We start from the raw sequence: 219,654 nt of genomic DNA on the forward strand, positions 1-219,654 counted from the left end.
GGCGGGCACACCTGCGCCGTAGCAATGTGAGATATTCACTGTCTTTCTTCCCAAGGAAGCCTGTTCTCCCTAGAAAGGAGGTGATCCAGCCGCACGTTCCCGTACGGCTACCTTGTTACGACTTCACCCCCCTCACCCTCCACACCTTCGACGCCTCCCCCCAGAAAGGTTGGGCCGGCGGCTTCGGGTGCAGACGACTCGGGTGGTGTGACGGGCGGTGTGTACAAGGCCCGGGAACGCATTCACCGCGGCATGCTGATCCGCGATTACTAGCAACTCCGACTTCATGGGGGCGGGTTGCAGCCCCCAATCCGAACTGGGGCCGGCTTTCAGGGATCCGCTCGGCGTCGCCGCCTGGCATCCCGCTGTACCGGCCATTGTAGCACGTGTGCAGCCCTGCGCATAAGGGGCATGATGACTTGACGTCGTCCCCGCCCTCCTCCGCCTTGACGGCGGCGGTCCCGCGTGGGTTCCCGGCATCACCCGATGGCAACACGCGGCGGGGGTTGCGCTCGTTGCGGGACTTAACCCAACATCTCACGACACGAGCTGACGACAGCCATGCACCACCTGTGCGCCCTCCTCTCGGCCACGGGGTCTCCCCCGCTTCAGGCGCATGTCAAGCGCAGGTAAGGTTCTTCGCGTTGCTTCGAATTAAGCCACATGCTCCGCTGCTTGTGCGGGCCCCCGTCAATTCCTTTGAGTTTTAGCCTTGCGGCCGTACTCCCCAGGCGGGACGCTTAATGCGTTGGCTGCGGCACGGAGGGATCGTCCCCCCACACCTAGCGTCCATCGTTTACGGCTGGGACTACCAGGGTATCTAATCCTGTTCGCTCCCCCAGCTTTCGCGCCTCAGCGTCGGTCTCGGCCCAGAGGGCCGCCTTCGCCACCGGTGTTCTGCCCGATATCTGCGCATTCCACCGCTACACCGGGCATTCCACCCTCCCCTGCCGGACCCAAGCCGCGCGGTTCGGGGGGCGGCCCGGGGTTGAGCCCCGGGATTTGACCCCCCGCCTGCGCGGCCGCCTACGCGCGCTTTACGCCCAATGAATCCGGATAACGCTCGCCCCCTACGTATTACCGCGGCTGCTGGCACGTAGTTAGCCGGGGCTTCTTCTGCAGGTACCGTCTTGACTCGTCCCTGCTGAAAGCGGTTTACGACCCGAAGGCCTCCATCCCGCACGCGGCGTCGCTGCGTCAGGGTTTCCCCCATTGCGCAAGATTCCCCACTGCTGCCTCCCGTAGGAGTCTGGGCCGTGTCTCAGTCCCAATCTGGCCGGTCGGTCTCTCAACCCGGCTACCCGTTGTCGGCACGGTGGGCCGTCACCCCGCCGTCTACCTGATGGGCCGCGGAGCCATCCCCCTCCACCTGGGTTTTGCCCGCGGCGAGATGCCTCGCTGCGGGGTCATCGGGTGTTACCCGCCGTTTCCGGCGGCTATCCCCGAGAGGGGGGCGGGTTCTCCACGTGTTACTCAGCCGTTCGCCACTCGCTTCCACCCGGAGGTGGGTGCCGTTCGACTTGCATGTGTTAGGCGCGCCGCCAGCGTTCATCCTGAGCCAGGATCGAACTCTCCGTCCAATTGAAGACCCGCGGGAGCGGGTCTGATCGGTCGCAGTGCCCGTCCGGCCGGCGTGACGCCGATCGGATCCATCTGATTCGCGTTCGTTCGTACTGGAAAGTGATGTGGAATCGCGGGGCCTGGCGCTCAAGCCAGACCTCACTCATTCGCTCATCTGCTTGGTACACGATCGCACCTCGATGGGTGCTCGTCTTCCCTTGCATATCCTCGCAGTATCCGGTTCTCAAGGTGCCCGCCTGCGCGGCGGCGCCGCGCGGCAAGGAGATATATTGCCAGACGCCGGGGCCGCCGGGGGCGGGAATCCGGGCCTCCACGGAGTCTTCACATTTGCGTGCAACTTCACGATTAGTTGCACTATATGTTGTGTTTTCAAACGCCTGCCGCGCCGTAGCTACCGTTTGCCGAACCCGTTTCTTAAGACAGCTCGCCCCTTGCTACATCGCTTCCGGCATCGAGCAGCTCATCGCGTTGTTCGACGGTTGCCGCCTCCGCGTATACGCGGACGACCGGCTCGGTACCGCTGGGTCGCAGCAGCAACCAGGATTCGTCCTCGAATTCGAACCGCAGGCCGTCCATATGGCTTACGCGCACCGGCTTTCGCCCTGCGATGTATTTGGGGTTGATTCCCGGCAACATCGTGCGCAGCACCTCGATGCTCTCGTTTTGCAGACGAAGATCGCGCCGAGCATAGCTCGTCGCGCCGAATGCACGCTCCAGTTCCTCGACCAGCTCCCCGAGCGTCTTGCCCGTCATGGCCATAAGTTCGCACAGCAGCAGGACCATCAACAGGCCGTCGCGTTCCGGGAAATGCTCGGGGATTCCAAAGCCACCCGTCTCCTCGCCGCCCATCAGGACGCCGCCCTTTCTCATCTCTTCATATATATATCTAAAGCCGACGGGTTTGATCACATAGCGGCAATCGAGCGCACGCGCCACACGACGCGTGAGGACCGACGACGCCAGCCCCATCACGACACGGCCGCTCTTTCCATGGTTCTTGACGAGATGACCCAAGATCAAGGAGAACAGCTTATGCCCGTTCACGAACCGTCCCCGCTCGTCGACGGCTCCGACCCGATCGGCATCACCGTCGTTGATCAACCCCGCGCGGGCGCCGCAGGCGATAACCGCCTGCTCGCAATCGTCCACCCAAGGCTCGATGGGCTCCGGACGCATATCCCGAACCCCTTCGTCGTCGACCCCATGGATCTCGTCGACCTGAACGCCGAGCCTTCGCAGAATCGCCGGCACGTAGCCACGCCCCGCACCGTACATCGGATCGTAGACGACATGCAGGCCAGCCTGCGCGATGGCGTCGGCATCCACCATCGCCACGAGTGCATCGAGGTACGGGGTGACGATGTCCTTCTCCTCGATCGGTCCGCGTGCGTCCGTCGGATCGGGGTCGATGGCACGCTCGACCTCGGCGGCGAATTCGGACGATCCGGCGCCTCCGTCCGAAACGCGGAACTTGACGCCCAAATAGTCCTCCGGATGATGCGATCCCGTCACGATCAGACCGCCGCATGCACGCGAATCGTTGGCGATCGCCCATGAAACCGCCGGCGTGGGCACGTATCGGTCGGATAGGCGGACGACCAAGCCGTGGCCCGCGACGACGCGGGCGGCGAGGCGCGCGAATCGATCGGCACCCTCACGCGTGTCATATCCGACATATACGATCGCCCCGGGATCGCTTTGCGCCCACAGAGCGCCGGCGGCATCCGCGACGCGGATGACGTTTTCCTCCGTGAACTCGGCGTTTCGACGCGCCCGCCAGCCATCGGTTCCAAATCGAATCATGTCACTCATGAACTGCATCGCTCCCGTGCTTCGCTTCGTGTGTGACGCCATGCGAACTTTTTATATACCCCGCTCGACTCCATGCAGTCACATGGGTGTCGAGGGTGTCTTTATTGTGGTGAGCGCTCCTCGAGGCAGCCGGAAAGCACGCATGCGACCTGCACGTCGGTCCCGCAGCATCCGCCAACGATACTCGCTCCATCGTCGCACCAGCGGGCGCATGCGTCCGCGAATCGATCGGTGAGGTCCTCCCAGACGAGCGCACCCTCGTCATCCCTATGCGGCGCGCCCGCATTCGGCCTCACCGAAATAGGCAGATCGACCGCCCGCGCCATCAGCGGCACCGCGGCATCGGCGGCGGCAAGGGAACAGCAATTCACCCCGACGCTCGCCACGCCATAGCCGCTCGCCTCCTTGCACGCGCGCGACAGCTCGGCACCATCGCCCAGCAGGCGGCATTCATCATCCACCGCGAAGCTGACGAGTACCGGCATGCCGGATGCGACATCCATCACGCCCGTCAAGGCGGGTTGCAGATCATGCAGCGACGTGAATGTCTCCAGCAGGATGCCGTGGGTTCCCGCATCGAGTAGGGCGTGCGCCTGCTCCCGATATGCCGCGCGTACCGCGCGGAACTCGGATGTTTCGGGTTCCTCCCACGACAGGCCGCACGGCCCCATCGAGCCGATAACGCACGGAGTTCCTGCGCGCCTGGCGCACGCGACGGCCGAACGGTTCACATCCTCCATGGACGCACCGATGCCGTCACGCGCGAGCGCGGGCGCACTCGCCTGGAAGGTATTGGTGAGCATGATGTCGGCACCGACGGCGCGATAGAGGCTGTGCAGCCGGATGACCTCCTGCGGCTCGGCGATATTCCAGTACGCCGCGGGAACATCCTCGCATCCCGCATACTGCATCAGGGCACTCCCCATAGGCCCCTGCATGAGGAGTGGGAAGCGGCCGAGCCGGTCGGTCAGCCAAGAAGCCCCGATCCGGTCGTATCGCCCGGCATCGAGCGAGTCAAGCACCGAGAAGCGTGCAGCGTCAGGAGGGGTGCTCACTTGTCACCGACCGAGATACCCTGCTGCTCCAGATACGCAAGCCAGCGCTCCATGGTGTCCTCGGATAGCGCGTGCTCCATCATGCAGGCCTCGGCATCCGCCCGATCGAACTCGACACCGAGCTCCTGGGTCAAAAACGTCCGAATCAACCGATGGCGATACCACACCGCCTGACCGAGCGCGCGGCCGGGCTCCGTCAGGATGACCTTGCCGTAGTGCGATTGCTCGACCAATCCCTGCTCCTTGAGGACCGTGACCGCCTTGTTGACCGAAGCCTTCGAAACATTGAGCTGCTGGGCGATATCGACCGAGCGCACGCCCTCGCCCTGCACGCCCTCGTCCTCGAGCCGGACGATGCACTCCAGATAGTCTTCGTTCGCAACCGTCAGGTGAAGCTCGCGGGAAATATCGGTGGTATCCATAGGGTCGTCCTCTCCGTTGCGTATCGCGTCCCAGTGTAGCGCATCGCCGGCTTATGGGCGGCGTCCCGCAAGGCGACGGGCTATCTGGTCGCCTACTGGCATTCTTATATGTATAGCTGTATGCTGTACAATGTCATACATCTTTCTAAGGATCGGCCATGGCACAATCGATCTTGAGCGTCCGCATGGACAGCGAAACCAAAAAACAGTTTGCAGCATTCTGCAACGAAATCGGCATGAGCGTCTCTACCGCCATCACCCTCTTTGCCAAACAGACGCTCCGCGAAGGTCGCATTCCCTTTACCATCGGTTTATCCGACAGCCAGCGTACGCAAGGGGCGATTCCACGGTCGATCTTGGCCGTTTCCACCATTAAGGATATCGTCGCCGAAGAAGCTAGACGGCACGTCGGCATTTCCGCCGTCGTGCTCTTCGGATCGTACGCGCGTGGCGAAGCATCCCCGGAAAGCGACATAGACCTGCGCATCGTATACGACGACGATGGGCTTACCCTTCTCGATCTCGCTGCGTTCTCGGAAGCGGTGCGCGAGCGCACGGGGAAAAACATCGACATCGTATCGAAGGCAGACTTGGGTGACGACGAATTCGCTCACACCGTTGAACGCGAGGGAATGGTTCTATATGAGCGCCAGGAGCAGTGACGACGCACGCGTAACTGAAATGTATCGCGTCATATGGGAAACTCGAGAGAGGATCCGCGAGCTCAACCTGACGAAATCCGCTTTCGTATCCGACGAGTCCGCACAAGGACGCATGAACGCCGACGGCATCTTTATGTGCGTCTTTCGCGTCGCAGAAGAAGCGGGCAATATGTCCAACCAAGCAAAAAGGACATATTCGGATATACCTTGGAAAGCCATCCACGGCATGAGGAACATATTTGCGCACGACTACGGCAGACTCGACCGCTCGATCGCCTGGAGTGCCGTGACGGAAGATTTCCCAAAGCTCGAAGCGTTTTGCAGGCGATACGCCGCCGACCGTGGCTTGAAGCTGTAGCAGCCCTAACCGACAAGTTTGTACCTGGCACCATCTTGTCGTGACAGAAGGCGTTGGCAGTATTCGACGCGACGTTCACCCAGCAGCTCCACCTCGCGTTCGACTCGATATTGGAACACAAAGCCGAGCTTCTCCTGCACGCGGCGCGAGCGCTCGTTGCCCTCATAGTATCCCGCCCAGATCGAGATAAGCCCGAGCTCATCAAAGCCGTATGCCACCACGGCCCGCGCAGCCTCCGTGGCATAGCCAAGGCCCCAGTGCGCTGCGCCGATCCAGTAACCGAGTTCCGCCTCATCGATACCCGCCATCTCCGAAGTGTCCTCGTGTTTAAGGGCGACGGCTCCCACAAGCGCCCCCGTGGTCCGTTCGACGATGGCAAAGCTATCGGGCATCATCAAGACATTGCGAATGATCCCGGCGCTCTCCTCCACACTGCGATGGGGAGGCCAGCCCGCCGCCGGACCGACCCTCGGGTCGCGCGCAAGCTCAAATAGGGCATCGGCATCGTCTTCGCGCCAAGAGCGCAACAGCAAGCGATCGGTTTCCAGCATCTCCAAGCTCCATCGGTATCTGCACGGTGACTTCACACATGCAATCGTAGCCGACAAGTTTGTACCTGGCACCATCTTGTCGCGTGCTACGCTGTAGGCGGATTTCATATCGGCGACGATCTTCAAAGGAGCAATCATGTCCGAATCGAACGAACCCGACGTCCTATCCCGATTTCTGAGGTACGTCGCCGTCAACACCGAGTCGAGCGACGAGCACAGCGACCACGTGCCCTCCACCCCGTGCCAGTTCGATCTGGCGAACCTCCTGGCCGATGAGCTGCGCGCCATGGGCGCACACGATGTCGAGGTCAGCGAGCATGCCTACGTCACCGCCCATATCCCCGCGAGTACTGGCTCCGAGGAGGCTCCGAAGCTCGGCCTGATCGCCCACCTCGATACCACCGAAGCCGCCCCCGGCGCGAACGTCAAGCCCCATATCGTCACCTACGAAGGCGGAGATCTTGTCTGCGGCGTCGTCGATGGCGAGCCGATCTCCATCTCCCCCGACAAGATCGCCGATCTGAACGACCTCGTGGGCGAAGATCTGATCTGCACCGATGGTACCACGCTGCTCGGCGCCGACGATAAGGCGGGCGTCGCCGAGATCATGGCGCTCGCATACCGCCTGCTGCAGGACCCCTCGATCCCCCACCCCGGCATCGGCGTCTGCTTCTGCCCCGACGAGGAGATCGGCCACGGCGCCGAGTTGCTCGACATCCCCGCGTTCGGCTGCACGTACGCCTACACGGTCGACGGCGGCCCCATCGGCGAGCTCGAATGGGAGTGCTTCAACGCGGCCGAGGCCGTCGTGCGCTTCGACGGGTTCTCCATCCATCCCGGCGACGCCAAGAACCGCATGGTCAACGCCTCGAACCTCTTCGTGGCGTTCCATGAGCTGCTGCCCGCGGTCGAGCGGCCCGAGCACACCGAGGGCTACGAGGGCTTTATCCACCTGTGCAGCGTCTCGGGCACCGTGACCCACGCGACGGCGCGCTATATCGTCCGCGACCATGACGCCACCAAGTTCCAGGCCAAGCTCGACCTCATGCAGCGAGCCTGCGACTTTATCAACGCCCAGCAGGACGAGCCGCGCGTGTCGCTCGAGATCAAGCACGAGTATCGCAACATGGCCGAGATCGTCGCCGATTATCCGCAGCTGATCGATATCGCGAAATCCGCATTTTCCGCTGCCGGCGTCGAGCCGAACGTCATCCCCATCCGCGGCGGCACCGATGGCGCGCAGCTTTCGTTCCGCGGCCTGCCGTGCCCCAACCTCTCGACCGGGGCGTACTGCTGCCACGGTGTCAACGAGTTCATCCCGGTCTCGTCGCTCGTGACGATGGTCGATGTCCTGGAGCAGCTCGTCCGCTCCTTCGCGTAAGACCGCGCGCGGCGACATCACCGGTAACGCAAGCGCGGGGCACCGTCGACGGACGGTGCCCCGCGCTTCTTTTCACGCGATTAGCCAGGGGGACGAGCGAACATCGCTGCAGCCCCGTCGGCGCTTCGTGCGAGCTACTCGGTCTCGGTCGGGACCTCTTCGCTCTCGGTACCGGCCTCCTCGCTGGAACCGGTCGTCGCCATGCCGTACGCCCAATCATCCGAGCTGTTGTTGGCAAGATCGCCGGTCGTGGCGCCCTGGCCCTCGCCGCCGGTGCCCATCGTCTGCGGGCCCTGCGGATCCTCGCCCGCATCGACACGCTCCATCATCGCGGCAAGCTCGGCCTCGTGCACGAACACGTAGCTCTGACCGTCGATGTAGGTGTCCTCGCCGGCCCACGAAGGCAGGTTGGCGGACCAGATCTCGTCGGTATCCATGCCGCGCATCGCGGTGACGAGCGACACGATATCCTGCGGCGACAGATCGGTCACGACCATGTTGGACAGCGATTCGATAATGCCCATGATGTTCGTGACGTCCATCTCATTCAGCAGCTTGTCCGCGAGCGCGGAGAGCACCTGGCGCTGGTGGCGCATGCGCGTGTAGTCACCGTCGGCGTACTGGTAGCGGGCGCGGGCGTAGGTGAGCGCCGTCGCGCCGTCCATGTGCTGCCAACCGGGTTCGATGGTGATCTCGAGGTGCTCGGGATCGTCGACACCGTCGGTGGCGTTGATGTCGATACCGCCCACGGCATCGATCAGCGACTTCATGCCCTCGAAGTTGATCTCGGCATAATGCGATATCTCCACGCCGCATAACTGGTTGACGGCCTCGACCATACCCTCGGCGCCGCCGTAGGAATGTGCCGCATTGATCTTCATGGTGGATCCGTTGTAATCGATCTTGGTGTCACGGGGAATCGAGATGAGGGCGACCTTCTTCTCGGTGGGGTCGACGCGCGCCAAGATGATCGAGTCGGCACGATACGTCTCCTCACCGGGGCGTCCGTCGGTACCGAGCAGCAGCATGTAGAACGGCTCGCGCGTCACGTTGGTATCGACGAGCGTCGCGAGCAGGTTATCCGTGATGATCGAAGCGTTGTTCAGGTTGCCGACGACGCGGTTGAACCACAGACCGGCGGCGGTGCCGACGCACGCGATCAGTCCGAGCAGCGTCACGAGCACGACGCGGCGGATGCGCTTGCCGCGCTGACGCTGATGGGCGCGCTCGGAATACCGCGCCACGTTGTCGCGGCTGTAGACGCGACTGGCTGAGGCGTTCGAGTGACGCGCGTCCTGTACGGGTTTATTCCTCATAAGGGTACCTGCTTAATCGTCGATCGAATCCGGACGGGTCGCGCGCTCGACGCACGCGCCGAGACCCACGAGCTTGGAAACGAAGTGCTCGTATCCGCGGTCGATATGATGAATCGCGGAAACCTCGGTATACCCGTCGGCGATCAGGCCGGCGACCACCAGCGCGGCGCCGCCGCGCAGATCGGGAGAGACGACCTGCGCACCGGAGAAGCCCTTCACGCCATGGATCATGGCGTGGTGGCTCTCGATACGGATATCGGCGCCCATGCGCACGAGCTCGGACGCGAACATGAAGCGGTTCTCGAAGATGTTCTCGGTGATGACGGAGCTGCCGTCGGCGAGCGCGGACAGCACCATCGTCTGCGCCTGCATGTCGGTGGGGAAACCCGGGAACGGCAAGGTCTGGATGTCCACCGGCCTGATGCGCTCCGCACGCCTCACGCGCACGCCGCCCACGATCCGCTCGATATCGATACCCATGAGCTCGAACTTCTTGAGCACCATACCCAGATGGCTGGAGTTGAAGCCCACGACGTCGATGCCTTCGTCGCCCGCCATGAGCGCGCCGGCGACGATGAAGGTTCCTGCCTCGATGCGGTCGCCGATCACGCGATGCGTCACCGGGTGCAGCTCGTCGACGCCCTCGATCTGGACGACGGGGGTACCCGCGCCGGAGATCTTGGCGCCCATCTCGTTGAGCATGTTCGCCAGATCGACGATCTCGGGCTCGCGGGCCGCATTGTCGATGACGGTGGTGCCGCGGGCGCGCACGGCGGCCATGATCAGGTTCTCGGTCGCGCCGACGCTGGCGAACTCGAGCGTCACCGTCGTGCCGACAAGGCCGTCGGAAGCATCGGCATGGATATAGCCATGGTCGGTGTCGAAATGGACGCCTAGGGCCTCAAGGCCGAGGATGTGCATATCGATCTTGCGGGCACCCAGGTTGCAGCCGCCGGGCATGGCGATCTTCGCCTTGCCGAAGCGGCCGAGCAGCGGACCCATGACCGCAGTGGATGCACGCATCTTGGCAACGAGGTCGTAGGGAGCCTCCCACGAATCGACCGCGGAGGTGTCGATGGCGAGGCTGTGCTCATCGACCACCTCGATGGTGGCGCCCATGCGCTTGAGCACCTTTCCCATCACGTGGACGTCCGAGATGTTCGGCACGTTCTCCAGCGTGGTGACGCCCGGCGCCAGAAGCGTCGCCGCCATCAACTTGAGCGCTGAGTTCTTGGCTCCGGATACGTGGACGCTGCCGTTCAGCTCATGTCCACCTTCGACGCGTATGATATCCAAGCGCGGTCCCTTTCGATATGAATATGCCCGGGGACGCGCCCCGGGCATGATGAAACCCCTGAACTGTATCGGACGCGCCGCTAGGCGTGCACGTCGAGCAACAGTTTACACCATGCGATTTCATTATAGAGGTACGCACGGCGTGCATCGTTCTCCGACAAAACGCTCAACTGGTCTTCAAAACCTCGCATCTTCTCGGTCACCTGGTCGGCATCGACGGAGGCCATGTCGCGGGCGCGCTCGGCCAAGATGATGACCTCGTCGTCGGCGATCTGGGCATATCCGCCGCTCACCGCGAACCGGTGGTCGACCGTCCCCATCGCGACATCGCACACGCGGACGTAACCGGCGCCGAGCGTGCAGATCTCGCTTGCGTGACGCGCGGCGACACCCAACTCGCCGTCGGTCGAGGGAAGGGCGACGAAGGCCGCCTCGCCCTCGTACTCACTGTGCTCGGGACACACGATCCGCAGCTGCATGGCCATGTGCTACGCCTCCATCTTCGCGGCGCGCTCGCGCACGTCGTCGATGGTGCCCGCATAGCGGAACGCCTGCTCGGGCAGATCGTCGCACTCGCCGTCGACGATGGCGGCAAACGAGCGGACGGTATCCTCGATGTGGAGGTACACGCCGGGGTTGCCGGTGAACTTCTCGGCCACGTGGAAGGACTGGGACAGGAACTGCTGCAGCTTGCGCGCACGGTCGACCGTAAGGCGCTGCTCCTCGGACAGCTCGTCCATACCGAGGATCGCGATGATGTCCTGTAGGTCGGAGTACTCCTGCAAGATCTCCTGGACCTTGACGGCGACGCGGTAGTGCTCCTCGCCCACGATGGAGGGATCGAGGGCGTCGGACGAGGACGCGAGCGGGTCGATGGCAGGATACAGGCCGAGCGCCGCGATGGAGCGCGACAGGACCGTCTGCGCGTCGAGGTGCGTGAACGTCGTGGCGGGTGCCGGGTCGGTCAGGTCGTCGGCAGGCACGTAGACGGCCTGCACGGAGGTGATCGAACCGGTCTTGGTGGAGGTGATGCGCTCCTGCAGGTCGCCCATCTCGGTAGCCAGCGTGGGCTGGTAGCCAACCGCCGAGGGCATGCGGCCGAGCAGGGCCGAGACCTCGGAGCCCGCCTGGGAGAAGCGGAAGATGTTGTCGATGAACAACAGGACGTCCTGGCCGCGATCGCGGAAGTACTCGGCCGTGGTGAGGCCGGCCAGGCCGATGCGCAGACGCGCTCCGGGCGGCTCGTTCATCTGGCCGTAGACCAAGCAGGTCTTGTCGATGACGCCCGACTCGCTCATCTCGAGGTAGAGGTCGGTACCCTCACGCGTGCGCTCGCCGACACCCGTGAAGACCGAGGTGCCGTTATGCTCCTGCGCAAGGTTGTTGATGAGCTCCTGGATGAGGACCGTCTTGCCGACGCCGGCGCCGCCGAACAGACCCGTCTTGCCACCGCGGATATAGGGCTCGAGCAGGTCGACCGCCTTGATGCCGGTCTCGAAGATCTCGGTCTTGGTCGTGAGCTCGTCGAAATGCGGAGCCGCGTGGTGGATGGGGTAGTACTCCTCGATCTCGGGCATGGGCTTGCCGTCGACCGGCTTGCCCAGCACGTTCCAGATGCGGCCGAGCGTTCCTGGGCCGACGGGCATCTGCATGGGCTCACCGGTGTCGACGGCGGGGATGCCGCGCGTCAGACCGTCGGTGGAGGTCATGGCGACCGTGCGGACCACGCCGCCGGGCAGCTGGCTTTCGACCTCGAGGACGGTGCTCACGTGTCCCATGGGCGTCTCGGCCTCGACGGTCAGGGCGTTGTAGATCGCCGGGACCTGGCCGTCGAACTTGACGTCGACGACGGGACCGACGATGCGGACGATACGCCCTTCGCCCGCGGTATGGTGGGTAACGGCATCCTTGATGTCGTTCATATCGGTGCTCGTTGCCATTGCTACTCCTCCAATGCAGAGGCTCCGCCCACGATCTCGTTGATCTCGGTGGTGATGGAAGCCTGGCGAACACGGTTGTAGGTACGGTTCAGCGTCGCCACGATCGCCGTCGCGTTCTCGGTCGCGGAATGCATCGCCTTGCGGCGGGCACCCTGCTCGGAAGCGGCGGAATCGATAAGCGCCTGATGGATGACGGTCAGGACGTACGAGGGCACGAGGCCGCCCAGCACATGGGAGGCGGAGGGCACGAAGCTGAACGACGAGGAGACGCGCTCGGGCGCATCGCTCTCGTTGCGGCGCGGACCGCGCGCGAGCGCGACGGCCTCGGCATCGAGCGGAAGCAGGCGCTCCACGCGCAGCTCCTGGTCGACGCGGTTGCGCGCATGATGGTAGACGAGCTCGACGCGGTCCAGGTGCCCCTGGGCGTACCCGTCGCAGATGTAGCTCGAGATCATGCGGGCCTGCTGCAGCGTCGGATCGGCGGACGACCCCTCGAAGTGCATGACCCGATCGGGGTTCTGCGCGAAGTAATCGCTCACCTTGCGGCCGCAGGTGATGATCTCGCACGCGATGCCGGAGCGGGCGCACGCCGCCGCGATCTTGTCGGTTGTGCGCTCAACCAGAACGTTAAAGCCTCCGGCGAGACCGCGATCGGACGCGATCGCCACGACGAGGACGCGCTCCTCCCTATCGTGGGTGCGCAGCAGCGGGGCGTCGCCCGCCGCATCGGTGTCCTGGGCGACCGTCAGCATGACGTCGGTCAGGGCCTTCTTGTAGGGTTCCGCGCCGTACGCGCGATCGAGGGCTCGACGGATCTTCGCCGTCGAGACCATCTCCATCGTGCGCGTGATCTGCTTCGTGCTCGTGACCGAAGTGATTCGCTTTTTTATCTCGCGAAGGTTGGCCATGGAGCTTAGTTCTCCTCGGTTTCGCCCTCAGGCGTCGCGGCCTGGGTGGCGTGGTTGCTTGCGAACTCGGACTTGTAGTCGGCGATCGCCTGCGTGAGCTTTCGATCGAGATCGCCCTCGATCTTCTCGGTGCGAACGCGGTCCAAAAGCCTGCCGTAGCTGTTGTTCATGTACTGGATCAGGCCGTCGCGGAACTCGAGCACCTGCGAGATGGGCAGATCGTCGATGAAGCCCTTGTTGCCCGCGAACAGGGCGACGACCTGCTCGGCGACGTCGAAGGGCTTGAAGCGGGACTGCTTGAGCAGCTCGGTCATGCGCGAGCCATGCGTCAGCTGCTTCTGGGTCGCGGCGTCCAGGTCGCTTCCGAACTGGGCGAAGCCGGAAAGTTCCTGGTAGGATGCGAGGTCCAGACGCAGGTTGCCGGCAACCTGCTTCATGGACTTGATCTGGGCGGCGCCACCCACGCGCGACACGGAGATACCGACGTCGACGGCGGGACGCTGACCCTGGAAAAACAGGTCGCTTTGCAGGTAGATCTGGCCATCGGTGATGGAGATGACGTTCGTCGGGATGTAGGCCGACACGTCGCCGTCCTGGGTCTCGATGAGCGGCAGCGCCGTCATGGAGCCGTAGCCGTTGGCCTCGGAGAGCTTGCAGGCACGCTCGAGCAGGCGGGAGTGCAGGTAGAAGATGTCACCGGGATACGCCTCGCGTCCGGGCGGACGACGAAGCGTCAGCGACATCTGACGATACGCGACGGCCTGCTTGGACAGATCGTCGTAGATGATCAGGACGTGGCCGCCGGGATTCTCGGCGCTCGCCGGCTTTCCGTCGGCGCCGTTGTACATGAAGAACTCGCCGATCGCGGCGCCGGCCATGGGCGCGATGTACTGCATCGGCGCGGACTCGGCGGCGGTGGCGGACACGATGACCGTGTAGTCGAGGGCACGGTGCTCCTCGAGCGTCGCGCGGATGTTGGCGACCGTGGACGCCTTCTGGCCGATCGCGACGTAGATGCAGACCATATCCTTGCCGCGCTGGTTGATGATCGCGTCGATGGCGATGGCGGTCTTGCCGGTCTTACGGTCGCCGATGATCAGCTCACGCTGGCCGCGACCGACCGGGATCATCGAGTCGATGGCGAGCAGGCCGGTCTGCACGGGCTCGCACACGGGCGTGCGGTCGATGACGCCAGGGGCCTTGAACTCGATGGGACGATAGTGGGTCGTGTGGATCTCGCCGAGGCCGTCGATGGGCTCGCCGAGCGGGTTCACGACGCGGCCGAGCATGGCGCGGCCGACCGGGATATCCATGATGTGACCGGTCGTGCGGCACTCGTCGCCCTCCTTGATGACCGAGACGTTGCCGAACAGAACGGCACCGACCTCGTCACGCTCGAGGTTCTGGGCGAGTCCGAAGACCGTCTCACCGGTCTCGCTGCTCTTGAACTCGAGCAGCTCGCCGGCCATGGCGCTGCGCAGGCCGGACACGCGCGCGATACCGTCTCCCACCTCATCGACGAGGGAGACTTCCTGCGTGTCGACGACCGCGTTCAGCGAATCGAGTTTCTCCGCGAGGGCCTGGGCGATGGTCTGGGCGGTAATGATCTCAGCCATTGCTGGCCTCACCTCCTTGGAATAGCTGGACGCCACCGAGCGTCTTGCGCGCGGCGCGCAGCTGGGTCTTGACCGAGACATCGCGACGCTGACCGCGCGCCTCGAGCACGATACCGCCGATGATGGACGGATCGACCTTCTCGATGAGGGACACGCGGCGGCCGAACTGCTCCTCGCACATCTTCGTGATCTGCGCGCGAAGCTCGTCGTCGAGCTCGACGGCGGTCGTGACGGTCACGCCCACGACGTCCGCGTCGTCCTCGGTCATGGCACGATAGGTCTCTGCCACCTGCGGCAGCAGGTCGAGCTGGTCGCGCTCGACCATGGTCTTGACGACCGCCAGGACCTCGGGGCTCGCGTTCGACAAGACGTCGAGCGCATCAAGATCTGAGAACACGTGGCCCTCTGCCTTCGCCGCCTCCAACAGCGAGCGAGCGTAGGTCTCGAGGATCCTGCTCTCCCTACGGCTAGTCGGCATTCAGGCTACCTACCTCTTTGATGTAACGCTCGATGAGGCGACGCTGCTCGCCGTCCTCGTCCAGGGTCTTCTCGACGATCTTGGACGCGACGGACACCGAGAGGTCGGCGATGGTGCCGGCGGCCTCGGCGTACAGCGAGCGGCGCTCGTCCTCGGCGTTGGCGCGGGCCTTGGAGATGATCTCCTCCGCCTCGGTATGCGCCGCGGCGATGATGCGGGCACGCTCGTGCTCGGCGTCCTGACGGGCCGCGAGCACGATCTCGGCGGCCTGACGGCGCGCGTCGGCGACGAGCTCGTCGGACGCATGGCGGTCGTCGATGGCCTTCTGCTTGGTGCGCTCCGCCTCCTCGAGGCTGTCGGCAATCCGGCGGCTGCGCTCGTCCATCATCGTCAGGACCTTGGGCCAAGCCACCTTGGCCAGCACGACCCAGATGATGAGGAAGGCGATGAGCGCCGGGATGAACTCCGCCATGTTGGGGATGAGGATGGCCGGGCCACCCGCGGACCCCTCGGCGAACGCCGGCACGGGAGTGGCCATCAGCGCGCACGCGACGGGCACGGCTGCTCCGGCAGCACGATTGAGTAACTTCATGTTCCGCTCCTTACTCGACACGATGCGCGAGCAATTAGGAGATCAGCGTGACGACGAAGCCGATGAGGCCGAGCGCCTCGGTGAACGCGGACGCCAGGATGAAGACGGTGAACGCGCGACCCTGGACCTCGGGCTGGCGAGCCATAGCGCTCGTGGCGCCGAACGCGGCGAGGCCGATGGCCAAGCCGGCACCGATAACACCGAGACCGTAACCGATAACTCCCACAATTCCTCCTTTGTCGTGCGCCTTGTGGCGCAGGATACCCTTATATTCGACAGGGCCGGGAAACCCGACCCGAGTCAACGGAACAGATCGCCGATCAGTGGCCCTCGGCCTCGGCGATCTGGATGTAGACCGCGGCGAGGACCGTGAAGACATATGCCTGGACGAACGCGACGATGAGCTCGACCGCGTAGATGATGAGCAGGATGGCGAGCCACGCCAGACTCGGCAGCGCCCCGAGGGCGTTCATGGCGCTGAAGTGCTCGAGCAGCGGCTCGGCGAACAGCGTCGCCATGATCGAGAACGAGCCCATGACGATGTGGCCGGCGAACATGTTGCAGAACAGACGGATGGCCAGCGTGATGGGACGCAGCAGCAGCGAGAAGACCTCGATGACCCACACGAACACGTTCATGGGGAACATCACGCCCGCCGGAGCCAGGCTCTTGATGTACCCGATCACACCGTGCTTCTTGCACCCGAAGTACACGAAGTAGATGAACGTGACGAGCGCGAGCGCCGCGGTGCAGCCGATCGCGCCCGTGCCGGGCTTGCAGCCGGGGATGAGGCCGATGAAGTTGTTGACGAGGATGAACAGGAAGATCGTCGCCAAAAACGGGAAGTGGCGGCGCCACTCGGTGCCCACCACGCCCTTGGCGACATCGTCCTGGACGTACTCGATCAGATATTCGACGCCGTTGACGAACACGCCGCGGGGGACGAGCGTCTGGCGCTTGATGAAGACGAGCATGATCGCCGCGAACACGATCGCGGCGACGAGCAGCCACACCGAATACTGCGTGAGTCCGGCTCCCAGACCACCCACGACGGGCATCGAGGAGAACTCCGAGACCAGATGGTTGATCTCTTCGGGCAGCTTGGAAAACGCGTCCAAGGTTCCACCTTCCTACGGTCGCCGGCGACGCCGGTGCCAACGACTTAATCCGTTTTCGCGATAACCGCGATGGCGACACCGATCCAGCATACGAAGAAGCCGACCAGTTCGCCCGCGACGAACGCGACCAGCGCCCCGGGTGACAGCAGGTGCACCACGACGACACCCACGAACAGGATGACGAACGAGGCACCGACTCCCAGCATGCCCTTGACCATACTCGCGTCGCACATGCGGCGCAGCATGGGTACGATCGCCAGCAGCAGCGGGACGAAGGCGAACACGCCCACAAGACAACCGATGGCGAGCGCGGGACCATGCTGGACAAGGCCGAATGCTGGCATCGAGCTACCTCCCGGGCGCCACGCAACCCACGAAAACGTGGGCACGCGAACGTCGTGTGACTAGTATAGGCAACGAATCCGAAAATTCAATCCGATGTAACAAGCGACACAATGCAAGCGTACCAAAGAAAAGCCCCCTGATAGCGACAGGGGCCTGCACTTACCGTGTGCCGAAGATGCGGTCGCCCGCATCGCCCAGGCCCGGCACGATGTACGCATCGTCGTTCAACCGTTCGTCGACCGAGCAGGCGAAGATGCGGACATCCGGATCAGCGCGGAGCACGACGTCGAGCCCTTCGGGCGCGGCGACGATGCAAAGGAAACGGATGTCGTTCGCCCCTTGGGCGCGCAGGTACTGCAGGGCCGCGGCCGCCGAGCCACCGGTCGCCAGCATGGGGTCGACGACCAGGCACACGCGCTGTCCGATGTCCTCGGGCAGCTTAGCGTAGTACTCATGGGGCTCGTGGGTCACCTCGTCGCGGTACATCCCCAGATGACCCACGCGCGCGGCGGGGATCAGGTCGAGCACGCCGTCGACCATGCCCAGACCGGCGCGCAGGATGGGGATCACGGCGAGCTTGCGACCGGCGATGCGCTCGGCATCCATCTCGCACAGCGGCGTCGTGATGCGCACCGGCTCGACCGGCAGGTCGCGCGTCGCCTCGTAGCACTCGAGACGTGCGAGCTCGCGCACCAGGTCGCGAAACTGCTTGGTGCCGGTGCGCTCGTCGCGCAGGATGGACAGCTTGTGTTTGACGAGCGGATGGTCGACCACCGTCACCCGTGCCCTATCGAATTCCTTTGCCATATCGTATGACCTCCTCATAACCGAAAAAGCGCCCGGACGCCCTCTGCGGACGGTCCGGGCGCCATGCATCGGGCATATCCAGCCTAGTCGAGCGCCATGACCTTCGCGACGCGGTCGGCGTGGCGGCCGCCCTCGAACGGGGTCTCCAAAAACACGCGGATGATCTCCTTGTTGACCGCAGGCTCGACGAAACGGCCCGACAGGCACAACACGTTGCCGTCGTTATGGCGACGGAACAGGTCGGCGAACTCGGGCGTGGTGATCGAGGACGCGCGGATACCGGCGACCTTGTCGGCAGCGAGCGCCATCCCGATACCCGTGCCGCACACGAGGATGCCGCGATCGGCGGTGCCGTCGGCGACGGCATGGGCGACCGACGCGGCATAGTCGGGATAGTCCACACGGTCATCGGAATCGGGCCCCATATCCATGACATCGAGCCCGAGTTCGGTCGCAAGGTAATCCACGAGAATCTGCTTCTGTTCGAATCCGGCATGGTCTGAGGCGATGGCGACGCGCATATATGGGTCCTTTCAGCTCGCTGGTGTCGGGGCGGACGGTGCCCTACCTCACTCTATCACGGTTCGGGTCCGCGACACCGCATCGCGCCAGCCGGCAAGATAGCGCGCGGTGTCCTCAGGGTCTCCCCGCGGCTCGAACCGCCTGCCGTGGGCATGGTTCTGCAGAAGCTCCTCACGGTCCTCCCAATATCCGACGGCAAGACCCGCAAGGTAAGCCGCGCCGAGCGCCGTCGTCTCGACGGAGTCCGTCTGGACGACCGGAATGCCGAGCAGGTCGGCTTGGAACTGCATGATGAACTCGTTGCGCGAGGCGGCGCCGTCGACCGATAGGCCACCGAGCGTCATATGGGAATCGGCTTCCATAGCGCGCAGCACGTCGTGACTCTGATAGGCCATGGACTCGCATGCCGCACGCACCAGCGTGGCGCGGTCCGAGGCGGCCGTCAGACCGGCGATGAGGCCGCGGGCGGTCGGATCCCACCAGGGCGCCCCGAGACCGCTGAACGCCGGCACGAGGTAACATCCCGCGTTGTCCTCGACCGACTGCGAGATCTCGGCGGTCTCGGCGGCGTCCGCGATGATACCGAGCTTGTCGCGCAGCCACTGGATGACCGACCCCGCGTGGAATATCGACCCCTCGAGCGCGTAGGAGATCGTGCCGCCCTCCGCGATCCCGATCGTCGAGATCAGCCCGTTTTCCGAGCGGACGATCTCGTCGCCCGTGTTCATGAGCATGAAGCAGCCGGTACCGTAGGTGTTCTTCGTGTCGCCGCGCTCGAAGCAGCAGTGTCCGAACAGCGATGCCTGCTGGTCACCCGCCACACCCGTGATGGGCGGCATATGGGTCATGACCTCGCTCGACACATGCCCGAAGTCCCCGGAGCTCCACCTGACCTCCGGCAGCATCGAACGGGGAATCCCCAGCATGTCCAAAAGCTCGTCGTCCCAATCGAGCGTATGGATGTTGAACAGCATCGTCCTGCTCGCGTTGGTGTAGTCCGTCGCGTACACCGCACCGCCGGTGAGGTTGTAGATCAGCCAGGTGTCGATGGTGCCGAACATGAGCTCCCCGGCCTCGGCGGCCTCGCGGGCGCCGCTCACGTTGTCCAGCACCCATTTGATCTTCGTCGCCGAGAAGTACGGATCGGGTGTCAAGCCGGTCTTGTCGCGAATCACGTCTTCATAACCCGCCGCGATCAGCTCGTCCACGATCGAGGCGGTGCGGCGGCACTGCCACCCGATCGCGTTATAGATGGGCTGCCCGCTGTCGCGATCCCACACCACACAGGTCTCGCGCTGGTTGGATATGCCGAGCGCGGCGATCCGATCGGAATGGATGCCGCTTTTGAACTGCACCTCCGCCATGACGGCGATCTGGGACGCCAAAATCTCCATCGGATCCTGCTCAACCCACCCGGGTTGCGGGTAGCTGACCGATATGGGCTTGGCGGCGCTCGCGACGATGTCGTCGTACTCGTCGACGATCAGCGCTCGGACGGACGTCGTCCCGGAATCGAGCGCCATGATATAGCCGCTCCCCTGCACCGGATATGCGCCTTCGGAAAGGGTGAGATCGACGAGGCTGATGGACATCGGGCATCTTCCTTCACTGGGGATCGGATTCGAACACCGAGCGGATACGATCGTCTGACAGGGCGCCGTGACGCAGGATCTCGAGCTCGCCCTCCAGGCACGACACGATGGTCGACGCGTCCCGACACGGGGTCGGGCCGCCATCGATCGCGATATCGACGCCGGCGAGGATGCGCGACTCGACCGCATCGAACGAGATGGGCGCGGGAGCGCCGTGCGTGTTAGCGCTCGTCACCGCCAAGGGCGACTTGCACATGTGGACGAGCGCGCGAATGGTGGGCGAGGCGGAGGCGCGCAGTGCGACCGTGCCGTCCGCCGCCTGCATGAACGTGGGGACACCGGGCGCGGCGCGCACGATGAGGGTCAACGCTCCCGGCCAGAACTCCTCGGCCAGACGGCGCGTCTGGGGCGTGATGTCCACACCGTATTCGTCAAGCGCCTCGGGGCCGCTCACGAGCCACGGCACCGTCTGGGCGATATCGCGGCGTTTCAACGAGAAGATGCGGCGGTACCCGCTGCCTTCAGGAGGAAGCTCGTCGCACCCGGCGTACGCCGCCACCGACACGCCGACGCCGTAGACGGTCTCGGTCGGTAGAAGCGCCAAGTTCCCTGCGCGCAGCGCCATGGCGGCATCGCATGCGGCGAGAGGATGCGGGCACGCATCGCCTGTCACCCGATAGATTCGCTGCATGCCGGTCCCTTCGCGCATAGTGAAACAAAACGTTTTACCGCGGCGGCGTCACGCTACGGTTCGCAGCATTGTCTCACGTCGCGCGCCACCGCGGCGCCGCGGTTCATACCCACCGGATAAACGGGAAACTGCATTCGGCAAAGGGAGCCGGATGTGCGCAAGCTGTGCACCGGAAGCGACGATACGGGAGAGCCCTCCGGGGGCCGAACCTATTCCCGCACAAAACGGCGACGTGCGGCGGCAACCGCCGCCTCGGGCACGCGCGCCAAGATGAACCGTGGGCGCCCCGGCAGGTCCCGGGCGATGCGGACGTCCTCGAAGCCCGCCGCCCGGCAGATCTCGGCCGCGGCATCGAGCGTCGTCTCGTGAAGCTCGCAGGCGAGCAGACCGTCCGAGCGCAGCATGCTCGGTGCGGCGTTGACCAGCCGCCGGAAGATATCCAGGCCGTCGGCGCCGCCCTCGAGCGCCAGGTGCGGCTCGTAGTCGGCGACCTCGCGGGGAAGTTCCCGCATCACATCCGTCGGGATATAGGGAGGGTTGGACACCAGCACATCGAACGTCCCCCATTCGGTCTCGCGATCGAGCGGGGACACGAGATTACCCTCGCGCACATCGACGACGTCGGGCGCGACACCGAGGGCGTCGCGATTCCGGCACGTCAGCGCCACGGCGCGCGGCTCGATATCGGTCGCGACGCACGTCACGCGACCGGGCCGCTCGACGGCGAGCGATAGCGAGATGCACCCCGTGCCGCAGCCGACCTCGAGCACGCGCGCGACGCGCGGCCCCTCGGCATCGGCCGAGGCGTCATCATCGGGCATCTTTTCCTCGACGTCGCCGGCATCGTCGGCAACGACAGGCGCAGGCCCCTTCTCCGCCCCATGGCGGTCGGCATCCGTCTGCGGTTCGCCCTCCTCCGAGCCATCGGCGTCATCGCGCTCGGCGGCCTGCTGTTCCTCGGCGCGGCGCGCCGCCTCGACCTGCTCGTTCCACGGCAACACGGTCCGCTCCCGAGCAGCCAGACGCCCGGAGTCCCCCAGCACCTCCCGGTCGATAAACGTCAGGACCTCCTCGACGAGCACCTCCGTCTCGGGACGTGGGATCAGCACGCCCGGTTCGCAGGCGATCTCGATGGTGCGAAACGAGGTATCGCCCACGATATACTGCAGCGGCTCCCCCTTCGCACGACGGACGACGGCCTGGTGCATGCGTGACAGCTCGTCCGCGGACAGGGGTTTCGCGTAATCCATATACAGTTGAATGCGCTTCAATCCCGTCACGGAACACAGGAGCCACTCGGCGGACACCCTCGGGCTCTCGATTCCCTTGGACTCGAGATACGCATTCGTCCAATCAAGGCATCGCTTGATGGTCCATGTCTCGTCCATGATCCGCTCCCTCAACACCGGCCGTCGTTTCCAAGCGATTCTATACCACTGGGCACGCGCATCCGTCGCCAACGACAAATTGCAGCTTAGAGGGGCAGAATCGACGCTTTCCTCCCCATCGCCCGACCCGCGGGCCGAAATGCCCCGACGGTTATCCGACAGCCTCTGCGAAAACGCGACGGAGAGGACGAAGCGTCACGCTTCCGGCGCCGCGGCATCGACCCGCATGGAAACGCCCCCGCCGCTCAAGCGACGGGGGCGAGACGACAACGACGTGCCCGGTTCCCCTATCACGCGTGGATAGCAACGGTCAGATCATCGCGAACCTGGACGCGACCGTCCGCGAGCAGCTGCACCACCTGCGGGTACAATTCATGCTCGATCTCGTGGATATGGGACTCGAGGGTATCGACGTCCCAGCCCTCCTCCACCGCCAGGGCGCGCTGGGCGATGATGGGGCCCGCATCGTAGGCGGCGTTGGCGAAGTGCACCGTCACGCCGGTGACCTTGACGCCGCGCTCGTACGCGTCGGCGATCGCATGCGCGCCGGGAAAGCTCGGCAGCAGCGCCGGGTGTAGGTTGACGATACGGTTGGGGAAGGTCGCGAGCAGCGGGGCGCGCACCATGCGCATGTAGCCCGCCATGATGACGTACTCCACGCCATGGGCCAACAGCTCGTGCGCGATGACCTCGTCGGCCGCGATGGGGTCGGCATAGATCTCCTTGGAAAGCGTGAGCGTCTGGATACCCGCCTCCTCGGCACGCTTGAGGCCGTACGCGGAGGGACGGCTCGACACCACGAGCTCGATCGAGGCGTTGAGGGTGCCGTCGGCGATACGATCGATCAGCGCCTGCAGATTGGTACCGGAACCGGAGATGAGCACGCCGATCTTGAGCGGCTCGAGCCCGCCGGCCTCACAGGCGGCGGCGCGAGCGGCCTGGATCTCGTTGTTGTCGATGACGTGGAGCTCCTCGTCGGCGAGATTCGACGCCTCCGAGGCGTCCTTGACCGCACGGGCGAGCTCGCCGTCGACGTTCGCGTTGAAAAACGCGTCGCTCGGCAGGGCCTCGGGCGGCAGGCCGGCTTCCTCGATCAGCTTACGGTACTCGTCGCTACTGCTCATCGGAGTACACCACCTTGCCGGAACCGGCGACGCAGGTGCCCACGCGGAACGGCTGCTCGCCCATCGCGGTAAGCTGCTCGACGATGCCCGCCTCGTCCTCGGGGGCGCAGATGATGCACAGGCCGACGCCCATGTTGAAGGTCTTGCAGGCCTCGTTGGGAGCGAGTTCGGCCTGATCGGCGATGTAGGTGATGACGGGCGGCACGTCCCAGCCCATCTCGGAGCCGTTGCGCGTCACCACGGCGTCGACGTCGTCGGCGAGCGCGCGGTTGAGGTTCTCGGTGATACCGCCGCCGGTGATATGGGCGAGCGCGTGCACCGGCGCCCCCGCGCGCAGCAGGTCGAGGATGGGCTTCACGTAGATGCGGGTGGGCGCGAGCAGCGCGTCGGCGAGATTCAAGCCGGGCGCGACCTCGATGCCCTCGAGCTCGGCCTTCTTGGCAGCGGCCTCGGGCGTGCCGGGCACGACGCCGTCCACGCCGATGACCTTGCGCACGAGCGAATAGCCGTTGGAGTGGACGCCGGTCGAGGGCAGGCCCAAGATGACGTCGCCGGGGCGCACGTTCGCCGGGTCGAGCATCTTGGGACGGTCGACGACGCCCACGGCGAAGCCGGCCAAGTCGTAGTCGTCCGGACGCATGACGCCGGGATGCTCGGCCATCTCGCCGCCCACGAGCGCGCAACCCGAGAGCTTGCAGCCGTCGGCGACGCCACGCACGATCTTAGCCATATGCTCGGCCTCGATATGGCCGATGGCGATGTAATCGAGGAAGAACAGGGGCTCGGCACCCGACGCGAGGATATCGTTCACGCACATGGCGACCAAGTCCTGACCCACGGTCTCGTGACGGTCGAGGATCTGGGCGAGCACGAGCTTGGTGCCCACGCCATCGGTGCCGGAGATGAGGATGGGATCCTCCATGTCCTTGAGGGCGGCGGCGGAGAACAGGCCGCCGAAGCCGCCGATGCCGCCGATGACCTCGGGTCGGTTGGTCTCGGCAACCATCTGCTTGATCGCATCGACCGCACGCCCACCTTCGGCGGTGTCGACGCCGGCGTCCTCATAGGTGACGTGCTTGGTGTTCTCGCTCATGCGCATCCTTTCGAAAGAACGTTCAACCTGCTCCCCATGATAGCAGGCCCGCTCATGCCGACAGCAACACGAGCGCGTGAAATTGGAACGGACGTGACGGACGATGAGGGCTGAGACGACGGCGCTCTCCCGCTGCGAAAGCCGATATGCCGTTTACGGTTCGGTTTTATGGGCGCGTATTGAGTAGAGCGGCTCATGGACGCAGAAGGCTCGCAGGTAGCGCGCTTGCCATGTTGGACGATACTCGAAACATCCATCTAAAACCGAACCGTAAACGGGAACAACGGGTTTTACGACGAGAATAGACGGTTAATCCTGACAAAAGGGACACATCAAACAGCGGGATGGGCCGCCTCCCAGCTATGGTCGCGCTCCTTGGCCACCACGACGTCGCGAGGCAGCACGGGGTTCTCGGTCAGGTTGCAGGGGTCGTAGCCGGGCATGAACTTGTCGCGTCCGAAGCTCTCGGGGATCGCGATCGGATACACCCCGGTGAAGCAGGCCGTGCAGTAGCCCCGTGCCGGGCACCCCTCACCGGCGACCTCACCGCAGGCGGGCAGGCACGCGAGCAGTCCCTGCACGGAGAGGAACGCCAGCGAATCCGCGCCGATGTAGTCGCGGATCTCGTCGACCGTCTTGTTCGCGCTGATGAGCTGCGCCTGCACGTCGGTATCGATTCCGTAAAAGCACGGCCACACGACCTCCGGAGAGTTGATGCACACATGCACCTCGGCGGCGCCGGCGTCCCGCAGCATCTTGACGAGCTGCACCATCGTGGTCCCGCGGACGATGGAATCGTCGATCACCACCAGGCGCTTGCCGGCGATGTTGTCGCGCAGCGGATTGAGCTTCATGCGCACGCCCATCGCGCGGAGCTCCTGCGTGGGCTGGATGAAGGTGCGCGCGACATAGCGGTTCTTGATCAGGCCTTCGCCGAAGGGGATACCGCTCTCGCGCGCATAGCCCTCCGCCGGGGGCATGCCGGAATCGGGCACGCCGATGACCATATCCGCCTCGACCGGTGCTTCGCGCGCCAGCTGGCGGCCCATGTCGTAGCGGCAGGCGTAGACCGATTTGCCGCCCATGATGGAGTCCGGTCGGGCAAAGTAGACCTGCTCGAAGATGCACTCGGCGCTCTCCGGCATCGCGGGCACACCCTGTTCGGACACAAGGCCGTCGGCGGAGATGCGCAAGATCTCACCGGGGCGGATATCGCGCACGTAGCGCGCGCCCACGATATCGAGCGCGCAGGTCTCGGACGCCACGACCCAGCCGGCGACATCGGCCGCGTCCACCGCGGCAGCCGAATGGGTTGAATCGAACACGTCCCCATCTGACCCATCGTCTGCGGGGAGCTTGCCGAGCACGAGGGGTCGGATGCCGTGCGGATCGCGAAACGCGTAGAGCGCTTGCTCGTTGATGAGCGTCATGGCATAGCCGCCGCGGATGAGCTCCATGGTCTTGCGGATACCCTCGCGCAGATGATGGGATTGCTGGGTGAAATAGCCGATAAGTTTGGTGGCGACCTCGGAATCGGAATTGGATAGGAAGGGAACGCCGAGCTCGATCAGCTGGCGGCGCAACTCGTCGGTGTTCACGAGCGTCCCGTTGTGGGCGAGCGCCGTGATCACGTCGCCGATCGTGGAGAGATGCGGCTGGGCCGCCTCCCAGCTCTTGGCGCCCGCCGTGCCGTAGCGCACATGACCCACCGCGAGCTGGCCGGATAGCGACGACAGGTCGGCGTTGGAGAACACCTGGTCGATCAGACCGAGGTCCTTGCGGACCATGACGGTGCCGCCATCGCCTACGGCGATGCCGGCGGATTCCTGCCCGCGATGCTGCAGCGCCTTTAGACCGAAATAGGTGATGCGGGCGACATCGCGCCCCGGCGCCCACACGCCGAAGACACCGCACTCCTCGTGGAGGGTATCGTCACCATAGACTTCGTTGAACATGGATCCTCTCGCTTTCCCGTCGACGACGCGCACATTATGGCACGCGGCGCATGCGCCGAATCGCGGCGTCGCACACCGCCGCGGATTCTTAACGTGGGCCCGTGTGAATGGGACGGTCGCGACGGGGTATGATGCGCCCATGCAGCTACGAAGGAGCGCGAAACACGTGAGCACCATATCCGACACCACGGCACGCAAGGACCCGGGCCTGCCCGGCAACGACTTGGATCCCAAGACCCAAACGCCCGAGGAGCGTCGACGCATCCCGCGCCTCATCAAGGTCTACGGCATCCTCTGCCTGATCAGCGGCATCGTCACGCTGCCGCTGACCGTCGCCCTCATCGTCGCCGTGGCGCTCGTGGTGGCGCACGATCCCGCGCAGCTCAGCGTGGCACGCGATCCTACGCTCACGATCGTCGTGACCGCGTTGAACGTCCTGCTGTCGCTCGTGGGCTCGATCCTGCTCATCCGCTTCGGGCGCTCGCTACTCAAAAACCGTCGCCGCAACGCCGCGATCTGGTCCGAGGTCCTCATCGCCATCACCTTCGCGCAGGGCGTCATCTCCATCATGCTCGACGGCATCGGTCTGCAGCTCATCCAGCCGGCGATCCAGCTCGTCATCCTGCTGGCCATATCGGTCACCATCGATCCGTCGCTTCGTCAGGAACGCGACTTGCAACGGCGCCTGCAGGTCATGCAGGAGCGCGAAGCGGCCGAGGAGGGGATGCTCGGCCGCGACATCACCGGTGAGGGCTACATCAAGCTCAACTTCTTCAACCTGTTCTGGGTATTCATGGTGTGCAGCGTCATCGGGCTTATGCTCGAGATCATCTGGCATATGACCGTGGTCGACCCGGGCGTGTACCAGGATCGCGCAGGTCTTTTGTTCGGACCCTTCTCGCCCATCTACGGAGTGGGCGCGGTCCTCATGACGGTGGCGCTCAACCGCTTCTACCGCAAGCACTTCGCGATCATCTTCCTCGTGAGCGCAGCGATCGGCGGCGCGTTCGAGTTCGCGGTGAGTTGGTTCATGCAGACCGCCTTCGGCGCGGTCGCGTGGGATTACACCGGCTCCATGATCTTCGGCGTGATCCCGGATCCCATCGCGGCCCTGTGCGACGGACGCACCTCGACCATGTTCGCAAGCATCTGGGGCATCCTGGGCCTCGTCTGGATCAAGCTGCTGCTGCCGCGCCTGCTCAAGCTCATCAACCTCATCCCCTGGAAGGCGCGCTACTCCGTCACGTCCCTGTGCGCCGTGCTCATGCTGGTTAACGCCGTCATGACGCTGCAGGCACTCGACTGCTGGTTCGAGCGCGTGAGCGACATCGCCCCCAGCTCGCCGGTCGAGGAGTTCTACGCCGACCACTTTGACAACAGTTACATGGAGCACCGCTTCCAGAGCATGACGATCCATCCCGACAACTCCGGTCGTATGGATTCCGGGTCCGTCGCGCCGAACGCATAAGTGTCCCAAAAGGGGCCGGGAGAAAATTGGGACATGAGAACCGGCGGGCGCGGGCGCTACGCCGGCAACTCGATCTCGGAGACGCACTCGTCCTTGAGCCGGCCGACGAGCGCCTGCAGCGCATCGACCACATGCGGGCGGATGTCACCGCCGACGAGCACGAGCATGATGTCGTCACCTACGGCAAGCTCGCCCTCGTTGAGCCAAACGCGCACGTAGCCGATGCCGGGCATCGCTCGCGCCGCCGCCACGGCGGCCTCGACCGCACGTGCATCGTAGGCAAAGCGCATGCCCGCGACGCGTTCGCCCGGACGCAGTCCGCACGGCGCCGCCTCCTGCCCCCGCACCTCGGCTTTGGGCGTCGCGCGCACCGTTCCGTTGTGGACGAGGTACATGCCGCACAAGCCCGCCGACGGGTCGGCCTTGGCCTCGGCGAGCCAGGAGTCGATAGAGGGCATGGTCGCCACGGGAGTTCCTTTCGATCGATTCGCCGCTGGCAGCACGCTCGAGTGCATCTTGATGCGCCTGCCATACGCCGCAGCACAAGACCACCCGATTGTACCGCTGAGGGACTCGCGTCCACGTTGTAAGCCATCCGTAAAGATGCCGTATCGTCCATTTGCACGGTAGGCCCCACGTAGTCGCGCCGCCCGTCGTGCCACGACGTCGTTTTTTTCATACACGCGACTCGCGAAAGCTTATTTTCATCTTACGGAGCGTTTAACGATTTTGGCAGGTAGACCCCTAATCTTGAGCATGCCGGCAATGCATCGCATTCCACGAAAGAGGGGAACCACCATGTCATCCATCGCCGAACGCGGGGCCACGCAGTCCCAGAAACTGATGGTCTTCGTCCTATCCATGTCCCTGTACGGCTTGGCCACGCTCATCTCCGAGCTCATCCCGTCGATTCAGATCGGCATCGTCGAGCTGTCCGTCGAGTTCTTCCTGTTTATCCCGCTCACCCTGGCCATGCTCTTCGATCCGCTGTCCGCCGCCTTGGGCGCCGCGACCGGTGAGCTCGTGTTCTCAGAGATCATGCTCGGACAGTTCGGCGGCTTGGGCGAACTCGAGAAATTCCTGACCGTGACCATCGGCGTCTACATCGCCGGCCTCATGGTCCGCAACCCCAAGAGCGTCAAGCAGGTCGCCATCGCCGCTATCACCGGTCCGGCCATCCAGCTCGCCATGAGCGCCGTGGTCGACATCGTGAAGGTTCAGGTCGCCGTGGACGACTTCGAAGCCGTCGCCGGCCTCCCTGAGTCGGTCTTTGCCACCGAGGGCTTCGCGTTCCTAAACGACCTGTGCTTCTCGGGTATCCTGTTCTGCCTGCTGCCCACCTTGTTTTTGGTCCCGCGTCTGTACGGCAAGATCGAGCCGCTGCTGGGCTGCAAGCCTCGTACGGCTGACAACGATGCGGTTCCTGCCCTGAGCGGACACGTCATCGGCTGGTCGGTCGTGGGCTTCATCGTCGCCATCGTGGTCGCCTGCGTCTCCAAGGCCGGCATGTCCATCATCGAGTGGGAGGCCGAGTGGGCGGAAAGCCAGACGGCCATCTTCGTCGGCATCGCCGTTGCGGCCGTCATCGCGCTCGTCGCCGGTTTCTGGGCACGCCGTTCCGCTCAGCTCAAGAACGCGTAGAGGAGCCGACGCGTGTCTGCTGTAACCCTGACGGATGTCACCTTCACCTACCCCGGAGCAGCAGCCCCAACCCTCCGGCATGTCGACCTCGACGTGCCGGAGGGCGATTTTCTCGCCATCATGGGTGCGAACGGCTGCGGAAAGTCCACGCTCTGCAAGACGATGAACGGACTCATCCCCCAATTCATCGTCGGCGATCTCTCCGGCTCCATCACGGTGTGCGATACGGATGCCGCCACTGCGCAGATCGGCGAGCTCGCGCAGCGCATCGGTTATGTCTACCAGGATTTCGAAAACCAACTTGTGCGCCCCACCGTCTTGGACGAGGCGTCCTTCGCCTGCTTGAACTACGCGTTTGACGATTACCTCGAGCGCGGCATGCGCGCACTTGAGCTGTGCGGCCTCGCCGAACGCGCGGACTCCTACATCTGGCAGCTGTCCGGAGGCCAAAAGCACCTCCTCGCGCTCGCAGGGGCCATCGCGCTCGGACCCGACATCATCGTGCTCGACGAGCCGGTCGCCCAGCTCGATCCCTACCATGCACGCCAGACGTACGAGGTCCTGCGCGACCTCAACGAAAACCACGGCAAGACGATCATCGTCATCGAACACCACACCGACTTCATCGCCGAGTATTGCAAGTCGGCCGCGCTCATGCACAACGGTACCATCGCCTGGACCCTTCCCGCGCACGAGGCGCTCCAGCGAATCGAGGATCTGGAGGCGAGCGATGTGCACCCGCCGCAGATCGCCCTCGCTGCCCGCGAGCTCAAGCGCGTCAATGCACTCGCTGAGCGTGCGCCGCTTCCCACAACCGTCGACGAGGGCTTCGCCGCGTTTGCGAATATCCCGTTCGTGCCGCCCCGCAGCGCGTGCGACAAGAAACAGGCGGAAACCCCAAGCATCCCGGCGGTGTCGTTCCGCGGTGTCGACGTAAGCTACCGCAGCGTCAAGGGCGAACCCCGAAGCGTCTTTCACAACCTTGACCTTGACATCCGTCAGGGCGAGAAGATCGCGCTCGTAGGCTCCAACGGCGCCGGAAAGTCCACGCTCATGAAGCTCATGTGCGGCTTGGTCAGGCCGCAGGCAGGCGAGGTGCTGCTTGACGGCACGCCGACGCGCGACCTGGGACCGGACGAGCTTTCCGAAACCATCTCGCTCGTCTATCAAAATCCCGAGCAGATGTTCATCAAGGACTCGATTCGCGGCGACATCGAATTCGCCATGCGCGCACGCGGCGTCACCGACGCGCAACGGCGGGCAGACGAGCTGCTCGCGCGATTCCGCCTGACCGAGCTGGCGGACCGCGACGGACGCCTGATGTCCGGAGGCCAGATGCGACGCGCCTCGCTTGCTATCGGCATCGCACTCGACCCGCCCATCCTGCTGCTGGACGAGCCGACCGCCAATCTCGATATCGGCACGCGTCAGGAGATCATCGGACTCGTGGCAGACCTGCGCGGCGTGACGGATACCGTCGTCATCGCCACCCACGACATGCAGCTCGTATGCCAGTTCGCCGACCGCATCATCGTGCTGTGCGATGGCGAGGTCATCGGCGACGGCACGTCCGATGAGATCTTCATGGACGCCGATATCGTTGCCCGCTCGGGCATCCGCCCGCCCGAGATCTTCGCGATGGGGCAGGCGCTCGACTGCAGCGCGGCCTGCTACACCCTTGACGACTTCCTCTCCTGCTTTCCCGCATGGCGCGAACGACAGGTGAGTTCACGGGAAGGTAATGACGCATGATCGAGAAGCTCTCGGAGAACGTGATGGACAAGGTGTCCATCGACTTTTTGCGCGACCAGGTGCTCAAAAACGCCTACGGCAACGACGACACACCCATCGCCAAGCTCGACCCGCGCGTCCTTTTGCTGTGGTACCTCTTCTTCGGGCTGGTGCCGTGGTTCGTAAGCGACGTCGTCGTCCTGTTGGGAATGTTCCTGTTCACCGCCGCCACCACACGGCTGGCGCGCGTGGCGCCGCTCGTGTTGTTCGTCTTCGCGCTCGGCGTCTTCTCGCAGACGGGCTACATGTTCATCGTGTCGCTGTTCTTCGGCGGCAACCTGTCGACGCTTATCCCGCTGCTCGTGCTGACACTCAAAGTCGCCACGATCTCACTCGCAAGCATCACGGTGTTCTCGGGGCTCGACCCCGATAAGCTCTCGAACGGCCTTCTGTGGTTCGGATGCCCCGAGCGCCTATCGTTCTCGATCGGCTTTGCCTACCGCATCCTGCCCATCCTTATGGAGGAGCTGCAAAACATCCTGCTGTCCTATCGCCTGCGTGGGCGTGCGCCGGCCCACGACACGCTCGGCGGCAAGGTGCGCTGGCTTATCTACCAGGTGAAAACCATCGTCCAGTCGTTCTATCCGCTCATGCTCAACACCGCCAAGCGCTCCCGCACCACTGTCGAGGCGCTCGAACTCAAGGGGTACCGCTACGCCGCGACCAACATGAAGGTACTCAAAATCAAGCTCTCGTCGCTTCACGCCGGGCGCCGCGAAGCCCTATTCGCCGTCGTGAGCGTGCTGTGGATCGCGCTCTGCTTCGCCGCTCCCCGTATCCTGGAGGTTCTCTCGTGATCATCGATTTCCATACCCACGGCAAGCTCGCCAAGTACCTCGCCTTCTCGCCCGACTACACCGATTGGCTGTTCGCCTCGGCGAAGCGGGCCGGCCTGGATGCCCTGTGCCTCACCGAGCATTTCAACACCCAGGGCTTTCAGCAGGTATACGCCGATATCTCGTCGCGTTACCCGCGTGTCGGGGACGCCTTCGACGTCAACGGCCTGCTGGTGTTTCCCGGCATGGAGGTCGACATCGCTGAGCGCGGCCACACGCTCGTGCTCGGCTCCATGGAGGATATCCTTGCGTTCAATCGCGCGCTCGAGCCGCATAAGATGAAAGATGCGTTCCTGCCGTTTGACGAGCTGGCCGACGAGGTTGAGCGTCGCGGGCTGCACTTCGGGGCAGGCCACCCCTTCCGCGCACCTGGCCGCATCCCCGAGCTCACCTGCGACCAGCTGCGCCGCTTTGAGTTTGTCGATCTGAACGGCAAGGACCTGAGCCACGACCGCACGCGCACCGTCGAGCGGACCTACGCTTTCGCCGAACGCATAGGCGGCGTCCCGGTCGTCTCGGGGTCGGACACACACCAGGCGTTCCAGTACGGCTGCGTCGTCACGCGCATGGCGCGCACCTGCACCACGTTCGACGAGCTGTTCGAGCAGGTGCACGAGCGCGCCTACCAGATCGAGTTCGCCGAGGACCTTGAGTTCCGCGTCCTCACGGCGGCCACCCTCAAACGAGCGCTCAAGGAGATCGACCGCTTGGGCGGCAGCTACGTGGAGACGATTCTCGCAGGCCCCGCAGCTTAGGAACGCTGCCGCCATCGCCATCTAGGCGGACAGGCCGTCGGTCCGCTCTTCTTGCGAAAGGACTCGTATGTCACCGATTTCGCTGTTCAAGCAAGGAATTGCATATACGCAGGCGGAGCATGCCATCATCGACTTCATCTCGTCCAACCCGACCGAGTTTCTGGTCATGTCCATCCAGCAGCTTGCCGCACGCCTGGGCGTATCTGAAGCCACGGTCTCCCGCTTTGCGCGACACGCCGGCTTTCGCGATTTTAAGGAGCTCAAGAGCGCCGTCGCGTCGAGCACGCTGGGGCCGGCGGAGAAGATCGCAGCAAGCATCGAGGGCGGCACATCATCATCCGCCGCGGCTTTCCTGAAGGGACAGCAGGGGTATCTCGACATCACGGCACAGCGCCTCGACGCCGGCGCATTCAGGCGTGCCGCACGCGCGCTGGCAGATGCGGAACTCGTGCTCATCCACGGCAAGGGCGCCGCCGTCGCCTGCGCCGAGTTGCTGCGCTTTCGCCTGTCGCGCTTCGGAAAGCACGTCGAGATGTTGCCGGCAGGAGGATCTGAGCTGTTCGAGGGACTCGTGCATACGCACCGGGAGAGCACCTTGGTGACCTTTGGGTTCTCGCGGCTCCCCGCCGAGAGCCGCATCGCCATCGAACATGCGCGTACCGTCGGCGCGACCTCGGTGCTCTTCACCAGCAGGGCGCTGCGCGAGGCCGATGCCCACGCCGACATCGAGCTCGTCGCATACCGAGGCGAGCCGCGCGAATATCATTCGATGACCAGCGCCATCGCACTGGTCGACGCGCTTGTGGTCGCCGTTGCAGCCCATCTTGACGGCGCGGCGACCGACGAACTCGAACGATTGCGCGCGCTCAAACGACGCTACGAGAGCACATTGCCGCGATGACATCCCACCCGAGCGCTCGATGGGTCGGGTTGTCGAGCAAGGGCGATGGCGCACCGCCGCGCCGTCGAGCCGGGGTGGCGCTTTTTCTGCCGCACCACCCCGGCAAACGCAAGAATCTTACTGCCGCGCGACCTCGGCATCCGCGGACAGCACCATGACGGCGCGCGTGGTGCGCGGGATGATCTCGCCGGCGCAGGTGACCAGACTCATGACCTTATCGGTGGTGGCGATGCGCTCCTGCGCGTCGGGAGCCTGCGCCTTGGCGTAAGCATAGATGTCCTCGAGATAGGCTTGGAGCGACTCGCCCTCGCCGGTGAAATTGGGTTTGCGGGCGTCGACGTAGGTGTCCTCGACCTGCGCGGTGAACATCGGCGTCAGGGTATAGGTGGCGTCGCGGGTGATGTAGTAGACCGTCTCGATCTTGTCGAAGTCGGCCTGGTTCGTGGTGTTGTCGATGACCTTGAGCATGGAGCCGTCGTACATATGGTGCCCGTACAGCGTGGTCTGCTGGTCGATCATGCCGGGCGCCGTGTCGTCCATATCCATGAAAATGGCACCCGATCCGTTGCCCGACAGGTCGAACAGCGTGGTGAGATACGTCGTGTTGTCATCCGTCTGGACGACCGGGTAGTTGACCACGGTCCCGGGGATATAGATCCACCCGACGACATCCGGATTGATCTCGGCGAGCGCGTCGAAATCGACGTCGGGTACGCCATCGCCCTCGTCGGACGAGACGGCATATCGCTGGAGCTCGGCGTAGGACTCCTGCGCCTGACGGTAGCCGATCTGCGCGGAGATGAAGATGCCCGCAGCGACGACGAGCAGGATGACGCCGAGGACGATAAGCACGAGTGAGAGCTTGGAGCCGCGTCCCGATCCACTCCCGGCGGCCTTATCCCGATGCCCGCGTCCGCCCCGGGGAGGCTCTCCGCCACCGGAGATCGGACGCGGGGCCTGCTGGGCGCGTATGGGCTCGACGGGAATCGGGGACATGCGCGCCTCGGGGGCGAGCGCCGGCATGGACGCGGTGACGGATGCGCCGTCCTCGTCCGCCTCGTCGCGACCGGCGCGCGGCGGAACCTGCCCTGCGTGCGCATGCGGAGCATCGGCCGTCGAAGGACGGCCGGCGGTATGGACGGCCGGGACGACGGGCGCCGGCCGGGAGGCGCGCGGGACATCGGCCGTGGGGGCATCGGGCTGTGGAGTCCGAACGTGTGAACGGGCGGCAGGAGCAGCTGCAGGGGTCGACGCGCGTTTGGAGGACGATGCGATGGCGATCCACTGGTCGGTCGTCGTGGGCGACGCCGCACTCTGAGCAGGCACCTGTCGAGACGGCGAGGGCGGCTGCTGGGCACGGGAGGCGAAGCGCTTGCCGGCGGGACGGGGAGCCTCACCGGGCTGGGACGTTTCGGCGGGGCGGGAAAAACGGGCCCCTTGGGGGCGCCCATTCGACGGGGCGGCATCCGTACGGGCGGGCGCGGCGAACCGACGGCCGGCAGGACGGGCAGCCTCCCCGTCATCCCCATGACCGGAGGGAACAGCGGAAGCGGCGAAATGCGTGCCGGCGCGGACCTTCCGAGTGGGAAGCGCCGAAGCGGCACGCGCCGTCTCGGAAGCGCCCGTATCGCCCGAGGACGCACGGCCTATCTTGTCATCCAACATATCCCGATCCTCCGTCAGATTCGCAGTCGTGTACCAAGTGCCTTTTTCCGTATCGAACCGACGACGCGCCGACGCCTTTGTTACGCCTCCGCCATCTCGCGCTTGAGATCCTCGACCACCGCGCGGTACTCGGGCAGGGTGGCGCCCAAGATCTGCGTGGCGTAGATCGCCGCGTTCTTGGCACCGTTGATGGCCACGCAGGCCACCGGCACGCCGGAGGGCATCTGCACCATGGACAGCAGGGAATCAAGACCGCCCAAATCGCTCGTCTTCATGGGGACGCCGATGACCGGCAGCGGCGTGAACGCAGCGACGACGCCGCCCAGGTGCGCAGCCTTGCCGGCAGCGGCGATGATCACCTTGATGCCGCGCTCGGCGGCGGAACCCGCCCACTCGTGCACCTTGTCGGGCGTGCGATGCGCGCTGGCGATGACCAGCTCATAGGGAACGCCCAGGCGCTCAAGCTCGGCCGTGCAGCCCTCCATGGTGGGAAGGTCGGACTTGGAACCCATGATGATGCCCACGAGCGGGGTCTTGTCGGCGGTGTCTGCCATGATGTACCTCCATGTTGAGAGCGGCGGCGGACGACGGCGCCCGTCCCTTGACTACGAACCATCCCAGTATAGCCGCGCCCGCGTGGCGCGGCCCTGTATGCGCGGGATATCGGCTATTTCTTCTTATGCGGGCGCTTGCCGCGCACCGCGCTCGACCGCTTGGCGGAGCCGTCCTGCCCCCGACGCGATCGAACTGCATAGAATCCCGCGCCGAAAAACGCCGCGAGCGCCACGACAAGCAGGTAGATAAGCGGATTGGACGAGCCGGTTTGCTGCTGGACCGCCAGAATCGCACATAGCGCCTGATGCATGGAAACCCCTTTCATCTGCATACACGAAGAGTGTACCCGGACACGACCCGGAACACGCCCCTCGGCGGCGCGAAACGATACCCGGCGTTTTTTCACGTCGATGCGGCCTCATTTCCGGGCCGAGCGACCATGAAACACCGGCACGAAGCGGGCTGGAAATCGTTGTCCCCGTTTACGGTTCGGTTTTGCAGGGGTACCCCGAGTAGCGAGGCCCTTCGCGCCGGAAAACCCGCAGGTCAGGACAGCGCCGTTTTTCGGACTACTCGAGGGGCGCCGTCAAAACCGAACCGTAAACGGGTTTTCTTTTCCCGCAGTCGCTTTTCGACAGGAACACGCCGCCGGCACGACGGCAAAAAGCGGCGCGCTGCGGAAATACTTCCGCAGCGCGCCGCATATCGTCGGTTGTCACCCGAGTTAGATCTCGTACTGCGGCAGATCCTGCAGCGCGATGACCTCCATGCCGGAGCCCTCGCCGGCGGCGTTCGCCTGTTCGACCGCCTCGACGGCAGCCACGAAGGCGTTGGCCGCCGACAGGGCGGTGAGACACGTCACGCCGCGACGCACCGCCTCGGTGCGCACGATATAGCCGTCGCCGCGCGACCCGGGACCGTAGGGCGTGTTGATGATGAAGGCGATCTCGCCCGCGGCGATCATATCGCCCACGTTGGGATGCGGACCGCTGATCTTCTCCACGACCTCGCACTTCACGTTGCCGCCCGCCAGAACGCGCGCCGTGCCCTCGGTCGAGCAGATCTCGAAGCCGAGGTAGCGCAGGATACGCGCGAGTGACAGGATATGGCGCTTGTCGCGATCGTTCACCGAGATGAACACCTTGCCGCTGCCGGGGCGGGGCAACTCGTAGCTGATGGCGAGCTGCGACTTGGCGTAGGCCTCCGGATAGCTCTTGGCGATGCCCATGACCTCGCCGGTCGATTTCATCTCGGGCCCGAGCACCACGTCGGCGCCGGGGAAGCGGCCCCACGGCATGACGGCTTCCTTCATGCAGAACCAGTCGAGATGCCGGTCATCGGCGGGCAGCCCCAGATCGGCGATCTTCTCGCCCGCCATGATGCAGGCGGCGGCCTTGGCGAGCGGCACGCCCGTGGCCTTGGAGATGAACGGCACGGTGCGGCTCGCGCGCGGGTTCGCCTCGATAACGTAGACGGTCTCGCCGCGAATGGCGTATTGGACGTTCACCAGGCCCTGCACGCCGAGCGCGAGCGCGATGCGGCGCGTGGTGTCGCGCAGTTTCTCGACCAGGCTCTCCGAGAACGAGAAGGGCGGGATGCAGGTCGCCGAGTCGCCGGAATGGATGCCCGCCTCCTCGATGTGCTCGAGGATGCCACCGATGTAGACCTCCTCGCCGTCGCACAGGGCGTCGACGTCGGACTCGATCGCGCCCTCCAGGAACCGGTCGAGGTAAACCGGGTAGTCGGGGCTGATGCGCGTCGCCTCGGCCATGTACTCGCGCAGATGCTCCGCATCGTAGGCGATCATCATGCCGCGACCGCCCAAGACGTAGGAGGGGCGCACGAGCAGCGGGTACCCGATACGGGCCGCGACCTGCTCGGCCTCCTCGAAGCTCGTGGCCATGCCCGCCGGCGGGTACATGATGCCCAGGCGGTCGAGCAGCGCGCTGAAGCGCTCGCGGTCCTCGGCCCAGTCGATGGCCTCGGGCTGCGTGCCCATCACGTGCACGCCCGAGTCGGCGAGCATGCGGGCGAGCTTGAGCGGGGTCTGTCCGCCGAGCGTCACCACCACGCCGTCGGGTCGCTCGACGTCCACGATGTCCATGACGTCCTCGTAGGTCAACGGCTCGAAGTACAGGCGATCGGACGTGTCGTAGTCGGTCGACACCGTCTCGGGGTTGCAGTTGACCATGATGGTCTCGAAACCGCGGCCGGCGAGCGCGTAGCTCGCGTGCACGCAGCAGTAGTCGAACTCGATGCCCTGGCCGATGCGGTTGGGGCCGGCTCCCAAGATCATGGCCTTGGGGCGCGTGGCGGGCGTCACCTCGTCGGGCGCACACGCACGGCGGGCGTCCACGCCGGCGCGCATAGGCGCCTCGTAGGTCTTGTAGTGGTACTCCGTGGCGCTCGCGAACTCGGCGGCACAGGTGTCGACCGTCTTCATGGACGGCACGACGCCCAGGCCCTTGCGATACGCGCGCACGAACCGCTCGTCGGAGCCGGTGAGCAGCGCGATCTCGGCATCGCTCGCGCCGTACTGCTTGAGCAGGCGCATGGCGTCGGCGTCGATATCCTCCACGCGCAGGCCGCGGACGGCCTCGCGCACGGCCACCATATCCGCCAAGCGCGCCAAGAACCACGGGTCGATGCCGGTAAGCTCGTGCAGGCGCTCGACCGTCCAGCCGCGGCGCAGGGCCTCGACGACGGCATGGATGCGTCCCTCGGTCGGCGTCGCAGCCTCGTCGGCGAGTTCGTCGTCGGGCACGGCGCCCAAGCCGTCCTTGGCGGCGAAGAGGCCCTCGCGCCCGTCCTCGAGCGAGCGCATGGCCTTGCCGAACGCCTCCTCGAACGTGCGACCGATGGCCATGATCTCGCCCACGGCCTTCATGCGGGTGGACAGGGTCGTATCGGTGCCCTTGAACTTCTCGAACGCGAAGCGCGGGACCTTGACCACGCAGTAGTCGATCGACGGCTCGAAGCACGCCGGCGTGGCGCGGGTGATGTCGTTGACGATCTCGTCGAGCGTGTAGCCCACCGCCAGACGCGCGGCCGCTTTGGCGATCGGGAAGCCCGTCGCCTTGGAGGCGAGCGCCGAGGAACGGGAGACACGCGGGTTCATCTCGATGACGATCAGGCGGCCGTTGTCCGGGTTCACCGCGAACTGCACGTTGGAGCCGCCCGTCTCGACGCCGACCTTCTCCAGGATCGCGAGCGATGCGGTGCGCATGCGCTGGTACTCGAGGTCGGAGAGCGTCTGCGCGGGGGCGACGGTGATGGAGTCGCCGGTGTGCACGCCCATGGGGTCGAGGTTCTCGATGGAGCACACGATGATGCCGTTGCCGGCACGGTCGCGCATGACCTCCATCTCGTATTCCTTCCAGCCCTCGATGGACTCCTCCACGAGCACCTCGCCGGCGGGCGACAACTCGAGGCCCTGGCGGACGATCTCGACGAGCTCGGCCTCGTCGTGCGCGATGCCGCCGCCGGCGCCGCCGAGGGTGAAGCTCGGACGCAGCACGCAGGGGTACCCCACGCGGGCGACGATGTCGAGGGCGTCTTGGACCGAATAGGCATAGCCGGAACGGGCCACCTCGAGACCGATCTCGTCCATGGCCTCGTTGAACAGCTTGCGGTCCTCGCCGCGCTCGATGGCCGTCAGATCGCAGCCGATCATCTCGACGCCGTAGCGGTCGAGCGTGCCGTTCTTGGCGAGCTCGACGGCGGCGTTCAGGCCGGTCTGGCCGCCGAGGGTGGGCAGCAGCGCGTCGGGATGCTCGCGCGCGATGACCTTCTCCACGAACTCCGCGGTGATGGGCTCCACGTAGGTGCGGTCGGCGAGCCCCGGGTCGGTCATGATGGTCGCGGGGTTGGAGTTGACGAGGATGACCTCGTAGCCCTCCTCCTTGAGCACCTTGCAGGCCTGGGCACCCGAATAGTCGAACTCGCAGGCCTGACCGATCACGATCGGTCCGGACCCGATGACGAGGATTCTCTTGATATCTTCACGTTTGGGCATCTGTTTGCTCCTTCACGTTGGAATAGATGAGGGGTGGACGGCAGGGGGCGTGTTCGCCTCAACCCATTTCCCTATGGGATGGGCAAAAGGGGATGAAGCGAACACGTCCCCATTTGACCGTCCGCCTATTCGCTGGCGAAGACCCAGCCGGCCAGGCGGTCGCGCGCGATATCGATGTTCAGGTAATCGGGCTCACCCGCCATGAGGCGTGCGAAGGCCGTGAACAGGTAGTGCGCATCGGTGGGGCCGGGCGCGGCCTCGGGGTGGTATTGCACGGAGAACGCGGGATGATCGAGCAGCTGGATGCCCTCCGCGGTGCCGTCGTTGAGGTTCACGTGCGTGAGTCGGATGCGGCCGAAGCGCTCGTTTTGCACCACGGGCGCGATGCCGCGCTCCACCCAGAAGCGCAGGTCGCCGTCGGCGGGATGCTCGGCGATACTGCCGGAAAGCTCGGGGATGAGCGCGCCGAGCGTCGGGAAGACCAAGCCGAACCCGTGGTTTTGCGCGGTGATCTCCACGCGACGGGACAGCAGGTTCATGACGGGCTGGTTGCCGCCGCGATGGCCGAACTTGAGCTTTTCCATCTCGGCGCCGCAGGCGAGGCTGATCATCTGATGTCCCAGGCAGATGCCGAACAGCGGAACCTGTCCGATGAGCTTTTGCACCTGGGTGTAGGTCTTGTCGACCGCGTCGGGATCGCCCGGGCCGTTTGAGAGGAACACGCCGTCGGGATGCTGTGCGAGCACGTCCTCGGCGGGGGTGTCCCACGGTACGACGGTCAGCTCGCAGCCGGCGCGCACGAGCCCCTCGAGGATACCGCGCTTGATGCCGCAGTCGTAGACCGTCACGCGGAAGCGCGCGTCGGCAGCCGCCGCCGACGAGGCGAAGGCATGGCGCTCCGGCAGGTCCGCCGCCCCGTATCGATGAACATCCGCGCAGCTCACGGTCTGCACGAGGTTCTGGCCCACCAGGCTCGGCGCCTCATCGAGCATGCGCGAGAGCTCGGCCAGGTTGAACACCTCGGTCGAGATGATGCCCTTCTGCGCACCGTGGTCGCGCAGGTGCCGCACGAGCGCGCGGGTGTCGACGCCCTCGATGGCGACGATCCCCTCGCGTGCGAGGTAATCCGGCATGCTGATGACGCTGCGCCAGTTCGACGGGGTCGAGCACATATCGTGGACCACCATACCGCGCAGAGCGGGCGTGTCGGCGCCGCGGTCGCCATCCCCCGGATAGGCGCTCTGGACGTCGGCGGGGTCGATGCCGTAGTTGCCGATCTGCGGGTAGGTCATGGTCACGATCTGGCCCGCGTAGCTCGGATCGGTGAGCACCTCGAAGTAGCCCTCGAGCGAGGTGTTGAAGCACACCTCCCCCGTGGCGGTTCCGGAAGCGCCGCAGGAACGGCCGTACATGACCGTGCCGTCCTCCAGCATGAGGATGGCGGACCCGCGGTAACCCTTGCTTGTCGTTCGGATGATGCGCTGCGCCAACTCGCTCGGTGCAGCCTTGCGCGCGTCGATGCCCTCGAGCGCGCCGCGTGCCATATCAGGCTCCATGCTCTCTCCTTTTCGGTCTCTCGGTACCGGCTTAAAGGTCGGAATAGTTTGGACGTATTGTAGGCGCTTTTCCGTACTAAAGAGACACGGAATCGCAATTATTCATATGGCGGAAAACATCGGGGCGTTTTATTCAGCAATTACCACCATTTCGTGAAGACGTCGCCCGACGGCACCCCACATGCGGCTCGCCGCTCTGCACTCCGACCGTGCCTCCCACCCCAAATGTGAACATGGTGATTCCCGCCGCCACCGCGCCGCCCAAGCGCTATGGTGGTTTTTCGTACGCTGGTCCATAAGTCCGCGGAAGAAAGAAGGAACACCTATGTCCAACGTCATCACCAGCCCAGATCAAGCCCTTTACCAGCGCGAGGGGGCCTACATCCCCCGTATCGCCGCCGTGCACGACATGTGCGGTTACGGAAAGTGCTCGCTCGGCGTCGCCATCCCCGTGCTCTCGGCAGCCGGCTGCGACGTATGCCCCGTCCCCACGTCGCTGTTCTCCTCGCACACGGCATTCCCCGGCTGGTATATGCATGACACCACCGATATGCTGCCCGATTACCTTGCCGCCTGGAAGAACATCGGCGTCGGGATCGATGCCGTCTACTCCGGCTTCCTCGGTGCCCCCGAGCAGGTCGACCGCATCCGCGACCTGTACGCCATGTATCCCGACGCCCTGCGCGTCGTCGACCCCGTGATGGCCGACCACGGCAAGGTCTACCCCACGTACACGCCCGAGCTGTGCGCCGCGATGGCGGAGCTCGCCGAGGGCGCGGACATCCTCACGCCCAACCTCACCGAAGCCGCGATCATCCTGGGCGAGCCCATCGGCGACGCATGGGCCGGCGAGGACATCGCCGATGACGAGGCACGCCGCATGGTCGATGCCCTGCTTGCCAAGGGCACCAAGACGGCCGTCCTCAAGGGAATCCAGCGCGGCGATGGCCGCATCCGCAATTTCGTGGGAACCGAGGGCGGCGCGTTCTTCGAGGTCGACAACGAGCTGCTGCCCTATATGCTGCACGGCACCGGCGACCTGTACTGCTCCTGCCTGCTCGCCGCCGTCATGGCGGGCCGGACGCTCGAGGAGTCGGTGCGCTTCGCCTGCGATTTCGTGCACGACGCCATGCTCGTCTCGGCCGAGCAGCCGCAGTTCCGCGAGCGCGGCGTCTCGTTCGAGACGATGCTCGGACGCGTGGCCGACCTGCTCAAATAACGCGAATCCCTCTGTGCCGCAACGCGAGGACGGCGGAGCCCGACACGGGTTCCGCCGTCCTTTTCGTCTCTATATGCACCTCACGTATCGAAACGGCGCAACTGGCCGAATAGCGCCCGCGGCGGCCCAGGCGGGCGTCAATTCGCCTCGTTGCCGGCTTCCTCGCTGCTGGATTCGGACGCAGCGCCGCTCCCGTCACCCGTAAACGTCTCGGAGCCGTGCAGGTCGCGCTCGAGCTGCTGCTCGATGTGCATATCGTCGACGTCATCCTGCGTGATCTCGGAGGATTCGGTCAGCGACGAGACGGAGTTGACCTGCTCCTGGATCTTCTCGGCGGTCTCGTCGTCCATGCCGACGATGCGAAGCTCCCAGTCGATCGTGCTCGACGTATCCGACACGTCCTTGGTCCAGATGAAGGTCAGCATCGCACGCAGGGACCCCTGCCCCTTCACGAATCCGAAAAAGCTATCGTGCACGAAGTTGCCGTCGTCGTCCACCCGGACGAACACGTTGTACTCGACGCGGTTGATCTTGTCGTTCAACAGCGCATTCGTCGACAGGGCGGATGCGGCGATCTGCGAGTTGGACAAAAGCTCGAGCTCGTTTTTCGACGTCGAGTCGACCACCGACACCTCGACCACGCCCGTGCGCTCATCGGCCTCGTCGACCGTGAACTCGCTCGGGAACTGCGTGAAGCCGTTGCCCCATTCGACGCCGCTCTCCATGGCATGGGTCACGGTCTCCACCGTCGTGCGCTCCGACAGGTTGGCGGTGTTCAGACGCCGGCTGACGCCATAGGCGACCTGCATGCCCACCACGAGCACGAGCACGCCCACGATGCATAGCAGCGCCATGCGCGAGATGGCCTCGCCCGCCTTCGAACCCGACGGGTCGTCTGCGGACAACGGGTCGACCTTCGCCTGACTTGCGCGACGGCGGCTGCGATGGTCGGCCTCGAGCTTGTTGACCGCGGCGGCACCGCCTTCGCGGCGGGCCTTCGCGCGGACCTCGCGGCGACGGCTGGCATCGCGAGCCCGCATGGGGTCGACGACACCGGAGTCGTCCAGCTCGGAGAACAGCTCCGTCGCTTCTTCGGCTGTCAGAGGAGGTCGCTTTGCCATCGTCTCGCCTTCGTCACCCTACATCATCGCCTGCGCATACGGAACGGCGGTGCGCTCCCTACGCCGGCATCTCGCCGGCCAGCGCCGCATCGGCGGCGCGAACGCCCTCGAACTGCATTCGATAGTAACGGGCGTACGTGCCTCCCCGCGCGAGAAGCTCCTCATGCGTGCCACGTTCCACGACCTGCCCACGTTCCACAGTCGCGATCTCGTCGGCGTTTTTGATCGTGGACAGGCGATGCGCGATGATGATCGTCGTGCGGTCCTGCGCCAAGCGCTCGAGCGACTCCTGCACGGCCTCCTCGCTCTCGTTGTCGAGCGCGCTCGTGGCCTCGTCCAGGATGAGGATCGCCGGGTCCTTGAGGAACACGCGTGCAATGGCGACGCGCTGCTTCTGACCGCCGGACAGGCGGCTGCCCCGCTCGCCGACCACCGTGTCGTAGCCGTCCGGCAGACTCGCGATGAAATCGTGGATGTTCGCGCGACGCGCCGCCTGCTCGATCTCGGCCGCCGAGGCGTCGGGACGGCCGTAGGCGATATTCTCGCCGATCGTGCCGTCGAACAGGTACACGTCCTGCTGGACCAACCCGATGGCGCGACGCAGGGACTCCTGCGTGACTTCGCGGACGTCCTGCCCGTCGATCGTGATGGAGCCGGCGTCGATATCGTAGAAGCGCGGCAGCAGGGAGCACGTGGTCGATTTGCCGCCACCCGAGGGGCCGACGAGCGCGATGGTCTCGCCGGGACGGATCGACAGGTTCAGGTGGTCGATCACCGGACGGGCATCTCCGCCCTCGGAAAGCTCGACATCCTTGTACGAGAAGCAGACGTCGCGATACTCGATGGCGCCGGGACCGACCTCGAGCGGGCGGGCGTCGGGGGCGTCCTGGACATCGGGCATCGTGGCGAGCACCTCGTCCATGCGTTTGAAGCCCGCGATGGCCTTTTGGAACGTCTCGGTGGAGTTGACGAGCGTCTCGATCGGCGTGGCGAACAGCGAGATGTACAGAGCGAACGTCGCCAGATCGACGGCCGTCATCTGGCCGGCGGCGATCAGCAAACCGCCGGCGACGATGATGGTGGTGTAGAGCGTGCCGGTCATAAGCGCGCTCGTCGCCTGGTAGGCGCCCATGGCATGGTACTGGTTGACCTTGGAATCGAGATAGGCGGCATTGGAGCGGCGGAACTTGCCGCGCTCGGTGGCCTCGTTGGCGAAGGATTTGACGACGCGGATGCCGGCAAGCGAATCCTGAAGCTGGGAGTTGACGCCGGCGATCTTCTTGCGGTTGTCGGCGAACACCGCGCGCATGGTGAGGTTCTGGCGCACCATGATCGCGATGAACACGGCCGTGATCAGCGCCATGATGGCGGCCAGCGCCGGCGCGATGGTGAACAGGATGACGAACGCGCCGACGATCTCGATGGTGCAGATGATGATCCATTCGGGCAGATGGTGGGCGCCCTCGCAGATATCGAACAGGTCGTTGACCACGCGGCTCATCATATCGCCGGAGTTCACGCGGTCGAAGTACGAGAAGCAGAAGCGCTCATACTGGTCGAACAGGTCCTCGCGCATCTTGGATTCCATGCGCGCGCCCATGATATGGCCCTGTGCCGACACGAAATAACGGCACCCCGTACGGACGAGGTACATGACGATCAGACCGGCGGCGATATAGGCAAGCGACCCCATGATCGCCTGCGGGCCGTCCATGAACAGCCCGCCGGTCAGGTTGCGCAGCACGATGGGAAATGCCAAATCGATACCGGCAAGCACCAACGCGCATACCGTATCCGCGATGAACAGATGCTTTTGCGGGCCGTAATAGGCGATGAACCGACGGAACATGCCGGACTGCTGCTTGGACAACGATCTCTCCTTATTACCGACGTGACGAGACGAACAGGACCGAGAAAGATGAAGATGCGCAGAGGCATGCCGCGCCCCTGCGCATCCTGACGATCCTAGAGACGATGCGCGATCGCGTCGCAGGCGAGCGCGCCCACGACGGTCTTGGCATCCTGGATCTTGCCGTCGAGCACGGCATCGATGAGCTCGGACAGCGGCACGAGGTCGACGTTTAAGAACTCGTCCTCATCGGGGCAGGCCTGGTCGAATTCGAGCTGCGTGGCCATGTAGATGTGGATGAGCTCGTCGCAGAAGCCCGCCGAGCTGGCGATGGTCGTGAGGTAGCGCATGCGGTGCGCGATGAAACCGGTCTCCTCGTGCAGCTCGCGACGGGCGCACTCCTCCGGATCCTCGCCCGGATCGAGCTTGCCGGCGGGAAGCTCGACCGTCACGCGGTCGAGCGCGGTGCGGTACTGGCGCACGAGCGCGATCTTGCCGCTCTCGGTCAGGGCCACGATGGCGGCGGCGCCGTGGTGGCGCACGATGTCGCGGCGGGAGGTATGGCCGTTGGGCAGCTCGACCTGCAGCGTATCGACGTTGAAGATCTTGCCGCTCCAGGCTCGGTCCTCGGACAGGATGCGCTCGTGGAGGCCAGGGTCGCGCTCATCGTCGTCGCCGAGCACGAGCGCGGGAACGTACTCCTCCTGCTCGTCGATCTCGGCCTGTTCGGGCACCTCGAGATTCTCGGTATCCGTGTTCTCCATATCCCATCACACCTTTCGCCCGCTCGGCTTACCCTCATACACGGTGTCAAACGCTGCTATTGTGGCACGAATGGGGACGCGCTTCCAGCGTCCCCACAGGCGGCACGGTATTCCCATGCCGACGCGGGCGCTACCCGATCTCCATGCGGTCTTTCGGCTCCGCTCCCGCCCGTTTTCGGCCCTCGTGAGCCCAAAACGGGACCAGGCCGCGCTGGGGGAGCGATAACTTCGTTTACGGTTCGGTTTTGAGGCATCCTGCCGAGTGGACATCGTCCTCAAATCGACAAACTCGCTGGTACAGCTTGTGCATACAAGTGTTGATACTATCGATGTGCCTATAAAACCGAACCGTAAACCTTATCGGGGGTCCAGACCCCTCCCAAACCGCCTTCACACACCGAAGCGGACGGATACCGCCGCGCCGGCGCGGCGCGCAAGCTCGCATCCCGCACAAGAAGCGGTGCGCCGAAAACCCGACGCACCGCTTTCCCAGCTCGGTTCTTATCCGGACAATGGCAACGCGCCGCTAGTCCCACGCCTCGCGACCGCGCAACGCGCGCAGGCCGATGTCATGGCGCAGCGTCTTGCCCTCGAAGTCGATCTTCTCGCACGCCTCGTACGCCAGATCGCGCGCGGCCTCGAACGTCGGCGCGAGCGCCGTCACGTTGAGCACGCGGCCGCCGTTGGTGAGCACGCGGCCCTCATCGTCCATGCGCGTGCCGGCGTGGTACACCGTCAGGTCATCCATGGCCTCGGCATCCTCGATGCCGGTGATAACCTTGCCCTTCTCATAGCTCCCCGGGTATCCGGCGCTCGTGAGCACCACGCTCACGGCATACTCGGGGCGCCAGGAGAGCTCGACATCGTCTAGGCGCTGCTCGGCGCAGGCGAGCATGACCTCCACGAGATCGTTTTCCAGACGCGGCAGGATGACCTGCGTCTCGGGATCGCCGAAGCGGGCGTTGAACTCGAGCACCTTGGGGCCGGCGGGCGTGAGCATGAAACCACCGTACAGGCAGCCGCGGTAATCGATACCCTCGGCCGCGAGCTCGGCCACGGTGGCCTCCATGATGCGCACCATCTCGGCGTGCTCCTCGTCGGTCACGATGGGCACGGGGCTGTAGACGCCCATGCCACCGGTGTTGGGGCCCAAATCGCCCTCGAGTGCGCGCTTGTGGTCCTGCGAGGTATCCATCGGACGGACACAGCGTCCGTCGGTGAACGCCAGCAGCGAGCACTCCGGACCGGTCAGCATCTCCTCGATGACCACCGTGGAGCCGGCATCGCCGAACGTGCCGCTAAAGCACTCGTGCACGGCCTCCTCGGCCTGCGCGAGCTCGGTCGCCACGATCACGCCCTTGCCGGCAGCCAGGCCGTCGGCCTTCACCACGAGCGGAGCGCCCTGCTCGCGCACGTAGGCGAGCGCCGACTCCTCGTCGGTAAAGGAACCGTAAGCCGCCGTCGGCACGCCGGCACGACCCATGACCTGCTTGGAGAAGAGCTTGGAGCCCTCCATCTGGGCACCGGCTGCCCCCGGCCCGAAGCAGGGGATACCCGCCTCGCGCACGGCGTCGGCGACACCGACCACGAGCGGGGCCTCGGGGCCGATCACGACCAGGCCGCAGCCCGTCTCGCAGGCGAAATCGGCGACGGCAGCGGGGTCCTCGGCATCGAGCGAGACGTTCTCGCCCACGGCGACCGTGCCGCCGTTGCCCGGGGCGATATAGAGCTTGCCGCAGCGCGGCGACGCGGCGAGCTTGCAGGCGAGCGCGTGCTCGCGGCCACCGCTGCCGAGCAGCAGGATATCGAGGGTGGAAACGTCGTTGGTAGCGGCCATGGGTCCTCCTTTAGAACGCAGCCTCGAGGAACATATCCGAATCGTCCAGAAGCGGGCTGTGGAGCGCGGCGGGATAGCTCAGCAGGCCCACGGCCCCCTCCCCCACGTGCGTGGCGATGCACGGACCGATCGTGGCGATACCGCCGCAGACACCCTCGAGCTCGTTGGTCTCGAGCGGCTTTTCCAACATGGCGATCGCCTTCGGCGAACGGGTGTGCAGCTTGTAGTAGACGAGCGGTCCGAGCTCCTGGGAGCGGCGGGCCACCTTACGGGCCATGAAGGCGACGGCGTTGCGCATGCCCTTGGCCTTATGGGCGACCTCGATACGGCCCTGCTCGCCCACCTCGATCACGACCTTCACGTTGAGGATGGAGGTCGCGAGGTGCTGGGCTCGCGTGGCGCGTCCGCCCTTGACCAGATTCGCCAGATTGTCAGGAATGAAGAAGATCTTCGCGCTGTCACGGATGGCGCGCACGCGCTCGATCGCGTCGTCGATCGTGCCGCCCTGCTCGGCGATGGCGGCGGCCTCGAGCACCATGGCGCCCTCGCCCACCGTGGCCGAATAGCTGTCGATCACCTCGAGCCGCACACCTGAGGGCATCTGCCGCGACAGGAAACGCGGGGTCTCGATGGTCGCGGACAGCTCGCGCGCGATGTGGATGGACAGGATGTCCTTGTACCCCTCGTCCACCAACTCGCGGTAGACCTCGATGAAGTCGGCGGGAGCGGGCTGCGAGGTCTGCGGCAGCTCCTTGGTGTCGCGCATCAGGTCGAGGTACTCGCCGATCTGGATGTCCACGCCGTCACGGTAGTCGCGCCCATCCGCCATGATATGCAGCGGGATCACGCGGATACCTAGGCGCTCGGCCGTCTCGTGATTGATGTCGGACGCGCTGTCCGTGACAATTGCAAACTTGCGCATCGCCGGGGTTCCTTAATTCCAAAAGCGATTGATGGTCTGCTCGCGGTCGGGACCGACGGACACGAAACTCACGCGCGTATGGGCGAGCTTCTCGATGTAGGCCACGTAGTCCTGGGCCGCCTGCGGCAGCTCCTCGAAGCTGCGGCAGCCGGAGATGTCGCACTTCCAGCCGGGCAGCTCCTCGTAGACGGGCACCGCGGCGGCAAACGCGCTCTCGTGCTCGGGCACGGTGGTGTAGCGCACGCCGTCGCACTCGTAGGCAACGCATACCTTGATGGTGTCGAAGGCGGACAGCACGTCCAACTTGGTGAGGGCGATATCGGTCAGGCCGTTCACGCGGGCGGCGTAGGTGGCGATCACGCCGTCGAACCAGCCACAGCGACGGCGGCGACCGGTGGTCACGCCGTACTCGTAGCCATCCTCGGTGAGGGTGCGGCCCTCGGGCGTCTCGTAGGCGAGCTCGGTGGGCATGGGGCCCTCTCCCACGCGGGTGATGTAGGCCTTCATGATGCCGAGCACGCGGTCGATGTTCTTCATGCCCACGCCGGAGCCCGTGACGGAGCCGCCGGCCGTGCAGTTGGACGAGGTCACGTACGGGTAGGTGCCGTGATCGATGTCGAGCAACGTGGCCTGGGCGCCCTCGAACAGGATGGACTTGCCCTCCTCCACCAGACCGTTCAGCAGAAGGCCGCTCTCGCAGATATAGGGACGCAGGCGCTCGGCATAGGCCAGGTACTCCTCGCAGATCTGGTCCACGGTGTAGGTCGGCATGCCGAAGATCTTCTCGAGCTGCGGGTTCACGCGGTCGAGCGCGCGGGCGAGCTTGGCACGGAAGACGTTCTCGTCGAGCAGGTCCTGCATGCGCAGGCCGATGCGCGCCATCTTATCCTGGTAGCACGGGCCGATGCCGCGCTTGGTGGTGCCGATGCTGTGGTCGCCGAGCAGCTGCTCGTAGGCGCCGTCGAGGTCCATGTGGTACGGCATGATGACATGCGCGTTGCCCGAGACCTTGAGGTTGGCGGTCGTGATACCGTCCGCCTCGAACATGTCGATCTCCTCGAGGAGCACCTTGGGATTGACGACGCAGCCGTTGCCGATCACCGAGATGCAGTCCGGGTACATGATGCCCGAGGGCACCTGATGCAGGCCGTACTTGCGGTCGCCCACCACGATGGTGTGGCCGGCGTTATTGCCGCCCTGATAGCGAACGACGCAGTCGAAATCCCCGGCGATCAGGTCGCAGATCTTACCCTTGCCCTCATCGCCCCACTGGGTTCCGACCAACACTGTCGAAGGCATGTCTTCTCCTTACATACAGACGATGTGCGCATCGTCTTGGCACTCAAACAGTCCTATTATACGGCGGGGCGGCAACGGCGTGCCCTGCCAATTCATCGCGTTCGGCCGGCGCGACGCTTTCCCCATGCGCATCGCCGCGCCGGCGCGTAGCCCACGTGCGCAGGCACGCATGCAAAAGGGCGGACCGAAGTCCGCCCCGCAGGTTGCCGTTATTCCTCGGCGTGCTCGTTGAGTTCGTAGAACTTGGTGGACGCCGGCAGGAACACCAGGTCCACGTCGCCGATCGGGCCCGAACGGTTCTTGGCGACGATCACGCGCGTGATGCCCTCGGGCGGACGGTCGTCGCGCGCGGCCTCCTGATCGGAACTCGAGCGATCGAGGAACATGACGATGTCTGCGTCCTGCTCGATGGAGCCCGATTCGCGCAGGTCGGACAGTTGCGGGCGCTTGCCGGTACGCGACTCGACGGCACGCGAGAGCTGCGACAGCGCGATGACGGGCACGCCCAGCTCCTTGGCCATGATCTTGAGGGCGCGGCTCATCTCGGAGACCTCGACGGCGCGGTTCTCGGCGCGGCGGCCCGCCGGCGGGCTCACCAGCTGCAGGTAGTCGAGAATGATGATCGACTTCTCCTTGTTGTGGAGCATGCGGCGCGCCTTGGCACGGATCTCGGTCACCGTGGTGCCCGGCGTGTCGTCGATCAGGATGTCCAGCCGCGACAGATCCTGCGTCGCCTCGTTGATGTTGGCCCACTCCTGCGGCGAGATGCGGCCGGTGCGGAAGTTGGACATGTTGATCTGGGCGTGCGCGCAGATGAAGCGCTGGGCGATCTCCTTGCCCGACATCTCGAGCGAGAAGAAGGCGACCGTGTAGCCTTCCGACGCCGCATTCAACGCGAGGTTCAACGCGAACGACGTCTTACCGACGGCGGGGCGCGCGCCGATGATGACGAGCTGGCCCTCGCGCAGGCCCATGAGCATGCGGTCGAGGCTCGGGTAACCGACGGGCGCGCCGTGCACCTCGCCGCCGGCCGCGCAGACCTCCTCGGCCTCGTTGTAGGCCTCGATCATGAACTCGGTCAGCGACTTGTAGGAGCTGCGGACCTCGCGCGCGGTCACCGAGAGCAGCATGGACTCGGCGCGCTCGATGACCTCCTTGGTATCGGAGGGAGCGTCGTAGGCGAGCGCGTTGATCTGGTTGGTGGCGCCGATGATCTCGCGCAGCATGGAGTCGCGGCGCACGATGCCGGCATGATGCTGCCAGTTGACCAGGCTCAAGGTCTGGCCCATCAGCTCGAGGATGTAGGCTTCCCCGCCCACCGCCTCGAGCTTGTCGATGGACTTGAGGTAGTCGACCAGCGAGATCGCATCGATCGGCAGGTTGCGGTCGTACATCTCGTGCATCGCGCTGAACAGCGTCTTGTGCGCGGGGCGATAGAAATCGTCGGGCAACAGCTCGACGAGCGCCTCCTCGACGACCTCGCTCGACAGCAGCATGGCGGCCAGGACGTTCGCCTCGGCTTCGGTGTTGTTGGGCAGGCCCATGCGGGCACCGCGGTCGGTCACGCCCGACGGCGACCACGAATAGTCGGACGAACTTGACGGCATGCTGGCTCCCTTCGAGCGGTCGATTGCTTGCGCGCCCTCCATGGTAAAGCATCACGGGTCCACAGCCGGTTTTTTCTTACCCCTCACCTGCACGTATGTCTTTATCAACACGGGGGTGTGGAAAGCTCGGCGCCGCTTTCTTGCCGAGATGCCGCTTATCAACGTTTTCCACATTTTTCGGGTTCGGTTTTGGTGAGTTTTCCACAGCAAGCCTTGTACCTGCGAATATACAAAACTAACCGGCGTTTTACGGCGTTTTTATTAAAGCTTTACTTGAAGGTTTGATGAAAACGCAGGTAAGCAAGGGTACTTTATTCATTCCGCAGGAAAACGAGGGCGCGCCGTATGCACCCGGAGTGCCTTCTCTATCCAGTCCGAATGCCCATACTTTTCCGCCCTTTCGGATTTTGCAGCGTGTACCTGTGGATTTCTCAACTGGTTATCCAAAAGTAAACCACCGTTGGGAAAACCGAACATACGCTCTCCCCCGAAGGCGAACATGCGAAAACGTCAGATGTTATTTCACGCCCAACGCCCCGGCGGCACCGACATGCAGAAAAAACGACCCGGGCGCACATGCACCCGGGTCGTATCACATCGGTTCGAGAGACGAATGCTACTCGGCGGCAGCCTCGGTCTCGACAGCCTCAGCGGCCTCCTCGGCAACCTCGGCCTCAGCCTCGGGCTCCTCGGGGGTGACGCCCACGGCGACATTGACCGCAGCGCGGATGTCGCGGTACAGCGAGATGACCACAGGGTGGACACCGGCCATCTTGATGGGCTTGCCGAGCTCGACGCGCTTGCGGTCGATCTCGACATCCAGCTGGGCCTTGATCGCATCGGCGATCATGCCGCTGGTAACGGAACCGAACAGGACGCCCTCGTCGCCGACCTTCGCGTCGATGGTGACGGTCTTGCCGTCGACGGCATCCTTGAGCGCGTTGGCGTCGGAGATACGGACGGCCTCGCGCTTGGCGATGTTGTTGCGGCGCTCCTCGAGCTGCTTCAGGTTGCCCTTGGTAGCCGCAACGGCGAGCTTCTTAGGGAAGAGGTAGTTCTCGGCGTAGCCCTGGGCAACGTCCACAACGTCGCCTTCGCCACCCTTGCCCTTGATCTCACCAAGAAGAACGACTTTCATGAGATCTCCTTGCGATGTGCGCCGCGTGCGCGACGCAGTGATTACTGCTTTGCCTGTGCGTGGGAGCCATCTCGCTCAAGCTTGCGAAAGTTGGCCCACACGTCGATCAGGCCGACGATGCTCATAGCGAAGAACATCATCTCGGACCAGAAGACGAGCAGGATGCAGATGAAACGCGTCACGCATCCGAAGCGCCTGCGTGCCATGAGGGCGGAAAGCACCCCGAAGCCCTGGCAGGCGAAGATGATCCTGACGCTCATGATCGCCGTCACGCTCACGGTGCGGACGATTTGAGCCTCGGGAAAGCCCGTGAACGACGCGCCGACGCACACGATCGAAACCGCGAGGACGGCGACGCTCCACATGGGCGCATCGAAGCGTGACAACGACGGTCTGCGGGGATCTCCCGTGCAGCGCGTCTGCATCACATGGGAACCGAGCCCGGCGAACAGCGCGTAGCTTGCCGCGCTCACCACATACACGAGCGGCCAGAGGGCCATCATGATAGGCTCGAGACCGCTGGCGAGAAACTCGCCCTCGATCCCCGTTCCCACGGACTGCGCGACAGCCGCCATGAGATAGGACACCATGGCGTCCTGTAACGACGGACCGGTCATCGCTGCGATCGCCGCATCGATACCGAGACTCGTCAGCGCCGTGAGCACGACCACCACGGAGACGTTCGTGACCGTGGCGCCGCGCCACATACACCACGCGATGCCCAGGCTGCACACGATAACGGGAGCCAAAAGCACCGCATACGTGACGTTGGCGATGAAGGAGACCGCGAGCAGGCCGACACCCTCGAACAGGATCAGGCCGACACCGCGGCGCGCCTTCGCGCACAGGACCTCGCGCGCGCCATACGCGGCGAGAAGGATTCCCGCATACGGAAGGAAGATCGCCACGACGCACCCGAGTGCGAGCATGAACGCACCGTGGGCGTTACGCGGCGGGACCGCCCGACGCATCGGCGTGCCGTTCGGCACGATGGCGCCTTGCCGAGGATCCGAACTTCCGTCCTGCATCTACTCGACCCTTGCCCCTCGCCTAGCCGCGATTGCGCTCGCCGCGGGAAGAGACCACGGGAACGGTGTAGGGCAGAAGCGCCATCTCGCGAGCGCGCTTGATGGCGTTCGCGATGTCGTGCTGATGCTGCGTGCAAGCGCCAGTGACACGACGGGGCTTGATCTTGCCGCGATCCGTCATGTACTTGCGGAGAAGCTGAGTATCCTTGTAATCGATGTACTCGGTGTTCTCCTTGCAGAACTGGCAGTACTTACGACGCGGCTGACGTGCTGAATAATCATTAGCCATGTCAAAATACCTTTCATTTGGCACCGTTCGCGCAAAACGCGACGGCGCCGCTCACTTACCACGTGACCCCGTTCGAAACCTTAGAACGGGATGTCCTCATCGTAGACGTCGACCGCCGGCGGAACCTGCGCGGGCGCAGGCGCCGGGTGCGGCGCGGGCGCGGAATAGCCGCCGCCGTAGGAGGACCCGCCATACGAGCCGGAGCTCTCCTGGCCGTAGCCACCCTGGTTCTGTCCACGGCTCATGAACTCGATCTCATCGACGATGACCTCGAGCTTGCTGCGACGCTGACCGTCGCGCTCCCACGAGCTGTAGCGCAGCTTTCCCTCGATCGCGACCTTCGACCCCTTCTGGAGGTAGCGGGAGACGGCCTCGGCGCGGGCGCCGAACATCGTGCAGTCCACGAAGTTGGGGTAATCCTCCCAGTCACCGGTCTGCGGGTTGCGGCGGCGATCGTTGACCGCCACGCCGAAGCTGAGCACCTGGGTGCCGCTTGCGGTCGCGCGCAACTCGGGGTCACGGGTGAGATTACCGGAGATGTTGACTCGATTGATGCTCATGTATGACTCACTACCTCTCTGTTCGAGCGGGCGGGCAAAGCCCTGGCGCTCGATTTCCAAACGGTTCCTACTCCACGTCGTCGCGGCGGACGATCATGTGACGAACCACGGCATCGGTGATGCGCAGCACGCGATCGAGCTCGGCGATCTGGGTAGGATCTGCATGGAAGTTGATGAGGGTGTAGTCACCTTCGGTGAGCTTGTTGATCTCGTAGGCGAGCTTGCGCTTGCCCCACTCGTCAACGTTGTCGACCTTGCCGTTACCCTCGGCGATCGTGGTGTCGATGCGCTTCATCACAGCGAGACGGGTCTCGGGATCGAGAGCAGGGTCAACAAAGAACAGCAGTTCATAGGCCTTCATGTGGTCACCTCCTCTGGACATAAGGCTCCGGGTCGTGAAGGTGCGCCCGGAGCAGGAAAAGACCGGTTTACTGTAGACCAACCGCCGTCTCTTCTCAAGTTGCCGCAGGTACGCCCTCATGACCTCCATATTTTCGGCATGGTGGCAAGCGCCTCGCACGCTCGCCGTGCCGCGCTCCCCTATCTTCGCCGTCCGTGCCGACACAAAGCCGACGGGCGATGCGAAACCTCCGACGACATCCTCAGCGTCCTGCACACAAATGCCGACAAACGCGGGTCGGCGTCCTCATCCGGATCGCAAACCACGAGGAATCGGCCCTAAAGGGCATGAAAACGACACGATTTCAACCTGTCGCCCAATGCGATCGATCCGCTCGCAGCGCAATCGCGTCCACTCACGGCGAGGACCTCGAAACGAAACGCCTCGAGGCCCATGTCGACAAAACGGCTCTGCGCCTTCGGCAGGCTCCTCCACATCAACACGCCGGCGGAACAGGCGGCACCGAGGAGGTATCCGACACATCACGCTGCGGCACGCCATCGGGCAGCGGGGCCGACGAAACGCCCCAACGCCCGACCTCGAATCGACAGAGCCACTGACCGACCGCATTGATGCACACCAGGTTCATCGCAGTCGAGATAACCGACCCCGCAAAGGTGACCGATACGAATGCCGCGACGGTCAGCACCACGATCCCCGGCCCAAGGCCGAACAGCAGCCGCTCGATGCCACTGCCGGGACCCACCGCGAGCTCGACCGCCACGCCCATGACGCCGCCGAACGCGATGCCGCTTGCGACCAAGGCGACCAAAAGACCGTAGAGGATATTGATCGCACCGCCGATCAACGAAATCGCGTAGAGATGGAGAAAACCGCTCGCGTCGCGTGCCACCATCTGGAAAAGCCTGTCCAGGCGCCAGCCCGCGGCAAAGCTGTCGTAGAGGGTCGCCCGCAGCATCGCCGCCGCGCAAAACGTTCCCGCAAGCAGATTGAAGGCGAGCATCACCAGCACGACAAGGGGGGACATCCGGCGCATGATGTCGAGCAGCGATCCGCTGAACAGGTTCACTCCCGCCGGGAACAACGCGGCGGAATACCAGTCACCGAACAGGAGCATGTCGAGAAGCATGAGCACGAAGCCCATCGTCACGCTGACCAAAAACGCGATGCCACCCGTGGCGAGGACCTTGCCGTACGCGACGCCGCGCTGCTTGGGCGCCGCATCGACGCCCCACGCCGTCAGCCGCGCCCATTCGAGTGCGTAGCCGAGCACCGCGATCTGCCCCAGAACGGGAATCCATCCCACCAAGGTGAGCACGAGAACGGGCTTGATCCATCCCTTGTCTCTCGTCAGCATCTTCCACGAAGACGCGAAACCAAGCTGTCGGGCGTACATGCACCCTCCTCGTTCGCAAACATCCGGCGCGCACGATGCGCCCCAAGGCAAGTGTATCCATCCGATCGGATCGGCCGGCACGAGACGGATACATTTAAGGGCTATTTAAGCGGCCCTCCCCGTGGGATGATAAGACGGATTCGAACGAATCCGCCACATTTTTCGACGGACTTGAGATTGGCACTTGATTGCGTCCGCGTTTACGGTACAATTGCCTGTGCATTTCACGGAGAGTTGTCCGAGTGGCCGAAGGAGCACGATTGGAAATCGTGTAGGCGCCAAAAGCGTCTCCAGGGTTCAAATCCCTGACTCTCCGCCAGCATCCTCTCATGGCGCGCCTTCGGACGCGCCATGTTTCACTCCATGCGGAGGAGTGGCAGAGTGGTTGAATGCGGCGGTCTCGAAAACCGTTTACCCGGTAACCCGGGTACGAGGGTTCGAATCCCTCCTCCTCCGCCATTTAAACCTTCCAACAATTCAACACTCCCATTTTCGATCCCCTTGCTGCAACGTGCAGGAGGGATTCGAACCCGCAGGGCCTCATGCTGTGCAAGCCTGCGGCCGGCACCCCTCCTTCGCCATCATTCCCTGTCAACAGGCACATACCCGCAGTGAGAAACCCCTTGCCGAGGGGCTGACGACACCACGGTTCCTCGCTCATCCGCTATACTGAAAGAACGCTGTACACGGAATTTCCTCGAATGGAGCCGCCATGATTCCGACCATTATCGGCATCGTTATCGTCATCGCCATCATCTGCGCGATCGCCGGCATCTATAACAACATGGTCACGCTGCGCAACCGCATCGACAACGCGTGGCAGAACATCGACACGCAGCTGCAGCGCCGCAACGACCTCATCCCCAACCTGGTGGAGATGGTCAAGGGTTACGCCGCCCACGAGAAGGAGGCGCTCGCCGCCGTGACCAACGCGCGCAACAACGCCGTTGCCGCCACCACCCCCGAGGACAAGATGGCCGCCGACGGCATGCTCACCGGCGCGCTTCGCCAGCTGTTCGCCGTGGCCGAAGCCTACCCCGACCTCAAGGCCAACACGAACTTCATCCAGCTGCAGACCTCGCTCGAGGATACCGAGAACAAGGTCTCCTACGCACGCCAGAGCTACAACGACTGCGTGCTCAACTACAACAACGCCATCCAGACCTTCCCCGGCGTCATCTTCGCCGGAATCTTCCAGTTCAAGGAGCGCTCGGGCTTCGAAGCCGAGGAAGCGGCGCGCACCGTGCCGGAGGTCAGGTTCTAGAAACCGATCCTCAACAGGCGTTTTGTTGATATGGCACCGTTTGGGCGCACGCGCCCAAACGGTGCCTTTGTTTATGGTTCGGTTTTGGAGCGGTCCTTGGAGTAGAGACGACCGTCATGCCAACAAAATTGCTGGTAGACGGCTTGACGTTTTTTGGTCTATTTGACCCGCCGGCCTAAAACCGAACCATAAACCGGCATACCCGATTTGCCGGCCGACGAAGACCGTAAAGAGAGGGAGAATGGACGCCGAACAAGCTGCCGAGAGGCGGCCGCCGCGGCTCCCATGCCTTTCCCAAATCGGTCGAACCTTACCGGATCCCGACAGGGATCAAATGGTTTCCCAACACCGTTTTCCCAGCTAGATAGTGTGATTTCTCGTTCTTCAAACCCCTTTGGCATGCTATCCTCTCTCCATGGGTAAGCAGTTTGACGCCATTGTGTGCGACCTGTCGGCCTGGCAATACCGGTCGACTCCGCCAGCCATACGCAAGGCGATTCTCCCCACAGAGCTGGCACGCGAATCTATGCCGAAAAGCCCTGAGCTCTCGGCTTCCCTCCGCGTGCCGAGAAAGAACGCGCGCCGGCCCGACGCGCTCATCAGCTCAAGACTGCTTGGCGATTTGAAGGGCGTCTCGCTACCCGTCCATGTCATCACGGATTCCTTGAAGACCAGGCTGGTCACGACCCTCGTCCATCCGCACCGCATGCGCATCGGCCTGATGGACTCCGAGCTTTACGACCTAGGAGGCGGACTTGCCGTGACCTCCCCCGAGGCAACGCTTCGGCATCTTGCAAGAACGCACACACTTGGCTTCGTCCTCGAGAAGATGCTCGAAGCGTGCGGTATCTACAGCGTGGTTCCCCAAACTGCGCGCGTTGCGGCGACGATCGGCCTCCTTGTCCAAGAAGGGCTGTTCGCCCGTAGCGCCATCGCGCGAATGCCCTCGATCAGCGCGTTTTACGATGAGGCCGGAAGCATCGTGTCCCACATAGATCGTGAAGGAAATCCTCTGGATTGGAAACCGGCGATCGACCGATCGGGAGTCATCACCAACCTATGGAAGCGCCCGCAGCTCGTCTCGTTGGACAACCTGCGTGCACACACGAAAGCCGCCGCGCAGCCCCCCCGCGCGCGCGGCACCGCCCGCGCGCTTTGCGCCGCGCAGCAGGCCATGGAAGGATCAGGCTCCCCGCTCGAAAGCAAGGCTGCCATCATGCTCTTCACCGAACGATCCATCGGCGGCGAGCAGCTGACGGACGTCAGGCTCAACCATACGATCGCCCTCACCGAGAAGGCACAAGCGCTCGCTCATCAAAAAACGTGCGTAGCGGATGCGCTCGACTCGCAGCACGAGCTGGTGTTCGAAGCGAACGGTGAGGCGTATCACGCCGACAGGCACGGTTTTACCGAGCAATCGGGCAGGAGGGCGGCACTTGAAACCATAGGCTACACGGTCATGGACATCACGAATGATATGATCAACGATCTTGAGCGCTTCGACGCCTTCCTGACCTCGATAGAGATGCAGACAGGGATACACCTCCGCGATAAATCCGTGGCCTTCTTGGGACGAAGGGAAAAGCTTCATGGCGAGCTGTTCTCCCCGCACACGCTCCGTGCGGGAAAGCACCCGTAAAAACATGGAAGCAGCGCCTCCGAAACCGATAATCGCATTTACGGTTCGGTTTCAGAGGATTATTCCGAGTAGACACACCGTTCTCGTCAATAAATGCGCAGGTCAGGGCATCGCACGTTTTTTGTCTACTCAGCGGGTTGCTCCAAAACCGAACCGTAAACACGCCGATTGGTTTTAGAGGCCGGCGGAGGCAGGAAGATCCCCGAAGACGAGGCCCGACACGCCTCCGCCGACGACCCTCTCAGTAACCGAGGGCCTGCAGCGCGAACATCACGACGGTGAGGACCGTGATGATCACGATGGTCGCCCAGGTCAGCGCGTTCCAGACGCGCCCGTTGCGGTACTCGCCCATGATGTGGCGGTCCTTGGCGATAAACAGGAGGAACACGAGGAGCACCGGAAGCAGCACACCGTTGATGACCTGCGCGCTCATCATGATCTGGAACAGGTTGACACCGGGCATGATGACCAACAGCGCCGACGCCACGATAACGGCGGTGATGATGCCGCGGTAGACCGGCGCCTCCTCCCAACTGCGGTCGGCTCCGCGCTCCCAACCGAACGCCTCGCAGATCGCGCTCGACGTGACGCCGGGCAGCACGCAGGCGGCAAGGAAGCTCGCCGCGACCAGGCCCGAGGCGAACAGGACCGTCGAGAACTTGCCGGCGATCGGCTCGAGCGCGAGCGCGGCGTCGGCGGCATCGGCAACCTGGACGCCCGCCGGGTAGAGCACCGCGCCGGTCGTCACGACGATGAACCATGCGACGGCGCAGGCGATCACCGATCCCGACGCGGTATCGATGCGCTGCAGGACGATACCGTCCTCGTCGATGTTCTTGTCCACGACGTTGTTCTGCGCCAGGAACACCATCCACGGGGCGATGGTGGTGCCGATGGTCGCCACCAGCAGGCTGACGTACTCCGGCTCGGCGACGATATGCGCCGACACCGTCGCCATGGCGACCTCGCCCCAATCGGGGCCGGCGAGAAACGCCGCCACCACGTAGGTCACGAAGACGCAGCTCACCATGAGCAGGATCTTCTCGATGCGCTGGAAACTGCCGGACATGGTGAGCAGCCAGATTGTCAGACCGACGAGCGGCACCGAAACCGTCGCGGGCACGCCGAACAGGGCGAGACCGCTGGCGATGCCGGCGAATTCCGAGATGGTCACCGCCGTGTTGGCGATGAGCAGCGCCGCCATGGCGAGCGCGCTTTTACGTATACCGAAGCGCTCACGGATGAGCGAGGCGAACCCCTTGCCCGTCACACAGCCGCAGCGGGCAGCCGTCTCCTGGACGACGATGAGCAACAACGCCATGAGCGGCAGCATCCACAGCGTGCCGTAGCCGTAGCTCGCTCCGGCACTCGAGTAGGTGGCGATACCGCCGGCGTCGTTGCCCGACAGCGCCGCGAGCAGACCGGGCCCCATGGCTCCAAGGACCGCGCCGACGGTCAGTTTTTCGCGATGTTCCTTCCGCATGATCGGCCCCGCAGCCTATGCCGCGATCGCGACGAGAGCGAGCACGGCGAGCACCGAGTACAGCGCGCATGCGATCAGCACCGCCGATACCGAAAGCGCCGTACCCGAGGTGTTGAGGTCGTGCTCGTCGCGCCAGAACAGCACCTTGAGGTAGACGACCGACGTCGCGCAGGATACAAGCGATACCGCGGCGGCGCAGGCGAAGCACGACGCGAGCGCCGTGGCGGCCAAGGCGACCTCGCCGGCAACCGGCGCGGGCGCCTCGAACAGATGGATGGTCGCAAGCAGGTCGTCGGGATAGGCGGCGCCGAGCACGAGCTGACCGCACAGGTAGATCACGAGTGCCAGCGCGATACCGATTACCAACATCTGCAAAAAGAAGCCGAGATACGGTTTATCCTGCTCGTCGTCCTCGTCGTACTCGAGGTAGTAGTTGCGCACGAACGACACGACGCGGTTGGCGGCAAGCAGCACCACGGGCATGACGCACATGGGGTACACGAACAGACCGGTCGCGACGCCTGCCGCCTCGAGCGCGGCGGCGATGACGCCGGAAGCGATCGCCCAGATGAGCAGCCAGTACTGACGGCGCGCGAACCACGAGAACGCATGGATCGACTCGCCGGCGCTGCCCTCGCCGGAACCGACACCGGCGATCTGCAGGTCCTCCTGGTGCTCCTCGGTCATGACCTCCATGGCGTCGTCGACCGTGACGATGCCCAGGATGTGGCGGTTCTCGTCGCAAACCGGCATCGCGGCGAGGTTGTACTTGGACATCTCCTCGGCGACGTCCTCCTGGTCCTCGTCGGGAGCGACCCAGACCACGTCGCGGTACGCGAGGCTGTTCAGGCGCGCATCGCGGTCGGCCACGATCAGCGTCCGCAGCGAGAGCACGCCGGTCAGCGCGCCCGTGGGATCGGTGGTGTACACGTAGTAGACGCTCTCGAAGTCCTCGTCGAGACCGCGCAGGCCCTCGATCGCATCGGCGACGGTGGCGGTCGCCGGCAGCGCGACGAACTCCGAGGTCATGATACGACCGGCGGTGTTCTCCTCGTATCCCAGCAGGGTGCGGATCGCACGCTCCTCCTTGACGCCCATCAGGCGCAGGAGCTTCTCGGCCTTCTCGTAGTCGAGCTCGTCGATGAGCGCGGCGGCATCGTCGGGGTCCATGAGGGCGAGCATCGAGGACGCATCGCGGTCCGACAGGCCCTCGAGCATCTCGGCGACGAGCTCATCATCGTCGAACTCCGAGATGGCCTCGGCCGCCTGAGCGGTGTCGAGCTGGGCGAACACCTCGCCGCGCAGGCGCGGATCGAGCTGCTCGATGATGTCGGCGATGTCGGCGGGGTGCAGCTCGCCGAGCGTCTTGTGCGACACGGAGAGCTTGATGGTCTGCGTGGAGCGTTCGAGCAGGTCCATGTAGGACCACGCGATGATATCCTCGGGCAGCGTCTTGCCCATGGCGCGGGCGACCTTGACCACCACATGCTCGAGCACCGGGTGCAGCGTGCGCAGCAGTCCGCGCATACCCACCTCGGCGCCGAGCAGGCGCAGCTGGTTCTCGCCGGAAGCGGAGAGCTTGATGTCGTTCACGCGGACGACCTTCATGCCCTGCGTGTCGACGATCTGCTTGTTCATGATGTCGCGGGCGAGCAGGACCTCGTCGGGCTGCAGATACGAGAAGCGGATGTCGGTCGCGGGAACCTTCAGAAAGACCCCGTCGTCATCGATGCGCTCGACGTACTTGCGCCATGAGATCATAAACGGCGTCTTGCCCGGCCCCTGGAAGGCCAAGGACGTCACATGGGGGAAGACCTCGCCGGTGGCGATGCCCAAGTCGTTGACGATGCCGATCTTCTCGCCGGTCGAATCGACGACAGGAAGCTTGAGCATCTCGGAAAGATAGTTCATGGTGCTCCTTTGCGAAAGCTATGGCGACGCCACCCCAGCGTGCGCCGGCAAAGGGCACCCGCAGGGGTCAGCTACTGTGTGGTCGAGGTTTGGGTTTCACCTGTATCCTTCTCTCGTGACCCTGCAAAATAAGAGCCCGACATCCGTCGAGCCCTCATATTCTATAGCATTTTCCGCGTCCCGGGGAAAGGGATGCGAAGCAGAACGAACCGAAAGCGCGGGAGACGGGCGCGCGACCCGTCCCCCGCGCACGCGTCACATGTTCGATCCGCGGTACGGGCTAAGCCTCGGGCAGCACGGCGCTCTTCGGCATCTTGACGGTACCGTTGATGACATCCTCGGGGAAACGCCCGTCGAGCTCCATCAGCTCGGACACCGTGACCAGCTCGTAGCCGGCGTCCTGCAGCCCCTCGATGATGTCCGGCAGCGCCTCGATGTCCTGGGAGCGGTCCCCGCCGCCGTCGTGCATGAGCGCGATGGCACCGTTGAAAGCCTGCGACAGGACCGTATCGGTGATGGCGTCGGCCCCGGGCAGCTCCCAGTCGAGCGTATCGATGTTCCACAGGACGTTGCAGCTGATCAGGTCGGCGGCGCGCGCCCACTCGACCGTCGTGAACGCACCGTACGGCGCGCGGATCATCTGCACGCGCTCGCCCGACGCCTCCTCGATCGAGTCGAACGCCGTCGAGATCTCGGAACGAAGTGTATCGCGATCGCACTCGGGCAGGTTCGCATGGCTGTTGGTATGGCTCGCCATCTCGTGACCGTCCGCGACCACCGTGGCGCTCATCGAGCTCGCGTTCGTGCCCAAGTTGAAGAACGTCGCCTTCACTCCGTACTCCTTGAGGATGGCCAGGATCTCGGAGGTGTAGGAGCTGGGGCCGTCATCGAAGGTGAGGGCGATGTACTTCTTACCATCCTGGGGGTTGGGGTTGAGGTAGCTGATCACCATGTTGGTCGGCTCCTCCACGACCTCCTTGTCGACCGTCTCGCCGGACTGCTTGCCGGTCCACACGGTCTTCTTGCCGTTTTTGCCCCACTGGGAGACGAACTGGATGGCACCGGTGCCCTCCGTCGTGAGCTCAGGGGCGATCTCGACGGTCTTCTCGGTATGCTTCTCGGTCGTATCGCCGCCGTCCTTGACGGTGAGCGTCGATCCCTCCTTGATCTCCAGCGAGGCGAAATCCTTGGACGCGACCCTCTCCCCGTTGACCTCGAGGGTGCAGCGGTCGCCGCCGTCCTTTTCGAGCTCCTTGCCACTCACCGACAGCAGCCTGCCGGGCTTGGCGCCGAAGTAGTCGTTGTCCTCGAGCAGCGTCGCGGCATCGGTCCTGATATGGACGCTGACCGGCTCCCCGTTGACCGTGATATCGATGTTGCGCCAGAAGAACTGGTAACCGACACCCAACGCGATCGCACCGAGCACCACGAGCGCCACGACGGCGGCGATCAGGGGTGTGCGCGGATTGCCGGGCTGATGGCTTTTCGCCGTCGTCGGCGTGCGTCGTGCCGGGGCAACGCCCGCGCGGTTCACGGGAGTATGGCCGGTGGCGGGGCGCCTCGTCTGCGTGGACGCCCGCTGCGTCTGCGTCGTGGCCTTGCGGGCATGCGGCTGCGTCTGCGACTGTGCTGTGGTTTTGCGAACCTGCGTCTGCGTCGTGGCCTTGCGCGCATGCGGATGCGCCTGGGTCGACGCCTTTCGGGCTTGCGGATGCGTCTGAGCTTGTGCCGTGGCCTTGCGGGGATGCGGATGCTCCCGCCCTTGCACCGTCGCCTTGCGCGCCTGCCGGTGTGTCTGCTTTTGGGCCTGAGGCTGAGCGGGCGCTGACGACCGGGACGTCACACGCGTCGCGGAGGTCGAGGCGGCAGCGGTGCGCGGGCGAACGGCCCCGCCGGACGCCTTGGTGCCCTTCGTGGCGGAAGAGACCCGTGGACGAGCGGCGCCCTCGGACCCCTTGGTCGTCTTCGAAGCGGGGTGATATTGCGGCGGCGTGGTCGGCGCCGTCGCACGAGGCCGTGGGGCTCGGTTTCCCTGAGCCGACGCAGCCGACTTCTTCGCCGGGGACTGACGAGGCGTTTTGTTCTCGTTTCCGTTCATCATCTTCATCCGGTCCTAGATCCCGACGCGCAAGCGACCCCGCACGTCGACGTGGGCAGCCGCACACTTTGAACATATCCGGCAACAGTATGCCGGCAGTTTGTCTAGATTCATCCTACCCCTTCCGGGAAACGCGACACCCGATTGTAGTCGCTCCCGGCGCCTTTATTCGCCCTCCCCTTCATCATCAGCATTTAGTTGAGGCAACACGGCATCCTCGGGCATCTCCACTTTCGTGAGGTCGACCGCATCCGCCATCTCCTCGTCGGTCGCGATGAGCTCGGAGAGGGTGACGAGCGTATAGCCTTCATCCTGAAGTTGCTCGATGATCTGCGGCAGCGCTTCGAGCAGCTGCTCGCCGGTCGTCTCGCTGTCGGTGAGCAGGATGATGTTGCCGTTTCCGACCGACCCCACCACGTTATCGACGACCTGATCGGCACCGGGCAGCAGATAGTCACCCGAATCGAGGTTCCACGTCACCACGGCGCCCACCAGATCCATGGCGTCCGCCCAGTTCTGCTCGGAGAACAGCCCGTATGGAGGTCGAAGCGCCGCGGTCGACACCCCGGCGGCACCCTCGACGGCATCGAAGCCCTCGGTGAGCTGCGAGCGCAGATCGTCCGCCGAAAGCTCGCTCATATCGGTGTCGCTCATGCCGTTCGAGGCGACCTCGCATCCGGCGCCCACGATCGTGGAGGCGGCGGCTCGGTTGTCGAGCAACCGATCACCCTGCAAGAAGAAGGTCGCCTTCGCGTCGTGCTCGGCAAGGATGCCCAGGATCTCGTTCGTGTAGGAGCTCGGACCCTCGTCGAACGTCAACGCAACATAGTTGCCCGAATCCGGGGAGACGGAACGTGCGCGCACCACACAGTCCTGAGCTTCCTGCACGACGCCGCGGTCCTCGGTCTTGCCCGACACCTTGCCGGTCCACACCTCGGAGCGCCCGGGCACGCCCCATGTCTCGACGTAGGATATGGCACCGCTGCCCTCGACCGTGAGCGACGGTTCGATGGCGGTCGCCTCGATTTCGTGCTCCTCGTACTCATCGCGTCCGTCGCCGATCTCGACCTCCTCGCCGCCCGTAAGCGTCGTCGTGGCAAGGTCGTCGTTGTCGATCTGCCTGCCGTTCACCTTGACGGAATATGCCTCGCCCCCGCGTTTCTCGAGCACGCTGTCGTCGACGGCGAGCAAATCACCGGGACGGACGCTCAGCTCCTGGTCGGTGATGAGCGTCTCGATGCTCGAGTTGATGCGTACCGAGGCATCCGCCCCGTTGAGGGATACGGTCACGTTGCGGTTGAGGTACCACACGATGCTCGCCACGAACAGCAGCGCGGCGCACCCGATCGCGATGATCACGTACGGACGGCGCGAATCGCGGCGGCGAGGACCGCGCATGATGCGCTTTGCACGGCCAAATCCCTGCGTATGTCGCAGGTAACGCTCGCCCGGTCGACGCGTGCGCTGCTGAGCACGGGACAGCTGCCCCGTCGAAGCGCGGCGTCTATGCGGTTTGCGTCCTTTTGTGGAGTAGGAGGTGGTGTAGTTAGGCAATGGTTCTCCCCAGTCCAAATCGAATCTAGGAAAGACTGTACCACGCCGTGAGGAAGACGGCGCCTGCCGCACGCCCCAAACCCATGAACGGACGGGGGCGGCAGGCGCGGCTACTTCCTCTTCTTCTTCGCTGGACCTGCGGCCTTGCGATATTCGCTGGCGAACGCCGAGAACATGCCACGCGTCTTGCCGAGCTGCTTGCCCAGCGCGCGGCTCCCCTTGTCAAGGGCCTTCGAGCCCTTCTCGTCGATCGTCGCCGCGCCCTTTTTGACCTTATCGCCGATCACCACGCTCGCCTCGGCCGCCTTGGCGGCCACGCCACCGGTCAGCTGGAGGTCGAGCGTCTCGTCGGCCACGATCATGGCACCGTCACGGTAGCCGCGCAGATAGCTTGCCGGTACCTCGAAATTGCCGACGAGCGCCGAGGCAGCCTCCCCCTCGGTGAGCACGAAGTGCTTGACCTTACCGCTGCGGCTGTCGAACAGGACGTCGGAACAGTAGCCCACGCGCGCGCCGGAGGTCGTCATCGCATCCATGCCCGTCCAGATCAGACAGGCATCCAGGTCGACGTTAAGCCGCTTGGCCGCAGCGTCGTCGAAATTGCGCTTTTCATCGGTAACCGCAAGGACGCCCTCGTACACATCGAGGGCGTCGAGCGCCACGAATCGATCGGGCTGCTTGATCATGCCGACCACGTCGGGCAGCTTGACCATGAAGCCGACGACACGTAGGCCATCGGGGGCGAACACCGGAAAATGGATCTTGCCGAGACGCTTGGGATCGCGCGGCGTGCCGTCCTTGTTCGTCCGCCGGTCTTCGGCGGGCGCGCGGTAGACCCGCACGCCCTGGATATCGGAAACGAGCATCTACGCCTCGGCGACCGGCTCAGCGGGATCGGCGGGCGCGGCGTCATCGGCGACGGACTCGACGACCACATCGGCGGCAGGGGTCACGTTGCCGCCGGCGATGGCGTCGTTCAGCTGCTCGCGCAGCTGGTCCATGCGCTCGCGGGCAAGATCGACCTTGGCGCGCAGCTCATCGGTCTTGGCATCGACCATCGGACCGAAGTCGGTCGCGGCGGCGCGAGCCTGATCGACACCCTGCTCGTACATGTCGCGAGCGTTGTCCCAGGCGTCATTGGCCATATCGGCGGCCATCGCGCGGGTCTCGGCACCGGAACGGGGAGCCATGAGGATGCCCGCGATGGTACCGGCTGCGGCGCCGATCACGGCACCTGCGACGAAACTGAATCCCTTACCCATGTTGCTCCTCCCATTCAGAGCCGATAGTTCAGTGGAAACCCCATTATACCCGTGAGCGCCCCTCGGCGACACACGGGTCCGTGCGCGGCTGCGCGCAGGCGCGCCTTCGGGCGAGACACCCTATCGATCCTCGGCCGGGGCATGGGTGGCGTCGCCGCCGAACGCCGCGCCGACATCGGCCACGCGCTTGGCGGGGGCGGCACCCATCTTGGGCTTCATGCGAAAGCGCTCGGCAAGGCTACGGCGCGGCTGCTCGGGCTGGACCTGCTCCGCAGCCTCGACGGGCGCGGGAGCCTCGGTCTCGGAAGGCTCCTGTTCGGTGGCATCCCCACCATCGTCAGGCGCCTCGTCGTCCTCGCCGCGCAGGTTCAAGACGAGCTTGCGCAGGGCGGCGACGGTCCCCGCGAAATCCGGCGACGGGGACTGCGCGTGCAGATACGCCCAGTCCATCATGAAGGCGGCGCTCGAGAGGGCGCCGACGGTCAACGCGTCGTCGGGACAGGACAGCTCGACGTCGAACAGGCGCTCGTCACCGGGGATCTGGCGCGTGCGGCCGCAGGAGATCGAGCCGGCGAGCCCGGTCTCGTTCATGATCTCGACCGTGACATGCTCGAGCAGGTGCGCGAGCTCGGTGTCGCCCATGCACTCCTGGAACTCGCTGCCGGCGTCACCCAGGCACAGGTGCTTGGCGATCGCCGGGGCAAGGTAGTACACACGCGCCGTGGCCTCGATGTCCTCGGAGGTCCGAAGCGGCATACCGGGATTGACGAGCACGCGCGCGCAGAGCGTCTCCTTACCGACGGTGATTTTCAGGATGTTGAACAGCTGCGCCATGGTGTATCCACCTTACCTAACGTCTGACCTTCCATGTATGCCGCACGATGCGGGCGCTTAGGCGTCCTTGCCCTCGCCCTTATCGGCACCGTCCCCGTGCTCCCGAGCGACCTGCTCGGGGTCGGGCCCGGTGACGCGGATCAACGAGATGCGCTGCCCGCGCATGGACTGCACCTTGAACTTGTACCCGTCCTGCTCGAACACCTCTCCGATATCGGGCACCGAACCGCACAGATCCAAGATCCAGCCGGCCACGGTCTCGTAATCGTCGCTCTCCTCGATCGGCCATCCGAGCTCGATGGCATCATCACATGAGAAGCGGCCATCGACCAGCCACTCACGACGCGACAGACGCGTGAGGTACTTGTTGTCGGGATCGAACTCGTCCTCGATCTCGCCCACGAACTCCTCGACGATATCCTCGATGGTGATGATACCGGCCGTACCACCGTACTCGTCCACCACGACGACCATCTGCTCATGAGCGGTCTGCATCTCGGAGAGCAGCGGCAAGATATCCTTGGTGTCGGGCACGAACGTGGCGTCACGCACGAAGGAGGCGACCATCGCGTCGCCGTGCCCCGCGAGCACCGGCTCGATCAGGTCCTTGATGTGGGCGATGCCCACGATGCAATCCTGGTCCTCGCGGAAGATCGGCACGCGCGAGAAGCCGGTGTCGCGCATGATGGCGAGTACCGAGGTGATCTCGTCACTGTCCTCACACATCGTCACGTCGACGCGCGGCACCATGACCTCGCGGGCAACGGCGTCGCCCAAGTCGAACACCTCGTGGATGATGCGCTTCTCCTCGTCGAGCAGGGTATCCTGCTCGCTGATCATGTACTTGATCTCCTCCTCGGACACGTTCTGGCGGTCGTCGGCGCTCTTGATGCCGAGCAGCTTGGACAGGCCGTTCGCGGAGGCCTGCGTGAGCCACACGAGCGGCTTGGCGATCTTGCGGAAGGCGCTGATGGGACCGGCGACGGATTTGGCCATGCCCTCGGCGTCGGACAGGCCGATACGCTTGGGAACGAGCTCGCCGATGACGATGGACAGATAGGACACGATCAGCGTGATGATGATCGGCGAGACGACAGGTGCCACCGCGCTGAGCGGTTCGATGTCGAACGACTCGAGCCAGCTGGACAACGGATCGGACAGCGTGTTGGACGAGACGGTCGCGGAGAAGAAGCCGACGAGCGTGATGGCGACCTGGATGGTAGCCAGAAAGTCGGTCGAGTCGGTCGATAGCTCGAGCGCCTTGGCGGCGCGGCGGTCGCCCTCCTCGGCGTCATGCTCGAGGCTGGCGCGCTTAGCCGTGGTGAGAGCCATCTCCGACATGGAGAAGTAGCCGTTCAGGATGGTGAGCAACAGGGTGGCAATGATGGAAATCGCTATGCCCATAAGATGAGATCGAACCTCCGAGGTCAGGATGCAAAGGACGGGATTTGACGGCGGGCGCCGCCATATACGGCTGGCCTAGATCACGAAAAGGATCACCACCATGAAGATGAAGATGCTTCCGGCGAGTACCCACAGGTGCCAGACGCTATGCATGTAGCGGATCTTCTTCATAAGATAGAAGGCGCATCCGATGGTGTAGCACAGCCCACCGACCACGAGCAGCGCCAAAGCCAACGGCTCCAGGGCACCCACGAGTTGCGGAAGACGGAAGACGACGAGCCACCCCATGATGAGGTAGATGAGGATGGTGACCCAACGGGGCTGACGCTGGCGGCCGATGATCTCGAACGAGATGCCGGCGAACGTGAGCGCCCAGATGACGACGAACATGACGATGCCGCCGTAGGGCTCGAGCGTGATGAGCAGAAACGGGGTATACGACCCGGCGATGAGCAGGTAGATGCAGCTGTGGTCGATGGTGCGGAAGATCCGCTTGGCGGCCGGCACCTGGATGGCGTGGTAGAGCGTGGACGCCAGGTACTCCAGGATGATGGAGACGCCGAACACGATGGCGCTCGCCATGTGCGCGGGCGCGGCGCCGTCCATGGCGGCCTTGACGATCAGCAGGACGAGTCCGGCGATGCCGAGCAGCACGCCGATGCCGTGCGTGATGGAATTTGCGATCTCCTCGCCCACCGTGTAGTGCGGAGGCTCCTTACGGCGATCGTTCACACGCTCCGGACGGGGGAATTTGGGGCACGATTTGCGACGCTTGGGGCACGTCGCGCACACGTCGACACCCGTCGGCGCAGGGAGGGATTCGTCAGATTGGGGCACCGGGGCGGCCTGAGCGTCCGGCCCCGTGGTACTTCGCGATGTGGAACTGTCGCCTGATGCGGACATGTTGCTGAGCGATCCTCCAAATATAGACTGCTCAAAATCATAGCAGAATCGCCCAGCCCAGAGGCCGACAAGATGGTGCCAGGTACAAACTTGTCGCGGGCGGGATGCTCACGCGGCAAGTTTCTGACAAGTTTGTACCTGGCACCATCTTGTCGGCCCGCCCGGCTTACTTCATGGTGATGAGCTCGTAGCGGCTCGTACCCAGCCCGATCTTCTCGGCATGCTCGATCATCGAGCGCCAGTTGGTGTCCGGGTGCGTCATGTTGAAGTGGTCGTGCTCGCAGCGCTCGGGGATGCCGCCCTCGGCCTCGAGCTTATCGCGCATGTCGGTGAGCTCGGTGTTGGGCAGCGCCGGCGCGGCGAGTGCAATGTCGATCGCAGCCTGGTCGATGGCGACCGGGTCGAAGCTCGCGAACATGCCCAGGTCGGGCACGATGGGCGTATCGTTCTCGGGGTGACAGTCGCAATTGGGCGAGATGTCCATGGCGATGGAGATGTGGAAGTTGGGACGGTCCTGCACCACGGCCTGCGTGTACTCGGCGATCTTGCAGTTGAGCTCGTCGACGGCCGAATCATGTCCCGGGACGATGGCGTCCTGGTTGCAGGCGCCGATGCAGCGGCCGCAGCCCACGCAGCGGTCGTGATCGATGTGCGCGACCGGTACGGTCACGGTCTTGCCGCTCGCAAGTTCGCGCTCGCGCGTCTCCTCGAAGCTGATCGCGCCGTGCGCGCAGATGCGCTCGCAGGCATGGCAGCCGATGCAAGACTCGGTGTGAACGCTCGGCTTGCCGGCCGCGTGCTGCTCCATCTTGCCGGCGCGGCTACCGCCGCCCATGCCCAGATTCTTCATGGCACCGCCGAATCCGGCCTGCTCATGACCCTTGAAGTGCGTGAGCGAGATGACGATATCGGCGTCCATGAGGGCGTGGCCGATCTTTGCCTCCTTCACGTACTCGCCGTTCTTGACCGGCACGAGCGTCTCGTCGGTGCCCTTGAGACCGTCGGCGATGATCACATGGCAGCCGGTCGCGTACGGTGTGAAGCCGTTTTGGTAGGCGCAGTCGATGTGCTCGAGCGCGTTTTTGCGGCTGCCGACGTAGAGCGTGTTGCAGTCGGTGAGGAAGGGCTTACCGCCCAGCTCCTTGACCACATCGACGACGGCGCGCGCGTAGTTGGGGCGCAAAAAGCTCAGGTTGCCCAGCTCGCCGAAGTGGATCTTGATGGCGACGAACTTGTTCTCGAAGTCGATCTGGTCGATTCCGGCCTTCTTGATCAGGCGCTTGAGCTTGTCGAGCTGGCTTTCGCGGCCGTGGCTGCGAAGGTCGCAGAAGTAAACCTTAGCGGGCACGGTGTTCTCGGACATGGCATATCCCCTCTCTGTCATATTCCATGTATCGATTGTACGCCGGTCAAATGGGTTGGACGGGACACGTCCCCGACTGACCCATCCGGCCGCCTACAGCGTGCCGGCCTCGAACGCGGCGAGCGCCTCCTGCAGCACCGGACCGTCGGCGCGGCAGGGCACCGAACCGTTCTTGCGCAGCATACGGGTCTCGTGGCCCTTACCGGTCACGATGACCACCGACGGACGCGTCGTCTCGCGCACGCAGGTGCGGATCGCCTCCTCGCGGTCGAGGACGATCTGCCAGTTGCCGTTACCCTGCTCCTCCACGCGCTTGGCGATCGTCGCGCAGATGTCCGCCGGGTCCTCGGGGCCAGGATCGTCCTCGGTGATCACGATGCGGTCGGCGTACGCGCCGGCGGCGATGCCCATGGTGTCGCGGCGATCGACACCCTTGCCGCCCGTCGCGCCGAACACGACGGCGAGCTCGCGATCGGGATAGTTCTCGCGCAGGTCGCGCAGCATGGTCTCCAAGCTCATGCCGTTATGGGCGAAGTCGACGACGCCGACGATGCGGCCGCTCTCGGTGGGATAGAGCTCCATGCGGCCGGGAACGCGTAGATGCTCGAATCCGTGGACGATGGCATCGCGCTCGATGCCCAGCGCCTCGGCGACGGCGATCGCGCCCAGCGCGTTGGAGATGTTGAACTTGACCGGCGTGGCCACGAGCACGTCATCGGTGAAGCGCGGGGTGCGCACGCGCGCGACGATGCCGCGGTCGGTATGGGTGAGCTGCTCGGCGAACACGTCGGCGCGCTCGTCCGCGAGCGAATAGGTCACCACGCGCTCGCAGGCGCGGGCCGCATCGAGCACGCGCTCGACATGGTCCATGTCGAGGTTCACCACCGCCGCATGGCTCTGCGCGAACAGCTTCAACTTGCTGCTGAAGTAATCCTCGAAGGTGGGGTGCTCGATCGGGGAGATGTGATCCTCGCCGATGTTGGTGAAGGCGCCGACCGCGAACTCGACGCAGGCGGTGCGGTCGTACTTGAGCGCCTGGCTCGACGCCTCCATCACTACATGCTCGATACCGCTGTTCGCGGCGTTGGCGAGCTGACGCTCGAGCTGGAACGACTCGGGCGTGGTGAGCTTGGAGATGCCGGCATCGACGCCATCGTCGAACTCGATGCTCGAGAACAGGCCCGCGGTGTGGCACCCGACCAAACGCGCACGCTCGTCCAGCACGCTTTTCAGGTAATACGCGCTCGTCGTCTTACCCTTCGTGCCCGTGAAGGCGCATACCCGCACGCGCCCCGACGGATGGTCGTAGGCGGTATCGGCGAGCACCGCGAGCGTGCGACGTATATCGTCCACGAGCAGGCAGGGAACATCGACGCCGTAATCGGTCTCGGAAACATACGCGACCGCACCCGCCCCGATGGCGCCCACCAGGTACTCGCGCTTGAACGCGGCGCCCTTGCAGACGAACAGCGTCCCGGGAACGGCCGCGCGCGAATCGTCCGTCGCGAAGTCGATCCGGATCTCGCCCGTATCCTGCGGCGCGCACCGAAGCACGCCGGCTCGATCGAGCACCTCGATATAGTGCGCGAGCGGATAGGTTGTCTGGGTTGCCTGCGGCATGAAAGCCCTCCTTGATCGACGCGTACGGCGCGGATGGCGATCGGTCTCGAACATTCGCTCGTGGACATTATGCGCATCGACTCGATGCAAGCAGCGCAAACGGTGCAAGAACATGAAAAATGGGCAGGATACGCCGCTTTCCGGAATACCGCCGCCCGTCCGCGATGCCCCACAGAGGGCCAACCGACCTGGCAACGACACTTCACGGGCAACGATCGCGTTTACGGTTCGGTTTTGCGAGCACCTGCCGAGTAGACCCGGAAGTCGATACCCTCGCTACCTGCTATTTTATTGCGTGTCGATGCTCGTCTACTTGTACATCCCACGCATAACCGAACCGTAAACGCAAATCGCCGCTTTCGAGGCGCAGCGACCGTCACCTGCACCTCGAAAGCGCCTTTCCCCTGTTGCGACTCGGCGCAGACCTTATGCAAAAGACGCCCTCGCGCGCGAGCGTGTTATTCTTCTTGTACCGTATGTCGCCGGACGAAGGGCTTTCCATGCCTTATCTATACCAGGCCCTGCAACCTCGCCATCGAATCGCGCGTCTGCTCGGCGCAGCGATCCTGCTCGTCGCCTGCCTGCTCGGCGGGTGCTCCTCCTCGGATGCCTCGACCCATGAGTTCGAGCTCGTCGAGAACGGCAAACTCACCGTGGCCAGCGACCTTGCCACACCGCCGTTCGAGTACACCGACGACGCAGGCAACCCGCAGGGGTTCACCTACGACCTCATGGGCATGATCGCCGAGGAGCTCGGCCTCGAGCTCAACTACCTGCCCGCGCAGAAATTCGACAGCATCATCCCGATGACCAAGCAGGCCGTCAAAACCGATGTCGGCGCCTGCAACATCACCATCAACGACGAGCGCCTGGAAGAGGTCGATTTCACCGATCCCTATATGGATTCGAACCAGGGCATCGCCACCGTCAAAGACGGCGGATACGACACCGTCGAGTCGCTCAACGCCGCAGGTGTCCGCATCGCCGTGCAGGCAGGCACGACATCCGAGGAATGGGCGATCGAACATCTGCCGAACGCCCAGACGGTGAATTTCGACGACTGGACCGCCGCGTTCACCGCGGTCATGAGCGGCCAGTGCCAGGGCGTGGTCTGCGACCTGCCCGTCGAGCAGTGGATGGTCTCGAACTCCTTCACCAGCATGCAGATCATCGAGGAGGTTCCCACCGGCGAGCAGTTCGGCATCGCCGTGAGCAAGGACAATCCCGAGCTGACCGAAGCCATCAACGCGGCGCTGGCCGATATCCGCGCCGACGGGCGCTACGACAAGCTGTACGAGGAGTGGTTCGGCGTGGCGCCGAGCAGCTCGAGCAGCACCGAGCAAGATGACGGATCCGAGACGGCGAAGATCCCCGACGCGCTCACCGTCACCAAGGCGAGCGCCCAGTCCAACGAGGACGGCGGCACGGCAGTGCTCGGCGGCATCGCGACGCGCCTGACCTGGGAGGCCACGGTCGGCGCCGACGCCGAGGTATCGCAGCTGACGCTCACCCTGCCCGAGGGCGGCTCCTTCGAGGACTCCGGCGCCACGGTGTACGCCGTGGAGGACCTGACCCGTACCGAGCTCGCCTGCACCTCGCATATCGACGACTCCGCCCTCGTCATCGACTTCGATAAGGCCGTCGCCGCCGGCACGCAGCTGACCGTCGAGGTCGAGGGCGTGCTGTTCCCCAGCACCGCCGGCGCCTATGCGGTGGGCGGTACGTACACCTCCGCCGACGGCGAGGTGCGCGACCTGCCCGACAGTCCCACCATCGCGGTGAGCGAGAGCACGGCCGTCCAGTCCATCGTGAGCTGGCTCGACGATCAGGCGTGGGTGCAGGCGTGGAACGCGAACCCGTTTTTGGGAATGTTCCTGCGCCCGCAGTACATCGTGACCTCGATCGCATCGCTTTCCCAGGGATGGGGCGCCGCCCTGCTCGTCACGGCGATCGGCTTCCCGCTCGCCGTGCCGCTCGCGCTGCTGATCACCTTCATGAAGATCAGCCGTTACAAGCCGCTGCGCGCCATCGCCATCACCTACATCAACGTGCTGCGCGGCACGCCGCTGTTCCTGCAGATCTACATCGCGTTCTTCGGCTTCCCCATGCTGGGGCTGAACCTGCCCAACCTGCCGCTCGGCATCGGCGTGCTCGCCATCAACTGCTCGGCGTACCTCGCCGAGATCTTCCGTGCGGGCATCCAGTCCATCCCGCGCGGACAGTTCGAGGCCGCCCGGTCGCAGGGCTTCGGTTTCATGAGCACCATGTGGCTCATCATCCTGCCGCAGACGTTCCGCCGCGTGATCCCCACCATGACCAGCGAACTCGTCATGCTCTACAAGGACACCTCCCTGCTGTCGAGCGTGGGCGTCATGGAGCTCATGATGTTCTCCAAGAACCTCACCGCGGTAACCGGCAACATCACGCCCTACATCGTGGCCGCCCTGTACTACCTGGTCGTGACCATCCCGCTGATCCACGTGATCACCAACGTCGAGAAGAAGATGGCGGCGGGCGAGGGTCGCCGCTAGTCCGGGGAATCCGGAGCACGGCAGCCCGCCTGCCCCCACGTTCACACGAAAGCGCCCGTCGACCTGCGCGGTCGGCGGGCGCTTTATCGTAGAGCGACCTTTGCGCGTGCCTACGGTCCTACTCGGACGTCTCCGCCTCGGCGGCGGCCTTGGCGGCCTTCTTGGCAGCCGCGGCCTTGCGGGCAGCCTCGACACGGGCCTGCTGCTCGGGCGTCAGCTCGCGCTTGGGCTTGGCGGCGGCACCGGCGGCCTTGGCGGCGGGTTTGGCCGGCATGTCCTTATGCTCGGTCACCGTATGGAGCTCCGTGGTGGGCTCGGTGTTGTACACGTCCATGCTGAGGCAGTGCTTGGGACAGTCGTTCACGCACGAGGAACACTGGATGCAGCGGTACGGGTCGATCGTCCAGTCGCCGGCCTTGCGGTCGACGGTGATCGCATCGGCCGGGCACACGCGGGCGCACATGCCGCACATGATGCAGTTCTCGACGTCGTTCACCACGTGCCCGCGCATATGCGGGAACAGTCCGGGGATGTCGCGCTTCTCGTACGGGTAGCGCACCGTCGCGGGCTTCTTGAACAGCGACCCGAACGTCATCTTGGCAAGATTGAAAGATCCCATCCGGCACCTACCTTTCCGTGCAGCTGATGCACGGGTCGATCGTCAGGATGATCATGGGCACGTCGGCCAGGTCCACACCCTGCAGCGCGCGCACCATGCCGGCGAGGTTCTGCGAGGTCGGGGTGCGCAGACGGAAGCGGTCGAGGAACTTGGTGCCGTTGCCGCGCACGTAGTAGAACGCCTCACCGCGGGGCTGCTCGATGAGCACATGCGCGCGGCTGTTCTCGGGAGGGAGCACCTTGGGACCCGGCTTGCCGCCGATGCCGTCGTGCGGGATCTTGGCGACGAGCTCCTTGATGATATCGATGGCCTGGTATACCTCCTCGCAGCGCACCTTGCAGCGAGCGTAGCAATCGCCCTCGGTGGCGATGATCGGCTGGAAGTGCTCCAGATCGCCGTAGGCGCCGAAGCCCGTCGAGCGCATGTCGTGCTCGATACCCGAACCCTTGGCGAACGGGCCGACCATCGACAGCTCGAGCGCGTCCTCGAACGAGATGTAGCCCACGCCGCACAGACGGCTGCGCACGGAGCTGTCGTTCAGCATGGTGTCGACGATAATCTTGTACTCACGGCGCAGACCGTCGAGCTCGTCGCACACCTCGCGCAGCATCGCGTCGTCGATGTCGTGCGCCATGCCGCCCACGATGCAGATCGACAGGATGATGCGACCGCCGCAGGTCTTCTGGAAGATATCCAAGATGGTCTCGCGCAGGCGCCAGCAGTGGTTGAACAAGCTCTCGAAGCCGAAGCCGTCGGCGAGCAGCCCCAGCCACAGCAGGTGCGAATGGATGCGCGAGAGCTCCTCGAGGATGGCACGCAGATAGTCCACGCGGCGCGGGACCTCGATGCCGAGCAGCTTCTCGGTCGCGGCGGCGTAGCCATACCCATGACCGAAGCTGCAGATGCCGCAGACGCGCTCGGCGACGTAGACGAACTGGTTGTAGTCGCGCTTCTGGACGAGCTTCTCCAGACCGCGATGGACGAATCCGATCTGCGGGATGGCCTCGACCACGCGCTCGTCCTCGACCACGAGGTCCAGGTGCACCGGCTCGGGCAGCACCGGATGCTGCGGACCGAACGGGATGACGGAACGTGTTGCCATGCTACTCCCCTTCCTTGGCGGTATCGGCAGCCGGCGTCTCGGCGGCGGCGCGGGCGGCGTCCTTGGCCTTCTTGGCCTCGAGCACGGCGCGGACCTTGGCCGCCTTCTCGGGATCCATGTTCGCGAGCTTGGCCTCCATCATGGCGGCGCGCTCCTCCTCGCTCGGCTTGGCGGCCTTCGCGGCAGGCGCCATCTCGTTCACCGCGGCGACGGCGGCCGCATCGGCGGCGGCACGGTCCTCGGTGAGAGCGCGCTCGGCGCTCTTGGCCTCGGCGGCCTCGCGGGCGGCCTTGGCCTCCTTGGCGGCCTTCGCGGCGCGCAGCTTGGCGGCCTTCTCACGCTCGGCCTTCATCTCGGGTGTGATGACCGTCATGGGCGAGGTCTCGGCGAGACTGAAGAAGTGCCCGCCGAAGTCGAGCTTCATGTTGATGAAGTTCACGCCGAACAGATCGTGGGCCTCGTTCTCGTAAGAGAACGCCGCGAAGTACAGGCCTTGGATCGAGGGTACCTCGGCGCCCTCGGGCACGCTCACGCACAGGTTGAGCGCGTTGTCGCGCGTCTCGTCGTAGAACGTGTACACCAGATCGATCCCGCTCTCGGGGAACTCGGCGCACAGCTGGACGAAGCGCATGCCCTCGTGCTTCAGGCTCTGAACGCGCTGGAGCAGCTCGATCAGCGGCACGTCGACGAACTCGGTCGTATACATCTAGTCCTCCCTCGCCTTCATGGCCTTGAGACGGGCGTTGACCGCCTCGTCGTCCAGCAGGTCCGCAGGTTCCTGCAGGGTCTCGCCGGCGGCGAGGCGACGGGCCTTCTCGTCCAGGATCTCGACGCCCTTCAGAACGGCGTCGATGATGGTCTCGGGGCGCACGGCGCAGCCCGGGGCGTACACATCGACCGGGATCGCCTTGTCCACGCCGCCGATCACGTTGTAGCAGTCGCGGAACACGCCGCCCGTGCACGCGCAGATGCCGCAGGCCACGACGACCTTGGGCTCGAGCATCTGGCTGTAGATGTGGCGCACCACGCGGATGTTCTGCGCGTTGATGGAGCCGGTCACCAAGAAGATGTCGGCGTGCTTGGGGTTACCGGTGTTGATGATGCCGAATCGCTCGATATCGTAGAGCGGCATGAGGGAATCGAGCACCTCGATGTCGCAGCCGTTGCAGCTCGAGCCGTCGTAGTGGATGAGCCACGGCGATTTGGAGTTGTATGCCATATCCCTCGCTCCTTAGATGAACGGCGTGATGAGCACATAGAACAGGTTGACGATGCCCACCACGAGCGCGACGAGCCATGCCAGCTTGAGGCAGTTCTGCCACTTGGTGCGTGCGAAGTTGTTGTCAATCGCGACCTCGAAGAACCAGGTGAGCGCCACCACGGCGATGGCGACGACGATCGAGACCGGCGAATCCCAGATGAAGAACATGCCGACCCACATGAGGAACAGCACGCTCTCGCACCAGTGCATGATCTCGATCTTGGCGAGCGTGCGGCCGGTCATCTCGGTCGTGATGCCCTTGAGCAGCTCCTGGTGCGCATGGTGGCTGTAGGACAGGTCGAACGGCGACTTGCGCAGCTTGATGGTGAGGATGAACAGCAAACCGATGAAGATCGGGATAAGCGTCACGATGATGGGCTGCTCGAGCGAGAACAGACGCGCGATGTCGAACGACTGGGTCGCGGTGAAGAAACCCACCGTCATGATGAGCAGCATGGGCTCATAGGACATGACCTGCAGGCACTCGCGATCCGCGCCGGCGTCGGCCCACGGGGAGCGCGAGGAGTACGCGGCGATGATCACGAACAGCGTGGCGAGCGTCACGAGGAACACGCACAGCAGCAGGTTGGAGCCGGAGATGAACATGCCGCCGGCCAGGATGCAGAAGATGAGCGCGCAGGTGACGTAGGTCTCGTCGATGGCGTTGACGCTCGTCTGCTCCTTGGACAGCAGCTTGCGCACGTCGTAGTAGGGCTGCAAAAGGCGCGGTCCCACGCGACCCTGCATGTGGGCGCTCACCTTGCGGTCCAGACCGTCGAGCAGGCAACCCAGGAAGGGCGCCGCGATGGCGAAGACCACGCAGCCGGCCGCGATGCCGAGCAGGCCCGGACCGACGAGCATGACCTCGCGCTCGACGAGGAACGTGCCGCCGGCGAGCAGGTCGGTGTGGAAGATGAAGCAGGCGGCGAAGGCCATGAGCATGCCGGCGCCGCAGATGATCTGGCCGACGAGGGTGAGCAGGTGCTCCGGGAAGACGTCGGCGAGATACCAGTTGCGCTTGGTGGAGCGCATCGTGCGGCCCATGGAACCCAGATAGGTGCGCGAGTCGGCGTCAAGGCACACGCCCGACAGGTACACGTGCTGACGCGCCTTGGAGAAGCGGCCCCACGGCGTGAGCAGCACGATGGCGATGAACAGCACGATGACGACCATGATGAGCATGTTGTCGAGGTCGATGAGGCGCGGGACCTTGTTGTAGGTGACCTCGAGGTAGGGCCCGATCACGAACTGCGAGATGACAGGCAGCAGCATGCAGCACAAGACGAGCAGGGCGGAGATGAAGCCGATCGCGGTCCACTCGCTCTTGTGCACGCCACCCTCGACGTTCTCGGCCTTCTGCGACACGCCGGCGAGCTTACCGAGCCACTTGGCCCAGAAGAAGAACGTGGCGGCTGAGCCGAAGGCGAGCAGGATCAAGAAGAGCACGTTGCCCGTCTCGGCGAACGACACGAGCGTGGCCCACTTGGAGACGAGCATGCCGAACGGCGCCACGAACATGCCCATGATGCCGAGCATCATGAAGCGCGTGAGGCGCGGCAGGCGGCTGAACAGCCCGTCCATGTCCTCGATGTTGCGGCTCCCGATACGGTGCTCGACGGTGCCCACGCACAGGAACAGCACCGACTTGGACACGGTGTGGAAGATGATGAGGAAGATGGCAGCCCACACGGCCTCGGAGGTACCCACGCCCGCGCAGGCGGAGATGAGGCCGAGGTTGGCGATCGTGGAGTACGCGAGCACGCGCTTGGCGTTGCTCTGCGAGATGGCCATGAACGAGCAGAGCACGAACGTCACGCCGCCGACGGCGACGACCATGGCCGAGGCCATGGGGTACACCAGGTAGAGCGGGGCGAGCTTGACGAGCAGGAACACGCCGGCCTTGACCATGGTGGACGAGTGCAGAAGGGCGCTCGTGGGGGTCGGGGCGACCATGGCGCCGAGGAGCCACTGGTGGAACGGCATCTGCGCGGCCTTGGTGAGACCGGCCACCGACAGCAGCATGAGCGGCATGATGAGCATATCGGCCTGGGCGCCGGCGGCGACCTCGACCATGCCGTTGATGGACAGCGGCACGCCGGTGGTGTGCATGACGACGAGCGCCACGTGGAACGCGAGACCACCGACCATGTTGAGGTTGATCTGCAGGATGGCGCTCTTCTTGGCCTCGGCCGTACGCGTGTAGCCGATCATGAGGAAGGAGCACACGGTCGTGATCTCCCAGCCCGCGACGAGCCAGTCGAAGTTATCGGAGGTCACGATGATGAACATCGCCGACAGGAACAGGAACATGAGGGCGATGAACTGATGGCGACGGTCGATCGCCTTCGTCCCCGCACGGCGGGCCGCCTCATCCTCATGATGCTGGAAATCCTTCATGTAGCCGAGCGCGTAGATGCAGATGGCACTACCGACCAGGCCGACGATGAGCACCATGATCACCGACAGCGTGTCGATGTACATGGGCTCGGCCATGGCATCCTCGGGATGCAGGGCAAACGAACCGCACCAGATCGAGACGGCGAGCTGGACGGCGGAAAGTAGGAACATCACCGTGTTCCGATACCGGATCGCCATGACGAACACGAAACCGCACAGGAACAGATCGACGGCGACCGCCACGTAGTTACCCGCAAGCGAAAGGTCGGGCGGCATGGCGAACGTCGTCGGATTGCCCATATACGTGACGGCGGTGACGATGCTGGCAATGGCGATGACCACCGCGGACCCGACCACGATCGGATCGCGCTGCGCGTCACCTTTGAACAGCATCAATGCGATCGCGACGACCAAGGGAAAGGCGATCAGGAACCCCAGTAAAGCCATAGGCACCCCTTTTTGCACGAAGCTTCACATAAACAACGCTTCATTATAGTGCAGAAGCACCCCGATGCCGCATGGGCTTCACCGACGGATAAGCGAACGTGAGGTCGGCGCGATTCAACGAAAAAGCCGGTGCCGTGCAGGCGGGACGCGTGTCCCACCCGCACGGCACCGGCCTATGTCCCGTTTTTCTCCTGGCCCCTTTTGGGACACCTTTTGGGACAGGGGTGGGCGTCGTTTAGGCCTGGGCGGCCTCGATCATCTTGCAGACGGTGTCCTGCAGCTCGGCCAGGTTCTCGGCCGAGGGGATCCACTGCTGCGCCACCACGGGCACGGGCAGCTGGAACTTGGCGTTCTCGAGCTCGGCGTAGACCTGCTTGGGACCGAGCGGCGCCCAGCCGTAGGAGCCGAAGGCCAGACCGATGCGCTGCGCGTTGTTAGGCGACAGGCCGCGCATGTAGGTCAGGAAGCCGGCAACCGTCGGCATCATGTTGGAATTGAGGGTCGGCGAACCCACGGCGACGTACTTGGCGTCGCACAGCTCGAGCATGATGTCCGAGATGTGCGTGTGCTTGACGTCGATCAGCTCGGCGGGGATGCCCTCCTTGATGAAGGCGTCGGTGATCTCGCGGGCCATGGACTCGGTCGAGTGCCACATGGAGTCGTAGACCACGACGGCCTTGTCGACCGTCTGATAGGTGGTCCACGCCTCGTACTTGTCGAGGATGTCGGCGATGTGACTGCGCCAGATCACGCCGTGGCTCGGGCAGATCATGTTCAGATCGAGCGTCTTGACCACGTCGAGGGCCTTGTGGGCCTGCATGCCGTAGGGCCACACGATGTTGGCGTAGTACTTCTTGGCCTGCTTGTAGACCTCGCACAGATCGTTTTCGTCATCGAAGCGCTTGGTGGAGGCGAAGTGCTGGCCGAAGGCGTCGTTGGAGAACAGGATCTTGTCGACGTCGGAGTAGGTGACCATGTTGTCGGGCCAGTGGACCATAGGCGTGGTCACGAAGGTGAGGGTGCGCTCGCCGATGTTCAGGGTCTCGCCGGACTTGACGGGCGTGGCCTCGATACCGAAATGCGCTCGGACCTCGTTGACGCCGGCACCGGCCGACGCGTAGATCGTGGCGTTGGGGGCGACCTTGTGGATGGCCGGCAGCGAGCCGGAGTGGTCCATCTCCACATGGTTGGTGATCACGATATCGATCTTGGAGGGATCGACGACCTGCGAGATGCGCTGCAGGAACTCATCGGTGAAGGTCGCCTTGGCCGTGTCGATGAGGGTGACCTTCTCGTCCATGATCAGATAGGCGTTGTAGGTGATGCCCTTCTCGGTGGTATAGCCATGGAACGAGCGCTCGTTCCAGTCGATGCCGCCGACCCACCAGACCTTGGGCGAGATCTCGATAGCGTTGAGCATGGGTGTTCCTTTCCTGAGATGAATCCGTCTCGGATTCGGTTACCTGTGATAGTACCACGCAGGCGTGATGATAGACGCCCTGCCTCGGCGAGTCTTTAATTGCTATAAAATTAGATTCAATTTACACACGACGAAAGCGGGGCGGACACCTTCCGGCATCCGCCCCGCCCGTATCCGCAGATTCGCCATGCGTCCGCTTACACGCCCTTAGCTGAGCTTGCGGACCTTCGGCTTGCGACCGCGCTGCTTGTTGACGAGCGCCTCCGGACCGCCCTCGCGATATTGACGGCACCACGTCTTGACCGACGACTCGCTCGGAACGCCGTGCTTGACCATCACCTCACGCACCGACATGCCGTGGTCGATACGATCGTGCACGACCGACAGCTTCAGATCGTACGGGTACACGCGATGCGTGGACCCCGCGTTCATGACGGCCGCGGAGCCACCGACCGCGTAGGCGCGTGCCCACTGGCGGGCGGTCGCCTCCGGGATACCGAGTTCGACGGCGAGGGTGCGATGCCCGACGCCGGTGGATAGGACCTTGACCGCGCGACGCCGTACCTTGGCATCGTACTTCGTACCTCTTTTGTTCTCAACCATGGCAACCTACTTAGATGGCACGAGGGGATAGAAAAAGTGCGTTGTACCGAGCAAATTGCATCATAGCATGCAAACGTCTGCCTTCCTACAACATATCTTGGGAAAGATGGTGCACTTGACCTACCTCTTGCCCTGAGCGGCGAGGGAATATCGCACTCCATGACACGCACACATATTCCTATACATTTCATAGGATTTATTTGCACCCCGTTCCCTGCGGTAACGGCGGTGGGTGCGGGGAAGAACGCTGCCCCGGAGAAGAGTCGGTCAAAGCGGTCGTAATGTATATATCGGAATCACACGCGCGAAGGCCCCGACGAAAAAAGCGGTCGGCCCGCATGCAGGCCGACCGCTCACATCCATACGCTACAGGATGGTTACCTACCCTGGGCGCGCGACTCCTCGTAGAACTCGACGAGGTGCTTCTGCACGTCGTAGGGAACCTGCTCGTAGCCGGCCGCCTCCATCGTGAAGTCGCCGGTGCCGCGGGTGAGCGAGCGCAGGCGCGTGGCGTAATCCACGAGCTCGGCGTAGGGTACGGTGGCGGTGACCACGGTGTTGCCGCGATCGTCGGTATCCATGCCGGTCACACGGCCGCGGCTGGCGGACACGTCGCCCATCACCGCGCCGGCGTAGCTCTCGGGGATGGTGACCGTGATGTTCTCCATGGGCTCGAGCACCACCGGATCGGCCTCGGCGCACGCCTTCTTGAGCGCGATACGCGCGGCGGCACGGAAGGCCATCTCGTTGGAGTCGACCGGGTGATACGAACCGTCGTAGCACGCCACGCGGATACCCGTGAGCGGGTAGCCCGCGATGACGCCTTCCTTCATGGTCTCCTGGACACCCTTGTCGACCGCGGGGATGAGGGCGCGCGGGATGCGGCCGCCCACGACCTCGTCGACGAACTCGTAGTCGGTACCGTCCATGAGCGGCTCGACACGCAGGTAGCAATCGCCGAACTGGCCGGCACCGCCGGTCTGCTTCTTGTGGCGTCCCTGCGCACTCGCCACGCGGCGGATGGTCTCGCGATACGGGATGCGGATGGGCACGATGTGCGCCTCGACGCGGGTGCGCTCCTCGAGGCGGTTGAGCAGGACGGACACCTGCGCCTCGCCCACGGCGGAGATGATGGTCTGGCCCGTCTCCTCATCGCGCTCGATCTTCATGGTCGGATCGGCCTCGCACGCCTTGTCGATGAAGGTGAAGAGCTTGTCCTCCTCGCTGCGGTTGACGGCCTCGATGGCGATGCGGTACTGGCTGTTGGGGAACTTGAACGCCGCAGCCTCGACCTTGCCGGAGACGGACAGCGTGTCGCCGGTATCGGCGGAGATCTTGGTGGTGACGATGACGTCGCCGGCCTCGGCCATGCCGACGTCGGTCATCTCGCGACCGCACATGACGTACAGGTGCGCGAGGCGCTCGCTTTTACGCGTGCGGGCGTTGATGAGCTCGATACCGGGGGTGAGCGTGCCGGTCAGGACCTTGAGGAAGGAGATGCGGCCCTGCTGGGCGTCGTTCAGGGTCTTGAAGACGAAGGCGACGGGGCGCTCGTCCTCGGCCGAGATCTTGAGGGTATCGCCGTCCATGAGAGGCATCTCGCCGTAGTCGGTCGGCGCGGGGAAGTACGTGGCGATGTCGTCCATGACGGAGTGGATGCCCAGCTCCTTGGTGCACGAACCCACGAACACGGGCACGAACAGGCGCTCGGCGATGGCCTTGGAAAGCAGGCTCTCGACCTCGTCCTGGGTGAGCTGCTCGCCCTCGAGGTACTTCATCATGAGCTCGTCGTCGGCCTCGGCGACGGCCTCGCACAGCTGCTCGCGCGCGGCCTCGGCGGCCGCCTTGTACTCGTCGGGAATATCGTACTCGGTCTGCGTGGTGCCCTCGCAGTGGCGCGCCTTCATGCGCACGACGTCGATGACGCCCTCGAAGGCCTCGCCCGTGCCCCACGGCAGGGTGACCGCGCCCAGACGCATGCCGAAACGCTCGCGCAGCTGCTCCATGCAGGCGTCGTAGTCGGCGGTCTCCTTGTCGATGCGGTTGATGAACACGGCGCGCGCCAGGCGCAGGTCCTCGGCGGCGTACCACAGCTTCACGGTCGTGGGCTGCGGACCCTCGGAGGCGTCGACCACGAACAGCGCCGTCTCGCTGACGGCCATGGCCGCGTACGCGTCGCCGATGAAATCGGGGTAGCAGGGGGCATCCAGCACGTTGATGCGGGTGCCCTTCCAGTCGATGGGGGCGATGGAGGTGGAGATGGAGACACCGCGCTTGACTTCCTCGGTGTCGTAATCGAGCGTGGGCTTGGTGCCCGCGTGACCGCCCAGACGGGTGGTCTTGCCTGAAAGATGCAGCATCGATTCCGCCAGGGAGGTCTTTCCTACTCCTCCCTGGCCGACCAAGACGACGTTCCTCACATTGCCGGTTTTAGGAGCACCCATGATGACCTTCCTTTCTGCGGCGCACACGCCGCCGAAGCGGGACGAGGCGATGCGGCCGCCTCGAATTTAGCCGTATGCGTTGAGCCTACCCCCGCGCGATATGGTCATACCTGACATATCGCCGGACGGCATACTGCGGTGCGCTAAAGGGCCCTCGGGTGCGCATGGTGCGCCCGCGCCACGTTGCCGATTCTCGCCAGACACGGCCCGCCTCCTTTTGGTTACCGCGGCATGCTACAATCGGCGATGCATCGATATATGGCCAGATGGATGGTGCGCAGACGCACGGCGGCGGCCAAGCCGACGCCAGGGGAACGGGGTGCGAAGCCCCGGCTGTACCAGCAACCGTGAATCCGGAACCGCATGCGCGCGGTACCTCCGGACAAGCCGGATCGCCTCTCCATCACATGGGCCCTGGAGAGAAAGGCATACCTATGCGCAACCGAATCACCCAACCCGAAGCCCGCACGTCGCGTCGCCTGCTCGCGTCCCTCGTCCTGGCGCTCGCGCTCGCCGTGGGCGTCCTCGGCGGATGCACCCAGACCACCGCGTCGACCGACGACGGCTCCGCTGCCGGCTCCACCGTCGCGGCCCCTGCTGGCTCCGCGTCGACCGATGCGCCCGCCACAAGCGATGACGCGCAGATTTCCGTCCAGGTCGTCGTCGACTCCAGCGCCGCCGACGGCAGCGTGAGCTACGACGGCACCGTCGAGCTCGCCGAGGGCGCCACTGTTCTGGACGCCATCGAGGCGACCGGCCTTGAGCTCGACGTGCAGGATTCCGACTACGGTGCGTTCGTGAACGCCATCGACGGTCTTGCCACCGGCGACGCCGGCGACTCGAGCGGTTGGGGCTACGACCTCAACGGCGAGATGGTCATGGAGTCCGCCGATGTGGCGACCGTGGCCGACGGCGACGTCCTCACCTGGACCTACCTGGTCTAATTGGGAAAATAGGGACTGTCCCTATTTTCCCAATTCCGTTGTTTCTCACCGGATCTTCCCATGGACCGCACGCCGCATAACCCGTTTTCCGCATACCATCCCGTCGTGGCCCTCACCTACCTGACGTGCGCCGCCGCGTTCGCCATGGCCGCCATGCAGCCGGTCTACGCCGCCCTTTCGCTCGTCGGCGCACTCGCATGCGCCGCGTGCACGCGGGGTGCGGGGAGCTTGCGGCACATGGCATGGCTTGTGGTCGTCGTGTTGGTGGTCGCCGGGGCGAACGTGCTGTTCGTCGGAGAGGGGGCGACCGTCCTGCTCTCCTGGGGGACGCGCGCGTTCACCCTCGAGGCGCTGCTATACGGCCTATGCTCCGGCATCATGCTCGCAGCGGTCTTCATCTGGATGATGAGCTGGTCGGCATGCTTGGACAGCGCGTCGATCACGGCGCTGCTGGGACACGCCGCGCCCACCGTGTCGCTCATGATCTCTCAGGTCATGAGGCTCGTTCCGCAGTTTGCGCGGCGTGGGCGCACCGTGACCTCGGCGCTGGCAGCCACACCCGCTGCCGCTCCGCGAAACACGAACGAGTGCACCGCGGATGGCCTCCGCACGGTCTCGGTCCTCATGGGCTGGGGCCTCGAGGACAGCCTCGTCCGCGCGGACGCCATGCACGCCCGCGGATACGCGTGCGGAGCCGTGCGGACCACGTACCGGCGCTATCGGATCAAGCGGACCGACATCGCCGCACTTGCGATCATCGTCGCGTTCGTGCTGGCAAACGTGCCCCTCGTATCCATCGCCTGCTCGCAGTACGCCTTCTACCCCACCCCGCCGCGCCTCGTGGCGTGGTGGGGCTACCTGCCGTACGCCGCGTTCGTGCTGTATCCCGTGGCGCTCACCTTCCGGGAGTGGTGGCTATGGCGCGCGTAGGGAACATCGACGTGGGTCGCGCCGTCGAGCAGGCGACAGCAGGCGAGACGCCCGTCGTGCGCATCCGCGGATTCTCCTTCTCCTACGCCGGCGGCGAGGACGCACCCGTGATCGACGACGTCTCGCTCGATGTGGCGCCGGGATCGTTCTGTGTCATCACCGGACCCACCGGCTGCGGCAAGACCACGCTGCTGCGCTGCCTTAAGCCCGAACTCGCGCCCGCCGGCATCCGGCATGGCGGCATCGAGGTGCTCGGCTACGAGCTGGCGGCGGGCGGCGGCCAAGCCGGCGCCATGGATCCGCGCCGTTCCGCCACCGACATCGGCTTCGTCATGCAGGACCCCGCTGCGCAGATCGTATGCGACACCGTCTGGCACGAACTCGCCTTCGGGCTCGAGAACATCGGCATGCCGCAAGCCGAGATGCGCCGCCGTATCGCGGAGGTCGCGCATTTCTTCGGCATCGAGCCGATCATGCACGCCGCGACCGACACGTTGTCCGGCGGCCAGCAACAGCTCGTCAACCTCGCCGCCGTGCTGGCGCTGCGTCCACGCCTCATCGTGCTCGACGAGCCCACCGCGCAGCTCGATCCCAACGCGCGCCGCCAATTCCTCTTCCTGCTGGAACGCGTGAGGCGCGAGCTGGCCATCACGGTCATCATGTCGACGCATCTTCTCGAGGAAACGGAGGCGTACGCCACGCAGACGCTCGAGCTCGGAAATCCCGTTCCCGCCGCGACGCGCGCCGAGCTGGAAACCCTGCTCGCCGGACACTGGGACGCGTGGGAGGAGCGGGCGGTCCGCACGGATGCGCCCGCGCTCACCGCTCGGGACCTGCACCTTCGATACGACCGCTTTGGGGCGGAGGTCCTTCGCGGGGCGGATATCGCCATCGCGCGCGCCAGCGTCCACGCGATCGTGGGCGGCAACGGATGCGGCAAGTCCACGCTGCTCAAGGCCCTTGCCGGCATCCTTCGCCCGCAACGGGGACGTGTGGAGAACGCCTCTGCGGAACAACAGGCGTACCTGCCGCAGGATCCCAAAGCCCTGCTGGTGTGCGACACCGTGGCCGACGAGCTCGCCGAGTGGCAGGATCGCTGCGGCTATGGTGCGGCCGACGTGCAGCGCATCGTCTGCAAGCTCGGTCTCGACGGGCTCGAGGATCGCCATCCCTTCGACCTCTCCGGCGGCCAGCAGCAGAAGCTCGCACTGGCGAAACTGCTGCTCACCGACCCCGACCTGCTCTTTTTGGATGAGCCGACCAAGGGCCTGGACCCCGCCGGCACGGCGGAGGTCATCCGTATCCTGTGCGGCCTTGCGCGCGAGGGGCGCTCCGTGGTGCTCGTGACCCACGATCTCGACGTCGCATTCGCCGTGGCCGATGAGGTGTCGCTGCTCTTCGACGGCGAGGTCGCCTGCACCGAGCCCGCACGCGTTTTCTTCGAGCGCAGCCTGCTCTATCGTCCCCACGACCGCGCGCGCCTCTATGGGGAGTTACTCGCCCAAGATGATGGTGAAAAGGCTCCGGATGCACCGGATTGCGACGATTCGCGCCCCTTGTACGTCGCCGAGACTCCCGCGGATGACCCCGCGCCCGAACGCTGCGACGCGGTTTGTCCCAAACTGCGATCCCACCACTCCCCCTTTGTGGAAACCCTGGCGCTACTCATCGTCCCCATCGTGCTCGTCGCCTCCGGGCTCATCGGGTTCTCGCAGACTGCTCTGCTGTCGTTTGCCGTGGTTATCGCCGCGATCGCCGTCTTTTTCTCCTCGTACGAGCGCGGCGGGGCACGCCTGCGCGAAATCATGCCCACCGTGGTGCTCGCGGCGCTCGCCGCTGCCGGCCGCATCCTGTTCGCCGCCGTCCCGAGCGTCAAGCCGGTCAGCGCCATCGCCATCATCGCGGGCGTTGCCCTGGGCCGTCGCGCAGGCTTCATGGTCGGCGCGCTCGCAGCTTTGGTCTCGAATTTCTTCTTCGGACAGGGACCCTGGACACCCTGGCAGATGTACGCCTGGGGCCTCGTGGGCTACGGTGCGGGTGTGCTCGCCAGGACAGGGCTGTTCGGGGGCGAAGGATCCCAGCTTCGCGACCGCCTCGGCGGCGTCGCTCTTCTGGCATACGGCTTCCTCTCGTCGGTCGCGTACGGATGGATCCTGAACGCCTGGTCGATCCTGGGCTTTCTCCACACGGGCCTGGGATTCAACCTGCTGGCGGTCTACGCCGCGTCGCTTCCCTTCGACATCGCCCACGGTGCGGCGACCGTCGTCTTCCTCGCCGCCCTCTACGTCCCCTGGCGCCGCAAGCTCGCGCGCATCATCCGCCGCTACGGCATCTGATCCGACAACTTGGGGCCAGGTGCAAACTTGTCGCCCTGGCACCAAAAAAGGGCGGATTCCGTCGATTGAACGGAATCCGCCCCTAGGCGACAAGTTTGCACCTGTCCCCAAGTTGTCGGCCCCAAGTTGTCAGACGGTGACCTCGGGCATGAGCTCCTCGCTCATCACCGAGAGCATCTCCTCGAACTTTGCAAGGTCATCCTCGGAGAAACGCTCCTTGATGCGCGTCATGACATCGTGGATGTAATGCGAGCTGATGCTGTAGTAGTCGAGGTACTTCTGGGTCGGACGCAGATGGTATTCGCGGCCGTCGCTTTCCGATTGGACCTTCTCCACATAACCCTTGCGGATCAGGCTGCCGATCTTATACGCCGCGTTCGAGGATGAGATGCGCATGAAGTCGGCGAACTCGTGCACGGTGGGCGAACCCAACGCGTGAATCGCCTCCATCGCGAACGCCTCCACCGTGGTGAGACTCGCCTCGCGGTTTTGGAACCGGGCGAACGTCTCCTGGTAGAAGTGGAGTTTGAACTTGTCGTACACGCTCTCGAACATCTCTTCCAACTTTTGATGATCCTCGGCGGCACTCATCTGAGCGCCCCCGCTACTGGTTGTCGGCGGAACCGAGCGCGAGCGTCAGCGTCGCGCTGCAGGCCACCTTACCGTCCACGCGGGCCTCGGCATCCACAAATGCGAACGAGCCGCGCACGCGGGTGATGCGGCTCTCGAGCTCGAGTACGTCGCCGGGACGCACCTGGGCGCGGAACTTGGCGTCCTTGATGGCGGCGAAGAAGCCGAGCTTGCCGCGGTTCTCGGGCAGCGACAGCATGGCCACGGCGGCAACCTGGGCGAGCGCCTCGACGATCAGCACGCCGGGCAGCACGTGGTACTGCGGGAAGTGACCGCAGAACACCGGGCTCATGTTGCTCACGCACAGGCGGCCGCGGGCCCAGGAGCCCTCCTCGCCGTCCTCGATGCGGTCGACGAGCGCGAACGGATAGCGGTGCGGCAGGATCTCGGCGATCTGATTCGAATCAAGCTGCATGGTGTTCTCCTAACCCTTCCACGCCTTGAGCAGCACGCAGGCGTTGTGGCCACCGAAACCGAGCGAGTTGGACAGCGCGTACTCGACGTCGGCCGCACGTCCCTCGTTGGGCACGCAATCCAGATCGCACGCCGGGTCGGGCTCGACGTAACCGATGGTCGGAGGCAGGAACTGGTCACGCAGCGAAAGCGCGGTGAAGATGGCCTCGACCGCACCGGCGGCGCCCAGCATGTGGCCGGTCATGGACTTGGTGGACGAGACGGCCATGTCGTAGGCGTGCTCACCGAAGACCGTCTTGATGGCCGCGGTCTCGCCCTTGTCGTTCAGGGGCGTGGAGGTGCCGTGCGCGTTGATGTAGCCCACGGCCTCGGGCGCGACGTCACCGGCATCGGCGAGCGCCTGGGCCATGGCGCGGGCACCGCCCTCGCCGTCGGGCGCGGGCGCCGTGATGTGGTACGCATCGCAGGTCACGCCGTAGCCGACGACCTCGGCGATGATGTCGGCGCCGCGAGCCTGAGCGTGCTCGAGCTCCTCGAGCACGAGCATGCCGGCGCCCTCGCCCATCACGAAACCGCTGCGGCGGGCGTCGAAGGGCACGGAGGCAGCCTGGGGATCGTCACCCACGTGCAGGGCGCGCATGGTGGTGAAGCCGCCGATGGACAGCGGGGTGATGGCGGCCTCGGTGCCGCCGGTGAGCATGATGTCGGCATAGCCGTCGCGGATGTGGCGGAACGCGTCGCCCACGGCGTTGGAGCCGCCGGCGCACGCGGTGACCGGGCAGGTGCACATGCCCTTGAAGCCGAACTCGATGGCGACCTCGCCGGCAGCCATGTTGGAGATGCCCATGGGGATGTAGAAGGGCGAGCAGCGGTCGAAGCCGCGCTTGAGGCAGCTTGTCTGCTGCGTCTCGGTCTCGCGGACGCCGCCGATACCGGAGGACACGATCACACCGGCGCGGGTGAGGTCCTCGGCCTCGAGGTCAAGGCCGCTCTGGGCGATGGCCTCGCGGGCGGACACGATCGCGAACTGCGTGAAGCGGGACTTGTGCTTGGCCTCGGGCGCGCTGAAGTGGTCCTTGGGCTCGAAACCCTTGACCTCGGCGGCGAGCTTGACCTTCTGGGCGCTCGCGTCGAACTGCGTGATGGTGTCGATACCGAGCTTGCCGGCGCGGGCGGCATCCCAGCTCTCGGTCGCGGTGTTGCCGATGGGCGTCAACGCGCCCACGCCGGTGATGACGACTCTGCGTTTGGACATAGTGTTCATCCTTTCAAAGGAGGGCGGGAACAAAGGAACAAGCGGAAAAATAGGGACAGTCCCTATTTTCCCAGGCAGCTGCGAAAGCGGCTAGCTGGCGAGGCGAGGTGCCCCGAAAGAGGAGCGCCGCGTGCTTAAGGCACGCAAGCGACGAATGAGGGGCAGATCGCCCGCCAGATAGCCGCGGCTACATGGCCATGCCGCCGTCGACGGCCAGCACCTGCCCGGTGATGTAGGCGGCCTCGTCGGACACCAGGAAGGCGACGGCATGGGCCACATCCTCGGGCTTGCCGGCGCGAGCCGCCGGGATCGCGGAGCACATAGCCTGCTGTGCGGCCTCGGGCATCGCGGCGGTCATATCGGTCTCGATGTATCCGGGAGCGACGGCGTTCACGCGGATGCCGATGCTCGCGACCTCGCGGGCGATCGACTTGGTCATGCCGATGAGGCCGGCCTTGCTCGCGGCGTAGTTCGCCTGGCCGGCGTTGCCCATGATGCCGACGACGCTCGCCATGTTCACGATCGCGCCGCTCTTGGCGCGCATCATCGGGCGCAGCACGGCCTTGGTCATGAGGAACGCACCCTTGAGGTTCGTGGCGATCACCGCATCGAAGTCCTCCTCGCTCATGCGGGCGGCCAGCTTGTCGCGGGTGATGCCGGCATTGTTGACGAGGATGTCCACGCCGCCGAGCTCCTTGGCGGCATCGACGAGCTCCTTGGCCGCGTCGGCGCAGGTCACGTCACCCTGGACGGCACGCGCGGTCGCGCCCGTCTGCTCGACGAGCTCGACGGTCTCCTGTGCGGCGGCGGCGTTACCGGCGTAGGAGAACGCGACGTTGGCGCCGCGGCGGGCGAGCTCGAGGCAGATGGCGCGGCCGATGCCGCGGCTGCCGCCGGTGACGATGGCGGTCTTGCCGGTCAGATCCATGGGTTATCCCTCCTGGGTTTCGGTCAGCTTTTGCAGGTCGGCGACGGTCTCGACGGGCGTGCAGGAGATCTCCTTGGCGGTCTTGCGCACCAGACCGGAGAGCACCTTGCCCGGACCGATCTCGATCACGTGGTCGACACCCAGCTCGGCCAGGCGACGGATGGTGTCCTCCATGCGCACGGAGGACTGCACCTGGCGCTCGAGCAGGCTCACGATGTCGTCGTCCTCGCCCATCTCGTGACCGAGCGTGTTGAACAGCACGGGCACGCGCATCTCGCCGAGCTCCAGGCCGGAAAGGCGCTCCCGCAGGGCGTCGCCGGCGGGCTTGAGCAGCGAGGTATGGAAGGGGCCGCTCACCTTGAGCGGGATGCAGCGGCGGGCGCCGGCCTCCTTGGCGGCGGCCGCGGCGGCCTCGACGGGCACGCGGTCGCCGGCGATCACGATCTGGCCGGGACAGTTGTAGTTGGAGACCTCGACGGTCGTGCCCTCGGCGGCATCCGCGGCGGCGGCAGCCACGACGGACTCCACGGTCTCGCGGTCCAGGCCCAGAATGGAGATCATCGCCGTGTCGCGACCGGCAGCGGCGCTCGCCATGGCGGCACCGCGGAACGCCGCGAGCTCGACAGCCTTGCGGGCATCGAACACGCCGGCGGCAGCCAACGCCGAATACTCGCCGAGCGAGAGGCCGGCCACGTAATCGGGCTCGATGCCCTGCTCGCGCAGGATCGCGGTCACACCGCAGGCGAAGGCGACCATGCACGGCTGGGTGTACTCGGTCAGGCTCAGTTGATCGTCGGGACCCTCGAACATCAGGGTCTTGAGGTCGAAATCGACCGCCTCGGCGGCCTCATCGATCACCGCGGAAAACGCGGGATAGGCCTCGTACAGGTCCGCACCCATGCCCGCATGCTGCGAGCCCTGGCCGGCATACAGAAACGCGGTAGCCATTATGCGCTCAACCCCTCGATCGTGCTCTTGCAACCGGCCATCATGTCCTCGAAGATCGCGCGCAGCGGGCGGACCTCGTGCACCATGCCGGCGATCTGGCCGCACATGAAGCTACCGGTGTCCACATCGCCGTCGAGCACGGCGCGGCGCAGGGAACCGAGGGTGAGGGCCTCGAGCTCGTCGCGCTTGGTGCCCTCCTGCTCGAGCTCCAGATACTTCTTGGTCATCTTGTTCTTAAGGCAGCGGACCGGCGCGCCGGCGGGACGACCGGTCACGACGGTGTCGTTCACGCCCGCCTTGACGACCTTCTCCTTGTAGTTGGCATGGATGGGGCACTCCTCGCTCGCGAGCAGGCAGGTGCCCACCTGGACGCCGCAGGCGCCCAGCGCGAAGGCGGCCGCCATGCCGCGACCGTCGGCGATGCCGCCGGCGGCGATCACGGGCAGGTCGACGGCGTCGACAACCGCGGGAACGAGCGCCATCGTGGTCGCCTCGCCCACGTGTCCGCCGGACTCGGTGCCCTCGGCGATGATGCCGTCGATGTCCAGGCGCGCGAGGCGCTTGGCGAGAATCGGGGCGGCGACCACCGGGAAGATGCGGATGCCGGCCTCCTTCCAGGCGGCGACGTACTTGGCGGGGTTGCCGGCACCGGTGGTGACAACCTTCACGCCCTCCTCGACGACCACGCGGGCGCAATCATCGATGTTGGGGTTCATGAGCATGAGGTTCACGCCGAAGGGCTTGTCGGTGAGCTCCTTGGCGCGGCGGATCTGCGCGCGCAGGCTCTCGCCGTCCAGGCCGCCGCCGGCCACGAGGCCGAGCGCACCGGCGTTGGAGCAGGCGGCGGCGAACTCGCCGGTGGCGATGTTGGCCATACCGCCCTGGATGATGGGGAACTCGGTCCCCAGGATCTCGTTCAGCTTCTTCATATCTTCATGTCCTTTCTCAAGCGACAAGATGGTGCCAGGTACAAAGTTGTCGGATGACAAGTTGGCGACAAGTTTGTACCTGGCACCAACTTGTCGCTGCACGTCTCTAGGCGAATTCGGCCAGGACGCCGGCCCAGGTGAGGCCCGCACCGAAGCCGGCCATGAGCACCCGGTTTCCCGAGGTGATCTTGCCGGCGCGCACGAGCTCGTCGAGCAGGATGGGCACGCTGCCGGCCGAGGTGTTACCGGTGTGGTCGATGTTCCCCTCGCACTTGACCGGATCGAGCCCCAGCTTCTTGACCGCGAAGTCGACGATGCGCTTGTTGGCCTGGTGGTACACGAAGCGATCGACCTCGTCCGCCGAGACCTGTGCCGCCGTGAGCACCTCGGTGGTGCAGCGCGGCATGACCTCGGTGGCGAAGCGGAAGACCGCGCGGCCATCCATATGCAGATACGACGGCTCATCGCAGCCCACGCCGGGGGCGACGAGCGACGAGTCGTCGCCGCGCGACCCCCAGACGGCATGCAGCTCGGGGTAGCCCTCGCGGCACTCGAGCACCGCGGCGCCCGCGCCGTCGCCGAACAGCACGCAGGTGGTACGGTCCTCGAAATCCATCACGCGCGAGAGCGTGTCGGCACCGACCACGAGCGCATAGGGGCGCGTGGCGCCGGGAAGCAGGCACTCGGCCACATGCAGGCCGTACACGAAGCCGGCGCAGGCGGCGTTGAGGTCCAGGCACAGCGTGTCCTCGGGCATGCCCAGATCCGCCTGCAGCAGACAGGCGGCCGACGGCGTGCAGGTGTCGGCCGTGAAGGTCGCGACGAGGCACACACCGACCTGCTCGGGTGCGATCCCGGCGGCGTCGAGCGAACGAGCCGCGGCATCGCGCACCAGGCTGCGATGGCTCTCCCCCGCCCGCGTATCGCAATAGCAGCGCGAGCGGATGCCCGTGCGGGTGGAGATCCACTCGTCGGAGGTATCCACGATCTTGGCCATGTCGTCGTTGGTCATAACACGGCTCGGAAGCGCCGAACCGGTCCCGACGATCTTGACGCCCCTCATCGGCGGCCTCGCTTCACGGCCGTGGAGCCCATGGCGCGGAACTTCCGGTAGCGGTCGTTGGCGAGCGCGGTCGGGCTCATCTTGGACAGCGCCTCGAGCTCACGCGTGAGCTGCGTGTCCAAGATCTGGAACAGGGCGGCGGGATTCTCGTGCGCCCCGCCGGCGGGCTCGGGGATGATGCCGTCGATGACACCGAGCTCGAGCAGGTCGTCGGCGGTGAGCTTCATGACCTCGCACGCCTCGTCGGCGCGGCTCGAATCCTTCCACAGGATGCTCGCGAAGCCCTCGGGCGACAGCACGGAGTACACGGCGTTCTCGAGCATGATGACGCGGTTGCCCACGGCGAGCGCCAGCGCGCCGCCGCTGCCGCCCTCGCCGCAGATCACGCAGATCACGGGGACGGTGAGCGAGCTCATGAGCTCGATGGATCGGGCGATCGCCTCGCCCTGGCCGTGCTCCTCGGCCTCGAGGCCGGGATAGGCGCCGGAGGTGTCGACGAAGGTGAAGATGGGACGGCCGAACTTCTCGGCGGCGCGCATGATGCGCTGTGCCTTGCGGTAACCCTCGGGCGAGGCCATACCGAAGTTGCACGCGACGCGCTCCTCGATATCGGACCCCTTGCGGTTGCCCAGCACGGTCACCGGGCGGCCGTGGAACAGGGCGATGCCGCCCATGATGCTCGGGTCGTCCTTGGACGAAAGGTCGCCGCGCTGCTCGAAGAAGTCGGTGAACAGGGCGTCGACGATCTCGGCCACGCCGGGGCGCCCGGGACGACGCGCGATCGCGACGCGCTGAGCGGCCGTGAGGACGTCCACGGTTGCAGGCAGGTTATCCGACATGCTCGGCACCTCCCTTTCCATGAAGCATGAGAAGACGGATCAACGTGGAGCGCATACGGGCGCGCGGCACGACGGCGTCGATGAAGCCGTGCTCGAGCTGAAACTCGGCGCTCTGGAAGCCCTCGGGAAGCTTCTCGCCGATCGTCTGCTCGATGACGCGCGGACCCGCGAAACCCACGAGTGCGCCGGGCTCGGCCAGATGGATGTCGCCCAGGCTCGCGAAGCTCGCGGTCACGCCGCCGGTCGTAGGGTTGGTGAACACCGAGATGTACAGCCCTCCCTTATCGGAGAAGCGCTGGATGGCAGCGGAGGTCTTGGCCATCTGCATGAGCGAGATGATGCCCTCCTGCATGCGCGCACCACCGCTGGCGGAAAACACGATGAGCGGCAGGTGCTGTTTGGTCGCGCGCTCGACGAGGCGCGTCAAGCGCTCGCCGACGACGGCGCCCATGCTCGCCATGAGGAAACGCGTGTCGAGCGCCGCGATCGCGACGCGCACGCCGCCGATCTTGGCGATGGCGGTCACGATGGCGTCGTTGCCATGCGTCTTGGCGCGCAGCTGCGCGAGCTTGTCGGTATAACCCGGGAAGTCGAGCGGATCGTTGGAAACCAGCGCCGAATCCAGCTCGCGGAACTGCCCGTCGTCGGCGATCATCGCGATGCGGTCGCGCGCCGGCACGGCGAAATGATGACCGCAGTAGGGACACACGAGCTGGTTGGATGCCAGGTCGTCATCGTTCAAGACGCGCTCGCAATGCGGACAGGTCTTCTCCTCGACGGTCGGTGCGGTGCCCTGCTGGCGCATCTTCTTGAGGGCGAGCAGCCTATTGCGGCGCTCGGCGAGGATACCGGCCATGCGTTACGCCTCCTTCGCAGGTTCGTCGGCGGCGTTCGTCCAGGCAAGCAGCGTGTCCATATTCTCATCGATGAACGACGTGTTATAGCTTGCGCGGATGAAGCCGGGATGGTACATGATCTGATGGAGGATGTCGATGTTGGTCGTGGGACCGTCGATCAAGAACTCCTCGAGGCAGCGGCGCATGCGGCGCAGCGCCTCCAAACGCGTCGGCGCCCAGACGATGAGCTTGGCGGCAAGCGAGTCGTAATAGGGAGGCAGCTCGCAGCCGGCGTATAGGCCGGTGTCCACACGCACGCCGTAGCCGCCGGGGATGTGGACGAAGTCGACCATGCCCGGCGAGGGCATGAAGCCGTGCGCGGGGTCCTCGGCGTTGATGCGGCACTCGATCGCATGCCCACGCAGCTGGATGTCGTCCTGCGTGAACGACAGGGTGAGGCCGGAGGCCACACGCAGCTGCTCACGTACCAGGTCGATGCCCGTCACGCACTCGGTGATGGGATGCTCCACCTGGATACGGGTGTTCATCTCGATGAAGTAGAACTCACCGGAGGGATCGAGCACGAACTCGATGGTGCCGGCGTTGACGTACCCGGCGGCGCGTGCCGCGGCCACCGCGGCGTCGCCCATGCGCTGGCGAAGCTCGGGCGTGAGCACGCGGGCGGGCGTCTCCTCGATCATCTTCTGACCGCGACGCTGGATGGAGCAGTCGCGCTCGCCGAGCTGGACGACGTTGCCCTGCGCATCGGCCATGATCTGAAACTCGATATGATGCGGGTTGAGCACGAGTTTCTCGAGGTACATCTCGTCATCGTTGAAGCAGGCGCGGGCCTCGGCGCGGGCCTCCTCGAACAGGTCCTCGAACTGCTCGGGATCGAACACCTTGCGCATACCGCGGCCGCCACCGCCTGCGGCGGCCTTGATGAGCACCGGGTAGCCGATCTCGTCGGCGATGCGCTTGGCGTCGGCGACGTCCTTCACGGAACCGTCGGAACCGGGAACGACCGGCACGCCGGCGCTCTTCATGAGCTCGCGCGCGGCGGCCTTATTGCCCATCGTGCGGATCACGTCGCCGGACGGACCGATCCAGGTGATGCCGTTCTTCTCGCATTCATCGGCGAACTCGGCGTTCTCGGACAAAAAGCCGTAGCCCGGGTGGATGGCGTCGCAGTGGGCGGCCTTCGCGACGGTGAGGATGGCATCGGTGTTGAGGTAGCTTTGCGCGGAGGACGCCGGGCCGATGCAGTACGCATGCTCGGCGAGCTGCACGTGCAGCGCCTCGCGGTCGGCCTCGGAGTAGACGACCACCGGCTCGATATCGAGCTCGCGGCAGGCGCGGAACACGCGGACGGCGATCTCCCCGCGGTTGGCGATCAGGATACGCTTGAACATGACGTCACGCTTCCTTAGAACTTAGGCTTCGTGGTAGCGGATCAGCGGAGCGCCGAACGACACGAGCTCGCCGTCGGCGGCCATGATCTCATCGATCACGCAATCGCACGGAGCGGTGACCTCGCTCATCATCTTCATGGCCTCGAGCAGGCAGACGGTGTCGCCCTTCTTGACGTGGTCGCCGGGCTGGACGTAGGGGTCCTTGTCGGGCGACGGGGCGACGTAGAAGGTGCCCACGAGCGGGGCGGTGATGCAGGGGCCGTCGGCCGCAGGGGCCTCGTCGGCAACCGGCTCGGCCGCAGGCACGGCGGGTGCGGCAGCGGCGGGCGCGGCGGGAACCGCCACGGGGGCGACCGCGGGCGCAGGAGCGCCGGCGGGCATCGGCGGCACGGGGACGCAGCCGGGCTTCTCGAGCTCGATGGTGGTGTCGCCGCTCGTGACCTTCATGCGGCCGATGCCGCTCGCATCGAAGCGGCCCATGAGATCGAGGATGTCCTGAGTCTTCATAGCCATAGGTATGACCTCCAAGGTATTCGAATTGACAAGTTGGGGCCAGGTTCAATCTTGTCGCGTGACAAGATTGAACCCGTCCCCAACTTGTCACTCGGCACATAAAGAGAAGCCGGGCAGGACGCGCGGCCCTGCCCGGCTGTCGGCTCGGATACGTTACTGAGCCTTGTTCTCCAGGTAGTCAGCCAGGTCGCCGACGGTCTTGAACTGATCGAGCTCGGCGTCGTCGATCTCGCAGTCGAAGGCCTCCTCGAGCGCCATGACGAGCTCCATGGCGGCCAGGGAGTCGGCGCCGAGATCCTCCTCGAGCTTGGCCTCGCGGGTGACCTTCTCAAGGTCGCAACCGACGGTCTCGGAGATAACCTCGCGCATCTTCTCGAAATCCATGACAGCTCCTTTCCCGGCGTGCGCACACGCCCTTCGGCCGATGCTGTGGTGTCGTGCATCGGAGTTCGGCGCAACCGGTCGGCACGCCTTCCCGTAAAACTAGCTAAAGCATTTTAGTTAAAAGTTTTGAGATGTTGACGACGTAACATCTCTTCGCAGGAACTGCACAAACGGCAAAATGGCAGTTCGTTATAGCAATGAGACAGGTTCGACCGACAAGGTGGGGCCGGCAGGACAAATGGGGCCGGGTTCAAACTTGTCGCCTGGCAAGTTTGAACCCGGCCCCACCTTTTCGGCCAGATCGAACCTAGCCTCAACTTGTCACGCTACTCGGTGCGCAAAGCGGTGACGGGGTCCTTCTTGGCGGCCATGCGGCTCGGCGCAAGGCCGGCGATCAGCGAGAGCACGACCGAGATCGCCACGAGGACCGCTCCGGCGCCCGCGGGCACGGCGGCCAGGTCGCGCACGCCCGACACCTGCTCGATGATCATGTTGGCGGGAATGTCGAGCAGCACGGTCACGAGGATGCCGAGCACGCCGGAGACGAATCCGATGATGAAGGTCTCCGCCGTGAAGATGCGGCTCACGTCGCGCTTGCTCGCGCCGATGGAGCGCAGGATACCGATCTCCTTGGTGCGCTCGAGCACGCTGATATAGGTGATGATGCCGATCATGATGGAGCTCACCACGAGCGAGATCGCCACGAACGAGATGAGGATGTAGGTGAGCGAGTTCACGATATCGGTCACGCTCGACATCATGGTGCCCACGATATCGGTGTACTGGATCTCGGTCCCCTCACCATCGGCTCTGATTTGGGCGTTGTAATCGTCGATGAGCCCGTCGATGTACTCCTTGGCCTCGAAATCGATCGGGTAGATGCTGATGGAGTACGGGTCGTCGAGGTCGGCGACGCCGAGTTTTTCGAGGTTGCCCTCGTAGGTCGCATTATCGGTCTGGTTCGACAGCTGCCGCGAAAACGCGCTGGCGATCGCCTCGTCGCTCATGCCCTCATCGCGCAGCTCGTCGATGTAGGCGCGGAGCTCGTCGCCCTGGGAGGCGGGCATCTGCTCGATCATGGCGTCGATAGCATCCATGTCGAGCTCGACCTCGGTATCGTCGGGAAACGTCACGCCGGTGAAGATGTCGACCGACGGGTTGTCGCGCTGCGCCGCCACGGCCGCGCTCGCATCGACCTCGCCGATCAGATGCTCCATGAGTTCGGGAGTATACAGGACCGCACCCCAGTTGCTCCCGACCTCGTTGTCCTCGCTCGGCCGCACGATGCCCACGACGCGGATCTCGTCGGCATCGTCGACCACCTCGCGCATGTAAGCGGTATCCTCGCTCATATCCTGCCAGACACCCTCGTCGTCCTCGGCGTATTTGGAGCTCTCGGGCACGATCTTGAACGTGAGGTCGAGCAGGTCGTCATAGGTGTAGGAGGTCTTCTCGTGTGCTTCGACCTTCTCGCCCGCCAGCACGTCGCTCATCATACCGCGCAGCTCATCTTGGTCGAGCAGGCCGAGCGCGTACAGCGTGTAGTCCGAGATCCGGTCGTTTTTATCCACGTAGACCACGACCTCGTTCCAGCTCTCCGGCATGCGCCCCGCCACGACGTCGTAGTCGCGCTCCCACGTCTCCTTGTTGGCGAGCAGCGGCGTCCACACATCGTAGGCCGACCCGCTGCCGCCCGACATGCTCGAGAGCATCTCGGTCTGGGTCGAACCGCTCATCGAGAAGCCGAGCGCGTCCATGACGGTCGCGGGGTTGACCTGCACCACGCCATCGCTCGTATCGGACTTGAACACATTGAGCGGCGAGTCGTAGGAGTACTGGATATCCGTCACATAGTCCTGGATGTCGCCGGGGTTGCCGTCGAGCCATGCCTTGATGGCCTCCATGTCGTTTTCGGTCGCCCCGTTGGCCACGCCCGACACCATGTCGGTCACGAGGTCCTTGGATTCCACCTCGCCGGAGGTGTTCGCCGAGCTCACCTCGTCGCTCGTCCCCATCATGGCGGTCATCATGCTCGCCATGTCCATGGAGGTCTGCTGGATGGTCAGCGGATAGCTCCCCATCGTGGACTCCTCGGTGTCTGCGATGTAGTTTTGCGCGCCATCGGACAGTGACAGGATGAGGGCGATACCGATAATGCCGATCGAGCCGGCGAAGGCCGTGAGGAGGGTGCGGCCTTTCTTGGTCATGAGGTTGTTGAAGGACAGGCCGATCGCAGACAGATAGCTCATGCCGCGCTTGCCCTTGCGGACGTCGGCGACCGCATGCTGCTGGATCTGCTCGGCGGACAGACGCTCGCGCTCCGGATCGACGGGGTCGGTGTCGCTCGTGATCAAGCCATCCTGGATGCGCACGATGCGATCGGAATACGCTTCGGCGAGCTGCGGGTTGTGCGTGACCATGATGACCAGGCGATCGCGCGACAGACGCTTGAGGATCTCCATGACCTCGACGGAGGTATCGGTGTCGAGGGCACCGGTCGGTTCGTCGGCCAAGATGATCTCGGGATCGTTGACGATGGCGCGGGCGATGGCGACGCGCTGCATCTGGCCGCCCGAGAGCTGGTTGGGCTTCTTGTGGATATGGTCGGCGAGTCCGACCTGCGCCAGCGCCTCCTCGGCACGGCGGCGGCGCTCGGACGCGGGTGCGCCCGAGAGCAGCAACGCCATCTCGACATTCGCGATGACGCTCTGGTGCGGAATGAGGTTGTAACTTTGGAACACGAAGCCCACCGAATGGTTGCGGTAGGTGTCCCAATCGCGGTCCAGATAGCTTTTCGTGGAGCGGCCGTTGATCACCAGGTCGCCGCGTGTGTACTGGTCAAGGCCGCCGATGATGTTGAGCAGCGTGGTCTTGCCGCAACCCGATTGGCCGAGGATGCTGACGAACTCCCGGTCGCGGAAGGTGACGGATATACCCTTGAGCGCATGGACGACGGTATCGCCCGACGGATAATCCTTGGTGATGCCTTTGAGTTCGAGCACGGACGCCTTCTTCTGTATCGCCGGCGCGCACGATGCGCGCGAATCGTTTCCAATGAGCCTATCCTACCCGTTCGGGACGGCGCAATACGACATGCCTTCGTTTACGGTTCGGTTTTATGGTGCCCCGTCAAGTAGACCGAATCTGCGCGCTTCGTCTACCTGCTGGTTTCTCGCGCCGAAAGGCTTGTCTACTCGGCACCCCCTTCCAAAACCGAACCGTAAACGGCAGGTCGTATCCCGTCGGCCCGTCGACATGCGGACGGCACGAGAAAACCGCAGGTCGCCGCTGATTGTGTGCAGCGCCGATGGCGATGGCGCACGATCAGACCCGCGTAACCCCGGTCGCTATACTAGATGACACCCGAAAACCGAGGAGCACCATGTCACCTGCGCCCGACACCAGGCATACCGACAACAAACATCCGCGCAGGCAGGCGAGCCGACCTGCCGCCGCACCGAAGCCGAGCAAAAACGACCGCGGCGACGGTCCCTGTCCCGTCATGCGCTCCTGCGGCGGCTGCACTTGGCTGGGCCTTCCCTACCACAAGCAGCTCTCACGCAAACAGCAGGCAGTCGAGGAGCTGTTCGCGCCGCTCATCTCCCGTCACCGCTGGGACACGGTCATCGAACCCGTATACGGCATGGGCGGATGCGCCGGGGACGGCCCACTCCCCCGACCGACCGGCTTTCGGTATAAGGCCGTGACGCCGTTTTCGCCCGGTCGCCACGGGGCGGTCCGCTGCGGATTCTTCGCACGGGGAACGCATAGCATCGTACCGATCTCCGACTGCCTGGTGGAGACCCCGGGAGCACGCCGCATCCTGAACGAGGTGGCCGCGTGCGCCGAGCGGTTACGCATCCCCGCCTACGATGAGGATCGGGGATGCGGACTGTTGCGCTACGCGGTGCTGCGCCTTGGGTGGAAACGCGACGAGGGCATCCTCACCCTGGTGACCGCGCAGCGCGAAATCCCACGGTTCCGCGCGCTGCTCGGCGAGCTCAGGCGTATCGACCCGCGCATCACCACGATCGCCCAGAACATCAACGGCCGGACGACCAACGCGATCCTGGGCAGCACGACCACGGTGCTCGCAGGTCCCAAACGCATGCGCGACGAGCTGCTGGGGTGCACGTTCGAGATCTCGCCGACGGCGTTCTACCAGACCAACCCCGCTCAGACCGAGACCCTCTACCGTCTCGCCATCGACGGCATGGCCCTGCAGGATGGAGACACGCTGCTCGACGCCTATTGCGGCAGCGGAACGATCGGGCTGTGCGCCGTGCGCGACGCGGCGGCGAACAGCCTCGATGTCCATCTGCTCGGCGTCGAGCGCAATGCGGCGGGTATCGCCGACGCGCAGCGCAACGCCCGTATCAACGATCTTCAGGATCGCAGCGACTTCATCGCGGAGGATGCCACCGCGTACCTGAAGCGCGCGGCATCGCGGGGGGCGCGCATCGATATCGTGTCCATGGATCCGCCGCGCGCGGGCTCGACTCCGCAGTTCATCGACGCCGTATGCTCCATCGGCCCGCGTCGGGTCGTCTATGTGAGCTGCAACCCCGTCACGCAGGTGCGCGACCTCGATCGCTTCGCCGCCTGCGGCTACCGGCTCAGGAGCCTGGCACCCGTCGACATGTTCCCCCACACCGACCACATCGAGACGGTCGCGGTGCTCGAACGCTAACCCATCCGAGCCTTCGAGCGGGACGGGATGTCGACCGATCAGTCCTCGTAATCCGCCAGGTCGGCAAGCTCGGTGAGGTTGCAGATCCCCGCGTCGTCGAGCGCCTGCAAAAACGTGCGGCGGTCGCGGTTCATGATCAGCTCTTCGGGGAAATCGATCGACTCGAGCATGCCCATGGCATGATGGAAGCGCCCGATCGTCGGCGCGACGTGGGCGTCCGTCGACACGACGATGCCCACGCCCAGCTCGGCGCAGCGCTGCGCGATGTTCGAGCATACGCTATGGAACCATCCGCGCGAATCGATCTCGAGGCTGTGCTCGTTGATCTCGATGCACTTGCCCTTCTCGCGCGCGACGGCGAGCACCTCGTCGTAATCGAACGGCACGCCCGAGCGACCGGTATGACCGAGGATGAACACATGCGGGTTCTCGAGGGCGCGCACGTACATGTTCGTGGTGCGTGCGATCGGCGCGCCCTTGGTGAACTCGCCGTTGTGCACGCTCGCGATCAGGTAGTCCAAGCTCCCCGTCACGCGATCGAACAGACTGCCGTCGGCGGCGTAACGCCGACCGACGATGGTGTCGGGCACATCGATATCCTGCCCGAACAGATCGCCGTCGAGCGAGACGATATCGACCTCGGCTCCACGCAGAAGCACGACGCCGTCCCAAACGCGCGGCCAGGCGGTCTGGTTGAGGAAATACTGGAAGTTGCGCAGATGCTGCTCGGGAAAGAGCATCTCGCTGAAATGGTCGGTCGAGCCGAGCAGCTCGACGCCCATCTCGCGGCAGGCGGCGATGTTCTCGGCGATCGTGGAATACGCGTGGCGCGAGAACAGGGTATGCGTATGGACGTCGCACGCGATCTGATACGACATGGGCGAACCTCCCCGTTAAGAAAACCCTTCGATATCGACGGCGCCGGCGATGCGCTGCGAACTTGACCGTGTTATACCCGATACTCGTCGGCAAGCTGCTTCCATGCGGGCAAAGATCGCTCGATCACCCGGTAATCGATGCAATATCCCAAGCGGAACCAGCCGGGGACCCCGAAGCTGTTCGACGGGACCGGCAGCAGCTCATGGGCCTTCGCACGCTCGCAAAACGCCTCGGCATCGTCCTCGAGTGCCTTGACCCACAGGTAAAAGGCGCCATCGGGCTCGACATAGGTGTAGCCGTACTCGGTGAGCGCCGAGCAGAGCAGCTCGCGGTTGCGCGCGTAGGCCGCCACGTCGGACGGCTCGTCGACGCAGTCGGCCACGACGCGCTGGAACAGCGCCGGGGCGCACACGAAACCGAGCGCGCGGGCGGCACCGGCGACGGCGGCCATCACGCGCGGGGCGAGCGGCATCGCGTTGGGCACGAGCACCCAACCGACACGTTCGCCGGGCAGCGACAGCGATTTGGAATACGAATAGCACACGATCGTGTGCTCGTAGATCGACGGCACCCAAGGGACCTCGGCGCCGTAGACGATCTCGCGGTACGGCTCGTCCGAGATCAAAAAGATGGGCTGCTCACGCGTTTCGTTCGCCGCGCGCAGCACGTCCGCGAGGGCGCCGAGCGTCTCGCGCGTATAGACGGCCCCGGTCGGGTTGTTGGGCGAATCGATGATCACCGCCGCGGTACGCGGTGTGATGGCCGCCGCGATGGCATCGGCGTCGATCTGGAACGCTTCTTGGTCGGCGAGCACCTCGACGCAGGTCGCCTGGGCGTTCTCGATCCAGACCGCATACTCGGGAAAATACGGGGCGATCACGATCACCTCGTCGCCGGGCGTGGTCACGGCATGCAACGACATGGACACCGAGGCCGCCGCGCCGACGGTCATGAACACATCGGCCATCGTATAGGCGGTGCCGAAGCGGCGGTTGAGCGACTCCGCGACCGCCGTGCGCACCTCGGGCAGGCCGGGCGCGGGCGTGTAGCCGTGGAGCTGGTCGGACGGCAGCTCGAGGGAGCGCTCGATGGAGGCGCGCACGGCCTGCGGTGCGGGAACGCTCGGATTTCCCAGGGAGTAGTCGAACACGTTCTCGGCGCCGATCTGCGCCTTGCGCTCCAGCCCGTAGGAAAAGATCTCGCGGATAACCGAGCTCTCGGCGCCGCGGGCATACATCGTCTCGTTGATCATGATTGCCTCCCTTGTACCGTTTGAGTCATTGTACTCGCCTTCGGTAAGGCGTCGGCAAGCAAGGCGTGCCGTTTCGGCATGGTAACAAGCGCCGCGGGCGCGCCCGGGCGCGGTCCCGACAGGTTTGCACCCGGCAGCACCCTATCGCGAGGGGGCCTTGGGGCGCTACCCCCGTTTACGGTTCGGTTTCGACGGGACCCGCCGGGTAAACGCGAAAGCCGCGACCTCTCTACCTGCATCTTTGCCGGACCGAACGACCCTTCTACTCGGATCACCACTCCAAAACCGAACCGTAAACGGGTTAGATGGAACATGTCCCCAATCACTCCAGGAGGTTCTGAGCGAGGGGGGGGCAGCCCGCCTCGTTGCGAATGGGTTGGAGGGAACACGTCTCCATCCGACCCATCCTTCACCGCCCCGCATAAAACCGAACCGTAAACGAGAAACCGGGCTGGAAGCCCGTGCTCCAGCCCGGTTTTCTGCACACCCTAGCAACCATAACGGGGTGGGCGCATTGTCAGACGCGCCACATCACGCATCCTCGGCGGCGATGGCCTCCTGCGCATAAGCAGCAGCTTCGGCCGCAATCTCATCGTCGGACATCTTGGGCTTGGCAGCCTCGGTGGAAGCGGACTCCCCCGTCGGCGTATCGTCGCCGCGCTCGCCCGCCACGTATTCGTCCCATGTGCCGTCCAGCAGCGCCGTCACCGCGTCGCCCTCGACCGTCTCGCGCTCGAGCAGCACGTCCTTCATGAGCTCGAGCTGGTCGCGGCGCGCCTCGAGGATCTGCTTCGCACGATCGTGCGCCTCGCGCATGATGCGCTGGACCTCGGTGTCGATACGGCGTGCGGTCTCCTCGGAGTAGTCCTGGTGGTTCGCGTAGTCGCGACCCAGGAACACCTGGTGCTGAGCCTCGCCGAACACCTGCGTGCCGAGCTCATCGCTCATACCCAGACGCGTGACCATCTCGCGCGCCATCTTGGTCGCGCGCTCTAGGTCGTTGGAGGCACCGCTCGTGATGTCGGCGCACATGAGCTCCTCGGCCACGCGACCGCCCAGGAACACCGCGAGCTCGTCGAGCATCTCGTTGCGCGTCTTGAGGAAGTGGTCCTCGGTCGGCAGCTGCATGGTGTAACCGAGCGCCTGGCCGCGTGGGATGATCGTGATCTTGTGCACCGGATCGGAGTGCTCGAGCACGTGCCCCACGAGCGCGTGACCGCTTTCGTGGAAGGCGATGGTCGTGCGCTCCGTCGCCGTCATGACACGGGCCTTGCGCTCGGGGCCGGCGATGACGCGCTCCATGGATTCCTCGACCTCGGACATCGAGATCTGGGAGCGATGGCGGCGCGCCGCGAGCAGCGCCGATTCGTTGAGGAGGTTGGCCAGGTCGGCGCCGGTGAAGCCGACGGTCAGCTGCGCCAGCTTATCGAAGCGCACGTCGTCGCCGAGCGGCTTGTTGGCCGCATGGACGCGCAGGATCTGCTCGCGACCCTTGACGTCGGGGCGGTCGACGGTGATCTGACGGTCGAAACGACCCGGACGCAGCAACGCCGGATCGAGGATGTCGGGGCGGTTGGTCGCGGCGATCAAGATCACGCTCTCGGACTCCTCGAAACCGTCCATCTCGACCAGCAGCTGGTTCAGGGTCTGCTCGCGCTCGTCGTGGCCGCCGCCCAAGCCGGCACCGCGCTGACGGCCGACGGCGTCGATCTCGTCGATGAAGATGATGGAGGGCGCTTGGCTTTTGGCCTCCTTGAACAGATCGCGGACGCGCGAGGCGCCGACGCCGACGAACATCTCGACGAAGTCGGAACCCGAGATCGAGAAGAACGGCACCCCGGCCTCGCCGGCGACGGCTTTGGCGAGCAGCGTCTTACCGGTACCCGGAGGGCCCACGAGCAGGACGCCGCGGGGAATCTTGGCGCCGAGCTTACGGAAGCGCTCGGGTTCGGCCAAAAAGTCGCGGACCTCCTGCAGCTCCTCGACCGCCTCATCGATACCGGCGACATCGGAGAACTTGACCTTCGGACGGGTCGCCTCGTTCGTCTTGGCGTTGGTCTTGCCGAACTGCATCGCCTTGTTGTTGGCGCCGCTCATCTGCCGCATGAAGTACACCATGAGCGCGATGAGGGCGATTGTCGGCAGCACGCTCACCAACACGTCGGTGAGCAGGTTGGGGTTGCTGGTGTCGATGTTGTAGACCGTCTCGGGATGCGCGGCCATAAGCTCGTTGAGCGAGTCGGAGCCCACGTACTTGGTCGTGTAGGAACGACGTGCCGCATCCTGACCGATGTCCTCGGCGTCGACCCAGTACGTGCCGGACACGGTGCCGTCGGCGACCGTGAAGGTGGCCGTGGCGACGCGTCCGTCGCTCACGGCGGTCACGAACTCGCTCGACGCAAGCTCGGTCGCCCCCTGGTTGGAGCCGCCCGTGCCTCCCATGTTCCAGAACAGGTAGGCCAGCAGCATACAGGCGAGCAGGAAGTACAGCCAGGCGATGCGCGAGGGCGGACGGTGTCTGCCACCGCCCTTCCCCGACATCAGCTCATCGAACTTATCCCCGAAGGGGTCCTGGTCGTCCTGGTCGTTGCGTCCCGCAAGCAGCAGGCGCTCCTCAAGCGAATCGGTCGCGGCACCATCCTGCGAACGCACGCCGGTGTCGGCTCCGTCAAAGCGTATCGAGCGATCGGTCATCTACGAGTAAACCTCCGGTTTGAGTACCCCGATATAGGGGAGATTGCGGTAGCGTTCGGCGAAGTCCAAGCCGTAGCCGACGACGAAGTCATCCGGGCAGTGGGTTCCCACGTACTTCGGATCGACGGCGGCCTGCTTGCCCGCCACGTCCTTCCACAGGAAGGTCGCGACCTCGAGCGAGGCGGGGTGACGGCTCGAAAGGTTCTTCATGAGGTAGTTGAGGGTGAGGCCGGAATCGAGCACGTCCTCGACGATCAGCACGTCACGGCCCTTGATGTCGATGTCGAGATCCTTGATGATGCGAACGATGCCCGAGGACTTCGCCCGGTCGCCATAGCTCGAGACCGCCATGAAATCGATGGCGAGCGGCAGGTCGATGGCGCGCATGAGGTCGCCCATGAACACGACGGCACCGCGCAGCACCGCGATGAGCACCAGATCCTTCCCCTGGTAGTCGCGGGTGATCTCATCGCCCATCCGCTTGACGATGTCGGCGATGTGCTCCTGGTCGAACAGGACCCGTTCGATATCGGGATGCAGCGCTTCCATGGCAGAGACCTTTCTCTCCGACGTTCCCTGAACTCCCGGCATCACAGATGAGCTGCGGGAGCGTGAATGCTTAATTCTATCAGCAGCCTGCTTGAGGCCGTGCACTTGAACCGTTCATCCAAGCGAATACCGCCAACCCACACAACGGCACCGCCCGGCGACGTCCTCACGACCGGAACGCCCGCGCGCTCCGCCACCGGAACACGTGCCTCGCCCAGAAGGTCGGAAAGCTTCTTGGAGCGGCCGTGCATGCCCAGCGGACACATGATATCACCTGCGGCGGGAGCATCCACCCACAGGCGCGCATGCAACACCTCCGCCGGCACGCCACCGTCTTGGTCGAGCAGCGCCGGATCCGCCTCCGCGTAGCCGAGCGCCGCAGCGTCGATATACACGACGACATAGTCGGCGCGATCGGGCGACGACGCCGTCTCAGTCGGTAGCGGCTCCAGACCCTCCCGGGCGATGCGGACCGGATCGTCTCCCCGGGGAACGCGGACCAAGCGCGACTCGATCACCATCTGGTTGGCAAGCGGCATCGTCCCCGGAACCGTCAACCACCCGGCGACGAGCTGCTCGCGGGCGGCGACGGTGCGCAGGGTCAGCGTGTTGAACTCCAGGCGCGCGTCCACACCGGCTGGCAAAGTGAGCGACCCCTCCCCTCGCGCCACGCAGGCGAGCACCGCCTCGACATGGCGCATTTCCAGCCGCTCGTCAGGCGCGAGCTGCTTGTAGGCGAGCCGGACCATGCGACGGGCGATGGCGAGCTCTGAGGATGCCAGGCGTGCGGCATCGAGGACGACCAGACCGTCCTGCGAGCGACGCACGCAGGTCCGCAGGGCGCGCGCGGCGAGTTGCGCCATGAAGGCATCCTCGTCCCCGAGAATGTCGCAGGTCGCCCCGATCGCACGCTCGAGGTGCGCGTTGCGCTCGGCAGCGACGGGCACCACGCGATGGCGGATAAAGTTGCGCAGGTAGGACGTATCATCGTTCGTCTCATCCTCGCGCCATCCGATACCGGCGAGCTCGAGATAGCGGGTCAGCTCTGCATGGGTTCTGTCGATGAGCGGTCGGACGATGATGTTCCGGCGGCGCGGGATGCTCGAAAGCCCCGCCGGGCCCGAGCCTTTGATCGCATTCATGAAGAACGTCTCGGTGCGGTCGCTCGCCGTATGCGCGGTCAGGATGCGGGCCGCCGAGCGCGCAGCTCCCGTCTGCCGGCAGAGCTCCCGCACATAACGGCGGGCAGCGGCATAGCGCACCTCGCGGGCGGCCGCCTCGAGGTTCCTGCCGCCGAGATCCGAGAACGATGCGTGCTCGACACATAGCGGCAGACCGTAGCGATCGCACAGGTCCCGCACGAAGCGCTCGTCGGCATCCGACGCCGCCCCGCGCAGGTGATGATTCACGTGAAGCACGTGCAGGCGCTCGCGGGCGATGCGCGCCGCCCCCCTGCCGTCACCGATATCCAGTTTCGATGTGCAGGCCATCACGAGCAGCGCCGTCGAGTCCGCGCCGCCTGATACCATGAGCACCACCGGCGCGGCAGGTCGCGAACCATCCTCGGACGCCGGCTGGGATACCGGGAACCCGCGTTGGACGAAATGTTGTGCGACTGTGGGCATGCGACCTCCTTGAACCGTTTTATTGTAGCTATAGGAGCACCTGTGGGCTTTTCCGATCTTTCCGACAACACGCTCGGACTCCATATCCTCGGCAGTGGGTCGAAGGGCAACTGCGCTTTGGTCGAAGGCCCCGAGGGCCTCATCATGATCGACAACGGCTTTTCACGGCGCGAGGTGCTCAAGCGCATGCACGAGCTCGATCTGGACGAACATGACGTGCGAGCGCTCATCCTCACCCACGAGCACACCGACCATGTGAGCGGCATCAGCGTGTGGTGTCGCGCGTTCGATGTCGAACTGTACGCGAGCGTCGGTACACCAGAAACCCGACGCTACCTTGATGAGCTGCCGTTTTGCGAGTTTTTGCCCGGACTGAGCTTCGAAGTCGCCGGCATCTCGGTGCGCACGTTCGCGACATCGCACGACGTGGTGAATCCGGTCGGCTTTCGATTCGACTGTGCGGGAGACTCGATCGGATACGCCACCGATACCGGTGAGCTGTCCGAGGATGCGCTGGACGCTTTAGACGATGTACGTCTTCTTGCGCTTGAGAGCAACCACGATGTTCCCATGCTGCGATGCGGTCCGTACCCGCGCTACCTGCAGGATCGCATTCTTTCCTCGCGCGGCCACCTTTCGAACGCACAAGCTGCCGACGCCGCGACACGAGTCGTCGGCCCGCATACCGAGCAGCTGGTCGCCATGCACATCTCGCAGGAAAACAACCGGCCGAGTCTGGCGGTGCGCTCCTTTGCCGCCGCGTTGGGTGCGCGCTTGGATGACGAACTTGGCAGTACCGCCACGCTCGCGCGCGACGGCAATGGTCCCGACCTGCACATTCGCGCCGCCGGTCAGAACCGCCCGATCACCATTTCCTAGCCGCGCTCGATGGGTTGGTTGGGGACGTGTTCGCTTCAACCCATTCAAATCCCTGAATGGGTTGAAGCGAACACGTCCCCAACCAACCCAAAAAGGAAGGGTCCGAGGTGAAACCCCGAACCCTTCCCATGCTTCGTATGCGCTGGTAAAACTAGTCGATCGAAATCTTGGTAACGTTCTTCTTCTCGACGATCTTGGGGACGGTGACGGTCAGGATGCCGTCGGCGTAGCGGGCGGACAAGCCCTCGGAAGCAGCGTCCTTCAGATACACGCCGCGGGTTGCGCTGTAGGAGGTGAACTCCTTCTGCAGGTAGTTCTTATCCTTGTCCTCCTCCTTCTCCTCAACCTTGACCGAGATGGAAAGACGACCCTCGTTGAGCTCGACATCGATGTCGTCCTTGCTCACGCCGGTAAGGTACGCCTTGATCTCGTAGCCATCTCCGGTGTCCTCGACGTCGATCGGGAACGCCTTGCTCGACAGCGGGGTGGACGCGAGATCCATCATGTCATCGAACGCATCGAACAGCGACGTTGCAGGACGAAGACCGAAAACCGAACGATAAGGAACCATGCTTGCCATATCTATCACTCCCTCGTGATATGCCGCGCTCCCCTCTTTGGGGTGCGAGGACTTCTTTGGTCGCCTATCGTTATTCCCTCGCCCCGTGAATCTAAACGTCATTGCGCAATCTTTTTAAGCGTCACAGTATCATCAAATCTAAGTGTGTATGACTGAGATTACTGCATCCTTAGGCCTATCTTCCGATGTGACACATATGGATAGATTGTCCGAAACGGGGCGGTATATCCACGATTTCTTAAATCGTGGCACACGACGGAAGACCGTACGTACAATACAGGTGTCGGCAGACTCCACCGGATTCCACGAACGGACGGCCACAAGCCTATGACCTCTCACTTGGAAGATTTCGATATCCCCGTGAACGCGAACCGCCCGCAGGAGCAGGTCGACGCGAACCCCGGCTCGCCTGCCACGACCCAAAACTCCCCTATCGTCGACCCCGACAGCACGGCGTCGGGGGCGCGGCAACCGTTTGTCCCTCGCTCGCATCGCCCCCGCAAACACATGGGAACCGCAACCAGCGATCCGGACTACCTGCCACCGGTGACGCACGGCGTCTCAGTGCGGGAACAGGGACCGTCGGTCCAACCCGCCCGACAGCACCATGGGCAACCGGTCAACTACGCCCGCTACCTTGAGGTGCCCAAATCGAAGAGCGTCATCTTCACCCGGCGCGAGCGCGCTCAACGCCGGACCCATCTGCTGATCGCACTTGCCGTCGCGGTTATCATCCTCATCGTGCTCCTCTGGCTGTTCGTGCTCCGTTGATACACGGCGCGACGACGATCCCCCTTGATACGGGGAGGGGCCATCCGAACGAACGGATGGCCCCTCTTTCATATCGGTGTGTGCGATGTCGCTAGCTCAGCAGTTTGCGACCGCTCTCCTCGATCGCATCGAGCTGAGCATCGGCCGCGGCGGCGTCCGCGCCCTTGGCGAAGATGTAGAGCTTGATCTTGGGCTCCGTGCCGGACGGACGGACGATCGCCTTGTCGCCGCCGGCCAGATCGAATTCGATCACATTGGCCTTAGGCAGTCCGTTCACGCCGGTTTCGTAATCCACAACCGCCTCGACCTTCGCACCGGCGATCTCGGCCGGTGCGGTCGCACGCAGGTCGGCCATGATACCGGCCATCTTAGCGGCACCGTCCGCACCGGGATAGGACAGCGAGATGGTGCGGTTGTGGTAGTAGCCGTACTTCTCGTACAGGGCACGCATCGCCTGAACGAGATTGATACCCTGCAGCTTGTAGTACTGCGCCATCTGGCAGATGAGCATCGAGGCGTTGACGGCATCCTTGTCGCGCACATGGTCGCCGGACAGGTAGCCGTAGCTCTCCTCGAAGCCGAAGATGAAGCGATCGACCTCGCCGGCGTCGGACAGGCCGGTGATGATGTCGCCGATGTACTTGAAGCCGGTCAGGCAACGGCGGAGCTCGAAGCCGTACTCCTCTGCCAGCGCATCGACCATGGCGGAGGACACGATGGTGGTGACGGCGACCTTGCGGGACAGGTCCTCACCGCGGGCGGCGCGCATCTTGCAGATGTAATCGAGCAGCAAAACGCCCATCTCGTTACCGGTCAGCAGCGTGTAATCGTCGCCGTCGGCGCAGGCGACGCCCACACGGTCGGCATCCGGGTCGGTCGCCAGCAGCAGGTCGGGCTTGACCTCCTGGCACAGGTCGATACCCTTCTGCATGGCCTCGCGGATCTCGGGGTTCGGATACGGGCACGTCGGAAAGTCACCATCGGGGTCCTTCTGCTCGGGCACGATCGTGATGTCGGTGATGCCGACCTTGTTGAGCACCGTGGTGACCGGGATGAGGCCGGTACCGTTGAGCGGCGTGTACACGAGCTTGAGCGGAGCCTCGGCGACCTGCTCGGGCGTGAGGTTGCTCACGGACTTGTCCACGACCGCGTCATAGTACGCATCGAGGACCGAGTCATCGATCCATTTGACGAGTCCCTGCTCGACCGCCTCGTCGAAATCCATCGTCTTGACGTCGGTGAAGGGATCGGTCGCCTCCATAGCGGCGGAGATGGCGGCCGCAGCCTCGCTGGTGATCTGGCATCCATCCGGACCGTAGGCCTTGTAGCCGTTGTAGGGCGCGGGATTGTGCGACGCGGTCATGCAGATGCCACCGGAGCACTTGAGGTAACGCGTCGCCCAAGAAAGGGTGGGCACCGGGGAGATCTTGGGATACACGTAGGCCACGACGCCGTTGGCGGCGAGGATCGCCGCGGTGGTCTTGACGAACAGCTCGCCCTTGTTGCGGCTGTCGCGTGCGATGGCGACCGTGGGGTTCTCGAACGTGGCGTTGAGGTAGTTGGCGAAACCCTGCGTGGCGCGTCCGACCGTGTAGATGTTCATGCGGTTGGTTCCCGCGCCGATCGTTCCACGCAGACCGGCCGTGCCGAACGCCAGATCCTGGAAGAACGCGTCGGTGATCGCATCCTCATCGCCGGCGTCCTTCATCGCGGTCAGCTCGGCGAGGAGTTCTTCGTCGGTGACATTGGCAAGCCAGGTGTCGAGCAACTCATGTACGTCAACCATGTGAGGACCTTTCCCTAGGTGTATGACCAGCATATTCCCCGCATGCCCGCAGGGAGGGCTCGCAAAATGTGCGGACCCACTCGCATGGTACGCCATTTCGCTAAAGTGTGGCGTGACATACCGACCGGTGGACGATTTGGCCGGTGGATGTACCGCACGGATCGGACGGCGACTGATCATGCTGTGCGATTCAGTCTGATTCGGTCAGGTGCACATATCCACCATGACTCGATCAACTGAATCATATGGTGCGTTGTTCCTTTTGCACACAACCGCATCACCTTATTCGATTTGGTGCATTCCCTGTGGTTCGATTCGGTATACTCGGATGCAGTGATTCAGTGTGAACCGATTCGCCGGAGGTGCGATAGCATATGCCGACCATCAAGGAGATCGCCGATGCGACCGGTAGGGGAAAGTCGACCGTCAGTCGCGCAGTCAAGGAGCTCGGTTTACGCGAGGACGGCCACGCCAAGCCCGATGGAGCCCGTGGAGCCCTGATCATCGACGCCGAAGGCGCCTCGCTGCTCGCCGATTACCTGACCAAAAACGTCGAGAACAAACCAGGTGCCACCACAGGCACCGACGACAGAACGGAGGGCAACACGGCAGCTGCCCCATCTGTCGATATCGACGCGATCGTCAGCGTATACAAGGAGCGCATCGACGACCTGAAGGCACAGATCGAAACCCTGCACGCGCAGCTCGCCGCCAAGGACGCGCAGATTCACGAACTCGCGACCGCACTCGACCACGCACAGGACGCCGCAAAGGAAGCTCAGGACGAAACAAGGCGCTCGCACGACCGCGTGCTGCTCATGGCGAGCGCGGGCGTCTGGGAACGCCTGACGGGCTTTAAGGGCCTGCTGGAGTCGGGAGAGTGAATGTAAAATAACCCCTGGGGTTATTTTACATTCGAGGATCCTCGATAAGAAAAAACCTCGCCGTGGCGAGGTTAAATGATCCTATGGTGGAGGTTAGGGGGATCGCGTCCGGCTGCGCCGTCCGCAGCTTCGGGCGCTGGCGCGCCCTCGCACGCTCGCTGGCAAACGCTCACGCGTTTGCACAGTCTCGCGACCTCATCGGTTCGATCCCCCCGCACGGTCCCCAGATAAGAAAAAAACCTCGCCCTGGCGAGGTTAAATGATCTTATGGTGGAGGTTAGGGGGATCGAACCCCTGACCTCAGGCTTGCAAAGCCCGCGCTCTCCCAGCTGAGCTAAACCCCCATGTAGTAATAAACACCCCAGCGGCGACTCGGCTCTCGCTGGGGTGTTTATTGCGAAAGAAGGTGGTGGACCTGACAAGATTCGAACTTGTGACCTCCCGGTTATCAGCCGGACGCTCTAACCAACTGAGCTACAGGTCCATCGCGCTAGGAAATAATAGCCCAGAGCGGGTCCGCGCGTCAACATCTTTTTTCGAAGAATTCCAACATCGTGAAGAGAACGTGCAAAACCGCATGTCATCGATATTTTGGGTACTATAACGTACCGGATTTGCGCGATTGTCTCGCATGTACTTGCACATCGAGGAGGTGCCACGATGATTCGCGTCGATATCGAAACCATTATCATGGCCGCCGGTCCCGTCCCATCCGTCATCGTGCTGCGCGAGCGTGGCAACGACGACGCCTCGGATGCCCCTTTGCGCGCCCTCTCCATCCAGACGGGTTCGTACGAAGCCGCTGCGATCGGACGCGGCGTCGACGGGGACGACGGCTCGCGCCCCATCACCCATGACCTCATGGTCGACACGATCCGCGAGCTCGGCGGCAAACTGGAACGCGTCGAGATCAATCGCGTGGACGCTCCGATTTTCTACGCAACGGTCGTCCTCGCCGACCAGGATTCCCACGAGAAGCGCGTCGACGCTCGCCCCAGCGATGCGCTCGCGCTCGCCGTCCGCTCCAACGCCCCCATCTACGTCGAAGACGATGTCATGAACCGCGCCGGAAACGTCTCGTACCGTGGGGAAGAAGACAGCGAGAAGGAGCTTGAGCGTTTCGACGAGTTCGCACGCTCCGTCTCGCCTGACGACTTCTAACGGACCGAACCGCGACGCAAACGTAAGCGTGCCCGGCTTCGCACGATGACGCGAAGCCGGGCACGCTTTTCTAGGGAGGCCATGTTAGCCCCTTCGTCAACCGAACAGCGCGGCGATGGCACCCGAGACGCAGAAACCAAAGGCTGCTCCGACAGCCAGGGCGATAATGGCCCACCCGATAGTTCGAATCGTCTTCATCCACGAAGGAATAGCACGCTCGCGGCGACCGCGCTCGGTGTTGCGATCGACCGGCTCGCCGCGCCAATAGGACAGAATCTCTTTATAGGTGATTAAGTCATGCTGCTTCTTGATGCGATCAACCCAGATTGCCGCAAACATGGAGATGCCCCACATCACCAGCGCGATAACTATGGTGGGAATCGCATGGTCTAGAGGCCAATCCCACACGGCAACTTGAAAGGTGAACCAACCGCACGCGAGAATCGTGAGGATGAGAAACACCAGCATCACGTTCCCCAACCGCTTCATGGTGCGGACGTCTGAATCAACCGTCCTCGTCATGGCTTCCACATCTCCTTTGATCAGGCTGTCCACAGACACATCGAAGGTCTCGGAAAGAAGCAGCAGACTCTGGACATCGGGATAGGTCTTGTTGTTTTCCCACGAGCTGATCGTCTGGCGCGAAACGTAGATACGTGCCGCCAAGTCATCCTGAGACATACCGGCATCCGCTCGGCAACCCTTGATACGATTCCCGATCTCCATGACCCTCCTTTCCCGTCGACCACGATGTGTCCCGTACACCATCGACGTTGCCATGACGCGCCGCATCGTACCATCAAAGGGTGCTGACACGAGGGCACGGAGGGCTCGATCGCACCGTCAAATGTTTTTGACGGTGCGATCGAGCCCTCCGTGCAGTGACCTGCGCAAAATAACCCCTGGGGTATTGTTACGCAATGCGTCTCGATGTAGAAAAACCCCAGGGGTTATTTTACGCGACTGCACCGAACCACAGAACATTGCGTTCGATTCATCGAATGGAGAGCATCGCATCATTGACTCGGTCGTGTTCGCGGCTCGACGAGCGCACCATACCGCACCGGAGTATCGAACCAGCGCTCCTCTGATTCGATCAGCATGACATCGACCGCACCGAACAAAAGAGGGGAGGGGCGTTTCCGGTTCGAACCACCGAAAACGCCCCTCCCCGATACGGAAACCGGATTTGAAAGCCGTTACTCGTCCATCAGATCCTCGAGCGCCTCATCGCCGCTGCCGATGTCGACGTGATAGTCATCGCGCGGGGCCTCCATGGCGCCGGCGGCGGCGAGGTCGAGCGATTCCTGACCCTCGGCGACAGCCGGGGCCTTGGCCTTCTTCTTCGCGCTCGTCATACGCGCCACGGCGGTCACGCGATCGCCGTCGGACACGGACATCATCTTGACGCCCTGGGTAGCGCGGCCGGTCTTGGAGATCTCGTCGGTCTTCACGCGGATGACCGTCGCACCTTCAGTGATGATGAACAGCTCATGCTGTGGGCCGACCGTCTTCATCGCCGCCAGATTGCCCTTCTTCTCGGTCATCTGGATGGTGTAGACGCCCTGGCCGCCACGGTTCTGCTCGGGATAGTCGGCAACGGGGGTGCGCTTGCCGTATCCGCGCTCGGTGATCACGAACAGGTCGCCGCGGCCGTTGGAGATCTCCATGCCCAGGACCTTCGTGTCGCCCTTCATGGTGATACCGCGCACGCCGCTCGTATCGCGCCCGGTCGCGCGCACCTGCTCCTCGTTGAACATGATCGCCTTGCCGGCGGTGGTGGCAAGGATCACCTTGTCGTTCTCGCGTACGCGGCGTACGTCGAGCAAGTTATCGCCCGCTTTGAGGTTGATCGCGATGATACCGTCGCGACGGCTGCGGTCGTACGCGCTCATGACGGTCTTCTTGACCATGCCGCTCGCCGTGGCGAACATGAGGTACTCGTTATCGGGGAACTCGCGGCAGGAGATGACGCTCGCGATCTTCTCGCCGTCCTCGAAGGGCAGCAGGTTCACGATCGCGGTGCCGCGCGCCTGGCGCGTACCGACCGGCAGCTCGTGCACCTTCAGACGGTAGACCTTGCCGCGGTTGGAGAAGAACAGCACGTACTCATGGGTGCTTGCGATGAACATCTCCTCGATGACATCGTCTTCCTTGAGGTTCGCGCCGGTCACGCCCTTGCCGCCGCGCTTCTGCGCGCGGTAGGCGGCGACCGGGATGCGCTTGACGTAGCCGGTGTGCGTGATCGTGACGACCATATCCTCATCGGCGATGAGGTCCTCGACGTCCAGATCCTTTTCGGCAGCGCAGATCTCGGTGCGGCGCTTGTCACCGTACTTGCGGGCGACCTCGCGCATCTCATCCTTGATGACTGCGAGGATCTTCTCCTCGTGGGCCAGCAGGTCCTCGTAGTAGGCGATGGCGCGGCGCAAGCCGTCCAGCTCCTCCTCGATCTTGTCGCGCTCCAAGCCGGTCAGACGGCGCAGCTTCATCTCGAGGATGGCCGAGGTCTGCTCGGGCGTGAACCCGAAACGCTCGATCAGGCGCTCGCTCGCCTCGGCGTCGGTACGAGAGGAGCGGATGATCGAGATGACCTCGTCGATATGGTCGAGGGCGATCAGGTAGCCCTCGAGGATATGTGCGCGCGCCTGGGCCTTCTTGAGGTCGAAGCGGGTGCGACGGGTGACCACGTCGACCTGATGGTCGATATAGCAGCGCAGCATCTCGCGCAGCGATAGGCACTTGGGCACGCCGCCCACGAGCGCAAGGTTGTTCACGCCGAAGGTGTTCTGCAGCGATGTGTACTTGTACAGGTTGTTGAGCACGACCTGCGGGATGACGCCCTTCTTGAGCTCGATGACGAGGCGGATGCCCTTCTGCGTGGACTCGTCGCGCATGTCCGAGATACCCTCGATGCGCTTCTCGTTGACGAGCTGGGCGATCTTCTCCTGCAGCGTACCCTTGTTGACCTGATAGGGGATCTCGGTGAACACGAGGCGGTTGCGCCCGGTCTTGGTGGACTCCACATGCGCCTTGGCGCGGACGGTGATCGAACCGCGGCCGGTCTCATATGCCTGACGGATGCCGTCCGAACCCATGATCTGCGCACCGGTGGGGAAGTCCGGACCGGGCATCGCGGTCATGAGCTCGTCGACGGTGGCGTCGGGATTGTCGATGAGCATGCAGGTGGCCTCGATGGCCTCGCCGAGGTTGTGCGGTGGGATGTTCGTGGCCATGCCGACCGCGATGCCCGACGAACCGTTGACGAGCAGGTTGGGGAAACGCGCCGGGAGCACCTGGGGCTCGGCGAGCGACTCGTCGTAGTTGGGCTGCCAGTCGACGGTATCCTTCTGCAGGTCGCGCAGCAGCTCCATGGCGGGCTTGGCCAGGCGACTCTCGGTGTAGCGCATGGCGGCCGCGGAGTCGCCGTCGATGTTGCCGAAGTTGCCGTGGCCGTCGATCAGCGGGGTGCGCATGGAGAACCACTGCGCCAGACGGACCATGGTGTCGTACACCGCGGAGTCGCCGTGGGGGTGGTACTTGCCGATAACCTCGCCGACCGTCCAGGCCGACTTCTTGTGCGGGCGGTTGGGGTAGATGCCCGACTCGTTCATGGCGTAGAGGATGCGGCGGTGCACGGGCTTCAAGCCGTCGCGCACATCCGGCAGGGCGCGGGCGGTGATGACCGACATCGAGTACTCGATGAAGGACTGCTTCATCTCGCGACCGAACTCCGATACCTGGAGCTGGCCACCGTTGATGTCCTCGCCGGCGGCCTCACCGCGGTCGACCGTCCCGAAGCTCTCCTCGAGCTCGCCCTCGTCATCGGCTTCCTCGTCCTCGTCGACGGCGTCGGGGTCATAACCCACGGTCTCGCCGTCCTCGTTTTGCGTCTCCGCGCGCGCGAGCAGGCGCTTCAGGTCATCGGGCAGACCCTCGCCGCCATCGCCGGCGCCCGGCGTGTTGTTCATATCTTCGGCCACGTACTACCTCCTGTGGTTCGGTCGCGGTTCAGTGCATTCATCGACAAGAAGCGACAAGTTTGTACCTGGCACCATCTTGTCGTTCGGGTCTCCCGGGTACCCGAAGTTACGCGTCGAGGAAGCGGGCATCGTGCGCGTGCTTCTCGATGTACTCGCGACGGAACTCGACCTGGTTGCCCATGAGTTCGCGCACGGCGCGATCGGCGACGGCGGCATCCTCGATGGTCACGCGCTGTAGGATGCGCGTCTTGGGGTCCATCGTGGTCGACGCGAGCTGCTTGGGATCCATCTCGCCCAGACCCTTGTAACGCTGGACGGTGTAGCCGCGGCGCTTCTTGGTGATCTTGCCGTCGGCAGCTTCGTCCTCGCCCTCGTCGGGATTGAGACCCAGGCTCTTGATGGTGTCGCGCAGGATCTCCTCCTCGGGCTGACGGCCGTTGGGGTAGACGTAGTGGATCTTGTTGCGCACCTTGATGCCGAAGATCGGCGGGCACGCCACGTACACGTAGCCCGCATCGATGAGCGGACGCATGTACTTGTAGAAGAACGTCAGCAGCAGGATACGGATGTGCGCGCCGTCGACGTCGGCGTCGGTCATGATGATGATCTTGTGGTAGCGCGCCTTGGTGATATCGAAGTCCCCGCCGTCGCCGGAACCCGTCGTCACGCCGCATCCGATGGCGGTGATGAGCGACTGGATGGTGTCGGAGGAGAAGGCACGATGGTCGCCGACGCGCTCGACGTTCAGGATCTTGCCGCGCAGGGGCAAGATCGCCTGGATATCGCGGCGACGGCCGTCCTTGGCCGAACCACCTGCGGAATCGCCCTCGACGATGAACAGCTCGGTCATCTCGGCGTCGCGCACCGAGCAGTCGGCGAGCTTACCGGGCAGCGATGCGGTCTCGAGCAGGCTCTTGCGGCGCGTGGCCTCGCGGGCCTTGCGGGCGGCGTTGCGAGCGCGATTGGCCTGCTGCGCCTTCTTGATGATCTCGCGCGCCTGCTTGGGGTGCTCCTCGAGGTACTCGGCCAGTCCCTCGGACACCACCTTGCGCACAAGCGTGCGCATGAAGGAGCTGCCGAGCTTGGCCTTGGTCTGACCCTCGAACTGCGGGTCGGCGAGCTTGACCGAGATGACGGCGGCCAGGCCCTCGCGGACGTCGTCGCCGCTGAGCTTATCGGTATCCTTCTTGAGCAGGTTCTGCTTATGGGCGTAGTCGTTGATGACGCTCGTGAGCGCGGTGCGGAAGCCCTCGAGGTGCATGCCGCCCTCGGGGGTGTAGATGTCATTCGCGAAGCTCATGACCGTCTCGGAGTACGAGGTGTTCCACTGAAGGGCGACCTCGACCTCGCCGGTGCGCTCGACGGGCGCGTCGGGCTCGGAGGAGCCAGCGAGGTAGATGGGCTTCTTGAGCCCGTCGGGGATATCCTTGCCCTCGTTCAGGAACTTGACGAAGTCGACGATGCCGCCGGCGTAGCAGAACTCGTCCACACGCGGGGCGAGCTCGCGCTCGTCCTTGAGGATGATCTTCAGGTTCTTGTTCAGAAACGCCGTCTCCTGCAGACGGTTGCGCAGGGTGTCGTAGTCGTAGACGGTCGTCTCGAAGATGTCGTCATCGGGCCAGAAGGTCGTGGTGGTACCGGTGGTCTTGGACTTGCCCACCTCGATCATCTTCTGCGTGGTCTTGCCGCGCGAGAACTGCATCTCGTAGATCTTGCCGTCACGGCGGACCTGGACGACCATCTTCTTGGACAGGGCGTTGACGACCGAGACGCCGACGCCGTGCAAGCCGCCCGAGACCTTGTAGGCCGAGTTGTCGAACTTGCCACCGGCGTGCAGGATGGTCATGACGACCTCGAGCGTCGGGATCTTCTTGACCGGATGCTTGTCCACTGGGATACCACGGCCGTTGTCGACGACCGTGATCGAGTTGTCGGGATGGACCGTAACCTCGATCTTGGAGCAGAAGCCCGCCATGGCCTCGTCCACGGAGTTGTCGACGATCTCCCACACCAGGTGGTGCAGACCGCTGGAACTCGTGGATCCGATATACATGCCCGGGCGCTTGCGGACGGCGTCGAGACCCTCGAGGATCTTGATCTCGGAACCGCCGTACTCGTTCTTCTTCGCCACGCACATCTCCTTATCTCAAGAAATGTCCTTAACCTTCGATATTTTAGTTGATTGGGGAGGGTATGTTCCCACCATTCGCATACCCCTACAAGACCATCAGATGCCCTTAAACGCCTAGTTGCGACCATCCTTGGTTATTTTGTGCTCAAGACTCGCTTTCATCGCCTTTTTGAGCGCATCGCGCAAACGCGCGTCCTCGATGGGCGCGACCGTGGCGTCGAGCCTGCGGTCGGCGGACTCGCTCAAGGGATGCCGGGGCGCAGGACCCTTCTTGGCGGGGCGGGACGGTCCGGATGACGAGGTTTTCGTCGAAGGGGTCGATGCCGTGTAGCCGGGCTTGGTGAGCTGCACCTTGATCTGGGCGATATCGACGCCGAGCCGGTACATCCGAGCGCGGATGATCTCGCGCATCATGGAAAGCTCCGCCACCCATGCCGAACCGTCGGCATACACGATAAGCTCGTTGTTTTCGGGGACGTAGTGCAAGCCGGTCACATGCGCGCCCTCGCGCGTGCCGGAGCACACCTCGTTCCACGCCCGATACACGTCGCGTCGTGCCTCCGCCGCGCGCATCTGCCCGCGACGGACCTCGTTCGCACCATCCATGATGCGACGGCGCTCCGCGGGAAGGAAGTCCGCCAGGCTATGGGTCTCACCCGTGCGCTTCGACCGCATCATGCCGGCTCACCACCCCAGGCACCCTCGGCGTACGCACCGATTCGCACCACACGGGCGCGCAAGAGCAGCTCATCGGTGAAATAGCCGAGGTTGGTGGTGGTGATGACGGTCTGGATCTCACCGGCGATGAAGCGGACGACCGCCTCGCGGCGCGATGCATCGAGCTCGCTCATGACGTCGTCGAGCAACAGCAGGGGACTGTAGCCCAGGATGTCCCGCGTGACCTCGACCTCGGCGATCTTCCATGCGAGCACGAGGCTGCGTTGCTGCCCCTGACTTGCGAACGAACGGGCGTCGCGTCCATCGATCAAAAAGACGACCTCGTCGCGGTGCGGTCCCACGAGCGTCATGCCGCGGCGAACCTCCTCGTCACGCGTCTCGGCAAGGGCGGCGGCGAGGTGCCGCGCGACCGCGTCACGGTCACGTGCCGAATCGGTCGGGATATCGCCGACCGAGGCGCGATAGCGCACGTCGACCGTTTCACGTGGAGCGATGCTCGCGTACACGCGCACGAGGTGCTTGCGAATGCGCTCCAGCAGGGCCAGCCGATGCACGAGCACCGCGGCGCCCGCGGCGACGATGGTGTCGTCCCACGCCGCAAGAAGATCGCGCGAGGCGAAGCGGTCCTTAAGCAGGTTGTTGCGCTGCTCGAGGGCGCGTTCGTACGTCGACACGAGCTGGGCGTAGCTCTGATTGAGCTGCACGCCGAAATCATCGAGCGCGGCGCGGCGGACGCGGGCCGAGCGTTTGATCATGTCAAGATGGTCCGGGCAGAACAGTACGCTCGGCAACACCCCGCGGATATCGGCGGCACGGACCTTCTTGCCGTTGCGCATGAAGGTCCGCCGACCGCGCTCGGAAACCATCGCCATATCGAGATGCCGACCGTCCCCCTCGAGGGAAAGCGAGATATCCGCCCGCGCGGCACCATCGCGGACCACATCGGCGGGGGAGGGACGACGGAACGACGACGCGGCGGTCAGGAGCTGAAGCGCCTCGACGAGGTTGGTCTTCCCCGCGGCGTTGGGACCGACGAGCACGGTAATGCCCCGCTCGAGCACCAACTCGAACGACTCGTAGCTGCGAAAATCATGTGCGACAAGACGCTGCGCGTAGACGCCCACGGCGCATCACCCCCTCACTCCAACTCGCCGATATCCCTCGCGCGTGAAATCACATCACGCCCGCTGTCCCGATTTTCCTTAGCCCCTTTTTGGGACATTCTCGCACGGGCGGTTAGATGCGGACCGGCATGACCAGGTAGAGGTAGTTGATCTTGTCGTACGCCTTGAAGATGCCGGCCTGGCTGTAGGACTGCAGCTCGAGAGTGAGCTCCTTCTCGCGGGACAGCACGTTCAGGCAGCCGAAGATGTAGTGGTAATTGAACGCGATGACGCCGGATGCGCCCTCGACCTCGACGTCGATCGTCTCCTGAGCGCGATCCTGGTCGTTGGAGATCGCCGATAGGCCCATGGTCCCCGTCTCGGCGGAGATCTCGAACTTCACGGCGGAGTTCGCCTGGGCGACGACGGCCACGCGCTTGAGCGCCGCCGAGAACGCGTCGACATCGATCTTCACCGTGGTCGCGCAGGCCGCGGGCAGCAGCGCCTTGTAGTTGGGGTAGGTTCCCTCGATACGACGGGACACGTACGTCGTGTTGCCGGCGGCGAACACGACCTGCGTGTCGGTCGAACCGATCATGATGGTGCTCTGACCGCCCATGATGCTGAGCGCGTCGTTGAACGCGTCGGCGGGGACGTTCAGGGCGAAGCTCCCCTCGAGTGAGGAGGTCTCCACCTGCGTATCGCACACGGCGAGACGATAGGAATCGGTCGCGACGAGGCGCACGGTATTGTTCTCGACGGTCATGTACACACCGTTCAGGACCGGACGGTTCTTATCGGTCGAGGTGACACGCCAAACGCGCGAGACCATCTCGCTCAAGATGTCGCACGGCAGCTCGACCGAGCGCTCGAGCGCGATGGTCGGAAACTCCGGGAAATCCGTCGGGTCGAGCGTGTTGAGCTTGAAGGAGCTCTTCTCGCAGGTGATAGACACCTGGCGGTCGACGACCTCGAACGACACCGGTGCGTCGGGCAGGGTCTTGGTGATGTTCGACAGCATCTTGCAGGGGATGACGATATCGCCCTCTTCCTCGACGCGGGCGGCGATGCGATGGCGGATCGAGATCGTGTAGTTGGACGTATGGAACTCCAGGACGCCCTCGGTCGCTCGAATCAACACGCCGGACAGGATGGGAAGGGTGCTGGCACTCGCCACACCCTTCATGACGATCGCGAGCGCTTCGGCGAGAGCGGGCTGGCTGACGGTGAATCTCATGTGCGCGTCCCTTTCTTTCTTCTCTGTATATATATCTAACAAAATAGTAGTAATAAGACGGTCGATAGGGTGGAAAAACGGAATCGTGCCTGATGAACCCCTCTGTTTCCGTTCGCAGGACACGGTGGAAAACAGAGGTCGTTATCCACCTGACCGGCGTGCGTCCACGCCTCTCCACGGAGTCCTTTCGGTTCTCAACGGCTTTTCCCCAAGGTGTCCCGCGGTTTTCAACAGTATCAGGATTTGATCAGGATGATGTTCTTGAGTTGCTGGATCTCCTCTCGGAAGCGCGTGTCCTCCTTCATCTTGGTCTCGATCTTCTCGATGCTATGCATGACGGTCGTGTGGTCGCGTCCGAACGCGCTGCCGACCGCCTTGAGCGACATCTCGCACATGGAGTTGACGAGATAGACCGCGACATGGCGTGGGAACACGATGTTCTTGGAGCGCTTGCGCCCGATCATGTCCTCGTGGCTCACGTGGTAGAACTCCTCGACCACGCTTTGGATGGTGTCCACCCGTACGACCTTGTGGGCCGTGTCGAAGTACTCGTCGGCGATGGCGTCGATGTCGGTCGCGGTGAGCTCGGCGCCCGCCTGCTCCTTCTCGTAGGACAGTCCCGCGCAGCGCTCGCAGAAACTCTCGAGTTCGCGGATATTGTTGCCCGAGATCTCGGCCATGTGGCGCAGGTGGTCGTCGCTGAGCTTTCCCTCCTCGAGGGGGATGCCGTCCAGGATGGATAGGTCGGCGCCGGAAAGCTGCGCGTTGGATCCCGCGCAGATGATGTTCTCGTAGTAGTACTTGAGGATGCGGTACTTGGTCTCGAAGGTCGGCTCGGATACCAAACAGAGCATGCCGGAGTTGAAACGGCTGGTCAGGCGCTCGTCCATCCCGAGCTTCTTGGGAGCGCGGTCGCTTGCGATGACGATCTTCTTGTTCTCGCGCAAAAACTCGTCCACCAGCTGGAAGAAGAACTCGATGGAGGCCTGGCGCCCGATGATGTTCTGGATATCGTCGATGATCAGCACGTCGGCGGCGCGGTACTCGCGCATGATCGGCTCGCCCGGGCCGCGCTGGGACCCCAGATCGCGCATGTAGTCATCGATGTAGGCCTGGCTGTTGGCGTACTTGACGCGGATATAGGGCTTCTCGGCGGCGAGGTAGTTCTTGATGGCGAACAGCAGATGGGTCTTGCCCAGTCCCGAGTTGCCGTAAATGAACAGGCTCGTGCATTGGCCCGGATCGTCGGCGAACGCCGCGAAGCGCACGGCGGATTGGTAGGCGTGGCGGTTCTCGTCGCCGAGCACGAAGTTGTCGAAGGTGAATTTCGAGTTGATGCCGACGGAGGGGTATTCCTCGCGCGCCGGCATCTCCGCGGGGTTTCCCCGGGGTGTCGCCGCAGGCTGGACCTCGGCGACGGGCGCGCCTTTCATCTGCGCCATCATGCGACGGAAGGCCTCGGGTGACATGGTGTTGGCGACCTTCACCTTGCGTTCGCCGTCCTCGCCGGCGGCAAGCTTCGGCCCGCCGCGATGGATGCGCTGCTCGTCTAGCCCGCTTCCGTCGTCGGTCGCGCTCGGGGCGGTCTCGGTGGCGATGGGGCCATCCGTTCGCGAATTCGGTGCCGCCGCGGGAGGTTGCGGTACGGTTATGGTCAGTGCGAGCGGCGCGAATGCGATCTCCTCGAGGTAGCGCTCGATGACCTGGCGTTGTTTGACGAGATACGAGTACGCGAAGCGACTCGGCGCTTCGATGGTCAACGCGTCGTCGGTGAGCTCGCAAGCGCGCGCACTTGCGAGCATGTTGATGAGCCGCGCGTCGAGGCCGTCGCGCGTGCAGCACGCGATGGCGTCGTCGAGCAACAGGGTCGCCTCGTTATCCATGCGTCACGTCGCCGCCTTTCGTCTGTCGGTTCTGCTGTATCCAGAGGTTTCCCGCTTCGGTGGGGAAGCGCTTTTGCCCGCGTTTGACCACGAGGCCCGCGCGCCCGAGCGCGTCGAGCTCGCGCGACCACGTGGGCGCCGAGGAGCCGTATGCGCCTGCAAGGTCGGTCGGTCCGCAGCTGCCGTGCATCGCGAGATATTCGAGCGCCATCGCCCCGCGTTCGCTGACGAACGGCTGCTGGGACGGCGTTTGCGGCGTTTGCGGCGTCGCCCCCGGCCATGTCTGGCCATATCCGCCCGGCGTCTGGGGTGGCCAAACCGCGCCGGCGGCTTGGGGCATCGACGCCACGCCGGGGTATGCGCCGATGGACATCGGGTAGCCGTAGGGCGAGGTCGCCTGCGGCGCCGGATACGCGCCTGCCATCTGGTACGGGTAGGCGCCGCCGGCGTTTTGCGGCCACGCCCCGTTCGGTGCGGGAGCAGGTGGATACGCGGGCGCCTCGTAGCCCGTCATCCCGCTCACCGGCGTCGCGACCGGTCCTGCGCCGCGCACGGCGGCACCTCGTGCCCCCGCGCCCTCGATCTCGGCCACGCGGGACGGGTCGATCGACACCGTGACCACGGTGCCCTGATGGAGGTTGTCCTCGATCGATATCGCTCCGCCGGCATGCTCGAGATACTGCTGCACCATGGGGAATCCGGCACCGGTGCCGCGGATATAGCGCTTCTGGTTGCGATCGGCGCTCGTGACGCCGAACTCGAACGCGCGCTCCTTGTCCTCGATTCCGGGGCCTTGGTCGGCAAACCGTATCGTGTTGCCGTCGTCGAGGATCGAGATGATCGGCTCGACGAAGTCGGCGTGGATAAAGTTCTCCACGATCTCGCGGATGACCATGAGCGAGATGCCGCCACCCTGTTCCTTCATGCAGCGATAGACCGTGTTGGTGATCTCTTCAAGGTAGGCTCGCACGTCCTTGGGGGCGATCACGAGGACGCGCGGCGTGGAGAGCATGTCGTCGTAGACGGCGATCCTCGTGGCGAAGCCCGCCTGCTCAACCTCGGTGCGCATGGGTCCACCTGCGGTTTTTCCGTCGCCATCATCCATCGACGCCGACCCGGTGAGGTGGGTGTTGTCGGGGGCGGGATCGCCCGAATCCACGAAGGGGTAGAAGTCGTCAGGCATCGGGAGTCGCAATCTGTGGACGGTGTGATCGAACCACTACAGAATATCATCGCGAGCAGCCTCCTGCACTTTTCAACAGCTTTTCCTAATTTGTTGAAAAGTTCGGAAAAGTGGCGAAAAGTTATTAACAATTTCCACTCGACCTGTGGAAAACCTGATGAAAGAATATGAAAGAATCTGAGACGGGAAGGATATGGTCGTGCGTCGACATACCGACCGTGAAAAGGTTGCGTGCTTTTGCGGGTCGTTCATTGACATTCGCGCACTATATTCCCTACAATCTGTAAGCTCACGTGTCTATATCGTGCGAACAGCACACTAAATGTAGCAGGAGGACATCTACCATGAAGCGTACGTATCAGCCCAACAAGCGTAAGCGTGCCAAGACCCACGGCTTCCGTGCCCGTATGGCCACCAAGGGCGGCCGCGCCGTGCTCGCTCGTCGTCGTGCCAAGGGTCGTCATCGTCTGACCGTCAGCGACAAGTAGTCGCATGCGTCTCGCATGAGGACGATCAAGTCCCATCAGGACTTCGAACGCGTATTCCATCAGGGGAGAAGCTTCAAGCATCCGCTGATGCGCATGATAGTGTGCGATGCTCTTTCGGAAGGCGACTCGGGACGGGTCGCCTTCGTTGCAGCAAAGCGCCTCGGATGCGCGGTCGTTCGCAATCGTTCGAAGCGCGTGCTGCGCGAAGCCGCGCGCGCCTGTGCGTTTCCGCGCGACGGATTCGATGTGATCCTGTTCGCGACGCACAAGACCAAGACGTCCTCACCCGACGAGATGCAAGCTGCGCTCAGATCGCTGTGCAGGCGGGCGGGCATCCATGAACAAACGAGGTAACTCAGGTGCGCACCTGCCGCGACGCTGCGCCGTCGCAGCGGTGCGCTTTTACCAACGGTATATCTCGCCGCTCTTGCCCGCATCGTGTATCTACAGACCGACCTGTTCGCAGTATGCCGTCGAGGCCATCACCTCGTACGGTGTGATGAAAGGTTGCTGGCTTGCCGTCCGGCGCATCCTGCGATGCAATCCGTGGCGTGCCGGTGGCTATGACCCCGTGCCATAAGCACGATTCGTTTACCGGAGGTTTGTTCACATGTGGGACTGGATCGTTGAAATCCTCTTCCAGGTTCTGAGGCTTATCCAGGGCTTTGCGGTCGACTGGGGCCTGTCCATCATCATCTTGGTCGTCATCGTGCGTCTGCTGCTGACGCCGCTGATGATCAAGTCCTCGCGTTCCACCGCACGCATGCAGGTGCTTCAGCCCAAGATGCAGGAGATCCAGGCGCGCTATGCGGACGATCCCCAGCGCCAGGCCGAGGAGATGCAGAAGTTCTATTCCGAGAACAAGTTCAACCCCTTCGGTAGCTGCCTGCCGCTCCTGATCCAGATGCCCATCCTGTTCGCCCTGTTCACGCTGCTGAACAATCTGCCGAACTACTTCTCGGGCGAGAACTTCTCATTCTATCAGATCCTGCCCGACCTGACCACGTCCGCATCGAGGATGTTCGGTCAGGACCTGGGCGCTTCCGTGCCCTACCTCGTCGCGCTCGTGCTGTTCGCCGTGCTCACGCTCGTGCCGCAGCTGTACATGTCGCGCAACCAGACGGGCGAGCAGGCTTCCTCCATGCGCATGATGGCCGTCGTCATGTCCATCATGATGCTGTGGATCGGCTGGGGTCTTCCCGCCGGCGTCCTGCTGTACTATGACGTGTCCTCCGCCTGGCAGGTGGCTCAGCAGCTGTTCGTGACCCAGAAGGTGATCGAGAAGGCCAAGGCCGAGGAAGAGGAGCGCATGCAGAACGCTCCGATCGAGGTCGACGTCGTGCGCCGCGAGCGCAAGCAGCGCCCGCACAAGAAGAAATAGTGGTTCTGTCACTATTTAGGTACCTAACTAATGGAGTGTGCCATGTCTGACGAGATTCAGGAGATCGAGGAATCTCCTACTGGGGAATATGCTGCGATTGCCGAACGCTACAAGGCTGGCGAGGAGTTGACCGACGAGGAGCTCGACACAATCGCCGATGTTGCCGTTTCGGTCCTTCGCGACCTGCTGTCCTTCTTCGATGCCCGTGAGTCTCCCATCGATGAGTACGAGGGGGATGAGGGGGAGCTTATCCTCGATGTCACCGCTCCCGACCTCGCCGTGCTGATCGGTCGCCATGGGCGTACGCTCGAGTCGCTCCAGACAATCTTCTCGCTGTTGGTAAGCCGCAAGCTTGGATTCCGTTTTCCTGTTGCTGTCGATGTCGAAGGCTATAAGAGCCGTCGACATGACAAGGTTATCTCCATGGCTCATTCTGCTGCCTCTCGTGCCGTTCGCCAGCACGGCACGGTGAGCCTGCCGCCGATGAGCGCTTATGAACGTCGCCTGGTGCATATCGCTCTTCGTGACAACGTCCGCGTCGATACGCACTCCGAAGGTGCGGAGCCTGAGCGTCGCGTTGTCATCACGCTTGTGTAAGCGCTGTTTCCAACGATGTTTTGAGGGCATGTCTTCGACATGCCCTCTTTTTTGTCTCAAGTTCTTGATACACTGGTTTCAGTCGCCAGTGCGGAAAGGTTGCATGATGAGTGATACACAGTCACGTACGATCGTGCTTGAATCTCTTGAGTCCGATAGACCGTTTATCGATAAGCTTGCTGATGAGCTTCAGGAGCTTGTTGACACCCATCAAATCGATGTGTCCCATGATCAGCTCGTTCGCTGCGTTGAGCATCTGTGCTATGTGGAACAGGTTAATCGCTATATTAATCTGACACGTATTTCAGATATGGAAGATGCACTTGTCCTCCATATTCTTGACTCGCTTCTATTCCTCCCGTATCTCAGTGACTCGTCTGGTTCTTTTCTTGATATCGGGACAGGCGCTGGTTACCCTGGTATTCCGCTTGCACTTTGCAGTTCCCTGACCGGCGTGCTTCTCGATTCGGTCGGGAAGAAAATTCGCGCCGTCCAAGCATTTGCGAATGAGCTCGGTCTCTCATCTGTTCTATGCGTCCATGATCGTGTCGAAGATTACGCCCGCGCTCATCGTGATTCATTTACATATGTCGTTGCTCGCGCTGTTGCACCGATCTCCGTTCTGATCGAGTATGCTACGCCGTTGCTGTGCAAGAACGGGTTGCTTGTCATCTCGAAGGGTCAGCTTACGCAAGATGAGTTTGATACGGGTATGAAGACTGCTCGAATCTGCGGCCTTCAGCTTGTCCAACATGATACTTACGAGCTTCCACGAGAGATGGGTCATCGCGAGCTGCTCGTCTTTGCGAAGAATCGTGTATCATCCGTTAAGCTTCCGCGTGCTACCGGCTTAGCCCGTAAACAGCCGCTCGTCTGATGTTTCACGTGAAACAATCGCTTCGATTCAGTTTGTCATCGCATTAGAATTGATGGTGTGGATTCGGTTTGCATCGTGTTTTTGCTACGCATGCGCATTGCAATAGTATCTCAGCTATTCAGTACAGTGTTGCTGTGGAAGGTTGAATCAGGCAATAGTAATATCAATTCTGGGTTTTTCGATCGTCATGCTAAAACCAAACACAACTGATCTGAGCGGATCGCAAAGATTATCTTGATAATTGGTTTCACGTGAAACATAATGCTGATTAGATAAGCATGTGAAGCCTACTGCAGTATGGAAGCAGGCGGTTTCACGTGAAACATCATTCACTCGAGACGTACTATAGATGAACTTTGGAGGGTGAAGTGGGCTTTCGTGACGTGAAACGTTCGAAACGAGGAATTTCAACGCGCATCATTTCAATCATTAATCAGAAAGGTGGCGTTGGGAAGTCGACAACAGCGGTAAATCTTGCAGCCGCACTGGGAGAACTGAACTATAAGGTTCTCGTAGTCGATTTTGATCCACAGGGAAACACGACAAGTGGCTTCGGTATAGAAAAGGAACAGCTTGAAAACTGTGTGTATGACGCGCTTCTTCACGATGTTCCCGCTGAGGATATCATTCAGAGCACCGAATGCCCTAAAGTCTTTGTCGTTCCTGCGACGATTCAGCTTGCCGGCGCGGAAATCGAGCTTGTGTCAACAATGGCACGTGAAACGCGACTTAAGGATCTTCTGGATCCCGTAGTTGATGATTTCGACTTCATCTTTATCGATTGCCCGCCTTCACTTGGCCTGCTGACCATCAATGCGCTGACGGCAGCAGATAGCGTTTTGATTCCGATTCAGTGCGAGTACTACGCGCTTGAGGGTGTTACGAAGCTACTGGAGTCCATGCGGATGGTAAAGGGGCGTATCAACAAGAATCTCGATACGTTCGGTGTCTTACTGACGATGTACGACTCACGTACCTCGCTTTCGAATCAGGTCGTGGAGGAAGTGCAAAACTATTTCGGTGACAAGGCGTTCAAGACTTGTATTCCACGGTCAGTCAAAGTGTCTGAAGCGCCATCGTTCGGTATGCCGGTTGTTACCTATGCTCCAAACAATAAGGGTGCACAGGCGTATATGAAGCTTGCGAAAGAGGTGGTCCGTCGTGCCTAGTCCGAAGAAGAAAGCTCTGGGACGCGGTTTGGGCTCTTTGATTCAGGAAGCACAGACCGAAACTGGAGCGACAGCAGCGGCAGAGAATACCGTTTCGATCGAGCAGATCCATCCGAACCCGAATCAGCCTCGAACTCATTTCAATGAAACCCAGCTTCAGGAGCTCAGTGAATCGATTCGTCTGAATGGTATTCTGCAACCACTGCTCGTTCGCAAGGACAAAGATGGCTACGAGATCATTGCCGGCGAGCGTCGCTATCAGGCTGCTAAGATTGCCGGTCTGACGGAGCTGCCGGTTATCGTGAAGGACGTCGATGATCAGCAGGTGCTTGAACTTGCGCTGATCGAGAACCTTCAGCGTTCGGATTTGAATCCAATCGAAGAGGCGAAGGGGTATCGCCAACTTATCAAGGCAAGCGGCATGACGCAGGAGGCATTGTCAAAAGCTGTCTCCAAATCACGTTCTGCGATTACCAATTCGCTTCGCTTGCTTGATCTGCCTGAGGTCATCCAGGATATGTTGTTCGAGGGCAAGCTTACTGCAGGTCATGCCCGCGCCATCCTTGCTGTACCTTATGAGGATGGTCGCATCAAGCTTGCCGAGAAGGTCGTGGCGGACGGATTGTCGGTGCGTGCGACTGAAAATCTTGCTCCATTGTTTTCAGTCGGAGAGCAGCCTAAAACGCCTCGTCCTGTGTTGCCTCAGTCCTATAAGAAGGCAGCGCGCATGTTGCGGCAGGCTCTCAATACGAATGTCCGTGTCAAATCGTCTCGCGGTAAGAATCGGATCGAGATCGAGTTTAAAGATGAAGATGAGCTCGCGCAGATTCTCGAGCATGTTGTTCATGGCAATACGGATGGGGAGATGAGCGATGAAGCCTAGCGTCGTCGGAATCGTGCTGTCGGGTATTGCGGTTGTCGCCGGAATAGCTGTCGGATATAAAGTTGCAACGGATCCGGAGCTTAGAGGGAGAATCTCGCGCGGTGCCCAAGATGTCTATCAGACATCCAAGCGGAAGGTTGGGGATATGACCGAGGATGTTGCCGTCCGTACGGCGCAGATGACCAAGAACCCCAAGATCAACCAAGAGTGGGTTTCAAACCAATGGAGTAATATAGGATATTAATCTATAAGTAGAATAAAGACTATAGTTAATAAAAGCACCCTGTCTTAATAGTCTATAAGACAGGGTGCTTCTTTTCATGTGGCGCGATTGCGTTACAGGTGCATGTGACGCTGCTTGAGCTGTCCGCATGCAGCGTCGATATCGTTGCCACGGGAGTTGCGAATCGTCGTTTCGACGCCATGCATCTGCAGACGCTTTTGTAGGGTCTCGACCTTCTTCATGGGCGAGGGTTTCATGAGACTGCCGGGTGTATCGTTGAGCTGGATGAGGTTCACATGGCACAGCGTGCCCTGGCAGAAGTCGATCAGCGCCTCCATCTCGGGATTCGTGTCGTTGATACCGTCGATCATGGCGAACTCGTAGCTCGGTCGGCGACCCGTCTTCTCGACGTACAGCTGGATGGCCTCGTGCAGGCGGGGGAGCGTGTACTTCTTCACGCCGGGCATGAGCTTGTTGCGCGTGGCCTGTACGGCGGAGTGCAGCGAGATGGCGAGCGTGAACTGCTCGGGAAGCTCGGCGAACCGTCGGATACCGGGGATGACACCGCAGGTGGAGACGGTCAGATGGCGCGCCCCGATCGCGAGGCCGTCGGGGTCGTTAAGGATTCGCAGCGCGGCGACGGTCTCGTCGAAGTTGGCGAACGGCTCGCCCTGGCCCATGAAGACGACACTCGTGACCCGCTCGTCGAAGTCGCGGGCGACGTGGAGCACCTGGTCGACGATCTCGCGGGCGGTAAGGGAGCGGGAAAGCCCGTTGAAGCCGGTGGCGCAAAACGCGCACCCCATGGCGCAGCCCGCCTGCGTGGAGACGCAGACCGACAGCTTGTTGCGCGAGGGCATTCCGACGGTTTCCACTGAAGTGCCGTCTGCAAACTCAAGCAGATATTTACGGGAACCGTCGCGGGAGATCTGTTTGGCGACTTCGGTAGGGACACCGAAGACGAAGCGCTCGACAAGCTGATCACGCAGCTTCTTGGGCAGGTTGGTCATCTCGTCGAACGAGGTTGCCTGCTTGGCGAAAATCCATTCGCAGAGCTGCTTGGTGCGAAACGCGGGCTGACCGAGCTCGGCGACCACATCGGCAAGCTCGTCGCGGCTCAGCGTGCGGATGTCCTGCAGGCGGTGGGAACGCTCCATATCATGCCTTTCACAAATAGATACCAGCGAGATACTTATACAATAGGGTACTGCATGGCCCGCACGACGTGTGCGCAGGCCACGGGATGAACACCATCCCAAAGCGACGACCGAACATGATGAAAGGTACACACCATGGCGGATATGCAGCGACATGACATGAGGATCGCCGTGCTGGCGGGCGGTGCGTCTGCAGAGCGCGACGTGTCGCTCTCCTCCGGCGCGAATGTCGCGAACGCTTTGCGTAAAGCGGGATACGGCAAGGTCGATACCCTGGATCCTGCGACCGACACCTTCCTCGATGACGTGCGTGCCGGCTCCTACGACGCCGCCTTCATCGCCCTGCACGGCGTCGGCGGTGAGGACGGGATGGTCCAGCACATCCTCGAATACCTCGGTATCCCCTATACCGGCTCGGACGCGCTGGCAAGCGGTTGCGGGATGGACAAGGAGCTCTCCAAGGTTCTCTACGATCGTGCCGGCATCCCCACGGCGCGTGGCATGGCCATCGAGCGCGGTGAGACGTGGGATGCGGCGGCCATCGTCGAGCAGTTGGGAAGCCATCTGTTCGTGAAGCCCGCCTACAACGGGTCGAGCTACGGCGTGAGCAAGGTCGACGCTGTCGCCGACCTCGACGCCGCGATCGAGCAGGCGTTCGAATACGACACGAAGATCCTGGTGGAGGAGTGCCTGGTGGGCACCGAGATCTCCGTCGGTGTGTTCGGGGGCGATGAACTCGTGGCGCTACCGATCGTCGAGATCTGCTGTCCGGATGATGTCGACTTCTACGACCTGAGCGTGAAGTACGTCGACCCGAAGGACATCCACCGCATTCCCGCGCGTCTGTCCGAGGCGGATTACGAGCGCGCTCAGCAGCTCGCGAAGGAGGCTCACGATGCCCTGGGGTGCTACGGCATCTCGCGCAGCGACTTCATCGTCGGCGAGCGTGGTCCGGTGATCCTCGAGACCAACACGATTCCAGGTATGACGGAAAGCTCGCTGTTTCCCGACGAGGTTCGCCACGCGGGGCTCGATTTCGCGAATGTCTGCGCTGAACTGGTTGAGCTTGCGCTCGCACGCGCTGACCGATAGAAGATACGGAGCTAGTCTGTGACCCATATGGCCGATGCGGTGATGGCGGGAACTCCCGCGTTCGTCATCGAGCAGTACCGAACGCTCGCCGAGCGGGCCCGCACACGGACGTTCGGTGTGATCGAGGATGACGTGATCGTGCTCGATACCGAGACGACAGGTCTGTCCGTGCAGGATAACCGGCTGATCGAGATCGCAGCGGCGCGTCTGCGCGGCCGCGAGGTCGTCGAGCGCTTCGACACCTTCGTGCACCCCGGTATGCCGATTCCGCCCGAGATCGTCCAGCTCACCGGTATTACCGATGCCGACGTCGCGGACGCTCCCTCGCCCGAGGAGGCCGTGGCGGCGCTCGAGCGGTTCGCGGGCGGCTGCCCGGTCATCGCGCACAATGCGACGTTCGACCGCTCGTTTATCGAGGCGGTGCGCGGTGGCGTGCGCGTAAGCGATATCTGGATCGACTCTCTCGCCCTCTCACGCATCGCACTGCCTCGCCTGAGTTCGCATAAGCTTGCCGACCTGGCCGAGCTGTTCGGCTGCGCTGCGGTGTCGCACCGCGCCATTGACGATGTCGAGGCGTTGTGCGGCGTGTGGCGCATCCTGCTCGTCGCGCTCACCGATCTTCCCCGCGGGTTGATGCGGCGTCTTGCCGACATGCATCCCGATGTCCCGTGGAGCTATCGTCCCATCTTCTCCTATCTGGCCGGTGAGGATCCCGACGCCCATTTCTCGCTCGTGTCTGCCAGAACCGAGGTTTTGCGCGCGCAGGCGCCCGAGGAGCGCATGGACGCCGACGAGCTGCCCGGGCTTTCGATGCCCCCGGCGGACGAGATCCGTGCCCGGTATGCGCCGGGAGACCTGGTCAATCGGATGTATCCGGGCTACGAGCCGCGCGCCGAGCAGGTCGAGATGGCCTGTGAGGTACGCGATGCCCTGGCGACGGGCACCCATCGCGTCATCGAGGCGGGCACGGGCGTGGGCAAGTCCATCGCTTACCTCGTGCCGTTTGCCGAGGCGGCGCGTCGCAACGACGTGACGGTGGGTATCGCCACCAAATCCAATAATCTTGCCGACCAGCTCATGTACCACGAGCTGCCCAAGCTCGCCCGCGAGCTCGACGGCGGCCTGACGTTTTGCGCCCTCAAGGGCTATGATCACTATCCCTGCCTGCGCAAGCTCGAGCGCATGAGCCGTTCGACGACCGAGATCTCGACCACGCGCGATCCGGCGGATACGCTCACCGCCGTCGCGGTCATCTACGCATACGTTTGTCAGTCGCCCACCGGTGACCTCGACGGTCTTGGCATCCGGTGGCGCAGCGTCAATCGCGCCGATCTGACGACGTCCTCGCGTGAGTGTGCGCGCCGTCTCTGCCCGTTCTACCCCGATCGCTGCCTGGTGCACGGGGCCCGGCGCCGTGCGGCTCGCGTCGACGTGGTGGTGACGAACCATTCCCTGCTGTTCCGCAACGTCGCGGCCGATGGCAAGATCTTGCCGCCGATTCGCCACTGGGTCGTCGACGAGGCCCATTCGGTCGAACGCGAGGCGCGTCGTCAGTGGGCGGTTACGGTGTCCGCCGACGAGTCGCGATCGCTCTTCGAGCATCTCGGCGGCGAGCGGTCCGGTGTGATGGGGCAGCTGATCCGAAACTTGGCGGGATCGGACGCTGCCACGCTCTACATGGGGCTGTCGGCCAAGGCGACCTCGAGTGTCCAGCGCGCATCGCTCGCCATGGCAGAGGTGTTCGACGGAGTGCGCGAGCTGTCGCGCCGCGGTCGTGCTGACGGTTACGATAACGCCAACATCTGGATCGGCCCCGAGATGCGTGCGAGCGCGGGCTGGCAGTACTTCCTGCCCGCTGCCCTGACGGCGATCGATGCGCTCGATGAAGCCCATAAGAACCTTTCCTCGCTGGTCGAGACGGTCGCACAGGACAAGCCCGAGTTCGTGGTGGACGCCGCCGACGCGGCTCGCCGCTTGGGCGAGATGCATGACGCCCTTGACCTGATCGCCCAGGGGACCGACGACCGCTACGTGTACTCCCTGCAGGTGAACAGGAGGCTTCGTGCCGGCGGGGAGTCGCTCACCGCGGAGCTGCTCGATGTGGGCGAGATGCTTGCGACCAGGTGGCTTCCCGAGGTGCATACGGCCATCTTCACCTCGGCGACGATTTCGATCGCGGGGAATTTCTCGCACTTCAACCATGCTATCGGCTTGGACCGGCTCGATGCCCGTGCGTCGCGTGCCCTGCACCTGGATTCGAGTTACGACTTCGATGCGAACATGACGGTGGTCGTCGCGGGCGACGTCCCCGATCCGCGCAACCGCGACGCCTATCTCGACACGCTCGAGCGCCTGCTCGTCGACGTGCACCTCGCCATGGGCGGCTCGGCGCTCACCCTGTTCACCAACAGGCGCGACATGGAGGACCTCTACGCGCGCGTGGAGCCCAAGCTCGCCGCCGCCGGTCTCGAGTTGGCCTGCCAGCAGCGGATGACGTCCTCGCGCCAGCTGCGTGAGCGCTTCATCTCGCAGAAATCGTCCTCCCTGTTCGCACTCAAGGCGTTTTGGGAAGGGTTCGATGCGTCCGGGGACACCCTGCGCTGCGTTATCATCCCCAAGCTGCCGTTCTCGAGCCCGACCGATCCGTTGTCATGTGAGCGCAACCAGCGCGAGAAGCGCGCGTGGGCGCAATATGCCCTGCCCGAGGCGGTCATCGAGGTCAAACAGGCGGCGGGCAGGCTGATCCGCGCCTCGTCGGACGTCGGCGTGCTCGTGCTGGCGGATTCGCGCCTTGTGACCAAGGGGTACGGCAGGAAATTCCTCGACTCGCTACCCACGTCTGGCTACCAGCGTATCGAGAGCGCTCAAGTCGGTCGCTACCTCGAGCTGTGGCGCCGCGCCCACGATCGGTAGCACATCCGCGAGCGCCACGGGTGCTCGTTCCGTGGCGCGCTTCTGCTTTACCGGGCTGTCACGCGTGACGCTACGCCCGTGTGACGGAAGGCTGCTCGAGCAGGATGGACGCATACGGAGCGAGCCCGGCGCGAAGTTCTGCCGGCTCGACGATCGTCAGCTCGCCGCCTGCGGCGAGCACTTGGTCATAGAGCCATGAGTTCGATGAATAGTTGACGTCGAACAGGTAGCTTCCATCTTGCTGCGGGGCTATATGGCCCACACCCGCCCAGTCGATGCGCTGCATGGTGGATTCGTCGGCTGCACGCAGGTGCGCGACGGATCCCGTCCGCCTGAGGCAGTCCGCGGTCTTTTCCGCGCTCACCGTATGGGGGACAACCGAATCGTCGGTGAACGAAAGGTCGCGGATGCGGTCGAGGCGGTAGCGGCGCTCCTCATCTCGCTCGACGTCCCACGCGATGAGGTACGATACGCCTCGCTCTTCGTCGATGCGTACGGGGTCGATCGTCCGCATGCGCGCGGCATCGTCGTTGAGCGAACGATACGTCAGCGTGCAGCGTATGCCATCGTCGATCGCTTCGCGGATCCGGGTGAGCCACGTTCCGTATCGAGACGTCTCCGCGATGTCGTCGCCCCTCTCGCCTCGGTCATCGTCACCCATGATGCCGTGTCTGATGCGGGCCTTCGTGGAATCATCGAGGTGGAGCATATCGAGCATATGCTCGACGATCATGCTCTCCTCGACACTTAGGCGCAGCGGTTGCAACAACGCGGCGTTTCCCTGGACGTGCACATGGGTCTCCGTCATCTCGATGACCGCCCGCGCGCCACTCGTGCGGTCGGCGAGCGTTTCGAGTGTATCGATGACCTCGGGGAGCTGATCGGGTGCGACGCCGATGATACGGGAGGCCTCCTGCCGATCGAGAATGTGGTCCGGAGCTGACGAGAGCGCTTCCAGCAGATGGATGCCGGCGTCGACCATGCGGTCGGCGCTGAGCTTCGAGGATTTAGGCATGGGCTTCGACCGCCTTTCCGATCAGATGGCGCCATGTGTCGACCAGGCGTTTCGGGGAGAGCGGGGCGACGATGATGTCATGGTGGGCGAGGGCGAACGCGGCGGCGGCCTGCAGGTCCCGCGCCTTGACGGTCCAGCGCCAGCAGGAATCCGCATTCGAATAGTCGAGGTCGCCACGGCCGTGCGTCAGGGCCTCCGCCTCGTCGTGCGTGCAGTCGCCGCGAAGCGCGAAGCTCACGGGTGTCGCCATGCCGGCAGCCAGGTCGAAGGGCAGGAACAGGTAGCTTTTGATATCGAACCACGGCGGGACGGCGTAATGGCCGGTCGGTCGCCACGCGCGCACGATCCGGTCGTCGCGGAACGTGCGAACACCTCCGCTCTGCTCGTCGAGGCCGACGAAATACGTATGGCCTCCCTGCATGAACATGCCCCATACCTCCAGCGTGCGGGTGCTTTCGCGCCCTTTTGCGTCGAGATAGGTGAAGCGGATCTTGCGTTTGAGCACAAAGGCGCTCCATAGGGCTTCGGCCCCACGTCGCTCGCTCGCGTCTCCCGGCGTGCTCGGCTCGTCGGCGTCGGCGATCGGGTCGATCAGACGATGCAGCTTACGACGGATGCCGAGCAGGCCCTGGCGAAAGGGGATCTCGTCGCGGGCGAGGCATTCGTCGACGGCGCAGAGCAGGGCCTCCGCGTCGGCTCTGGTGATGGACCCCGCCGCAGCATAGGTGGTTTCGGCATCGATGGCCCACGAACTCTCCTCGTTGAGCTGGGAACCCGCTTCACGGACCTCGATGACGTGTATGCCGCGCTCCGCGAGCTTTTCGCGGTCGCGCTTGAACTTCTTGAGATCGGATGCCCGGTTCGCGGAGCCGTATCCCAAGTCGGAATCGGAGACGATCTGTTCGGTCGTCAGGGGCGTTGCCGAAGAATTGAGGATAAACAGAAGGTTGAGGATACGTCGCGCGGTGTCACGGGCGGGCGCCTCGTCGCGCGCTGTGTCGGGGTTGCGGGAATCCATATGCGTGTCCTTCCGGGTGCATCGACAGCCCATGTCTGCATGGTGACCATTGTACCCAAGCGTTCCGTGCCTTCGCGAGGTTCGGCTGCCGGCTGCATGGTGTTCCCATGTGGCTCGATCGAACCGGGCTCACGTCCTCTTGGGCGACGTTGACCTGCGAGAAGGCTTTGAAACATGCCATATAGACACAGGGGTGACGCCGCGCCTCGCTGCCGAACGGGTGGCTTTTGTCGGTAAGAGGGATGAAAAGTCGCAGGTACCATCCGTTCAGGGTATACTTTCGACTACGTACGGACGCTGTGCGCGAGCATGGCGCCCGCATATTCGGACAATACGATGTGGAGCCACCATGGCGAATACCCAAAAGTACCTGAACCACCTTCTGCAGACCGTCGGCATCACTCCGGCGTGCAGCGAAGAGGAACGCGAAGCGGCCGACGAGATCGCCCGTATCTTCTCGAACCATGGGTTCGACCCTGAGATCCAGGAGTTCACCTCCTCCGCCTCCCCGAAGACGATGCGCGCCATCCTGTGCTGCGTCATGTTCGTTGCAGCGATTCTCATGGGTATCGGCGGCTTGATCGGTGTCGTGGGCACGATCCTCGTGGTTGCGAGTGGCATCCTGTTCGTGCTCGAGCGCTTCGGTCGCATTTCCTTCCCGCAGGTCGGTGCCGGTGGTCTTTCGCAGAACGTGATCGCCTACCACAAGGCGTCCGGCCCGCTCGCCTCGCCGCGCAACCGTCCGGTTGTCGTGATCGCCCACTATGATTCGCCGCGTGGCGACATTCTGGCGTCCGGCCCGCTTGCCGCCTATCGACCGCTGCTCGTCAAGCTGCTGCCGTTCACCATGGCGGCTCCGGTGATCATCGCGGTCGTGAGGCTTTTGCCCCTGCCCGAGCCCGCAAAAATCGCCTTGTGGGTCGCGGCCATCGTCGTGTCGCTGATTCCGCTGCTCAACGGCGTTGCGCTCATTCTCAATCGCTTCGCGCTGCCGTATACCTCCGGTTCGGTGTGCAATAAGTCCTCCGTCGCCGCCATGCTCGGCGTCATGGATGCCGTGTCGCCGTTCGCCGGACGCGACGAGTTCCCCGGCGACCTTCCGTTTGACGAGTACATGGAAGAGCAACGCAGCATGTACGCCGTCGACGAATACGACGAGGGCGTAGTGCCGCCCATCCCGACCGGCGAGCATGTCGAGGACGAATATGCTGCCGAAGACGAGACCCTCATCGAGCAGCCGATCGAGCAGCTTTCCCAGGAATCCGCAGGATATGAGGATGAATTCGACGACGAGCCCACGGACGCGTTCGAGTCCGACTACGACGAGATTCCGCTCGAGGGCGATACCGTTGTGATGCCGGCGATCGACACCGCCGGCCGCATCGAGGTCGAGTCGGCTGCCGACGCCGCCGTCTCGGACGACGAAGCGCCCGTCGTCAACGTGGAGCCTGCTGCCGACGAGCCCGAGCCTGAGGAGTCCGGCCTTCCCATCAATGATGCCGGGTGCATTCGTTTTGGTGTCGACACCCTGCGCTCCTTGGGTATGGTGGCGTCGAGCTGTGCGATCGAGTACGAGGAGGGGGCGCTTCCCGCCGTGGCTCCGATCGCCGACAAGGTTGTCTTTGAGCCCGCCGTCGAACAGGTTCCCGCTGAGCCTGTTCGCTCGGTGGTCGATGTTCCGTCGCCGGAGAAGCCGGTTCAGGAAGCGCCGCGTGCCGAGCGCCCGATTGAAACCCCGGTGGCGCCGGTCGTCGTGCCTCCGGTTGCGCCCGAGGTCATCCCCATCGTGACCGCGCCTGCCGATCAGATGGATGACGAGGCGGAGGTTTCCCAGCATGAGGAGGAGCCGATCGACGAGGTTGCGGTGACAGCGGACGAGACCGTCGCTTTCGCTGCCCAGATCGATGACGTGTTCGCTGATCAGGATGATTCCGACGTCGATATCGTCGATCCCTTCGCCGATGTGCCCGACATGGAGCGAGAGCCCATCGACGATCAGATCGACTGGGCGTACCACGAGGATGCCGAGGTCGAGGAGGATGTCGAGCTTGAGGAGCTCGACGATATCGAGGATGTCGACGGTGCCATCGAGGCCGAATTCGAGCTGCTCGATGACGACCAGCTCGCCGATGAGGCCGGATACGACCTCGAAGGCGGTTTCGTGTCGGATGAGGACGCCATGGAGCCTGTGGACGAGGGTGCCATTGCGGACGATGAGGTCGAGGTGCTCGGTACCCCTGATGCGATGGAGGGTGTCGTCGAGGATATCGATGTGTTCGAGTCCGAATCCGATGCCGTCGAGGTCGAGCCCGAGGAAACCGAAGATGGCCAGGGCGAAGCCGAATCCGTTGATGACGAGACTGCCTTTGAAGACGATGCATACATCGATGATGAGGTTTCCGATGCGGTCGAGGGCTTCGTCGAGGGTGATGAGGAGTTCGAGGTCGAGCAGGATGAGGGCGTCGATGCCGTCGAGTTTGACGGCGATGCGGTCGAGGATGATGATTTCTACGAGGGTGCTACCCAGCAATTCCAACCGATAGCCGACGAGGAGCTCGGCGAGCGCATCGAAACCGAGACGCTCGTGTACGACCAGCTTGAGTCCGATGGGCTCGAATCTCCCGAGACCGAAGATGTCAACGAGGCTTACGACGAGGCCGAATACGTTGATGAGACCGAGCTTACCGACGAGGCCGAGGAGGAGTTCGAGGTCGAGCCCGATATCATGGAGGCCCTCTACGAGGTCATCGATGATGAGGAGCCGACTGAGACCGACGATGAGGGTGAGCTCATCGAGGGTGAGGACGTCCAGCTCGACACGATGACCGGGTTCGTCGCCCCCGAGGAAGAGCTTGCCGCCGAGGATTCCGCCGATGCTGAACCTACCGAGGATGAGGTGGGTGATGTCGACGCCGCAGAGGATGAACCCGTTGACGAGCAGACGGTCGTCGATGAGGATGAGTTCGTCGACGAGCCGGTCATCGATGGCGATGAAACCGTCGGCGACCTCGAACCCGAGGCGGTGCTTGATTCCGAGCGGGATGAGCCCGAGCATGATGAGATCGATCGGAGCGTTCCGCTTGGAGGTGCCACGCAGACGTTCGACGTCTCCACGCTTATCCAGGGCACGCAGCCGTTCGTGGAGCAGCCGCTCGATGCGACGCTGCCGCGCACTCAGGAGACGGTCGACAGCCTGATGGATCAGATTTCCACCGAGCCTGCAGCTCGTCCGCGGCGTTCGCTCAACATCCCCGACATCTCGTCGACATCGCCCTATATCCCGAGGACGGTTCCCCCGAACGTTCCCGAGATCGACCCGGCGCCGCGTACCATCGCGTCGGCGGTCCAGCAACAGAAGTCCGGTTCCATCGCGAATCGCTCGACCCTGTTCGACCTGCCCGATCCTTCTGCGTCGGCATCCGATCCCCTTGCGAATGTGGGGGCGACGGGCGGCATGCGCATGACTTCCGGTTCGACATCGCAGTTCACGGTCATCGGACCGAACGATGTCGTGCCGCCTTCGGCCCCGGCACCCGGAACCTTCGAGACCATCTCCGCTCCGGCGCCCCAGCCCAAAAAGAAGAAGCGCGGCTTGGGTGGATTGTTCGGTCGGAAGAAGAAACGCGAGGAGTCGAGCATGAGCGATTGGCTCGGTGTCGATGAGGATTTCGATGCCAAGCGCTCCGGTCGCGATATCGGATCGTGGGACAACTTCGAGGGTGACGATGGCTGGAAGGGCGGTGCTACCGGCGATGCGTCGCTGACCGAGGCCGAGCTCCGCGAGGCCATCACCTCCATGGGCGATGATGAATTGCTCGGTCATGATATCTGGTTCGTTGCCACGGGTTCCTCCGAGCACGCTAACGCCGGTGCCCGTGCGTTCCTCGAGTCCCATCGCGACAAGCTTCGCGGCGTCTTCCTCATCAACCTCGAGTGCGTCGGTTCCGGCATGCTCTCCATGTTGGCCACCGAGGGCGAGCGTCGTGTCCTCAAGGGCGACAAGCGCATCATGGGTCTCGTGTCCCGCGTCTCGTCCGACTTCCATCACGAGATCGCCTCGGTCGACATGCCCTTCGTCGACACCGATGCGCACGCCGCGATGGAGATGAGCCTCCGCGCGCTGACCATCGCCGGCGTCGACGGCGTGAACTTCGCGTGCTCTCACGGTGCGGAGGATATCCCGGTCAATATCGACGCCGCAAACGTCGAGCTTACCGCTGAGGTGGTGACCGAGGTCATCCGCCGTTCGTAAGACGTCGGTCGTATAGTTCGAAACCATGGCCCCCGATGACGGCTGTCGTCGGGGGCCATGTTCGTATCGACGCATTCCGAAAGTCTTGCCGGTCTGCAGTTTGCGCTCTTGGGCATCTATCGTGAAGTCGGTGCAATGTGCGTTGCGTCGTGATACCCTGAACGTGGTAATAGCTGCGGGAACGTGAGGCAGTCTTTGCTTCACCAAGGAGGGAACGTGTTCTCGTTCATCAAGCGTCATTGGATCGTCTATCTCGTCGGCGCAGTCGTGGCGCTTGCGCTCGGGTTCGCACTTGCCTATGCGGTCGGTGTCGCCGGATCCACGCCGGAGGCGGTTCGTGTCGAGCGGAACGAGGCGGAGCAGACCCAGGACGTTGCGGCCATCGAGGAAGAGCTCGAGAATCTTGGGGATTCCCAGGACTCCGATAACGACGATTCGGGTGACAAGGATGCGTCGAGCACCGACGACGCCACCGATCAGGAGGATGTTCAGGAGGACTGATCCTTATCGACCTCGATGAAGACCACGAGAGTTCTCCATCCCATACCCGCATAGGGCCCCGTGCAGGTGACGAGCGTCATCGCTGAGCTTGCTGAATCGATGAGCTCGACCGAATCCGGCGCCAGAGCGTTTGCCTGCGCTTTCAGGCCGCCGAGCCATCGGCGAAGGTCCGTTTGTCCTTGGAAGGAAAACGACTGGATGGGTTGAAACGAGGCGTCGACGCGCATCGCGAATAACGGTAGGAACCGTGTGTTCACGCGTGAGGGTCGTTTCCACGTCGCCGATCCCAACCGATCGAACGTTTCCTGTCGGTAGGCATCCGCAAGCTCGCCGAACATCCGGTCGGTACCGACGATGTGATGGCCGTAGATCATCAGATGGAGTCCGTCCGGCGACGATCGTGTGTCGAGATAGGGGCATCCTCCTTCGCTTGCGTCACCCCAGAAATCATGGGTGAGGTACCATGTGCGCGGCTTGTCACGCGGGACTTGGACGACCGGATACGATATGTCCGTCCCCTCGACCTCAAGCCAGCCGATCGCGTCGTCGTTTACATCGGTAAGCGATGGCGTGTCCGATGTCCCTTCGGGGGAATCCCGATCGACGCTATGCGTCAGACCGAGATTCCGGTAGGAGAGTTCGGCCATGTCTGCTCGTCCGAACCTCACCGCGAGCGCCGAGACGAACAGAAGGGCGAAAAACCAGCTGGTAACGAGAAGTTTGGGGCGGTAGTGATGGGCGCTCATATCAGCGTATGGTCCGAATTGCACCGCGCGTGATGCCGACGACCGCGACGATCAGCCCCACGACGAGCCCGGCGCTGCCCAAGGCGACGATTCCGGTCTGGTCGAGAAAGCGAATGGTCGTGCGCGGAACCTGGACGACCTCGTCCTCATCATGGTCTTCGAGGTCATCGCCCCCTCCGTTTCGATACAGATCGAGCGATGCGCGGTTGATCAGCTCGGTGCCGTCGCGATGCGCATCCGTCACGCGCATATGGAGGATGGCGGGGGCGCGGAAGGCGTTGGCACCGTCTTCGGTCGCGAACGCTTCGTCGCGGTAGATAAGAGGCGGCTCGTGTACATCGTCGTGTTCATCCTTGAGATCATCTCGTTCCCAAAGGTCGTTACGCGTGGAGAATCCGGCCTCCACGCGACCGTATTCGAATCGAATCGCGGTGACGACTTCATCTTCCGCAAGGTCGAGTTCGTCGACGGACAGTTTCGTCGCCTGTTCGGTCGGTATGTCGGCGCGCCACAGATGCCAGCCGGTGTAATTCAGGGCGCGCCCATCGCTTCCGAGTGTGGAGACGGTGCTCTCATCGGAGAGCCACGGATTCTCGTGGCCGTCATAGATCGTGGCATTGGCGCTTGAGTCCTCGATGCGGTCGGATGATGACGATGTGCGATACCAGACGTTCATGAGCCCGTCGAAGTCGCCATGAGCCTGCGGCGTGGTGATGCCGGTAAGCTCGACGAGCCCCTTGTCCGCGCCATCGATCTCGTCGGTCATCGTGAATTCATCAACCCAGGTCGTGCTCGTGTTGCGCATATCGATGAGGTAGGAGAAGCGACCTTTGTCGGACCGGGTGACCTCGGCACGGTTGCTACCGTCGCCGTTTTCCTCGGTGTCACTCGCCACGGGGTCGGCGATCTCCTGTCGTTTGTCGACGTCTCCTGTGATGCGGATCGGTTCATCGTACATGACGACCGGTTGCACCTCACCCGTTTCCTCCACGGTGAACTCGATTTCGGTCGCTTTGTCGTGCGTACGCGGCTCGAAGGTCTCGACGAGCCGGTAGGTTCCCGGCGCAAGGAAGGTGATGAGATGCGGGGACGATTCGGATACCCAGCTGTCGACGGTGTCGCCATCCGCATCGAGGACCGTCAGATGCGCTCCTTCGAGTTCCTCCTCATCGGTGATATCGCGTTTGGATACCTCGATTTTCGTGAAATCGTCCTCCATCTCGATCGTCGCAGTCGGGGAGCCGTCTATGGTTCCCTGCTCTGAGACCGAGAACTCGATCAGATCGCTGTTGATAAGGTACCCGGCGGGGGCGGCTATCTCGATCATCCGATAGGTGCCGGCAACCAGATGATCGATGGCGATGACTCCGTCCTCACCCGTTTCGAGTATCTGCGGTTCCTGGCCTTCTTGCAGCTCCGGTGGCGCTCCCGGTGCGATCTGGGAGCCCCCGGCCTCCTGATCGACGCGCCAGAGAGCGAACTGCGCTCCCGAGACGGCATGTCCTTCGATACCCAGTGCCGATTTGTGCAATTCGATTCGGTTCGGAGCGTTCGTGGCTTCGAGCTCGGTAGAGACCACCGCCGTATCCTTATCTTGCCATGTGAGCGTGAACTCGATCGGCGTGGCGTCGAGAACATGGCCTTCGGGGGCTTTCGTCTCGATGAAGGCGTAGGACGTCTCATCGCATCCGAGTGGAAGCCCCTCGATGCTGGCGATTCCGTCCTCGTCGGTCACCGCGTGCCCGATGACCGTGCCGGCGAGCACCTCGACCGCACCGCTCGGACCTACGATATCCTGTCGCGCGATGATGTCATACTCCGCCCCGGAGAGACGCTTTCCATCGTCCGCGCACGTCTTGACAAGCGATGCCGATCCTGTGGCACGGATGTCGTCCACCTCGACAACCACCACGGGCGTATCCGTCGTTTCGTCGATGGTAAAGACCGTCTCTTCACCGTTGACGAGGTAGGGGGCGGGGCACTCGATCTCCCGTATCCGATATGTTCCTGCCCGCAGCAGTTCGGGCAGCGTGACTGCACCCGATTCGTCGGTGGTGAACACTGCGGTGTCGACATGGTTCGGATACCAGGCGTCCTGTGATATCGCCTTGCCGCTCTCATCGAGGATCTCGAACGAGAAGCCGGCCAACGGCACGCGCTCACCGGTGCCTGCGTCATGTTTTACGATTTGGAGGCGCGTGGCGATGACTTGGTTGTCCACGATATAGCGAAGGGCCGCCCCATCGATGAGCTGCGAGGCGGATATGCTCCACTCGTCGAGGGGCTCGAAGCCCTCGGGAGTCGTTTGCGGATTCTCCCTCACCGTGTAACCCTCGCGATCATAGGGAAGGGCGCCATGTGACGCTTCCGGTCGATCACCGGAGCCGAACCATTCGCCCTCGGTGGAAGCGTATCCATCGTCTCCAGTGGTGATCGATCCGACGACGTCGCCGGTCGTATTCGAGATGATCTCGAATACGACGCCGACCGCGGGCGTCTGGTGTCCCGAGCCGTCATCGCTCCTGTCATCGAGGAACTTGGCTATCTCCACATCGCAGGCTATGGGTACCTCGAGGAAGTCGGCTTCGGGGGCAAGGGTGATACTGGCCTTACCGTCGAGGTCGTCCGCCGTGACGGAGTAGCTATGCACGGTCTCGTCGAGCAAGTATCCTTCCGGTGCCTTGGTTTCAACGACGCGGATGTCACCGAGGGGGATGTTCTCGAAGGTCAGCATGCCCTGCTCGTCTGTCGTTCCCGTGAGTTCGAACCCCGCTGTGGCATCCGATACGAGATGAAACTCGGCGCCGGCGAGCGATGCGCCGGTCTGCGCGGCGCCGCGCGTCGCCGCATCCCGTTTGGATACGACGAGCTTGAAGGTACCCGGGCTATCGGAAAGTTCCACCCTCGACGGTTCGGTGCCCGTCGAGAATTCAACCTTCTTCTCGCTTTTCACGAATCCCGCAGGGGCTTTCGTCTCGATGGCGTAGTAATCGGTATTCGGTGCCAGCGTAAGCGACGCCCGGCCCTGCTCATCCGTTGAGATGGAGGCGACCTTCGAATCGTCGTCGGCTCGATAGATGTCATAGGACGCACCGGCGTAGCTGTACGATTCGTTGCCGGCGGTCGTGCTTACCTCTGCCGACACCTTGGTAAAGCGGACGGTGACGCGCTTCTCGGCGGTAACGAGGCATTGGTAGTCGAAGGTTCCGGCGGTGCCCTTCGTTTTGTTGACCCACAGGATGGCGCATCCCTCCTCGTCGCCTTCTCCACCATCCTTTTTGTATGCGAGTCCCTCTTGGTACAAACGCCAAGCGGCATCCTTCGTGTCCTCGTCCTCGATGAGTTGCCAGCGCTCCAGATACATCTGATTGCCGTGGAACGATCCTCCGCTTGCCGTCTCGTAGTCGAGGACATCTCCGCGTTGGTCGGCGATGGCGAGCCAGATCGCGGCGGCGGTCGCCGCTTCCGAGCGTTTCTTATCCAAGCCGTACAACGATGTGACGATCTTCCCGTCGTATCCGTGATACATGACGTAGTCGAGTTCCGGGATGTCCAACGTGCCGTAGCGGTCCAGCTTCTGGTCGACGTTCGGCGTCCGCAGCCAGCCCTGCGCGCAGTATGCGACGGAGGAGGTCGACCCGCTCACGCGAAAGAAATGACCGTCGCCGCCGGGATAGTAGGGGTTCGACGGTACCGACGTGACCGTGATCGTACCCGAAGCGGCGTTTGCGGTGGAGACGGTGAGCACAGGGATGAGAGCGGTCAAGGCGAGCATCACGATCGCACCGAGAGCGATGATCAGCCGAGCCTGCAGCGGTGATCCATCCGTCATCCAGGGGTGTGTCGTGTCGCGTGGGAAAGGCCCACAGCGTCTCCGATGTTTCGAATGACATGTGATTCGCTTGATATGTGACCAAGCATCCATTGGTCGACCTCCTTCTCTCGGGTGGAAGGTCGACTGTACGGTGCGCATCTTACCTGCGTATGCAGGGTATCGGACAGGACGGGGACGGCAGATGGAAGCAATCCGACAGGATTCCGACACCGCAGCGTGCGGACGGGCGTTATGGCCGCATCGGCGGCCGGACGGTGATGTTAGCCGGAAAACATCACGGCGACTCCATAGCCCGCCCACCCGGTTCTTCCGCTCCTTGCCCCGCGCCGGAGCGCACGGTATACTACTTCCTGCACCTACGTGCACCACATGCGGGCATCGCCAAGTGGTAAGGCATCAGCTTCCCAAGCTGACACTCGCGGGTTCGAGTCCCGTTGCCCGCTCCAGGATCATCACGGCACCTACTGGGTGCCGTTTCCTTTTTCGGGCTTGTTTCACGGACTCGAACCCGTTTGGGTCGCGAGGCTGAGCAAACGCGTGAGCGTTTGCCAGCGAGCGTGCGAGGGCGCGTGAGCGCCCGAAGCTGCGGACGGCGCAGCCGGACGCGAGTCCCGTTGCCCGCTCCAGGATCATCACGGCACCAGCGATGGTGCCGTTTTTTGTTGGGAAAATAGGGACAGGCACCTTTTTCCCACCAGTGGGAAAAAGGTGCCTGTCCCTATTTTCCCGGGCGAGCGCGTACAATATGTGCGTACCGTCAGCGTGCCACTACACAAAAAGGAGCCGCAATGATCGACCGCTACACGCGCCCCGAGATGGGTCACATCTTCTCCCTTGAGAACAAGTACGCCATCTGGCAGGAGATCGAGGTGCTTGCCTGCGAGGCCCAGGCGGAGCTCGGCAAGATCGGCATCACCAAGGAGGAGGCCGCGTGGATCCGTGAGAACGCCGCCTTCAACAAGGAGGAGGTCGACGCCATCGAGGCCGTGACCAACCACGACGTCATCGCCTTCCTCACCAATATGGGCGAGTACATCGACAAGGACGTTCCTGCCGGTGAGCCCAAACCGTCCCGCTGGGTCCACTTCGGTATGACGTCCTCCGACCTCGGTGACACGGCCCTGTGCTACCAGCTCGTCCAGGCCACCGACATCCTGATCGAGGACTGCAGGAAGCTCGGCGAGATCTGCAAGCGCCGCGCCTTCGAGGAGCGCGAGACCCTCTGCGTCGGTCGTACCCACGGCATCCATGCCGAGCCCATGACCTTCGGCATGAAGTTCGGCAGCTGGGCCTGGGAGCTCCGCCGCGACCTCGATCGTCTGATCGACGCTCGCGCCAACGTGGCCTTTGGCGCCATCTCCGGCGCAGTGGGCACCTACTCCTCCATCGACCCGTTTGTCGAGGAATACGTCTGCGAGCACCTGGGTCTGGTCCACGACCCGCTGTCCACGCAGGTCATCTCCCGCGACCACCACGCCTATCTCGCCGGCGTCCTGGCCACCACCGCTGCGACCTGCGAGCGTATCGCCACCGAGATCCGCAACCTCCAGAAGACCGACACCCTCGAGGCCGAGGAGCCTTTCAAGAAGGGCCAGAAGGGCAGCTCCGCCATGCCGCACAAGCGCAATCCCATCACGGTGGAGAAGGTCTGCGGCCTCTCCCGCGTGGTGAAGGCCAACGCGCAGGTCGCCTTCGACAACGTGGCGCTGTGGCACGAGCGCGATATCTCGCACAGCTCCGCCGAGCGCGTGGCGCAGGCCGACAGCTTCATCGCGCTCGACCACATGTTCCAGTGCCTCACGCGCATCGTGGACGGGCTCATCCTGTATCCGGAGCAGATGAAGGCCAACCTCAACAAGACGCGCGGCCTCATCTTCTCGTCCAAGGTCCTTCTCGCCCTCGTTGAGACGGGCATTACGCGCGAGGAGGCCTACGCCATCGTGCAGGAAAACGCCATGGCCACGTGGCGTGAGGTTCAGCAGTGCGCCGGCGGCACCACGTTCCGCGAAAAGCTCGAGGCCGACCCGCGCTGCACGGTCGCGCCCGAGAAGCTCGACGGGATCTTCGATCCGTGGGACTTCCTGACCCGCGTCGATCGCGTCTTCGACCGTCTGGAGCAGCTCGAGTTCTAACGTGGAACTCATGGAGGCGAGGGGCCCGCTGGATTCCGGCGGGCCCCTTGTTTGTCTATCGGCATGCGATAGAGGGGCGCTCGTGCGCGTGCGCCGGAATAGGTGTGGGGTTCGTGCGGGGCGGTCGTGCCGGCAGGGTGCCGCGTCTATAATGGCCTGCAGGAAACAGCGTTAGGAGCAAGCATGATCGAGACCGATTTCATTCCCAAGGGCGTGTGCTCGCGCCTGATCCATGTGGAACTGTCCGATGACGGCAAGACGGTCGAGCGCGTGGCCTTCACCGGTGGTTGCAACGGCAATCTCAAGGCCATCTCCAAGCTTGTTACCGGCATGCCGGTCGAGCAGGTCGTCAAGACCCTCGAGGGCAATACCTGCGGTCCGCGCCCCACGTCGTGCGCCGACCAGCTGACCCGCGCTCTCACCCAGGCGGCTTCCAAGGCGACGGCATGAGTTTTCTGAGCTCATTGTTCGGCAAAAAGGGTGTGACCCGCCGCTCGTTCGTGGCTGGTAGTGCCGCCGCCGCGGCGGCGACGGCTGCCGCCGTGTCGGTTGCCGGTTGCTCGGACGAATCGAGCGTGCAGCCGACGACCGGTGAGCCGCAGTTCATCGATGATGAATCGCAGATCATCGATGCGCTCGAGGAATATAAGGCGGTCGATGAGACCTTCGAGGCGTCCAACAGCTGGACCCTGCCGCTCGGAACGCTTCTGTTCCACAGCGACGGTGTCTGGGCCGCGGCGATGATGGCGCCCGAGTCCGCGTCGTCGGTCAACACGATCGGCGTGCTATCCCTGACCTCGGGCGACCTTGTCACCCTCGAATCGGTACCCACCAAAGGGACGTCGTTCGACTTCTTCGACGTTCGGTGCGGCAGCGGCGTGTTCGCGTGGGTCGAGATCGACTATGCGACCCTCGACTGGACGCTGCTGGCGGCCGGATTCGCCGATGGACAGCTCACAAGCGATCCCGTCGAGCTGGACCAAGGCGACGCCGATTGGGATCCCAGTATGTTCACGACGGTCGGCTCGACCGTCTATTGGCTCAAGATGCCGAGCGCGTCGGGCTCGCACACCTCCGACGCGAGCCATTGCTACCGCTGGTCGGTGGGAGATGCCGAGCATCAAGAGGTCTACGAGTCCCCAGGCCGCTTCGCCACCCATCCGCGGGTGTGCGCCGGCGTGTTGACCATCGCTCCCCGTGTCCATGCCGACGAGGGCACCTATTACGGCTTGACCGCCCTCGATGTGAGCGACGCCAATCTCAAGCGGATCGATCAGCTGGTGCTACCCGCCGGCGTCCGTCCGTTTGAGGCCGTGTACATGGGCGAGTCCTTCGCGTTCGCCATCGAGGCGAGCTATACCGGCAGCGGTAGCCTGGGCAACATGGGTACCTTCATCGGACGCGAGGGCGGACCGTACGTGTATGTCAGCCGCGAGCCCGCCGCCTGTCCGGCGGGAATGGGGTCGCGTTACGCGATCAAGGCCCGCTCGTCGCATTTCGTGATCGACACGGCCGAGCAGACCTACACCACCCTGTCGTGTCCCGACCGCTCGCTCGACTACGGCGATTACCCGGCAAGCGAGGGGGCCTGCGACATGTTCGTGACCTATGCGACGGTCAAGGACAGGCAGGGTATTCCGACCCATGTGACCGCCCGCGTGTTCACGCTGTAGGTTCCGCCGGGCGCCACGCCGCCGCGCCGCCTGACGTAGCGTCGCCGAACCGAGCGCGCCTCACGCTTCCGGCATGAGGTCCTTTTCCATCCAGATGATCGAGAGCCAGCGGTCGAACTTGTAGCCGCAGGTGTGTTGCTCTCCGCATACCCGGTATCCGTGGCGCTCGTGAAACGCGACCGACCCGGCGTTGTCCGAGGTGATGCACGCCTCGCTCATCCGCATGCCCTGGGCGCGCATGCGGTCTTCGAGCTCGTCGAGCAGGCGGGATCCCAGGCCGTGTCCCTGGTGCTCGGGCGCGATGTAGATCGAGATCTCGGAGGCGCGGTCATAAGCGGGTCGCGAACGAAACGTGCTGTTGTACGCATAGCCGGCGATCGCGCCGGTCGCGGCATCCTCGGCGACCAGGTAGGCGAAGCGCGCGGCGGTCCGCTCGATGCGCGCGGCGAATTCCTCGACGCTCGGCACCTCGAGCTCGAAGCTCACCGTCGTGTCGGTGACGAAGGGCGCGTAGATGGCGAGCAGCTCCTCGGCATCCCCGGGGCGCGCGTCGCGGATTGTGTAGCGCATGGATGTGCCTCGATTCCTCAGGTAGAAAAACGTGGTCGTGGGAATAATGTACAGCAACGAGGCGCCCGTCGGACGTACGGGTGCGTTCGCGCGCGCATGGAGCGCAAAGCGTGGAATGTGCGCTAAAATGAGCAGTTAGGTTTTGTCAGTGAGTAGAAGGAGGCCTCGTATGGCTTCGGATGCACGAAAGATTCTGCTGGTCGAAGACGAAAAGGCCATTCGCGATGCCGTGGCCGCCTATCTTGAGCGTGAAGGATACTGGGTCGTCGGTGTCGGCGACGGTCAATCTGCTGTTGAGGAGTTCGAGAAGCATCAGTTCGACCTGATCGTGCTCGACCTCATGTTGCCCAAGCTGTCGGGCGAGCGCGTATGCCGCGCCATCCGCGACACCTCCGATGTGCCCATCATCATGCTGACCGCCAAGGGCGAGGTCGAGGACCGCATCATCGGTCTCGAGCTCGGTGCGGACGACTACCTGATCAAGCCGTTCTCGCCGCGTGAGCTGGTCGCCCGCGTGCGCGCGCTGTTCCGTCGCGCGCATCAGACCGACGAGCCCCAGGTCGAGGTGCTCGACTTCGGCGACCTGGTGATCGACATCTCCGGTCACAAGATCCTGGTCGAGGGCAAGGAGGTCGACCTCACGGCGTCCGAGTTCAAACTGCTGACCACGCTCGCCCGTCATCCGGGTCGCGTGTACAACCGCATGGAGCTGGTCGAGAAGGTGCTCGGCTACGACTTCGAGGGCTACGAGCGCACGATCGACTCCCACGTCAAGAACCTGCGCGCCAAACTCGGCGACGATCCCAAGCATCCGCGCTGGCTGTTCACGGTGCACGGCGTGGGTTACCGCTTCGAGGCGCCGCAGCAGCCCAAGGGCGATGAGGGTAGCGCTCGGTAATGATGCCCGCCCGTATGGTCGTCGGACAGAAGAATAAGCACGATAACGAGGCGAGTTCCCGCGCGAGCTGGAACACGCCTCGTTCCGATTCGCGTACGCGCATGTCGTACGGCACGCGCATGGCGCTGTCGTTCGCGTTGACCTCGCTCATGACCGTGTTGATCCTGGTCTGCGTCATCTCGGTGGTGTGGGGCGGTGTCTTCAGCGAGTACACGCGCGCGAACGTGGCGGAACTCGCACAGCTCACCAGCAAGAAGCTCGCCAGCATCTACGAGACGAACGGCGAATGGAGCCTGTCCGATCTGGCGTCGCTCGCCGAGTCGACCATGGTGTCCGACGATATCGGCCTGCAGGTGATGGACGTGGACGGCACCGTGCTCTACGACGACACGTGGCCCGCCGCCCCGGTTGCCGCCGAGCTCAAGCGTCTCCAGGAAGAGGAGGAGGCCGCGCTCGCGCGCGAGCAGGCCGAGGCCCGTGGCGATGCGGACGATGACGCTGATGGAAAAAAGACGCAGGCCGATGCTGCGACCGCGTCACGTGACGCAGCCGAGGACTGGATCACCGAGACGCACAGCCTCACCTCGTCCGCACCGACCGACGCGGACGGTGCGGTGACCGAACCGGTCGTCACCGCCGACGGCACGGTCGTGGGATCCGTCCGCCTGTGGGTGATGGGCAGCGACGTCCTGCTCACCAAGGCCGATGCGGCGTTCCGCGACCGGACGTTCAATGCCGTCGCCATCGCGGCGGTCGTCGCCGTGGCGATCTCGCTGCTGATCGGTCTGTTGGTGTCGCGCATGCTCGTCAAGCCCATCGGTCGGATCACGAGCACCGCAAAACAGATCCGCGACGGCGATCTGTCGGCGCGCACCAATCTGCGCGGCGAGGACGAGATCGACCAGCTCGGCGAGACGTTCGACGAGATGGCGACCTCGCTCGAGAAGGATCTCAAGCACGAGCGCCGCCTGACCTCCGACGTCGCCCATGAGCTGCGTACGCCGCTCATGGCCATGCTCGCCACGGTCGAGGCGATGCAGGACGGCGTGTATCCCACCGACGCCGAGCATCTCGAGACGGTGGCGTCCGAGACGCGCCGCCTGGCCCGTCTGGTGCAGCAGATGCTCGATCTGTCGCGCATGGAGAACCGGACCGCCCCGCTCAACCTGGAGCCGGTCGATATCGTCTCGCTCGTGCGCAACATCGTCAACGCGCAGGAGCAGCTGTTCATCGCGCGCGACCTGCGGCTGCGCTTCTCGGACGAGACTGAGGGCCGCAGCGCGACCATCGAGGTCGATCCGGACATGATCACGCAGGCGGTCATCAACCTCATGAGCAACGCCATGCGCTATACGCCCGAGGGCGGTTGGGTCGTCGTGACGGTCCTGCTCGATCGCAAGGGCGTGCTGATCTCGGTCGCCGACACCGGCATCGGCATCGCCAAGGAAGACCTCTCGCGGATCTTCGGCCGCTTCTGGCGCGCCGACTCGAGCCGCGCGCGCGAGGCGGGTGGTCTGGGCGTGGGCCTTGCCGTGACCAAACAGATCATCGAGCGTCACCACGGGTTCATCTCGGTCGAGTCCGAACTCGGCAAAGGCACGACCTTCACGATCCATCTGCCGCGCGAGCATGCCCCGGAGCAGCCCGCCAAGGCGTAGGCGGCGGCAGCGCGGGAAAAAAGGTGCCTGTCCCCATTTTCCCATCCTGTACAGCGTGGGAAATACGTGCCTGTCCCCATTTTCCCGCGTGTTCCACTACAATGGTCGATTAGCCTGTGTTGTGCCGGTTAAGGAGGACGGGGTCCTACCGCTCCGGCTGGCCGGGTCGCGTGCCGCGCCCGCGGTGCGGTCGTTGTACAACGAAGGTGTTAGGAGTTGACCAACGTGACTCAGATGGAGCGTCGCCCGGACTCTCGCGGTAAGGTTCGTGACATCTACGATGCCGGCGACAACCTGCTCATGGTTGCCACCGACCGTCTGTCGGCATTCGATTACATCCTGCCCGACGAGATCCCCTATAAGGGCGAAGTGCTGAATCGCATCTCGGCGTTTTGGTTCGACAAGTTCTCGGATATCGTCCCCAACCACATGGTGACCATCGACGCCTCGCAGTTCCCCGAGGAGTTCGCCGAGTACCGCAGCTACCTGTCCGGCCGTGCGATGCTGGTCAAGAAGGCCCAGCCTATCATGATCGAGTGCATCGTTCGCGGCTACCTGACCGGCAGCGGCAAGAAGACCTATGACCAGGACGGCACCGTGTGCGGCATCAAGCTGCCCGCCGGCCTCGTCGAGGCGTCCAAGCTGTCCGAGCCGCTGTTCACGCCGTCGACCAAGGCCGCCATCGGCGATCACGACGAGAACATCTCCTACGAGCGCTGCGTCGAGATCGTGGGCGAGGATATCGCCTCCCAGATCCGCGACCTCTCGCTCAAGATCTACACCGCCGCCGCCGACTACGCCGCCACGCGCGGCATCATCATCGCCGACACCAAGTTCGAGTTCGGTCTGATCGACGGCAAGGTCACCCTGATCGATGAGTGCCTGACGCCCGATTCCAGCCGCTTCTGGCCTGCAGCCGAGTACGAGGAGGGCAAGGTTCAGGGCAGCTACGACAAGCAGTACGTCCGCGATTGGCTGAAGGCGAACTGGGACATGACCGGCGACGCGCCGCATCTGCCCGCCGACGTCATCGAGGGCACCGCGGCCCGCTACCGTGAGGCCTACGAGCTTCTCACCGGCACCGCGTTCGAGTCCATGAAGGAGAACGACTAAGTGAGTACCCGCAACCCCATGAACAAGCGCAGCCAGGCTCAGCAGTCCGGCGAGGCCAGCGGCTTCACGCGCAAGTCCGTCGCCTCGGCCAAGCCCGCCCGCAGCGCCGCCTCGTCGGTGCGCGTCGTGCCGGCCTCGTCCAAGGAGAAGCGCCGTCAGGCGCAGCGCGGCGAGTCGCTGGTGGGACTTTCCAAGGAGGAGAAGCGCGCCCGCAAGAAGGAGCAGCGCCTGCGTGAGGACCGCGCGTACGCCGTGTCCAACGAGCTGCTTCGCGGCGAGCCCGAGTACAAGTCCCGCCGTCGCGTGTTCTGGGCGTTGCTCGCCGTCGGTATCGTCGCCACGCTGTTCGTGTGGGCCATGATGGTCTTCGCGCCGTCCGAGAATGCCGGTACGATGCAGATTGCCCAGATCGCCGGCCTGGTCGTCGCCTATGCGGCGATCATCGGTTCGTTCATCTACGATATCGTGCGCATCCGTCCGCTGCGCAACGACGCACGCAGCCGCGCGGAGGGCATGTCCGAGTCCAAGCAGATCGCCCTGCTGGAGCAGGTGGCCGCCGAGAGGGCCAGCAAGAAGAAGTAGTCGGGACGACATGCTTCCGAGAATGCGAACGGGGTGCGACCGAAAGCGGTCGCGCCCCGTTTTTCATGCGGCTTGCTTTGGGCGGACGACCCCGCTTGGGCGGCGATGGCAAGTCATGCGATAATGGAAGTTGGGCTCCACGGATGCCCGTACACGATAGGAGAGTGCATGATCAAGTCCGAACTGACCGCCGAGGATGCCCGCATGGCCATCAAGGCCCTCGATCCCCAGATCGATCGCTACGCCAGTCTCGTCGTCCGCACCGGCGTGAACGTCAAGCCCGGGCAGGAAGTGGTGATCCAGGCTCCCGTCGAGACGCAGGCGTTCGTCCGCAAGCTCGTGAAGCACGCCTACGGGGCCGGCGCCGGCCACGTCACGGTGATCTGGGGCGACGACGAGGTGACGCGCCTGACCTACGAGCATGTGGATGCCGCGTATTTCGAGCAGACGCCCGAGTGGCAGCGCGTCCAGCTCGATTCGCTGGCCGAGATGGGTGCGTGCTTCATCTTCGTCGAGGGCGCCGATCCGCAGGCGCTTGCCGGCATCGATCCGGCCAAGCCGGCCGCTGCCTCCAAGGCGCGTAACACGCAGTGCCGCGCGTTCCGCCGCGGACTCGACTTCAACATCAACCCCTGGTGCATCGCCGGTGCGCCGGTGGCCGCGTGGGCGCGCCAGGTGTTCCCCGGCATGTGCGACGAGGCGGCGATCTATCGCCTGTGGTGCGCCATCCTGTCCGTCGCGCGCGCCGACGGCGACGACCCCGAAAGCGACTGGGAGCTGCACGACGCGACCTTCGAGAAGAACCTGCGCTTTTTGAACGAGCAGCACTTCGTCGCCCTGCACTACACGTCCGAGAACGGCACCGACCTCACGGTCGGCCTGACCGATAAGCACCTGTGGGCCGGCGGCTGCGGGGAGACGCCGGACGGACACCCGTTCTTCCCCAACATCCCGACCGAGGAGGTCTTCACCTCACCCGATTGCGAGCGTGTCGACGGTATCGTGTACTCTGCGCTGCCCCTGATCCGTTACGGGAGCAAAGTCGACGGGTTCTGGCTGCGCTTTGAGAACGGCGTGGTGGTCGACTACGACGCCGTCGTCGGTCGCGACGTGCTGACGGCCATCCTGAATACCGACGAGGGTGCGCGTCGTTTGGGCGAGGTCGCGCTCATCTCCAAGAACACGCCGATCAGCGAGAGCGGCATCCTGTTCTACGATACCCTCTACGACGAGAACGCGAGCTGTCATCTGGCGCTCGGCATCGGATTCGCCGAGTGCTACGAGGGTGGTTACGAGATGACGCCCGAGGAGCTGCGAGCGCACGGCGTGAACACGTCGAGCACCCACGTCGACTTCATGATCGGCACCGATGACATGGATATCATGGGCATCTGCGCCGATGGCACGGAGGTGCCGGTGTTCGTGAACGGCCAGTGGAGCTGGGAGTAGGCAGGCGGGTTCCGCGCGGCGCCGTCAAATGACGGGAGGTATCAACCCGACGCGTGGTACAATGCCTTTCGCGGGCCGTTAGCTCAGCTGGCAGAGCAGGGGACTTTTAATCCCAAGGTCTAGGGTTCGAACCCCTAACGGCCCACCCTTTGCATGATGAAAGCCCCGGCGACGGGGCTTTTTCGTATCACGGGATGGCGAGCGGACCGGGTGGTTGCCCCTCACGTCCCGCAGGAGGTGGAAGATGACGCGCGAGGAGGCGCTGGGCGTGCTCGGACTCGGTGCCGATGCCGGCCGCGACGAGATTTCCGCGGCGTATCGCGAGCTCGCGCAGATGCTCCATCCCGACAAGTACGGCGACAACAAACGGCTTCGCGCTCGTGCCGAGCAGCAGATGCGCGCTCTCAACGAGGCGCGCGACGTGCTGCTCAAGGGTGCGCGGACCTCCTCGCGCGGGTCGGCACGCCCTTCCGGCGGCGCACGCCGGGGTTCCGCGACGTCCGCGGCGTCGATCGCGTTCGAGGCGACGGCGCGGGCCAATGCGGCGGAGACGGCGCGCTTGAGCGTGGTGGCGGAGCTGCGCACCATGCGCGAGCGCCGTCGATCCGTGTTGGTGATGGCCGCGATCGCCGCCGTGGTCGCGCTGGTCTTCTCGCGCCTGCGCGGAGGGCTCGGCACGACCGTCTTCTCCATCGGTTCCATGGTGGCGGTATGGGGCGTGGTCGACGCGGCGCTGCTCTCGAGCCAGATCGAGGCGCTGCGGACGCGCTCGCGCGAGTTGCTCCAGACGCGCGACGCCGCGCGCAGAATCGCCGAGGAGGCCTCCCAGCTCGGGGCGTGATGCTCGCCGTGCCCCTTGCCACCTGCACGTTCTATGGGTTCGCGCTCCTGTGGCGCGCATGCCGATACGGTGCGCTACAATGATTCGCTAGCCTGACAGAGGGGAGACCGGGACATGTCCGACAACAACCACCAGGCCGGCGCCGTGTCGCCGGAGCTCGATGCCATGACCTGCGACATGATCGGTCTGTTCCTCGATGCGCTCGCCGAGGGGGACGACCCCGGCGTCGTCGTATGCGTGGAGGATGCTGCCGGTACCCGCTACCAGGCGGCGTTCTCGGACGATGGCGAGGAGGCGTGCCTTGCCGCCGCGCAGGCGTTCGTGTCCGAGCACGCGGCGCACGGCATCTCCGATGAGGGCGTGGGCAAGCTCGTGCGTTATGCCATCGCCTATACGGGGTGCGTCAACATCGACGGCGAGTACGCCAACGCGGTGCTCGTGAGCTTCTTCGAGCGCGGCCTGCCGAGCGGGTATTCCGCCTATGTCCTCTACGACAACGTGGGCGCAGGCGATGAGTTTATGTGGAGCGACCCTGAACCTGCAGGTGAGGAGCCTTCGCTCTTCTGAGGTCCGCTACTATAGAGACGTTTTTTCAAACCGATTACCGAGAATATCGCGCGTCTGCCGATTGGGCATGGCGTGCGCCGCAATGGGGAAGAGGGATATATGCGCGTCGATAACCTGAGGAACATCGCCATCATCGCCCACGTCGACCACGGCAAGACCACGCTCGTCGACAAGCTGCTGCGAGCCACGGATGCGTTCCGTGCGAACCAGCAGGTCGAGGAGCGCGTGCTCGACTCCAACGACCAGGAGCGCGAGCGCGGCATCACGATCCTCGCCAAGAACATCTCCATCGAGTACAAGGGCGTCAAGATCAACGTCATCGACACGCCGGGCCACGCCGACTTCGGCGGCGAGGTCGAGCGCGTGCTGCGCATGGCCGACGGCGCGCTGCTGCTCGTCGACGCCTTCGAGGGCCCCATGCCCCAGACGCGCTTCGTGCTGCGCCACGCTATCGACACCGGCCTGCGCATCATGATCGTCATCAACAAGATCGACCGTCCCGGCGCCGAGCCCGAGCGCGCCTACAACGACTGCCTCGACCTCATGGCCGACCTGGGCGCCACCGACGACCAGCTCGAGTTCGCCATGGAGCACGTGGTGTACGCGAGCGCGGTGAACGGCTTTGCCCGCCTCGACCCCGAGGACGGCAACGACGACATGTACCCGCTGCTCGACATGATCTTGGACGACATGCCCGCGCCCGACGTCGATGTGGACGGCCCGCTCGCCATGCAGTGCGTGACCGTCGACCACTCCAGCTATGTGGGCCGCATCGGCATCGGCCGCGTGTATTCCGGCACCATCCACGCCGGCGACCGCATCCTCGTGGTCAAAAACGATGGCGAGCGCGCGAGTGCCACGGTCAAGCAGCTGTTCACCTTCGACTACCTGGGCCGCACCGAGTGCACCGAGGTCGGAGCCGGCGACATCGCGGCCGTGGTGGGCGTGGACTCCACCGATATCGGCGACGTGTACACCGATCCCGAGAACCCCGTCGAGCTCGATCCGATCGAGATCGATCCGCCGACCCTGTCCGTCGTGTTCGAGGCATCGACCTCGCCGCTCGTCGGCCGCGACGGCGACATCGTGGGCGCCCGTCAACTCAAGGAGCGCCTGTTCAACGAGCGCGAGAACAACGTGACCATGCGTATCGAGGAGCTGCCCGACAAGAGCGGCGTCGAGGTGTCCGGCCGCGGCATCCTGCACCTGTCGGTGCTCATGGAGACCATGCGCCGCGAAGGCTTCGAGTTCCAGGTCGGCCGTCCGCGCGTGCTGTTCAAGAAGGACGAGGACGGTAACCGCGTGGAGCCCATCGAGCAGGCGGTCGTCGAGTGCCCCGACGAGTATGCGGGTAAGGTCATCGAGGTGTTCGGCAACGCCGGCGGCACCATGACCAACATGGAGGCCGGCTCGACCGTCACGCACATCGAGTTCCGCATCCCGACGCGCGGCATCATGGGCCTCAAGAATCGCATCATGAACGTGAGCCATGGCGAGGGCGTGTTCTACCACACCTTCCTCGAGTACGGTCCCTACGCCGGCGAGCTGGGCAACCGCAACAACGGCGCCATGATCTCCATGACGACCGAGAAGGCCGTGGCCTACGCGCTGGGCACGCTGCAGGAGCGCGGCGCGCTGTTCGTCGAGCCCGGTACCGAGTGCTATGAGGGCATGATCGTGGGCGAGCGCTCCAAGCCCGGTGACATGGTGGTCAACATCGCGCGCACCAAGAACCTGGGCAACCAGCGCTCCTCGACCGCTGACATCTCGGTGCAGCTGGTGCCGCCGCGTACCTTCACGCTGGAGGAGGCGCTCGAGTACATCGCCGACGACGAGCTCGTCGAGATCACGCCCAAGCACATCCGCCTGCGCAAGCGCCTGCTCAACGCGACCGATCGCAAGAAGGCCGCCGCACGCGCCATGAACGCGAAGTAACGTCTTTTCCGCTGGGGGATGCGTTGTTGCGCCGCCGTATCGGGCGATCTTCGGGTCGCTCGGTACGGCGGCGCTATGCGTTGCAGGGCATATTCGGGGCGGTTTGGGAGCTGGAAATCAATAATGCTGCTTACGGTTCGGTTTTGGGAGCACCTGCCGGGTAGGCAACGATCGTAAGATGGAAAAATCGCAGGTAGAACTTGTTCGAATATCTGTAGCTACTCAAAGGGTGACCTTAAAACCGAACCGTAAACTTCTATTCCGTGCCGTGATGGCGCCAAATGACAGGATGGTGCCAGGTACAAACTTGTCGCCGGGTTGCTTCGACAAGATAGTGCCAGGTACAAACTTGTCGCCCGGTTGCTTTAAAGGTCGAGTTTCCGGTGCGCACGGGCCTTACGGTGGCGGTTGAGCCGGTCGAGCGCGGCCTTGCGACGCTCGCGATGGCGACGGCGCTCGATGTCGGCCTGCACGCGCTCACGACGGCCTTCGAGTTCCTCGGGGGAGCGGGTCGTCGTCTCGGGACGTGTGGCGCGCGGCTTGCGGCGGGATCGGTGGATAGCCACGGCGATATCCATGTCAGCCGGGCTCTTGATGTCGTAGGCGAGCGAGATGAAGCGCAAAAGCATCGTGGTGGCGACGCACACGATGACGGCGATGATATGGTCGACGCCCATATCGGCGAGCACGACGTAGGTGATGGCGCCGGCGATCGCCGCGACGGCGTACAGGTTGCTGCGCTGGAAGATACCGGGTGTGCGGCCGAGGCAGATGTCGCGCAGCATGCCGCCGCCGACGGCGGTGAAGAAGCCCATGGTGACGCAGATGATGGGCTCGAAATCGTAGACATAGGCCTTGTCGGCACCGGTGGCGGCGAACAGGCCGACGGAGAAGATGTCGAGCACCGCGATGAGTCGATCCTGTTTTTCGATGAGCGAGGGGATCATGAACGTCACGGCCGCGGTGATGACCGCAGCGGGCATGGCGAGCGGCTGATCGAGGATGTAGACGCTGCCGACCTGCAGGATGACATCACGGATGAGGCCGCCTCCCAAGCTGCAGAACACGGCGAGCGCGATGGCGCCGATAAGGTCGAGCTTTTGCTCGCGTGCGGTGAGCGCGCCGGTGACCGAGGCGATGACGACGGCTGCCATCTCGAAGCCGATGGGGATGGGGACCATCTGATAATCGGCGCCGCCCCCGGAGAACAGGCTTGCGACGACGGGGACGGTGATGGCGAGCAGAGCGGGCATGGGCATCTTTCCGGAATGCGAACGTGGATAGGCGCATCGCTATCTTACACGCTTTGTGTCAGAGGGGATGACGATATTCGGCGGTCGAATCGGGGCGCAACGGGTGGCCAGTTATGTCCCGATGATGTGTCTCGCTCGGGGCGGAGAGAGAGGGATGTCGGCCGCCGCTTCGCGGCGACCTCCCGCTGTGGAGGCCTGCGGCCTCCTTGCGCGCTTCGCTGGAAAATGCTCACGCATTTTCGCAGCTTCGCGCCCTGCGGGTTCGAATCCCTCTCGCATCTGGTCGAAGCGGGCCCCGGGCCTTAAGTCATTGCGTTGTCGTAAAGGTGGCTGGCGGAGAGAGAGGGATGTCGGCCGCCGCTTCGCGGCGACCTCCCGCTGCGGGCGGCTGCGCCGCCCTTGCGACTCATGCTGGCAAAGACGCTCACGCGCTTTGCGCAGCATGAGGCCCTGCGGGTTCGAATCCCTCTCGCCCTCAGTTGAAGCGGGCTGCTGGCCTCAGACTATTTCGTTGTCGTAAAGGTGGCTGGCGGAGAGAGAGGGATTCGAACCCTCGGAACGCTCGCGCGCTCAACGGTTTTCAAGACCGCCGCATTCAACCGCTCTGCCATCTCTCCGTGAGATGTAATAATAGCATCGAATCCGTGTACGCAGAGGATGAGGTCGACGTGGACGCAAACGAGTTGGATGAGCTGTACATGCGCGAGGCGCTCGCGGAGGCGCGCGTCGCAGCGGAGATGGGCGAGGTGCCCATCGGAGCCGTTGTCGTGTGCGACGGCAAGATCGTCGCGCGTGCCCACAACCTGCGCGAACACGACGAGGACCCCTCCGCGCATGCGGAGTTTTCGGCGATGGTCGCCGCCGCTCGCGCGCTCGGACGCTGGCGTCTGACGGGCTGCACGGTCTACGTGACGCTCGAGCCGTGCACCATGTGCGCAGGACTCATGGTCAACGCCCGCATCGATCGGTGTGTGTACGGAGCCGCCGACCCCAAGGCCGGCGCGGTCGGGTCGCTCTACAACCTGAGCCGTGATGCGCGGCTCAACCATACGTTCGAGGTGCGCGGCGGCGTGCTCGAGCGGGAATGCGCAGATACCCTGCGAGCCTTTTTCGCCGCCGCCCGTGCCCGCGAGCTGCCGCGCGAGATTCCCGACGATGTGCCCCGTGCGGCGCGTCGGACACCTGCGCCCGCCCCCGCCCTAGCGCCGCGCATCCTGCTCGCCATCGATTCCTTCAAGGAGTGCGCGTCGAGCGCCGATATCGAATCTTGGGTCGAGCGGGGCATCCGTCGCGTCGTTCCGGACGCATGCGTGGCCAGCGTGCCGGTCGCCGATGGCGGCGAAGGTACGCTCGAAGCCGTGCATGCCGCGATGGGCGGTCGATTCGTGCCGTGCGAGGTGACGGGTCCGCTGGGCGAGCACGTTGCCGCGCGCTACCTGTTGACCGAGGATGCCCGCGCCGTCATCGAGATGGCGGAAGCGGCGGGCATCGAGTATTCGCCCTGCACGCACGACGCCGCGTTGCGCGCCACGACGCGCGGCGTGGGCGAGCTTGTGCTCGATGCCGTCGCGCACGGTGCGCGCACGGTCTACTTTGCCATCGGGGGTAGTGCGACAAACGACGGCGGCGCGGGCTTTTTGCAGGCACTCGGCGCGCGTGTGCTTGACGGGGCGGGCCATGATGTCGATCCGGGGTTGGCCGGTCTGCGAGACGTGACGTCGATCGACTTGGACCCGGCGTTCGAGGCGCTGCGCGGCTGCGAGCTCGTCGTGCTTTCCGATGTGGACAACCCGCTGGTCGGCAAGCGCGGGGCGCTGCGCGTGTTCGGCCCGCAGAAGGGGTTGGACCTCGATGCTGATCCCGCTTGCGAGGTATGGATGCTCGCATACGGCCGGGCACTCGACGAGGCCCGTACCGCGTGTGAGGGCGCCGACCGGCAGGTGACGCCGGGCGCGAAGCGTTTCCGTTCCGTGCTGGGCGTCCCGGGCGCAGGGGCGGCGGGCGGTCTGGGGGCGGCGCTGCTCGCCTTGGGCGCCGCCTCGGTATCGGGTGCCGATACCGTGCTCGACCTCGTGGGATTCGACGCGCTGCTCGCGCAGGCGGATATAGTCGTGACCGGCGAGGGCATGATCGACGGGCAGACCGCCGGCGGCAAGGTCCCGGTCCGTGTGGCACAGCGGGCAAAGCGTGCGCACAAGCCGGTATTCGCGCTGGTCGGGGGACGCGAGGATGACCTCGATGCCGTGTATCGGGCGGGGATCGACGTCGTGTTGCCGGTTCTGCGCAAGCCCATGGCGCTCGCCTGCGCCCTGTCGCGCGAAGAAGCGGAGCGCAACCTCATGTGTGCCGGCGAGACGCTCGCTCGCATCGCGCTCACGCGGTAGTCGCCGAGGCGGCATACGGGACGGGCGCACCGCGTGGTACGATGCCTATCGTTTACCGTTGAGCGATGGGAGCGCGTATGGCAGGGCATGTCACCTACAATTTCGACGAGGTCATCGACCGCCGGCACGACCGGTGGAGCTATTCCGAAAAGTGGAGTGCCGCGCCCGAGACCGCCGCGCACTGCGGCGTGTCCGCTATCGCCGACGACCATATCGCGCTGTTCACCGCCGACATGGACTTCCGCTGCGCCCAGCCTATCCTGGATGCGCTCCATGCGACCGTCGACCACGGCATCTTCGGCTATTCGGGGCTGGAGGGAAACGACCGGTACTTCGGTGCGCTGCACGACTGGTTCTTGCACCGGGACGGTTGGGATATCGATACCTCGCTCGTGGCGTACTGCGCCGGGACCGTGTCCGCGCTCAACACCTGCGTACGGGTCTTCACCGAACCTGGTGACGCCGTTATCATTCAGCGCCCGGTCTACCCGCCGTTCACGCGTGCGGTCGAGACGGGCGGGCGCGTCGTGCTCGACAACCACCTCGTACGCCATACCGCGGACGATGAGCAGGGCGACCTGCACTACACGATGGATTTCGAAGGGTTGGAGGAGCTGGCCGCGCGGCCAGATGCCCGCATGCTCATCCTGTGCAACCCGCACAACCCGGTCGGGCGCGTGTGGAGCGAAGACGAGCTGGCCCGCATGGCCAAGATCTGCATGCGCCACGACGTGCTCATCGTAGCCGACGAGATCCACGGCGACCTGATGGCGCCCGGCGTGTCGATGCATCACATGGCGCAGGTGGCGCCGGATGCGCGCGTGGTCACGTGCACGGCGACGAACAAGACGTTCAACCTGGCGGGTCTCCCCGCGACGAATATGGTGTTCTCGAACGCGGCGGACAAGGAAGCCTTCGAGGCCGCGCGCGGGTTTGCGGGCCCGTCGCCGTTTGCCATCAGCGCCGCGATCGCCGCCTATGAGGAGGGCGAGGACTGGCTCGAGCAGTGCCTGGCGTATCTGGACGGCAACATCCGTACGGTCGTCGGGTATTTCGCCGAGCACCTGCCCGACGTGGGGGTTCGTGCGCCTGAAGGCACCTACATCCTGTGGTTCGATTTCACCGAACGCTGCCGCGCACTCGGTATCGACGGTGCCGAGCTGCATCGTCGTATCTACGAGGAGGCGCGCGTGCTGCTGCAGGACGGCGTGAACTTCGACCCCGAGGGCGGCGAATTCTTCCAGCGCATGGTGGTGCCGAGCCCGCGTCGCGTACTGCTCGACGCCTGCGAGCGCATCGCCCGCGTACTCTCCTAGCAGCAAAGGGGTTGGTTGGGGACGTGTTCCTTCCAACCCATTATGGGTTGGAAGGAACACGTCCCCAACCAACCCCTCCCAAAAATGCACGGGGTCTGCTAGTATGGAGCAACAGCGCTTGCGCGTTCGATGGGTTCGGGTGACGATATGTTCCGAACCTGGTCAGGTCCGGGAGGAAGCAGCCATAAGGAGCCTCTGCCGGGCACCCGTTCCCATCGAGTGCACAGGCGCTTTTTGCTGCGCTGGCATCAGGTGAATAACGTTTGACCTGATCTCACATGGGTTCGTATCTTCAATACCGGATGAAATGACCTGCGCTTTACCCGAGCACCATGAGAGTGTCGTATGATAGACAGTCAGTCTGTCCGCGCTGGTACGAGGGGTTCTGATGCTCGAGCTGCTCAAGCGTTTCTCCGGCGGCTTTCGTCGCTATTTCATCATCGGTCCTGCGTGCAAGCTGCTCGAGGTGTTCTTCGACCTGCTGACGCCGCTGGTCATCGCCCGCATGATCGACGAGGGCGTCGGTTCGCGCGACGCCGGTGTCGTGTTGCGCTACGGCGTGCTGCTGATCGGCATGGCGATCATCGGCATGGGATTCACCCTCATCTGCCAGAAGATGGCGGCGCTCGCGTCGCAAGGCATGGGCACGGCGATCCGTTCGTCGCTGTTCGCCCGCATCAACGAGTTCTCCTACGCTGAGCTCGACCGCTTCGGCACGCCGTCGCTCATCACGCGCATCACCAACGACGTCAACCAGGTGCAGCTCGCCATCGCCCTCGGCGTGCGCCAGCTCATCCGCTGGCCGTTTCTCGCCGTGGGGTCCATGATCGCCGCGCTGCTGATCGATCTGAAGCTCGGCTTGATCTTCCTCATCTCGACCCCGCTGATCGGCCTGGTGTTCTGGCTGGTCATGGCGAGGTGCGTGCCGTACTTCAAGCAGATGCAGGCACGGCTCGACCGCATCGGCCTCATCACGCGCGAGGGGCTGTCGGGCGTGCGCGTCGTGCGCGCCTTCGTGCGCGAGGACCACGAGCGCGAGCGCTTCCGCAAGGCCGCCTTCGATCAGGCCACCGTCGCCATCGCGGTGGGCAAGCTCTCGAGCGTGCTCAACCCCGTGACCTTCCTCGTCATGAACCTCGGCGTGTGCGCCATCCTGTGGATGGGCGGCATCCAGGTCGATACCGGCGCGCTCACGCAAGGTGAGGTCATGGCGTTCGTGAACTACATGACGCAGACCCTGCTCTCCATCGTCTACGTGGCGAATCTCGTCGTGGTGTTCACCAAGGCGAGCGCCTCGGCCTCGCGTGTCAACGAGGTGCTCGAGTGCGAGCCGAGCATCACCGACCGGGGGAATGCGCCCGTTGCCCTGCCCGCGGCATCGGATGTTTCACGTGGGACGGCCGCGCCCGCACTGCGCATGGACAAGGCATGCTTCGCCTTCGGCGACGCCGAGGTCAACACGCTCGAACGGGTGACCCTCACGCTGGGGCTCGGCCAGACGCTCGGCATCATCGGCGGTACGGGTTCGGGTAAATCGACGCTCGTGTCGCTCATCCCGCGTCTGTACGATACGCGCTCCGGATCGGTCGAGGTCATGGGCACCGATGTGCGCCGCTGGCCGCTCGAGCAGCTCCGGCACGTGGTGGGCATCGTGCCGCAGCGAGCCTCGCTGCTCTCGGGTACGATCCGTTCCAACCTGCTGTGGCGTGACGCCGATGCGACCGACGAGGAGCTGTGGGCCGCGCTGGAGATCGCGCAGGCTGCCGACTTCGTGCGCAAGCTGCCGAAGGGTCTGGATGCCCCCGTCGAGGCGGGTGGCAAGAACTTCTCGGGCGGTCAACGCCAGCGCCTCACCATCGCCCGCGCGCTGGTGGGCGAGCCGCTGCTGCTGATCTTGGACGATTCGGCCTCGGCGCTCGACTTCAAGACCGATGCCGCTTTGCGTCACGCGATCCGAGAGCGTTCGGCCGCGGGTTCGGCGGCCGGCGGCCTGCCGCTCACGACCGTGATCGTGAGTCAACGCGTCTCATCGGTGCGCGATGCGGATCTAATCTGCGTCATGTCGCATGGCAGCGTCGCCGGCCTCGGCACGCACGATGAGCTGCTGGCGACCTGCCCGCTCTACGAGGAGATCTGCCTGTCGCAGCTCAAGCGCGAGGAGTTGGGGAGCGCCGCCGCGCCGACGTCCGCCGGTGCCCCCACGCCGACCGTCGCCACCTCGCACGATCTGCCCGTCCAGTCCGCAGAAGAGGAGGGCGCCCGATGAACCCGTATGCTTCCGCCGGTTCGGTCTCCACGGTGACCGCCAGCGTTTCCGGCAACGATAACCTCAACGGCGACAACAACGACTCCGGCATTCCGCGCCAGAACATCAGCGGTGAGCGTCTCTCGACCGCCGAGGTCACGCGTCGGTTGCTGTCCTACGTGCGCCCGCATGCCGGGTCGTTCTTCATCTCCTTCATCTCGGCGGCGATCTCGGTGGTGCTGCAGCTGTACACGCCGATCCTGATCGGCCGCGGCATCGACCTCATCATCGACGCGGGCCGCGTGGACTTTGCGGCCCTCATGCCGCTGGTGCAGACGCTCGCGCTGGTCGTCGTGGGCGCGGCGGTCTTCCAGTGGCTGCAGGGCTACTGCGTGAACCGCCTGTGCTACGAGACGGTACGCGACATGCGCATCCAGGCGAGCGAGAAGCTCGGCCGCATGCCGCTGTCGTTTATCGATGCGCATCCGCACGGCGACCTGATCTCGCGCGTGGTCAACGATGTCGACCAGGTGGGCGACGGCCTGCTCCAGGGCTTCACGCAGCTGTTCACCGGTGTCGTCACCATCGTGGGCACGCTCGTGTTCATGCTCTCCATCTCGGTGCCCATGGCGATCGTCGTGGTGCTCGTGACGCCGCTGTCCGTGCTCGCCGCGTCGCTCATCGCCAAGTTCTCCAACCGTAGCTTTGGCGATCAGCAGCGCATCCAGGGTCAGCTGGGCGGATACATCGAGGAGTACGTGGGCAACCAGAAGCTCGTCGAGGCGTTCGCGCATGGGCCCGAGGCGCGCCACGGATTCGACGGCATCAACGACGAGCTGTATACCGCAGGTGAGCGCGCGCAGTTCTTAAGCTCGCTGTCCAACCCGGGCACGCGCTTCATCAACAACATCATCTACGCGGTCGTGGCGATCATCGGTTGCGTCGGCGTGATCACGGGCGTCCCCGCCGCGCTCACGGTGGGCGAGGTCCAGACGTTTTTGAGCTACGCCAACCAGTACACCAAACCCTTTAACGAGGTCACGAGCGTCATCACGCAGATCCAGACGGCCTATGCCTCGGCGCGCCGCCTGTTCGCGTTGCTCGATGCGACCGAGGAGGTGCCCGACGCTCCCGACGCGCTCGAGATTTCCGATGCCCGCGGCGACGTGACGCTGTCGCACGTGGACTTCTCCTACGTCAAGGATCGCAAGCTGCTGCAGGATATCTGCATCGATGCACGCTCCGGTATGCGCTTCGCGCTTGTCGGCCCGACGGGTTGCGGCAAGACGACCCTCATCAACCTGTTGCTGCGCTTTTACGATGTGGACGCCGGCACGATCGAGCTCGACGGCATGGACACGCAGGGCATCACGCGCGCGAGCCTGCGCCGGAGCTTTGGCATGGTGCTGCAGGATACCTGGCTGTTCGAGGGCACGGTGCACGACAACATCGCCTACGGCAAGCCCGACGCCACACGCGAGGAGGTCGTGGAGGCGGCGCGCCGGGCGCATGCCGACAAGTTCATCGCGGCGCTGCCCGACGGCTACGACACCGTGATCGGCGAGGACGGCGGGTCGTTCTCGGCCGGCCAGAAGCAGCTGCTGTGCATCGCTCGCGTCATGCTCACCGACCCGGCGATCCTGCTGCTCGACGAGGCGACGTCGAGCATCGATACCCGCACCGAGCTGCAGGTGCAGGCAGCGTTCGACGAGCTGATGGCCGGGCGTACGAGCTTTGTGGTGGCGCACCGTCTGAGCACGATCCGCAACTCGGATTGCATCCTGTACATGCGCGACGGCGTGATCGAGGAGCGCGGCACCCACGACGAGCTGCTCGCGCTGGGCGGCGCCTATGCGGAGCTGTACAACTCGCAGTTCGCCGAAGCCTAACCGCCACGCGGGAAAATGGGGACGGGCGCTGGGAAAATGGGGACGGGCACTTATTTCCCACCGCGTGGGAAATAAGTGCCCGTCCCCATTTTCCCAGCGCCCGTCCCCATTTTCCCAGCGCCCGTCCCCATTTTCCCGCCTACAGCACCTCGACGCCGTTGGTGGCACATGCCTGCAGGAACTCCTCGGGCAGGTTGCCGTCGCTCACGATGATGTCGACGCGGTCGAGCCCACAGACCGAGAACGTGCTGCGTACGCCCACTTTGCTGGAGTCCATGAGCGCGATGACCTCGTCGGCATGCTCGATGCAGGCGCGCTTGAGGCTCGCCTCATCGCTGGAACCGCAGGCGAAGCCGGTCTTGGGCGAGTAGCCCGTCACACCCATGAAGTACTGGTCGAACGCCAGGCCCTTGATGGCATCCACGCTGCTGCTGCCGTTGACGCTCATGCTGTAGCGGTTGAACTTGCCTCCGACCAGGTAGGTCGTGGGCCGCTCGAGGTGTGCGAGCTCGGCGGCGCAGGTGAGACCCGAGGTGAAGATCAGCATGTCCTTGTCGGGGAGCGCACCGGCAAACGCCGTGGTCGTGCTGCCGGAGTCCAAAAAGACCGTGGTGTTGGGCTGGATGAGCGACAGGGCCTTGCGGGCGATGAGGTTCTTGGCGTCGATGTTCTTGGCGGTTCGGGTGCTGAGCATGCCGTCGGTGCCGATGATCTGCTCGACGGAGCGCGCGCCGCCGTGGATGCGGACGATGCGGCCCTCGGCGTCGAGCGCTTTGAGGTCGGTGCGCAACGTCATCTCCGAGACGTTCGGGAATGCCTCCTTGAGCTGTCGGAACGAAACCGTTCCACGTGCATTGACCAGTTCGACGATGGCGTCACGACGCTCTTCCATGGAAAACTCCTTGCATAGATAGCTTGGGTACCACCGGACTTCTCGCCAGTATGATAACAGCTTTTCGAAATGACAGTCTGGATTATGACAAGCAGGCGCAGCGCCGAGAGCCTGCCGCGGTGCCGGTCCTGCAGCGTCGTGTTTATGGTTCGGTTTTCGGTCTCGGGTCTGAGTATGCGGGCGACATGCTTCAATAAACCTACAGGTAGCAAGGTCGCCCTTATTGCGTCTACTCAGCAGATCCCGCTAAAACCGAACCATAAACGCCTTCATTCGTTTTTGAGGGCGAATCGGGGGCAAAACGGGGCGTTTCGGTTGTCCGGCGCGACCGTTTTGCAGCTTCTGTCCAGTATGAAGCGCGGCGGACGATGGGGTTGCATGCCATCGTCCGCCGCGAATGCCGGAAGGTCAACGTGCGGGGTCGTCGTTATTCGGTCTCGGCCCAGTTCTCGAGCAGGTAGCGCTCGGCGGCGGGGCACCACAGGCCGCGGTTGGCCTCGACGATGTCGGCCAGGCCGGCGAAGCGCTCGTCCTCGGCGGCGCGGTCGCGCAGCTCGTCGAGTGCGGTCAGCGGCATGTTGATGTGCGTGTAGATGAGCTTCTTGCCACCGGGGATCTTGGGCAGGTTGAGCGTCGTCTCGGCGGCGGCGTCCAAGCCGCCCACGTGCGTCACCATGACGGAGGGGTCGACGCGATCGGCCGCGGTGAGCTCGAGCGACTCGACCATGTCGGCGGTGTTGCCGCCCGTGGTGCCCATGACGTGGTGGCTGCCGTAGTGCACCTCGTAGAAGTTGATCGGCGCGCTGAACTGCTTGTCGGTGGGGCCGGCGAAGAAGTTCAGGCAGCCGTCGCGTCCCATGATAGCAGACGACAGCGTGACCACCGGCGCCACGGGCGCGTAGCACAACACGTCATCGAAGCCCTCGCCGCCGGCGATGGCGCGCAGTTCGGTCACGGGGTCGGCCATCGTGCCGTTGTTGGCGAACACGAGCTCGATACCCGTCTGCTCCTTGATTTCCGCGGGATCGAACAGCTCGGCGGCGCGGTCCAGACGATCCTGGTTGATGTCGGCCACGCACACGAGCGACGGGCGACGGTCGCAATGCAGCGCATAGGTGAGCGCGCCCAGGCCCATGGGGCCCGCACCGGCCACGATGGCGAGCTTGCCGCCCTCGCGGATGCCCATCTCGTGGGTGTAGACGCCCATCTGCGTGTGGTACGCGGCATGGAACGCGCCGATCGAGCAGCTCATGGGCTCGGCAAGCGATGCCTGGTAGTAGGCCTCGCCGGTGTACTCGAGCAGGCAGTCGCACTCCATGACCTCGGCGGGCAGGATGCAGTAGGTGGCGTCGCCGCCGCAGAACTCGTAGGAGTAGCCGGGGCTCCACATGGTGCCCTTGTAGTTGAGGGCGGGCTGGATCGTGAACTTCATGCCTGGCTTGAAGCGATCGGCCCACTTGGCGCCCACCTCGACGATGTCGCCGGCGAACTCGTGGCCCATGATCGCGGGGTGCTCGGCCACGTCCTCGTGGACGCGTTTGTGGTCGACGCCCAAGGTGGCGCACTTGTAGGTGGACATGCAGATGCTGTCGGAGACGACGCGCACGAGCACCTCGTCATCCTTGATCTGCGGGAGCTCGAACTCCTCGAGACGCAGATCGTTGGCCGCGTGAAGACGCACTGCCTTGGCTTTCATACTGACTCCTTTCTCTCGCGTCCCGGATGGGACGCGGTAGTACCTGATTGGGCGACACGTGACCGAATCGGACCGCGTCACACCGCACCGGACCGCATCACACGGATGCGCGACCTAGAACGCCTCGACGCTGACCTGCGGCAACAGCGCGTCGATATCCTCGCGGTGCGCCGGTTCGGTGCCGGGGCGCATGACGGTGGCGGCACCCGTCGCCATGGCGAGCCGCGCCGCCTCGACGGGCTCCATGCCGGCATCGAGCGCGTAGGCGAGCGCCGCCACGACGGAATCGCCCGCACCGACGGTCGAGATGACCTCGACGACGGGTTGGCGCAGGCGCCAGGCGCCGGCAGCGGTCGCATATACCGCGCCTTCGCCGCCCATCGAGACCATGACCTGCGGGATTCCCTGAGCGAGCAGCTCGCGTGCCGCCCCGACGATCTTGTCGACCGTGTCGAGTTCGCGTCCGAGCATGCGGCCTAGCTCCACCTCGTTGGGCTTCACGAGCTCGGGTTTGGCGGCAAGGCCCTCTTTGAGCACATCGCCGTCGGCATCGAGGAACACCCGCGCTCCGGCCTTGCGGCATGCACGGGTCCAGGTGGCATAGGTGTTGATGGGGGCGCCCGCCGGCAGGCTGCCCGAGAGCACGACGATGTCGCCGGGGGAGACCTGCAGCGCGAGGATGGCGAGGGCGTCGTCGAGCAGCGTCTGGGTGACCGAGGCGCCGGGCTCGTTGATATCGGTGTACGTGCCGAGCGCGAGATCGACGATCTTGGTGTTGGTGCGCGTGGAGCCGCTTCCCTCGAACACCTGCTTGGCGATGTCGAGCGCATCGAGCGCCGCGGCGATCTGCGCGCCTGTGGCGCCGCCGACGATGGCGAAGGCGGTGCTCGTGCCACCGAGGCTGCGGATGGTCTTGGAGACGTTGATGCCCTTGCCGCCCGGGTCCTGGCGGACCTCCGTGGCGCGGTTCACGGCGTCGAGGGTGAAGTTGTCGACGTAGACCGTTTTGTCGATGGCCGGGTTGAGCGTGACGGTGTAGATCATGGCGGGTTCCTTTCCGTCGGACGCGCGGCACATCGTCGGCCGCGTTCGGGGCGCGGTGGTCCGAAGAACAACAAATACTTTCGAACCAAAAGCTGAGACCATAGTAATTCCGGCGAAAAGATTGTCAATACAACATAATTAATCTTTGAAAATGACAGCCAAAATCGACGTTCACCGACCAAAACATACCGTTCACGCCAGAATATCGCTACTAACCTGCTAACTGTTGAAACAATAATCTAAGATGCCAGCTATCGAATCGATGGCAACAATCGAAAGGGAGGACACGATGGCGATCAAAGACAAGGTGTCGTCATTCGGAAAGTTCCTGAGCGGTATGGTTATGCCGAACATCGGCGCTTTCATCGCATGGGGCTTCTTGACGGCGCTGTTCATAGAGACGGGGTGGCTGCCCAACGAGCAGTTCGCCAGCATCACGGGCCCGATGCTGAGCTACCTCATCCCCGTGCTCATCGCGGCGCAGGGCGGATTCCTCACGGGCGGCGACCGCGGACGCATCGTCGGCGCCATCGCCGTGATCGGCTGCATCGCCGGCGCGCCGGACACCACGATGCTCATGGGCGCTATGGTCATGGGCCCGTTCGCGGGATGGGTCATCAAGATGTTCGACAAGCTCATGGAGGGCAAGACCCCTGCGGGCTTCGAGATGCTGATCGACAACTTCTCCGTCGGCATCATCGGCATGCTGCTCGCCATGCTCGGCTATGTGCTCGTCGGCCCGGTCATGACCGCGATCCTCGCGGTGCTCATGGGCGGCGTGACCATCCTCGTCCAGTACGGGCTCATGCCGCTGCTCGCCATCTTCATCGAGCCGGCCAAGGTGCTGTTCCTCAACAACGCGCTCAACCACGGCATCTTCACGCCGATCGGCATCGCGCAGGCCGAGGAGACGGGCCGCTCGATCATGTACATGCTCGAGGCCAACCCCGGCCCCGGTCTGGGCGTGCTGCTCGCGTACTGCTTCTTCTGCAAGGACGCCAAGACCCGCCAGTCCGCCCCCGGTGCGGTCATCATCCATTTCTTCGGCGGCATCCACGAGATCTATTTCCCCTACGTGCTCATGAACCCCAAGGTCATCGTCGCGCCGATCGTGGGCAACATGTGCGCCATCGCGTGGTTCAGCTTCACGGGCACCGGCCTGACCTCGGCCGCCTCGCCCGGCTCGATCATCGCCTTCCTGTCCATGACCCCGCCTGAGTTCCTGATCACCAACATCATCGGCGTGGCCATCGCCGCGGGCGTGTCGTTCGTGATCGCCGTGCCGCTCGTGCGCTCCATGGCGGCGGCCGACCTCGATGCCGCCAGCGAGCAGATGCGCGAGATGAAGGGGACGTCCGAGGCCGCCGTCATCTCCGACACGCAGGGCGGCAAGATCGTGTTCGCGTGCGACGCCGGCATGGGCTCGTCGGCCATGGGTGCCACGCGCTTCCGCAACCGCATCAAGGCCGAGCGCCCCGATCTCACCGTGGAGCATTCGAGCGTGGACACCGTGCCCGCCGACGCCGCGATCGTCGTGTGCCAGCGCGTGCTGTCCGAGCGTGCCCGCAAGAGCGCTCCGACCGCGCAGATCGTGACGATCGACAACTTCCTGGACGACCCTGCCCTCGACGCTCTCTACAAGGCGCTGACCGAGCTTGCGAGCGCCCATGGGCTCAAGGGCGATGCCGTCGCGGCACCCGCACTCAAGGAGGAGCCGGCTAAGGACAAGCCGGCGCCCGTGTTGAGCGTGACTGCCGACGACATCCAAGTCGGCTGCGCAAGCTTGCCGCGCGAGGACGCTATCCGCGCCTCCGGCGAGCTGCTCGTCGAAAAGGGCTGCGTCGATACGGACTACATCGACGCCATGGTCGAGCGCGACAAGCTGACCAGCGTGTACATGGGCATGGGCGTGGCGATCCCGCACGGGACCAACGAGGCCAAGGACGCCGTGCGCCGGACCGGCGTGGTGCTGCAGCAGTACCCCGAGGGCGTGGACTTCGACGGCGAGAAGGCATATCTGCTGTTCGGCATCGCCGGTAAGGGCAACGAGCATCTGGAGGTCCTGGCGGCCGTCTGCAAGGCTATCGAGGACGAGGCTGTGCTCGAGAAGATGAAGACCACCGACGACGTGGATTGGATCGTCTCGGTGCTCAACCAGGCCAAGTAGCGTGCGGCCGGGTATCAGATAGGGAGCGGATCGTCCGTTTCCGCGTGCGGCGGGGGTATGGAGCAGGGCCATGCCCCCGCCGCGTCGTGTACGCGGCGTCCGCTGCGCGCAGTACCGTCCTCGCCCGCGTTCGAAACCAGTCGCAGCTGCTAAGATACAGCGGGAAAGCAAGGAGGCAGATGTGGCGAAGTTCGATTTGATCGCGTTCGACCTGGACGGCACGGTGTTTCCGGAGCCCTCGGCCAAAAGCATTCGCCCGCGTGTCGTGGCGGCGCTGCAGGCCGCACACGATGCGGGTGTCATCACGGCGGTGGCGAGCGGCCGCACGGTCGGCATGCTCGGCCCGACGCTGACGGGTGCACCGTGGGTCGACTGGCTCATCACGGTCAACGGGGCCTGCGTGTCGCCGGCGCACGGCGGTGACGCCGTCAGCGAGCGCATGATGCCGCGCGAGCAGGTCCGTGCGGTCGTGTCGTGCATCCGTTCGGTCGCGCCCGGCGCGGGCGACAACGGGTGGAGCCTGTTCGCACCCGGGCACGCGTGCTTCGATCGCGGTCTGAACGAGCGGTTCCGCGAGCGACTGCCGGAAGGGCCCGAGCGCGAGAGCTTCAGCTTCGTGGAGAGCGTGCTCGCCGAGGGCGGCAAGGTCGAGGAGATCGACGGCATCGACACGATCTTGGGCGAGCTCACGACCGACATCTACAAGATCGGCTGCATGCTCGATACCGTCGAGCTGTTCGATGCGACGTGTCGCGAGCTGACGGCAAGCGCGCACACCGGCGGCTTGGAGCTGGCATCGGTCGGCCCGACGGAGCTCGAGATCACGAAGGCCGGCGTCAACAAGGGGTCGGCGCTCAGCATCCTTTGCCGTCATCTGGGCATCGACGAGCACCGTGCGGTGGCGTTCGGCGACTCCGGTAACGACGCGACGTTTGCGGACAGCGCGTGCACGTTCGTGGCGATGGGCAACGCGACGCCCGAGATCAAGGCGGTCGCCGACGACATTTGCCCTTCGGTCAAACAGGACGGCGTCGCGGTTTGGCTCGAGGACCATCTGGGCTTGGTGTGAGAAACGCGGGCGCGCCTGCGCCTCCCGCGCCGCGATGGGTAGAAGAGCGGTGCGGCAACGTCGGATAGATGGAGGCATGCCATGGAAACCAAGCACAGCGATATCGCGATTCTCTACAACAGCAACAGCGGCAACACGCGCATGGTCGCCGAGGCGCTCGAGCGGTCGCTCGCCGGCGACGGTACGCAGGCCGCCGTGGTCGAGATCACTGCGGAATCGGTCGCGCGGGCTGCCGAGGCCGCAGCGGCGGCAGATGCCGTGCTCGTCGGATTTTGGTGCGACAAGGGATCATGCACCGACGAGGTCGCCCAGGTGCTTTCCGGGTTGAGCGGCAAGCGGGTGTTCCTGTTCGGCACGGCGGGCTTCGGCGGGGCGCCGGCGTATTTCGAGCGGATCTTGTCGGCGGTCCGTACCAAGCTGCCCGAAGATGCGACGTACCTCGGCGGTGCGATGTGCCAGGGCAAGATGGGGCAGGGTGTCCTTGCGCGCTACGAGGCGATGCTCGCCGAGAAACCCGGCGACGCGCGCATCACCTCGATGATCGACAACTTCCATGCCGCTCTCGGCCATCCCGACGAGGCCGATCTCGCGGCAATTGTCAGGGCGGCCCGCGTCGCGCTCTAAGCCTTCTTACGCCGGAACGCAAACGGGGCGGGTCGCTTCCGGTCGACACCTGTCGGCTGAAAGCGACCCGCCCCGCCTCATGTGGCGATACCTCGCCGCCGCTACTTGATCTTGGTCGTGCCCGGCACCAGGTTGGGATCCGTCTCGTTTGCCGCCGACTGGTAGCGTTTGGTGTAGACGTCCTTGCCGTCGTAGAACAGCTCGTAGTACTGCATCGTCGCGTAGTCGCTATGCGCGCGTTCGACCGCCTGTTGCGCGGCGTCGCCATCCTCGGGCAGAGCGCTGCCGGTCAGGTACCAACGGCCCTCGGCGTCCTCATAGCCCGAGGAGTTGATGGCGGGCATCGCTTCGCGCAGCACGGCCTGCGCCTTCTGGTAGTCGTTTATCGGCGCGCCGATGAGGTCCATGAGCACGGAGCCCAGGTAGTTGGTCGAGAGGTCGACCTCCTCGCTCACCTGGTCGTTGCCCGCGACATCGTAGTTCGCCCAGATCACGTAGTCGGTCTGCCACAGACGCTCCTGGTGGGTCGCCTCGTCCTCGTCCGTGAACCACAGGTCGTTGTAGGTCGAGGGGAAGAACGGCTGGTGGTCGCCGAAGAACACCACGATCACCTTGCGGTCGAGCTGGCGCAGCTGGTCGATGAAGTACTCGAGCGCGCGGTCGGACTCCTGGATGAGCGACACGTACTCGTTGACCTCGGCGTCGTACATCCCGTCGATCGAGAGGTTCAGCTGCTTGTTCTGCGGCACCATGCCGGTGTCGTAGCCGGAGTGGTTCTGCATCGTCACGTCGAAGATGAACTGCGGGTTGCTGTTGGTCTCCAGCAACTCGAGGATCTTGTCATAGGTCTCGCGGTCGGTCACCATGCCGCGCAGGGTCTCGGCGTCCTCGAAGTCCTCGATCGCCAGGAACTGATCGAACCCGAAGTCCTCGTAGACGTTCTCGCGGTTCCAGTTGGTCGCATGGTTGGGGTGCATGGCGGTCGTGTCGTAGCCGAGCTCCTTGAACTGAGAGGCCAGGTTGTCGGTCTCGGTGAGGTCGTAGATCGTGTAGGGATAGACGCCCGAGCCGAGGTTGGCCATGGAGTTGCCGGTCAAAAACTCGAACTCGGAGTTGGCGGTGCCGCCGCCGTAGGCCGAGACGTAGAGCGTGCCGCGTGACAGGCAGTCCGAGATGCTGTTGAAGTACTCGGGGCCCTCGTAGTCGGCGTGGAGCTTCTGGTAGATGGAGAGGTCCGAGAACGTCTCGTTCATGACGGCGATGACGGTGGGCTTCTCCTTGTCGAACTGCGTTTCTGCCGCGGTGCGGTCCTTATCCGCGCCGCGCGTGGCGTCGAACTCGGCGGCGTAGTCGTCGAGCAGCTGCTCGGCGTCGTCGGTCGAGTAGTCGTCGGGGCGCGGCGGCTTGACGGTCTGGGCGCCCGAGATGAACGCCGGCAGGAAGCCCTGGCGGTAGTAGCTCTCGAGCGGGCGCCACGTGTAGACCTGGATGCCGAGCGTGTGGTAGTAGTCGACAAGCGTCACGTGCGCGGTCACGCCTCCCAGGCACAGCAGGGCCACGCCAAGGTTGACAAGCAGCGCACGGCGGGTGCGCGGGCGCGGCGAGGGCGCGATGAGGGCGGCGAGCTGCAGCGCGAGCATCGACAGCGCGGCACATGCGAAGCCGACCAGGCAGAACGCGGAGAGGGTGTAGGTGTAGCCGGTGCCCGCGACAGCGGCGGCGGTCGAGATGGCGGTCATGTCGCCGGGCGTGATGGGCATGGACTTGAACGTGATGACGAAGTACTCCGCCACGCCGAGGATGAAGAAGGCGAGCGCGAAGAAGGCCGACAGTCCGGCGCGGCGCTGCGTGAGGAAGAACATGCCGGCGAGCACGCCCGTGATCAGCGCGATCTCGAGCAGCAGGCACAGCGGGTACATCCACAGCAGGTTGTGGTTGGAGGGAAGCTCGAGCCCGAGCGTGGCGAGGATGCCGGCGAGCACGAGCATGACGGTCATCGCCACGGCGGGGTGCGCAAAGCGGCCTTCCGGCCCGACGAGGGCGGCGAAACGCTGCTGTACGACGGCGCGGTTGAAGCTCACCCATGCGCAGCCGCATGCGGCGATGTTGAACACGAATGCGGGCAGCATGCCGTCCTGAACCAGGCCGATGCCCGACCAGATGGCGATGAACAGCTGCAGCAGGGCGAACGCCGTGCCCCAGACCATGGGTACGGCGCCGAGCGACGTGCCGCGCTGGTGCGCCGATCGTGTGGCGAATACGCCGCATGCGATAGTGCACACAAGGCCCATGCAGGTGATGGTGGTGACAAGCATGTATCGGTCTCCTTTTGCCGCGCCGCTTCCGTGCCGGTCGCGAGCTTGGATGAATCCTTACGGACACGTAACATCGTCTTAATGTCGCGAAAGCATATGGTACCGTGCGGTTGTCAAGATTCTGTCGAATCGAGGGGCTTTCGTGCAAAATACCGAGGATCATAAGATGCCCCGGAGCACGTTGACGCCATAGGGCGCGTCGAAAGGATGATGGCGATGGATGCACGGGAACATGACGGCGGCTCGTGGGATCGCGCGACGCTCGATTTGATCGATCGCAGGAGCTCCACGCGGCGCTTCGATGCGGATCGTGGCGTCGACGACGCGCAGCGCGAGGCGGTGCTCCATGCGGCGTCGCGCGCCCCGTCCGCCGGCGCGATGATGATGTACTCGATCATCGATATTCGCGAGCAGGCGACACTCGACCGCCTGGCGGTGCTCTGCGACGACCAGCCCATGATTGCGCGGGCGCCGTGGGCGCTCGTGTTCGTGGTCGATTATTGCAAGTGGATCGACCTGTTCGAGCACATCGGATGCTTTGCCGAGGCGTACGTTGCGCGAACGGGCAGGCCGCCGCGTCGTACGCCGGGGCTCGGTGAGTTTGCCATCGCGGCGCAGGATGCGGTCATCGCGGCGCAAAACGCGGTGATCGCCGCGGAGGCGGTCGGGCTCGGCAGCTGCTATATCGGCGATATCGTGGAGAACGACGAGGACGTTCGCGACCTGCTCGATCTGCCTGAGCATACGGTTCCGTTGTCCATGCTCATTCTGGGTCCGCGGGCAAAGGAGCGCCCTGCGACGCCGCATCCCACGGTGAACCTCGTCATGTCCGAGCGTTACCGCCGGGCGGACGCCGCGACGCTCGATGCGCAGGTCGCCGAGATGGATGCGATGTTCCGCCCGCACGCGATGGCTGCGGGAGAGCGTGTGCTCGACATCTACGAGCGCAAGCACACCTCCGATTTCATGGCCGAGATGGGCCGCTCCATGGAGCTGTGGCTCAAGAACTGGGGCTTGGGAAAATAGGGACAGTCCCTATTTTCCCGCGTGGACAGGCGACAAGTCTGTACCTGGAAAAAAGGGGACTGTCCCTATTTTCCCGCGCGGATAGGCGACAAGTTTGTACCTGGCCCCATCTTGTCTACCTGGCCTCGTCTTGTCGCCGTCGTACCGCGAACAAAAAACCCGCCGCCCCGGCGATGCGGGAGCGGCGGGTTGCATGCGGCTGCGGATCGCGCGCTACTTCTTGTTCGGGTAGACGCGCGTCAGGTGGTCGACTGCCTTGAACTTGGTGAACAACGGCACGTACTCGTAGATGACGTTGGAGTTTTCCAAGCCGTACCACTGGACCGGCGAGCCGGCGTGGCGACGGATCGCGTACTTGAGAGCAATGGCGGAGCGCTCGCGCGGGTCGACGTCGGACTCGGGTGCCAGTGTCTTGTACACCATGCAGAAGCGGAACGAGCCGATGGGGCCGGGCGTCTTGTACACGGAGTAGTCGCTCTTCTGCGGGGGCAGCTCGCCGGAGGCGGACAGCTCGCCCACGATCTGGCGCAGGTAGGCGTTGACGCGCTGGTTGACCTTATAGCCCAGGTACAGATGCACGCGGAAGAAGTAATCCGTGCCGAAGTTCTCGACGGAGTACTCGAACGTGTGCGGCTGGTCGGTGACCTTGACGTTCACGAACCAATACGCGTTGGCGCGCTTGGGGTGCTTGTCGAAGATCGAGTACAGGATGTCGCGATCCAGGTAGTTGGTGCGCCCGTTGTTGGTGAGATACACCAGGTTGTCGCACAGCTTGTCGTAGGTGGAGTCGTGGCGCAGGCGGTCGAGCTGGGCGAGGTAGTCGCGCACGGGCAGCAGGTTGGCCTGGCGGCGCTCGACGGCGCTGCCGTAGTACCAGCTCACCATGATGCTGGCGATGAGCAGGGCGAGGATGATGGTGAAGTAGCCGCCGTGGAAGAACTTGGTGAGCGACGAGATGAAGAAGAAGCCCTCGAGCGCGACGAAGAACACCACGAAGATCCACGGTGCGAGCTTGACCTTACGGATAACGTGCAGGAAGTAGAACAGCAGCAGCGTCGTGCACAGCATCGTGATCGTGATGGCCAAGCCGTAGGCGGCCTCCATGTGCGCGGAGGACTGGAACAGCAGCACGACGATGATGCAGCCGACCCACATGACGTAGTTGACCATGGGGATGTAGAGCTGGCCGCGGGTCTCGGCGGGATAGAACACCTGCATGTGCGGCATGAGATCGAGGCGGCTCGCCTCGGACACCAGCGAGAAGGCGCCGGTGATGAGCGCCTGTGATGCGATGATGGCCGCGCAGGTGGACAGCACCACGCCGAAGGGGCGCACGACGTCGGGCAGCATCTGGAAGAACGGGTTTAAGTCCTCGATGCTCAGCAGGTCGGCGTTGCCGGCGTTGGCAAGCAGCCACGCACCCTGGCCGAGGTAGGACAAAACCAGGCAGATCTTGACGAACGGCCACGTGGCGTAGATGTTGCCGCGGCCGACGTGGCCCATGTCGGAGTAGAGTGCCTCGGCGCCGGTGGTGGCCAGGAAGCAGCTACCCAGGATCATGATGCCCGCGTGGTTGTGGGGCGAGAACAGGAACATGATGCCGCGGATGGGGTTGAACGCCTTGATGACCACGGGGTTACCCAGCACGTGGAGCAGGCCGGAGACGCCGAGGAACAGGAACCAGAACGTCATGACCGGGCCGAAGGCGCGGCCGATCTTGGACGTGCCGGCGCGCTGCACCAAGAACAGGAGGCACACGATGATGAGCGTGATGACGACGACGTTGGTCTGATTGTCGCCCATGATCGCGTGGACCTCGGGGATGGTGCGCAGGCCCTCGATGGCGGTGGTGATCGTCACCGCGGGGGTGAGGACGCCGTCGGCCAGTAGCGCAGAGCCGCCGAGCATGGCGGGCACGATGAGCCATTTGGCGCCGCGGCGCACGATGCTGTAGAGCGCGAAGATGCCGCCTTCGCCGTGGTTGTCGGCGCGCAGCGAGATGAGTACGTACTTGACGGTGGTCAGCAGCGTGACCGTCCAGATGACGAGCGAGAGTGCGCCGAGGATGAACTCCTCGTTGACGGACATGATGCCGCCGTTGCCGGCGAGCAGCGCCTTGGTGACGTACATGGGCGACGTTCCGATGTCGCCGTACACGACGCCGAGCGTGACGAGCATCGCGCCGATGCTGATGGGGATGTTGCCCGATGAATGCGAGGACGAGCTCTCCTCGGATTGCTCAAGGGCGGTGTCGTTCATGGTAGACGTGATCCTCCCGATTCGACTGACAGATTAAGAAGTGATTATAACAGGCGCTACCCGGGCGCAGTGTTCTTCGGCGCGTACGGGCGGCGGTGTTCCGGGGCGCCGGACCGCGGTGCCCGGCCGCCCACGATCGCCGCTGGGCGCTTCGGTTACCGGTGGCGCACGAGATAGCAGCGATGGATCTTGGGATTGCGCGCGTAATCCTCGGGGATGGTCTGCGCGCTGATGTCCTCGATGCAGACGCCGGCGCGCGCAAGCGCTTCGACATCGGGCCGGAAGGTGCGCAGATTGCACGAGAAGATGGCAAGGCCGTCGCCGGTGAGCAAGCGCACGAGGTTTCCGAGCAGCTCGACATGGTCGCGCTGGACGTCAAACGTCCGTTGACCCATCTTGGCCGAGTTGGAAAACGTCGGCGGGTCGCAAAAGATCAGGTCCCATCGGTGGTCCGTACACGCTTCGCGCTGGATCCAGGAGAGCACGTCGGCGCGGACGAAGCGGTGCGACGGGCCGGTAAAACCGTTGCGTTCCATGTTGCGCCGCGCCCAATCGAGATAGGTGTTGGACAGGTCGACCGTCGTGGTGGCCGCCGCGCCGCCGTCTGCCGCGTAGCAGGTCGCGGTACCGGTGTAGGCGAACAGGTTGAGGAAGCGCCGACAGCCGGCGGCGTGCTCGCGCACGAGGCCGCGCGTGACGCGATGGTCGAGGAAGATGCCCGTGTCGAGGTAGTTCTCGAAATCGACCTCGAAGGTAAGGCCGCTCTCTTGGATGAGCAGCGGCTCATGGTGTGCCGGCGCGGCCTGCGCACCCGTGTGCCCTGTGCGAGGCGACCCTTCGGCGTGGGCGCCGCCGCGGGCGTATTGCGAGCCGCCGCGCGAGCGCGCGCGGGATCGGGCGACGATATGGTCGGGCGCGATGCCCAGCACTCGTGGTGCGATCGCAAGGATATCGAGGAATCGCGCCTGTGCGCGCTCGGGATCGACGGATTTGGGCGCGGCGTATTCGGCGATGACCGCCCAGCGCTCGCGTGCCGGCGCGCAGGTCTCGTACAGGTCGATGGCCGCCGCGTAGTCCGGCAGGTCGGCGTCGTAGACGCGATAGCAGGTGACGCCGGTGCGCGCGCCCCATTTGCGCCGCTGGCGGGCGACTTTGCGCAGGCGCGCGGCGAACTGGTCGGATTCGGGGATGAGCACGGGCACGGGCTTGCCGTCGCCCACATCGACGGTCGCGCGTGGCGCCCGGAGGCTTGACGTGCTCCTGCCCACCTTGCCGGAGTACGTCACGATGCGGGCTTCGGCGTTGTCGAGCTTGATGTCCGTGCTCGCCTCGACGGCGCCTGCCGCCGCGCGGGCGACGAGGTTGTCGCGCGTGAGCGCGGTCAGGGGCCATGCGGCGCATGCCTCGTCGTCACGCAGGTCGCCGATGAGGTCGAGTGCGCGGTTCATGCTGCGAAACGGCAAGTCGGCGGCGTTGATGATGATGGTGCCCGCGGGCGCGTCGCCACCGGCTGCGCTGCGCGTGCACCCGCGGAGCTTGGCGGCGATCGCCTCGGCATTGGGCTGGACGAACATGACGCGGTCGGACAGGCCCGCCGCCTTGAGCATCCGGCGGGCGAGTGCCGTGGCGTGCCCATCAAAATCGCAGCTCACGATACGCGCCGGAGTGCGACTCGCGCGCTCGGCACGGCGGTCGGCCTCGTCGAGCAGGTCGTTCCATGCGGCCTCGTCGCAAGCGGTCCACGAGAAAAAGCCCCAGTAGTCGCGCAGCAGACCCGGCGCACGGTCGGCGGCGATCGAGGCCGCCTCGAGCACGATGCCCGGCCCGCCGCAGACGTCGAGCAGCACGGGGAGCGGCGCCTGGCCGTCCGAGGGTGCGGTACCGTCGTTCACCTCGTCTCCCGCCGGCTCGCCCGGCGCCTGCCATCCCGCCTGCGTGAGGGCAAGCGCCGCGTAGTCCGCGCGCAACGGGCGCACGCCGCCGGCGCCGCCGACCTTCGGATGACGGCGGAACAGCGGCTCGGAGGACAGGTCGAGGTGGACGCTGGCACGCTCGCCGTGCAGCGAGACGGCGATGCGCGCATCGGGCTGCTCGGTGTCGACCACCGCACGGGCGCCGGCCCGCTCGGCAAGGCGGTCGCAGATGGCGTCCTTGACGCGCAGGGCGGTGAAGTGCGTGTTGCGCAGGCGATCGTTCGTGCCTCGCGCGGTGACGGCGATGGTGGAGCCGCGGCGCAGGGTGCGCTCCCACGGGATATCGTAGGCCCCCTCGTACAGATCGTCGGCATCCTCGCAGGTAAAGCGCGCAAGAACCACGAAGACGCGGCTCGCCAGCCGCGACCACAGGCAGATCCGCATGGCGTCGGCTGCCTCGCCGGCAAACGAGACGCGGCCCTTGAGCTTGCGGACCTGGCGCGCGCCGAGGGAGCGGAGCTCGTCGGCGAGGGCGGACTCGAACCCCTCCGGGCAGCTGGCGTAAAATTCCATGGGCGACCTCTCGAATCGTCAGAAAAAAAGCGCCCGTCTCCATGTTCACGGGGCCGCTTCATTATATGATGCGGAGTCGCGGCGCCGTGATCGCCGCATGCGTTGTACACGAAAGGACGGCTTCCCACCGTGCAGATTCCAGCCCACATCGATACGCCCGTCATCATCTTCTTCGACGTGGACGGCACGCTCATCTGGCATGATCCGGCGAGCAATGCGGCCGAGAACGTGGCGCACGCGCGGCCGACGCCGGGCGTGGTCGAGGCGTTCGCCCGCATGCGCGAGCGCGGTCATCTGCCGATCATCTGCACCGGCCGGCCGCTGTGCCTGCTGCAGCGCGAGCTGCTCGACCTGCAGCCCGCGGGATTGGTGCTGTCGGCGGGTGCCGCCCTGCAGATCGACGGCACGATGGTCCGCGAGCGCGTGATCGAGGTGCCGTTGTTGGAGCAGACGGTGCGCCTCTTCGCCGAGCTGGGTGTCGAGGTGATCTTCGAGGGATCCCAGACGGTGGCGGCGTTTTTGCCCAACGGGGGCGACTACACCGACATCCCCGGGACCATCGTCTGCCACACTCTCGACGAACTGCGCGAAAAGACGCCGATGCGCTTCAGTAAGTTCTCCTACACCAACGAGATGCTGCCGCGGCTCGCGCGGATGGGCGATTTCATCGCCGCGCACTTCGGCCAGTACGACTTGGGGCTCGGGACCGGTGAGTGCACACTGCTCGGCGTGGACAAGGGCGCCGGCGTGCGCGACGCGCTCGAGGCGCTGGGCTTCGACGGCGCCCGCACGTTCGCGTTCGGTGACTCCGAAAACGATCTGCCGATGTTGCAGGCGGTCGAGACGCCGGTCGCCATGGGCAACGCCCTCGCCAGCGTGAAGGCCGCCGCGACCTACGTGACCGACTCCGCCGAGCACGACGGTGTCGTCACCGGTCTGGAGCACTTCGGTTTGATTTAACGCGGACACGACGGTCCGTCCGCTCCGGTCCATTCCAACGAAAAACGGCCTCTCCGGAAATCCGAGAAGGCCGTTTTTTGCACGGAAGGTGCGAGCGTCTGCGCGCCGAAGCTACTCGAGCTCGAACGCGCCGGTATAGAGCTGGTAGTACGTGCCGCGCTTGGCGATCAGCTCGTCGTGGCTGCCGCGCTCGATGATGCGGCCGTGGTCGAGCACGATGATCGCGTCGGAGTTGCGCACGGTGGACAGACGGTGCGCGATCACGAACGTGGTGCGCCCGTTCATGAGCGCGTCCATGCCGCGCTGCACGATGGCCTCGGTGCGCGTGTCGATCGACGAGGTCGCCTCGTCCAAGATCATGACCGGCGGGTCGGCGACCGCGGCGCGCGAGATCGACAGCAGCTGGCGCTGGCCCTGCGACAGGTTGGAGCCGTTGTCGGAGAGCATCGTCTGGTACCCCTCGGGCAGGCGCTCGATGAAGCCGTGCGCGCCGGCGAGCTTGGCTGCGGCGATGCACTCCTCGTCGGTGGCATCCAAACGTCCGTAGCGGATGTTGTCCATGACGGTACCGGTGAACAGGTTCACGTCCTGCAGCACCATACCGAGCGAGCGACGCAGGTCATCCTTGCGGATCTTCTCGATATTGATGCCGTCGTAGCGGATCTTGCCCTTGTTGATGTCGTAGAAGCGGTTGATCAGATTCGTGATCGTGGTCTTGCCGGCGCCGGTCGCGCCCACGAAGGCGATCTTCTGGCCGGGCTTGGCCCACACGCTCACGTCGTGCAGCACGGTGTGGCCGGGCTTGTAGCCGAAGTCCACGTCGACCAGGCGCACGTCGCCCTGAAGCGGCACGAGCTCCACGGTGCCGTCCTGGTGCGGGTGCTTCCAGGCCCAGCGACCGGTGTGCTTGCCGGCGGCCTCGACGAGCTGGCCGTTCTCCATCTTGGTGTTGACCAGCGTGACGTAGCCCTCGTCCTGCTCGGTCTCCTCGTCCATGAGCTCGAAGATGCGCTCGGCACCCGCGAGGCCCATGACCACGGCGTTGATCTGCTGCGAGATCTGGCCGATCTGGCCGGCGAACTGCTTGGTCATGTTGAGGAACGGCACGGTCACGGCGACGGAGAACGCCAGGCCGGACACGGACACGTTGGGCACGCCGGTGGCGATGAAGATGCCGCCCACGAGCGCCACGATGACGTACATGAGGTTGCCGAGGTTCATGAGGATCGGGCCGAGCGTGTTGGTGTACATGTTCGCGGCGCGGGCGGCGCGGAACAGGCGCTCGTTACGGACGTCGAAGTCCTCCTGGGCGGCGTCCTCATGGCAGAACACCTTGACGACGCGCTGGCCGTTCATGATCTCCTCGACGTGGCCCTCGACCACCGAGATCTCGTGCTGCTGCGCCACGAAGTTGCGGGCGGAGCGGCCACCGAGCTGCTTGGTCATGTAGGCCATGAAGCCCACGCCGGCGATGACCACGAGCGCCATCCAGACGCTGTAGTACATCATGACGCAGATGACCGAGCAGCAGGTGATGACCGTCAGGCAGATGTTGGGCATGGACTGCGAGATCATCTGGCGCAGGGTGTCGATATCGTTGGTGTAGTAGCTCATGATATCGCCGCGCTGATGCTGGTCGAAGTAGCTGATCGGCAGGTCCTGCATGTGGTCGAACAGCTTCTCGCGGAACTTCTCGAGCGAGCCCTGGGTGATGATGGCCATGAGGCGCGTCTGGGTGAAGTTGGCGATGAGCGTGACGGCGTACACGCAGATGAGCGTGAGGGTGAGCGACGTGATGCGGCCCGAGACCGACGCCCAGTCGCCGGACTGCCAGGTGGCGGTCACGATCTCGAGGGCGCGCTGGATGAAGGTCGCCGGCATGGCCGACAGGATCGCCTGCACGACGATGCAGACGGCCACGATCGGCAGAAGCTTGGGATAGAACGAGAACAGGGTGCGGATGAGGCGTCCGAGCGTGCGGCCGCGTCCCGGGCGGCGATTCCCGTCGTCGGTCTGACGGCCGGCGACGTTTTGGCGCTTGGCCTCGTATTCCTTGCGGGCTTCGGCGTTAATGCTCATCGGCGGCACCTCCCTTCACGGTTTCGGCATCCGTGGCGGGTACCTCCGCGGGCGTTTCGGCCTCGGCGGGCATCGCTGCCTCGACGGCGTCGGTCGCGCTCACGGCGTCATCGTCTTCGGTGCGGTTCTGCTGGATGTAGGTATCGCGATAGATGTCGCAGGTCTTCATGAGCTCGTCGTGCGTGCCCAGGCCGGCGATGTGGCCGTTGTCGAGCACGAGGATGCGGTCGGCATGCTCCACCGAGCTCGTGCGCTGCGCGATGATGATCTTGGTGGTCTCGGGCAGATACTGCGCCAGGCCCTCGCGGATGAGCGCGTCGGTCTTGGTGTCGACGGCGGAGGTGGAGTCGTCCAAGATCAGGACCTTGGGGTGCTTGAGCAGCGCGCGGGCGATGCACAGGCGCTGCTTCTGGCCGCCGGACACGTTGGTGCCGCCCTGCTCGATGTAGGTGTCGTACTTCTGCGGGAAGCCCTGGATGAACTCATCGGCCTGCGCGAGCTTGCAGACCTCCACGAGCTCGTCGTAGGAGGCATCCGGGTCGCCCCAGCGCAGGTTCTCCTTGATGGTGCCCGAGAACAGCACGTTCTTCTGCAGCACGACGGCCACGTTGTTGCGGAGGAACTCGAGGTCGTAGTCGCGCACGTCCACGCCGCCGACCTTGACGGAGCCCTCGGTCACGTCGTACAGGCGGCTGATCAGGTTGATCAGCGACGTCTTGGCCGAACCGGTGCCGCCCATGATGCCCAGCGTCTCGCCGCTGGCGATGTGCAGGTCGATCTCGGCGAGCGCGCGGTGCTCGGCCTTCTCGGAGTACTTGAACGTCACGTGGTCGAAGTCGATGGATCCGTCCTTCATCTCGGTGACGGGGTTCGCCGGGTTCTTGATGGTGGGCTCGGTCTCGATGACCTCGACGATACGCTCGGCGGACTCCTGCGCCATGGTGATCATGGCGAAGACCATCGACACCATCATGAGCGCCATGAGGATCATGAAGCCGTAGGTGGTCAGCGCGGAGAACTGGCCGACGTTGAGCATGGTGCCGCGGCTCGAGATGATCAGGTAGGAGCCGAACTGGATGATGACCGTGAACACCGTGAACACGGCGAGGTTCATCATGGGCGAGTTGAAGGCGAGGATCTTCTCGGCGCGGGTGAAGTCGGCGCAGACGTCCTGCGCGGCGCGGCCGAACTTGGCCTTCTCGTAGTCCTGGCGCACGTAGCTCTTGACGTCGCGCATGCCGGTGACGTTCTCCTCGATGGACTCGTTGAGCGCGTCGTACTTGCGGAACACGGAACGGAAGATCGGGTGCACGGTGCGCACGACCTTGAACAGGCCGAAGCCCAGGATGGGCACGACGATCACGAACACGATGGCCATGGGGCCGCCCATGACGAAGGCCATGACGATGCCGCAGATGAGGATCAGCGGGCAGCGGATGGCGGTGCGGATGACCATCATGTAGGCGAGCTGCACGTTGGTGATGTCCGTGGTGAGGCGTGTGACCAGCGAGGAGCTGGAGAACTGATCGATGTTGGCGAAGCTGAAGCGCTGCACCGCGGCGAACACGTCGTGGCGCAGGTTCTTGGCAAAGCCGCAGCTCGCCTGGCTGCAGGTGAGGCCGGCGCCGATGCCGAAGGCGAGCGACGCGAGCGCCATGGCCACGAGCAGGCCGGCGTACGGCAGCATCTCGGGCACGGATGCGCCCTGCTGGATGACGTTGATGAGCTGCGCGGTGACGAACGGGATGGCGACCTCCATCACCACCTCGCCCGACACGATGATGGGGGTGGCGATCGCCGCCCGCCTATACTCGCGTATGCTCTTCATGAGCGTGTTAATCATGCAATCCCTCCCAATGTGTGCGTATCCTGTCGAGCATGTCGACGAGTTGGTCCTGTTCGGCGTCGCTCAGGCAGGCGAAGGCCTCGAGGCGGAAGGCGCGGCGGGCCTCCTGTTCGCGCGCGGCCTCCTCGACGCCCTTGTCCGTGAGGCGGACGGAGAGTTGGCGGCGGTCCTCAGGGTTGCGCGTGCGCTCGATGAGGCCGGCGCTCTCGATCTTGGCGAGGATCTCGGACAGCGAGCCGGGTTTGAGCTCGAAGTACGCGCCGAGCTCCTGTTGGGACATCTGGCCGCCGGACTTGGCGATCAGGCAAATGATGGCCGCCCGACCGGATCTGCCTCCGCTGTGGAAGTGCAGGTACTGCCCGCAAAAGCCGATATCCCACAGCAGACGGCGGGCGCGCGCCTCCTCGGGGGAGTCCCACGGCTGCGGCTCGTCCGGAGCGGCGTGGCCCTCGGCTGCGTGCAGCCGTGCAGGGTCTTCGTCATCGGACATGCACATACGCGCTCCTTTCCTTCGTATTGATCTGTGCGGTTGAACGAAAGAAGCGTACTACCATGACCGATAAAGTCAAGGTACCGAATAATTAGGTACATGAAATTTTCGCGTGCCGAACGATGCTGCCGCTCGAGGGCTTGCTCGACGTGTTTGCGTATCCGTTTTGTCCAGTTTGTGCTGGAATCTCGGTGCGCACATGTTCTCGAAAACCGAAAACCCGTTTAGGGTTCGGTTTTGGGCGCACCCTCTGAGTATAAAAGCTTTTCATCGCACAAGACCCGCAGGCAGTCGGACCGTCGATTTTGGCGCTACTCGAAAGGTTCCTCCAAAACCGAACCGTAAACGAATCGCGGTCTTCGACATGAACGGGTAGGTCGATTGTGGCCGAGCGACCTGTTCATTTTGCCGGTGCGTTGTCCTCAGTTGCGCAGGTCGGTCTCCACGCGCAGCATGTTGACGACGTTTTCCTGCTCGATCGAGTTGAGCGGGCTCTCCATGGCATCGAACTCCTCGGGGCTGTACAGGCGGGTGTACCAGGCCTGCGAATCGAAGTAGCCCTGCAGCGAGGTGCTGTTGAAGCCACGGCCGTAGCGCGCGTAGATCTCGTTGCGGGCGATCTCGAGGTCGTCGGGGCTCATGGCGTACAGCTCGGAATCGGTATAGAGATGCGTGTCGGAGTCGGGGCACACGAAGTAGTTGTTGGGCGCCGAGGTCGACTGCGGTGCGGGGGCGGACTGCTGCGGCCGGCTTTCCCGCGGGTCGGACTGGACGATGATGGTGTTCTGGACGACGGGGGTCTCCTCCTCGGTGTCGCCCTCGTCGGCGTCGTCGGATTCGACCGAGTCGTCCTCGTCCTTATCGTCGGCGTCGCCATCCTCGGCGTCTTCGTCCTTATCGTCGGCTTCGCCGTCTTCGGTGTCCGCTTCGTCCGCGTCCTTCTCGGAGTCGGCGTCGTCCGTGGTGCTTGCCTGCACATCCGGGGCGCCGATCCCGAACGGGTGGAACGTCATGACCGCGAAGGCGCCGCCGCATATCACGATGGCGCAGGCTATCACGGCGACAAGTGCGGAGAGGGGCACGGTTTTGCGGCGGGGCGTCGCCGTGCCGTCATCTGCCGGAGATGGCGGATTCGGCGCATCGGCGGTCGCGGTGGGCAGCGACGTGGTCGCTTCGGGCTGCTCGATCTTGGTGGTCACATCGGCTTGCTCGTCGGGTGCCGGCGATTGATCGATGAGCTTGGCGCCGCAGGTCGGGCAGAACGCGGCTTGGTCGTCGACGGGGGCTCCGCAAGTGGTGCAAAAACGTGCCATGGTGGTTTCCAATCGTTTGGTGGGGTACGGAGGGTGTGCGGTGGGCGGGCGGCTCGGTGCGTCTCGCGCATGGAGTGCGATTGCCCGTGGGCGTTACAGGGGTGTGAGCACGGCGCCGGCGAAATCGGGGTAGTCGGGATTGGCGAACACCCCGGCCCCGGCTTCGCTCGCCGAGATCGTGTAGCCCTCCGACGTGGTACCGAGGTAGGTGGTCGAAGCGGTATGGGGCTCGTTGCCCACATAAACGGCCGCACCGCCCTCGGAGCCGTTGCCCGACGTGCGGCTGAACCAGTAGGTCATGAACCCGTCCTCCTCATGGCCGGCGTCGGTGACCTCGAGCGTGCCGCTGCCCTCCGGCATGTCGATGTAGAAGTATTCGCAGCTGAAGGCATGCGCGGGCTCGGGCTCCGGTTCCCGTGTGGTCTGCGTGGGCGCGGTGGCGTCTGCGGTATCCGATGCGTCGGGGGAATCAGGCGTGGCGGTATCGTCGGCCGCGGCCGTGCGATCGGCGTCTTCGGACGCGCCGGATTCCGTCGTATCGTCGGAGTCGTCGGACTCGGTCTGTTCGTCATCGGCCTGTCCGTCCGTATCCTTCTCGGTCGCAGCATCGTCCCGCTGAGCGGTCTGCTGCGTCTGCGCGGGGGCTATGACCTGCGTGTAGATGCCGTACGTCGCGCCTGCGGCGACGACGCAGAACAGCACCGAGGCGATGATGAACGTGGAAAGGGGGATGCGCTTGCCCATGCGTCGCATCCTTTCTTGTGTGGTGGTTTTCCCGACGTCCCCCATTGTAGTCGAGCGCCGGTCGCGGCTTTCGACAAAGTGGTCAGCTTCTTCGGTGGGTTCAAGCGCGAGAAACCGCGATCTCGTTTATGGTTCGGTTTTGCACGCATCCTCCGAGTACAAACCGCTTTTGTCATACAGAAACCGCAGGTAGACGAGCCGTTGATTTTGGCGCTACCGGGAAGACCATTCCAAAACCGAACCATAAACGGTGGTTTCGATTTTGGTCGGGTGTGCGCCGATTGCGACGGGGCGACGTGGCCCTTTGTCGCCCTTTGTCAGGAAAGTTGCTCGAGCAGGGCGGAACAGCCAGCGAGAACGTCGCGATAGGTGGCGTCGAAGTTGCCGGTGTACCACGGATCGGCGACATCGCCGGGTCGATCGGTCCAATCGAGCAGGCGGCTCACCTTGTCCTCGGGGTCGCTGCCCAGGATGCGCTTGAGGCCGCGGCGGTTCTCGGCATCCATATAGATGATGTGGTCCCACCGATCGTATTCGGGTCGCGTGATGATGCGTGCGCGGTGCGGTACCAGCGGAATGCCCACCTCGCGCAGCTTGGTCTCGGTACCCCAATGCGGCGGGTTGCCGATCTCCTCGTAACTCGTCGCCGCGGAATCGATCTCGAACTCATCCTCGCGGCCGGCACGGCGCACAAGCTCGGTCATGACGGACTCGGCCATGGTCGAACGGCAGATGTTGCCGTGGCATATGAACAGGATACGGTGCATGGCCGGTGTCCTCCTTGGGATCGCGCGCCGCGGATTCGGCGGTTCTATTTGACCACATTTCGCGCGGGCGCGCTGTTTGAGGCGCGATAGGGAGTAAAACCGGGTGCGGAACGGACGGGCTGCCGTGTCCCGGTATACGCGAGAATCTTGTGCCGCGCCTCGCGGGGGTTCGTGCGGTGCGGCTGCCGTACAATGAAGGCGTTCCGCAAGCGGAAAGGAGACCGACGATGATCTGTCCATCGTGTCATACGGAGATCCCCGACGATTCGGCGTTTTGCACCGAATGCGGCGCCGCGATCCCGACCGAAGGCGCCCAGCCCGAAGAGGCCCCTCAACCTGCGACGTGCCCCTCTTGCGGAGCCCCGCTTCGCGAGAACGCGGCGTTTTGCACCGAATGCGGCGCGCGCGTGGACGCGTTGGTTCCGGCGGCGGCAGATGCCGACGAGACGCAGCTGCTCGACCGCACGGCGTGCGACCAGTCGACGCTCGAACAGGAGACGCCCGCCGAAGCGGTCGCGGACCATGACGAGTCGTCGTCGGATGACGATGCTCCCGATGAGCTGGATCCCGCCAGCGGGCTCGACGTGACCGTACCCGATATGGCGCGCGTCGCCGCCATCGCCGACGCCGGCGCCGGCGCGGATGCGGGCGAGGCCGCCGATGCCGTGCCGGCCGTCGATGACACCGTCGCCGCTCCCATCGCGCCCGAGCCCGTCGTTCCGGGCGCGGACGATGCGCCTCGCAAGGGTAAGGGTAAGGGCAAGGTGATCGGTATCGCCGTCGGTGTTATCGCCGTCATCGCGTTGGCCGGTTTCGGCGTGTGGAAGTACCTCGACGATCAGCATCAGCAGGAGCTCGCGGAGCAGCAGGCTGCCGAGGAGGCGGCGCACGCGTTCCACGATGTGACCGTCGCCGTTGCGGCCGACGGCTGGGACACCGAGCAGGGTTCCTCCCGTCTGCCGATGCACATCGAGGGCGAGGACCTGGACGGCACGACGATCGACGAGGTCCAGTACGTCGATTCGGACGGTGAGGGTATCGAGTTGCGGCAGGGCGAGTACGTGCTGGGCGTCGCCGCGTCCCCGATCGCCGCGGACGGAACCGTCTTCACCGCGCCCGACACGACGATGGAGCTCTCGATCGCCACCGACGACCCGGACGAGGATATCGATGTCTCTTCGTACGGCACGTTCGAGCTCGAGCCGGTCACCGCGCTCGATGTGACCGACGAGCAGATCGAGGCGGCCTACAAGCTCGCGCTTGACGATGCCGACGAGAACGACGACGCTCCGGATGCCGACGAGCTGAGGGCGGCTGCGATCGCTCGCCGCGATGAGGCCGTGGCGCAGAAGGAAGCTGAGGAGGCCGCTGCCGCCGAAGCCGCGGCCGCGGAGGCCGCCCGCGAGGCACGTCATGTCGTCGCGGCGGGATACGAGTTCTACCTGCCCGAATATTGGGATGGCCGCGTGACGGTCGACGTCCAGGGCAACACCGTGACGGTGTACTCCAAAGCGTATCCGCGGCTCGACGTCTGCACGATCCAGGTGCAGCGCGGGACCACGAACGCATGGGGCGACGTCGCCAGCTCGTGCATGGGCGACGTCGCGCTCGGCCAGGGACATTACGCGAGCGTGTGGGCGAACCGATGGGGCTATATCATCGGCCACTATTATTGGATGGCCTCGTCGGATCCGAGCACGTATTACAGCATCGAGGAGGCCGAGGAGATCGTCGACCTGCAGACCGGTGGCGCGGTCTCGTACGAGGAGATCCGCGACGACATGGAGGACGACGACTGGAGTGAGAAGCTCACGCTGGCCGACGACTATCTGCGCGCCAATATCGTCAACACGATCACCCCGCTGTAGCGGGCCAGGAAAGGTGCGGATACGGGGAGCGGCACGCGCGGGAATCGCCCCTGTCACATGGAGATTCCTTTTTCGATCGGGCCGTCTCGTCTTGGACGAGGCGGCCCGGCTTGCGCCGTATGGTCTGCGCGCAGTCGGGTCTCATCGAAAAGGGTGCCGGTAACGGGTCCGAGGTGCGTCTTGCTAAAATTGCACTTTTCGGGGGTTTAGAAGACCGAAAATCGCACATCAGCAGCGAAACGTGGAAAAGCGAGCTGCTGAGCTGCGAAAATGTTCGTCAAGCTAACTGACAGAACGGACAAACCCCCGAAAAGTGCAATTTTAGCAAGACGCTATGCGGGCCATGCGCCAGCCCCGCTCTTCTTGAAGCGCCGCGACGGGAAACGGCGGCAGCGCCTAGCTTCTCGCTGCTTTCTCGCGGGCGTCGACGCGCTTCAGGGCCTCGATGGCGCATTCGAGCATGCCCTCGTCGGCGCGACGCGTGGTGAGGCGCTGCATCTGCAGGCCGGGCCATAGTGCGATTTTGACTAGCGGGTTTTCGGGATGTTTGCCGGCCCAGGTGACGGTGACCTCGTAGGAAAGTCCGGCCACGATGGGCAGCATGACCAGCCGCGATGCGAAGACGAACAGCGAACGCACGACGCCGGTCAGCCCAAGGGCCTCGGCCCAGCTGCCGACCGGGACCACGGCGTGCAGGATCAGCGCCACGCCGACTGTCATGACCAAAAACGCCGTGCCGCAGCGTACGTGCAGGCGCGAGAACCGTGAGGCGTTCTCGGGCGTGAGCGGCAGACCGTGCTCGAAGCAGTGGATGCTCTGATGTTCGGCACCATGGTATCCGTACAGACGCGCCATGTCGGGCATGAAGCCCACGCCGCCGATGTAGGCGACGAGCACGACGATGCGCAAGCACGCCTCGACTACGTTCCAGAGCAGGGAGTTATCCGCGGTAAGTTCGCCGACGATCAGGTTGGTGAGCACGAGCGGCAGCCCCATGAACAGCGCGACGCCGAGCACGAGTCCGAAGATGACGGCGAGGATCATGCCGCCGCCCATGCCCTGGGATTCGCTGCTCGAGGCGGCCGGGGCGCCAGGCGCGCTATCGTCGCCGAGCGCGCCGTCGGGCTGGCCGTCCGCGCTTTCGGGAGCAACGCTGCCCGTATCGGCCGTCGCGCCGTCCTCGTCCTCGAACGCATGCGCCGCGGCGATGTCCATCGCGCGATAGGCGAGCACCATCGACTCGCCGAACGAGATGCAGCCGCGCACGATAGGCCAGCGCGTCCACGCGGGGCGCGCGCTGCGGTCGGGCAGGTCGTGCTCCTCCACGTACATGCTGCCATCCTCGCAGCGTACGGCGACCGCCCAGTTGAGCTTGCCGCGCATCATGACTCCCTCGAGCGTGGCCGATCCGCCGATGTGCGTGCAGAACAGCTCTCCCTCTTCGGCGATGCCGTCGCCGTCGCGATGTGCCATGCGGATTCCTTTCGCGGCGATCGCCAGGGCGTGTCGCCGACGCGTTCAGGTTCGAATACGTGCGATTCGCACAAGCTTACCGTAAATGCGCAGCCGTGCGTCGTATAGTTATAGCGCGTACGGATGCCGGAGGCGAGGAGGCCGCTATGTCCACTATCACCACCATCTCGCGCGGCGAGCTGCGCGCGTCGATCGATAGCATGGGTGCCCAGCTCACCAGTCTTAACTTGGACGGACGCGAGTACCTTTGGCAAGCCGATCCGGCGTATTGGGGCAAACATGCGCCGGTGCTCTTTCCCATCGTGGGCAACCTGCGCGACAACGCGGCGGAATCGGCGGCGGGCCCGTGTCGCATGGAGCGCCATGGTCTGGCGCGCATCGCGGAACACGAGCTGGTCGGTGTGAGTGAGGACGGCTCGGCGGTCACCTACGAGTTTTCCAGCTCGGAGACGACGCACGCGGCATACCCGTACGACTTCACGCTCAATATGACCTATGCGCTCACCGGGCCGGCGTCGCTCACGCAGACGTTTTCCGTCACCAATACCGGCAGAGTCGACCTGCCGTTTTCGGTGGGCGGCCATCCCGCGTTCAACATCCCGGCACCGGGCGGCGCCGAGGCGGGCGAGACGTTCGAGGATTACGAGTTCCGCTTCGCGCAGGCCTGGACCGCCGCGTGCCCCAAGATCGTGGCGGGCGGCCTTGCCGATCCGACCGATACCTTCCCGACGGTCGAGGATTCCGACGTGCTGCCGCTGTCGCGCTCGCTGTTCGACTACGACACGATGATCTGGGATCACGTGCCGGGCAACGCCGTGTCGCTCGTGGGCACGCGCAGCGGTCATGGCGTCCGCGTGGACTTCCCGGGTTTCGACTTCCTGGGCGTGTGGTCCGCGCCGGGCGCGCCGTTCGTGGCGCTCGAGCCCTGGACCGGGCATGCGACCTACACGAACGAGGACGACGTGCTCGAGCACAAGGAGAACATCACGCTGCTCGCCCCCGGCGCCACCGACGAGCGCTCCTTCACCATCACCCTGCTGTAGCAGATGCCCCGAAGGGGGCCGGAGTGTCCCAAACGGGGCCAGGGGAAAATCGTGACATTCGCTCGACAGGGCGGGCCATCGCGCCCCGCCCTGTCCCGCTCGCGGCGGATATTCGGTTACGTGCGTGTTTCCGGTGTGTTTGAACTCGCAATCCGTATACGCGCGCGGTATGCTGGCAACTTGTACGCGTAACTTTCTCGCATTCGGTTGCAAGGGGGAGGGGAATGGGTCCCCTCCGGTTGCGTCGTACGGAAGGGGTTTACACAACATACCGGAAGGAACCATCATGACCAAGAACCTCTCTGCGGATGCGCAGCTCGAGTCGAGCCGCCTGACCCGTCGCGATTTCCTCAAGCTCTCCGGCCTTTCGGCCTTTAGCGCGGGAGGCATGATGTTCCTCGCCGGCTGCGGCCCCGCCGCCCAGGATTCCGGCACCGACGACACCGATGCCGCCGACGACGCCTCCGACACCGCCGAGGCCACGCTGGGCGACGGCGTCACCCTGCGCGTCGGCATGGAGGCCGCCTACGCTCCCTACAACTGGCAGGTTTCCGAGGCCTCCGACTACACCATTCCCATCGACAACGTCGACGGCGCCTATGCCGACGGCTACGACGTGCAGGTCGCCAAGATCATCGCCGACGGGCTGGGCATGGAGGCCGTCGCCGTCAAACTCGACTTCTCCGCGCTCATCGACTCGCTCAACAACGGCCAGATCGACATCGTCTGCGCCGGCATGTCCGTGTCGCCGGAGCGCCAGGAGTCCGCGGACTTCACCGATTCCTACATCGACGACGACATCGTCATGATCACCAAGAAGGGCTCCGCCTACGCCGACGCCACCACGTTCGCCGACCTTGCGGGCGCGTCCGTCCTGGGCCAGGCCGCCACGATGTTCGACGACGTCATCGAGCAGATCCCCGACATCAACCACATGACGCCGGCCGAGACCGTGCCGCTCGTGGTCGAGAACCTCTCCAGCGGCACCTGCGACATCATCACCTACTCCATGCTGTCGGTGCCCAAGCTGCTCGAGACCTATCCCGACTTCGTCCAGCTCGAGATGACCGACAAGTTCGAGGGCTCCGTCATGCCCGACAACGCGGCCATCGCCAAGGGCAACGACGCCATGCTCGAACAGATCAACGAGATCATCGCCGGCATCTCGCAGGACGATCGCCAGGCCATGTGGAACGAGTGCATGGATCGCCAGCCCGCCTAACGCGAAGAAGGGGCGATCGCCGCGCCTGCCGCAGCCGCGGGTGACGTGGTCCGCACGTCCATACGATTCCGCCCACCATTGATGTTCGGGGCGCGCACCTAGGCCACGCGGCGGGTGCGCGCCTTACCCATCTCAGGACCAAAGGAGCAACCATGGGTACCAAAGAGCGTGGCCGCCTGGCCTCGTTCATCCTCGACGACCACCGCTACGTGCTGCTCGGCACGAGCGCGGTGGCCGGCATCGGCATGCTGCTGTCCAGCCAGCCGCGTCCGACGCTGAGCTTTCTGGCCAGCGCCTTCACGGTCGAGCTCGTGATGTACTACCTGCTCGCGGCGTGGCTCGTCGTGAGCGCCGTCGCGCTCGTGTTCAAGCTCACGCACTGGAAGACCTACGCCGCGAGCGCGCCGTTCGCCAAGCCGGCCGTCGCCCGCTCGCTGCGCTACGCGTCCTACGTCGTGTGGGCCATGACACTCGTGCTCATCGTGGACCGTCTCGTGCTCGGCGTCGCGTCGGATTGGCAGGTAGCTGTTGCCGCCGAGACCCGCCCGCTCGACGACGAGCTGCAAAGCATCCTCTATATCCTCTGGAACGGCCGCGGGACGTTTGCCGCCGGCCTTGCCACCACCATCGAGCTCGCCGTGTTCGGCACGATCATCGGCTTCGTTTTGGCGCTGCTGCTCGTGTTCTGCCGCATCCAGACCGTCGATCCGGCGGACAACGACTTCGTGCGCTTCCTCAAGGTCGTGGGCTGCGGTTTTGCCAAGGCCTACAGCACCGTGGTGCGCGGCACGCCGATGATGGTGCAGGCGTTCATCATCTACTCGGGCATCTTCGCGCTCATTCGCACGACGGGCATGTCCACCACCGAGATCAACGCGGTGTGGAACCCGTTTTGGGGCGGTCTGGTTACCATCTCGCTCAACTCGACCGCCTACATGATGGAGGTCCTGCGCGGCGGTATCGAGTCGGTCGACCGCGGCCAGGCCGAGGCGGCGCGCTCGCTGGGTCTGTCGCAGTGGCAGGCCATGAGCAAGGTCGTGTTCCCGCAGGGCATCAAGTTCGCGATCCCCGGCCTGTCCAACGAGCTCATCATCAACATCAAGGATTCGTCGGTGCTGTCGGTCATCGGTACGTTCGACCTCATGTTCGCGAGCACGACGGTCGCCGGCATCTACTATCAGAACCTGCAGTCCAACATGATCGTCGCCGTGGTGTACCTCATGCTGACGCTTGTGGCCTCGTGGCTGCTCGGGCGCTTCGCGCGCCACTTCGACGTCACGCCCGAGCCGTTCGGCAGCACGTCGGATCAGACCATTTTGGGAGAGGAGTAGGCCATGGCGACCGTACACACCTCCGGATCGCGTGAGCCCATGGTTCGCATCGAGGGCCTGCGCAAGTCGTTCGGCAATCTCGAGGTTCTGCGGGACATCAACCTCGACGTCATGCCCGGCCAGGTCGTGACGATCATCGGTGCGTCCGGTTCCGGCAAGTCGACGCTGCTGCGCTGCATCAACCTGCTCGAGACGCCCGACGCCGGCCACGTGTGGTTCCACGGCGCCGATCTGGCCGCCGACCACGTGGATGTCAATCGCTTGCGCGAGAAGATCGGCATGGTGTTCCAGGGTTTCAACCTGTTCAACAACATGAACGTGCTGGATAACTGCACGCTGGCGCCCGTGACCTTGAAGAAGATGAAGAAGGACGAGGCCGAGCGCGTGGCCATGGAGCGTCTGGCCGACGTGGGGCTGGCCGATTTCGCCCGCGCGAACGTAGCCAACCTCTCCGGAGGCCAAAAGCAGCGCGTGGCTATCGCGCGTGCCCTGTGCATGCAGCCCGATCTTATGCTGTTCGACGAGCCGACCTCCGCGCTCGACCCCGAGATCGTGGGCGAGGTGCTCGAGGTCATGCGTCGTCTTGCGGCCGACGGCATGACGATGGTCGTGGTCACGCACGAGATGTCCTTTGCCAAGACGGTCTCGGACCGCGTGGTGTTCATGGACAAGGGCGTCATCGCCGAGGAGGGCACGCCGGCCGAGATCTTCGGTGCGCCCAAGCACGCCCGCACCCGAGAGTTCCTCGCCCGTTACCTCGAAGACTAACCGCCGGCGAGGCGACAAGTTGGGGCGACAGACAAGTTGGGGCCAGGTACAAACTTGTCGCCTTGGCAGGCAGGTTGCTTGTGTTCGAAGCGGTCCGCCCCTGATCGGGGTCGGGCCGCTTTTTTGCTATATGGCGGGGCTGCCGGGATGGCTCCGGACCCGGCTTTTCCGTCCGTGACGGGACCCGGCCCGTCATTTCGCTGCCGCGCGTTGGGCGGCTGGACAATCTGTTCAGATATGAAGGTTTGGGAGGCCCGAATTCGGGGCGATCGGGTCCGCCCGCGCATGCCGGTTTTGAGCGGGCATCATAAGAGGATGCGTTCTTGCTGTTAAGCGAAAGTGCTTACAACGGACATCGTTTTCTGAAACCCGATTCAGGCCTCCCAGACCTTCATATCTGAACAAATTGCCCATACCGGCGTCCAGTCATCTGACAAAGGGGCCAAAGAGGGCGGGCCACGCCTGCCCAATGCATGTCGCAACCACTGGCGGCGGTTCGCTTCTGGCAAAATCGGGCTTGCTGCCATCTCGTCGTCCATCCGCCCCGCGGGGGCGGGATTCCCTATATCGCTCAGTATCATCTGAATGTCGAATCCATATCGTGAAGGACGGCGCCATCGCTCGACAAGTTTGCGACAGGTTTGTACCTGGCACCTTCTTGTCGGCGACAAGTTTGTACCTGGCACCAATTTGTCGCCTGACGTGGCGGCATCTTGTCGCTGTGAACATTTTGCGCAGGTAGAGATGGTATATGATGCCCAGAGGCCGCCGCCGCTTGCCCTTGCGCGCCAGCCGGGTATGATAGATGCCCGAGAGAAAGGATTCGCGCGTGTACCTCAGATTCGACATGTTCTAGCTGGGTTCGCATAGCGCTCGCTTGGCCGAGCGACCCGCAATCCCGCCCCATGTCCATGCGCGGACACACGCCCGCCGATCGCAAAGGAACCATCATGCGCGACAAACTAGAGAAAATCACCATCGTCTACGAGGAGCTCGAGAAGAAGCTCGCCGACCCTTCGGTGGCATCCGATATCAAGGAGTACACGCGTCTCAATAAGGAATATGCGCATCAGACTCCGCTCGTGACCGCCGCGCGCGAGTACATCGGCGCTCTCGACGATATCGACGCCGCCAAGGAGATGCAGCGCGAGACCACCGACCCGGACGAGAAGGCCCTGCTGCAGGAGGAGATCGCCGCCAACGAGGCCAAGCTCCCGAAGCTCGAGGAAGACATCAAGTTCATGCTCATCCCGGGCGATCCCAACGACGAGAAGAACACCATCGTCGAGATCCGCTCCGCCGCCGGCGGCGACGAGGCGGCCATCTTCGCGGGCGACCTGTTCAAGATGTACCAGCGTTTCTGCGACCACCAGGGCTGGAAGCTCGAGGTGCTCGATTCGAGCCCGAGCGAGGCCGGCGGCTTCAAGTCCATCGAGTTCAAGGTCAACGGCGACAAGGTCTACTCCGTCATGAAGTACGAGTCCGGCGTGCACCGCGTGCAGCGCGTCCCCAAGACCGAGAGCCAGGGCCGCATCCAGACCTCGACGGCCACGGTCGCCGTGCTTCCCGAGGCCGACGAGATCGACGTCCAGATCAACCAGGCCGACCTGCGCATCGACACGTACTGCGCGTCGGGCCCCGGCGGCCAGTGCGTCAACACCACGTACTCGGCGGTGCGTATCACCCACCTGCCCACCAACACCGTGGTGCAGTCGCAGGAGCAGCGCTCCCAGATCCAGAACCGCGAGGTCTGCATGCAGATGCTGCGCGCCCGCCTGTACGAGATGGAGCTCGAGAAGCAGCAGGCGGAGTTGGGCGCCGAGCGCTCCGCGCAGATCGGCCACGGTAATCGTTCGGAGAAGATCCGCACGTACAACCAGCCGCAGGACCGTGTGACCGACCACCGCATCGGCTTCAACTCCACCTACAACGGCGTGCTGCTGGGCGACCAGCTCAGCACCGTGATCGAGGCGCTCGCCGCCGCGGATCGCGCCGAGAAGCTCGCGCAGGCGGTTGACTGATCGCCGCTTCGAAGCGGCATCCCACGATAGGCGAAAGGGACACGATGGCTAACAAGACCCCGCGCATCAAGCGCGAACCCGCCCCGGAGGCTCCCAAGTCCAAGGCCCAGCAGCGGGCCGACCGCAAGGAGCAGCGCAGCAAGATCGTCAAGATCGTGCTGGTCGCCCTCGGCTGCCTGGCCATGCTGCTGTCGGTGACGACCATGGCGTGCTCCGGCTTCTTGAACGAGGCGACGCAGGATGAAGGCTACCACCTCACCGGCGGCGTCGCGGCGACGGTCAAGGGCGTCAACATCACCGAGGACACCGTCACCAACCAGATCATGAGCCTGCGTGAGGCATACGGCTACGACAGCGACGAGGACTGGGCGCAGTACCTCGCCGACAGCGGTCTTACGCCCGAGAGCTACCGCGAGCAGGTGATCGACAGCTACGCGCAGCAGTACCTGCTGACCGCAGCGCAAAACGAGTACAACATCACGGTGTCCGACGAGGAGATCCAGGAGGCGTGGGACGAGGCGGTCTCGGCCTACGACAGCGAGGACGCCTTCATCGAGCAGCTCTCGACGTTCGGCTACACCGAGGAGAGCTACAAGGAGAGCCTGGGCAACAGCTTGGCGCAGGAGAAGCTGCGCGACGAGGTGGCGCCGGTCGACGAGCCGACCGATGATGACATCGTGGCGTACTTCAACGAGAACTCCAGCGCACTGAACGATGCGCGCCGTTCGTCCAACCTGCTGATCAAGGTCGACAGCGATGCGTCCGACGACGAGAAGGCCGAGGCGAAGGCGACCGCCGAGGACGTGTTGGCCAAGATCAACGCCGGTGACCTGACGTTCGAGGAGGCCGTCGAAAAGTACTCCGACGATACCGCCTCGGCGCCCGACGGCGGCGACGTGGGCTGGGATAAGCTCACGACCTTCGTGACCGAGTACCAGGACGCTTTGTCGCAGCTCGGCGAGGGCGATGTGAGCGGCGTGGTCGAGACGAGCTACGGCTACCACATCATCAAGTGCACCGAGCTGTTCCATGTGGACGGCGAGCTGACGAAGGCCGACGAGATCCCCGAGGAGATCCGTGATGCGATCTCGGATGCGATCGTGTCGGAGGAGCAGGGTGCCGCCTATACCGAGTGGTGGGAGAACTACCAGGAGCAGGCGGATCTCGAGATCAATCCCATGCCCGAGGACGTGCCCTACAACGTGGACATGAACCTCGCGACGGCAGGTTCCGGCTCCGCCGAGTAGGCGCGAGCTTGGAATCAAGGTAACGTGGGCGGGCGTCGGCGCGGCGGGTGCCGTGGCGGCGCCGTTCCCGATAAGGAGGAAGCATGACGAGCGAGCAGCTGCATGACGAGATGGTCAAGGCGATGAAAGCCAAGGACAAGGTGCGCCTGTCGATTCTGCGCCAGGTGATCGGCGAGGTGAAGAACGTCGAGGTCAACGAGCGCCGCGACGCTACCGAGCAGGATGTGAACCAGCAGATCCGTCGCCTGATCAAGCAGACGGGCGAGACGCTCGAGATGTCCATCAAGGCCGGCACCAACCAGGAGCGCACCGATACGCTCACCGAGCAGGTCAAGATCCTGGAGAGTCTGCTGCCCGAGCAGGTGAGCGGCGAGGCGCTGGTGGCGCTGATCGAGCAGACGATCGCCGAGCTCGGTGCGACGAGCAAGAAGGATATGGGTCGCGTGATGGGTGCGCTGAACAGCGCGACCGGCGGAAACTTCGACAAGCCCGCCGCCGCGCGCGAAGTCGGGGCCCGTCTGGCCTAAGGGACACACCGGGCAGGCCGCCCTGTTCTGCCGCCTTTCGGGTACGTAACAGGAGTGTTTCCAAATCGTGCCTGCAAACGCTCCACCCAAGCGGTGTGTATAATGTGTTCTCACCAGGGATGGAGTATCCGCAATCGACGCCCTGATGCGCATTTTTATTGAATAATGCGTCCAGTGCATCGATTGTCACATATACAAAGAGTTATATCGCGCACCATATGTGATTCAACCATATTGCATACGCGCACGAGTCGAACAACATCGCCCGGCCACGCACTCGCCCCGCGAGGAGGACATATTCCGCACGTGACCGGCACGCAAAGGAGAGGAATCGCGTCCATGGCCGACATGATCGAGATCAAGAACCTCAACAAGTACTTCGGCGATCTGCACGTCCTCAAGGACATCAACCTGACCGTCAAGGCGGGCGAGAAGGTCGTCGTCATCGGTCCGTCCGGTTCGGGCAAGTCCACGCTCATCCGCTGCGTCGACTATCTCGAGGAGCCCACGAGCGGCGACGTCATCATCGACGGCACGCCGCTGACCAAGAAGAACCACCTGGAGATGGCCCGTAAGTACTCCTCCATGGTGTTCCAGCAGTTCAACCTGTATCCCAACATGACGGTGCTCGGCAACCTCACGCTGGCCCCCATCAAGCTCCAGAAGAAGAGCAAGGAGGAGGCCAACAAGATCGCCATGGCCGCGCTCGAGCGCGTCGGTCTGGCCCAGAAGGCCGGCGAGTACCCGCAGAACCTCTCCGGCGGCCAGCAGCAGCGCGTCGCCATCGCGCGCGCCATGTGCACCAAGCAGCCGATCATCCTGTTCGACGAGCCCACCTCGGCGCTCGACCCCGAGATGATCCAGGAGGTGCTCGACGTTATGATCGAGCTCGCGCAGGACAACATCACCATGATCTGCGTGACGCACGAGATGAACTTCGCCAAGCAGGTGGCAGACCGCGTCCTGTTCATGGACGACGGTCAGATCCTGGAGGAGGGCACGCCCGAGCACTTCTTCACCAACCCGCAGAATCCGCGCTGCAAGGACTTCCTCAACAAGATCCTGCACTAGGCGCTTGATTCATCGGTGGGCCGCTTCCGGTCCACCCGACGGGCATACGCCCGTCTTCGGCGTCAACCTCACGCCGACCAGCTTGCCCCGGCGTTTTGCCGTGGGCTCAGTACCAAGGAAGGGGTACCGATTATGAAGATGTCACGTCGTCAGTTCCTGCAGATTTGCGGTCTCGGTGTCGCTTCGGTCGCGGGCGCGAGCGCGCTTGCCGGCTGCGGTGGCGGTTCCGATGGCGGCAACGGCTCCAGCTCCGATGCCACCTCCAAGCTCCAGACCATCAAGGATCGCGGTAAGCTTGCCGCCGGCGTCAAGGCCGACGTGCTCGGCTACGGCTATCTCAACACCGAGACCAACGAGTACGAGGGCCTCGAGATCGACCTATGCTATCAGGTCGCCGCCGCGGTGCTCGGCGTGTCCTACGACGAGGCCAAGGAGCAGAAGCTCGTCGAGTTCACGACCGTGACGCCCAAGACGCGCGGCCCGCTCATCGACAACGACACCCTCGACATCGTGTGCGCGACCTACACGATCACCGATGAGCGCCTCGAGGACTGGGACTTCTCCGATCCGTATCGCACCGACCACGTCGGCATCATGATCATGAAGTCCTCCGGCATGTCCTCCATGGCCGACCTCGACGGCAAGATCATCGGCGTCTCCCAGGGTTCCACCACCAAGGACGCCATCCTCACCATGCTCGAGGATGAGGGTATCGACGCCACGCCCGAGTTCAAGGAGTACGCGGATTACCCGTCGATCAACTCCGCACTCGAGAGCGGCAACATCGATGCGTTCGCCATGGACCGCTCCACGCTGAACACCTACATGAACGATCAGAAGGAGCTGCTGCAGCCCGAGATCGAGTTCGGCGAGCAGAACTACGGCATCGCCACCAAGAAGGGTTCCGACCTGTCCGAGGTCGTCAACGAGACCGTCAACGAGCTGCTCGACAACGGCTGGCTCGATGAGGAAGCCGAGACCTGGAACCTCCTGTAAGGGTTATCGAATCCCGTGCGCGTCGGCCTTGAGCGGGCGGCGCGCACGGTCCGTCGCCCGGGCGGCACGTTCCGCTCGGGCGATTTGCACGTATTGGAAAAGGGAAGGAGCGCTATGCTCGAAGGCCTCTTCGATCCCAGGCGCTGGGAAATCACCATGAGCGAGATGCCGAGCCTGTGGGAGGGCTTCGGCTTCACGCTGCAGGTGGTTGTCGCCGGCCTGCTGCTCAGTTTGGTGCTCGGCACCATCCTGGGCGTCTTCTCCACGACGCATTCGCGCGTGCTGCGCCTGATCAGCCGTATCTACGTGGAGTTCTTCCAGAACACCCCGCTGCCCGTGCAGGTGTTCTTCTACTACATGGCCGGTCCCCGCGTGCTGCAGATGATCACGGGGGCCGACGGTCCGGTGCGTATCTCGGCGTTCGCCATCGGCGCGCTCGGTGTGGGTCTGTACCATGCCGCGTACATCTCCGAGGTTATCCGCACCGGTATCGAGAGCGTGCCGCGCGGTCAGATGGAGGCGGCGCTGTCGCAGGGCTTCACGCGTACGCAGTCCTACGCCTACATCATCCTGCCGCAGACGTTCAAGGTCATCCTGCCTCCGCTGTGCAACCAGGCGCTGAACCTCGTCAAGAACACCTCGGTGCTCGCGCTCATCGCCGGCGGCGACCTTATGTACAACGCGGACAACTTCGTGTCCACCTACGGCTACCTGCAGGGCTACATCATGGCCTGCGTGCTGTACTTTATCATCTGCTTCCCGCTGGCGCTGCTGGTCCAGTGGCTCGAGCGCCGCTCCAAGCGTCGTCCGCGCGCCAAGAACATTCCCGGTATCACCCCCGAGCCCGCGAAGGAGGCGTAGAGCATGGAAATTTTCACCCCGGCAAACGTCTCGTTCATCATGATGGGCTTTCTGAAGACCATCGAGATCTCGGTGCTCGCCATCATCTGCTCGGTGATCCTGGGCACGGTGCTGGCGCTCGTCAAGCAGTTCTGCACCGGCAAGCTCAGCATCTTCAAGTGGTTGGTGAGCGCCTATATCGAGCTGTTCCGCTGCACGCCCAATCTGCTGTGGATCCTGTTCATCTACTTCACGGTCAAGGGCGACGACGTCTTCATCTCGGTGCTGGCGTTCACGATCTTCACGTCCGCCGTCATGGCCGAGATCATTCGCGGCGGCCTGAACTCCATCCCCAAAAGCCAGTTCGAGGCGGCCAAGTCGCAGGGCTTCGGCTTTTTCTCATCGATGCGCCTGATCATCCTGCCGCAGACGTTCCGCACGATCATCCCCGCGCTGTTCAGCCAGTGCACCACGGTCATCAAGGACTCGTCGTACCTGGCCGGCATCAACGTGATGGAGTTCATGTTCAGCGCGAAGGTCGTCATGGGTTACACGAGCGACCTCTCGCAGGTGCTGTTGCTGTACGGCTTCGTGTTCGCGCTATACTTCATCTTGAACTTCGGCATCTCGCTGATCGTGCGCTTCTACCAGCGTCGTCTGGTGTCTGCGTAACCGCGTCGGGGGATTGTTGCCGGGTTGCGGGACCGTTGTCGGAACGGTTGCGCGCTCGGCGGATTGGATGGCACCCATGCCTAAGAAGAACGACAAGAAGGCGGACGTCTCCAAGCTCCTCGCTCAGGATATGTACGCCAACGACGCACTCGGCGCCCCCACCGAGGAGGGCGATCCGGAGTATCCGGTGGTCATCACCATCGCGCGCGAATACGGTACGGACGCGCACGAGATCGGCATCGCGCTGCAGGAGCGTCTGGGGATTCCCCTGTACGACAACGAGCTGCTGATCCGCGCCGCCCGTCGCTCCGACACGGTGGTCGAGAAGGTCGCGCCCTACGACGAGGCGGTCGCCGCCGAGATGATGGCGTTTCTGCCGGATCGCTTCGACGCCCGCACCATGGCGGATAAGCTGTTCGAGAGCCTGCGCCAGGTGATCTTGGACGTGGGCACGAACGAGTCGTGCATCATCATCGGCCGTCTGTCCGATTACATCCTGCGCGACAATCCGAATCTCATCAATGTGTTCGTGACGGCACCGCTCGCCGAGCGCATCGAGATCGTTCGTGCACGCCGTGGCGTGTCCGAGCAGAAGGCGCTCAAGCTGATTAAGAAGATGCAGCGCAACCGCGAGCTGTTCTACAAGCGCTACTCGGCCGGTAAGACCAAGCTGCGCCTGCACAAGGACCTTATGGTGAACCGCGCGCTATTCGGCGTCGAGGGCTGCTGCGAGATCATCTCGAAGGCCTACGAGGTCAAGATGCGCGAGCTCGGTAGGATGTAAAGTGCAATCTACGTTTTTGGCGTGAGAAGGGCCCGCCTGCGGTGGATATGCGCACCACAGACGGGCCTTTGCATGGGACGGGATCGCGTATGGAATCGGCTCGGTGCGTAATTTCACCCCAGGGGTTTTGTTACACCGGGCAGCCCTTGGGCTGCCCGGTGTAACAAAACCCCTGGGGTGAAATTACGCACCGAGCCCCGTTTCACGCACATGTCACGCGGACATGAGGTTCACGACGAGGATGGCGACCTGCGGCATGAGGGCCGAGGCATAGATCACGCGGAAGATCTGCAGCACGGCGATCTTGGCCAGATCGGCACCCAGATCGCCGGCGATGAGCGCCATATCGCTCGCGCCGCCGGGCGAGGAGGCGAACAGCGCGCTTTTCATGTCGAGCATACCGGTTTTGGTGGCGATGACCGAGAACGTGTAGTTCACGACCATGTACATCGCCATCATGAGGATGACCGGGCCGATGATCGTGTTGAGATGCGAGATGGTCTCGGGCGTCACGGATGAGCCGACCAAGCTGCCCGCCAGCACCTGGGCGACGCGCTTGATCGTCATGGGCATGGCGCAGGCGTCCGTGAAGATGTTGAGCGCAGATACGACGACGAGCGAGCAGACGAGCGAGCCGGCGGGGATGCCGCTCGCGTAGCCCACGGCGCCGCAGATCAGGGCGATAACGAGGGTGAAGACGGTCTTGCGCTGCTGGGTGTCGATAAAGCGGTCGAGGAACGTGGGGTTGGCCGTCTGCGTCATGTCGAGCGAGGGACCGGAGCTCTCCTCATCGTCGATATTGCGCGTCATGAAACCGACCCAGCTGGGCAAAAACGCGAGCACGGTGGCCAAGCGCAGGGTCTGCATGATGGCAACGGTGCTCGCATCGGCGTCAAGGTCCATCGCGATCAGCGAGACGTCGGCGATACCGCCGGCGACGCATGACAGCAAACCGGTCATGAGGTCCCAGCCGAAGACCACGTGGAAGACGATGCCGAGCGTGATGGTGTTCACGGTGAGCAATGTGATGAGCAGGATCAACGGCTTGATCATGTGGGGAACGTTGCGGACATCGCGCTTGGAGATGGACAGGCCGATGAAGGCGCCGGAGATGCCCTGTGAGATGGCCTTGATGGGGGCGGGCATCTCGGCGAACCCCGTGAAGGCGCTGACGATGCCGACCGCCAGCATCGAGCCGATCATGGCGGGAACAGGGATGCCGATACGGCGTGCGACGATAAATCCGATAATGGCGACGACCAGCGTCACCAGAATATGCATCAGTTCCACGGGACCTCGCGAACCTCGTTGTGCGTATGAATACTTGATATATCAACTATAGTATGGGCGGCAAGGGACTGAGTCCGAAGCGGTGGAAGAAAAAAATACACAGTGAGTACAATCGCGTGAAATGCCGTCAGATGCCTTTGCATACAACCCATCAAAAAAGAGGACGCGCAAAGCATTCGGCCGAATTGCGCGCTAGTAGTGGATGACGTTGCCGGCCTTGCGGATGCGTGCAAGCACGGGCGCCGCCTCGTCACTGGTGAAGTAGTCGTAGGTGGTGGAGGGAACGAGCGCGCGGACCGTCTCCATATCTCCCTCCTGCAGCGCACGGCGTACGGTCGAGGCGCTGATCGGCGCGCCGTCGCGCTCGATGCGGGGCACGATGACGACCTCCACGCCGATACGCGGAAGCTCCTCGCACATGACGCGGTTGTACACGCCGGTCACCTGACTCGTGGGCTCCTCGCCCACGAAACGGCGGGTGACGTCCAGCTCGGCGGCGATCCGTCCGAACACGGCGATGTCGAGCCGTGCATGACCCTCGTTCACCGCGACGTCGTCCTTCAGGAAGTAGCTCGGGAACGTCGCCGACGAGATGATGTAGGGGCCGGATTCGTGTACCACGACGTTATCCAGATCGGCAACGCCCTCGCAGATCAGGCGCTTACGTACGGCGAAGGGCACGAGGCTCGCATCCTCGCTCACCACGAACAGGTGCAGCGTGTCGACCGCCGCCGCAGCGACCTCGATCAGATGGCGATGGCCCAGCGTGAAGGGGTTGGCGTTCATGACCACGGCACCCGCGGTTCCCGGGCGACGGGTCGCGGCAAGACGGCGCAGGTAGCCCGAAAAACCATCGGCGCGGTTCTCCAAAAACACGAGCGTCCCGTCGACGCGCGCGATCTCCTTAAAGCCCAGATCGCAGAAGAACTTGGCGGAATCGACCTTCGTGTACACGAACAGGTGGACGTTGCCGCGCTCGTACTGCACGTCGATCAGGTGCGTGATGAGCTTGTTCATGAGCCCTTCGCCCTGGTAGCGGCTGTCGACGGCAAGGCAGCGTAGCGTGTTGCCAAAGCAGCTGCCCGTGGCGATCACGTTCATGTCGTCATCTTGGATCGCACAGGTGTAGTCGAGGTTCCCATCGCGCTGGATGCCCTCTTTCTCGAGCAGCGCATCCACCTGCGACATGGTGTAGCGATCGGTGGGCCAGACCTTGGAGACGGTGAAGTCGAGCATGGGTTCCTCCGTGTGCGATCGGATAGCTTACGCGTTGTCGGTGTGGCCGTACTGCGCCTTGATGATCTCGATGAGGGCTTGGACCTGCGGCAGGCGCTCCGACTCCTTTTGGCAGTCGATATACATGCGGCGAATGAACGGCTCGCCGTTGGCGAAGGTGCAGGGACGGATGCAGCCGTCGAAGTCATCGAGCACGATCTCGGGGAGCAAGGCCCAGCCGATACCGCGCTTGACGAGCTCCTGGCAGGTCATAAGGTCGGTGACGTTGATGCGGTTCGTGTCGTTGGCGAGGTTGTTCTCGTGCAGCCAGCGCGTCATGAGCGCGGTCTGAGCCAAATCGGTGGTGTGGTTGATGTAGGTGAGCTCCGAGAGGGGGACCTGCTCGAGCTCGTGGGTGCATACCGCGCACAGGCGCTCCTGCGCCAGCAGGTACTGCATGCCGTCCCAAGGCAGCTCGCCGCGCAGAACGGCCAGATCGAGCGCGCCGCTCTGTAGGCGCCCGTGCAGGTCGCTGCTCTTGCCGATGGAGATGTCCAGGTGGACGAGCGGATAGCGCTCGTGGTACTCGGCGATGACGTCGGCGAGGTGGACGAATGCGTAGTTGGTCGAAAAGCCCGCACGCAGCGTGCCGCAGACCTCGCCCTGCGTTGCTCCGAGTTCTCGGCGCAAAAGGTCGAGTTCATGACGTACCTGCGCGGTGCGACCGAGGACGAGTTCACCTTCGGGGGTAAAGCGGACGCCCTTCCGCGTGCGGATGATGATCTCGCAGCCAAGCTCGCGCTCGATGGCCTTGATGCGCTTGGAAAGGGCGGACTGGGTCAGGTAGAGACGGTCGGCGGCATGGGTGATGTTACCGCACTCCTTGAGCATGTGCAGGAGGGCGAAATCCTTTTCGTCCACAGCGAACCTCCAACGTCCAACGCGTATGTGTTTCTGAGATGTTCTTGAGCTAGGAGGGATAAAACATTCCGGTCGTTCATACGTGATAGTAACGGGCCGGTGTGAAGAGCTTATGCGCCCTTGGGCGCAAAGCGGGCTTAAATTAAGCCAAATAGCAGGAAGAACAGCGAAAGAACAAGGGTGCGGGGAGGGGCGGCGGCGCAGACGTGACGGCGATGCGACTGTTTGGCGATTACCGGAAGGAATGGATAACGATAGCTAGAATGAATGTCGCTTCTTGCAATAAAGGCTC

At 64.0% G+C, this 219,654-nt stretch carries 179 protein-coding genes, 7 tRNA genes, 1 rRNA gene and 1 other RNA gene; 72 read left to right on the forward strand and 116 right to left on the reverse strand.

The window, feature by feature from the left end:
• Window positions 1-73 precede the first annotated feature (73 nt).
• From I6E04_RS05655 to I6E04_RS05670, 4 genes are all read right to left on the reverse strand, one after another.
• Window positions 74-1,580 (reverse strand): 16S ribosomal RNA (locus I6E04_RS05655).
• Between the two features lie 415 nt (window positions 1,581-1,995).
• On the reverse strand, window positions 1,996-3,393 hold the full coding sequence (locus I6E04_RS05660) for a phosphoglucomutase/phosphomannomutase family protein (RefSeq protein ID WP_235422230.1): 1,398 nt from the start codon (window positions 3,391-3,393) through the stop codon (window positions 1,996-1,998).
• Between the two features lie 101 nt (window positions 3,394-3,494).
• Window positions 3,495-4,448: a homocysteine S-methyltransferase family protein gene (locus tag I6E04_RS05665; RefSeq protein ID WP_328225483.1), complete on the reverse strand. Its 954-nt coding sequence runs from the start codon at window positions 4,446-4,448 to the stop codon at window positions 3,495-3,497.
• Window positions 4,445-4,870: a metal-dependent transcriptional regulator gene (locus I6E04_RS05670; RefSeq protein WP_235422232.1), complete on the reverse strand. Its 426-nt coding sequence runs from the start codon at window positions 4,868-4,870 to the stop codon at window positions 4,445-4,447. The genes I6E04_RS05665 and I6E04_RS05670 overlap by 4 nt, the downstream gene beginning before the upstream one ends.
• Window positions 4,871-5,028: 158 nt before the next feature.
• Here I6E04_RS05670 and I6E04_RS05675 point away from each other — a divergent pair, with 158 nt between their 5' ends.
• Together I6E04_RS05675 and I6E04_RS05680 are read left to right on the forward strand one after the other, a co-directional pair.
• Entirely contained in the window at window positions 5,029-5,532 is a 504-nt protein-coding gene (locus I6E04_RS05675; RefSeq protein WP_235422233.1) for a type II toxin-antitoxin system RelB/DinJ family antitoxin, read from the forward strand.
• Window positions 5,513-5,890 carry a HepT-like ribonuclease domain-containing protein gene (locus I6E04_RS05680; RefSeq protein WP_235422234.1) on the forward strand — a complete coding sequence of 126 codons (378 nt, stop codon included), beginning with the start codon at window positions 5,513-5,515 and terminating at the stop codon, window positions 5,888-5,890. Before I6E04_RS05675 ends, I6E04_RS05680 begins: the two co-directional genes overlap by 20 nt.
• Before the next feature lie 5 nt (window positions 5,891-5,895).
• Here the strand turns inward: I6E04_RS05680 and I6E04_RS05685 are convergent, their stop codons facing one another.
• A complete protein-coding gene (locus tag I6E04_RS05685; RefSeq protein WP_235422235.1) occupies window positions 5,896-6,441 on the reverse strand; it encodes a GNAT family N-acetyltransferase in 546 nt (181 codons plus the stop codon).
• Between the two features lie 136 nt (window positions 6,442-6,577).
• Here I6E04_RS05685 and pepT point away from each other — a divergent pair, with 136 nt between their 5' ends.
• Window positions 6,578-7,822, forward strand: coding sequence for a peptidase T (gene pepT / locus I6E04_RS05690; RefSeq protein ID WP_235422236.1), 1,245 nt, complete (start codon window positions 6,578-6,580; stop codon window positions 7,820-7,822).
• Between the two features lie 134 nt (window positions 7,823-7,956).
• On the opposite strand, the gene I6E04_RS05695 is transcribed toward pepT, so the two are convergent.
• The 19 genes from I6E04_RS05695 to purF form a co-directional block, all read right to left on the reverse strand.
• Window positions 7,957-9,138, reverse strand: a complete 1,182-nt coding sequence (locus I6E04_RS05695) for an LCP family protein (RefSeq protein ID WP_235422237.1) — start codon at window positions 9,136-9,138, stop codon at window positions 7,957-7,959.
• A 12-nt stretch (window positions 9,139-9,150) separates the two neighbouring features.
• Window positions 9,151-10,434, reverse strand: coding sequence for a UDP-N-acetylglucosamine 1-carboxyvinyltransferase (gene murA, locus I6E04_RS05700; protein WP_235422238.1), 1,284 nt, complete (start codon window positions 10,432-10,434; stop codon window positions 9,151-9,153).
• Between the two features lie 80 nt (window positions 10,435-10,514).
• A complete protein-coding gene (atpC, locus tag I6E04_RS05705) occupies window positions 10,515-10,919 on the reverse strand; it encodes an ATP synthase F1 subunit epsilon (protein WP_328225488.1) in 405 nt (134 codons plus the stop codon).
• 3 nt (window positions 10,920-10,922) lie between these two features.
• Window positions 10,923-12,374 carry a F0F1 ATP synthase subunit beta gene (atpD, locus tag I6E04_RS05710; protein ID WP_289615174.1) on the reverse strand — a complete coding sequence of 484 codons (1,452 nt, stop codon included), beginning with the start codon at window positions 12,372-12,374 and terminating at the stop codon, window positions 10,923-10,925.
• Window positions 12,375-12,376: 2 nt separating this feature from the next.
• Window positions 12,377-13,282 (reverse strand): ATP synthase F1 subunit gamma, encoded by a 906-nt coding sequence (gene atpG, locus I6E04_RS05715; RefSeq protein ID WP_235422239.1) that lies wholly within the window; start codon window positions 13,280-13,282, stop codon window positions 12,377-12,379.
• A 5-nt stretch (window positions 13,283-13,287) separates the two neighbouring features.
• Window positions 13,288-14,898, reverse strand: a complete 1,611-nt coding sequence (atpA, locus tag I6E04_RS05720) for a F0F1 ATP synthase subunit alpha (RefSeq protein WP_235422240.1) — start codon at window positions 14,896-14,898, stop codon at window positions 13,288-13,290.
• Window positions 14,891-15,376: an ATP synthase F1 subunit delta gene (gene atpH / locus I6E04_RS05725; protein WP_235422241.1), complete on the reverse strand. Its 486-nt coding sequence runs from the start codon at window positions 15,374-15,376 to the stop codon at window positions 14,891-14,893. Before atpH ends, atpA begins: the two co-directional genes overlap by 8 nt.
• The gene (gene atpF, locus I6E04_RS05730; protein WP_235422242.1) at window positions 15,366-15,968 is read right to left on the reverse strand and encodes a F0F1 ATP synthase subunit B; all 603 of its coding nucleotides are present in this window, start codon (window positions 15,966-15,968) and stop codon (window positions 15,366-15,368) included. Before atpF ends, atpH begins: the two co-directional genes overlap by 11 nt.
• Before the next feature lie 34 nt (window positions 15,969-16,002).
• On the reverse strand, window positions 16,003-16,194 hold the full coding sequence (locus tag I6E04_RS05735; RefSeq protein ID WP_019127352.1) for an ATP synthase F0 subunit C: 192 nt from the start codon (window positions 16,192-16,194) through the stop codon (window positions 16,003-16,005).
• Between the two features lie 94 nt (window positions 16,195-16,288).
• On the reverse strand, window positions 16,289-17,086 hold the full coding sequence (gene atpB / locus I6E04_RS05740) for a F0F1 ATP synthase subunit A (protein WP_235422243.1): 798 nt from the start codon (window positions 17,084-17,086) through the stop codon (window positions 16,289-16,291).
• Between the two features lie 44 nt (window positions 17,087-17,130).
• Window positions 17,131-17,430, reverse strand: coding sequence for a hypothetical protein (locus I6E04_RS05745; RefSeq protein ID WP_235422244.1), 300 nt, complete (start codon window positions 17,428-17,430; stop codon window positions 17,131-17,133).
• 160 nt (window positions 17,431-17,590) lie between these two features.
• Window positions 17,591-18,238: a uracil phosphoribosyltransferase gene (upp, locus tag I6E04_RS05750; RefSeq protein ID WP_235422245.1), complete on the reverse strand. Its 648-nt coding sequence runs from the start codon at window positions 18,236-18,238 to the stop codon at window positions 17,591-17,593.
• 83 nt (window positions 18,239-18,321) lie between these two features.
• Window positions 18,322-18,759 carry a ribose 5-phosphate isomerase B gene (gene rpiB / locus I6E04_RS05755; RefSeq protein WP_235422246.1) on the reverse strand — a complete coding sequence of 146 codons (438 nt, stop codon included), beginning with the start codon at window positions 18,757-18,759 and terminating at the stop codon, window positions 18,322-18,324.
• Window positions 18,760-18,807: 48 nt separating this feature from the next.
• Window positions 18,808-20,352 (reverse strand): glycerol kinase GlpK, encoded by a 1,545-nt coding sequence (gene glpK, locus I6E04_RS05760; RefSeq protein ID WP_235422247.1) that lies wholly within the window; start codon window positions 20,350-20,352, stop codon window positions 18,808-18,810.
• 13 nt (window positions 20,353-20,365) lie between these two features.
• Window positions 20,366-21,043 carry an L-threonylcarbamoyladenylate synthase gene (locus I6E04_RS05765; protein ID WP_235422248.1) on the reverse strand — a complete coding sequence of 226 codons (678 nt, stop codon included), beginning with the start codon at window positions 21,041-21,043 and terminating at the stop codon, window positions 20,366-20,368.
• A gap of 209 nt (window positions 21,044-21,252) precedes the next feature.
• Entirely contained in the window at window positions 21,253-22,434 is a 1,182-nt protein-coding gene (locus I6E04_RS05770) for a N5-glutamine methyltransferase family protein (protein WP_235422393.1), read from the reverse strand.
• A gap of 287 nt (window positions 22,435-22,721) precedes the next feature.
• Entirely contained in the window at window positions 22,722-23,375 is a 654-nt protein-coding gene (gene purN / locus I6E04_RS05775) for a phosphoribosylglycinamide formyltransferase (RefSeq protein WP_235422394.1), read from the reverse strand.
• A gap of 169 nt (window positions 23,376-23,544) precedes the next feature.
• Window positions 23,545-24,648: a phosphoribosylformylglycinamidine cyclo-ligase gene (gene purM, locus I6E04_RS05780; protein WP_235422249.1), complete on the reverse strand. Its 1,104-nt coding sequence runs from the start codon at window positions 24,646-24,648 to the stop codon at window positions 23,545-23,547.
• 332 nt (window positions 24,649-24,980) lie between these two features.
• Window positions 24,981-26,603 carry an amidophosphoribosyltransferase gene (purF, locus tag I6E04_RS05785; protein ID WP_235422250.1) on the reverse strand — a complete coding sequence of 541 codons (1,623 nt, stop codon included), beginning with the start codon at window positions 26,601-26,603 and terminating at the stop codon, window positions 24,981-24,983.
• A gap of 166 nt (window positions 26,604-26,769) precedes the next feature.
• Between purF and I6E04_RS05790 the strand changes: the two genes are divergently transcribed.
• The gene (locus I6E04_RS05790; RefSeq protein WP_235422251.1) at window positions 26,770-28,071 is read left to right on the forward strand and encodes a putative ABC transporter permease; all 1,302 of its coding nucleotides are present in this window, start codon (window positions 26,770-26,772) and stop codon (window positions 28,069-28,071) included.
• 56 nt (window positions 28,072-28,127) lie between these two features.
• Here I6E04_RS05790 and I6E04_RS05795 read toward each other — a convergent pair whose 3' ends face one another.
• Entirely contained in the window at window positions 28,128-28,529 is a 402-nt protein-coding gene (locus tag I6E04_RS05795) for a molybdenum cofactor biosynthesis protein MoaE (protein ID WP_235422395.1), read from the reverse strand.
• Between the two features lie 340 nt (window positions 28,530-28,869).
• Between I6E04_RS05795 and I6E04_RS05800 the strand changes: the two genes are divergently transcribed.
• The 5 genes from I6E04_RS05800 to I6E04_RS05820 all read left to right on the forward strand — a co-directional run bounded on the left by I6E04_RS05800 (window position 28,870) and on the right by I6E04_RS05820 (window position 33,995).
• Window positions 28,870-29,712 carry a hypothetical protein gene (locus tag I6E04_RS05800; RefSeq protein WP_235422252.1) on the forward strand — a complete coding sequence of 281 codons (843 nt, stop codon included), beginning with the start codon at window positions 28,870-28,872 and terminating at the stop codon, window positions 29,710-29,712.
• A gap of 12 nt (window positions 29,713-29,724) precedes the next feature.
• Entirely contained in the window at window positions 29,725-31,464 is a 1,740-nt protein-coding gene (locus tag I6E04_RS05805) for an ABC transporter ATP-binding protein (RefSeq protein ID WP_235422253.1), read from the forward strand.
• Window positions 31,461-32,300 (forward strand): energy-coupling factor transporter transmembrane component T family protein, encoded by an 840-nt coding sequence (locus tag I6E04_RS05810; RefSeq protein WP_235422254.1) that lies wholly within the window; start codon window positions 31,461-31,463, stop codon window positions 32,298-32,300. Before I6E04_RS05805 ends, I6E04_RS05810 begins: the two co-directional genes overlap by 4 nt.
• Entirely contained in the window at window positions 32,297-33,094 is a 798-nt protein-coding gene (locus tag I6E04_RS09870) for a PHP-associated domain-containing protein (protein ID WP_235422255.1), read from the forward strand. The genes I6E04_RS05810 and I6E04_RS09870 overlap by 4 nt, the downstream gene beginning before the upstream one ends.
• A gap of 67 nt (window positions 33,095-33,161) precedes the next feature.
• Entirely contained in the window at window positions 33,162-33,995 is an 834-nt protein-coding gene (locus I6E04_RS05820) for a MurR/RpiR family transcriptional regulator (RefSeq protein WP_235422256.1), read from the forward strand.
• Window positions 33,996-34,112: 117 nt separating this feature from the next.
• Here I6E04_RS05820 and I6E04_RS05825 read toward each other — a convergent pair whose 3' ends face one another.
• From I6E04_RS05825 to carA, 5 genes are all read right to left on the reverse strand, one after another.
• Window positions 34,113-35,660, reverse strand: a complete 1,548-nt coding sequence (locus tag I6E04_RS05825) for a sortase domain-containing protein (RefSeq protein WP_235422257.1) — start codon at window positions 35,658-35,660, stop codon at window positions 34,113-34,115.
• A gap of 80 nt (window positions 35,661-35,740) precedes the next feature.
• Window positions 35,741-36,214: a 5-(carboxyamino)imidazole ribonucleotide mutase gene (gene purE, locus I6E04_RS05830; RefSeq protein WP_235422258.1), complete on the reverse strand. Its 474-nt coding sequence runs from the start codon at window positions 36,212-36,214 to the stop codon at window positions 35,741-35,743.
• A gap of 113 nt (window positions 36,215-36,327) precedes the next feature.
• Window positions 36,328-36,525, reverse strand: coding sequence for a hypothetical protein (locus I6E04_RS05835; RefSeq protein ID WP_235422259.1), 198 nt, complete (start codon window positions 36,523-36,525; stop codon window positions 36,328-36,330).
• 414 nt (window positions 36,526-36,939) lie between these two features.
• Window positions 36,940-40,230, reverse strand: a complete 3,291-nt coding sequence (gene carB / locus I6E04_RS05840; RefSeq protein ID WP_235422260.1) for a carbamoyl-phosphate synthase large subunit — start codon at window positions 40,228-40,230, stop codon at window positions 36,940-36,942.
• Window positions 40,231-40,355: 125 nt separating this feature from the next.
• Complete coding sequence (gene carA, locus I6E04_RS05845; RefSeq protein ID WP_235422261.1) at window positions 40,356-41,786, reverse strand: glutamine-hydrolyzing carbamoyl-phosphate synthase small subunit; 1,431 nt, start codon at window positions 41,784-41,786, stop codon at window positions 40,356-40,358.
• Window positions 41,787-42,111: 325 nt separating this feature from the next.
• Between carA and I6E04_RS05850 the strand changes: the two genes are divergently transcribed.
• Window positions 42,112-43,005: a PfkB family carbohydrate kinase gene (locus tag I6E04_RS05850; protein ID WP_235422262.1), complete on the forward strand. Its 894-nt coding sequence runs from the start codon at window positions 42,112-42,114 to the stop codon at window positions 43,003-43,005.
• Between the two features lie 137 nt (window positions 43,006-43,142).
• Here I6E04_RS05850 and I6E04_RS05855 read toward each other — a convergent pair whose 3' ends face one another.
• The 13 genes from I6E04_RS05855 to I6E04_RS05915 all read right to left on the reverse strand — a co-directional run bounded on the left by I6E04_RS05855 (window position 43,143) and on the right by I6E04_RS05915 (window position 57,176).
• Window positions 43,143-44,126, reverse strand: coding sequence for a hypothetical protein (locus I6E04_RS05855; protein WP_235422263.1), 984 nt, complete (start codon window positions 44,124-44,126; stop codon window positions 43,143-43,145).
• Window positions 44,127-44,184: 58 nt separating this feature from the next.
• A complete protein-coding gene (locus I6E04_RS05860) occupies window positions 44,185-45,975 on the reverse strand; it encodes an ABC transporter ATP-binding protein (RefSeq protein WP_235422396.1) in 1,791 nt (596 codons plus the stop codon).
• Window positions 45,976-46,091: 116 nt separating this feature from the next.
• The gene (locus I6E04_RS05865) at window positions 46,092-46,739 is read right to left on the reverse strand and encodes an NUDIX domain-containing protein (RefSeq protein ID WP_235422264.1); all 648 of its coding nucleotides are present in this window, start codon (window positions 46,737-46,739) and stop codon (window positions 46,092-46,094) included.
• 526 nt (window positions 46,740-47,265) lie between these two features.
• Window positions 47,266-48,576 carry a phosphoribosylamine--glycine ligase gene (gene purD, locus I6E04_RS05870; protein ID WP_235422265.1) on the reverse strand — a complete coding sequence of 437 codons (1,311 nt, stop codon included), beginning with the start codon at window positions 48,574-48,576 and terminating at the stop codon, window positions 47,266-47,268.
• A gap of 10 nt (window positions 48,577-48,586) precedes the next feature.
• Entirely contained in the window at window positions 48,587-49,498 is a 912-nt protein-coding gene (locus I6E04_RS05875; RefSeq protein WP_235422266.1) for a DegV family protein, read from the reverse strand.
• Window positions 49,499-49,510: 12 nt separating this feature from the next.
• The gene (locus I6E04_RS05880; protein ID WP_235422267.1) at window positions 49,511-50,797 is read right to left on the reverse strand and encodes an adenylosuccinate synthase; all 1,287 of its coding nucleotides are present in this window, start codon (window positions 50,795-50,797) and stop codon (window positions 49,511-49,513) included.
• A gap of 209 nt (window positions 50,798-51,006) precedes the next feature.
• A complete protein-coding gene (gene dnaB, locus I6E04_RS05885; protein WP_235422268.1) occupies window positions 51,007-52,404 on the reverse strand; it encodes a replicative DNA helicase in 1,398 nt (465 codons plus the stop codon).
• A 616-nt stretch (window positions 52,405-53,020) separates the two neighbouring features.
• Entirely contained in the window at window positions 53,021-53,542 is a 522-nt protein-coding gene (gene rplI / locus I6E04_RS05890) for a 50S ribosomal protein L9 (RefSeq protein WP_235422269.1), read from the reverse strand.
• Between the two features lie 41 nt (window positions 53,543-53,583).
• Window positions 53,584-54,570, reverse strand: coding sequence for a DUF2232 domain-containing protein (locus I6E04_RS05895; RefSeq protein ID WP_235422270.1), 987 nt, complete (start codon window positions 54,568-54,570; stop codon window positions 53,584-53,586).
• A gap of 22 nt (window positions 54,571-54,592) precedes the next feature.
• The gene (gene rpsR / locus I6E04_RS05900) at window positions 54,593-54,859 is read right to left on the reverse strand and encodes a 30S ribosomal protein S18 (RefSeq protein WP_235422271.1); all 267 of its coding nucleotides are present in this window, start codon (window positions 54,857-54,859) and stop codon (window positions 54,593-54,595) included.
• A gap of 80 nt (window positions 54,860-54,939) precedes the next feature.
• The gene (locus I6E04_RS05905) at window positions 54,940-55,419 is read right to left on the reverse strand and encodes a single-stranded DNA-binding protein (protein WP_235422272.1); all 480 of its coding nucleotides are present in this window, start codon (window positions 55,417-55,419) and stop codon (window positions 54,940-54,942) included.
• A 67-nt stretch (window positions 55,420-55,486) separates the two neighbouring features.
• Window positions 55,487-55,780, reverse strand: a complete 294-nt coding sequence (gene rpsF, locus I6E04_RS05910; RefSeq protein WP_235422273.1) for a 30S ribosomal protein S6 — start codon at window positions 55,778-55,780, stop codon at window positions 55,487-55,489.
• A gap of 475 nt (window positions 55,781-56,255) precedes the next feature.
• Window positions 56,256-57,176 (reverse strand): DUF4013 domain-containing protein, encoded by a 921-nt coding sequence (locus I6E04_RS05915; protein ID WP_235422274.1) that lies wholly within the window; start codon window positions 57,174-57,176, stop codon window positions 56,256-56,258.
• A gap of 228 nt (window positions 57,177-57,404) precedes the next feature.
• Here I6E04_RS05915 and I6E04_RS05920 point away from each other — a divergent pair.
• The 4 genes from I6E04_RS05920 to I6E04_RS05935 all read left to right on the forward strand — a co-directional run bounded on the left by I6E04_RS05920 (window position 57,405) and on the right by I6E04_RS05935 (window position 60,079).
• Window positions 57,405-57,495: transfer RNA gene (locus I6E04_RS05920), tRNA-Ser, on the forward strand.
• A 48-nt stretch (window positions 57,496-57,543) separates the two neighbouring features.
• Window positions 57,544-57,635, forward strand: a tRNA-Ser gene (locus I6E04_RS05925).
• A 253-nt stretch (window positions 57,636-57,888) separates the two neighbouring features.
• Window positions 57,889-58,440, forward strand: a complete 552-nt coding sequence (locus tag I6E04_RS05930; protein WP_235422275.1) for a LemA family protein — start codon at window positions 57,889-57,891, stop codon at window positions 58,438-58,440.
• Between the two features lie 415 nt (window positions 58,441-58,855).
• On the forward strand, window positions 58,856-60,079 hold the full coding sequence (locus I6E04_RS05935) for a hypothetical protein (protein ID WP_235422276.1): 1,224 nt from the start codon (window positions 58,856-58,858) through the stop codon (window positions 60,077-60,079).
• A 241-nt stretch (window positions 60,080-60,320) separates the two neighbouring features.
• Here I6E04_RS05935 and I6E04_RS05940 read toward each other — a convergent pair whose 3' ends face one another.
• From I6E04_RS05940 to I6E04_RS05990, 11 genes are all read right to left on the reverse strand, one after another.
• Window positions 60,321-61,562 carry an NRAMP family divalent metal transporter gene (locus I6E04_RS05940; RefSeq protein WP_235422277.1) on the reverse strand — a complete coding sequence of 414 codons (1,242 nt, stop codon included), beginning with the start codon at window positions 61,560-61,562 and terminating at the stop codon, window positions 60,321-60,323.
• 15 nt (window positions 61,563-61,577) lie between these two features.
• Window positions 61,578-63,473 carry a magnesium transporter gene (locus I6E04_RS05945; protein WP_235422278.1) on the reverse strand — a complete coding sequence of 632 codons (1,896 nt, stop codon included), beginning with the start codon at window positions 63,471-63,473 and terminating at the stop codon, window positions 61,578-61,580.
• A gap of 280 nt (window positions 63,474-63,753) precedes the next feature.
• On the reverse strand, window positions 63,754-65,241 hold the full coding sequence (locus I6E04_RS09875; protein WP_235422279.1) for a polysaccharide deacetylase family protein: 1,488 nt from the start codon (window positions 65,239-65,241) through the stop codon (window positions 63,754-63,756).
• A 495-nt stretch (window positions 65,242-65,736) separates the two neighbouring features.
• Entirely contained in the window at window positions 65,737-66,969 is a 1,233-nt protein-coding gene (locus I6E04_RS05955; RefSeq protein WP_235422280.1) for a polysaccharide deacetylase family protein, read from the reverse strand.
• Between the two features lie 266 nt (window positions 66,970-67,235).
• Window positions 67,236-67,991: a PRC-barrel domain containing protein gene (locus I6E04_RS05960; protein WP_235422281.1), complete on the reverse strand. Its 756-nt coding sequence runs from the start codon at window positions 67,989-67,991 to the stop codon at window positions 67,236-67,238.
• Complete coding sequence (locus I6E04_RS05965) at window positions 67,992-68,387, reverse strand: YtxH domain-containing protein (protein WP_235422282.1); 396 nt, start codon at window positions 68,385-68,387, stop codon at window positions 67,992-67,994.
• 120 nt (window positions 68,388-68,507) lie between these two features.
• The gene (locus I6E04_RS05970; RefSeq protein ID WP_235422283.1) at window positions 68,508-69,221 is read right to left on the reverse strand and encodes a cyanophycin synthetase family protein; all 714 of its coding nucleotides are present in this window, start codon (window positions 69,219-69,221) and stop codon (window positions 68,508-68,510) included.
• A gap of 57 nt (window positions 69,222-69,278) precedes the next feature.
• Window positions 69,279-70,625, reverse strand: a complete 1,347-nt coding sequence (locus I6E04_RS05975; protein WP_235422284.1) for a hemolysin family protein — start codon at window positions 70,623-70,625, stop codon at window positions 69,279-69,281.
• A gap of 75 nt (window positions 70,626-70,700) precedes the next feature.
• A complete protein-coding gene (trhA, locus tag I6E04_RS05980) occupies window positions 70,701-71,357 on the reverse strand; it encodes a PAQR family membrane homeostasis protein TrhA (protein ID WP_235422285.1) in 657 nt (218 codons plus the stop codon).
• 337 nt (window positions 71,358-71,694) lie between these two features.
• Window positions 71,695-72,891, reverse strand: a complete 1,197-nt coding sequence (locus I6E04_RS05985; protein ID WP_235422286.1) for a DUF362 domain-containing protein — start codon at window positions 72,889-72,891, stop codon at window positions 71,695-71,697.
• A 93-nt stretch (window positions 72,892-72,984) separates the two neighbouring features.
• Complete coding sequence (locus I6E04_RS05990; RefSeq protein ID WP_235422287.1) at window positions 72,985-74,511, reverse strand: Mur ligase family protein; 1,527 nt, start codon at window positions 74,509-74,511, stop codon at window positions 72,985-72,987.
• A 500-nt stretch (window positions 74,512-75,011) separates the two neighbouring features.
• Here I6E04_RS05990 and I6E04_RS05995 point away from each other — a divergent pair, with 500 nt between their 5' ends.
• A complete protein-coding gene (locus I6E04_RS05995) occupies window positions 75,012-77,042 on the forward strand; it encodes an ABC transporter substrate-binding protein/permease (RefSeq protein ID WP_235422288.1) in 2,031 nt (676 codons plus the stop codon).
• A gap of 118 nt (window positions 77,043-77,160) precedes the next feature.
• Here the strand turns inward: I6E04_RS05995 and I6E04_RS06000 are convergent, their stop codons facing one another.
• The 8 genes from I6E04_RS06000 to I6E04_RS06035 form a co-directional block, all read right to left on the reverse strand.
• Entirely contained in the window at window positions 77,161-77,661 is a 501-nt protein-coding gene (locus I6E04_RS06000; protein ID WP_235422289.1) for a 4Fe-4S binding protein, read from the reverse strand.
• 7 nt (window positions 77,662-77,668) lie between these two features.
• The gene (locus I6E04_RS06005; protein WP_235422290.1) at window positions 77,669-78,763 is read right to left on the reverse strand and encodes a hydrogenase large subunit; all 1,095 of its coding nucleotides are present in this window, start codon (window positions 78,761-78,763) and stop codon (window positions 77,669-77,671) included.
• A gap of 1 nt (window position 78,764) precedes the next feature.
• Window positions 78,765-79,469: an NADH-quinone oxidoreductase subunit C gene (locus tag I6E04_RS06010; RefSeq protein WP_235422291.1), complete on the reverse strand. Its 705-nt coding sequence runs from the start codon at window positions 79,467-79,469 to the stop codon at window positions 78,765-78,767.
• Window positions 79,470-79,982 (reverse strand): NADH-quinone oxidoreductase subunit B family protein, encoded by a 513-nt coding sequence (locus I6E04_RS06015; RefSeq protein WP_235422292.1) that lies wholly within the window; start codon window positions 79,980-79,982, stop codon window positions 79,470-79,472.
• 12 nt (window positions 79,983-79,994) lie between these two features.
• Window positions 79,995-82,868: a proton-conducting transporter transmembrane domain-containing protein gene (locus I6E04_RS06020; RefSeq protein ID WP_235422293.1), complete on the reverse strand. Its 2,874-nt coding sequence runs from the start codon at window positions 82,866-82,868 to the stop codon at window positions 79,995-79,997.
• A 235-nt stretch (window positions 82,869-83,103) separates the two neighbouring features.
• The gene (locus tag I6E04_RS06025; protein ID WP_235422294.1) at window positions 83,104-84,288 is read right to left on the reverse strand and encodes an FprA family A-type flavoprotein; all 1,185 of its coding nucleotides are present in this window, start codon (window positions 84,286-84,288) and stop codon (window positions 83,104-83,106) included.
• A gap of 207 nt (window positions 84,289-84,495) precedes the next feature.
• A complete protein-coding gene (locus I6E04_RS06030) occupies window positions 84,496-84,891 on the reverse strand; it encodes a helix-turn-helix domain-containing protein (RefSeq protein ID WP_235422295.1) in 396 nt (131 codons plus the stop codon).
• 377 nt (window positions 84,892-85,268) lie between these two features.
• A complete protein-coding gene (locus I6E04_RS06035) occupies window positions 85,269-87,335 on the reverse strand; it encodes an elongation factor G (protein ID WP_235422296.1) in 2,067 nt (688 codons plus the stop codon).
• A gap of 434 nt (window positions 87,336-87,769) precedes the next feature.
• On the opposite strand from I6E04_RS06035, the gene I6E04_RS06040 reads away from it, so the two are divergent.
• The 3 genes from I6E04_RS06040 to I6E04_RS06050 are packed head-to-tail and all read left to right on the forward strand — an operon-like array spanning window position 87,770 to window position 91,545.
• The gene (locus I6E04_RS06040; RefSeq protein ID WP_235422297.1) at window positions 87,770-88,279 is read left to right on the forward strand and encodes a DUF4430 domain-containing protein; all 510 of its coding nucleotides are present in this window, start codon (window positions 87,770-87,772) and stop codon (window positions 88,277-88,279) included.
• A 60-nt stretch (window positions 88,280-88,339) separates the two neighbouring features.
• Window positions 88,340-89,209 (forward strand): energy-coupling factor transporter transmembrane component T, encoded by an 870-nt coding sequence (locus I6E04_RS06045; protein ID WP_235422298.1) that lies wholly within the window; start codon window positions 88,340-88,342, stop codon window positions 89,207-89,209.
• Window positions 89,197-91,545: an ATP-binding cassette domain-containing protein gene (locus tag I6E04_RS06050; RefSeq protein ID WP_235422299.1), complete on the forward strand. Its 2,349-nt coding sequence runs from the start codon at window positions 89,197-89,199 to the stop codon at window positions 91,543-91,545. The genes I6E04_RS06045 and I6E04_RS06050 overlap by 13 nt, the downstream gene beginning before the upstream one ends.
• 129 nt (window positions 91,546-91,674) lie before the next feature.
• Here the strand turns inward: I6E04_RS06050 and I6E04_RS06055 are convergent, their stop codons facing one another.
• The 13 genes from I6E04_RS06055 to I6E04_RS09880 form a co-directional block, all read right to left on the reverse strand.
• Complete coding sequence (locus I6E04_RS06055; RefSeq protein ID WP_235422397.1) at window positions 91,675-92,100, reverse strand: MarR family winged helix-turn-helix transcriptional regulator; 426 nt, start codon at window positions 92,098-92,100, stop codon at window positions 91,675-91,677.
• Between the two features lie 49 nt (window positions 92,101-92,149).
• Window positions 92,150-92,590 carry a 3-hydroxyacyl-ACP dehydratase FabZ gene (gene fabZ / locus I6E04_RS06060; RefSeq protein WP_235422300.1) on the reverse strand — a complete coding sequence of 147 codons (441 nt, stop codon included), beginning with the start codon at window positions 92,588-92,590 and terminating at the stop codon, window positions 92,150-92,152.
• A gap of 9 nt (window positions 92,591-92,599) precedes the next feature.
• Window positions 92,600-93,844: a beta-ketoacyl-ACP synthase II gene (gene fabF / locus I6E04_RS06065; protein ID WP_235422301.1), complete on the reverse strand. Its 1,245-nt coding sequence runs from the start codon at window positions 93,842-93,844 to the stop codon at window positions 92,600-92,602.
• A 187-nt stretch (window positions 93,845-94,031) separates the two neighbouring features.
• Complete coding sequence (fabG, locus tag I6E04_RS06070; RefSeq protein WP_235422302.1) at window positions 94,032-94,772, reverse strand: 3-oxoacyl-[acyl-carrier-protein] reductase; 741 nt, start codon at window positions 94,770-94,772, stop codon at window positions 94,032-94,034.
• Window positions 94,773-94,775: 3 nt separating this feature from the next.
• Window positions 94,776-95,720, reverse strand: a complete 945-nt coding sequence (gene fabD, locus I6E04_RS06075; RefSeq protein WP_235422303.1) for an ACP S-malonyltransferase — start codon at window positions 95,718-95,720, stop codon at window positions 94,776-94,778.
• Window positions 95,720-96,649, reverse strand: coding sequence for a DUF561 domain-containing protein (locus tag I6E04_RS06080; RefSeq protein ID WP_235422304.1), 930 nt, complete (start codon window positions 96,647-96,649; stop codon window positions 95,720-95,722). The genes fabD and I6E04_RS06080 overlap by 1 nt, the downstream gene beginning before the upstream one ends.
• A 106-nt stretch (window positions 96,650-96,755) precedes the next feature.
• Window positions 96,756-97,712 carry a beta-ketoacyl-ACP synthase III gene (locus tag I6E04_RS06085; protein WP_235422305.1) on the reverse strand — a complete coding sequence of 319 codons (957 nt, stop codon included), beginning with the start codon at window positions 97,710-97,712 and terminating at the stop codon, window positions 96,756-96,758.
• The gene (locus I6E04_RS06090) at window positions 97,709-98,551 is read right to left on the reverse strand and encodes an acetyl-CoA carboxylase carboxyltransferase subunit alpha (RefSeq protein WP_235422306.1); all 843 of its coding nucleotides are present in this window, start codon (window positions 98,549-98,551) and stop codon (window positions 97,709-97,711) included. Before I6E04_RS06090 ends, I6E04_RS06085 begins: the two co-directional genes overlap by 4 nt.
• The gene (gene accD, locus I6E04_RS06095; protein ID WP_235422307.1) at window positions 98,541-99,407 is read right to left on the reverse strand and encodes an acetyl-CoA carboxylase, carboxyltransferase subunit beta; all 867 of its coding nucleotides are present in this window, start codon (window positions 99,405-99,407) and stop codon (window positions 98,541-98,543) included. Before accD ends, I6E04_RS06090 begins: the two co-directional genes overlap by 11 nt.
• Window positions 99,408-99,410: 3 nt before the next feature.
• Window positions 99,411-100,799 carry an acetyl-CoA carboxylase biotin carboxylase subunit gene (gene accC / locus I6E04_RS06100; RefSeq protein ID WP_235422308.1) on the reverse strand — a complete coding sequence of 463 codons (1,389 nt, stop codon included), beginning with the start codon at window positions 100,797-100,799 and terminating at the stop codon, window positions 99,411-99,413.
• 21 nt (window positions 100,800-100,820) lie between these two features.
• The gene (accB, locus tag I6E04_RS06105) at window positions 100,821-101,312 is read right to left on the reverse strand and encodes an acetyl-CoA carboxylase biotin carboxyl carrier protein (protein ID WP_235422309.1); all 492 of its coding nucleotides are present in this window, start codon (window positions 101,310-101,312) and stop codon (window positions 100,821-100,823) included.
• Between the two features lie 153 nt (window positions 101,313-101,465).
• Complete coding sequence (gene acpP / locus I6E04_RS06110; RefSeq protein WP_066830438.1) at window positions 101,466-101,696, reverse strand: acyl carrier protein; 231 nt, start codon at window positions 101,694-101,696, stop codon at window positions 101,466-101,468.
• A 326-nt stretch (window positions 101,697-102,022) separates the two neighbouring features.
• Window positions 102,023-104,698: an ABC transporter ATP-binding protein/permease gene (locus I6E04_RS09880; protein ID WP_235422310.1), complete on the reverse strand. Its 2,676-nt coding sequence runs from the start codon at window positions 104,696-104,698 to the stop codon at window positions 102,023-102,025.
• A 380-nt stretch (window positions 104,699-105,078) separates the two neighbouring features.
• Here I6E04_RS09880 and rlmD point away from each other — a divergent pair, with 380 nt between their 5' ends.
• Window positions 105,079-106,386, forward strand: a complete 1,308-nt coding sequence (gene rlmD / locus I6E04_RS06120) for a 23S rRNA (uracil(1939)-C(5))-methyltransferase RlmD (RefSeq protein ID WP_235422311.1) — start codon at window positions 105,079-105,081, stop codon at window positions 106,384-106,386.
• 38 nt (window positions 106,387-106,424) lie between these two features.
• On the opposite strand, the gene I6E04_RS06125 is transcribed toward rlmD, so the two are convergent.
• The 5 genes from I6E04_RS06125 to tilS form a co-directional block, all read right to left on the reverse strand.
• The gene (locus I6E04_RS06125) at window positions 106,425-107,264 is read right to left on the reverse strand and encodes a phosphatase (protein ID WP_235422312.1); all 840 of its coding nucleotides are present in this window, start codon (window positions 107,262-107,264) and stop codon (window positions 106,425-106,427) included.
• Window positions 107,265-107,335: 71 nt separating this feature from the next.
• The gene (locus I6E04_RS06130; protein WP_235422313.1) at window positions 107,336-108,517 is read right to left on the reverse strand and encodes a pyridoxal phosphate-dependent aminotransferase; all 1,182 of its coding nucleotides are present in this window, start codon (window positions 108,515-108,517) and stop codon (window positions 107,336-107,338) included.
• Between the two features lie 531 nt (window positions 108,518-109,048).
• Window positions 109,049-111,058, reverse strand: a complete 2,010-nt coding sequence (ftsH, locus tag I6E04_RS06135) for an ATP-dependent zinc metalloprotease FtsH (RefSeq protein ID WP_235422398.1) — start codon at window positions 111,056-111,058, stop codon at window positions 109,049-109,051.
• A 153-nt stretch (window positions 111,059-111,211) separates the two neighbouring features.
• Entirely contained in the window at window positions 111,212-111,760 is a 549-nt protein-coding gene (gene hpt, locus I6E04_RS06140) for a hypoxanthine phosphoribosyltransferase (protein WP_235422314.1), read from the reverse strand.
• Between the two features lie 41 nt (window positions 111,761-111,801).
• Complete coding sequence (gene tilS / locus I6E04_RS06145; protein WP_235422315.1) at window positions 111,802-113,385, reverse strand: tRNA lysidine(34) synthetase TilS; 1,584 nt, start codon at window positions 113,383-113,385, stop codon at window positions 111,802-111,804.
• Window positions 113,386-113,427: 42 nt separating this feature from the next.
• On the opposite strand from tilS, the gene I6E04_RS06150 reads away from it, so the two are divergent.
• Window positions 113,428-114,264 carry an MBL fold metallo-hydrolase gene (locus I6E04_RS06150; RefSeq protein WP_235422316.1) on the forward strand — a complete coding sequence of 279 codons (837 nt, stop codon included), beginning with the start codon at window positions 113,428-113,430 and terminating at the stop codon, window positions 114,262-114,264.
• A gap of 151 nt (window positions 114,265-114,415) precedes the next feature.
• Here I6E04_RS06150 and I6E04_RS06155 read toward each other — a convergent pair whose 3' ends face one another.
• Window positions 114,416-114,844, reverse strand: a complete 429-nt coding sequence (locus I6E04_RS06155; RefSeq protein WP_235422317.1) for an Hsp20/alpha crystallin family protein — start codon at window positions 114,842-114,844, stop codon at window positions 114,416-114,418.
• A 339-nt stretch (window positions 114,845-115,183) separates the two neighbouring features.
• Between I6E04_RS06155 and I6E04_RS06160 the strand changes: the two genes are divergently transcribed.
• A complete protein-coding gene (locus I6E04_RS06160; protein WP_235422318.1) occupies window positions 115,184-115,615 on the forward strand; it encodes a hypothetical protein in 432 nt (143 codons plus the stop codon).
• 91 nt (window positions 115,616-115,706) lie between these two features.
• On the opposite strand, the gene I6E04_RS06165 is transcribed toward I6E04_RS06160, so the two are convergent.
• On the reverse strand, window positions 115,707-117,401 hold the full coding sequence (locus I6E04_RS06165) for a phospho-sugar mutase (RefSeq protein WP_235422319.1): 1,695 nt from the start codon (window positions 117,399-117,401) through the stop codon (window positions 115,707-115,709).
• Window positions 117,402-117,775: 374 nt separating this feature from the next.
• Between I6E04_RS06165 and I6E04_RS06170 the strand changes: the two genes are divergently transcribed.
• Window positions 117,776-118,285: a hypothetical protein gene (locus I6E04_RS06170; RefSeq protein WP_235422320.1), complete on the forward strand. Its 510-nt coding sequence runs from the start codon at window positions 117,776-117,778 to the stop codon at window positions 118,283-118,285.
• A 268-nt stretch (window positions 118,286-118,553) separates the two neighbouring features.
• On the opposite strand, the gene I6E04_RS06175 is transcribed toward I6E04_RS06170, so the two are convergent.
• Window positions 118,554-118,629, reverse strand: a tRNA-Ala gene (locus tag I6E04_RS06175).
• A gap of 63 nt (window positions 118,630-118,692) precedes the next feature.
• Window positions 118,693-118,769: transfer RNA gene (locus tag I6E04_RS06180), tRNA-Ile, on the reverse strand.
• 176 nt (window positions 118,770-118,945) lie between these two features.
• Here I6E04_RS06180 and I6E04_RS06185 point away from each other — a divergent pair.
• Window positions 118,946-119,446 carry a bifunctional nuclease family protein gene (locus I6E04_RS06185; RefSeq protein WP_235422321.1) on the forward strand — a complete coding sequence of 167 codons (501 nt, stop codon included), beginning with the start codon at window positions 118,946-118,948 and terminating at the stop codon, window positions 119,444-119,446.
• Window positions 119,447-119,542: 96 nt separating this feature from the next.
• Here the strand turns inward: I6E04_RS06185 and I6E04_RS06190 are convergent, their stop codons facing one another.
• The 8 genes from I6E04_RS06190 to I6E04_RS06225 form a co-directional block, all read right to left on the reverse strand.
• Window positions 119,543-120,172 carry a helix-turn-helix domain-containing protein gene (locus tag I6E04_RS06190; protein WP_235422322.1) on the reverse strand — a complete coding sequence of 210 codons (630 nt, stop codon included), beginning with the start codon at window positions 120,170-120,172 and terminating at the stop codon, window positions 119,543-119,545.
• A 473-nt stretch (window positions 120,173-120,645) separates the two neighbouring features.
• Complete coding sequence (gene gyrA, locus I6E04_RS06195; protein ID WP_268830364.1) at window positions 120,646-123,417, reverse strand: DNA gyrase subunit A; 2,772 nt, start codon at window positions 123,415-123,417, stop codon at window positions 120,646-120,648.
• Window positions 123,418-123,535: 118 nt separating this feature from the next.
• A complete protein-coding gene (gyrB, locus tag I6E04_RS06200; RefSeq protein WP_235422323.1) occupies window positions 123,536-125,560 on the reverse strand; it encodes a DNA topoisomerase (ATP-hydrolyzing) subunit B in 2,025 nt (674 codons plus the stop codon).
• A gap of 114 nt (window positions 125,561-125,674) precedes the next feature.
• Complete coding sequence (locus I6E04_RS06205) at window positions 125,675-126,238, reverse strand: DciA family protein (protein WP_235422324.1); 564 nt, start codon at window positions 126,236-126,238, stop codon at window positions 125,675-125,677.
• Window positions 126,235-127,362 (reverse strand): DNA replication/repair protein RecF, encoded by a 1,128-nt coding sequence (recF, locus tag I6E04_RS06210; protein ID WP_235422325.1) that lies wholly within the window; start codon window positions 127,360-127,362, stop codon window positions 126,235-126,237. The genes I6E04_RS06205 and recF overlap by 4 nt, the downstream gene beginning before the upstream one ends.
• Before the next feature lie 112 nt (window positions 127,363-127,474).
• The gene (dnaN, locus tag I6E04_RS06215; protein WP_235422326.1) at window positions 127,475-128,578 is read right to left on the reverse strand and encodes a DNA polymerase III subunit beta; all 1,104 of its coding nucleotides are present in this window, start codon (window positions 128,576-128,578) and stop codon (window positions 127,475-127,477) included.
• 236 nt (window positions 128,579-128,814) lie between these two features.
• Complete coding sequence (locus I6E04_RS06220) at window positions 128,815-130,461, reverse strand: DnaA ATPase domain-containing protein (protein ID WP_235422327.1); 1,647 nt, start codon at window positions 130,459-130,461, stop codon at window positions 128,815-128,817.
• Window positions 130,454-131,530 (reverse strand): ATP-binding protein, encoded by a 1,077-nt coding sequence (locus I6E04_RS06225; RefSeq protein ID WP_235422328.1) that lies wholly within the window; start codon window positions 131,528-131,530, stop codon window positions 130,454-130,456. The genes I6E04_RS06220 and I6E04_RS06225 overlap by 8 nt, the downstream gene beginning before the upstream one ends.
• Before the next feature lie 458 nt (window positions 131,531-131,988).
• Between I6E04_RS06225 and rpmH the strand changes: the two genes are divergently transcribed.
• The 9 genes from rpmH to I6E04_RS06270 all read left to right on the forward strand — a co-directional run bounded on the left by rpmH (window position 131,989) and on the right by I6E04_RS06270 (window position 137,283).
• Window positions 131,989-132,132: a 50S ribosomal protein L34 gene (gene rpmH, locus I6E04_RS06230; protein WP_235422329.1), complete on the forward strand. Its 144-nt coding sequence runs from the start codon at window positions 131,989-131,991 to the stop codon at window positions 132,130-132,132.
• A gap of 15 nt (window positions 132,133-132,147) precedes the next feature.
• Window positions 132,148-132,486, forward strand: a complete 339-nt coding sequence (gene rnpA, locus I6E04_RS06235; RefSeq protein ID WP_235422330.1) for a ribonuclease P protein component — start codon at window positions 132,148-132,150, stop codon at window positions 132,484-132,486.
• Window positions 132,470-132,712, forward strand: a complete 243-nt coding sequence (yidD, locus tag I6E04_RS06240; RefSeq protein ID WP_235422331.1) for a membrane protein insertion efficiency factor YidD — start codon at window positions 132,470-132,472, stop codon at window positions 132,710-132,712. Before rnpA ends, yidD begins: the two co-directional genes overlap by 17 nt.
• A gap of 30 nt (window positions 132,713-132,742) precedes the next feature.
• Window positions 132,743-133,513 carry a YidC/Oxa1 family membrane protein insertase gene (locus I6E04_RS06245; RefSeq protein ID WP_235422332.1) on the forward strand — a complete coding sequence of 257 codons (771 nt, stop codon included), beginning with the start codon at window positions 132,743-132,745 and terminating at the stop codon, window positions 133,511-133,513.
• 42 nt (window positions 133,514-133,555) lie between these two features.
• Window positions 133,556-134,110, forward strand: coding sequence for a Jag family protein (locus tag I6E04_RS06250; RefSeq protein ID WP_235422333.1), 555 nt, complete (start codon window positions 133,556-133,558; stop codon window positions 134,108-134,110).
• 106 nt (window positions 134,111-134,216) lie between these two features.
• Window positions 134,217-134,987: a 16S rRNA (guanine(527)-N(7))-methyltransferase RsmG gene (gene rsmG / locus I6E04_RS06255; protein ID WP_235422334.1), complete on the forward strand. Its 771-nt coding sequence runs from the start codon at window positions 134,217-134,219 to the stop codon at window positions 134,985-134,987.
• Between the two features lie 368 nt (window positions 134,988-135,355).
• On the forward strand, window positions 135,356-136,156 hold the full coding sequence (locus I6E04_RS06260) for a ParA family protein (RefSeq protein WP_235422400.1): 801 nt from the start codon (window positions 135,356-135,358) through the stop codon (window positions 136,154-136,156).
• Window positions 136,157-136,196: 40 nt separating this feature from the next.
• Window positions 136,197-137,039, forward strand: coding sequence for a ParB/RepB/Spo0J family partition protein (locus tag I6E04_RS06265; protein ID WP_235422401.1), 843 nt, complete (start codon window positions 136,197-136,199; stop codon window positions 137,037-137,039).
• The gene (locus tag I6E04_RS06270; protein ID WP_235422335.1) at window positions 137,029-137,283 is read left to right on the forward strand and encodes a hypothetical protein; all 255 of its coding nucleotides are present in this window, start codon (window positions 137,029-137,031) and stop codon (window positions 137,281-137,283) included. Before I6E04_RS06265 ends, I6E04_RS06270 begins: the two co-directional genes overlap by 11 nt.
• Window positions 137,284-137,375: 92 nt before the next feature.
• Here the strand turns inward: I6E04_RS06270 and rlmN are convergent, their stop codons facing one another.
• Window positions 137,376-138,419, reverse strand: coding sequence for a 23S rRNA (adenine(2503)-C(2))-methyltransferase RlmN (rlmN, locus tag I6E04_RS06275; protein WP_235422336.1), 1,044 nt, complete (start codon window positions 138,417-138,419; stop codon window positions 137,376-137,378).
• Between the two features lie 135 nt (window positions 138,420-138,554).
• On the opposite strand from rlmN, the gene I6E04_RS06280 reads away from it, so the two are divergent.
• The gene (locus tag I6E04_RS06280; RefSeq protein WP_235422337.1) at window positions 138,555-139,511 is read left to right on the forward strand and encodes a D-alanine--D-alanine ligase family protein; all 957 of its coding nucleotides are present in this window, start codon (window positions 138,555-138,557) and stop codon (window positions 139,509-139,511) included.
• Window positions 139,512-139,538: 27 nt separating this feature from the next.
• Window positions 139,539-142,424: a helicase C-terminal domain-containing protein gene (locus tag I6E04_RS06285; protein ID WP_235422402.1), complete on the forward strand. Its 2,886-nt coding sequence runs from the start codon at window positions 139,539-139,541 to the stop codon at window positions 142,422-142,424.
• A 70-nt stretch (window positions 142,425-142,494) separates the two neighbouring features.
• Here I6E04_RS06285 and I6E04_RS06290 read toward each other — a convergent pair whose 3' ends face one another.
• Both I6E04_RS06290 and I6E04_RS06295 read right to left on the reverse strand, forming a co-directional pair.
• Window positions 142,495-143,439: a WYL domain-containing protein gene (locus tag I6E04_RS06290; protein ID WP_235422338.1), complete on the reverse strand. Its 945-nt coding sequence runs from the start codon at window positions 143,437-143,439 to the stop codon at window positions 142,495-142,497.
• On the reverse strand, window positions 143,432-144,457 hold the full coding sequence (locus I6E04_RS06295; protein WP_235422339.1) for a helix-turn-helix transcriptional regulator: 1,026 nt from the start codon (window positions 144,455-144,457) through the stop codon (window positions 143,432-143,434). The genes I6E04_RS06290 and I6E04_RS06295 overlap by 8 nt, the downstream gene beginning before the upstream one ends.
• Window positions 144,458-144,806: 349 nt before the next feature.
• Between I6E04_RS06295 and I6E04_RS06300 the strand changes: the two genes are divergently transcribed.
• Both I6E04_RS06300 and I6E04_RS06305 read left to right on the forward strand, forming a co-directional pair.
• Window positions 144,807-148,709 carry a M28 family peptidase gene (locus I6E04_RS06300; protein ID WP_235422340.1) on the forward strand — a complete coding sequence of 1,301 codons (3,903 nt, stop codon included), beginning with the start codon at window positions 144,807-144,809 and terminating at the stop codon, window positions 148,707-148,709.
• Between the two features lie 216 nt (window positions 148,710-148,925).
• Complete coding sequence (locus I6E04_RS06305; protein ID WP_235422341.1) at window positions 148,926-149,210, forward strand: hypothetical protein; 285 nt, start codon at window positions 148,926-148,928, stop codon at window positions 149,208-149,210.
• On the opposite strand, the gene I6E04_RS06310 is transcribed toward I6E04_RS06305, so the two are convergent.
• Window positions 149,198-149,857 carry a class B sortase gene (locus I6E04_RS06310; protein WP_235422342.1) on the reverse strand — a complete coding sequence of 220 codons (660 nt, stop codon included), beginning with the start codon at window positions 149,855-149,857 and terminating at the stop codon, window positions 149,198-149,200. The genes I6E04_RS06305 and I6E04_RS06310 overlap by 13 nt on opposite strands.
• 100 nt (window positions 149,858-149,957) lie before the next feature.
• Window positions 149,958-153,788, reverse strand: a complete 3,831-nt coding sequence (locus tag I6E04_RS06315; RefSeq protein ID WP_235422343.1) for an MSCRAMM family protein — start codon at window positions 153,786-153,788, stop codon at window positions 149,958-149,960.
• Between the two features lie 374 nt (window positions 153,789-154,162).
• Between I6E04_RS06315 and I6E04_RS06320 the strand changes: the two genes are divergently transcribed.
• The 4 genes from I6E04_RS06320 (at window position 154,163) to I6E04_RS06335 (ending at window position 157,596) form a co-directional block, all read left to right on the forward strand.
• Window positions 154,163-154,237, forward strand: a tRNA-Gly gene (locus tag I6E04_RS06320).
• A 342-nt stretch (window positions 154,238-154,579) separates the two neighbouring features.
• Complete coding sequence (purB, locus tag I6E04_RS06325) at window positions 154,580-155,923, forward strand: adenylosuccinate lyase (RefSeq protein WP_235422344.1); 1,344 nt, start codon at window positions 154,580-154,582, stop codon at window positions 155,921-155,923.
• Between the two features lie 183 nt (window positions 155,924-156,106).
• Entirely contained in the window at window positions 156,107-156,373 is a 267-nt protein-coding gene (locus I6E04_RS06330) for a TIGR03905 family TSCPD domain-containing protein (RefSeq protein ID WP_235422345.1), read from the forward strand.
• A complete protein-coding gene (locus tag I6E04_RS06335) occupies window positions 156,370-157,596 on the forward strand; it encodes a hypothetical protein (protein ID WP_235422346.1) in 1,227 nt (408 codons plus the stop codon). Before I6E04_RS06330 ends, I6E04_RS06335 begins: the two co-directional genes overlap by 4 nt.
• 60 nt (window positions 157,597-157,656) lie before the next feature.
• Here I6E04_RS06335 and I6E04_RS06340 read toward each other — a convergent pair whose 3' ends face one another.
• On the reverse strand, window positions 157,657-158,166 hold the full coding sequence (locus I6E04_RS06340; RefSeq protein WP_235422347.1) for a GNAT family N-acetyltransferase: 510 nt from the start codon (window positions 158,164-158,166) through the stop codon (window positions 157,657-157,659).
• A gap of 169 nt (window positions 158,167-158,335) precedes the next feature.
• Here I6E04_RS06340 and I6E04_RS06345 point away from each other — a divergent pair, with 169 nt between their 5' ends.
• The 9 genes from I6E04_RS06345 (at window position 158,336) to typA (ending at window position 167,209) form a co-directional block, all read left to right on the forward strand.
• Complete coding sequence (locus I6E04_RS06345; RefSeq protein WP_235422348.1) at window positions 158,336-159,064, forward strand: response regulator transcription factor; 729 nt, start codon at window positions 158,336-158,338, stop codon at window positions 159,062-159,064.
• Entirely contained in the window at window positions 159,064-160,722 is a 1,659-nt protein-coding gene (locus tag I6E04_RS06350) for a sensor histidine kinase (RefSeq protein ID WP_419179993.1), read from the forward strand. The genes I6E04_RS06345 and I6E04_RS06350 overlap by 1 nt, the downstream gene beginning before the upstream one ends.
• Before the next feature lie 234 nt (window positions 160,723-160,956).
• A complete protein-coding gene (locus I6E04_RS06355) occupies window positions 160,957-161,835 on the forward strand; it encodes a phosphoribosylaminoimidazolesuccinocarboxamide synthase (protein WP_268830367.1) in 879 nt (292 codons plus the stop codon).
• A complete protein-coding gene (locus I6E04_RS06360; RefSeq protein ID WP_235422350.1) occupies window positions 161,836-162,417 on the forward strand; it encodes a hypothetical protein in 582 nt (193 codons plus the stop codon).
• 168 nt (window positions 162,418-162,585) lie between these two features.
• Window positions 162,586-163,866: an aminopeptidase gene (locus tag I6E04_RS06365; protein ID WP_235422351.1), complete on the forward strand. Its 1,281-nt coding sequence runs from the start codon at window positions 162,586-162,588 to the stop codon at window positions 163,864-163,866.
• A 72-nt stretch (window positions 163,867-163,938) separates the two neighbouring features.
• Window positions 163,939-164,011 (forward strand) — tRNA-Lys (locus tag I6E04_RS06370).
• A 99-nt stretch (window positions 164,012-164,110) separates the two neighbouring features.
• Window positions 164,111-164,707 carry a J domain-containing protein gene (locus I6E04_RS06375; protein WP_235422352.1) on the forward strand — a complete coding sequence of 199 codons (597 nt, stop codon included), beginning with the start codon at window positions 164,111-164,113 and terminating at the stop codon, window positions 164,705-164,707.
• Between the two features lie 114 nt (window positions 164,708-164,821).
• A complete protein-coding gene (locus I6E04_RS06380; protein WP_235422353.1) occupies window positions 164,822-165,274 on the forward strand; it encodes a hypothetical protein in 453 nt (150 codons plus the stop codon).
• Between the two features lie 99 nt (window positions 165,275-165,373).
• The gene (gene typA / locus I6E04_RS06385) at window positions 165,374-167,209 is read left to right on the forward strand and encodes a translational GTPase TypA (RefSeq protein WP_235422354.1); all 1,836 of its coding nucleotides are present in this window, start codon (window positions 165,374-165,376) and stop codon (window positions 167,207-167,209) included.
• A 365-nt stretch (window positions 167,210-167,574) separates the two neighbouring features.
• Here the strand turns inward: typA and I6E04_RS06390 are convergent, their stop codons facing one another.
• Window positions 167,575-168,462, reverse strand: coding sequence for a trimeric intracellular cation channel family protein (locus I6E04_RS06390; protein ID WP_235422355.1), 888 nt, complete (start codon window positions 168,460-168,462; stop codon window positions 167,575-167,577).
• Between the two features lie 527 nt (window positions 168,463-168,989).
• Window positions 168,990-169,079: transfer RNA gene (locus I6E04_RS06395), tRNA-Ser, on the reverse strand.
• A 51-nt stretch (window positions 169,080-169,130) separates the two neighbouring features.
• Here I6E04_RS06395 and tadA point away from each other — a divergent pair.
• From tadA to I6E04_RS06420, 5 genes are all read left to right on the forward strand, one after another.
• Window positions 169,131-170,846 (forward strand): tRNA adenosine(34) deaminase TadA, encoded by a 1,716-nt coding sequence (gene tadA, locus I6E04_RS06400; protein WP_235422356.1) that lies wholly within the window; start codon window positions 169,131-169,133, stop codon window positions 170,844-170,846.
• A gap of 77 nt (window positions 170,847-170,923) precedes the next feature.
• The gene (locus tag I6E04_RS06405) at window positions 170,924-172,162 is read left to right on the forward strand and encodes a MalY/PatB family protein (protein WP_235422357.1); all 1,239 of its coding nucleotides are present in this window, start codon (window positions 170,924-170,926) and stop codon (window positions 172,160-172,162) included.
• 126 nt (window positions 172,163-172,288) lie between these two features.
• An RNA gene (ffs, locus tag I6E04_RS06410) (signal recognition particle sRNA small type) lies at window positions 172,289-172,384 on the forward strand.
• Between the two features lie 166 nt (window positions 172,385-172,550).
• Window positions 172,551-174,428, forward strand: coding sequence for an ABC transporter ATP-binding protein (locus tag I6E04_RS06415; protein WP_235422358.1), 1,878 nt, complete (start codon window positions 172,551-172,553; stop codon window positions 174,426-174,428).
• On the forward strand, window positions 174,425-176,296 hold the full coding sequence (locus I6E04_RS06420; RefSeq protein WP_235422359.1) for an ABC transporter ATP-binding protein: 1,872 nt from the start codon (window positions 174,425-174,427) through the stop codon (window positions 176,294-176,296). Before I6E04_RS06415 ends, I6E04_RS06420 begins: the two co-directional genes overlap by 4 nt.
• A gap of 139 nt (window positions 176,297-176,435) precedes the next feature.
• Here the strand turns inward: I6E04_RS06420 and I6E04_RS06425 are convergent, their stop codons facing one another.
• The 3 genes from I6E04_RS06425 to pfkB all read right to left on the reverse strand — a co-directional run bounded on the left by I6E04_RS06425 (window position 176,436) and on the right by pfkB (window position 179,928).
• On the reverse strand, window positions 176,436-177,188 hold the full coding sequence (locus I6E04_RS06425; protein ID WP_235422360.1) for a DeoR/GlpR family DNA-binding transcription regulator: 753 nt from the start codon (window positions 177,186-177,188) through the stop codon (window positions 176,436-176,438).
• A 427-nt stretch (window positions 177,189-177,615) separates the two neighbouring features.
• Complete coding sequence (locus I6E04_RS06430; protein WP_235422361.1) at window positions 177,616-178,884, reverse strand: zinc-binding dehydrogenase; 1,269 nt, start codon at window positions 178,882-178,884, stop codon at window positions 177,616-177,618.
• Between the two features lie 114 nt (window positions 178,885-178,998).
• On the reverse strand, window positions 178,999-179,928 hold the full coding sequence (gene pfkB / locus I6E04_RS06435) for a 1-phosphofructokinase (protein ID WP_235422362.1): 930 nt from the start codon (window positions 179,926-179,928) through the stop codon (window positions 178,999-179,001).
• Window positions 179,929-180,217: 289 nt separating this feature from the next.
• Here pfkB and I6E04_RS06440 point away from each other — a divergent pair, with 289 nt between their 5' ends.
• The 3 genes from I6E04_RS06440 (at window position 180,218) to bilS (ending at window position 183,788) form a co-directional block, all read left to right on the forward strand.
• Window positions 180,218-182,095, forward strand: a complete 1,878-nt coding sequence (locus tag I6E04_RS06440; RefSeq protein WP_235422363.1) for a PTS mannitol transporter subunit IICBA — start codon at window positions 180,218-180,220, stop codon at window positions 182,093-182,095.
• 181 nt (window positions 182,096-182,276) lie between these two features.
• A complete protein-coding gene (locus I6E04_RS06445) occupies window positions 182,277-183,164 on the forward strand; it encodes an HAD hydrolase family protein (protein WP_235422364.1) in 888 nt (295 codons plus the stop codon).
• A gap of 81 nt (window positions 183,165-183,245) precedes the next feature.
• Window positions 183,246-183,788, forward strand: a complete 543-nt coding sequence (bilS, locus tag I6E04_RS06450; RefSeq protein WP_235422365.1) for a flavodoxin family protein BilS — start codon at window positions 183,246-183,248, stop codon at window positions 183,786-183,788.
• A 101-nt stretch (window positions 183,789-183,889) separates the two neighbouring features.
• Here bilS and I6E04_RS06455 read toward each other — a convergent pair whose 3' ends face one another.
• Window positions 183,890-186,103 carry an LTA synthase family protein gene (locus I6E04_RS06455; RefSeq protein WP_235422366.1) on the reverse strand — a complete coding sequence of 738 codons (2,214 nt, stop codon included), beginning with the start codon at window positions 186,101-186,103 and terminating at the stop codon, window positions 183,890-183,892.
• Between the two features lie 216 nt (window positions 186,104-186,319).
• Between I6E04_RS06455 and I6E04_RS06460 the strand changes: the two genes are divergently transcribed.
• Entirely contained in the window at window positions 186,320-187,129 is an 810-nt protein-coding gene (locus I6E04_RS06460) for a nitroreductase family protein (RefSeq protein WP_235422367.1), read from the forward strand.
• Between the two features lie 213 nt (window positions 187,130-187,342).
• Here I6E04_RS06460 and I6E04_RS06465 read toward each other — a convergent pair whose 3' ends face one another.
• Both I6E04_RS06465 and rlmKL read right to left on the reverse strand, forming a co-directional pair.
• Window positions 187,343-189,388, reverse strand: coding sequence for a KUP/HAK/KT family potassium transporter (locus tag I6E04_RS06465; protein ID WP_235422368.1), 2,046 nt, complete (start codon window positions 189,386-189,388; stop codon window positions 187,343-187,345).
• 155 nt (window positions 189,389-189,543) lie between these two features.
• Complete coding sequence (gene rlmKL / locus I6E04_RS06470) at window positions 189,544-191,874, reverse strand: bifunctional 23S rRNA (guanine(2069)-N(7))-methyltransferase RlmK/23S rRNA (guanine(2445)-N(2))-methyltransferase RlmL (protein ID WP_235422369.1); 2,331 nt, start codon at window positions 191,872-191,874, stop codon at window positions 189,544-189,546.
• Window positions 191,875-192,003: 129 nt separating this feature from the next.
• Between rlmKL and I6E04_RS06475 the strand changes: the two genes are divergently transcribed.
• Complete coding sequence (locus I6E04_RS06475) at window positions 192,004-192,834, forward strand: HAD hydrolase family protein (RefSeq protein ID WP_235422370.1); 831 nt, start codon at window positions 192,004-192,006, stop codon at window positions 192,832-192,834.
• A 111-nt stretch (window positions 192,835-192,945) separates the two neighbouring features.
• Here the strand turns inward: I6E04_RS06475 and I6E04_RS06480 are convergent, their stop codons facing one another.
• The 6 genes from I6E04_RS06480 to I6E04_RS06505 form a co-directional block, all read right to left on the reverse strand.
• Window positions 192,946-194,913 (reverse strand): ABC transporter ATP-binding protein, encoded by a 1,968-nt coding sequence (locus I6E04_RS06480; protein WP_235422371.1) that lies wholly within the window; start codon window positions 194,911-194,913, stop codon window positions 192,946-192,948.
• The gene (locus I6E04_RS06485; protein ID WP_235422372.1) at window positions 194,903-196,756 is read right to left on the reverse strand and encodes an ABC transporter ATP-binding protein; all 1,854 of its coding nucleotides are present in this window, start codon (window positions 196,754-196,756) and stop codon (window positions 194,903-194,905) included. The genes I6E04_RS06480 and I6E04_RS06485 overlap by 11 nt, the downstream gene beginning before the upstream one ends.
• Complete coding sequence (locus tag I6E04_RS06490; RefSeq protein WP_235422373.1) at window positions 196,749-197,249, reverse strand: MarR family winged helix-turn-helix transcriptional regulator; 501 nt, start codon at window positions 197,247-197,249, stop codon at window positions 196,749-196,751. The genes I6E04_RS06485 and I6E04_RS06490 overlap by 8 nt, the downstream gene beginning before the upstream one ends.
• Window positions 197,250-197,671: 422 nt before the next feature.
• Window positions 197,672-198,562, reverse strand: coding sequence for a YARHG domain-containing protein (locus tag I6E04_RS06495; RefSeq protein ID WP_235422374.1), 891 nt, complete (start codon window positions 198,560-198,562; stop codon window positions 197,672-197,674).
• Window positions 198,563-198,655: 93 nt separating this feature from the next.
• The gene (locus tag I6E04_RS06500; RefSeq protein ID WP_235422375.1) at window positions 198,656-199,306 is read right to left on the reverse strand and encodes a hypothetical protein; all 651 of its coding nucleotides are present in this window, start codon (window positions 199,304-199,306) and stop codon (window positions 198,656-198,658) included.
• A gap of 317 nt (window positions 199,307-199,623) precedes the next feature.
• Entirely contained in the window at window positions 199,624-200,073 is a 450-nt protein-coding gene (locus tag I6E04_RS06505) for a low molecular weight protein-tyrosine-phosphatase (protein ID WP_235422376.1), read from the reverse strand.
• 227 nt (window positions 200,074-200,300) lie between these two features.
• Here I6E04_RS06505 and I6E04_RS06510 point away from each other — a divergent pair, with 227 nt between their 5' ends.
• Window positions 200,301-201,941, forward strand: coding sequence for a zinc ribbon domain-containing protein (locus I6E04_RS06510; protein ID WP_235422377.1), 1,641 nt, complete (start codon window positions 200,301-200,303; stop codon window positions 201,939-201,941).
• A 396-nt stretch (window positions 201,942-202,337) separates the two neighbouring features.
• Here the strand turns inward: I6E04_RS06510 and I6E04_RS06515 are convergent, their stop codons facing one another.
• Window positions 202,338-203,414, reverse strand: coding sequence for a DUF1385 domain-containing protein (locus I6E04_RS06515; RefSeq protein WP_235422378.1), 1,077 nt, complete (start codon window positions 203,412-203,414; stop codon window positions 202,338-202,340).
• Window positions 203,415-203,560: 146 nt separating this feature from the next.
• On the opposite strand from I6E04_RS06515, the gene I6E04_RS06520 reads away from it, so the two are divergent.
• The 12 genes from I6E04_RS06520 (at window position 203,561) to I6E04_RS06575 (ending at window position 215,936) form a co-directional block, all read left to right on the forward strand.
• Window positions 203,561-204,457 (forward strand): aldose 1-epimerase family protein, encoded by an 897-nt coding sequence (locus tag I6E04_RS06520; protein WP_235422379.1) that lies wholly within the window; start codon window positions 203,561-203,563, stop codon window positions 204,455-204,457.
• A 286-nt stretch (window positions 204,458-204,743) separates the two neighbouring features.
• Window positions 204,744-205,679, forward strand: a complete 936-nt coding sequence (locus I6E04_RS06525; RefSeq protein ID WP_235422380.1) for a transporter substrate-binding domain-containing protein — start codon at window positions 204,744-204,746, stop codon at window positions 205,677-205,679.
• Window positions 205,680-205,831: 152 nt separating this feature from the next.
• A complete protein-coding gene (locus I6E04_RS06530; protein ID WP_235422381.1) occupies window positions 205,832-207,010 on the forward strand; it encodes an amino acid ABC transporter permease in 1,179 nt (392 codons plus the stop codon).
• 3 nt (window positions 207,011-207,013) lie between these two features.
• On the forward strand, window positions 207,014-207,778 hold the full coding sequence (locus I6E04_RS06535; protein WP_289615278.1) for an amino acid ABC transporter ATP-binding protein: 765 nt from the start codon (window positions 207,014-207,016) through the stop codon (window positions 207,776-207,778).
• A 950-nt stretch (window positions 207,779-208,728) separates the two neighbouring features.
• Window positions 208,729-209,799 carry a peptide chain release factor 1 gene (prfA, locus tag I6E04_RS06540; RefSeq protein ID WP_235422382.1) on the forward strand — a complete coding sequence of 357 codons (1,071 nt, stop codon included), beginning with the start codon at window positions 208,729-208,731 and terminating at the stop codon, window positions 209,797-209,799.
• 44 nt (window positions 209,800-209,843) lie between these two features.
• Window positions 209,844-211,046, forward strand: a complete 1,203-nt coding sequence (locus tag I6E04_RS06545) for a peptidylprolyl isomerase (protein WP_235422383.1) — start codon at window positions 209,844-209,846, stop codon at window positions 211,044-211,046.
• Between the two features lie 83 nt (window positions 211,047-211,129).
• Window positions 211,130-211,573 (forward strand): GatB/YqeY domain-containing protein, encoded by a 444-nt coding sequence (locus tag I6E04_RS06550; protein ID WP_235422384.1) that lies wholly within the window; start codon window positions 211,130-211,132, stop codon window positions 211,571-211,573.
• 339 nt (window positions 211,574-211,912) lie between these two features.
• A complete protein-coding gene (locus tag I6E04_RS06555) occupies window positions 211,913-212,644 on the forward strand; it encodes an amino acid ABC transporter ATP-binding protein (protein ID WP_328225540.1) in 732 nt (243 codons plus the stop codon).
• Window positions 212,645-212,776: 132 nt separating this feature from the next.
• Window positions 212,777-213,640, forward strand: a complete 864-nt coding sequence (locus tag I6E04_RS06560) for a transporter substrate-binding domain-containing protein (protein ID WP_235422385.1) — start codon at window positions 212,777-212,779, stop codon at window positions 213,638-213,640.
• A 114-nt stretch (window positions 213,641-213,754) separates the two neighbouring features.
• Complete coding sequence (locus tag I6E04_RS06565) at window positions 213,755-214,501, forward strand: amino acid ABC transporter permease (protein WP_235422386.1); 747 nt, start codon at window positions 213,755-213,757, stop codon at window positions 214,499-214,501.
• A gap of 3 nt (window positions 214,502-214,504) precedes the next feature.
• Window positions 214,505-215,152 (forward strand): amino acid ABC transporter permease, encoded by a 648-nt coding sequence (locus tag I6E04_RS06570; RefSeq protein ID WP_235422387.1) that lies wholly within the window; start codon window positions 214,505-214,507, stop codon window positions 215,150-215,152.
• Between the two features lie 76 nt (window positions 215,153-215,228).
• Complete coding sequence (locus tag I6E04_RS06575) at window positions 215,229-215,936, forward strand: cytidylate kinase-like family protein (protein ID WP_235422388.1); 708 nt, start codon at window positions 215,229-215,231, stop codon at window positions 215,934-215,936.
• A 213-nt stretch (window positions 215,937-216,149) separates the two neighbouring features.
• Here the strand turns inward: I6E04_RS06575 and I6E04_RS06580 are convergent, their stop codons facing one another.
• From I6E04_RS06580 to I6E04_RS06590, 3 genes are all read right to left on the reverse strand, one after another.
• Window positions 216,150-217,217, reverse strand: coding sequence for an AbrB family transcriptional regulator (locus I6E04_RS06580; protein WP_235422406.1), 1,068 nt, complete (start codon window positions 217,215-217,217; stop codon window positions 216,150-216,152).
• 201 nt (window positions 217,218-217,418) lie between these two features.
• On the reverse strand, window positions 217,419-218,462 hold the full coding sequence (gene citC, locus I6E04_RS06585; RefSeq protein WP_235422389.1) for a [citrate (pro-3S)-lyase] ligase: 1,044 nt from the start codon (window positions 218,460-218,462) through the stop codon (window positions 217,419-217,421).
• Between the two features lie 27 nt (window positions 218,463-218,489).
• The gene (locus I6E04_RS06590; protein WP_235422390.1) at window positions 218,490-219,362 is read right to left on the reverse strand and encodes a LysR family transcriptional regulator; all 873 of its coding nucleotides are present in this window, start codon (window positions 219,360-219,362) and stop codon (window positions 218,490-218,492) included.
• Window positions 219,363-219,654 lie beyond the last annotated feature (292 nt).

The organism is Collinsella tanakaei, from assembly GCF_021531055.1.
GTDB classification, from domain to species: domain Bacteria; phylum Actinomycetota; class Coriobacteriia; order Coriobacteriales; family Coriobacteriaceae; genus Collinsella; species Collinsella tanakaei_B.

Bases quoted from the DNA above. Each gene is read 5' to 3' on its own strand.
- I6E04_RS05850 (WP_235422262.1), top strand. From the start codon at position 42,112: ATGTCCAACGTCATCACCAGCCCAGATCAAGCCCTTTACCAGCGCGAG.
- I6E04_RS06130 (WP_235422313.1), bottom strand. From the start codon at position 108,517: ATGATCAACGAGACGATGTATGCCCGCGGCGCCGAGAGCTCGGTTATC.
- carA (WP_235422261.1), bottom strand. From the start codon at position 41,786: ATGGAGCCTGATATGGCACGCGGCGCGCTCGAGGGCATCGACGCGCGC.
- yidD (WP_235422331.1), top strand. From the start codon at position 132,470: ATGAACAAACGAGGTAACTCAGGTGCGCACCTGCCGCGACGCTGCGCC.
- I6E04_RS05795 (WP_235422395.1), bottom strand. From the start codon at position 28,529: ATGCCCTCTATCGACTCCTGGCTCGCCGAGGCCAAGGCCGACCCGTCG.
- I6E04_RS05865 (WP_235422264.1), bottom strand. From the start codon at position 46,739: ATGGAGAACACGGATACCGAGAATCTCGAGGTGCCCGAACAGGCCGAG.
- upp (WP_235422245.1), bottom strand. From the start codon at position 18,238: ATGGCAAAGGAATTCGATAGGGCACGGGTGACGGTGGTCGACCATCCG.
- I6E04_RS06225 (WP_235422328.1), bottom strand. From the start codon at position 131,530: ATGCGCACCGAGGTTGAGCAGGCGGGCTTCGCCACGAGGATCGCCGTC.
- hpt (WP_235422314.1), bottom strand. From the start codon at position 111,760: ATGGAAGCGCTGCATCCCGATATCGAACGGGTCCTGTTCGACCAGGAG.
- atpA (WP_235422240.1), bottom strand. From the start codon at position 14,898: ATGGCTGAGATCATTACCGCCCAGACCATCGCCCAGGCCCTCGCGGAG.
- I6E04_RS05945 (WP_235422278.1), bottom strand. From the start codon at position 63,473: ATGAACTATCTTTCCGAGATGCTCAAGCTTCCTGTCGTCGATTCGACC.
- I6E04_RS06430 (WP_235422361.1), bottom strand. From the start codon at position 178,884: ATGAAAGCCAAGGCAGTGCGTCTTCACGCGGCCAACGATCTGCGTCTC.
- rsmG (WP_235422334.1), top strand. From the start codon at position 134,217: ATGAGTGATACACAGTCACGTACGATCGTGCTTGAATCTCTTGAGTCC.
- atpF (WP_235422242.1), bottom strand. From the start codon at position 15,968: ATGAAGTTACTCAATCGTGCTGCCGGAGCAGCCGTGCCCGTCGCGTGC.
- carB (WP_235422260.1), bottom strand. From the start codon at position 40,230: ATGCCCAAACGTGAAGATATCAAGAGAATCCTCGTCATCGGGTCCGGA.
- I6E04_RS05990 (WP_235422287.1), bottom strand. From the start codon at position 74,511: ATGCCGCAGGCAACCCAGACAACCTATCCGCTCGCGCACTATATCGAG.
- I6E04_RS06155 (WP_235422317.1), bottom strand. From the start codon at position 114,844: ATGGCAAGCATGGTTCCTTATCGTTCGGTTTTCGGTCTTCGTCCTGCA.
- I6E04_RS06290 (WP_235422338.1), bottom strand. From the start codon at position 143,439: ATGCCTAAATCCTCGAAGCTCAGCGCCGACCGCATGGTCGACGCCGGC.
- I6E04_RS06040 (WP_235422297.1), top strand. From the start codon at position 87,770: ATGCGCAACCGAATCACCCAACCCGAAGCCCGCACGTCGCGTCGCCTG.
- I6E04_RS06455 (WP_235422366.1), bottom strand. From the start codon at position 186,103: ATGCTTGTCACCACCATCACCTGCATGGGCCTTGTGTGCACTATCGCA.
- I6E04_RS05680 (WP_235422234.1), top strand. From the start codon at position 5,513: ATGAGCGCCAGGAGCAGTGACGACGCACGCGTAACTGAAATGTATCGC.
- bilS (WP_235422365.1), top strand. From the start codon at position 183,246: ATGGAAACCAAGCACAGCGATATCGCGATTCTCTACAACAGCAACAGC.
- I6E04_RS06555 (WP_328225540.1), top strand. From the start codon at position 211,913: ATGGCCGACATGATCGAGATCAAGAACCTCAACAAGTACTTCGGCGAT.
- I6E04_RS06440 (WP_235422363.1), top strand. From the start codon at position 180,218: ATGGCGATCAAAGACAAGGTGTCGTCATTCGGAAAGTTCCTGAGCGGT.
- I6E04_RS06270 (WP_235422335.1), top strand. From the start codon at position 137,029: ATGAAGCCTAGCGTCGTCGGAATCGTGCTGTCGGGTATTGCGGTTGTC.
- I6E04_RS06050 (WP_235422299.1), top strand. From the start codon at position 89,197: ATGGCGCGCGTAGGGAACATCGACGTGGGTCGCGCCGTCGAGCAGGCG.
- I6E04_RS06580 (WP_235422406.1), bottom strand. From the start codon at position 217,217: ATGCATATTCTGGTGACGCTGGTCGTCGCCATTATCGGATTTATCGTC.
- fabD (WP_235422303.1), bottom strand. From the start codon at position 95,720: ATGGCTACCGCGTTTCTGTATGCCGGCCAGGGCTCGCAGCATGCGGGC.
- rpsR (WP_235422271.1), bottom strand. From the start codon at position 54,859: ATGGCTAATGATTATTCAGCACGTCAGCCGCGTCGTAAGTACTGCCAG.
- I6E04_RS06405 (WP_235422357.1), top strand. From the start codon at position 170,924: ATGGCAGGGCATGTCACCTACAATTTCGACGAGGTCATCGACCGCCGG.
- I6E04_RS06025 (WP_235422294.1), bottom strand. From the start codon at position 84,288: ATGCTCAACGCTATCGAGATCTCGCCCAAGGTCTGGTGGGTCGGCGGC.
- purD (WP_235422265.1), bottom strand. From the start codon at position 48,576: ATGGCCGCTACCAACGACGTTTCCACCCTCGATATCCTGCTGCTCGGC.
- I6E04_RS06550 (WP_235422384.1), top strand. From the start codon at position 211,130: ATGACGAGCGAGCAGCTGCATGACGAGATGGTCAAGGCGATGAAAGCC.
- I6E04_RS05800 (WP_235422252.1), top strand. From the start codon at position 28,870: ATGTCATCCATCGCCGAACGCGGGGCCACGCAGTCCCAGAAACTGATG.
- I6E04_RS06030 (WP_235422295.1), bottom strand. From the start codon at position 84,891: ATGGTTGAGAACAAAAGAGGTACGAAGTACGATGCCAAGGTACGGCGT.
- I6E04_RS06520 (WP_235422379.1), top strand. From the start codon at position 203,561: ATGTCCACTATCACCACCATCTCGCGCGGCGAGCTGCGCGCGTCGATC.
- I6E04_RS06250 (WP_235422333.1), top strand. From the start codon at position 133,556: ATGTCTGACGAGATTCAGGAGATCGAGGAATCTCCTACTGGGGAATAT.
- I6E04_RS05660 (WP_235422230.1), bottom strand. From the start codon at position 3,393: ATGAGTGACATGATTCGATTTGGAACCGATGGCTGGCGGGCGCGTCGA.
- I6E04_RS05855 (WP_235422263.1), bottom strand. From the start codon at position 44,126: ATGGCAAAGCGACCTCCTCTGACAGCCGAAGAAGCGACGGAGCTGTTC.
- I6E04_RS06390 (WP_235422355.1), bottom strand. From the start codon at position 168,462: ATGCCCGCTCTGCTCGCCATCACCGTCCCCGTCGTCGCAAGCCTGTTC.
- I6E04_RS06460 (WP_235422367.1), top strand. From the start codon at position 186,320: ATGGATGCACGGGAACATGACGGCGGCTCGTGGGATCGCGCGACGCTC.
- rpmH (WP_235422329.1), top strand. From the start codon at position 131,989: ATGAAGCGTACGTATCAGCCCAACAAGCGTAAGCGTGCCAAGACCCAC.
- I6E04_RS06080 (WP_235422304.1), bottom strand. From the start codon at position 96,649: ATGAAGAAGCTGAACGAGATCCTGGGGACCGAGTTCCCCATCATCCAG.
- I6E04_RS06355 (WP_268830367.1), top strand. From the start codon at position 160,957: ATGGAGCGTCGCCCGGACTCTCGCGGTAAGGTTCGTGACATCTACGAT.
- I6E04_RS06005 (WP_235422290.1), bottom strand. From the start codon at position 78,763: ATGGCAACACGTTCCGTCATCCCGTTCGGTCCGCAGCATCCGGTGCTG.
- rplI (WP_235422269.1), bottom strand. From the start codon at position 53,542: ATGAAAGTCGTTCTTCTTGGTGAGATCAAGGGCAAGGGTGGCGAAGGC.
- I6E04_RS06565 (WP_235422386.1), top strand. From the start codon at position 213,755: ATGCTCGAAGGCCTCTTCGATCCCAGGCGCTGGGAAATCACCATGAGC.
- I6E04_RS05860 (WP_235422396.1), bottom strand. From the start codon at position 45,975: ATGTTCCGTCGGTTCATCGCCTATTACGGCCCGCAAAAGCATCTGTTC.
- I6E04_RS06350 (WP_419179993.1), top strand. From the start codon at position 159,064: ATGATGCCCGCCCGTATGGTCGTCGGACAGAAGAATAAGCACGATAAC.
- I6E04_RS06375 (WP_235422352.1), top strand. From the start codon at position 164,111: ATGACGCGCGAGGAGGCGCTGGGCGTGCTCGGACTCGGTGCCGATGCC.
- accC (WP_235422308.1), bottom strand. From the start codon at position 100,799: ATGTTCAAGCGTATCCTGATCGCCAACCGCGGGGAGATCGCCGTCCGC.
- I6E04_RS06000 (WP_235422289.1), bottom strand. From the start codon at position 77,661: ATGGGATCTTTCAATCTTGCCAAGATGACGTTCGGGTCGCTGTTCAAG.
- I6E04_RS06340 (WP_235422347.1), bottom strand. From the start codon at position 158,166: ATGCGCTACACAATCCGCGACGCGCGCCCCGGGGATGCCGAGGAGCTG.
- rpsF (WP_235422273.1), bottom strand. From the start codon at position 55,780: ATGAAGGCCTATGAACTGCTGTTCTTTGTTGACCCTGCTCTCGATCCC.
- I6E04_RS05875 (WP_235422266.1), bottom strand. From the start codon at position 49,498: ATGCGCAAGTTTGCAATTGTCACGGACAGCGCGTCCGACATCAATCAC.
- I6E04_RS06330 (WP_235422345.1), top strand. From the start codon at position 156,107: ATGATCGAGACCGATTTCATTCCCAAGGGCGTGTGCTCGCGCCTGATC.
- rpiB (WP_235422246.1), bottom strand. From the start codon at position 18,759: ATGCGCGTCGCCATCGCCTCAGACCATGCCGGATTCGAACAGAAGCAG.
- I6E04_RS06170 (WP_235422320.1), top strand. From the start codon at position 117,776: ATGCCGACCATCAAGGAGATCGCCGATGCGACCGGTAGGGGAAAGTCG.
- I6E04_RS05765 (WP_235422248.1), bottom strand. From the start codon at position 21,043: ATGCAGCGAATCTATCGGGTGACAGGCGATGCGTGCCCGCATCCTCTC.
- I6E04_RS06185 (WP_235422321.1), top strand. From the start codon at position 118,946: ATGATTCGCGTCGATATCGAAACCATTATCATGGCCGCCGGTCCCGTC.
- dnaB (WP_235422268.1), bottom strand. From the start codon at position 52,404: ATGCCGTCAAGTTCGTCCGACTATTCGTGGTCGCCGTCGGGCGTGACC.
- tilS (WP_235422315.1), bottom strand. From the start codon at position 113,385: ATGCCCACAGTCGCACAACATTTCGTCCAACGCGGGTTCCCGGTATCC.
- I6E04_RS06420 (WP_235422359.1), top strand. From the start codon at position 174,425: ATGAACCCGTATGCTTCCGCCGGTTCGGTCTCCACGGTGACCGCCAGC.
- I6E04_RS06285 (WP_235422402.1), top strand. From the start codon at position 139,539: ATGGCCGATGCGGTGATGGCGGGAACTCCCGCGTTCGTCATCGAGCAG.
- purM (WP_235422249.1), bottom strand. From the start codon at position 24,648: ATGAGCGAGAACACCAAGCACGTCACCTATGAGGACGCCGGCGTCGAC.
- I6E04_RS05835 (WP_235422259.1), bottom strand. From the start codon at position 36,525: ATGCATCAGGCGCTATGTGCGATTCTGGCGGTCCAGCAGCAAACCGGC.
- I6E04_RS06485 (WP_235422372.1), bottom strand. From the start codon at position 196,756: ATGATTAACACGCTCATGAAGAGCATACGCGAGTATAGGCGGGCGGCG.
- I6E04_RS06500 (WP_235422375.1), bottom strand. From the start codon at position 199,306: ATGGGCAAGCGCATCCCCCTTTCCACGTTCATCATCGCCTCGGTGCTG.
- accB (WP_235422309.1), bottom strand. From the start codon at position 101,312: ATGGCTATGAAGACTCAGGACATCCTCGATCTCATGGGCCGCTTCGAT.
- I6E04_RS06425 (WP_235422360.1), bottom strand. From the start codon at position 177,188: ATGGAAGAGCGTCGTGACGCCATCGTCGAACTGGTCAATGCACGTGGA.
- I6E04_RS06015 (WP_235422292.1), bottom strand. From the start codon at position 79,982: ATGGCATACAACTCCAAATCGCCGTGGCTCATCCACTACGACGGCTCG.
- I6E04_RS05905 (WP_235422272.1), bottom strand. From the start codon at position 55,419: ATGAGCATCAATCGAGTCAACATCTCCGGTAATCTCACCCGTGACCCC.
- I6E04_RS06045 (WP_235422298.1), top strand. From the start codon at position 88,340: ATGGACCGCACGCCGCATAACCCGTTTTCCGCATACCATCCCGTCGTG.
- pfkB (WP_235422362.1), bottom strand. From the start codon at position 179,928: ATGATCTACACCGTCACGCTCAACCCGGCCATCGACAAAACGGTCTAC.
- atpG (WP_235422239.1), bottom strand. From the start codon at position 13,282: ATGGCCAACCTTCGCGAGATAAAAAAGCGAATCACTTCGGTCACGAGC.
- I6E04_RS05955 (WP_235422280.1), bottom strand. From the start codon at position 66,969: ATGCGCGGTCCTCGCCGCCGCGATTCGCGCCGTCCGTACGTGATCATC.
- I6E04_RS05940 (WP_235422277.1), bottom strand. From the start codon at position 61,562: ATGCGGAAGGAACATCGCGAAAAACTGACCGTCGGCGCGGTCCTTGGA.
- I6E04_RS05695 (WP_235422237.1), bottom strand. From the start codon at position 9,138: ATGAGGAATAAACCCGTACAGGACGCGCGTCACTCGAACGCCTCAGCC.
- I6E04_RS06570 (WP_235422387.1), top strand. From the start codon at position 214,505: ATGGAAATTTTCACCCCGGCAAACGTCTCGTTCATCATGATGGGCTTT.
- fabZ (WP_235422300.1), bottom strand. From the start codon at position 92,590: ATGCAGCTTGATTCGAATCAGATCGCCGAGATCCTGCCGCACCGCTAT.
- I6E04_RS06480 (WP_235422371.1), bottom strand. From the start codon at position 194,913: ATGAGCATTAACGCCGAAGCCCGCAAGGAATACGAGGCCAAGCGCCAA.
- I6E04_RS06510 (WP_235422377.1), top strand. From the start codon at position 200,301: ATGATCTGTCCATCGTGTCATACGGAGATCCCCGACGATTCGGCGTTT.
- rlmKL (WP_235422369.1), bottom strand. From the start codon at position 191,874: ATGGAATTTTACGCCAGCTGCCCGGAGGGGTTCGAGTCCGCCCTCGCC.
- ftsH (WP_235422398.1), bottom strand. From the start codon at position 111,058: ATGTCGGGGAAGGGCGGTGGCAGACACCGTCCGCCCTCGCGCATCGCC.
- I6E04_RS06495 (WP_235422374.1), bottom strand. From the start codon at position 198,562: ATGGCACGTTTTTGCACCACTTGCGGAGCCCCCGTCGACGACCAAGCC.
- I6E04_RS06530 (WP_235422381.1), top strand. From the start codon at position 205,832: ATGGGTACCAAAGAGCGTGGCCGCCTGGCCTCGTTCATCCTCGACGAC.
- I6E04_RS06380 (WP_235422353.1), top strand. From the start codon at position 164,822: ATGTCCGACAACAACCACCAGGCCGGCGCCGTGTCGCCGGAGCTCGAT.
- I6E04_RS06545 (WP_235422383.1), top strand. From the start codon at position 209,844: ATGGCTAACAAGACCCCGCGCATCAAGCGCGAACCCGCCCCGGAGGCT.
- I6E04_RS06560 (WP_235422385.1), top strand. From the start codon at position 212,777: ATGAAGATGTCACGTCGTCAGTTCCTGCAGATTTGCGGTCTCGGTGTC.
- I6E04_RS05970 (WP_235422283.1), bottom strand. From the start codon at position 69,221: ATGGCGCAGCTGTTCAACATCCTGAAAATCACCGTCGGTAAGGAGACG.
- I6E04_RS06505 (WP_235422376.1), bottom strand. From the start codon at position 200,073: ATGCACCGTATCCTGTTCATATGCCACGGCAACATCTGCCGTTCGACC.
- I6E04_RS06465 (WP_235422368.1), bottom strand. From the start codon at position 189,388: ATGAACGACACCGCCCTTGAGCAATCCGAGGAGAGCTCGTCCTCGCAT.
- I6E04_RS05670 (WP_235422232.1), bottom strand. From the start codon at position 4,870: ATGGATACCACCGATATTTCCCGCGAGCTTCACCTGACGGTTGCGAAC.
- I6E04_RS06310 (WP_235422342.1), bottom strand. From the start codon at position 149,857: ATGGCCGAACTCTCCTACCGGAATCTCGGTCTGACGCATAGCGTCGAT.
- I6E04_RS05930 (WP_235422275.1), top strand. From the start codon at position 57,889: ATGATTCCGACCATTATCGGCATCGTTATCGTCATCGCCATCATCTGC.
- I6E04_RS06280 (WP_235422337.1), top strand. From the start codon at position 138,555: ATGGCGGATATGCAGCGACATGACATGAGGATCGCCGTGCTGGCGGGC.
- dnaN (WP_235422326.1), bottom strand. From the start codon at position 128,578: ATGAGATTCACCGTCAGCCAGCCCGCTCTCGCCGAAGCGCTCGCGATC.
- I6E04_RS06365 (WP_235422351.1), top strand. From the start codon at position 162,586: ATGATCAAGTCCGAACTGACCGCCGAGGATGCCCGCATGGCCATCAAG.
- fabF (WP_235422301.1), bottom strand. From the start codon at position 93,844: ATGTCCAAACGCAGAGTCGTCATCACCGGCGTGGGCGCGTTGACGCCC.
- I6E04_RS06085 (WP_235422305.1), bottom strand. From the start codon at position 97,712: ATGAGGGGCGTCAAGATCGTCGGGACCGGTTCGGCGCTTCCGAGCCGT.
- I6E04_RS05915 (WP_235422274.1), bottom strand. From the start codon at position 57,176: ATGTACGCCCGACAGCTTGGTTTCGCGTCTTCGTGGAAGATGCTGACG.
- atpD (WP_289615174.1), bottom strand. From the start codon at position 12,374: ATGGCAACGAGCACCGATATGAACGACATCAAGGATGCCGTTACCCAC.
- I6E04_RS06525 (WP_235422380.1), top strand. From the start codon at position 204,744: ATGACCAAGAACCTCTCTGCGGATGCGCAGCTCGAGTCGAGCCGCCTG.
- rlmD (WP_235422311.1), top strand. From the start codon at position 105,079: ATGTCACCTGCGCCCGACACCAGGCATACCGACAACAAACATCCGCGC.
- I6E04_RS06205 (WP_235422324.1), bottom strand. From the start codon at position 126,238: ATGATGCGGTCGAAGCGCACGGGTGAGACCCATAGCCTGGCGGACTTC.
- I6E04_RS06090 (WP_235422306.1), bottom strand. From the start codon at position 98,551: ATGTCGGATAACCTGCCTGCAACCGTGGACGTCCTCACGGCCGCTCAG.
- I6E04_RS06295 (WP_235422339.1), bottom strand. From the start codon at position 144,457: ATGGATTCCCGCAACCCCGACACAGCGCGCGACGAGGCGCCCGCCCGT.
- I6E04_RS06125 (WP_235422312.1), bottom strand. From the start codon at position 107,264: ATGTCGTATCAGATCGCGTGCGACGTCCATACGCATACCCTGTTCTCG.
- I6E04_RS06010 (WP_235422291.1), bottom strand. From the start codon at position 79,469: ATGTATACGACCGAGTTCGTCGACGTGCCGCTGATCGAGCTGCTCCAG.
- acpP (WP_066830438.1), bottom strand. From the start codon at position 101,696: ATGGATTTCGAGAAGATGCGCGAGGTTATCTCCGAGACCGTCGGTTGC.
- typA (WP_235422354.1), top strand. From the start codon at position 165,374: ATGCGCGTCGATAACCTGAGGAACATCGCCATCATCGCCCACGTCGAC.
- I6E04_RS06345 (WP_235422348.1), top strand. From the start codon at position 158,336: ATGGCTTCGGATGCACGAAAGATTCTGCTGGTCGAAGACGAAAAGGCC.
- I6E04_RS05820 (WP_235422256.1), top strand. From the start codon at position 33,162: ATGTCACCGATTTCGCTGTTCAAGCAAGGAATTGCATATACGCAGGCG.
- I6E04_RS06165 (WP_235422319.1), bottom strand. From the start codon at position 117,401: ATGGTTGACGTACATGAGTTGCTCGACACCTGGCTTGCCAATGTCACC.
- I6E04_RS06535 (WP_289615278.1), top strand. From the start codon at position 207,014: ATGGCGACCGTACACACCTCCGGATCGCGTGAGCCCATGGTTCGCATC.
- fabG (WP_235422302.1), bottom strand. From the start codon at position 94,772: ATGGATCTGACCGGCAAGACCGCCATCGTCACCGGCGGCAGCCGCGGC.
- I6E04_RS06055 (WP_235422397.1), bottom strand. From the start codon at position 92,100: ATGTTCGAGAGCGTGTACGACAAGTTCAAACTCCACTTCTACCAGGAG.
- I6E04_RS06190 (WP_235422322.1), bottom strand. From the start codon at position 120,172: ATGGAGATCGGGAATCGTATCAAGGGTTGCCGAGCGGATGCCGGTATG.
- I6E04_RS06020 (WP_235422293.1), bottom strand. From the start codon at position 82,868: ATGGCTTTACTGGGGTTCCTGATCGCCTTTCCCTTGGTCGTCGCGATC.
- I6E04_RS06415 (WP_235422358.1), top strand. From the start codon at position 172,551: ATGCTCGAGCTGCTCAAGCGTTTCTCCGGCGGCTTTCGTCGCTATTTC.
- prfA (WP_235422382.1), top strand. From the start codon at position 208,729: ATGCGCGACAAACTAGAGAAAATCACCATCGTCTACGAGGAGCTCGAG.
- I6E04_RS06315 (WP_235422343.1), bottom strand. From the start codon at position 153,788: ATGACGGATGGATCACCGCTGCAGGCTCGGCTGATCATCGCTCTCGGT.
- accD (WP_235422307.1), bottom strand. From the start codon at position 99,407: ATGGCCGGTATCCTCGCCGAGCGCCGCAATAGGCTGCTCGCCCTCAAG.
- atpH (WP_235422241.1), bottom strand. From the start codon at position 15,376: ATGCCGACTAGCCGTAGGGAGAGCAGGATCCTCGAGACCTACGCTCGC.
- I6E04_RS05810 (WP_235422254.1), top strand. From the start codon at position 31,461: ATGATCGAGAAGCTCTCGGAGAACGTGATGGACAAGGTGTCCATCGAC.
- I6E04_RS05825 (WP_235422257.1), bottom strand. From the start codon at position 35,660: ATGTTGGATGACAAGATAGGCCGTGCGTCCTCGGGCGATACGGGCGCT.
- I6E04_RS05685 (WP_235422235.1), bottom strand. From the start codon at position 6,441: ATGCTGGAAACCGATCGCTTGCTGTTGCGCTCTTGGCGCGAAGACGAT.
- I6E04_RS05745 (WP_235422244.1), bottom strand. From the start codon at position 17,430: ATGCCAGCATTCGGCCTTGTCCAGCATGGTCCCGCGCTCGCCATCGGT.
- purB (WP_235422344.1), top strand. From the start codon at position 154,580: ATGATCGACCGCTACACGCGCCCCGAGATGGGTCACATCTTCTCCCTT.
- I6E04_RS06220 (WP_235422327.1), bottom strand. From the start codon at position 130,461: ATGGATAACGAGGCGACCCTGTTGCTCGACGACGCCATCGCGTGCTGC.
- gyrA (WP_268830364.1), bottom strand. From the start codon at position 123,417: ATGAACAACACGCCGGGCGCCGGCGATGGCGGCGAGGGTCTGCCCGAT.
- citC (WP_235422389.1), bottom strand. From the start codon at position 218,462: ATGCTCGACTTCACCGTCTCCAAGGTCTGGCCCACCGATCGCTACACC.
- atpC (WP_328225488.1), bottom strand. From the start codon at position 10,919: ATGGCCATGCAGCTGCGGATCGTGTGTCCCGAGCACAGTGAGTACGAG.
- I6E04_RS05895 (WP_235422270.1), bottom strand. From the start codon at position 54,570: ATGCAGGACGGAAGTTCGGATCCTCGGCAAGGCGCCATCGTGCCGAAC.
- rnpA (WP_235422330.1), top strand. From the start codon at position 132,148: ATGAGGACGATCAAGTCCCATCAGGACTTCGAACGCGTATTCCATCAG.
- I6E04_RS06490 (WP_235422373.1), bottom strand. From the start codon at position 197,249: ATGTCCGATGACGAAGACCCTGCACGGCTGCACGCAGCCGAGGGCCAC.
- I6E04_RS05995 (WP_235422288.1), top strand. From the start codon at position 75,012: ATGCCTTATCTATACCAGGCCCTGCAACCTCGCCATCGAATCGCGCGT.
- I6E04_RS05960 (WP_235422281.1), bottom strand. From the start codon at position 67,991: ATGCTCGTTTCCGATATCCAGGGCGTGCGGGTCTACCGCGCGCCCGCC.
- pepT (WP_235422236.1), top strand. From the start codon at position 6,578: ATGTCCGAATCGAACGAACCCGACGTCCTATCCCGATTTCTGAGGTAC.
- I6E04_RS06300 (WP_235422340.1), top strand. From the start codon at position 144,807: ATGGCGAATACCCAAAAGTACCTGAACCACCTTCTGCAGACCGTCGGC.
- I6E04_RS06575 (WP_235422388.1), top strand. From the start codon at position 215,229: ATGCCTAAGAAGAACGACAAGAAGGCGGACGTCTCCAAGCTCCTCGCT.
- I6E04_RS05880 (WP_235422267.1), bottom strand. From the start codon at position 50,797: ATGCCTTCGACAGTGTTGGTCGGAACCCAGTGGGGCGATGAGGGCAAG.
- I6E04_RS06035 (WP_235422296.1), bottom strand. From the start codon at position 87,335: ATGGGTGCTCCTAAAACCGGCAATGTGAGGAACGTCGTCTTGGTCGGC.
- I6E04_RS06245 (WP_235422332.1), top strand. From the start codon at position 132,743: ATGTGGGACTGGATCGTTGAAATCCTCTTCCAGGTTCTGAGGCTTATC.
- purF (WP_235422250.1), bottom strand. From the start codon at position 26,603: ATGTTCAACGAAGTCTATGGTGACGATACCCTCCACGAGGAGTGCGGT.
- I6E04_RS06515 (WP_235422378.1), bottom strand. From the start codon at position 203,414: ATGGCACATCGCGACGGCGACGGCATCGCCGAAGAGGGAGAGCTGTTC.
- glpK (WP_235422247.1), bottom strand. From the start codon at position 20,352: ATGTCCATCAGCCTCGTCGATCTCACCCTTTCCGAAGGCGCATATCCG.
- I6E04_RS05985 (WP_235422286.1), bottom strand. From the start codon at position 72,891: ATGTCCGAGAACACCGTGCCCGCTAAGGTTTACTTCTGCGACCTTCGC.
- I6E04_RS06335 (WP_235422346.1), top strand. From the start codon at position 156,370: ATGAGTTTTCTGAGCTCATTGTTCGGCAAAAAGGGTGTGACCCGCCGC.
- purE (WP_235422258.1), bottom strand. From the start codon at position 36,214: ATGGCAGACACCGCCGACAAGACCCCGCTCGTGGGCATCATCATGGGT.
- I6E04_RS05965 (WP_235422282.1), bottom strand. From the start codon at position 68,387: ATGGGTAAGGGATTCAGTTTCGTCGCAGGTGCCGTGATCGGCGCCGCA.
- I6E04_RS05675 (WP_235422233.1), top strand. From the start codon at position 5,029: ATGGCACAATCGATCTTGAGCGTCCGCATGGACAGCGAAACCAAAAAA.
- I6E04_RS05975 (WP_235422284.1), bottom strand. From the start codon at position 70,625: ATGGGCATAGCGATTTCCATCATTGCCACCCTGTTGCTCACCATCCTG.
- rlmN (WP_235422336.1), bottom strand. From the start codon at position 138,419: ATGGAGCGTTCCCACCGCCTGCAGGACATCCGCACGCTGAGCCGCGAC.
- I6E04_RS05935 (WP_235422276.1), top strand. From the start codon at position 58,856: ATGGGTAAGCAGTTTGACGCCATTGTGTGCGACCTGTCGGCCTGGCAA.